The sequence below is a fragment of the Curtobacterium sp. BRB10 genome (assembly GCF_031844325.1).
GTDB lineage: Bacteria > Actinomycetota > Actinomycetes > Actinomycetales > Microbacteriaceae > Curtobacterium > Curtobacterium poinsettiae_A.
Genome location: NZ_JAUZVA010000003.1, coordinates 1 through 230686 on the forward strand (window position 1 = coordinate 1; position 230686 = coordinate 230686).

At 71.1% G+C, this 230686-nt stretch carries 202 protein-coding genes and 3 tRNA genes (1 of these 205 cut by a window edge); 160 read left to right on the forward strand and 45 right to left on the reverse strand.

Annotation, left to right across the window (positions count from 1 at the left end; translation table 11 throughout):
- Nucleotides 1-73: 73 nt before the first annotated feature.
- Together Q9R26_RS06845 and Q9R26_RS06850 are read right to left on the reverse strand one after the other, a co-directional pair.
- Nucleotides 74-145: transfer RNA gene (locus Q9R26_RS06845), tRNA-Arg, on the reverse strand.
- 246 nt (nt 146-391) lie between these two features.
- The gene (locus Q9R26_RS06850; protein ID WP_311226870.1) at nt 392-967 is read right to left on the reverse strand and encodes a hypothetical protein; all 576 of its coding nucleotides are present in this window, start codon (nt 965-967) and stop codon (nt 392-394) included.
- A gap of 59 nt (nt 968-1026) precedes the next feature.
- On the opposite strand from Q9R26_RS06850, the gene argS reads away from it, so the two are divergent.
- The 9 genes from argS to prmC all read left to right on the forward strand — a co-directional run bounded on the left by argS (nt 1027) and on the right by prmC (nt 13112).
- Entirely contained in the window at nt 1027-2697 is a 1671-nt protein-coding gene (argS, locus tag Q9R26_RS06855) for an arginine--tRNA ligase (protein ID WP_056068838.1), read from the forward strand.
- Nucleotides 2698-2840: 143 nt separating this feature from the next.
- The gene (locus Q9R26_RS06860; RefSeq protein WP_311226871.1) at nt 2841-3596 is read left to right on the forward strand and encodes an LmeA family phospholipid-binding protein; all 756 of its coding nucleotides are present in this window, start codon (nt 2841-2843) and stop codon (nt 3594-3596) included.
- Nucleotides 3597-3655: 59 nt separating this feature from the next.
- On the forward strand, nt 3656-5077 hold the full coding sequence (lysA, locus tag Q9R26_RS06865) for a diaminopimelate decarboxylase (RefSeq protein WP_262138297.1): 1422 nt from the start codon (nt 3656-3658) through the stop codon (nt 5075-5077).
- Between the two features lie 65 nt (nt 5078-5142).
- Nucleotides 5143-6450: a homoserine dehydrogenase gene (locus tag Q9R26_RS06870; protein WP_311226872.1), complete on the forward strand. Its 1308-nt coding sequence runs from the start codon at nt 5143-5145 to the stop codon at nt 6448-6450.
- Between the two features lie 87 nt (nt 6451-6537).
- Nucleotides 6538-7617, forward strand: a complete 1080-nt coding sequence (gene thrC / locus Q9R26_RS06875) for a threonine synthase (protein ID WP_311226873.1) — start codon at nt 6538-6540, stop codon at nt 7615-7617.
- Nucleotides 7618-7649: 32 nt separating this feature from the next.
- Nucleotides 7650-8633 carry a homoserine kinase gene (thrB, locus tag Q9R26_RS06880; protein ID WP_311226874.1) on the forward strand — a complete coding sequence of 328 codons (984 nt, stop codon included), beginning with the start codon at nt 7650-7652 and terminating at the stop codon, nt 8631-8633.
- A gap of 182 nt (nt 8634-8815) precedes the next feature.
- Nucleotides 8816-11125: a transcription termination factor Rho gene (gene rho / locus Q9R26_RS06885; RefSeq protein ID WP_311226875.1), complete on the forward strand. Its 2310-nt coding sequence runs from the start codon at nt 8816-8818 to the stop codon at nt 11123-11125.
- A 3-nt stretch (nt 11126-11128) separates the two neighbouring features.
- Entirely contained in the window at nt 11129-12211 is a 1083-nt protein-coding gene (gene prfA, locus Q9R26_RS06890) for a peptide chain release factor 1 (protein ID WP_017885756.1), read from the forward strand.
- A gap of 25 nt (nt 12212-12236) precedes the next feature.
- A complete protein-coding gene (gene prmC / locus Q9R26_RS06895) occupies nt 12237-13112 on the forward strand; it encodes a peptide chain release factor N(5)-glutamine methyltransferase (RefSeq protein WP_396136821.1) in 876 nt (291 codons plus the stop codon).
- 471 nt (nt 13113-13583) lie between these two features.
- Here prmC and Q9R26_RS06900 read toward each other — a convergent pair whose 3' ends face one another.
- Complete coding sequence (locus tag Q9R26_RS06900) at nt 13584-14237, reverse strand: HAD family phosphatase (protein ID WP_311226876.1); 654 nt, start codon at nt 14235-14237, stop codon at nt 13584-13586.
- A gap of 37 nt (nt 14238-14274) precedes the next feature.
- On the opposite strand from Q9R26_RS06900, the gene Q9R26_RS06905 reads away from it, so the two are divergent.
- The 22 genes from Q9R26_RS06905 to Q9R26_RS07010 all read left to right on the forward strand — a co-directional run bounded on the left by Q9R26_RS06905 (nt 14275) and on the right by Q9R26_RS07010 (nt 41953).
- Nucleotides 14275-14949 carry an L-threonylcarbamoyladenylate synthase gene (locus tag Q9R26_RS06905; RefSeq protein WP_182065786.1) on the forward strand — a complete coding sequence of 225 codons (675 nt, stop codon included), beginning with the start codon at nt 14275-14277 and terminating at the stop codon, nt 14947-14949.
- Nucleotides 14946-16172: an MraY family glycosyltransferase gene (locus Q9R26_RS06910; protein ID WP_182065787.1), complete on the forward strand. Its 1227-nt coding sequence runs from the start codon at nt 14946-14948 to the stop codon at nt 16170-16172. The genes Q9R26_RS06905 and Q9R26_RS06910 overlap by 4 nt, the downstream gene beginning before the upstream one ends.
- Nucleotides 16169-16660: a hypothetical protein gene (locus Q9R26_RS06915; RefSeq protein ID WP_259362814.1), complete on the forward strand. Its 492-nt coding sequence runs from the start codon at nt 16169-16171 to the stop codon at nt 16658-16660. The genes Q9R26_RS06910 and Q9R26_RS06915 overlap by 4 nt, the downstream gene beginning before the upstream one ends.
- Before the next feature lie 104 nt (nt 16661-16764).
- Nucleotides 16765-17625, forward strand: coding sequence for a F0F1 ATP synthase subunit A (gene atpB, locus Q9R26_RS06920; protein ID WP_259362816.1), 861 nt, complete (start codon nt 16765-16767; stop codon nt 17623-17625).
- A gap of 61 nt (nt 17626-17686) precedes the next feature.
- Nucleotides 17687-17923 carry an ATP synthase F0 subunit C gene (atpE, locus tag Q9R26_RS06925; RefSeq protein ID WP_027465781.1) on the forward strand — a complete coding sequence of 79 codons (237 nt, stop codon included), beginning with the start codon at nt 17687-17689 and terminating at the stop codon, nt 17921-17923.
- A 9-nt stretch (nt 17924-17932) separates the two neighbouring features.
- Nucleotides 17933-18487: a F0F1 ATP synthase subunit B gene (locus tag Q9R26_RS06930; protein ID WP_182065788.1), complete on the forward strand. Its 555-nt coding sequence runs from the start codon at nt 17933-17935 to the stop codon at nt 18485-18487.
- 2 nt (nt 18488-18489) lie between these two features.
- Nucleotides 18490-19284 carry a F0F1 ATP synthase subunit delta gene (locus Q9R26_RS06935; protein WP_311226877.1) on the forward strand — a complete coding sequence of 265 codons (795 nt, stop codon included), beginning with the start codon at nt 18490-18492 and terminating at the stop codon, nt 19282-19284.
- Nucleotides 19285-19392: 108 nt separating this feature from the next.
- Nucleotides 19393-21021, forward strand: a complete 1629-nt coding sequence (gene atpA, locus Q9R26_RS06940; protein ID WP_110859011.1) for a F0F1 ATP synthase subunit alpha — start codon at nt 19393-19395, stop codon at nt 21019-21021.
- Complete coding sequence (locus tag Q9R26_RS06945) at nt 21022-21924, forward strand: F0F1 ATP synthase subunit gamma (RefSeq protein WP_027465777.1); 903 nt, start codon at nt 21022-21024, stop codon at nt 21922-21924.
- Nucleotides 21925-21971: 47 nt separating this feature from the next.
- Entirely contained in the window at nt 21972-23426 is a 1455-nt protein-coding gene (gene atpD / locus Q9R26_RS06950; RefSeq protein ID WP_017885744.1) for a F0F1 ATP synthase subunit beta, read from the forward strand.
- Nucleotide 23427: 1 nt separating this feature from the next.
- The gene (locus tag Q9R26_RS06955) at nt 23428-23691 is read left to right on the forward strand and encodes a F0F1 ATP synthase subunit epsilon (RefSeq protein ID WP_027465776.1); all 264 of its coding nucleotides are present in this window, start codon (nt 23428-23430) and stop codon (nt 23689-23691) included.
- A 14-nt stretch (nt 23692-23705) separates the two neighbouring features.
- On the forward strand, nt 23706-24458 hold the full coding sequence (locus Q9R26_RS06960) for a YaaA family protein (RefSeq protein ID WP_247737754.1): 753 nt from the start codon (nt 23706-23708) through the stop codon (nt 24456-24458).
- Nucleotides 24459-24567: 109 nt separating this feature from the next.
- Complete coding sequence (locus Q9R26_RS06965; RefSeq protein ID WP_311226878.1) at nt 24568-25125, forward strand: hypothetical protein; 558 nt, start codon at nt 24568-24570, stop codon at nt 25123-25125.
- A gap of 28 nt (nt 25126-25153) precedes the next feature.
- Nucleotides 25154-25969 (forward strand): FHA domain-containing protein, encoded by an 816-nt coding sequence (locus Q9R26_RS06970; protein WP_311226879.1) that lies wholly within the window; start codon nt 25154-25156, stop codon nt 25967-25969.
- A 3-nt stretch (nt 25970-25972) separates the two neighbouring features.
- Nucleotides 25973-26794, forward strand: a complete 822-nt coding sequence (locus Q9R26_RS06975; protein WP_017885739.1) for a PP2C family serine/threonine-protein phosphatase — start codon at nt 25973-25975, stop codon at nt 26792-26794.
- Nucleotides 26795-26924: 130 nt separating this feature from the next.
- On the forward strand, nt 26925-28337 hold the full coding sequence (locus Q9R26_RS06980) for a serine/threonine-protein kinase (RefSeq protein WP_311226880.1): 1413 nt from the start codon (nt 26925-26927) through the stop codon (nt 28335-28337).
- On the forward strand, nt 28334-34207 hold the full coding sequence (locus Q9R26_RS06985; protein WP_311226881.1) for an Ig-like domain-containing protein: 5874 nt from the start codon (nt 28334-28336) through the stop codon (nt 34205-34207). The genes Q9R26_RS06980 and Q9R26_RS06985 overlap by 4 nt, the downstream gene beginning before the upstream one ends.
- Nucleotides 34208-34274: 67 nt before the next feature.
- On the forward strand, nt 34275-35246 hold the full coding sequence (locus tag Q9R26_RS06990; RefSeq protein WP_182065794.1) for a MoxR family ATPase: 972 nt from the start codon (nt 34275-34277) through the stop codon (nt 35244-35246).
- A 98-nt stretch (nt 35247-35344) separates the two neighbouring features.
- Nucleotides 35345-36658: a DUF58 domain-containing protein gene (locus Q9R26_RS06995; RefSeq protein WP_259578012.1), complete on the forward strand. Its 1314-nt coding sequence runs from the start codon at nt 35345-35347 to the stop codon at nt 36656-36658.
- 11 nt (nt 36659-36669) lie between these two features.
- Nucleotides 36670-39132, forward strand: coding sequence for a transglutaminaseTgpA domain-containing protein (locus Q9R26_RS07000; protein WP_311226882.1), 2463 nt, complete (start codon nt 36670-36672; stop codon nt 39130-39132).
- A complete protein-coding gene (locus Q9R26_RS07005) occupies nt 39129-41120 on the forward strand; it encodes a zinc-ribbon domain-containing protein (RefSeq protein ID WP_396136818.1) in 1992 nt (663 codons plus the stop codon). Before Q9R26_RS07000 ends, Q9R26_RS07005 begins: the two co-directional genes overlap by 4 nt.
- Before the next feature lie 65 nt (nt 41121-41185).
- Nucleotides 41186-41953, forward strand: coding sequence for a hypothetical protein (locus Q9R26_RS07010; protein ID WP_311226884.1), 768 nt, complete (start codon nt 41186-41188; stop codon nt 41951-41953).
- Nucleotides 41954-41970: 17 nt separating this feature from the next.
- Here the strand turns inward: Q9R26_RS07010 and Q9R26_RS07015 are convergent, their stop codons facing one another.
- Nucleotides 41971-42963, reverse strand: a complete 993-nt coding sequence (locus Q9R26_RS07015) for an asparaginase (RefSeq protein WP_182065799.1) — start codon at nt 42961-42963, stop codon at nt 41971-41973.
- 34 nt (nt 42964-42997) lie between these two features.
- On the opposite strand from Q9R26_RS07015, the gene Q9R26_RS07020 reads away from it, so the two are divergent.
- From Q9R26_RS07020 to rbfA, 12 genes are all read left to right on the forward strand, one after another.
- A complete protein-coding gene (locus Q9R26_RS07020) occupies nt 42998-43507 on the forward strand; it encodes an OsmC family protein (RefSeq protein ID WP_209134307.1) in 510 nt (169 codons plus the stop codon).
- 6 nt (nt 43508-43513) lie between these two features.
- Entirely contained in the window at nt 43514-44485 is a 972-nt protein-coding gene (locus Q9R26_RS07025; protein ID WP_071404621.1) for an FKBP-type peptidyl-prolyl cis-trans isomerase, read from the forward strand.
- 2 nt (nt 44486-44487) lie between these two features.
- The gene (dxr, locus tag Q9R26_RS07030; protein WP_311226885.1) at nt 44488-45600 is read left to right on the forward strand and encodes a 1-deoxy-D-xylulose-5-phosphate reductoisomerase; all 1113 of its coding nucleotides are present in this window, start codon (nt 44488-44490) and stop codon (nt 45598-45600) included.
- 124 nt (nt 45601-45724) lie between these two features.
- Nucleotides 45725-47059, forward strand: a complete 1335-nt coding sequence (locus Q9R26_RS07035) for a site-2 protease family protein (protein WP_311226886.1) — start codon at nt 45725-45727, stop codon at nt 47057-47059.
- A gap of 24 nt (nt 47060-47083) precedes the next feature.
- Nucleotides 47084-48562: a cytosine permease gene (locus Q9R26_RS07040; RefSeq protein WP_311226887.1), complete on the forward strand. Its 1479-nt coding sequence runs from the start codon at nt 47084-47086 to the stop codon at nt 48560-48562.
- Nucleotides 48559-49119, forward strand: a complete 561-nt coding sequence (locus Q9R26_RS07045; RefSeq protein ID WP_182065803.1) for a cysteine hydrolase family protein — start codon at nt 48559-48561, stop codon at nt 49117-49119. Before Q9R26_RS07040 ends, Q9R26_RS07045 begins: the two co-directional genes overlap by 4 nt.
- 56 nt (nt 49120-49175) lie before the next feature.
- Complete coding sequence (gene ispG, locus Q9R26_RS07050) at nt 49176-50330, forward strand: flavodoxin-dependent (E)-4-hydroxy-3-methylbut-2-enyl-diphosphate synthase (protein ID WP_171907786.1); 1155 nt, start codon at nt 49176-49178, stop codon at nt 50328-50330.
- 284 nt (nt 50331-50614) lie between these two features.
- On the forward strand, nt 50615-52366 hold the full coding sequence (locus Q9R26_RS07055) for a proline--tRNA ligase (RefSeq protein ID WP_311226888.1): 1752 nt from the start codon (nt 50615-50617) through the stop codon (nt 52364-52366).
- A 143-nt stretch (nt 52367-52509) separates the two neighbouring features.
- Nucleotides 52510-53505 carry a transcription termination factor NusA gene (gene nusA / locus Q9R26_RS07060; protein ID WP_311226889.1) on the forward strand — a complete coding sequence of 332 codons (996 nt, stop codon included), beginning with the start codon at nt 52510-52512 and terminating at the stop codon, nt 53503-53505.
- A 68-nt stretch (nt 53506-53573) separates the two neighbouring features.
- A complete protein-coding gene (locus tag Q9R26_RS07065; RefSeq protein WP_182065805.1) occupies nt 53574-53885 on the forward strand; it encodes a YlxR family protein in 312 nt (103 codons plus the stop codon).
- Between the two features lie 74 nt (nt 53886-53959).
- Complete coding sequence (gene infB, locus Q9R26_RS07070) at nt 53960-56812, forward strand: translation initiation factor IF-2 (protein WP_311226890.1); 2853 nt, start codon at nt 53960-53962, stop codon at nt 56810-56812.
- A gap of 113 nt (nt 56813-56925) precedes the next feature.
- Nucleotides 56926-57393, forward strand: a complete 468-nt coding sequence (rbfA, locus tag Q9R26_RS07075; protein WP_209134315.1) for a 30S ribosome-binding factor RbfA — start codon at nt 56926-56928, stop codon at nt 57391-57393.
- On the opposite strand, the gene Q9R26_RS07080 is transcribed toward rbfA, so the two are convergent.
- Entirely contained in the window at nt 57390-58316 is a 927-nt protein-coding gene (locus tag Q9R26_RS07080) for an A/G-specific adenine glycosylase (protein WP_396136819.1), read from the reverse strand. The two genes, rbfA and Q9R26_RS07080, sit on opposite strands and share 4 nt — an antisense overlap.
- A gap of 52 nt (nt 58317-58368) precedes the next feature.
- Here Q9R26_RS07080 and Q9R26_RS07085 point away from each other — a divergent pair, with 52 nt between their 5' ends.
- Genes Q9R26_RS07085 through Q9R26_RS07105 form a run of 5 tightly spaced genes read left to right on the forward strand, consistent with a single transcriptional unit; the run spans nt 58369 to nt 61634 of the window.
- Complete coding sequence (locus Q9R26_RS07085) at nt 58369-58815, forward strand: hypothetical protein (protein WP_051596740.1); 447 nt, start codon at nt 58369-58371, stop codon at nt 58813-58815.
- 22 nt (nt 58816-58837) lie between these two features.
- The gene (gene truB / locus Q9R26_RS07090) at nt 58838-59800 is read left to right on the forward strand and encodes a tRNA pseudouridine(55) synthase TruB (protein WP_311226891.1); all 963 of its coding nucleotides are present in this window, start codon (nt 58838-58840) and stop codon (nt 59798-59800) included.
- A complete protein-coding gene (locus Q9R26_RS07095; protein WP_017887160.1) occupies nt 59797-60162 on the forward strand; it encodes a hypothetical protein in 366 nt (121 codons plus the stop codon). The genes truB and Q9R26_RS07095 overlap by 4 nt, the downstream gene beginning before the upstream one ends.
- A gap of 45 nt (nt 60163-60207) precedes the next feature.
- Nucleotides 60208-60663 (forward strand): hypothetical protein, encoded by a 456-nt coding sequence (locus tag Q9R26_RS07100; RefSeq protein ID WP_209134317.1) that lies wholly within the window; start codon nt 60208-60210, stop codon nt 60661-60663.
- 8 nt (nt 60664-60671) lie between these two features.
- A complete protein-coding gene (locus Q9R26_RS07105) occupies nt 60672-61634 on the forward strand; it encodes a bifunctional riboflavin kinase/FAD synthetase (RefSeq protein WP_311226892.1) in 963 nt (320 codons plus the stop codon).
- Between the two features lie 99 nt (nt 61635-61733).
- On the opposite strand, the gene Q9R26_RS07110 is transcribed toward Q9R26_RS07105, so the two are convergent.
- Nucleotides 61734-62966 carry a DUF349 domain-containing protein gene (locus Q9R26_RS07110; protein WP_182067174.1) on the reverse strand — a complete coding sequence of 411 codons (1233 nt, stop codon included), beginning with the start codon at nt 62964-62966 and terminating at the stop codon, nt 61734-61736.
- A 113-nt stretch (nt 62967-63079) separates the two neighbouring features.
- A complete protein-coding gene (locus tag Q9R26_RS07115; RefSeq protein WP_311226893.1) occupies nt 63080-63892 on the reverse strand; it encodes a peptidylprolyl isomerase in 813 nt (270 codons plus the stop codon).
- A gap of 129 nt (nt 63893-64021) precedes the next feature.
- Here Q9R26_RS07115 and Q9R26_RS07120 point away from each other — a divergent pair, with 129 nt between their 5' ends.
- The 9 genes from Q9R26_RS07120 to aroB all read left to right on the forward strand — a co-directional run bounded on the left by Q9R26_RS07120 (nt 64022) and on the right by aroB (nt 74373).
- Entirely contained in the window at nt 64022-65374 is a 1353-nt protein-coding gene (locus Q9R26_RS07120; protein ID WP_311226894.1) for a replication-associated recombination protein A, read from the forward strand.
- A gap of 234 nt (nt 65375-65608) precedes the next feature.
- Nucleotides 65609-66238, forward strand: a complete 630-nt coding sequence (rpsD, locus tag Q9R26_RS07125; RefSeq protein WP_017887166.1) for a 30S ribosomal protein S4 — start codon at nt 65609-65611, stop codon at nt 66236-66238.
- 123 nt (nt 66239-66361) lie between these two features.
- Nucleotides 66362-66544 carry a hypothetical protein gene (locus Q9R26_RS07130; protein ID WP_027465751.1) on the forward strand — a complete coding sequence of 61 codons (183 nt, stop codon included), beginning with the start codon at nt 66362-66364 and terminating at the stop codon, nt 66542-66544.
- Nucleotides 66545-66603: 59 nt separating this feature from the next.
- The gene (gene alaS / locus Q9R26_RS07135) at nt 66604-69261 is read left to right on the forward strand and encodes an alanine--tRNA ligase (protein ID WP_311226895.1); all 2658 of its coding nucleotides are present in this window, start codon (nt 66604-66606) and stop codon (nt 69259-69261) included.
- Nucleotides 69262-69269: 8 nt separating this feature from the next.
- A complete protein-coding gene (gene ruvX, locus Q9R26_RS07140) occupies nt 69270-69713 on the forward strand; it encodes a Holliday junction resolvase RuvX (RefSeq protein ID WP_171907752.1) in 444 nt (147 codons plus the stop codon).
- A 93-nt stretch (nt 69714-69806) separates the two neighbouring features.
- The gene (gene mltG / locus Q9R26_RS07145) at nt 69807-71369 is read left to right on the forward strand and encodes an endolytic transglycosylase MltG (protein WP_311226896.1); all 1563 of its coding nucleotides are present in this window, start codon (nt 69807-69809) and stop codon (nt 71367-71369) included.
- 42 nt (nt 71370-71411) lie between these two features.
- A complete protein-coding gene (gene aroC, locus Q9R26_RS07150) occupies nt 71412-72632 on the forward strand; it encodes a chorismate synthase (protein ID WP_110858979.1) in 1221 nt (406 codons plus the stop codon).
- Nucleotides 72629-73279 (forward strand): shikimate kinase, encoded by a 651-nt coding sequence (locus Q9R26_RS07155; RefSeq protein ID WP_311226897.1) that lies wholly within the window; start codon nt 72629-72631, stop codon nt 73277-73279. Before aroC ends, Q9R26_RS07155 begins: the two co-directional genes overlap by 4 nt.
- Nucleotides 73276-74373 (forward strand): 3-dehydroquinate synthase, encoded by a 1098-nt coding sequence (gene aroB / locus Q9R26_RS07160; RefSeq protein WP_259577977.1) that lies wholly within the window; start codon nt 73276-73278, stop codon nt 74371-74373. Before Q9R26_RS07155 ends, aroB begins: the two co-directional genes overlap by 4 nt.
- A 9-nt stretch (nt 74374-74382) precedes the next feature.
- Here aroB and Q9R26_RS07165 read toward each other — a convergent pair whose 3' ends face one another.
- On the reverse strand, nt 74383-74577 hold the full coding sequence (locus tag Q9R26_RS07165; RefSeq protein WP_311226898.1) for a hypothetical protein: 195 nt from the start codon (nt 74575-74577) through the stop codon (nt 74383-74385).
- Between the two features lie 445 nt (nt 74578-75022).
- Between Q9R26_RS07165 and Q9R26_RS07170 the strand changes: the two genes are divergently transcribed.
- From Q9R26_RS07170 to Q9R26_RS07235, 14 genes are all read left to right on the forward strand, one after another.
- Nucleotides 75023-76714: an AarF/UbiB family protein gene (locus Q9R26_RS07170; RefSeq protein ID WP_311226899.1), complete on the forward strand. Its 1692-nt coding sequence runs from the start codon at nt 75023-75025 to the stop codon at nt 76712-76714.
- 148 nt (nt 76715-76862) lie between these two features.
- Nucleotides 76863-77426, forward strand: a complete 564-nt coding sequence (gene efp, locus Q9R26_RS07175) for an elongation factor P (RefSeq protein ID WP_027465745.1) — start codon at nt 76863-76865, stop codon at nt 77424-77426.
- A gap of 11 nt (nt 77427-77437) precedes the next feature.
- Nucleotides 77438-77890 (forward strand): transcription antitermination factor NusB, encoded by a 453-nt coding sequence (gene nusB / locus Q9R26_RS07180; protein WP_027465744.1) that lies wholly within the window; start codon nt 77438-77440, stop codon nt 77888-77890.
- A 24-nt stretch (nt 77891-77914) separates the two neighbouring features.
- Nucleotides 77915-78514 (forward strand): bifunctional pyr operon transcriptional regulator/uracil phosphoribosyltransferase PyrR, encoded by a 600-nt coding sequence (pyrR, locus tag Q9R26_RS07185; protein ID WP_017887177.1) that lies wholly within the window; start codon nt 77915-77917, stop codon nt 78512-78514.
- Nucleotides 78514-79488: an aspartate carbamoyltransferase catalytic subunit gene (locus Q9R26_RS07190; RefSeq protein WP_110864574.1), complete on the forward strand. Its 975-nt coding sequence runs from the start codon at nt 78514-78516 to the stop codon at nt 79486-79488. Before pyrR ends, Q9R26_RS07190 begins: the two co-directional genes overlap by 1 nt.
- Entirely contained in the window at nt 79485-80843 is a 1359-nt protein-coding gene (locus tag Q9R26_RS07195; RefSeq protein ID WP_311226900.1) for a dihydroorotase, read from the forward strand. The genes Q9R26_RS07190 and Q9R26_RS07195 overlap by 4 nt, the downstream gene beginning before the upstream one ends.
- Nucleotides 80840-81403: a hypothetical protein gene (locus tag Q9R26_RS07200; RefSeq protein ID WP_051596738.1), complete on the forward strand. Its 564-nt coding sequence runs from the start codon at nt 80840-80842 to the stop codon at nt 81401-81403. Before Q9R26_RS07195 ends, Q9R26_RS07200 begins: the two co-directional genes overlap by 4 nt.
- A complete protein-coding gene (gene carA / locus Q9R26_RS07205) occupies nt 81400-82599 on the forward strand; it encodes a glutamine-hydrolyzing carbamoyl-phosphate synthase small subunit (RefSeq protein WP_262138248.1) in 1200 nt (399 codons plus the stop codon). The genes Q9R26_RS07200 and carA overlap by 4 nt, the downstream gene beginning before the upstream one ends.
- Complete coding sequence (gene carB, locus Q9R26_RS07210; RefSeq protein ID WP_311226901.1) at nt 82599-85877, forward strand: carbamoyl-phosphate synthase large subunit; 3279 nt, start codon at nt 82599-82601, stop codon at nt 85875-85877. The genes carA and carB overlap by 1 nt, the downstream gene beginning before the upstream one ends.
- A gap of 11 nt (nt 85878-85888) precedes the next feature.
- Complete coding sequence (gene pyrF, locus Q9R26_RS07215; protein ID WP_259577968.1) at nt 85889-86773, forward strand: orotidine-5'-phosphate decarboxylase; 885 nt, start codon at nt 85889-85891, stop codon at nt 86771-86773.
- Entirely contained in the window at nt 86770-87693 is a 924-nt protein-coding gene (gene gmk, locus Q9R26_RS07220) for a guanylate kinase (RefSeq protein WP_311226902.1), read from the forward strand. The genes pyrF and gmk overlap by 4 nt, the downstream gene beginning before the upstream one ends.
- 27 nt (nt 87694-87720) lie before the next feature.
- Complete coding sequence (rpoZ, locus tag Q9R26_RS07225; protein WP_017887186.1) at nt 87721-87984, forward strand: DNA-directed RNA polymerase subunit omega; 264 nt, start codon at nt 87721-87723, stop codon at nt 87982-87984.
- A gap of 5 nt (nt 87985-87989) precedes the next feature.
- Entirely contained in the window at nt 87990-89201 is a 1212-nt protein-coding gene (gene metK, locus Q9R26_RS07230) for a methionine adenosyltransferase (protein WP_311226903.1), read from the forward strand.
- An 8-nt stretch (nt 89202-89209) separates the two neighbouring features.
- On the forward strand, nt 89210-91192 hold the full coding sequence (locus Q9R26_RS07235; protein WP_311226904.1) for a primosomal protein N': 1983 nt from the start codon (nt 89210-89212) through the stop codon (nt 91190-91192).
- Between the two features lie 115 nt (nt 91193-91307).
- On the opposite strand, the gene Q9R26_RS07240 is transcribed toward Q9R26_RS07235, so the two are convergent.
- The gene (locus tag Q9R26_RS07240; protein ID WP_198655967.1) at nt 91308-91763 is read right to left on the reverse strand and encodes a DUF4383 domain-containing protein; all 456 of its coding nucleotides are present in this window, start codon (nt 91761-91763) and stop codon (nt 91308-91310) included.
- Between the two features lie 147 nt (nt 91764-91910).
- Between Q9R26_RS07240 and Q9R26_RS07245 the strand changes: the two genes are divergently transcribed.
- The 3 genes from Q9R26_RS07245 (at nt 91911) to Q9R26_RS07255 (ending at nt 97447) form a co-directional block, all read left to right on the forward strand.
- Nucleotides 91911-94880, forward strand: a complete 2970-nt coding sequence (locus Q9R26_RS07245; protein WP_311226905.1) for a hypothetical protein — start codon at nt 91911-91913, stop codon at nt 94878-94880.
- Nucleotides 94881-94946: 66 nt separating this feature from the next.
- Nucleotides 94947-95882 (forward strand): methionyl-tRNA formyltransferase, encoded by a 936-nt coding sequence (locus Q9R26_RS07250; RefSeq protein WP_182066398.1) that lies wholly within the window; start codon nt 94947-94949, stop codon nt 95880-95882.
- Entirely contained in the window at nt 95879-97447 is a 1569-nt protein-coding gene (locus Q9R26_RS07255) for a transcription antitermination factor NusB (RefSeq protein WP_311226906.1), read from the forward strand. Before Q9R26_RS07250 ends, Q9R26_RS07255 begins: the two co-directional genes overlap by 4 nt.
- Nucleotides 97448-97488: 41 nt before the next feature.
- Here the strand turns inward: Q9R26_RS07255 and Q9R26_RS07260 are convergent, their stop codons facing one another.
- A complete protein-coding gene (locus Q9R26_RS07260) occupies nt 97489-98142 on the reverse strand; it encodes an NAD(P)-dependent oxidoreductase (protein WP_182066399.1) in 654 nt (217 codons plus the stop codon).
- Nucleotides 98143-98204: 62 nt separating this feature from the next.
- Here Q9R26_RS07260 and Q9R26_RS07265 point away from each other — a divergent pair, with 62 nt between their 5' ends.
- From Q9R26_RS07265 to Q9R26_RS07345, 17 genes are all read left to right on the forward strand, one after another.
- Nucleotides 98205-98804 carry a TetR/AcrR family transcriptional regulator gene (locus tag Q9R26_RS07265; protein ID WP_311226907.1) on the forward strand — a complete coding sequence of 200 codons (600 nt, stop codon included), beginning with the start codon at nt 98205-98207 and terminating at the stop codon, nt 98802-98804.
- A gap of 65 nt (nt 98805-98869) precedes the next feature.
- Nucleotides 98870-99529 carry a ribulose-phosphate 3-epimerase gene (rpe, locus tag Q9R26_RS07270; protein WP_311226908.1) on the forward strand — a complete coding sequence of 220 codons (660 nt, stop codon included), beginning with the start codon at nt 98870-98872 and terminating at the stop codon, nt 99527-99529.
- Nucleotides 99530-99630: 101 nt separating this feature from the next.
- Nucleotides 99631-99894 (forward strand): phosphoribosyl-ATP diphosphatase, encoded by a 264-nt coding sequence (locus tag Q9R26_RS07275; RefSeq protein WP_027465728.1) that lies wholly within the window; start codon nt 99631-99633, stop codon nt 99892-99894.
- A gap of 46 nt (nt 99895-99940) precedes the next feature.
- Nucleotides 99941-100780, forward strand: coding sequence for an ATP phosphoribosyltransferase (gene hisG, locus Q9R26_RS07280; protein ID WP_027465727.1), 840 nt, complete (start codon nt 99941-99943; stop codon nt 100778-100780).
- An 11-nt stretch (nt 100781-100791) separates the two neighbouring features.
- Nucleotides 100792-101547, forward strand: coding sequence for an imidazole glycerol phosphate synthase subunit HisF (gene hisF, locus Q9R26_RS07285; protein ID WP_232536485.1), 756 nt, complete (start codon nt 100792-100794; stop codon nt 101545-101547).
- 25 nt (nt 101548-101572) lie between these two features.
- The gene (hisI, locus tag Q9R26_RS07290; protein WP_027465725.1) at nt 101573-101971 is read left to right on the forward strand and encodes a phosphoribosyl-AMP cyclohydrolase; all 399 of its coding nucleotides are present in this window, start codon (nt 101573-101575) and stop codon (nt 101969-101971) included.
- Entirely contained in the window at nt 101968-103512 is a 1545-nt protein-coding gene (locus Q9R26_RS07295; protein ID WP_182066402.1) for an anthranilate synthase component I, read from the forward strand. Before hisI ends, Q9R26_RS07295 begins: the two co-directional genes overlap by 4 nt.
- A complete protein-coding gene (locus tag Q9R26_RS07300) occupies nt 103509-104207 on the forward strand; it encodes a Trp biosynthesis-associated membrane protein (protein ID WP_311226909.1) in 699 nt (232 codons plus the stop codon). The genes Q9R26_RS07295 and Q9R26_RS07300 overlap by 4 nt, the downstream gene beginning before the upstream one ends.
- On the forward strand, nt 104204-104443 hold the full coding sequence (locus Q9R26_RS07305; protein WP_017887200.1) for an HGxxPAAW family protein: 240 nt from the start codon (nt 104204-104206) through the stop codon (nt 104441-104443). The genes Q9R26_RS07300 and Q9R26_RS07305 overlap by 4 nt, the downstream gene beginning before the upstream one ends.
- 19 nt (nt 104444-104462) lie before the next feature.
- Nucleotides 104463-105248 (forward strand): indole-3-glycerol phosphate synthase TrpC, encoded by a 786-nt coding sequence (trpC, locus tag Q9R26_RS07310; protein ID WP_311227122.1) that lies wholly within the window; start codon nt 104463-104465, stop codon nt 105246-105248.
- Between the two features lie 100 nt (nt 105249-105348).
- Nucleotides 105349-106563: a tryptophan synthase subunit beta gene (gene trpB / locus Q9R26_RS07315; protein WP_311226910.1), complete on the forward strand. Its 1215-nt coding sequence runs from the start codon at nt 105349-105351 to the stop codon at nt 106561-106563.
- Nucleotides 106560-107354, forward strand: a complete 795-nt coding sequence (gene trpA / locus Q9R26_RS07320; protein WP_209134344.1) for a tryptophan synthase subunit alpha — start codon at nt 106560-106562, stop codon at nt 107352-107354. Before trpB ends, trpA begins: the two co-directional genes overlap by 4 nt.
- A 96-nt stretch (nt 107355-107450) precedes the next feature.
- Complete coding sequence (lgt, locus tag Q9R26_RS07325) at nt 107451-108437, forward strand: prolipoprotein diacylglyceryl transferase (protein WP_311226911.1); 987 nt, start codon at nt 107451-107453, stop codon at nt 108435-108437.
- A gap of 221 nt (nt 108438-108658) precedes the next feature.
- Nucleotides 108659-113263: a glutamate synthase large subunit gene (gene gltB, locus Q9R26_RS07330; protein ID WP_396136820.1), complete on the forward strand. Its 4605-nt coding sequence runs from the start codon at nt 108659-108661 to the stop codon at nt 113261-113263.
- Nucleotides 113256-114713 carry a glutamate synthase subunit beta gene (locus Q9R26_RS07335; RefSeq protein WP_182066408.1) on the forward strand — a complete coding sequence of 486 codons (1458 nt, stop codon included), beginning with the start codon at nt 113256-113258 and terminating at the stop codon, nt 114711-114713. The genes gltB and Q9R26_RS07335 overlap by 8 nt, the downstream gene beginning before the upstream one ends.
- Nucleotides 114714-114892: 179 nt before the next feature.
- Nucleotides 114893-116338, forward strand: a complete 1446-nt coding sequence (gene pyk / locus Q9R26_RS07340; RefSeq protein WP_110891587.1) for a pyruvate kinase — start codon at nt 114893-114895, stop codon at nt 116336-116338.
- A 130-nt stretch (nt 116339-116468) separates the two neighbouring features.
- Nucleotides 116469-117563 (forward strand): VIT1/CCC1 transporter family protein, encoded by a 1095-nt coding sequence (locus Q9R26_RS07345; RefSeq protein WP_311226912.1) that lies wholly within the window; start codon nt 116469-116471, stop codon nt 117561-117563.
- A 23-nt stretch (nt 117564-117586) separates the two neighbouring features.
- On the opposite strand, the gene Q9R26_RS07350 is transcribed toward Q9R26_RS07345, so the two are convergent.
- Nucleotides 117587-118126, reverse strand: coding sequence for an HdeD family acid-resistance protein (locus Q9R26_RS07350; RefSeq protein WP_173033968.1), 540 nt, complete (start codon nt 118124-118126; stop codon nt 117587-117589).
- Between the two features lie 151 nt (nt 118127-118277).
- Between Q9R26_RS07350 and Q9R26_RS07355 the strand changes: the two genes are divergently transcribed.
- The 6 genes from Q9R26_RS07355 to Q9R26_RS07380 all read left to right on the forward strand — a co-directional run bounded on the left by Q9R26_RS07355 (nt 118278) and on the right by Q9R26_RS07380 (nt 122836).
- Entirely contained in the window at nt 118278-119819 is a 1542-nt protein-coding gene (locus tag Q9R26_RS07355; protein ID WP_311226913.1) for an aldehyde dehydrogenase family protein, read from the forward strand.
- Nucleotides 119819-120217 (forward strand): DUF779 domain-containing protein, encoded by a 399-nt coding sequence (locus Q9R26_RS07360; RefSeq protein ID WP_182066411.1) that lies wholly within the window; start codon nt 119819-119821, stop codon nt 120215-120217. The genes Q9R26_RS07355 and Q9R26_RS07360 overlap by 1 nt, the downstream gene beginning before the upstream one ends.
- A gap of 52 nt (nt 120218-120269) precedes the next feature.
- On the forward strand, nt 120270-121439 hold the full coding sequence (locus Q9R26_RS07365) for a GAF domain-containing protein (RefSeq protein ID WP_182066412.1): 1170 nt from the start codon (nt 120270-120272) through the stop codon (nt 121437-121439).
- Between the two features lie 55 nt (nt 121440-121494).
- A tRNA-Leu gene (locus tag Q9R26_RS07370) sits at nt 121495-121579 on the forward strand.
- Between the two features lie 70 nt (nt 121580-121649).
- On the forward strand, nt 121650-122255 hold the full coding sequence (locus Q9R26_RS07375) for an ANTAR domain-containing response regulator (protein WP_017887240.1): 606 nt from the start codon (nt 121650-121652) through the stop codon (nt 122253-122255).
- 110 nt (nt 122256-122365) lie between these two features.
- Nucleotides 122366-122836, forward strand: coding sequence for a GNAT family N-acetyltransferase (locus Q9R26_RS07380; RefSeq protein WP_262138225.1), 471 nt, complete (start codon nt 122366-122368; stop codon nt 122834-122836).
- A gap of 16 nt (nt 122837-122852) precedes the next feature.
- Here Q9R26_RS07380 and Q9R26_RS07385 read toward each other — a convergent pair whose 3' ends face one another.
- A complete protein-coding gene (locus Q9R26_RS07385) occupies nt 122853-123221 on the reverse strand; it encodes a hotdog fold thioesterase (RefSeq protein ID WP_311227124.1) in 369 nt (122 codons plus the stop codon).
- Between the two features lie 128 nt (nt 123222-123349).
- Here Q9R26_RS07385 and polA point away from each other — a divergent pair, with 128 nt between their 5' ends.
- From polA to Q9R26_RS07420, 7 genes are all read left to right on the forward strand, one after another.
- The gene (gene polA, locus Q9R26_RS07390) at nt 123350-125992 is read left to right on the forward strand and encodes a DNA polymerase I (RefSeq protein WP_311226914.1); all 2643 of its coding nucleotides are present in this window, start codon (nt 123350-123352) and stop codon (nt 125990-125992) included.
- Between the two features lie 50 nt (nt 125993-126042).
- The gene (locus Q9R26_RS07395) at nt 126043-127722 is read left to right on the forward strand and encodes a DUF885 domain-containing protein (protein WP_311226915.1); all 1680 of its coding nucleotides are present in this window, start codon (nt 126043-126045) and stop codon (nt 127720-127722) included.
- A gap of 158 nt (nt 127723-127880) precedes the next feature.
- Nucleotides 127881-129356 carry a 30S ribosomal protein S1 gene (rpsA, locus tag Q9R26_RS07400; RefSeq protein WP_182066416.1) on the forward strand — a complete coding sequence of 492 codons (1476 nt, stop codon included), beginning with the start codon at nt 127881-127883 and terminating at the stop codon, nt 129354-129356.
- A 92-nt stretch (nt 129357-129448) separates the two neighbouring features.
- Nucleotides 129449-130051 carry a dephospho-CoA kinase gene (gene coaE / locus Q9R26_RS07405; protein ID WP_311226916.1) on the forward strand — a complete coding sequence of 201 codons (603 nt, stop codon included), beginning with the start codon at nt 129449-129451 and terminating at the stop codon, nt 130049-130051.
- The gene (locus Q9R26_RS07410; protein ID WP_262138216.1) at nt 130048-131091 is read left to right on the forward strand and encodes a BPSS1187 family protein; all 1044 of its coding nucleotides are present in this window, start codon (nt 130048-130050) and stop codon (nt 131089-131091) included. Before coaE ends, Q9R26_RS07410 begins: the two co-directional genes overlap by 4 nt.
- A 22-nt stretch (nt 131092-131113) precedes the next feature.
- Nucleotides 131114-132610 (forward strand): AMP-binding protein, encoded by a 1497-nt coding sequence (locus tag Q9R26_RS07415; protein WP_311226917.1) that lies wholly within the window; start codon nt 131114-131116, stop codon nt 132608-132610.
- A 47-nt stretch (nt 132611-132657) separates the two neighbouring features.
- Entirely contained in the window at nt 132658-133902 is a 1245-nt protein-coding gene (locus tag Q9R26_RS07420; RefSeq protein ID WP_311226918.1) for an acyltransferase, read from the forward strand.
- Between the two features lie 220 nt (nt 133903-134122).
- On the opposite strand, the gene Q9R26_RS07425 is transcribed toward Q9R26_RS07420, so the two are convergent.
- On the reverse strand, nt 134123-135451 hold the full coding sequence (locus Q9R26_RS07425; RefSeq protein WP_311226919.1) for an MFS transporter: 1329 nt from the start codon (nt 135449-135451) through the stop codon (nt 134123-134125).
- A 170-nt stretch (nt 135452-135621) separates the two neighbouring features.
- Here Q9R26_RS07425 and uvrB point away from each other — a divergent pair, with 170 nt between their 5' ends.
- The 11 genes from uvrB (at nt 135622) to Q9R26_RS07480 (ending at nt 149864) form a co-directional block, all read left to right on the forward strand.
- On the forward strand, nt 135622-137694 hold the full coding sequence (gene uvrB / locus Q9R26_RS07430) for an excinuclease ABC subunit UvrB (protein WP_307804593.1): 2073 nt from the start codon (nt 135622-135624) through the stop codon (nt 137692-137694).
- Nucleotides 137684-138601, forward strand: coding sequence for an SDR family NAD(P)-dependent oxidoreductase (locus Q9R26_RS07435; protein ID WP_311226920.1), 918 nt, complete (start codon nt 137684-137686; stop codon nt 138599-138601). The genes uvrB and Q9R26_RS07435 overlap by 11 nt, the downstream gene beginning before the upstream one ends.
- A gap of 48 nt (nt 138602-138649) precedes the next feature.
- Nucleotides 138650-141706 carry an excinuclease ABC subunit UvrA gene (uvrA, locus tag Q9R26_RS07440; RefSeq protein ID WP_311226921.1) on the forward strand — a complete coding sequence of 1019 codons (3057 nt, stop codon included), beginning with the start codon at nt 138650-138652 and terminating at the stop codon, nt 141704-141706.
- Nucleotides 141707-143755 carry an excinuclease ABC subunit UvrC gene (gene uvrC, locus Q9R26_RS07445; RefSeq protein ID WP_311226922.1) on the forward strand — a complete coding sequence of 683 codons (2049 nt, stop codon included), beginning with the start codon at nt 141707-141709 and terminating at the stop codon, nt 143753-143755.
- A 103-nt stretch (nt 143756-143858) separates the two neighbouring features.
- Nucleotides 143859-144758 (forward strand): RNase adapter RapZ, encoded by a 900-nt coding sequence (gene rapZ, locus Q9R26_RS07450; RefSeq protein WP_027465691.1) that lies wholly within the window; start codon nt 143859-143861, stop codon nt 144756-144758.
- A 75-nt stretch (nt 144759-144833) separates the two neighbouring features.
- The gene (gene whiA / locus Q9R26_RS07455) at nt 144834-145814 is read left to right on the forward strand and encodes a DNA-binding protein WhiA (protein ID WP_027465690.1); all 981 of its coding nucleotides are present in this window, start codon (nt 144834-144836) and stop codon (nt 145812-145814) included.
- 269 nt (nt 145815-146083) lie between these two features.
- Nucleotides 146084-147088 (forward strand): type I glyceraldehyde-3-phosphate dehydrogenase, encoded by a 1005-nt coding sequence (gap, locus tag Q9R26_RS07460; RefSeq protein WP_027465689.1) that lies wholly within the window; start codon nt 146084-146086, stop codon nt 147086-147088.
- Between the two features lie 3 nt (nt 147089-147091).
- On the forward strand, nt 147092-148309 hold the full coding sequence (locus tag Q9R26_RS07465; protein ID WP_311226923.1) for a phosphoglycerate kinase: 1218 nt from the start codon (nt 147092-147094) through the stop codon (nt 148307-148309).
- Between the two features lie 43 nt (nt 148310-148352).
- Nucleotides 148353-149132: a triose-phosphate isomerase gene (gene tpiA, locus Q9R26_RS07470; RefSeq protein WP_311226924.1), complete on the forward strand. Its 780-nt coding sequence runs from the start codon at nt 148353-148355 to the stop codon at nt 149130-149132.
- A gap of 108 nt (nt 149133-149240) precedes the next feature.
- Nucleotides 149241-149492, forward strand: coding sequence for a preprotein translocase subunit SecG (secG, locus tag Q9R26_RS07475; protein WP_017887256.1), 252 nt, complete (start codon nt 149241-149243; stop codon nt 149490-149492).
- Between the two features lie 3 nt (nt 149493-149495).
- Nucleotides 149496-149864, forward strand: a complete 369-nt coding sequence (locus Q9R26_RS07480; protein WP_110862753.1) for an RNA polymerase-binding protein RbpA — start codon at nt 149496-149498, stop codon at nt 149862-149864.
- A 282-nt stretch (nt 149865-150146) separates the two neighbouring features.
- On the opposite strand, the gene pgl is transcribed toward Q9R26_RS07480, so the two are convergent.
- From pgl to tkt, 6 genes are all read right to left on the reverse strand, one after another.
- Nucleotides 150147-150917 carry a 6-phosphogluconolactonase gene (pgl, locus tag Q9R26_RS07485; RefSeq protein ID WP_182067014.1) on the reverse strand — a complete coding sequence of 257 codons (771 nt, stop codon included), beginning with the start codon at nt 150915-150917 and terminating at the stop codon, nt 150147-150149.
- A gap of 100 nt (nt 150918-151017) precedes the next feature.
- Complete coding sequence (locus Q9R26_RS07490; RefSeq protein WP_182067013.1) at nt 151018-151962, reverse strand: glucose-6-phosphate dehydrogenase assembly protein OpcA; 945 nt, start codon at nt 151960-151962, stop codon at nt 151018-151020.
- Nucleotides 151959-153497 carry a glucose-6-phosphate dehydrogenase gene (gene zwf / locus Q9R26_RS07495; protein ID WP_027465683.1) on the reverse strand — a complete coding sequence of 513 codons (1539 nt, stop codon included), beginning with the start codon at nt 153495-153497 and terminating at the stop codon, nt 151959-151961. Before zwf ends, Q9R26_RS07490 begins: the two co-directional genes overlap by 4 nt.
- A gap of 22 nt (nt 153498-153519) precedes the next feature.
- A complete protein-coding gene (locus Q9R26_RS07500) occupies nt 153520-155118 on the reverse strand; it encodes a glucose-6-phosphate isomerase (protein ID WP_311226925.1) in 1599 nt (532 codons plus the stop codon).
- Nucleotides 155118-156230 carry a transaldolase gene (gene tal, locus Q9R26_RS07505; protein ID WP_182067225.1) on the reverse strand — a complete coding sequence of 371 codons (1113 nt, stop codon included), beginning with the start codon at nt 156228-156230 and terminating at the stop codon, nt 155118-155120. The genes Q9R26_RS07500 and tal overlap by 1 nt, the downstream gene beginning before the upstream one ends.
- A 138-nt stretch (nt 156231-156368) precedes the next feature.
- Nucleotides 156369-158462 carry a transketolase gene (gene tkt / locus Q9R26_RS07510; protein ID WP_263344507.1) on the reverse strand — a complete coding sequence of 698 codons (2094 nt, stop codon included), beginning with the start codon at nt 158460-158462 and terminating at the stop codon, nt 156369-156371.
- A gap of 424 nt (nt 158463-158886) precedes the next feature.
- On the opposite strand from tkt, the gene Q9R26_RS07515 reads away from it, so the two are divergent.
- Nucleotides 158887-159813, forward strand: coding sequence for a heme o synthase (locus Q9R26_RS07515; protein ID WP_071403755.1), 927 nt, complete (start codon nt 158887-158889; stop codon nt 159811-159813).
- Nucleotides 159814-160210: 397 nt separating this feature from the next.
- Here Q9R26_RS07515 and Q9R26_RS07520 read toward each other — a convergent pair whose 3' ends face one another.
- A complete protein-coding gene (locus Q9R26_RS07520) occupies nt 160211-161185 on the reverse strand; it encodes a heme A synthase (RefSeq protein WP_259577928.1) in 975 nt (324 codons plus the stop codon).
- A gap of 251 nt (nt 161186-161436) precedes the next feature.
- Between Q9R26_RS07520 and sufB the strand changes: the two genes are divergently transcribed.
- The 5 genes from sufB to Q9R26_RS07545 are packed head-to-tail and all read left to right on the forward strand — an operon-like array spanning nt 161437 to nt 165648.
- Nucleotides 161437-162855, forward strand: a complete 1419-nt coding sequence (sufB, locus tag Q9R26_RS07525; RefSeq protein WP_071403757.1) for a Fe-S cluster assembly protein SufB — start codon at nt 161437-161439, stop codon at nt 162853-162855.
- Nucleotides 162856-164166: a Fe-S cluster assembly protein SufD gene (sufD, locus tag Q9R26_RS07530; protein ID WP_311226926.1), complete on the forward strand. Its 1311-nt coding sequence runs from the start codon at nt 162856-162858 to the stop codon at nt 164164-164166.
- On the forward strand, nt 164166-164492 hold the full coding sequence (locus Q9R26_RS07535; RefSeq protein WP_371830590.1) for a non-heme iron oxygenase ferredoxin subunit: 327 nt from the start codon (nt 164166-164168) through the stop codon (nt 164490-164492). The genes sufD and Q9R26_RS07535 overlap by 1 nt, the downstream gene beginning before the upstream one ends.
- Nucleotides 164493-164545: 53 nt before the next feature.
- Nucleotides 164546-165319, forward strand: a complete 774-nt coding sequence (gene sufC / locus Q9R26_RS07540; RefSeq protein ID WP_071244730.1) for a Fe-S cluster assembly ATPase SufC — start codon at nt 164546-164548, stop codon at nt 165317-165319.
- A complete protein-coding gene (locus Q9R26_RS07545; protein WP_017887270.1) occupies nt 165319-165648 on the forward strand; it encodes a metal-sulfur cluster assembly factor in 330 nt (109 codons plus the stop codon). The genes sufC and Q9R26_RS07545 overlap by 1 nt, the downstream gene beginning before the upstream one ends.
- 345 nt (nt 165649-165993) lie before the next feature.
- Here Q9R26_RS07545 and Q9R26_RS07550 read toward each other — a convergent pair whose 3' ends face one another.
- Entirely contained in the window at nt 165994-166593 is a 600-nt protein-coding gene (locus tag Q9R26_RS07550; protein WP_311226927.1) for a biotin transporter BioY, read from the reverse strand.
- 115 nt (nt 166594-166708) lie between these two features.
- On the opposite strand from Q9R26_RS07550, the gene Q9R26_RS07555 reads away from it, so the two are divergent.
- On the forward strand, nt 166709-168307 hold the full coding sequence (locus Q9R26_RS07555; protein ID WP_182065072.1) for an ABC-F family ATP-binding cassette domain-containing protein: 1599 nt from the start codon (nt 166709-166711) through the stop codon (nt 168305-168307).
- Between the two features lie 171 nt (nt 168308-168478).
- Here the strand turns inward: Q9R26_RS07555 and Q9R26_RS07560 are convergent, their stop codons facing one another.
- Genes Q9R26_RS07560 through Q9R26_RS07570 form a run of 3 tightly spaced genes read right to left on the reverse strand, consistent with a single transcriptional unit; the run spans nt 168479 to nt 170180 of the window.
- Nucleotides 168479-169453, reverse strand: coding sequence for an SURF1 family protein (locus Q9R26_RS07560; RefSeq protein ID WP_311226928.1), 975 nt, complete (start codon nt 169451-169453; stop codon nt 168479-168481).
- The gene (locus tag Q9R26_RS07565; protein ID WP_371830589.1) at nt 169450-169758 is read right to left on the reverse strand and encodes a hypothetical protein; all 309 of its coding nucleotides are present in this window, start codon (nt 169756-169758) and stop codon (nt 169450-169452) included. Before Q9R26_RS07565 ends, Q9R26_RS07560 begins: the two co-directional genes overlap by 4 nt.
- On the reverse strand, nt 169758-170180 hold the full coding sequence (locus Q9R26_RS07570) for a DUF3099 domain-containing protein (RefSeq protein ID WP_182065070.1): 423 nt from the start codon (nt 170178-170180) through the stop codon (nt 169758-169760). The genes Q9R26_RS07565 and Q9R26_RS07570 overlap by 1 nt, the downstream gene beginning before the upstream one ends.
- 165 nt (nt 170181-170345) lie before the next feature.
- Between Q9R26_RS07570 and fabG the strand changes: the two genes are divergently transcribed.
- The gene (gene fabG / locus Q9R26_RS07575) at nt 170346-171059 is read left to right on the forward strand and encodes a 3-oxoacyl-ACP reductase FabG (RefSeq protein ID WP_259577913.1); all 714 of its coding nucleotides are present in this window, start codon (nt 170346-170348) and stop codon (nt 171057-171059) included.
- Nucleotides 171060-171071: 12 nt separating this feature from the next.
- Here fabG and serB read toward each other — a convergent pair whose 3' ends face one another.
- Together serB and Q9R26_RS07585 are read right to left on the reverse strand one after the other, a co-directional pair.
- Nucleotides 171072-171710, reverse strand: coding sequence for a phosphoserine phosphatase SerB (gene serB, locus Q9R26_RS07580; RefSeq protein WP_311226929.1), 639 nt, complete (start codon nt 171708-171710; stop codon nt 171072-171074).
- A 335-nt stretch (nt 171711-172045) separates the two neighbouring features.
- Nucleotides 172046-173287 (reverse strand): glucose-1-phosphate adenylyltransferase, encoded by a 1242-nt coding sequence (locus tag Q9R26_RS07585; RefSeq protein WP_259577910.1) that lies wholly within the window; start codon nt 173285-173287, stop codon nt 172046-172048.
- Nucleotides 173288-173334: 47 nt separating this feature from the next.
- On the opposite strand from Q9R26_RS07585, the gene glgA reads away from it, so the two are divergent.
- From glgA to Q9R26_RS07600, 3 genes are all read left to right on the forward strand, one after another.
- On the forward strand, nt 173335-174534 hold the full coding sequence (gene glgA / locus Q9R26_RS07590; RefSeq protein ID WP_311226930.1) for a glycogen synthase: 1200 nt from the start codon (nt 173335-173337) through the stop codon (nt 174532-174534).
- Between the two features lie 9 nt (nt 174535-174543).
- Nucleotides 174544-175326, forward strand: coding sequence for an ABC transporter ATP-binding protein (locus Q9R26_RS07595; RefSeq protein WP_017887279.1), 783 nt, complete (start codon nt 174544-174546; stop codon nt 175324-175326).
- A 102-nt stretch (nt 175327-175428) separates the two neighbouring features.
- Nucleotides 175429-175677: a type B 50S ribosomal protein L31 gene (locus Q9R26_RS07600; RefSeq protein ID WP_017887280.1), complete on the forward strand. Its 249-nt coding sequence runs from the start codon at nt 175429-175431 to the stop codon at nt 175675-175677.
- Nucleotides 175678-175857: 180 nt separating this feature from the next.
- Here Q9R26_RS07600 and Q9R26_RS07605 read toward each other — a convergent pair whose 3' ends face one another.
- Together Q9R26_RS07605 and treS are read right to left on the reverse strand one after the other, a co-directional pair.
- Nucleotides 175858-176604 (reverse strand): 3'-5' exonuclease, encoded by a 747-nt coding sequence (locus Q9R26_RS07605; protein ID WP_111223637.1) that lies wholly within the window; start codon nt 176602-176604, stop codon nt 175858-175860.
- A gap of 35 nt (nt 176605-176639) precedes the next feature.
- On the reverse strand, nt 176640-178349 hold the full coding sequence (gene treS / locus Q9R26_RS07610) for a maltose alpha-D-glucosyltransferase (RefSeq protein WP_182065064.1): 1710 nt from the start codon (nt 178347-178349) through the stop codon (nt 176640-176642).
- Nucleotides 178350-178463: 114 nt separating this feature from the next.
- Here treS and Q9R26_RS07615 point away from each other — a divergent pair, with 114 nt between their 5' ends.
- Together Q9R26_RS07615 and Q9R26_RS07620 are read left to right on the forward strand one after the other, a co-directional pair.
- Nucleotides 178464-179456 (forward strand): alpha/beta hydrolase, encoded by a 993-nt coding sequence (locus Q9R26_RS07615; protein WP_311226931.1) that lies wholly within the window; start codon nt 178464-178466, stop codon nt 179454-179456.
- Nucleotides 179457-179461: 5 nt separating this feature from the next.
- The gene (locus tag Q9R26_RS07620) at nt 179462-180532 is read left to right on the forward strand and encodes a glycosyltransferase family 1 protein (RefSeq protein WP_311227125.1); all 1071 of its coding nucleotides are present in this window, start codon (nt 179462-179464) and stop codon (nt 180530-180532) included.
- 69 nt (nt 180533-180601) lie between these two features.
- Here the strand turns inward: Q9R26_RS07620 and Q9R26_RS07625 are convergent, their stop codons facing one another.
- Genes Q9R26_RS07625 through Q9R26_RS07635 form a run of 3 tightly spaced genes read right to left on the reverse strand, consistent with a single transcriptional unit; the run spans nt 180602 to nt 182906 of the window.
- The gene (locus Q9R26_RS07625; protein ID WP_311226932.1) at nt 180602-181333 is read right to left on the reverse strand and encodes a hypothetical protein; all 732 of its coding nucleotides are present in this window, start codon (nt 181331-181333) and stop codon (nt 180602-180604) included.
- Nucleotides 181334-181381: 48 nt separating this feature from the next.
- Nucleotides 181382-182020 (reverse strand): histidine phosphatase family protein, encoded by a 639-nt coding sequence (locus Q9R26_RS07630; RefSeq protein ID WP_311226933.1) that lies wholly within the window; start codon nt 182018-182020, stop codon nt 181382-181384.
- Between the two features lie 52 nt (nt 182021-182072).
- Nucleotides 182073-182906, reverse strand: coding sequence for a Sir2 family NAD-dependent protein deacetylase (locus tag Q9R26_RS07635; protein ID WP_311227126.1), 834 nt, complete (start codon nt 182904-182906; stop codon nt 182073-182075).
- 230 nt (nt 182907-183136) lie between these two features.
- Here Q9R26_RS07635 and Q9R26_RS07640 point away from each other — a divergent pair, with 230 nt between their 5' ends.
- Nucleotides 183137-183955, forward strand: a complete 819-nt coding sequence (locus Q9R26_RS07640; protein ID WP_182065061.1) for an RNA methyltransferase — start codon at nt 183137-183139, stop codon at nt 183953-183955.
- Here Q9R26_RS07640 and Q9R26_RS07645 read toward each other — a convergent pair.
- Genes Q9R26_RS07645 through Q9R26_RS07655 form a run of 3 tightly spaced genes read right to left on the reverse strand, consistent with a single transcriptional unit; the run spans nt 183952 to nt 187384 of the window.
- Nucleotides 183952-185601 carry an AtzH-like domain-containing protein gene (locus Q9R26_RS07645; protein ID WP_311226934.1) on the reverse strand — a complete coding sequence of 550 codons (1650 nt, stop codon included), beginning with the start codon at nt 185599-185601 and terminating at the stop codon, nt 183952-183954. The two genes, Q9R26_RS07640 and Q9R26_RS07645, sit on opposite strands and share 4 nt — an antisense overlap.
- Nucleotides 185598-186710, reverse strand: coding sequence for an acetamidase/formamidase family protein (locus Q9R26_RS07650; protein WP_311226935.1), 1113 nt, complete (start codon nt 186708-186710; stop codon nt 185598-185600). The genes Q9R26_RS07645 and Q9R26_RS07650 overlap by 4 nt, the downstream gene beginning before the upstream one ends.
- Nucleotides 186707-187384, reverse strand: a complete 678-nt coding sequence (locus tag Q9R26_RS07655) for a FadR/GntR family transcriptional regulator (RefSeq protein WP_110864527.1) — start codon at nt 187382-187384, stop codon at nt 186707-186709. Before Q9R26_RS07655 ends, Q9R26_RS07650 begins: the two co-directional genes overlap by 4 nt.
- Nucleotides 187385-187570: 186 nt before the next feature.
- On the opposite strand from Q9R26_RS07655, the gene Q9R26_RS07660 reads away from it, so the two are divergent.
- Together Q9R26_RS07660 and Q9R26_RS07665 are read left to right on the forward strand one after the other, a co-directional pair.
- The gene (locus Q9R26_RS07660; protein WP_311226936.1) at nt 187571-188803 is read left to right on the forward strand and encodes a D-alanyl-D-alanine carboxypeptidase; all 1233 of its coding nucleotides are present in this window, start codon (nt 187571-187573) and stop codon (nt 188801-188803) included.
- A gap of 42 nt (nt 188804-188845) precedes the next feature.
- Nucleotides 188846-190180, forward strand: coding sequence for a serine hydrolase domain-containing protein (locus tag Q9R26_RS07665; protein WP_311227127.1), 1335 nt, complete (start codon nt 188846-188848; stop codon nt 190178-190180).
- A 26-nt stretch (nt 190181-190206) separates the two neighbouring features.
- Here Q9R26_RS07665 and Q9R26_RS07670 read toward each other — a convergent pair whose 3' ends face one another.
- Nucleotides 190207-191001 (reverse strand): SGNH/GDSL hydrolase family protein, encoded by a 795-nt coding sequence (locus tag Q9R26_RS07670; RefSeq protein ID WP_182065056.1) that lies wholly within the window; start codon nt 190999-191001, stop codon nt 190207-190209.
- Nucleotides 191002-191024: 23 nt separating this feature from the next.
- On the opposite strand from Q9R26_RS07670, the gene Q9R26_RS07675 reads away from it, so the two are divergent.
- The 8 genes from Q9R26_RS07675 to Q9R26_RS07710 all read left to right on the forward strand — a co-directional run bounded on the left by Q9R26_RS07675 (nt 191025) and on the right by Q9R26_RS07710 (nt 200779).
- Nucleotides 191025-192188 (forward strand): acyl-CoA dehydrogenase family protein, encoded by a 1164-nt coding sequence (locus tag Q9R26_RS07675; RefSeq protein WP_311226937.1) that lies wholly within the window; start codon nt 191025-191027, stop codon nt 192186-192188.
- A 118-nt stretch (nt 192189-192306) separates the two neighbouring features.
- Nucleotides 192307-193551, forward strand: coding sequence for a DNA polymerase IV (dinB, locus tag Q9R26_RS07680; RefSeq protein WP_262138173.1), 1245 nt, complete (start codon nt 192307-192309; stop codon nt 193549-193551).
- Between the two features lie 185 nt (nt 193552-193736).
- Complete coding sequence (locus tag Q9R26_RS07685; RefSeq protein WP_311227128.1) at nt 193737-195527, forward strand: DEAD/DEAH box helicase; 1791 nt, start codon at nt 193737-193739, stop codon at nt 195525-195527.
- Nucleotides 195528-195534: 7 nt separating this feature from the next.
- The gene (locus Q9R26_RS07690; protein ID WP_017887301.1) at nt 195535-195744 is read left to right on the forward strand and encodes a hypothetical protein; all 210 of its coding nucleotides are present in this window, start codon (nt 195535-195537) and stop codon (nt 195742-195744) included.
- 32 nt (nt 195745-195776) lie between these two features.
- Nucleotides 195777-197105: an NAD(P)/FAD-dependent oxidoreductase gene (locus Q9R26_RS07695; RefSeq protein WP_027465651.1), complete on the forward strand. Its 1329-nt coding sequence runs from the start codon at nt 195777-195779 to the stop codon at nt 197103-197105.
- A gap of 444 nt (nt 197106-197549) precedes the next feature.
- On the forward strand, nt 197550-198893 hold the full coding sequence (locus Q9R26_RS07700) for an HD domain-containing protein (RefSeq protein WP_311226938.1): 1344 nt from the start codon (nt 197550-197552) through the stop codon (nt 198891-198893).
- 141 nt (nt 198894-199034) lie between these two features.
- A complete protein-coding gene (locus Q9R26_RS07705) occupies nt 199035-200174 on the forward strand; it encodes a zinc-dependent alcohol dehydrogenase (protein ID WP_311226939.1) in 1140 nt (379 codons plus the stop codon).
- 11 nt (nt 200175-200185) lie between these two features.
- Nucleotides 200186-200779: a hypothetical protein gene (locus Q9R26_RS07710; RefSeq protein ID WP_311226940.1), complete on the forward strand. Its 594-nt coding sequence runs from the start codon at nt 200186-200188 to the stop codon at nt 200777-200779.
- 230 nt (nt 200780-201009) lie between these two features.
- On the opposite strand, the gene Q9R26_RS07715 is transcribed toward Q9R26_RS07710, so the two are convergent.
- A tRNA-Leu gene (locus tag Q9R26_RS07715) sits at nt 201010-201095 on the reverse strand.
- A gap of 161 nt (nt 201096-201256) precedes the next feature.
- Here Q9R26_RS07715 and Q9R26_RS07720 point away from each other — a divergent pair.
- From Q9R26_RS07720 to mshC, 3 genes are all read left to right on the forward strand, one after another.
- Nucleotides 201257-202585: a M20/M25/M40 family metallo-hydrolase gene (locus Q9R26_RS07720; protein WP_182065050.1), complete on the forward strand. Its 1329-nt coding sequence runs from the start codon at nt 201257-201259 to the stop codon at nt 202583-202585.
- 63 nt (nt 202586-202648) lie between these two features.
- Nucleotides 202649-203479 carry an undecaprenyl-diphosphate phosphatase gene (locus Q9R26_RS07725; protein ID WP_027465647.1) on the forward strand — a complete coding sequence of 277 codons (831 nt, stop codon included), beginning with the start codon at nt 202649-202651 and terminating at the stop codon, nt 203477-203479.
- On the forward strand, nt 203476-204720 hold the full coding sequence (gene mshC, locus Q9R26_RS07730) for a cysteine--1-D-myo-inosityl 2-amino-2-deoxy-alpha-D-glucopyranoside ligase (RefSeq protein WP_311226941.1): 1245 nt from the start codon (nt 203476-203478) through the stop codon (nt 204718-204720). Before Q9R26_RS07725 ends, mshC begins: the two co-directional genes overlap by 4 nt.
- Nucleotides 204721-204917: 197 nt before the next feature.
- On the opposite strand, the gene Q9R26_RS07735 is transcribed toward mshC, so the two are convergent.
- The gene (locus Q9R26_RS07735) at nt 204918-205841 is read right to left on the reverse strand and encodes a proteasome assembly chaperone family protein (protein ID WP_182065047.1); all 924 of its coding nucleotides are present in this window, start codon (nt 205839-205841) and stop codon (nt 204918-204920) included.
- A gap of 147 nt (nt 205842-205988) precedes the next feature.
- Between Q9R26_RS07735 and Q9R26_RS07740 the strand changes: the two genes are divergently transcribed.
- The 9 genes from Q9R26_RS07740 to Q9R26_RS07780 all read left to right on the forward strand — a co-directional run bounded on the left by Q9R26_RS07740 (nt 205989) and on the right by Q9R26_RS07780 (nt 216556).
- Nucleotides 205989-206747, forward strand: a complete 759-nt coding sequence (locus Q9R26_RS07740; RefSeq protein WP_311226942.1) for an HAD family phosphatase — start codon at nt 205989-205991, stop codon at nt 206745-206747.
- A complete protein-coding gene (locus tag Q9R26_RS07745; RefSeq protein WP_311226943.1) occupies nt 206744-207922 on the forward strand; it encodes a tRNA (adenine-N1)-methyltransferase in 1179 nt (392 codons plus the stop codon). Before Q9R26_RS07740 ends, Q9R26_RS07745 begins: the two co-directional genes overlap by 4 nt.
- A gap of 42 nt (nt 207923-207964) precedes the next feature.
- Nucleotides 207965-208885, forward strand: coding sequence for an FKBP-type peptidyl-prolyl cis-trans isomerase (locus tag Q9R26_RS07750; RefSeq protein WP_182065045.1), 921 nt, complete (start codon nt 207965-207967; stop codon nt 208883-208885).
- 71 nt (nt 208886-208956) lie between these two features.
- A complete protein-coding gene (locus Q9R26_RS07755) occupies nt 208957-210009 on the forward strand; it encodes a YafY family protein (protein WP_182065044.1) in 1053 nt (350 codons plus the stop codon).
- Entirely contained in the window at nt 210002-210973 is a 972-nt protein-coding gene (locus Q9R26_RS07760; RefSeq protein WP_182065043.1) for a YafY family protein, read from the forward strand. The genes Q9R26_RS07755 and Q9R26_RS07760 overlap by 8 nt, the downstream gene beginning before the upstream one ends.
- 330 nt (nt 210974-211303) lie before the next feature.
- Nucleotides 211304-212056, forward strand: a complete 753-nt coding sequence (tatC, locus tag Q9R26_RS07765; protein ID WP_209134523.1) for a twin-arginine translocase subunit TatC — start codon at nt 211304-211306, stop codon at nt 212054-212056.
- Nucleotides 212053-214491: a DEAD/DEAH box helicase gene (locus Q9R26_RS07770; RefSeq protein WP_311226944.1), complete on the forward strand. Its 2439-nt coding sequence runs from the start codon at nt 212053-212055 to the stop codon at nt 214489-214491. The genes tatC and Q9R26_RS07770 overlap by 4 nt, the downstream gene beginning before the upstream one ends.
- Nucleotides 214492-214502: 11 nt before the next feature.
- Nucleotides 214503-216095 (forward strand): apolipoprotein N-acyltransferase, encoded by a 1593-nt coding sequence (gene lnt, locus Q9R26_RS07775; RefSeq protein WP_311226945.1) that lies wholly within the window; start codon nt 214503-214505, stop codon nt 216093-216095.
- A gap of 110 nt (nt 216096-216205) precedes the next feature.
- On the forward strand, nt 216206-216556 hold the full coding sequence (locus tag Q9R26_RS07780) for an RNA polymerase-binding protein RbpA (protein ID WP_027465636.1): 351 nt from the start codon (nt 216206-216208) through the stop codon (nt 216554-216556).
- A gap of 76 nt (nt 216557-216632) precedes the next feature.
- On the opposite strand, the gene Q9R26_RS07785 is transcribed toward Q9R26_RS07780, so the two are convergent.
- Together Q9R26_RS07785 and Q9R26_RS07790 are read right to left on the reverse strand one after the other, a co-directional pair.
- On the reverse strand, nt 216633-217835 hold the full coding sequence (locus Q9R26_RS07785) for an SPFH domain-containing protein (protein WP_182065041.1): 1203 nt from the start codon (nt 217833-217835) through the stop codon (nt 216633-216635).
- Nucleotides 217832-218305: an NfeD family protein gene (locus tag Q9R26_RS07790; protein ID WP_035808305.1), complete on the reverse strand. Its 474-nt coding sequence runs from the start codon at nt 218303-218305 to the stop codon at nt 217832-217834. Before Q9R26_RS07790 ends, Q9R26_RS07785 begins: the two co-directional genes overlap by 4 nt.
- A gap of 154 nt (nt 218306-218459) precedes the next feature.
- On the opposite strand from Q9R26_RS07790, the gene Q9R26_RS07795 reads away from it, so the two are divergent.
- The 6 genes from Q9R26_RS07795 (at nt 218460) to Q9R26_RS07820 (ending at nt 223668) form a co-directional block, all read left to right on the forward strand.
- Nucleotides 218460-219221: an SDR family oxidoreductase gene (locus tag Q9R26_RS07795; RefSeq protein WP_182065040.1), complete on the forward strand. Its 762-nt coding sequence runs from the start codon at nt 218460-218462 to the stop codon at nt 219219-219221.
- 10 nt (nt 219222-219231) lie between these two features.
- Nucleotides 219232-219684, forward strand: coding sequence for an NUDIX domain-containing protein (locus Q9R26_RS07800; RefSeq protein ID WP_311226946.1), 453 nt, complete (start codon nt 219232-219234; stop codon nt 219682-219684).
- A 91-nt stretch (nt 219685-219775) separates the two neighbouring features.
- The gene (locus Q9R26_RS07805; protein WP_311226947.1) at nt 219776-222169 is read left to right on the forward strand and encodes an excinuclease ABC subunit UvrA; all 2394 of its coding nucleotides are present in this window, start codon (nt 219776-219778) and stop codon (nt 222167-222169) included.
- Between the two features lie 123 nt (nt 222170-222292).
- Nucleotides 222293-222559 (forward strand): DUF4190 domain-containing protein, encoded by a 267-nt coding sequence (locus Q9R26_RS07810; protein ID WP_182065037.1) that lies wholly within the window; start codon nt 222293-222295, stop codon nt 222557-222559.
- Nucleotides 222560-222686: 127 nt separating this feature from the next.
- Nucleotides 222687-222842 (forward strand): hypothetical protein, encoded by a 156-nt coding sequence (locus Q9R26_RS07815; protein ID WP_182065036.1) that lies wholly within the window; start codon nt 222687-222689, stop codon nt 222840-222842.
- Between the two features lie 184 nt (nt 222843-223026).
- Nucleotides 223027-223668 carry a copper resistance protein CopC gene (locus tag Q9R26_RS07820; protein WP_311226948.1) on the forward strand — a complete coding sequence of 214 codons (642 nt, stop codon included), beginning with the start codon at nt 223027-223029 and terminating at the stop codon, nt 223666-223668.
- A gap of 16 nt (nt 223669-223684) precedes the next feature.
- Here the strand turns inward: Q9R26_RS07820 and Q9R26_RS07825 are convergent, their stop codons facing one another.
- A complete protein-coding gene (locus Q9R26_RS07825; RefSeq protein ID WP_311226949.1) occupies nt 223685-224716 on the reverse strand; it encodes an alcohol dehydrogenase catalytic domain-containing protein in 1032 nt (343 codons plus the stop codon).
- Nucleotides 224717-224939: 223 nt separating this feature from the next.
- Between Q9R26_RS07825 and Q9R26_RS07830 the strand changes: the two genes are divergently transcribed.
- Complete coding sequence (locus Q9R26_RS07830) at nt 224940-225380, forward strand: GNAT family N-acetyltransferase (protein WP_311226950.1); 441 nt, start codon at nt 224940-224942, stop codon at nt 225378-225380.
- Between the two features lie 15 nt (nt 225381-225395).
- Here the strand turns inward: Q9R26_RS07830 and Q9R26_RS07835 are convergent, their stop codons facing one another.
- Complete coding sequence (locus Q9R26_RS07835) at nt 225396-226076, reverse strand: SDR family NAD(P)-dependent oxidoreductase (protein ID WP_311226951.1); 681 nt, start codon at nt 226074-226076, stop codon at nt 225396-225398.
- Between the two features lie 102 nt (nt 226077-226178).
- Here Q9R26_RS07835 and Q9R26_RS07840 point away from each other — a divergent pair, with 102 nt between their 5' ends.
- On the forward strand, nt 226179-227012 hold the full coding sequence (locus tag Q9R26_RS07840) for a helix-turn-helix domain-containing protein (protein ID WP_182065031.1): 834 nt from the start codon (nt 226179-226181) through the stop codon (nt 227010-227012).
- On the opposite strand, the gene Q9R26_RS07845 is transcribed toward Q9R26_RS07840, so the two are convergent.
- The gene (locus Q9R26_RS07845) at nt 226999-228219 is read right to left on the reverse strand and encodes a beta-ketoacyl-[acyl-carrier-protein] synthase family protein (protein WP_311226952.1); all 1221 of its coding nucleotides are present in this window, start codon (nt 228217-228219) and stop codon (nt 226999-227001) included. The genes Q9R26_RS07840 and Q9R26_RS07845 overlap by 14 nt on opposite strands.
- Nucleotides 228220-228273: 54 nt before the next feature.
- On the opposite strand from Q9R26_RS07845, the gene Q9R26_RS07850 reads away from it, so the two are divergent.
- Entirely contained in the window at nt 228274-228852 is a 579-nt protein-coding gene (locus Q9R26_RS07850; protein ID WP_182065029.1) for a TetR/AcrR family transcriptional regulator C-terminal domain-containing protein, read from the forward strand.
- Between the two features lie 41 nt (nt 228853-228893).
- Here the strand turns inward: Q9R26_RS07850 and dhaM are convergent, their stop codons facing one another.
- The 3 genes from dhaM to dhaK all read right to left on the reverse strand — a co-directional run.
- On the reverse strand, nt 228894-229628 hold the full coding sequence (dhaM, locus tag Q9R26_RS07855; RefSeq protein WP_311226953.1) for a dihydroxyacetone kinase phosphoryl donor subunit DhaM: 735 nt from the start codon (nt 229626-229628) through the stop codon (nt 228894-228896).
- Nucleotides 229625-230251 carry a dihydroxyacetone kinase subunit DhaL gene (dhaL, locus tag Q9R26_RS07860; protein ID WP_111030104.1) on the reverse strand — a complete coding sequence of 209 codons (627 nt, stop codon included), beginning with the start codon at nt 230249-230251 and terminating at the stop codon, nt 229625-229627. The genes dhaM and dhaL overlap by 4 nt, the downstream gene beginning before the upstream one ends.
- Nucleotides 230252-230362: 111 nt before the next feature.
- Nucleotides 230363-230686 carry the 3' end of a dihydroxyacetone kinase subunit DhaK gene (gene dhaK, locus Q9R26_RS07865; RefSeq protein ID WP_259577856.1) on the reverse strand. It continues 678 nt past the right edge of the window, so 324 of the gene's 1002 nt are visible here — the last part of the coding sequence; its start codon lies off the right edge, out of view — the gene reads right to left on this strand; the stop codon is at nt 230363-230365.

The following is a 230686-nucleotide window of genomic DNA, read 5'->3' on the forward strand; positions in this document are numbered from 1 at the left end:
CCCCCGCCGCAGGCAACATCGGCCGGTGCCGACTCCGCGAAACGGAGACGTCAGCTTGGCTGGCGATTTCCAGTGCCCCCAGGAGGATTCGAACCTCCGCCCCTGCCTCCGGAGGGCAGTGCTCTATCCCCTGAGCTATGGGGGCCAAGGGGTGTCAACAACCGTAGCAGGTCCGGCGGGTGGTGCCGGACAGCGCGTGTCGCGGTGTGGACGTGGCGTCGGACGGCCAGGAGGCACGGTGCGGGCCCGCCACGGGCCTCCCGTCCGCACGGTGCGTCCGTCGCGAGCCGGTGCGAGGTTCCGTGTCCCGTGCGGCGCTGCAAACGCGCACCACGCACGCAACCTCGCACCAGTCGGCGGCCCCGACACCGTGCGCGGCCGCCGCACCGCGTCAGCCCCCGGGCGTGGCCGTCGCCGACGCGGACGGCTGCAGCGCGGCGCGCACCGCGTCGACGACGGGCTGCGCGCCGCCCGGTTCGGTGAACAGCGTCGACTGTGCGGTGATCCAGTACGGGTCGGCGAAGGCGTCCGCGCGGCCGACGTCGCCGCTCAGGGCGAAGTAGCCCTCCACGCGGTAGGTGGGGACGGACCCGCCCCGCTCGTACAGGGCGTCCTTCAGGTTGGTGAGCGACTTCTCAGGCAGGTCGGCGACCGCGAGCGTGATCGCCGTGGCGTCCGGGTCGGTGCTGACGAACCGGCAGACGCGGCCCTGCTGCTTCGCGATGGCCGCGGCGGGGGAGCCCTTCGCCGGGGTGAAGGAGTCGTCGAGCTCGAAGGTCTTCCCGTACACCGACAGCGCGCTCGACGGCAGAAGCTCCGCGCAGGTCTGCGACACCGGCTTGCCCGCCGGGGTCGCAGTGGCCGACGGGGTGCCGTCTCCGCCGCCCGAGCACCCGGCGAGCACGACGGCTGCTGCGGTGGTGAGGGTGGCGACGGTGAGCGCCCGGGCACGGCTGCGGGGGGTCATCCCGACATGATGCTGCATCGACCGGTGCGGACCTGGGCGTCCCGGTAGGATCGGTCCTCGTGACTCCAGCCGAACTCTCCGCCGCGTACCTGTCGATCCTGACCGGGATCGTCGAGCGCCGAGGCGCGTCCGAGACCGTGACGATCGAGGAGTCCCACGTGGTGCTCGAGCGTCCGAAGAACCGCGCCCACGGCGACTGGGCCTCGAACGCGGCCATGCAGCTCGCGAAGCGGCTCGGCACGAACCCGCGCGAGCTCGCGACCGAGATCGCCGGGGAGCTGACCGAGCTCGACGGTGTGGACTCCGTCGACGTCGCCGGTCCCGGCTTCATCAACATCACGCTCGAGGCGGCCGCCGCCGGCGAGATCGCGCGCACCATCGTGGACGGCGGCGAGTCCTTCGGTACCGGCGACCTGTACGACGGCGTCCGGATCAACCTGGAGTTCGTCTCCGCCAACCCCACCGGCCCGATCCACATGGGCGGCGTCCGCTGGGCCGCGGTCGGCGACAGCCTGGCCCGCGTGTTCCAGGCGCAGGGCGGGCTCGTCACCCGCGAGTACTACTTCAACGACCACGGTGCGCAGATCGACCGCTTCGCCCGCTCCCTCGTCGCCAGCGCCCTCGGTGAGCCCACGCCCGAGGACGGCTACGGCGGTGCCTACATCGCCGAGATCGCGGCGCGGGTCATCGCGACCCTCGAGCCGGGCATCGACGTCCGTGACCTGCCGCGCGACGAGGCGCAGGAGCTCTTCCGTCGCGAGGGCGTCGACTTCATGTTCGCCGACATCAAGTCGTCGCTGCACGACTTCGGCGTCGACTTCGACGTCTACTTCCACGAGAACGCCCTGCACGAGTCGAAGGCCGTCGAGCGTGCCATCGCCCGGCTGCGGTCGGCCGGCGTGATGTACGAGGCCGAGGGGGCCGAGTGGCTCCGCACGACCGACTTCGGCGACGACCGCGACCGCGTCGTCATCAAGTCGGACGGCGAGCCCGCGTACATCGCCGGCGACCTCGCGTACTACCTCGACAAGCGCGAGCGCGGGTTCGAGCGGAACCTGATCATGCTCGGTGCCGACCACCACGGCTACGTCGGCCGCATGATGGCGATGTGCGCCGCGTTCGGGGACGAGCCGGGCAAGAACCTCGAGATCCTGATCGGGCAGATGGTGAACCTGCTCAAGGACGGCGAACCGATGCGCATGTCGAAGCGCAACGGAACCATCGTCACGATGGAGGACCTCGTCGACGCCGTCGGTGTCGACGCCGGCCGGTACGCCCTGGTCCGCTTCGCCAGCGACACCGCGATCGACATCGACCTCGACCTGCTCACGAAGCGCACGAACGACAATCCCGTCTTCTACGTGCAGTACGCCCACGCCCGCACGCAGTCGGTGGCCCGGAACGCCGCGGCCGCCGGGGTCGACCGGTCCGTGTTCGACGCCTCGCTGCTGACCCACGAGTCCGAGAGCGCGCTCCTCGGAGCCCTCGCCGAGTACCCGCGGGTGGTCCGGCACGCCGCCGAACTGCGCGAGCCGCACCGCATCGCGCGGTACATCGAACAGCTCGCCGGCCTGTACCACCGCTGGTACGACTCCTGCCGTGTCACGCCCCTCGGCGACGAGCCCGTGACCGACCTGCACCGCACGCGCCTGTGGCTGAACGACGCCACCGGCCAGGTCGTCCGGAACGGCCTCGGCCTGCTCGGCGTGTCGGCTCCCTCCCGCATGTAGCGGTCGCGCTTCCCGCAGAACACCGGTGTTCGCGCACCGAACACCCGCATCCCGGGGTGTCGAGCGCGAACACCGGCGTTCTGCAGCCCCGGCCGCAGCCGGGCCGCAGCTGCGCCGCAGACCGGACTGGCAGGGTGGGACGCATGCCCGCAGCCACCGAACGCCCCACCCCGCGCCGCCGCTGGCCCGTCGTCCTGCTCGTGGTCGTCGTCGTGCTCGCAGCCCTCGTCGTGATCGCCGAGCTCGTGCTGCGCGGCGTCGTCGACCGGATCATCGCCCAGCAGGTCGAGCAGTCGCTGCCGGACGGCACGACCGGCGAGGTCGACGCCCACGCCGAGGGCATCGTCATCCCGCAGCTGATCAGCGGCACGCTCGACCGCGTCGAGATCTCCTCGGCGAAGCTCACCGTCGACGGCATCCCGCTCGCCGCCGACGTCACCGCGCAGGACGTCCCGGTGGACGGCAAGGGCGATGTCCGCGACGTCGACGGCACGGTCACCCTGGCGTCGTCGAGCGTCAAGGACCTGGCGAAGTACAGCCCGCTGTTCGACCGGCTGAACCTGGTCGACGGCGGCGTCGAACTGACGGGGTCGTCGTCGGTGCTCGGCTACGACATCACCTACGCGGCGAAGGGTGCCGTCGTCGCGCAGGACGACGGCCGCGGCATCACGATCACCCCGGAGAGCGTCCGGATCACGAACTCCGACCTCGGCCTCAAGGTCGACTCGATCCCGGGCGTCACCGGCGTCCCGGTGCAGGTCTGCACCGCGCAGTTCCTGCCCGAGCCGCTGCGGGTGCGCTCGCTCGACGTGTCGAAGTCGGACGCGACGGTCCGGATCACCGCGGACGCGCTGCCGCTCAACGAGGACGGCCTGCGGACCGTGGGCAGCTGCGGCTGAGCGGACGGGTGCGTAACGCGGCCCGGGAGGCACGGCTCGCGTCGGTAGGATCGGGTCCCGTGAGCGAGAACCCCCTTGCACCGCCGCGGCTGCGGTTCCCGACGGACGCCTCCGAACTGGTGGACCGCATCTGGCCCGCGTCCGCGACGCGGACCGACGACGGCACCCTGGCGATCGGCGGCATCAGCGCGACGGACCTGGTCGCGCAGTTCGGCACGCCCCTGTACGTCGTCGACGAGCGTGACGTCCAGTCCCGCGCGGTCCGTGTGCGGAACGCGTTCGCCGACGCGTTCGAGCGCATCGGCAGCCATGCGCACGTCTACTACGCCGGCAAGGCCTTCCTGACGACGCAGGTCGTCGCGTGGATGGCCGAGGCCGACCTGCGCGTCGACGTCTGCACCGCCGGTGAGCTCGCGGTCGCCCTGGCCGGCGGCATCGACCCCGGTCGGCTCGGCTTCCACGGCAACGACAAGTCCGACGCCGAGATCGCCCGCGCGGTCGAGGTCGGCATCGGCACGATCGTGCTCGACAGTCACGAAGAGGTGCGGCGCGTCGCCCGTGCCGCCGCCGACGCCGGGGTCGTGCAGCGGGTGCGCATCCGGATCAACACCGGGGTGCACGCGTCCACCCACGAGTACCTGGCGACCGCTCGCGAGGACCAGAAGTTCGGCATCCCGCTGTCTGAAGCCGTCGAGGCCGCGGCAGCCGTCCGGGCCGAGCCGTCGCTCGCCTTCGTCGGGCTGCACTCGCACATCGGTTCGCAGATCTTCGACGACGCCGGCTTCCGCGAGGCCGCACGCCGACTGATGGACGTGCACGCGACGCTCGTGGCCTCCGGTCCGGTGCCCGAGCTGAACCTCGGCGGCGGCTGGGGCATCGACTACACCGAGGCCGACTCCGCCTTCGCTCCGGAGGACGTCGCCGACGCACTGGCCACGATCATCGGCGAGGCCTGCGCCGAGCGCGGCATCCCGGTGCCGGACATCGCCGTCGAGCCGGGCCGCTACATCATCGGCCCGCCCGGGGTGACGCTCTACCGCGTCGGTACGATCAAGCCGGTCACGCTCGAGACCGACGACGGCGGCAGTGCGACCCGCACGTACGTCTCCGTCGACGGCGGGATGAGCGACAACATCCGTCCCGCCCTGTACGGCGCCGACTACACGGCCCGGCTCGCCCGCACCTCCGACGCCCCGGCGGTGCTGAGCCGAGTCGTCGGCAAGCACTGTGAGAGCGGTGACGTCGTGGTGGACGACGAGTACCTGCCTGGCGACGTGCGGCGGGGCGACCTGCTGGCCGTCGCGGCCACCGGTGCGTACTGCTGGGCGCTGTCGAGCAACTACAACCACGTGGGCCGTCCGCCGGTCGTCGCCGTCGCGGACGGCACAGCCCGTATCCTCGTGCGGGGCGAGACGATCGACGACCTGCTCGCCCGTGACACCGGGGTCGCCGCCGTGCCCGCCGACGGCACCGGCCGCTGACCCCCGACCCGATCGGGTTCGCCCACCCCGCAGGGCGCACCCCCACCGACAGGAACCGCTACCAGATGATCGAATACCGCAACGTCCGTGTCGCGCTGCTCGGGGCCGGCTCGGTCGGTTCCCAGGTCGCGCGGCTGCTCCTCGAGCACGGCGACGAGCTGGCCTCGCGCGCCGGTGCGGGGCTGGAGCTCGTCGGGATCGCCGTGCGCGACGTGGACGCGCAGCGCGACGTCGACCTGCCGGCGGAGCTCTTCACCACGGACGCGGCTTCGCTCATCCTCGGCGCGGACATCGTCGTCGAGCTGATCGGCGGCATCGAGCCGGCGCGCACCCTCGTGCTCCAGGCGCTGCAGTCCGGCGCGGACGTCGTCACCGGCAACAAGGCGCTGCTCGCGACCCACGGCCCGGAACTCTTCGCCGCGGCCGAGCAGGTCGGCGCGCAGCTCTACTACGAGGCCGCCGTGGCGGGGGCGATCCCGATCATCCGGCCGCTGCACGACTCGCTCGCCGGTGACCGCATCGTCCGGATCATGGGCATCGTCAACGGCACCACGAACTTCATCCTCGACCTGATGGACCGCAAGGGGTCCACGTTCGAGGACGCCCTGGCCACCGCGACGGAGCTCGGGTACGCCGAGGCGGATCCGACCGCCGACGTCGAGGGCTACGACGCCGCGCAGAAGGCCGCGATCCTGGCCTCGCTGGCGTTCCACACGTCGGTGCCGCTCGCCGCCGTGCACCGCGAGGGCATCACGCACGTCACGATCGACCAGGTCCGCGCCGCCCGCAAGGCCGGCTACGTCGTGAAGATCCTGGCGACCGCCGAGCGTCTGACCGACGAGGACGGCCGCGAGGGCGTCAGCGCCCGCGTCTACCCGGCCCTCGTCCCCGAGTCGCACCCGCTCGCGAGCGTGCACGGTGCGAAGAACGCCGTGTTCGTCGAGGCCGAGGCCGCCGGCGACCTGATGTTCTACGGCGCGGGTGCCGGTGGTGTCGAGACGGCCTCGGCGGTCCTCGGCGACCTGGTCTCCGCTGCCCGCCGACACGTCATCGGCGGACCGGGGGTCGCCGAGTCGACGCAGTCCGAGCTGCCGGTGTTCCCGATCGGCACCGTCCGCACGAGCCACCAGATCACCCTGCACGTCACGGACGCCCCCGGCGTGCTGTCGACGGTCGCCGGCGTGCTCGCGAAGCACGGCGTCAGCGTCGAGACGGTCGAGCAGACCACCACCGGTGCCGCCGAGGGGACCGCGACGCTCGTCATCGGCACCCACCTGGCGCGCGAGGCCGACCTCGCCGACACCGTCGCCGCCCTCCGCGGCGAGGACGTCGTCCTGGACGTCACCAGCGTCCTGCGCGTCGTCGGTCGCTGACGCGACCACGGGCCTCCAGGCCGACCAGCGGGCCCACCGAGCCGAACCACCACCAGATCCACCCCACCGGACAGAGAGAGAAGCCTGATGGCCCACCAGTGGCAGGGAGTCCTGCGCGAGTACGCCGACCGACTCGACGTGACCGAGGCGACGCCCATCGTCACGCTCGGTGAGGGCGGCACGCCGCTCATCCCGGCTCGTCGGCTCTCCGAGCGCACCGGCGCCGAGGTCTACGTGAAGTTCGAGGGCATGAACCCGACGGGTTCGTTCAAGGACCGCGGCATGACGATGGCGATCTCGAAGGCCGTGGAGCACGGCGCGAAGGCCGTCATCTGCGCCTCCACCGGCAACACCAGCGCCTCGGCCGCGGCGTACGCCACGCACGCCGGCATCACCGCCGCGGTGCTCGTGCCGGAGGGCAAGATCGCCATGGGCAAGCTCAGCCAGGCCGTCGCCCACGACGCCCAGCTGCTGCAGGTGCAGGGCAACTTCGACGACTGCCTCGACATCGCCCGCGACCTCGCGGCGAACTACCCGGTGCACCTCGTCAACTCCGTCAACAACGACCGCATCGAGGGGCAGAAGACCGCCGCGTTCGAGGTCGTCGACGTCCTCGGTGACGCACCGGACTTCCACTTCCTGCCCGTCGGCAACGCGGGCAACTACACCGCGTACTCGCGCGGCTACCGCGAGGACGTCGCCGCCGGCCGCAGCGCCAAGCTGCCCCGCATGTTCGGGTTCCAGGCCGCCGGTTCCGCCCCGATCGTGCACGGTGAGGTCGTCCGGCACCCCGACACCATCGCGTCGGCGATCCGCATCGGCAACCCGGCCTCGTGGCAGTTCGCGCTCGAGGCACGAGAGGAGACCGACGGCTACTTCGGGGCCATCACCGACGAGGCCATCCTCGCCGCACACCGCATCCTGTCGGCCGAGGTCGGCGTCTTCGTCGAGCCCGCGTCCGCCATCGGTGTCGCCGGGCTGCTCGAGCGTGCCGACGCGGGTGTCGTGCCGAAGGGCGCGAAGGTCGTCATCACGGTCACGGGCCACGGCCTGAAGGACCCGCAGTGGGCCCTCCGCACGTCGGACGGCGGCGAGGTCACCCCGACGAGCGTCCCGGTCGACACGAAGTCGATCGCTGACGTGCTCGGTCTGGTCAGCGAGCAGTGATCTCCGACCGCTCGTCCGGACCGGGTGAGGGCATGACCGCCCGCAGTGCTGTACCGGCCGGACGGGCGGTCCGTACGCTGCCGGCCGGATCAGCGGTGCGCGTCCGGGTGCCGGCGACGTCGGCGAACCTCGGTCCCGGTTTCGACTCGCTCGGCCTCGCGCTCTCGCTCTACGACGAGGTCGTGGTGCGCGTCCGCCGCGAACCCGGCGCAACCGTCGCGGTCGAGGGCGTCGGTGCCGGTGAGGTCGCCACCGACGACACGAACCTCGTCGTCCGCGCGGTCCGCCGTGGCCTGGAGCACGCCGGTGTCGACCAGCCCGGTCTCGAGCTGCACGCCACGAACGCGATCCCGCACGGCCGCGGTCTCGGTTCCTCCGCCGCGGCGATCGTCGCCGGGCTGATGGCGGCCCGTGGGCTGCTCGAGGGCATCGTCGACCTGGACGCCTCGACGCTCCTGACCCTGGCCACCGAGATGGAGGGCCACCCGGACAACGTCGCACCGGCGCTCTTCGGGGGCCTGACGATCGCGTGGATGACCGCCGAGGGCCCGGCCTACAAGCGGCTCCTGGTGCACCGCGGTGTCGCCCCGGTGGTGTTCGTGCCGACCTCGACGCTCTCGACCAAGCTCGCGCGCTCCCTGCAGCCCGAGCAGGTCCCGCACGCCGACGCCGCGTTCAACGTCTCCCGCTCGGCGCTGCTCGTCGCGGCGCTCATCCAGAGCCCCGAGCTGCTGCTCGCCGCGACCGAGGACCGGCTGCACCAGGCGTACCGCGCCAGCGCCATGCCCGAGACCGACGCCCTGATCCGGTTGCTCCGGCAACACGGCCTCGCCGCGGTGGTCTCCGGTGCCGGGCCGAGCCTGCTCGTCCTCGGCAGTGACCCGGCACAGCGCCTGACCGCCGCCGAACTGGTGCAGCGACACGCCGAATCCGACTGGCGGCCGCTCATGCTGGCCGTCGATCTCGGTGGTGCTACAGTGGCAGCGCACTCGGCGCTCGAAGCCGAACCCGCGTAACCGTACGGATCGCTCGTCCTCAGGACGGCTCCTGCGACGTCGCAGGGTCCGGTGCGCGAGTGTGCATCTCTTTCTGATCACCGAATCCCGATCCGTCGTCTGAACGGCGGTCGATGCTCACCCTGCGCATCCGGGACGGTGGAAACTCTCCGCGTTCTGCGGTTCGAAAGGAAACACCGACCTTGACCGACAACAACTCCGCCCAGGTGGAGATCCCCAGCGACCTGCGTGCCCTCCGTCTCCCGGAGCTGCAGCGCATCGCATCCTCGCTCGGCATCACCGGGCTCTCCAAGCTCCGCAAGGGCGACCTGATCGCCTCCATCGAGGACAAGCGTCCCGTCGACGAGACCCCGGCCGCCCCGGCCGCCGCCGTCGTCGCCGAGACCCCCGCCGAGCCGGCCGCAACCGAGCAGCCGACCCTGCCGGAGCCCGCCGAGGCCCTCGCGCAGCCCGCCGCCGAGGCCCCCGTCGCCGACCCCGAGGCACCCGCCGAGTCGGCAGCCCCGAGCCGTGCCCGTCGTTCGCGCCGCGCGTCGTCCGGTGGCACCGTGAACGCCGCGCCGACCTCGGCCGCCGAGCACACCAACCACGGCCAGACCGGCACCGAGGACCTCCTCGCCGGGCTCGACCAGGTCCGCGCCGAGAAGGACGCCCAGGAAGCCGCGCAGTCCGGCTCGCAGCGCCGTGGCCGTGGCCAGCGGAACGCCGAGCAGCGTGGCACCGAGCAGCGTGGCACCGACCAGGGGCAGCAGGCGTCGGCACCCGCCGAGGCCGAGCAGCCGAGCCAGGCGGCCCAGCAGGGCCAGCAGGCCCCGACGTCCGCCGTCCGGGCCGACCAGGACCGGAACGAGTCCGGCGACCAGAACGAGCAGGGCGACCAGAACTCCGAGCAGGGCGAGGGCGGCTCGCGTCGCGGTCGTCGCAGCCGTGGTCGCGGTCGTGGCCGTGGGCAGAACGCCGAGAACGGCGAGCAGCAGAACGGCGCCGACCAGCAGAACGGCGGCCAGAACGCCGGCCAGCAGAAGCAGAACGGCGCCGACCCGCAGAACCAGCCGAAGCAGAACGGCGGCGAGCAGCAGAACGGCCAGCAGAACGGCGGCCAGAAGCAGAACGACCAGCCGAAGCAGGCCGAGGCCAAGCAGGACGACAAGGCCGACCAGAAGCAGCTGCAGAACGCCGGTCAGCAGAAGCAGCAGACCAGCGGCCAGCAGAAGCAGCAGCAGCAACAGCACGCCGACGAGGCCGAGAGCGGCCGCAGCCGTCGCCAGCGCGACCGCAAGCGCGGCCGTGGCGGCCAGAACGACGACTTCGAGCCCGAGGTCACCGAGGACGACGTCCTGATCCCGATCGCGGGCATCCTCGACGTCCTCGACAACTACGCGTTCGTCCGCACCACCGGGTACCTGCCGGGCCCGAGCGACGTCTACGTCTCCCTCGGCCAGGTGAAGAAGTACCACCTGCGCAAGGGCGACGCCGTCGTCGGTTCGATCAAGCAGCCGCGTGACGGCGAGCAGCAGAGCCGCCAGAAGTACAACGCGCTCGTCGCCGTCGAGTCGATCAACGGCCAGTCCGCCGACGAGGCCGCGGCCCGCGTCGACTTCAACGACCTCACCCCGCTGTACCCGAACGAGCGCCTGCGCCTCGAGACGGAGCCGGGCAAGCTGTCGACCCGCATCATCGACCTCGTGTCGCCGATCGGCAAGGGCCAGCGCGGTCTCATCGTGTCCCCGCCGAAGGCCGGCAAGACCGTCGTGCTGCAGGCCATCGCGAACGCCGTCGCCAAGAACAACCCCGAGGCGCACCTGATGGTCGTCCTGGTCGACGAGCGGCCCGAAGAGGTCACCGACATGCAGCGCACGGTGAAGGGCGAGGTCATCGCCTCGACCTTCGACCGTCCCGCCGAGGACCACACCACCGTCGCCGAGCTCGCCATCGAGCGTGCGAAGCGCCTGGTGGAGCTGGGCCACGACGTCGTGCTGCTGCTCGACTCGATCACCCGCCTGGGCCGTGCGTACAACCTGTCGACCCCGCCGTCGGGCCGCGTGCTCTCCGGTGGCGTCGACTCGGCGGCGCTGTACCCGCCGAAGCGCTTCTTCGGTGCCGCGCGCAACATCGAGGACGGCGGCTCGCTGACGATCCTCGCGACCGCGCTCGTCGAGACCGGCTCCAAGATGGACGAGGTCATCTTCGAGGAGTTCAAGGGCACCGGCAACATGGAGCTCCGCCTGAACCGTCACCTCGCCGACAAGCGCATCTTCCCCGCCGTCGACGTGAACGCCTCGGGTACTCGTCGCGAGGAGCAGCTGCTCTCCGCCGACGAGGTCAAGATCACCTGGCGTCTGCGCCGCGCCCTCGCCGGGCTCGACCCGCAGCAGGCCCTCGAGATCGTGCTGCGGAACCTCAAGGAGACGCAGTCGAACGTCGAGTTCCTGGTGCAGGTGCAGAAGTCGGTGCCCACGACCGGCGCCCACCACAACGGTCACCAGGAGTAACGCGTGTTCGAGTCGGTAGCGGGGCTGCTGGCGGAACACGAGGACCTGACGCAGCAGCTGTCGGACCCCGCGCTCCACGCCGATGCGGCCCGGGCGAAGAAGGTGAACCGGCGGTACGCGGAGCTCAACCAGATCAAGTCCGCGTACGAGGCCTGGCAGGCGGCGGGGGACGACCTCGCCGCCGCCCAGGAACTCGCGCGTGAAGACGCGGCGTTCGCGGACGAGGTCCCCGGGCTCGAGGAGCAGCTGTCGGAGCGCCAGGAGCGTCTCCGCCGGCTGCTCATCCCGCGCGACCCCGACGACGGCCGTGACGTCATCATGGAGATCAAGGGCGGCGAGGGCGGCGAGGAATCGGCGCTGTTCGCGGCCGATCTGTTGCGCATGTACTCGCACTACGCCGAGACGAAGGGCTGGAAGGTCGAGCTCCTCGAGCGCACCGAGTCCGACCTGGGTGGCTACAAGGACGTCCAGGTCGCGATCAAGTCGAACACGACCGATCCGTCCCAGGGCGTCTGGGCCCACCTGAAGTACGAGGGCGGTGTGCACCGCGTCCAGCGGGTGCCGCAGACCGAGTCGCAGGGGCGCATCCACACCTCGACCACCGGCGTGCTGGTGTTCCCCGAGGTGGATGAGCCCGAAGAGGTCCAGATCAACCAGAACGACCTCAAGATCGACGTCTACCGGTCCTCCGGCCCGGGCGGACAGTCCGTGAACACGACGGACTCCGCGGTCCGCATCACCCACCTGCCCACGGGCATCACGGTGGCGATGCAGAACGAGAAGTCGCAGCTGCAGAACCGCGAGGCCGGCATGCGCGTGCTCCGTGCACGCATCCTCGCGCGCCAGCAGGAGGAGCTCGACGCGATCGCCTCGGATGCGCGCAAGTCGCAGATCCGGGGGATGGACCGTTCGGAGCGCATCCGCACGTACAACTTCCCGGAGAACCGGATCGCGGACCACCGCACCGGCTACAAGGCGTACGACCTCGACCGCGTGATGAACGGTGCCCTCGAGCCCGTCATCCAGTCCGCCATCCAGGCGGACGAAGAGGCACGTCTGGCCGCCATCGGCGACCAGGACGCGTAACCGCACACCCAGCCTGGAGGCCCGGATCACCGCCGACACGCCCCTCACGTACGCCGCGGATCGCCTGCTCGAGCAGGCGGCCGCGGCGCTCGTCGCCGTCGGTGTCCCGACCCCCCGGGTCGACGCCGAGCTGCTGCTCGCGTGGGCGACCGACACCTCGCGCGGTGCCGTCCAGGCCCGCGCGCTCATCGGTGGCGGCATCGCCCCGGAGCACGTCGAGCGCTTCCGGCACGCCGTCGCCCGCCGTGCCACCCGTGAGCCGCTGCAGCACATCACCGGGCAGGCGTACTTCCGCGCGCTCACCCTGTCCGTCGGACCGGGCGTGTTCGTGCCCCGTCCGGAGACCGAGGGCGTCGTGCAGTTCGGCATCGACGCGCTGCGGGCGACCGCCGTCCCCGAGCCGATCGCCGTGGACCTGGGCTCCGGCAGCGGTGCGATCGCGATCGCGATGGACACCGAGGTGCCGAACGCCGTGGTCTACGCCGTCGAGCGGTCTGCGGAGGCCCTGCCCTGGACCCGGCGCAACGTCGACGCCCACGGCGGGACGGTCCGGCTCGTCGAGGGCGACCTCGCCGACGCGCTGCCGGAACTCGACGGCACCGTGGCCGTCGTCGTGTCGAACCCGCCGTACGTGCCGGACGACGCGATCCCGATCGACCCCGAGGTCCGCGACCACGACCCGGCGATGGCGCTCTACGGCGGGCCGGACGGTCTCGACGCCGTCCGGGCACTCGCCGAGACGGCCTGGCGGTTGCTGGTGCCCGGGGGAGTGCTGGTCATCGAGCACGCCGAACCGCAGGGCGCCGGCGTCCGGCAGGTCCTGGCGCGCCGGGGGTTCCGCACCCCCGAGACGCACGTCGACCTGACGGGGCGCGACCGCACGACCACCGCGACGCGCTAGACGGGGCGAGTCGCGCCTCCCGTCGCACGGCCGCGCGTGCGTGTGCCGGGTGGATCCGGGCGTACCTGGTGGGATCGGGCGTACTGGGTCGTTCGGGATGACCAGGTATGCCCGTTCCCGCTTTCCAGCACGACCGCGATGGGAAGGAACGGGCGTGGCGGGCGTGGGGCGGGCCTCCCGTCCCTCACCCGTGCGTGCGTGTGGCGGATCCGGGCGTACCTGGTGCGATCGGGCGTACCGGGTCGTTCGGAATGACCAGGTATGCCCGTTCCCGCTTTCCAGCGCGAGCGCGATGGGAAGGAACGAGCGTGGCGGGCGTGGGGCGGGCCTCCCGTCCCTCACTCGTGCGTGCGTGTGGCGGATCCGGGCGTACCTGGTGCGATCGGGCGTACCGGGTCGTTCGGAATGACCAGGTATGCCCGTTCTTGCCTTCCAGCGCGAGCGCGATGGGAAGGAACGGGCGTGGCGGGGCTACGCGACGGGGGAGGCCTCGCGCTGCTGCGCCGCGACGAAGGAGCGGACGTGCTCCCGCAGGTCGGTGTCGTGCTCGACCAGGACCGCGTGGATGCCGACGCTCCTCGCACCCGCGACGTTCTCGGGCATGTCGTCGGCGAAGAAGGTGCGCTCCGCGGGGACGCCGTGGTGCGCGACCGCACGCTGGAAGACCTCGGGCTCGGGCTTCCGGGCGCCGAAGTTGCTCGACGTGTCCAGGTGCTCCCCGAAGACCTCGGGCAGGGACGGCGCCCACTCGTGGATCCAGCGGCCGGCGAGCGGTCCGTTGTTGGTGAGCAGCCCGACACGCCCGTGTTCGCTCGCGATCCGGACCGCCTCGATGCGTTCCGGCAGCTCGGTCATGGCGGATCCCCGGATCCGGGCCCAGTCGGCCTCGGGGACGTCGCACTCCATCGCGCGCTCGAACGCGGCGAGGTACTCGTCGCCGTCGGCGAACCCACCGGCCTCGGCACGCATCTCGTGGCCGCAGTCCCACCAGCGGCGACGGAGCTCCTGGAACTCGTGTCCGGTGAACTCGGAGAGTGCGGCCATGCGGACCTGCCAGTCGTACCGGACCAGGACGTCGTCCATGTCGAAGAGGAACAGGAGCGGGGGTGCGGGCGTCTCGTTCACGATGTCCACCATTGTGTCGCACTATCATCGTCGAGTCATGGCATCCCGATACGACTGCACCGACTCCGACGGGCTCCTGACCGGGATGCGGCTCGCACGTGCCGCCCTCGGGCGCGGAGAGCTCGTCGTGGTCCCCACCGACACCGTCTACGGCCTCGCCGCGGACGCCTTCAGCGCGACGGCCGTGCAGCGGCTGCTCGACGCGAAGGGCCGCACGCGGCAGTCGCCGCCGCCCGTGCTCATCCCCGGTCCGCCCACGCTCGACGCCCTCGCCAGCGAGGTCCCGCAGCCGGTGCGCGACCTGGTGGCCGAGTTCTGGCCGGGCGGGCTGACCGTCATCCTGCACGCACAGCCGTCGCTCGACTGGGACCTCGGCGAGACGCGCGGCACGGTCGCGCTGCGGATGCCGGACTCGCGGATCGCCCTCGAGCTGCTGCAAGAGGTCGGACCCCTCGCGGTCTCGTCCGCGAACTCCACGGGCGACCCGGCCGCGATGGACGTCGACGCCGCCGAGCGCATGCTCGGTGACAGCGTCGCGATCTACCTGGACGGCGGGCCCGTCGAGGTGCACGACGGCTTCGAGGCCAGCACCGGGTCGACCATCGTCGACGCCACCGGGCTGTCGGACGGCGGGAAGCTCCGCATCGTCCGGCACGGGGTGATCCCCGACGAGGAGATCACCCGGGTCGTCGGAGCCGACCTCGTCACATGAAGTACTACCTGCTCGCGGGGGCCATCGCCGCGGTCGTGAGCTTCGGGATGAGCCTGATCGTCTGGAAGCTCGGGCTGAAGTACAAGTGGTACCCGCAGGTCCGCGAGCGGGACGTGCACCGGACGCCGACGCCGCGGCTCGGTGGCATCGCGATGTACATCGGCGTCATCGTCTCGCTGCTCGCGGCCTGGTTCCTGTTCCCGTCGATCGCGGGGACCGACTACTTCCGGCTCGTGTTCTCCGAACCCGGCCGCGTGCTCGCGGTGCTCGGGGGAGCGACCATCATCGTGGTCCTCGGCGTCGCGGACGACATCTGGGACCTCGACTGGATGACGAAGCTCGCCGGGCAGATCATCGCGGCGGGCATCCTCGCCTGGCAGGGCGTCGCGATCGTGTCGCTCCCGATCGGCAACACACTGGGCGTCGGCTCGTCGTACATGAGCCTGATCTTCACCGTGCTGGCGGTGGTGCTCGTGATGAACGCGGTCAACTTCATCGACGGGCTCGACGGCCTGGTGGCCGGCGTCGCGATCATCGCCGGTGGGGTGTTCTTCCTCTACACGTTCTTCATCAACCGCGTGGTCGTGCAGACCGAGTTCTTCTTCAACCTGCCCTCGCTGCTCACCGCGGTGCTCGTCGGAGCCTGCTTCGGCTTCCTCATCCTGAACTGGCACCCCGCCAAGCTCTTCATGGGTGACGCCGGGGCGCTGCTCGTCGGGTTCCTGATGGCCACCAGCGCGGTCTCGGTCACGGGCAACATCGACCCGGCGGCGGTGCAGACACGCCAAGCGCTGCTGCCGGCGTTCATCCCGATCCTGCTGCCGTTCGCGATCCTGATCGTGCCGATCCTGGACTTCGGTCTCGCGGTCACCCGCCGACTCAGCGCGGGCAAGTCGCCGTTCTCGGCCGACCGGAAACACCTGCACCACCGCCTGCTCGACATGGGGCACTCGCACTTCCACGCGGTGCTGATCTTCTACGCGTGGACCGCGACCGTCGCCTTCGGGTGTCTGCTGTTCCTCTTCGTGGACTGGTACTGGGTGGTCGTCTTCGTGTCCGTCGGCTTCACCGTCTGTGCCGTCGCCACGTTCGCGCCGCTCGGCCGGAAACGCACCGAGATCGCTGCCCAGACCGCCAACCGCTCCGCCGCCGTGGTGGACGCCAGCCTCGACCCGCTCGACCGGGCCGCCAACGACCGCACGATCCCTGGAGACCTCACGTGACCGCACCGAACGCGCTCGACCACGTCCGGCCGGTGTTCCGCCGCATCATCACCTGGGGAGCGGTCCTCGCCGTCGCCCTGGCGGTGGTCGGCGGACTCGTCGGGTTCCTCGTCGCGGACGGTCCCGGGCTGGTCGGGGGACTGCTCGGCGCCGTGCTGAGCGTCGTGTTCCTCGGGCTCACCGCGGTCAGTGTCCTCGTCGCGCTGCGCGTCTCGAAGGGCCAGATGATCTCCGGTGCCTTCTTCGGCATCGTGATGGGCACCTGGCTGCTCAAGTTCATCGTCTTCATCGTGCTGCTGGTCCTGCTCAAGGACCGCGACTGGGTCGACTTCCCGGTGCTGGCGATCGTGATCATCGCGGGGGTCGTCGGCTCCCTGGTGATCGACGTCGTCGCAGTGGCGAAGGCCCGCATCCCGATCGGCGTCCGCCTGCCGGGCGACGAGGGCGCCGGCTCCGCAGACGCTGGGAACACGACCCCGCCCAACTGAGAAGCCGGGAAGCCTCTCGCACCTGATAGGCTTCTCGACGTCCGCTTCCGGAGCCCCGCTCGGGCGGACAAGCCTCCACAACGTCCACCATCGCGTGCCATGATGTGCGCGCGCCGACACAGGAGACAGCGCTGCTATCCCACGCTCTTCCCCTGTCCCTCTCCGCTGCGGTTGACACCGTCGCGGCGGGGAGCAGCAAGGCCGCCGAGTTCCATGGTCCGTCGATCAACGAGTTCTTCCCCGATGCTCTTCTGTGGGCAGGGACGCCGTTCGAGATCGATCGGGTCGTCCTCATCCGCTTCTTCGCCGTCGCCGTGCTCCTGGTGTTCGCGTTCGTGGGCACCCGTGCACTGAAGCTCGTGCCGAACCGCGGTCAGGCGTTCATCGAGTACGCGTTCGACGTCGTCCGTCGCAACACCTTCGACAACCTCGGAGAGAAGGACGGCAAGCGCTTCCTGCCGCTCCTGGCGACGATCTTCTTCGGCGTGCTGTTCATGAACCTGACGGGTCTGATCCCGGGCATGAACCTCGCCGGCACCAGCCGCATCGCGATGCCGATGATCCTGGCGATCGTCGCGTACCTCGCCTTCATCTACGCCGGCCTCCGCAAGCACCCGGGCACGTTCCTCAAGAACTCGCTCTTCCCGCCCGGGGTGCCGTGGCCGCTGTACATCATCGTGACGCCGATCGAGCTCGTCTCGACCTTCGTGCTCCGTCCCGTCACGCTGACGCTGCGACTCCTGATGAACATGGTCGTGGGGCACCTGCTCCTCGTGCTGTTCTTCTCGGCCACGCAGTTCTTCTTCTTCGACGCATCGCTCGGCTTCAAGGCCTTCGGCGTCGGGACCATCGCGTTCGGCATCGCGTTCAGCTTCTTCGAGATCCTCGTCGCGCTGCTGCAGGCCTACGTCTTCATGCTCCTCACCGCCGTCTACATCCAGCTGGCGCTGGCCGACGAGCACTGATTCCTCACTGACCCCCTACGGGACCGGCGACCGTCGGACCCGCACCTCGAAAGGAAAACACGTGGACGCAACGACCGTTCTCGCGGAGATCAACGGCAACATCGCGACGGTTGGCTACGGCCTCGCAGCGATCGGCCCGGCCATCGGCGTCGGCATCGTCGTCGGCAAGACGATCGAGTCCGTCGCTCGCCAGCCCGAGCTCCAGGGCCGCCTGACGACCCTCATGTACATCGGTATCGCCTTCACCGAGGCCCTGGCCTTCATCGGTATCGCCACGTACTTCATCTTCACCAACTAAGGTTCCTCGATGCAGAACGCACTCATCATCGCAGCGGAGGAAGCGCACAACCCGCTGATCCCGCCGCTGTACGACATCGTGTGGTCGGCGCTCGCATTCGTCATCATCTTCGTGGTGATGTGGCGTGTCGTCACGCCGCGCATCACGAAGATGCTCGATGAGCGCACCGAGGCCATCGAGGGCGGCATCAAGAAGGCCGAGGCCGCTCAGGAGCAGGCCGCCGCCGCGCTCGACGAGTACAACAAGCAGCTCGCCGATGCACGTGCCGAGGCATCGCGCATCCGTGAGCAGGCCCGCGCCGACGCCACGGCGATCGGCAACGAGGTCCGCGAGCAGGCGGCCGCCGATGCAGCACGCATCACGGCCAACGCCCAGGCGCAGATCGAGGCCGAGCGTCAGAGCGCCGTCCAGGCACTCCGGTCCGAAGTCGGCACCCTCGCGCTGGACCTCGCGTCCGGTGTGATCGGTGAGTCCCTCAAGGACGACGCCAAGTCGACCGCAGTGGTCGACCGCTTCCTCGCCGACCTCGAGGCCTCGCAGGCCACGAAGACGGGGGAGCACTGAGCATGCGCAGCGCTACCAGGGAAGCACTCGCGTCCACCAGGGCGGTGCTGTCGGACCTCGGTCCGAGCGCCGGCCTGGCCGCGGGTGCCGAGATCCTCGCCTCCGGGCGTGCGATCGCCGGTGCGCCGCAGCTGCTCGGGCTGCTGTCCGACCCCACGGCCGACCCGGCCGGCAAGAAGGTCCTCATCGACCGTGTCTTCGCCGGACAGTCGGACGCGACGCGTGCGGTACTGACCGCGGTGGCCGGCTCGCGCTGGTCCTCGCAGCAGGACCTGCTCGCCGGCGTCGAGGACGCGGGCATCCGCGCCGTCGCCGCCACCGCGGGTCCGGAATCGTCGATCGAGTCGGAGCTGTTCGCCTTCGAGACCGCAGTCCGGTCGGACGCCGCCCTCGAGCTGGCGCTCGGCACCAAGCTCGGCAGCCCCGAGCAGAAGGGCGCGCTCGTCGAGCGGCTCCTCGGTGCCAAGGCATCGGAGCAGACGATCACGATCGTCTCGGCCCTGGTGCAGCAGCCCCGCGGCCGCCGCATCGGTGAGATCGTCCGTGATGCCTCGCGCATCGTGGCCGAGCAGGCCGGCAAGCTCGTCGCGACCGTCGTCACGGCGACGCCACTGACCCCCGCACAGTCGGCCCGCGTCACACGCGGTCTGTCCGAGCGGTACGGCAAGGACATCAGCATCAACCAGGTCGTCGACTCCACGGTCGTCGGCGGGGTCCGGGTGCAGATCGGCGGCGACGTCATCGACGGCACCGTGTCCACGCGACTCTCGGAGCTCCGGCTCCAGCTCGCCGGCTAGGCGTACGGTCGAAGCCGCTCCTCCCCAAGTCCACAACGGGAACTGCCGAGTCCGGCAGCGTCACCCTCTCGGAGCCGAAGGGCCCCGGAAAACCACAAGGAAAATCCCATGGCAGACATCACCATCAGCCCCGATGAGATCCGTGATGCCCTGAAGGACTTCGTCTCGAACTACGAGCCGACGAAGGCCTCCACGGCCGAGGTCGGGCACGTCACCGACGCCGGTGACGGCATCGCCCACGTCGAGGGTCTCCCCGGCGTCATGGCGAACGAGCTCATCCGCTTCCAGGACGGCACGCTCGGCCTCGCGCAGAACCTCGACGAAGACGAGATCGGCGCCATCGTGCTCGGCGAGTTCGGCGGCATCGAGGAGGGCATGGAGGTCACCCGCACGGGTGAGGTCCTCTCCGCCCCCGTCGGCGACGCCTTCCTCGGTCGCGTCGTCGACCCGCTCGGCGCCCCGATCGACGGTCTCGGCGAGATCGCCGCAGAGGGCCGTCGTGCCCTCGAGCTCCAGGCCCCCGGCGTCATGGCCCGCAAGTCGGTCCACCAGCCGCTGCAGACCGGCATCAAGGCCATCGACGCGATGATCCCCGTCGGCCGTGGTCAGCGTCAGCTGATCATCGGCGACCGCCAGACCGGCAAGACGGCCATCGCGATCGACACGATCATCAACCAGAAGGCCAACTGGGAGTCCGGCGACGAGGAGAAGCAGGTCCGCTGCATCTACGTCGCCATCGGTCAGAAGGGCTCCACGATCGCCTCGGTCAAGGGTGCGCTCGAGGACGCCGGCGCGATGGAGTACACCACCATCGTCGCCGCCCCGGCCTCTGACCCGGCCGGCTTCAAGTACCTCGCCCCGTACACCGGTTCGGCCATCGGCCAGCACTGGATGTACCAGGGCAAGCACGTCCTCATCATCTTCGACGACCTGTCCAAGCAGGCCGAGGCCTACCGTGCGGTGTCGCTCCTCCTGCGTCGTCCGCCGGGCCGCGAGGCCTACCCGGGTGACGTCTTCTACCTGCACTCCCGTCTGCTGGAGCGTTGCGCGAAGCTGTCCGACGAGCTCGGCGCCGGTTCGATGACGGGCCTCCCGATCATCGAGACCAAGGCGAACGACGTCTCGGCGTACATCCCGACCAACGTCATCTCCATCACCGACGGTCAGATCTTCCTGCAGTCGGACCTCTTCAACGCGAACCAGCGTCCGGCCGTCGACGTGGGCATCTCGGTGTCCCGCGTCGGTGGTGACGCCCAGGTGAAGTCGATCAAGAAGGTCTCCGGCACGCTGAAGCTCGAGCTGGCGCAGTACCGCTCGCTCGAGGCGTTCGCGATGTTCGCGTCCGACCTCGACCAGGCGTCGCGTCGTCAGCTGGAGCGCGGTGCACGTCTGACCGAGCTCCTCAAGCAGCCGCAGTACTCGCCGTACCCGGTCGAGGAGCAGGTCGTCTCGATCTGGGCCGGCACGAACGGCAAGCTCGACACCGTGCCGGTGCCGGACGTGCTCCGCTTCGAGTCCGAACTGCTCGACCACCTGCGTCGCAACTCCGACGTCCTCACGACCCTGCGCGAGACGAACCAGCTCAGCGACGAGACCGTCGCCGAGATGGACAAGCAGATCGACGAGTTCACGAAGAGCTTCCAGACGAGCGACGGCAAGACCCTCGGCTCCGAGCAGTTCGACGCGGCTGACGCCGAGGACGTCGACCAGGAGCAGATCGTCAAGGGTCGTCGCTAGATGGCAGCGCAGGTCCGGGTCTACCGCCAGCGGATCAAGTCGGCGAAGACCACGAAGAAGGTCACCCGCGCCATGGAGCTGATCTCGGCGTCGCGGATCCAGAAGGCGCAGGCCCGCATGGCTGCGTCCGGTCCGTACTCGCGGGCCGTCACGCGTGCGGTGTCGGCCGTGGCGACGTTCTCGAACGTCGACCATGTGCTGACCACCGAGCCGGAGTCGTCGACCCGTGCAGCCGTCGTGCTCTTCACCTCGGACCGCGGCCTGAACGGCGCGTTCAGCACGAACGTCCTCAAGCAGGGCGAAGAGCTCGCCTCCCTGCTCCGCAGCGAGGGCAAGGACGTCGTCTACTACCTGGTCGGCCGCAAGTCCGTCGGGTACTTCGCGTTCCGTGAGCGTCCGTCCGAGCAGCAGTGGGTCGGCAACACCGACCAGCCGGAGTTCTCGACGGCCAAGGAGATCGGCGACGCCGTCGTGGCGAAGTTCCTCCAGGACACCGCTGACGGCGGCGTGGACGAGATCCACATCGTGTTCAACCGGTTCATCAGCCTGGCGACCCAGGAGCCGCAGGTCGTTCGCCTGCTGCCCCTCGAGGTCGTCGAGGGCATCGACGAGCCCGAGGGCAACGAGCCTCTGCCGCTCTACGAGTTCGAGCCGGACGCCGACGCGGTGCTCGACTCGCTGCTCCCGGTCTACATCGAGAGCCGCATCTTCAACGCCATGCTGCAGTCGGCTGCTTCCGAGCACGCCGCGCGTCAGAAGGCGATGAAGGCGGCCAGCGACAACGCCGACTCGCTGATCCGTGACTTCACCCGACTCGCGAACAACGCGCGTCAGGCGGAGATCACCCAGCAGATCTCCGAGATCGTCGGCGGCGCCGACGCCCTCTCGTCGAAGAAGAAGTAGTCCGCGTCGTTCGCGGACAGATACCCACCCTCAGGAAGGCACCAGCCATGACCGACACCGCAACCACCGCGGTCGAGACGTCGTCGGCGCCCGGTGTCGGCCGGATCGCCCGTGTCACGGGCCCCGTCGTCGACATCGAGTTCCCCCACGACGCAATCCCGGAGATGTACAACCTCCTGTTCACGACCATCACCATCGGTGACTCGTCGCAGGAGATCGGCCTCGAGGTCGCGCAGCACCTCGGCGACGACCTCGTCCGTGCCATCTCCCTGAAGCCGACCGACGGCCTGGTCCGTGGTCAGGAGGTCCGTGACTCGGGCGCTCCGATCTCGGTCCCCGTCGGCGACGTCACCAAGGGCAAGGTCTTCGACGTCCTCGGGAACGTGCTCAACACGGACGAGAAGCTCGAGATCACCGAGCGCTGGCCGATCCACCGCAAGGCTCCGGCCTTCGACCAGCTCGAGTCCAAGACCTCGATGTTCGAGACCGGCATCAAGTCCATCGACCTCCTCACCCCGTACGTGCAGGGTGGCAAGATCGGCCTCTTCGGTGGTGCGGGCGTCGGCAAGACCGTCCTCATCCAGGAGATGATCCAGCGCGTTGCGCAGGACCACGGCGGTGTGTCGGTGTTCGCCGGTGTCGGTGAGCGCACCCGTGAGGGCAACGACCTCATCGGTGAGATGGAAGAGGCGGGTGTCTTCGACAAGACGGCCCTCGTGTTCGGCCAGATGGACGAGCCGCCGGGAACGCGTCTGCGCGTGGCCCTGTCGGCGCTGACGATGGCGGAGTACTTCCGCGATGTCCAGAAGCAGGACGTGCTCCTCTTCATCGACAACATCTTCCGCTTCACGCAGGCCGGCTCCGAGGTCTCGACGCTGCTCGGCCGCATGCCGTCCGCCGTGGGTTACCAGCCCAATCTCGCCGACGAGATGGGTGTGCTCCAGGAGCGCATCACCTCGACGCGCGGTCACTCGATCACCTCGCTGCAGGCGATCTACGTGCCGGCTGACGACTACACCGACCCGGCTCCGGCCACCACGTTCGCGCACCTCGACGCGACGACCGAGCTCTCCCGTGAGATCGCTTCGCAGGGTCTGTACCCCGCGATCGACCCGCTGGCGTCGACGTCGCGCATCATGGACCCGCGGTACCTGGGTGCCGACCACTACGAGACGGCCACGCGCGTCAAGCAGATCCTCCAGAAGAACAAGGAGCTGCAGGAGATCATCGCCATCCTCGGTGTCGACGAGCTCTCCGAAGAGGACAAGATCACGGTCGAGCGCGCTCGTCGTATCCAGCAGTTCCTCTCGCAGAACACCTACATGGCGAAGAAGTTCACGGGTGTCGAGGGATCCACGGTGCCGCTCAAGGACACCATCGAGTCCTTCCGTGCCATCGCCGACGGCGAGTTCGACCACGTTGCGACCCAGGCGTTCTTCAACGTCGGTGGCATCAACGACGTGGAAGAGAAGTGGGCTCAGATCCAGAAGGAGAACCGCTGACATGGCGGGTCTCAGCGTGAGCGTCGTCTCGGCCGACCGTGAGGTCTGGTCGGGCGACACCACCATGGTCGTCGCACGGACGACAGAGGGCCAGATCGGCATCCTCGCCGGACACGAGCCGATGCTCGCGATCCTGGCGCAGGGTCAGGTCCGCATCACGCGGGCCGATGGGTCGACCGTCGCGGTCGACGCCGAGGACGGCTTCCTGTCGGTCGAACACGACACGGTGACGATCGTCGCGCGGCAGGCCGCGCTGGCGTCCTGACCGGACTGACCGTCCTGCTCCCGCCTTCGGAGACGAAGCGGGAGGGCGGGGACACGAGCCGCACGCTCGATCTGCGTGCGCTCTCGTTCCCGGAACTGGCCGATGAGCGGGCCGCGGTGATGACCGCGGCCCGCTTCGTCAGTTCCGAGGAGTCCTCGGCCAGGACGGCGCTCAAACTCGGTCCGAAGTCGATCGCCGAGCGGCTCCGGAACCTGGAGCTCGACACCTCGGGCACCATGCCCGCGATCGAGCGGTACACCGGGGTCCTGTACGACCCGTTGGGCGCGCAGGACGCGGATGTGGCGACCCGTGCGTGGTGGGCGGAGCACGTGATCGTGCAGTCCGCGATGTTCGGGCCGATCGGTGCCGGTGACCCGATCCCGGCGTACCGGCTCTCGCACGACTCCCGGCTCGGGTCGATCCGGTTGGCAGCGCACTGGCCCGCGGTGTCGACCCGCTCCCTGCTGACCCGTGCGGACGGCCTGGTGCTCGACCTGCGGTCCGAGGGGTACCGGCAGCTCGGGCCCGTGTCCGGGGCGGTGGCACCACGGGTGGTGAGCGTCGACGGCTCCGGCCGTCGTCGTGCACTGAACCACTGGAACAAGACCGCGAAGGGCCGCCTGGTGGCGCTGCTCGCCCGCACCGGCGCGCGCATCGGCAGCATGGACGACCTGGTGCGTTGGGCGGCCGCGAACGGCGTGGTCGTCGAGCGCAACGAGGGCAGCTGGGACCTGGTCGCTGAGAGCCTGGAGCCGGTCGCGGCCTGAGCGGGTGCTGGGTCGGCCCGTCCTCCACAGGCGTGAGCGGGGTCGCTCCGGTCCACAGATGGTCGGGGCGCCCCTGCCTGGAGGCCCGCGGCACGTTTCGATGGCGTGCATGATCCCTCTCACGGCACAGTCCGGTCCCGGCTCCGCAGTCCGTTTCCCTCGCGAGATCGCCGCGGCGGTCACCCTCCCCGCTGCAGCGGCCGCGCTGGTCGCGCCCGGCCGCGCCGTCCTGTCGACGGCCGCTGCGACGGCCGTGGTGACGGCGTGCGGCGCACTCGCGCCCCGGATGGCCCTGGTGCCGTTCATCGCGGCGCAGGGCACGCCGGATCCCCGTTCGATCCGGGTGTTCGACCCCTTCGCGGACCCGACTCCGCCCGCGCTCCACGGTTTCGGCCCGGCTCCCGATCGGGCCCGCGTGCGGGTCGCCGGCGACCGGTGCGCCGAAGCGTGGCGGGTGTGGCGGGCGCAGGACGACTCGTTCGACGGATCGTCGGGCGCTGCCGGTGCCCTGTCGCTCGGTGCCTGGTGCGCGTGGGCGCTCGGGTCGTGGGCCCGGGCGGAGACGCGTGCGCGGTACGCTCTCGAGACCCGCGCGGACGACCCGCTCGCCGGCCTCGTCCTGCGCTCGGTCGTCGCGGGCAGCGGGCCGTCGTGGGAGCGTCGATGACGTGGGGTCGACCGGATCGTCTACGGTGGTGTGGACCACGCTGGGAGGGCTCCGGTTGCGCGACGACGACATCGAGGACACCGTCATCCGGCGACCCCGACGATCGCTGGGCGACCGGACGGCGGACGCCATCGACGACACCGTCATCCGCGGCGCAGCTCCCACCGTCCCCGGTCCCGACTCCGACCCCGATCCAGACCCCGGGTCCGACGACGGGGTCCTCGGTGACACGGTCATCCGGCCCGCGCCCGCGGCACCCGGTCAGCCAACGCCAGCCGTGGTCGACGTCGATCCGGAGGACACCGTCGTCCGGGTGCCGGCGCGACCCGGCGCCGGAGCGAGCCCGTTCGTGGGCGCAGCACCGGGCCTCCCGTCCGTCCCGGCGGTACCCGCCGCCCCCACGGCACGCGTGCCCTCGATCCGCATCGGCGACCGCACCTTCCGGCTCGACCACCCCGTGGTCATCGGCAGACGGCCGTCGCTGCCGCGGGTCACCCGTGGCCCGCAGCCCGAACTCGTGACCGTGCGGTCGGCGTACGGCCAGGTGTCGTCGTCCCACGTCCGGATGCACGCCGAGGGCGAAGCCGTCGTCGTGCAGGACCTCCGGTCCACGAACGGCACGGTCGTCCGCCCGGCCGGCGCGCCCGCGTACCGCATGGCATCGGGTGCGTCGATCGTCGCGCTGACGGGTACGGTAGTCGAGATCGGTGACGGCAACGCCATCGAGGTCCTCTCGCCGTACCTCCGGGTCGCACCGACGGCAGAGGGGCTGCCTCCGGTTCCCCCGTGGCCCTCCGATCAGACAGCACACGGCACGCCCCGACCCACCAGAGAGCGATCCTGACACGTGACCGAACTCGGCCGAGCAGCCACTGCGCACGCCATCGACGTCCCCGGTGCCGACGGCGCCACCTTGACGCTCTCGTGGGGAGCCGCGACCGACGTCGGTCGACGGCGTGACCACAACGAGGACAGCTACATCGTGGGCGCGCCGTTCTTCGTCGTCGCCGACGGCATGGGCGGGCACCTCGCGGGCGACCGCGCCAGCGACGCGGTCGTGCGTCGGCTCGAACAGGTGACGGCCGAGCCGTTCACCACGCGCCAGGGCATCCAGCGTGCACTGCTCCTCGCGACCGCCGACATCGAGCGTGCGGCCGGTGGCAACGCCATCGGCGCGGGCACCACGGTCACCGGTATCGCGCTCGTGGCGTCGCTCGGGCAGCCCGCGGCGCTCGTGTTCAACGTCGGCGACTCCCGCACCTACCGCATCGAGGACGGCGTGCTCCGCCGCGTCACCGTCGACCACTCGGTGGTGCAGGAGATGGTGGACGCCGGCCTGCTGCGTGCCGAGGACGCCGAACAGCACCCGGACAGCAACGTCATCACGCGAGCGGTCGGCTTCGGCGAACCGCCGGCGCCGGACTGGTGGACCCTGCCCCTGCGGGCCGGTGACCGCTACATCGTCTGCTCCGACGGGCTGACCAAGGAACTCGGCGATGCCGGCATCGCACGCATCGCGGCACGTGAGCCGGGCGCGCAGGACCTTGCGGAGCGCCTGGTCGGCGACGCCGTCGTGGCAGGCGGGCGTGACAACGTCACCGTCGTGGTGCTGCAGGTCGATGCCGCACCGGACGACGGCGACCTCGAGGACACGCTGCCGCGGCACTAGCTGGCCCCCGAACTGGGGGAACACGTCGAGCTGTGGGGGATCGGCGTGCGGAATGTCGGTCACCCACGCTTCGTACAATGACATGGCCACGTCGAGAGAGCTGGCCGCTCGGCCGGGGGAGGAGAGGACGATGGCGAGACGCCTGCCGTCCGACCCGCCCGTGATCGGCGGTTTCAGTCCCGTGCACGTCCTCGGGTCCGGTGGCTTCGCCGACGTCTTCCTCTACGAGCAGGACATGCCCCGACGACAGGTCGCGGTGAAGGTGCTGCTGGACGAGGTCGTCGACGACCGCGTCCGCCAGATGTTCCAGGCCGAGGCCAACCTGATGGCCCGGCTCAGCACGCACCCGTCGATCCTCACCGTCTTCCAGGCAAGCGTCGCTGCTGACGGACGTCCCTACCTGGTCATGGAGCTCTGCTCCTCGTCCCTCAGCGAGCGCTACCGTCGCGAACCGATTCCCGTGTCCGAGGTGCTGTCGATCGGCATCCGCATCGGTTCGGCGCTCGAGACCGCACACCGTGAGGGCGTGCTGCACCGCGACATCAAGCCGTCGAACATCCTGCTGACGGCTTACGGCAACCCCGTGCTCTCCGACTTCGGCATCGCCGCGACGATCGGGGGCACCGACCCGGACGAGCCGATCGGCATGTCGATCCCGTGGTCCGCGCCCGAGGTCCTGATCGACGAGTCGCGCGGCACCATCCAGTCGGAGGTGTACTCGCTCGCGGCGACCGTGTACTCGCTCCTCGCCGGGCGCAGCCCGTTCGAGGTCCGCGGCGGCAAGAACGGTGCGAACGACCTGATGCACCGGATCGACAAGGGCGGCGTGAAGCCCACCGGTCGCACCGACGTGCCGCCCTCGCTCGAGCGCCTGCTCGCGACGGCGCTGTCCCGGAAGCCGCAGGGACGTCCCGCGACGGTGATCGAACTCGTGCGTGGGTTCCAGCAGGTCGAGGCCGAGCTCGGCATCCCGCAGACGTCCGCCGACGTTGCTGTCGAGGCCTGGGCGATCTCGACGCCGACCCCGCACGGTGACCGCACCGTGATCCGTGAGCTGCAGCCACCCACCCGGGTCGGCGGGCGTCGTCGCACCCGCCGCGCGGTGCAGGGCGGGGTCGTGGCCGGCGGTTCGCACAGCGTCGGCACCGTGCACCGCACGGGGTCCGTGACCCGTGCCCGGCGCCGGACCCGTTCGACCCTGGTGTGGGCGACGTCCCTCGCTGTCGTCGTGGTCGCCGCCCTCGCGATCGCCACGGTCGTGGTCGTCGGTCGGCTCGGCGCCGGGGCCATCCCGGTCGTGGACGAGGTCCGTGCCGAGCCGTCGCCGCAGTCCGTGTCCTTCAGCTGGACCGACCCGGGGCTGCGCAGCGGCGACACGTACGTCATCTCGTCCGACGGGTCCTCGAGTCAGCAGACCGGCACGACGTTCGTCGTCTCCGGCGAGGGGGGCGACGAGGAGTGCATCGCCGTCGCCGTGAACCGTGACGGCAAGACGGGCGCGGCGAGCGCGCAGAAGTGCGCGACGATCGGGAGCGCCGGGTGATCCGGGCACTCCTCGCCAAGCACCGCTCCGCCGCCGTCACCACCGGTGCCTCGGTGCTCGTCGCCGCCGTCGTCGCGACCACCGCCATCGTCTCCACCGGGTACCACACACAACGTGTCGACCTCGGCGACGGCACCGTGTGGGTGCCGTCGGCCGAGTACGGCGCGGTCGGCCGGGCGAACACCGGCATCCTGCAGTTGAACACCGCGGTCGAGACGGCCAGCGACGACCTGTCCGTGCTCCAGCGCGGCTCCACCGTCTACAGCGTCGACGAGACCAAGGGCACGGTCGCCCGGGTCGACGTCGCCGACGCCACCGTGGGTGATGCGATCACGCTGCCGGCGGGGACGCCGCAGGTCTTCTTCGCGGGCGACACCGCGGTCATCGGCAACGCGGACACAGGCGAGCTCTGGGCGACCCCCGCGAGCGACCTCGCCGAGTTCGACGCTTCGGCCAAGGCAGACCTGACCCTGGGCGCCGACACCGTCTTCGACGCCTCCGACGGCCACGTCGCGGTCTACTCCGCGAAGACCGGGACGGCGTCGTTGGTCGACGTCGGCGCGACCCTCACCGTCGCCGAACGGTGGAAGGTCGACATGGACCGGGGCGACGACTTCCAGGTCGCCACGTTCGACGGGCACCTTGCCGTGCTCGACCGCACGAGCGGTGCCCTGTCGGTCGACGGCCGCACGGTCGAGCTCGGCGACCGGGTCGGGTCGTCGCCGGCCCTCCAACGGTCCTCCGACAGCACCGCCCAGGTCACGGTCGCGGGCACGGCGGGCCTGGTCCGCGTCAGCGCCTCCGGCACCGTGGACGCCACCGCACTCCAGGTGTCCGGACGAGCCGCGCGGCCCTACGTCGACGGCTCCTGCACGTACGCGGCCTGGGCAGGCGGACAGGCGATCGACACGTGTGACGGCAGCGCGTTGCAGCGGCTGGCGAGCACCGGCGGCACGAGCGAACTGCAGATCCTGCACAACGGCGCCACCGTCGTCGCCAACGACCCGACGAGCGGCCGTTCCTGGGCCATCGACCGGAGCGGTCAGCTCATCGACAACTGGGCCGACCTGATCAAGCAGGACGACGACCAGCAGCAGGAGCAGGTCTCCGACGACGACCCCGAGGTCGACAAGGACCAGAAGCCGCCGGTTGCGGTGGACGACGAACTGGGCGCTCGTCCGGGACGCACCACGAGCCTCCCGGTCCTGCTCAACGACTACGACCCGAACGGTGACCCGATCATCGTGAGTGAGGTCGGCACCATCTCGAAGTCCGCCGGTCGCGTCGCGATCGTCGGCGACGGTCAACGTCTGCAGGTCACGCTGTCGTCGCGCGCCACCGGGACCGTGACGTTCCCGTACACGATCACCGACGGCAACGGGGGATCGGACACCGCGACCGTCCGGATCAGCGTGCGCCCCGACAGCGAGAACGAGGCCCCGCGACAGGTCCGCGACACTTCGGCCGACGTCGTCCAGAACGGGCACGTCGTCTCGAACGTCCTCGGCGACTGGGTCGACCCGGACGGCGATCCGGTGTACCTGGAGTCGGCGACCGCGTCGAACGGCGACCGGGTGTCCACCACGCCGGACGGCCTGCTCGACTTCCGGAACGACAGCGGCCGCACCGGTGAGCGGTCGGTGCAGCTGGTCGTGAGCGACGGACGCGCCGACGGACGGGGAGCCGTGACGGTACGGGTCGCCAAGCAGGGCACCGTCCCGCTGCGCGCCGATCCGTTCCCCGTGTCCGGCTACGCCGGCAAGGCCTTCACGGTCGAGCCGCTCGACCACGTGCGCGGTGGCAACGGCACCGTGACGCTGACGAGCGTGTCGTCGGCGTCCGGGCTCACGGTCACCCCGAGCTACGACGCAGGGACCTTCCGGGTGCAGGGGGAGCGGGCGGGCGACCACCAGCTCGAGTACACGGTGACGGACGGCGTGAAGACCTCGAGCGGCATCGTCCGGGTGACCGTCCTCGCGCCGCCGGACGCCTCGACGGCGCCGATCACCACGCCGAAGACGGTGTTCGTCAACACGCTGTCCACGAAGGACACGGACGTCACCGCGACCGACATCGACCCGGCGGGTGGTGTGCTGCTCGTGACGGCGCTGGACGGGCCCGCACGGGGCAGCGGTGTGCAGGCGAGCATCCTCGACCAGCACACGGTCCGCGTCACGCTCACGGCGCCGCTCGACGGTCCGGTGTCGTTCGGGTACACGGAGACGAACGGCCTGGCGTCGTCCCCGGGCACGATCACCGTCGTCGAGATCCCGAAGCCCGACCGCATCCAGCCACCGGTCGCCCAGCCGGACACCGCCACCGTGCGCGTCGGAGACGTCGCGAACATCGACGTGCTCGGCAACGACACCCAGCCCGAGGGCGAGCCGTTGACGCTCCAGCCCGAGCTGGTGCAGAACGTGCCGGGCGACGGCGGCCTGCTGTTCGCCTCCGGCGACCACCTGCGCTACCTCGCCCCGAAGACGCCGGGCAACCACACCGCCGTCTACCGCGTCGCCGGGCCGGACGGCCAGTACGCCGACGCCGCGGTGTCGATCTCGGTGCGCGAGCGCGACGCCGCCACGAACAACCCGCCGGTCCCGCAGACCGTCACCGCGCGCGTCGTCGCCGGGTCGTCGGTGCGGGTCAGCGTGCCGCTGAACGGGATCGACCCGGACGGCGACTCCGTCCAGCTGGTCGGCGTGGGGTCCAACCCCGACAAGGGATCGGTCACCGACGTGGCCTCGGACGCCCTCACCTACGAGGCGGGCGACTACTCGGCCGGCACCGACGAGTTCACCTACACCGTCGTCGACGCCCTCGGGGCCCGCGCCACCGGCACCGTGCGGGTCGGCATCGCACCCCGTGCCGAACAGGCCTCGAACCCGGTGGCCGAGGCCGACCACGTCACGATCCGCCCCGGCGGGTCGGTGACGGTGCGCGTCCTGCAGAACGACTCCGACCCAGAGGGTGGGCAGCTGACCGTATCGCAGGCCGAGCCGACCGCCGAGGACGTCACCGCGAAGGTCCTCCGGAAGCAGCAGATCCGCGTCACGCCCCCGAAGTCGGCGACGAGCGGTGACTTCGCGGTGCTCTACACAGTCGCGAACAGCAGCGGGGGATCGAGCACGGCGTTCCTCACGGTGACCGTCGACCCCGACGCCCAGCCGCTCCGGCCCGAGGTCGACGACACGACCCTCGACCTACAGGACATCCTGCACCGGCAGAGCGTGACGGTCGACGTGCTCGACAACGTCTTCTTCGCCGAGGGCACCGCTGCCGACCTCCGGGTCGGGGTCGTCCCCGGTTACGGTGACACGGCGACGCCGACCGACGACGGCCGCATCACCGTCCGGTTGACCGACGACTCGCAGGTGATCCCGTTCTCGGTCGCCCGGGCCGATCACCCGGACATCGTCTCCTACGGCTTCATCAACGTGCCGGGCTTCGACGACGCCCTGCCCCAGATCAACCGCAGCGCCGGTGCGGTCACGGTGAAGAGCGAGGCGACCGTCCGCATCCCGCTGCAGGACTTCGTCGTGACGGCGAACGGCGAGACCGCGAAGATCACCGACCGCGGCACGGTCAAGGCCACCCACGCCAACGGGCAGAGCCTGGTGGTGGACTCGTCGACGCTGCAGTTCACGTCAGCGAAGCTCTACTACGGCAGGGCGTCGATCTCGTTCGAGGTCACCGACGGGTCGTCCGCGAACGGCGGCAAGGGCCGCGTTGCCACGCTCGTGCTCCCGATCACGGTCACGCCCCGGTCGAACCAGCCGCCGGCGTTCACGGGGTCCTCGCTCGAGATGCAGCCGGGGGAGACGCGCAAGATCGACCTGACGAAGCTGACCGACTACCCGTACCCGCGGGACCTGCCGGAACTCCGGTACTCGATCGTCGGCCGGCCCGCTGCCGGCACGACCGCGTCGATCGCGAAGCAGCAGCTCACGATCGCGGTCGCCGACACCGCGAGGAAGAACACCACCGCGTCGATCGGGATCGGTGTCGCGGACGACGCCAACAGCGGTCGCGCCGGCACCGTCACGGTGGGCGTCGTCGCCTCCACCCGTCCCGTGGTCCAGCCAGGCGCCGACCGCTCGGTGACCAAGCGTGGAGCGACCACAACCATCGACGTGCTCACGAACGACCAGCCGACCAACCCGTTCCCGGGAGAGCGGCTGCGCGTCGTGAACATCCGGGGTCTGTCCGGCGGGCTGCCGAGCGGCGTCACCGTGACGCCGAGCGGTGACCGCACGCGCCTGCAGGTCTCGGTCGCGGACGCCGCGAAGCCCGGCGACGCCCACCTGCAGTACCAGGTGGCGGACGCGACGAACGACCCCGACCGGTACGTCTGGGGCGACGTCACCATCTCGGTGCAGGACGTCCCGGACGCTCCTGGAGCGCCCACCCGCACCGGCTCCTACGACGGCGGTCAGGTCACGCTCGCCTGGTCGACACCGCAGGGGAACAACTCGCCGATCACGGGCTACCGCGTCGTCGGGACCAACGGCGTCTCGAAGAACTGCGGGACCGCGACGGTGTGCACGATCACCGGACTCGATCCGAAGGCGTCGTACCGGTTCCAGGTCGTCGCGACCAACGCGATCGGTGACTCGAAGCCCTCGGCCCGCTCGGGTCCGATGAGTGCGGACTTCGTGCCGGCACCGCCGAAGGGCATCACGGTCACGCCCAGCAAGGCGACGCCGAACCAGCTCGACGTCAAGTGGGGCAAGGTGTCCGCGCCCAACAACGGCAGCGCTGTCGACGACTACATCGTCACGATCGAGGGCCCCGGCCTGTCGACGACGCGGCACACCGGCACCGCCACCAGCACCTCGTTCACCGGCGCCCAGGGTGCAGCCCAGTACAAGGTCACCGTGTCCGCTCGCAACGCTGCCGACCGCAACGGCACCGTCGTGCAGTGGAACTCCGCGTCCGCCACCGGCAGTGCCGTCGGGACACCGGGCGTCCCGACGCTGAACGCGTCGCGCGACGTGTCGCCCGGGCGGACGAACGTGTCGCTCAGTGCGGCCGAGAGCGACTGGGCCGGGGGTGGCCGAACGCTCACGATCGTGCGGTACCCGCCCGGGGCGAACATCCCGAACGGTTGCTCGACCACCGGCTCGGACAAGCGCTGGGACGGCGGCAGCGCCAACGACACGCTGAACTCGAACGGCAACTTCCAGTACGTCGCGCTCGCCGACAACGGTCTGTTCTGCACGCCGAGCCGTGCGGCGTCCGTGCAGGGGTTCTCCGCTCCGGGGACGGCGTCGGCCGACATCGGCGTCGAGCGGTTCAGCGAGGACGACGGCACGTTCGCGATCCGCATCCGGAACCCACGAGCCCAGCCGAGCCCCAACGGATCGATCGACCACTACGCCTACTCGGTCAACGGCGGCGGCCTCGTGTCCTTCGGCGGGAACGGCGCCTGGGTCACCGGTGCCGCGTTCGGCGCGACGGTGAGCGTGACCGTGGTGGCCTGTGCGGACGGCACGTCCAACTTCTGCGGGGACGGCTCCACGGTGGGCGGGCTGCGCCCGGTGCAGACCCGCGCTACGCTGCCGGATTCCGTGACGGCGGGGACGCAACTGACGGTGACTGCTCCGCCGCAGAACGCCGGGCTCCAGCCGACCGGCTACCGCGTCGTCTTCTGCGCCTCTCGGTACTACCAGCTCTGCGGAGAGGGCACGGTCTACGCGCCGGACGCCCTGCCGACGGTCGAGGACGCACCGCTCTCGCGTTACGTGTACGTCGCGGCGATCGTCGACGGCCACGAGGACCCGAACCCGCCGAGCGCGTCGATCGATGCGGCACCGGAACCGGAGCAGCCAGCTCCCGAGCAGCCCGCCCCGGAACCCGCTCCCGGCGGCTGACGCCCGCCCGACCTGCCCAGACCCGCCCTCCGCCGCACCTCTCCCCACGACCGAAGGACCATCCCGCATGAGCATGACCCCGGAGCAGGCCACCTGGTTCGCCGACGTCGCAGGCCGCATCGTGACCAACGTCGAGCAGGTGCTCCTCGGGAAGACGTTCGTGATCCGCCTCGCGGTCACGGCGATGCTCAGCGAGGGGCACCTGCTCCTCGAGGACGTCCCCGGAACGGGCAAGACGAGCCTCGCCCGGGCGATGGCGCAGAGCGTGCAGGGCACCACGAACCGCATCCAGTTCACCCCTGATCTGCTGCCGGGCGACATCACCGGCATCAGCGTCTACGACCAGCGGACGCAGGAGTTCGACTTCCACCGCGGGCCGGTCTTCGCGAACATCGTGCTCGCCGACGAGATCAACCGTGCGAGCCCGAAGACGCAGTCCGCGCTGCTCGAGGCGATGGAGGAGTCCGCGATCACGGTCGACGGCGTCAACCACCGTCTCGCCGCGCCCTTCATGGTCATCGCGACCCAGAACCCGATCGAGCAGGCCGGCACCTACCGCCTGCCCGAGGCGCAGCTCGACCGCTTCCTCATGAAGACCTCCATCGGCTACCCCGACCACGCCGCGACGGTGAAGATCCTCGAGACCTCGTCCGCACCGTCGGCTTCGGTCCCGCTGGCGAGCGTCGTGCCCGCCGCGACCATCACCGAGATGGCCGCGCTGGCGCGCACCGTGCACGTCGATGCCGTGATCGCCGACTACGTCGCCCGCCTGGTGGACGCGACCCGCTCCGCGAGCGAGGTCCGGCTCGGCGTGAGCGTCCGTGGGGCGATGGGCCTGATCCGCGCTTCCCGTGTCCTCGCGGCGCTGAGCGGCCGGCACTACGTCACGCCGGACGACGTGAAAGCGCTGGCCGTCCCGGTCCTCGCGCACCGCCTGGTGCTCGACGCCGAGGCCGAGTTCGACGGCGTCAGCGCGCCGAGCGTCATCGCGCAGCTCCTGGTGGAGACCTCGCCGCCCGCCGACCGGGTCACGACGTGACGGACCGCCGGCCCGTCTCCACGCGCTCGCGCCGTCCGTCCTCGACGCGGTCGCGTCGTGGCACGACGGCGTACGAGCGCACGGGGACGGTCACCGGCATGACCAACGTCCGGACGCGCATCGTCGGTGACCGTGAGGGCGTGGCAGCTGATGCGGTCATCGGGATCGTCCGGCTCTGGGCAACGGCCTGGAGGCTCGTCCTGCGTCTCTGGGGCGAGGTCTCGTCCGTCGTCACCGGGCTCGGGTGGACGGTCGCCGCCCTGACGCTCGTCGCGTTCGTGACCGGCTACCGGTTCGGGCTGCGGGAGATCGTCGTCGTCGGGTTCGCCGGCGCCGTGCTCGCGGTGGTCGCCGCGGTGGCGTTGATCGGCCGGTCGCGGCTGGCGATCCGGATGCGGCTGCCGCAGCACCGTGTGGCGGTCGGGGACGACGCCGGCGTGGTCATCACGGCCGAGAACCCCACGCGTCTGCCGTCGGTGCCGACCACCGTCGAGGTGCCGGTCGGGTCCGGCCTGGTCGACGTCGCGATCCCGGCCATCGGGCCGCACGGTACCTTCGAGCGGCAGGTCCCGGTCCCGACGCTCCGCCGCGGGGTGCTCGACGTCGGTCCGGTGACGGGTGTCCGCGCCGACCCGGTGGGACTCGTCCGCCGCGAGCTCGTCTGGACCGCCCGCGAGCAGGTCATCGTGCACCCGCGCACGATCGCGATCCCGTCGACGAGCACCGGCCTGGTGCGCGACCTCGAGGGGCAGGCGACGACGGACCTGTCGCCCGCGGACATCGCCTTCCACGCCATCCGCGAGTACATGCCCGGCGACGACCCGCGCACCATCCACTGGAAGTCGACGGCCAAGTCCGGCGCGCTCATGGTCCGGCAGTTCGAGGACACCCGTCGCTCGCACCTCGTCGTCGCGCTCGGCATCGCCCGAGGTGAGTTCGCCGACGACGAGGAGTTCGAGCTCGCGGTGAGCGCGGCCGCGTCCCTCGGCGCGCGGGCGATCCGCGACGGCCGTGAGGTCTCGGTCGTGGTGTCCCAGCGCACGCCCGAGTTCGCGAAGCGTGCCGTGTACGCCGTGCGGACGCTCCCCACCGTGACGCCGACGCGCCTGCTCGACGACTTCGCCTCGGTCGGCCTCGCTGACGCGTGCCTGCCGATCGCCGAGGTCTCCCGGATCGTCGGGAGCGACACCGAGGGCATCTCCGTCGCGTTCCTCGTGGTGGGGTCGACCGTCGGCCTGCCCGCGCTCCGACTCGCCGCCACGCGGTTCCCCGTCGGGGTGGAGGTCGTCGCGGTGATCTGCGAGCCCGAGGCCCAGCCGCGGTTCCTGCGCGTCGCGGGTCTGACGGTGATGACCATCGGCTACCTGGACGACCTCCGGCACGCCCTGCACCGATCGGCGTCGGCAGCATGAGCGGCGCTCCCGTGACCACCCCGGCCCCCGCCGTGGACCGGGCGAGGCGCTCGACGCGGCGTTCCGACCGTCGCGACGCACGGCGGCTCGTGCCGTTCCGGCTCGCCGGCGGCACGCTGGCGGTCTGGCTGTTGCTGGCCGTCGCGAGCACGTCCTGGTGGCCGGTGTACCGGGACGGCGCGATGATCACGGCCGCCGTCACGGCGATCGTCGTCGGGACGGTCGTCGCGCTCCTCGGCACCCTGTTCCGGCTGCCGACCGCCGTCGTGGCGATCGCGACCGTCGCCGCCTTCACACTCACCGGCGTCCCCGCCGCCGTGCCGAGTCAGGCCAACGGCCTGCTGCCCACCGGACGCGGACTCCTCGACCTCTTCGCCGGCGTCGCCCTCGGCTGGAAGCAGCTGGTGACCATCAGCCTGCCGGTGGGCTCCTACGAGGCGCTCCTCGTGCCGTACTCCGTGACGCTGCTCGTGGCCACGGTGACGGCCGTGAGCGTGGCGACCCGCGCCTCCAGGCAGGAACTCGCGAGCATCCCGGCACTGGTGCTCTTCGCGGTGGGCGTCGTCGTCGGGCCGAGCCGGCTCGACACGTCGATCCTGACCGCGGTCGTCCTGGTCGGCCTCGCCCTCGTCTGGGCGCTGACCGTGCGGCACGCGCGTCGCGCGGTCGCGGTGGCGACCACCATCGGTGCACGCGTGCCGGTGGCGCGGTCGATCGTCCGTCCCGCCCTGGTGGGAACCGGCACCATCGTGGCGGCGGCGGTCGTGGCGACCGGACTCGGACTCGTCGCACCTCCGTCGGGTGAGCGCACCGTCGCACGCACGGACGTCGTGAAGCCGTTCGACCCGCGCGACTACGTCAGTCCGCTCAGCGGGTTCCGCGCGTACGAGGAGTCCACCGCCTCGGACGCGACCCAGCTCCGGGTGACCGGCCTGCCCGAGGGCGGGTTCGTCCGCATCGCGACGCTCGACACCTACGACGGCGTCGTCTACCGCGTGGGCGGGGCAGACGGCTCGGCCGGCTCGGGCACCTTCGAACGTGTGCCGACCGCGGTCGACGTCCGTGGCGTCCGGGGCACCACGGTCCACGTCGGTGTGACGGTCGACGGGTACCGCGGTGTGTGGCTGCCGACGGTCGGTGACCTGGAGCGCGTGGAGTTCACCGGGCAGGACGCCGACGACGAGCGCGGCGCCTTCTTCTACAACGGATCGACCGGCACCGGCGCCGTGGTCGGCGGAGTGGGGGACGGCACGTCCTACGACCTGACGGCGGTGCTGCCCGACCAGCCGACGGAACGGCAGCTGGCCACCGCGCGCCCGGGGAGCGCCGCCGTGCCCACCGCACGGGACGTCCCCGACGCCGTGCGCGACACCGTGGAGTCCACGACGAAGGACGTGTCGGCACCCGGTGCGAAGCTCCTCGCCGCGGTGCAGTCCCTGCAGCGGAACGGGTACGTCAGCCACGGTGTCGGCGACGACCGGATGAGTCGGTCCGGCCACGGCGCGGACCGTGTCCAGGAGCTCCTCACCGCACCCCTGATGATCGGGGACCAGGAGCAGTACGCCGCGGCGGCCGCGCTGATGGCGGACGAGATCGGGTTCCCCGCACGGGTCGTGATGGGCTTCACGGCCGGGGGAGACTCGGGCCGCGACGGCGCCGCAGTGCGTGGCGGGACGACGACCTTCCGTGGGTCCGACGTCACGGCCCGCATCGAGGTGGACACGGCGCAGTGGGGATGGGTGATGCTCAATCCCAACCCCGAGGTGCGCGAGATCCCGAACGAGCAGCAGCAGACCCCGCAGCCGGTCACCCGACCGGAGACGGTCGTGCCGCCGCCCCCGGTCGACCAGCAGGACCAGGACCAGCAGGCGCCGCCCGAGAGCGACCGGAACACGCCGCCGGTGCAGCCGCTCTGGCTCCAGATCCTGCTCGCGGTGCTGCCCTGGGCCCTCGGGACCCTCGGTGTGGTCGCGCTCGTCCTGCTGCCGTTCGCTGTGATCGTGCTGCTGAAGCGACTGCGGCGCCGACGACGGCGGAACGCCACCACACCCCGCGGTCGCATCGTCGGCGCCTGGGACGAGTACCGTGACGCACTGCTCGACCGCGGGCACGACGTGCGGCGGTCCGCCACCCGACGCGAAGCCGTGGTCGGTGCACCGGGCGACGGCGGCGCCGGACTCGCCGCGCTGGCCGACCGTGCGGTGTTCGGTCCGAGCGATGCCGACCAGACCACCGCAGGCCGCATGTGGTCGGCGACCGACGACGCGATCGGGTCGCTCCGGAGGGGTCGGACCCGGCGGGAGCGGTTCCGCACCGCCGTCTCGCTCCGGTCACTGCGGGGAACGGGACGCCGTCCGACGGCACGGTCCCGTCGGACGACCGACGGCCAGGCTGCGTCGGGGCACGGCGACTACGATGTCCAGAGGCCGGACGCGCGTCGTGGACGGCCGAGTGAGGACAGAGGCACCACGTGATCAGATGCGAACACTGCGGATCGATGCTCCCGGACGGAGCGATCTTCTGCGGTGAGTGCGGACGCGCGGTCACCGCCGCGGCGAACCGTCGCCCGGTCGCGCCGACCCCCGTCGAACAGGCACCGCCGCCACCGTTGCAGCAACCCGACGCCCACGGCCGACGGTCCGACCCGGCCTCCGACGCCTGGTTGCCCGAAGCCACGCTGGATCCCGCCACGCGTGCCTGGCTCACCGGTGCCGACCGTCGTGGGACCGAATCGCCGGCACCCGTGCCGGTGCAGCGGCCCGACGACTTCGCCCCGCGCCAGGCCCCCTCCCACGTGCACGGTGCCGGGTCCGGGCTCGAGGACTGGTCGGGTGCACCGAGCCAGTCCGAGTCCGAGCCTCCCCTCGATCCCGACGCGTACCCGTCCGGACCCTTCGATGCCGACGACCCCGAACGCACGCGGATCGCGCCGGCTCCCGGTCGCCCCGAGACGCCCGAGGACCCGATCCGCGATGCTGCGTCGTCGGTCCCGGACCAGGCGGCGCGACAGCCCGTCGAGCCCCAGCCCGTCGAGCCCCAGATTGTCGAGCCGCAGCCCGCTGCCGAGCCCTCCGTGCCGGTGTGGGCACCGCCAGCTGCCACCGCACCCCCGGCGGCACCCGCTGGTCCGTCCTGGTGGGTGGGTCGCGGTACCCCGGCTGCCGAGGCGCCGGCTGATCCGGTCGTCCCGCCGATGCCGGGAGCACCCGCCGAACCTGCTTCCGAGCCGGACACCGAGCAGGACACCGAGCAGCACACCGCTGCTCCTGCGTCAGACGAAGAGCTCGCCCGGCAGGCCCAGGAAACACACGAAGGCAGCAACGCCTCCGGGACGGAGCCCGACGAGCTGGTCGTGGCCGCGTCGGAGAAGAGCGCCACCGACGACCAGCCGGCCGTCGTGTCGCCCCCGCAGCCCGGGGACACCGCCGTGGTCGAGCCGCTGATCGACCGCCGACCGCCCCGTCCGGCACCGCTCGTCACGCCGGGCATGCACGAGACGACCATCTGCCACGTCTGCGGCAACCGGCTCGAGCCCGATGACATCTTCTGCGGCGAGTGCGGAGCCGTCCGTCCGGCGGTCACCGCAGCCTTCACCGGCCCGGTCATGCCGCTGCCGATGACCCGACCCGACTGGGCAGCCGAGGAGTCCGACGGCACGCAGGCCCCCGACGCGGGCAACGAGCCGGACGAACCGGACGGGTCTGACCCGGGTGCGGCTGAGCCCGCGGGTTCGACCGGGTCCGATGCGCGCGCCGCAGGCGACGAGCCGCACCACGGGATCCCGGTGGACGACGAGTTCCTGCGCGCCGAGGTCGAGCAGTCCGATGTCGGCCGACGCCCCCGTGGGGCGCACGCTGCCCCGGTGACCGAGCCCGATCCGCCGACCGGGACGTCCGCCGTGCCGCGCACGCCGATCCCGCCGGTGCCCGGTTCCGCCACCGTCCCCTCCTCGGTGCCGTCCGCCACCACCACGGGCGCGCCCGCTGCTGCACCGCTGCCCCCGATCCCGGGAGCGACCGGACCCGCGCTGCCGCTCCCGCCCGTCGACCGGTCGGAGTCGCACGCGGTGGCCGATGCGCTCGACGACCCCGACGAGGACGTCGACGAGACCCGCATCGTCGCGAAGACCCCGACCCGGGCGCAGTTCGTGCTGCACTTCAGCACGGGCGAGCGGCTCGGGGTGCACGGCACGGGCCTGCTCGGCCGACTGCCGCGACCGCAGCCGGGGGAGCGGTACGACGACCTGCTGACCGTGCACGACCCGGGAAAGTCCGTCTCGAAGACGCACCTCGAGCTCGGCCGCGACGGCGACGACCTGTGGGTCTCCGACCGGTTCTCCGGCAACGGCACGGTCGTGCGGCACATCGACGGATCGATCCGCCGCTGCGAGCCCGGCCGGCGGTACCGCGTCGAACGCGGTGCACGCGTCGACATCGGTGAGCAGTTCTTCCTGGTGCAGTAGGCGACTTCTCCACAGATCGGGTCCCGGGCCGGCGCTGAGCCGCTCGTTCCTGGTGCGATGGGGTCATGTCCCGGTTCGCCGCTCGTTGCGTGGTCGTGGGGGCCGCGGTCGCGCTCGTCGTGGCCGGGGTCCTCGCGCCGATCAGCGGCGCGGGGCAAGGTGTCCTGCTCGGCGCGGGTGCGTGCTGCGCCCTGGTCGACGTGGTGCTGCACCGTTCGGCGTCGCCGGATCCCGGGACCCCTCCGGTCGCGTTCGTCGCGCCGCCCGCGCCCGACCAGCCCGCCGAGCTCGAACCGTTCGGTGTGCCGGAGGCGCCGACCGGAACGGTCCCCGAGGACGGCGACGGCACGCCGGCGATCGTCCTCGGGCACTGTCCGGGCGGCCGCGTGCTCCGGGTCGACGCGGCGTCCCACCTCGTGGTCGTCGGTGCCGGAGCACTCGCCGTCGCGGTGTTCCGCGGGCTCGCCGAGCAGCTCCGAGCCGCTGCCGTCCACACCGACGAGGACCTGCGCTGGGCCGCTGCTCCCGAGGTCCTCGACGCCGTGGGGATCGGCAGCGCCGATCAAGCCCGGAGCACCCGGTCAGCGAGCACCCTGTCGGTGCACGCGCTGCCGTCGGGGACCTCGGTCGCGGTGCGGATGGGCGCCGACGGCCGACCCCACGGCTCCGTGGTGCTCGTGGCCGGACTCGGATCGGCGCCCCGTCAGCGGGACGTCACCGTCGAGGTCTCGCGGTACGGCTGTTCCGTCCGTCGACCCGACGACCACACGGTCGACCGGGTGTCCCCGGCGCTGCCGGTCCTCGTACCCGACACCGTGAGCGCCGTTCGATGACCAGCGCCGAGTTGCGATCAGCGCAACCCGGCGCCGACCCGCACCGCGCCGACGGGAACACCACCGCCGAGCACCCGCTCACCGGTCGCCTCGAGCACCTCGGCCACCCCGTCCGACGCGACGAGCCCGTTCCGCTCCAGCAGCGCCAGGGCCGCCAGGGTGCCGGCCCGCTGCGAGCCGTCGAGCACCTTCACGGCCACGGCGGCGCCTCCGGGCAAGCCCATGACCATGACGCCCTCGGCGCCGAGCTTCGCCAGCACCTGCAGGCGCTCGATGGTGACCGTGTTCGCGCGTCCGACGCCGTCGATCGCCCACGGGTGCGCCAGGACCGCATCGGTCAGCGCAGCGGAGTCGTCGTCGGCCCGCGCCACGACACCGGCGAACCCGCGTGCCAGCCCCGTCAGGGTGAGCGGGAAGACGGGGGCGCCGCAGCCGTCCGTGCCGACCAGGTCGACGGTCTCGTGCGTGTACTCCTCGACGACGGAACGCACCCGCTGCTGCAACGGGTGCTCGATGTCCAGGTACGTGGCTTCGTCCCAGCCGTTCACCCGGCAGGCTGCGAGCATGCCGGCGTGCTTGCCGGAGCAGTTCATCGCCAGGCGGCGGGGGCCGTCCATCGTCCGAGCGGTCCCGCGGTCGAAGGGCATGTCGGGCGGGCAGCCGAGGTCGGCTTCGACGTGGTCGAAGGACTCGAGCATGTGCAGGGCGAGCGCCTGGTGCGCCGCGGTGCCGGCGTGGCTCGCGGTGGTGAGGACGAGTTCCTCGTCGGAGAACAGCGCACCTGCACGGCGGACCGCCAGGGCCTGGAACGGCTTCATGGTGGAACGTGGGTAGATGCTCGCGGTCACGTCACCCACGGAGTCGATCACCGCGCCGGTCGCGTCGACGACGACGCCGGCGCCGACGTGCCGGCTCTCGTCGAACCCTGAGCGTTCGAGCACCGCCAGCTCGACGGAACCGTCGGCGGTGAGAGGATGGCGATCACTGCGGACTTCGGGGCTCACCGTCATGCCGCCATGCTAGCCAAGGCGAAGGGGCGCACCCGTGCACGACCACTCCTACGAGGTCTCCGTCCGCTGGACCGGTGACCGCGGGACCGGCACCTCCGGGTACCGCGACTACGGCCGCGAGCACGTGGTCTCCGCGACCGGCAAGCCCGACGTCCCCGGCTCCGCCGACCCGACGTTCCGCGGGGACCGTGACCGCTGGAACCCCGAGGAGATGGTGGTCGCGGCGCTGGCCCAGTGCCACATGCTCAGCTACCTGCACGTCGCGGTGACGAAGGGCTTCACCGTCGTCGACTACCAGGACACCGCGACCGCGTCGCTCCGCCTGAACCGCGACGGTTCGGGTGAACTGACCGAGGCGACCCTGCACCCGGTGGTCACGATCCTCGAAGCCGACCGGGTCGCGGACGCCGAAGCAGCACACGTCACCGCCAACGAGCTCTGCTTCATCGCGCGGTCCGTGGCGTTCCCGGTGCACCACGAGCCGCAGCTGGTCGTCCGACCTGCGTCATTGGCAGGGGACTCTTCGACAGGTGGGGCAGACTAGGTCCTCGTGAAGCGTCTCCGCCTGCTCCCGATCGCCATCGTCCCCGCCGTCGTGCTGGGACTCGCCGCCTGCTCCGGCTCCGGTTCGAACGGGTCCTCGGCCTCGCCGACCCCCTCGGCGAGTGCCACGGCCTCGGCGATCACCTCCTGCCCGGACCCGGGCAAGTCGTCCGATGCCATCAAGGCGACCGGGTCGTTCGGTGGACCGAAGGCCCCGACCGTGAAGTTCTCGTCCGGCCTGTCCGCGAAGACGCCGCAGGCCACCCGCCTCGTGAAGGGCAAGGGCGCGGCGCTCGACGAGGGCGACTACGCGCAGGTCTCCTACAGCGTGTACGAGGCATCGGACGCCAAGAAGCTCGGCACCGTCGGCTTCGACGAGGGCAACCCGCAGGTGCTCTCCGTCGGGGGATCGGGCTTCGGCGCGCTCCTCGCCTGCTCGAAGGTGGGCGACCGGGTCGCCGCGGTCGGACAGTCCTCCGCACTCGGCTTCAACACCGGCGGCGAGATCGTCGTGGTCGCCGACGTCGTCGCACAGACCCCGACCAAGGCGACCGGCACCCCGCAGGACCAGGACCCGGGCCTGCCCACGGTCAAGGACAAGGCCTCGGGCGAGCCGGAGATCACGGTCCCCGACGGTGTGAAGGCGCCCACGAAGACCACGGTCGAGGTGCTCAAGCAGGGCGACGGCACCGAGATCGCCGACGGCGACACCGCCCTCGTGCAGTACAAGGGCGTCGTGTACGACACCGGCAAGGAGTTCGACTCCTCGTGGTCGAAGGGTGTCCCCACCACCTTCACCGTGTCGGAGAGCGCGCTCATCAAGGGCTTCGTCACCGGGCTCGTCGGGCAGAAGGTCGGCTCACAGGTCCTGATCGTCGCCACGCCGGAGGACGCCTACGGCGCGAACCCGCAGGAGGGCTCGGGCATCCCGAAGAACGCCACGCTCGTCTTCGTGGTCGACATCCTCGCCAAGGGCTGACCGTGACGGACGGCCGCCTCGGCAGCACCGGTCCGGATCGTCGGCGGATCGTCGTCCTCGGCAGCACCGGCTCGATCGGCACCCAGGCGCTCGACGTCGTGGCCCGCAACCCCGACCGGTTCGAGGTCGTCGGGCTCACCGCCGGCAGCAACCGCGAACTCGTCGCCGAGCAGGCCGCCCGGTTCGGGGTCCGCGACACGGCGTTCGGCGCGGCCGACTCGGAGCAGCTCGTCCGGAGCGTCGAGGCCGACGTCGTCCTGAACGGCATCACCGGCTCGGTCGGCCTCGGCCCGACGCTCGCGGCGCTCGAGAGCGGTGCCACGCTCGCCCTGGCGAACAAGGAGAGCCTGATCGTCGGCGGCTCCTTCGTGCAGCAGGCCGCAGCGCCCGGGCAGATCGTGCCCGTGGACAGCGAGCACTCCGCCATCGCGCAGGCGCTGCGCTCCGGCTCCGACGCCGAGGTGCAGCGGCTCGTCCTCACGGCGAGCGGCGGTCCGTTCCGTGGGCGCACCCGCGAGCAGCTCCGCGACGTCACCCCCGCGCAGGCCCTGGCGCACCCGACCTGGGACATGGGTCTCGTCGTCACGACGAACTCCGCGACGCTGGTCAACAAGGGGCTCGAGGTCATCGAGGCACACCTGCTCTTCGACGTCCCGTACGACCGCATCGACGTCACCGTGCACGCGCAGTCGATCGTGCACTCGATGGTCGAGTTCGTCGACGGCTCCACCATCGCCCAGGCGTCGCCGCCGGACATGCGTCTGCCGATCGCGCTCGGCCTGGCCTGGCCGGACCGGGTGCCCGGCGTCGGTGTGCCGCTCGACTGGACGACCGCGAGCACGTGGACGTTCGAGCCGCTCGACCAGGACGCCTTCGGCGCCGTCGCCCTCGCGAAGCGCGTCGGCGAGCTGGGCGGGACGTTCCCGGCCGTGTTCAACGCCGCGAACGAGCAGGCCGTCGCCGCGTTCCACGCCGGCGCGATCGGTTTCCTCGACATCGTCGACACGGTCGAGCGCGTCGTCGAGGAGCACACCGCGGGGGAGTCGTCACTCGACGGCGTGCTCGCCGCGGAGCAGTGGGCGCGCACCGCTGCGGACCGCAAGCTGACCCGCTGACGCGAGTCGCGCCTCCCGGTCGACGCAGCGGCGGCAGACCGCGGACGGCGATGGACGGGAGGCCCGGATCACCTCTCAGACGGCGCTCGGCTCCGTCATGGAATCAGTCCCGTACTCTTTCCCGGTGACCGTCGAATCCGTCCTGCTCTTCGTCCTCGGCGTGGTCGTCTTCATCATCGGCCTGCTGGTCTCGATCGGACTCCACGAGCTGGGGCACCTGTCCTTCGCGAAGCTCTTCAACGTCAAGGTGACGCAGTACTCGCTGGGCTTCGGCAAGGCGATGTGGTCGTTCAAGCGGGGTGAGACCGAGTACGGGATCCGTCCGATCCTGCTCGGTGGGTACATCTCGATGGTCGGCATGCTCAAGCCGCGGGCGTCGGGCCGGGCCAACGCGATCACGAACACCGGCATGTACGGCGCGTTCGTGCAGGACGCCCGCCAGGCCAGCGCCGAGCAGATCGCGGACTCCGGCGGTGACGACTCCCGCGCCTTCTACCGCCTGACGCCCTGGAAGCGGATCATCGTGATGGTCGCGGGCCCGGCCATGAACCTGGTCATCGGCATCGTGCTGTTCGGTGTGCTGCTGTGCGGGTTCGGGGCGCCGACGACGACCTTCACGTCGAGCGTCGGGTGCGTGCTGCCGAACAGCCAGACGACCGAGTGCTCGCCGGGCGACGCGGTGTCCCCGGCGAAGCAGGCGGGCATCGAGTCCGGCGACGTCGTGCTCTCGGTGAACGGCGAGCAGGACCCCACGATCTCCCGTGTCTCCGAGGTCTTCCAGGAGTCCGCCGGTGAGCAGGTCACCGTGGTCGTCGAGCGCGACGGCGCCCGCAAGACCCTCGAGATCACCCCGACGACCGCCACCCGCGACGTCTACGACGCCGAGGGCAAGGTGGTCGAGAACGATGACGGCACCACGAAGACCCAGCGCGTCGGCGTGGTCGGCGTCAGCATCGGGCAGTCCCTGGTGCGGCAGTCCCCGGCCGAGGTGCTGCCCGCGACCGGCGCCCAGATCGCGGCGTCGGCGCACCTGATCATCGACCTGCCGCAGCGCCTGGTCGCGGTGTGGAACGCCGCGTTCGGTGCCCAGGAGCGGTCGCAGGACAGCCCCGTGTCGGTGGTGGGCGTGGGCCGTGCGATCGGCGAGGTCTCGTCGATGAGCGGTGTCCCCGTGGTCGACAAGGCGTACACGATCCTCGGGCTGCTGGCCTCGCTCAACATCGGCCTGTTCGTGCTGAACATGGTCCCGCTGCTGCCGCTCGACGGCGGACACATCGCGGGTGCGCTCTGGGAAGCGATCAAGCGGCGGTCGTTCAAGCTCGTCGGCAAGGCGGATCCGGGGCCCATCGACCTGGCGAAGACGATGCCGCTGACGATGGTCGTCGTGGTGCTGTTGGCGGGTATGAGCGCGCTGCTCATCTACGCCGACATCGTGCGGCCGGTGAACCTGTTCGGGTAGTCGCTCCGGCGTTACGATCAGCGGATGACCACAGCCGCCCCGAACCCTCCCGAGGTTCGCACCGTCGAGCGCCAGGGCCTCGACGTCATCGCCGAGTCCGATCGGAAGGGCACCCCACGAGGACTGTTCTGGCCGTGGTTCGCGGCGAACATCTCCGTCCTCGGCCTCGCCTACGGGTCGTTCGTCCTCGACTTCGGGATCTCGCCGGCCCAGGCGACGATCGTCTCGGTCGTCGGGGTCGCCTTCTCGTTCCTGCTGTGCGGCATCGTCGCGATCGCCGGCAAGCGCGGGTCGGCGCCGACGATGGTGCTCAGCCGCGCGGCCTTCGGGGTCCGCGGGAACCGACTGCCCTCGTTCCTCAGCTGGGTGCTGACCGTCGGGTGGGAGACCTCGCTCGCCGCGGCGGCCGTGCTCGCCACCTCGACGGTGTTCACCGAACTCGGGTGGGACGGCGGCGTGCTGACGAAGGTCGTCGCCCTCGTCGTGGTCGCGGCCCTCATCGTCGGCGCCGGGATCGCCGGGTTCGACGTCATCATGCGTCTGCAGGCCGTCATCACAATCGTCACGGCCGTACTGACCGTCGTCTACATCGTGCTCGCTGCGCCGACGATCGACTTCGCGACGTTGGGTGCTCTGCCGTCGGGCAGCGCCCAGAGCGTGACCGGGGCCCTCGTCCTGGTGATGACCGGCTTCGGACTCGGCTGGGTGAACGCCGCGGCCGACTACTCCCGGTACCTGCCCCGTTCGGCCTCGACCCGTGGCGTCGTCGGGTGGACCACGTTCAGCGGCGCCCTCGCGCCGGCGATCCTCGTGGTGATCGGTGTCATGCTCGCCGGGTCGTCGCCGGACCTGCAGGCAGCGATCGCGAACGACCCGATCGGCGCCCTGACGACGATCCTGCCGGTGTGGTTCCTGATCCCGTTCGCGATCGTCGCGATCCTGGGGCTCGTCGGCGGTGCGGTGCTCGACATCTACTCGTCCGGACTGGCGCTCCTGAGCGTCGGCGTGAAGATCCCGCGTCCGGTCGCCGCCGGGGTCGACGGCCTGTTCATGGTCGCCGGCGCCGTGTACATCGCGTTCTTCGCCTCGAGTTTCGTCGCGCCGTTCCAGGCCTTCCTCATCACCCTCGGCGTGCCGATCGCCGCCTGGGCCGGCATCTTCGTCGCTGACGTCGTCCTGCGACGCCGCGCGTACGCGGAGGCCGAACTCGACGACCGTCACGGACGCTACGGCGACGTCCGGTGGCTGCCGATCGTGCTCGTCGTGCTCGGCACCGCGCTCGGCTGGGGTCTGGTCACGAACACCCTCGGCGTGCCGTCCTGGCTCAACTGGCAGGGCTACCTGCTCGAGCCGTTCGGCCTCGGCGGACGCAAGGGGCCGTGGGCCTACGCGAACCTCGGCGTCCTCGTCGCCCTGCTCGTCGGGTTCCTCGGCACGCTGCTGTTCGCGCGCGGGTCGATCCGTCACCAGGAAGCGCTCGGCACGCCGGACGACCTGCGATGAGCGCGGAGATCCCCGACGACGCCTGGCTCGTCGTCATCGACATGCAGCAGGTCTTCACGGGCGAGAACCCGTGGGCCGCCCCGCGGTACGACCATGCCGGCGCCGGCATCGAGCGGCTCCTGCCGCGGTTCACGGGCCGCACGGTCTTCACCCGCTTCGTGGCGCCGGCGCAGCCCGAGGGGGCGTGGGTGCCGTACTACCGCGACTGGCCCTTCGCACTGGTCCCGGGCGCCGACCCCCTCTACGCGCTCACCGAGCCCTTCGCGTCAGCTGCCGCGGACCGGAACGACCCCGTCGTGACGGAACCGACCTTCGGCAAGTGGGGGACGAGCCTCCAGGCGGTCGTCGGCGACCACCCGCACCTGGTGCTCACGGGGGTGTCGACCGACTGCTGCGTGTTGTCGACCGCGCTGGCGGCGGCCGACGCCGGTGCGACGGTGACCGTCGTGGCCGACGCCTGCGCCGGCGGGACCGACGCGGACCACGACCGTGCGCTCGCGGTGATGCGGCTCTACGCCCCGCTCATCACGGTCGTCGACTCGGTCAGGGAGCTCTGAACAGACGCACGGGGACCGGACCCAGCACGGTCAGATCGAGCGCGTAGAGTGCTCACGTGCCCGCAGTCAACCTCGGTATGCCCAAGTCCCCCGAAACCCTCGCTCCGCGTCGCAAGTCGCGGCAGATCCGGGTCGGCAAGGTGCTCGTGGGTGGCGACGCCCCGGTGTCCGTGCAGTCGATGACCACGACGCAGACCACCAACATCAACGCGACGCTGCAGCAGATCGCCGAACTCACGGCGTCGGGCTGCGACATCGTCCGGGTCGCCGTGCCCACGCAGGACGATGCCGACGCGCTGGCGATCATCGCGAAGAAGTCGCAGATCCCCGTGATCGCCGACATCCACTTCCAGCCGAAGTACGTCTTCCAGGCGATCGACGCCGGCTGTGCTGCCGTCCGGGTCAACCCGGGCAACATCCGCAAGTTCGATGACCAGGTCGGCGCGATCGCCAAGGCCGCCAAGGACGCCGGCGTCTCCCTCCGGATCGGCGTGAACGCGGGATCGCTCGAGCCGAGCCTGCTGCAGAAGTACGGCAAGGCCACCCCCGAGGCGCTCGTCGAGTCCGCGGTGTGGGAAGCCTCCCTGTTCGAGGAGCACGACTTCCACGACTTCAAGATCTCGGTCAAGCACAACGACCCGATCGTGATGGTCAAGGCCTACCGGCAGCTCGCCGCCGCCGGCGACTGGCCGCTGCACCTCGGCGTGACCGAGGCCGGCCCGGAGTTCCAGGGCACGATCAAGAGCGCCACCGCGTTCGGCATCCTGCTGGCCGAGGGCATCGGTGACACCATCCGCGTGTCGCTCTCCGCTCCGCCCGCGCAGGAGGTCAAGGTCGGCCTGCAGATCCTGCAGTCGCTCAACCTGCGCGAGCGGAAGCTCGAGATCGTCTCCTGCCCGAGCTGCGGTCGCGCACAGGTCGACGTCTACCAGCTCGCGAACGACGTCACCAAGGGGCTCGAGGGCATGACCGTCCCGCTCCGTGTCGCCGTGATGGGCTGCGTCGTGAACGGACCTGGCGAGGCGCGCGAGGCCGACCTCGGCGTGGCCTCCGGCAACGGCAAGGGGCAGATCTTCGTCAAGGGCCAGGTCGTCAAGACCGTGCCCGAGGCCGAGATCGTGCAGACCCTGATCAACGAGGCGAACCGCATCGCGGACGAGATGGGGCCGGCCGCCGCCACCGGCACGCCCCAGGTGATCATGGCGCCGTAGGCGCGACCACCCTCCGGACCGGAGGCCCGGTGCCAGCTGGCACCGGGCCTCCGGTCCGTCGTCGTGGGGTGCCGGCGCTGGTACCGCACGGTGCGGACTCCGCGCTTCCGTGCCGGGTGGATCGCTCCGCGCGAGCCTGCGGCCGCGCACGGAGCAGCTGGTGCCGCACGAGCGAGCGAACCTCGCACCGTGCCGCCCGCGTCGCTCGAGCCCGGCGCGGGCCGCGGGGCGCGGGCCCCCGCAGGGAGCCCGCGCGGTCGGTCCGCCGCCACTAGGCTTGCCCCGTGGTCACACGGCTTTCGCATCTGTTCCTCCGTACGCTCCGCGACGACCCCTCCGACGCCGAGGTGACGAGCCACAAGCTGCTCGTCCGCGCCGGCTACGTCCGTCGCCAGTCCCCGGGGATCTTCGCCTGGCTGCCGCTCGGACTCCGGGTGCGCGCCAAGATCGAGGCGATCATCCGCGATGAGATGATCGCTGCCGGTGCGCAGGAGGTCCTGCTCCCGGCGCTGCTGCCGCGCGAGCCGTACGAGGCGACGAACCGCTGGACCGAGTACGGCGACGGCATGTTCCGCCTGCAGGACCGCAAGGGCTCCGACTACCTGCTCGCACCCACGCACGAGGAGATGTTCGCCCTCCTGGTGAAGGACCTGTACTCGTCCTACAAGGACCTGCCGGTCACGCTGTTCCAGATCCAGGACAAGTACCGCGACGAGGCCCGCCCCCGCGCCGGCCTCCTGCGCGGCCGCGAGTTCACGATGAAGGACGCGTACTCGTTCGACCTCACCGACGAGGGCCTCGAGCGCAGCTACCAGGTCATGCGCGACGCGTACGAGAAGATCTTCGCCCGCCTCGGCCTCGACTACGTCATCGTCCAGGCCGACGCCGGTGCGATGGGCGGCTCCAAGTCCGAGGAGTTCCTGCACCCCATCGGCGTCGGCGAGGACACCTTCGTCCGCAGCGCAGGCGGCTACGCGGCCAACGTCGAGGCGTACGTCACCCCCGTCCCCGAGTCGCTGCCGATCGAGGGCCAGCCCGAGCCCGTGCTGCTGCCGGCGTCGGACACCCCGACGATCGACACGCTCGTCGCCCACGCGAACCAGGTCGCGCCCCGCGAGGGCGCTCCGTGGACCGCGGCCGACACGCTGAAGAACGTCGTCCTCGCGCTCACCCACCTCGACGGCACACGCGAGGTCGTGGTCGTCGGCCTGCCCGGCGACCGCGACGTCGACCTGAAGCGCGCAGAAGTGTCCTTCGCTCCGGCCGAGGTCGAGGCCGCCGGCGACGACGACTTCAAGAAGCACCGGGGCCTGGTGAAGGGCTACATCGGACCGCAGGTCCTCGGTGCCGACAGCGCCACCGGCCTCCGCTACTTCGTCGACCCGCGCGTGGTCGACGGCACGAGCTGGATCACCGGCGCCAACGAGCGCGGCGTGCACGTCTCCGGCCTCGTCGCCGGCCGTGACTTCGTGGCCGACGGTGTCGTCGAGGTCTCCGACGTCCGGGCCGGTGACCCGTCCCCGGACGGCTCCGGTCCGCTCGAGACCGCGCGCGGCATGGAGATCGGGCACGTCTTCCAGCTCGGTCGCAAGTACGCCGAGGCGCTCGGTCTCAAGGTGCAGGACGAGAACGGCAAGCTCGCGACGGTCACGATGGGCTCGTACGGCATCGGCGTGACCCGCATCCTCGCGATCCTGGCCGAGTCCCACAACGACGAGAAGGGCCTGGTCTGGCCGAAGAACGTCGCGCCGTTCGACGTGCACATCGTCGCCACGGGCCGTGACCAGGTTGCCTACGATCTGGCGGCCTCGGTCGTCGCCGAGCTCGAGGGCGAGCGGTTCGACGTGCTGTACGACGACCGCCCGAAGGTCTCGCCCGGTGTGAAGCTCCGCGATGCCGAACTGCTCGGCATGCCGATCGTCGTCGTCGCCGGCCGCGGCGCCGCCGAGGGCGTCGTCGAGCTGTGGGACCGCGCGACCGGCGACCGCCGCGACGTGCCGGTGGCCGACCTGCTCGACGCGGTCCGCGCGATCTAGACGCGACCCCTGACGGACTGGAGGCCCGTGGCGACGCCGCCACGGGCCTCCAGTCCGTCTCGTGGTTCTGGGGTAGGCTTGTGGCCGACTTCTGCGCAGTTCCACCCCGCAGGAGCGACTCATCTGAATACGGAGGCACCTCGGTGAAGATCGATCTCGCAGTCCTGCGACTCATGGAGCGCGAGCGGGAGATCCCGTTCGACGAGCTCGTCCAGATCATCGAATCTGCCATCCTGACCGCGTACCAGAAGCACGCCGACGAGAACGGCGAGCCGGCCCACGCGCAGTCGCGTGTGGAGCTCGACCGGAAGTCCGGCGAGGTCAGCGTCTACGTCCCCGAGCTCGACGACGAGGGCACCGTCATCGGCGAGGCCGTCGCCCAGCCGAGCGACTTCGGACGCATCGCGGCCTTCGCGGCCAAGCAGGTCATCAACCAGCGTCTGCGCGACATCGGCGACGACAAGATCCTCGGCGAGTTCCGCGGCAAGGAAGGCGACATCGTCGCGGGCGTGGTCCAGCAGGGCCCGAACCCGAAGATGGTGCACGTCGACCTCGGCACGATCGAGGCGATCCTGCCGCCCGAAGAACAGGTGCCGGGGGAGTCGTACACGCACGGCTCCCGCATCCGCGTGTACGTGACGAGCGTCGCCCGGGGCAACAAGGGCCCGCAGATCACCGTGTCGCGCACACACCCGGGCCTGGTCCGGAAGCTCTTCGCGCTGGAGGTCCCGGAGATCGCGTCCGGTGTCGTCGAGATCACCTCGCTCGCCCGCGAGGCCGGTCACCGCACGAAGATCGCCGTCAAGGCGAACGAGCCGGGCGTGAACGCGAAGGGTGCCTGCATCGGCGAGCTCGGCGCACGTGTCCGGTCCGTCACGAACGAGCTCGGTGCCGAGAAGATCGACATCGTCGACTACTCGTCCGACCTGGCGTCGTTCGTCGCGAGCGCCCTGTCGCCGGCCAAGGTGACGAGTGCGTTCGTGCTCGACGCCTCGACGAAGGCCGTCCGCGCGCTCGTGCCGGACTACCAGCTGTCGCTCGCGATCGGCAAGGAGGGGCAGAACGCCCGCCTGGCCGCGAAGCTCACCGGTGCCCGCATCGACATCCAGCCGGACTCCATCCTGGACGGCGAGGACTAGGACGATTTCGCTCCCGGCGCGCCCTGCGAGGGCGCGCCGGATCGCGCACGTCCGAGGCAAGGAGTAGAGTGGTTCCCGTCAGAACGTGCATCGGCAGTCGCCGTCGCGCTTCCCGATCCTCCCTCCTCCGAGTCGTCGCCCTGAGCGACGGTCGTGTCGTGGCGGATCCGAAGGCAGTCATGCCGGGCCGGGGAGCATGGCTCACACCGACCGTCGATGCCTACGATCTGGCCGTCAAGCGCAGGGCTTTCCGCCGTGCGCTCCGGTTGGATCGCGATCCCGACACGTCCGCGGTGCTCGACCACATCATCGGTCTCCCACAGGAACCGACCGAGCGCCCGGACATGACAGAACAGGCTGAACGGCTTATGGACAACTGATGAGCGGCTCGAAATGAGACCCGTCATCCATTGAGTCCTGCCCCTTCACGGGGTGGGGCCCGTGAAGGAGAACAGTGGCTAAACCACGCGTACACGAGATCGCAAGCGAACTCGGCGTCGACAGCAAGACCGCACTCGAGAAGCTCAAGGAGCTCGGCGAGTTCGTCCGGGGTGCCAGCTCGAGCATCGAGCCCCCCGTGGCACGGAAGCTCCGTGCCGCCCTCCAGGCAGACGGCGCCCCCGCGGCGAAGCCCGCCGCCTCGGCCTCCGCGCCGAGCGCACCCGCCAAGGCCAGCGCGCCGAAGTCGAGTGCACCCAAGCCCGGCGGCCCCCGTCCGGGTCCGGCTCGTCCGGCACCGGCTCCCGAGCCCGAGGCCTCGGCAGCACCCGCTGCCGACGTGCCCGCACCGGCCGCACCGAAGTCCGTCGCGCAGCGACAGGCCGAGGCCGAGGCTGCGCAGAAGGCCCGCGCCGAGAAGCAGGCCGCTGAGAAGCAGGCCGCCGAGCAGGCAGGCGGGTCGACCGACGCGTCGCCGAAGTCCGACGCCGTGAAGCCGGGCACCAGCCCGAAGGCTCCCGCGGCCGCCGGTCCGAAGCCGGGTGGCCCGAAGCCCGGTGCACGTCCGGGCAACAACCCGTACTCGTCGAACCAGGGCATGGGCTCGCGCCCGCCGCGCCCCGGCAACAACCCGTACTCGTCCAACCAGGGCATGGGCCAGCGCCCGGCCGCCGGCGCAGCTGGTGGCGGTGGCATCCCGCGTCCGCAGCCCCCGCGTCCGGGCACGCCCCGTCCGGGTGCTCCGCGTCCGGGTGGTCCCGGTCAGGGCAACCGTCCCAACGGCTTCGGGCAGCGCCCGGGCCAGGGTGGTGGCCGTGGCGGCCCCGGTGCCCGTCCGGGTGCCGGCGGCGGTGCCGGTGGCGGCTTCCCGCGTCCGGCCTTCAGCGGCCCGCGTCCCGCCGGTGGCGGTGGCCGTGGTCGTGGCCCCGGTGGTGGTACCGCCGGTGCGTTCGGTCGCGGTGGCGGCAAGAGCCGTGCCCGCAAGTCGAAGCGGACGAAGCGCGCCGAGTACGAGATGCGTCAGGCCCCGTCGCTCGGCGGCGTGCAGGTCCCGCGCGGCGACGGCAACACGGTCGTCCGACTCCGTCGTGGTGCGAGCATCTCGGACTTCGCGGACAAGATCGACGCCATGCCCGGCAACCTCGTGACGGTGCTGTTCCACCTCGGTGAGATGGCGACCGCGACCGAGTCGCTGGACGAGGCCACGTTCGAGGTCCTCGGCGACGAGCTGGGCTACAAGATCCAGATCGTCTCCCCCGAGGACGAGGACAAGGAGCTCCTCGAGGGCTTCGACATCGACCTCGACGCAGAACTCGAGGACGAAGACGACGACGTGCTGCAGCAGCGGCCGCCGGTGGTCACCGTCATGGGTCACGTCGACCACGGCAAGACCCGCCTCCTCGACGCGATCCGCAACTCGAAGGTCGTCGAGGGCGAGGCCGGTGGCATCACCCAGCACATCGGTGCGTACCAGATCGTCGCGCAGCACGAGGGCATCGACCGCCCGATCACCTTCATCGACACCCCGGGTCACGAGGCCTTCACGGCCATGCGTGCCCGTGGTGCCCAGGTGACGGACATCGCGATCCTCGTGGTCGCGGCGGACGACGGCATCATGCCCCAGACCATCGAGGCGTTGAACCACGCGCAGTCGGCCGGTGTGCCGATCGTCGTCGCGGTCAACAAGATCGACAAGGAAGGCGCGAACCCCGCCAAGGTCCGCCAGCAGCTCACCGAGTACAACCTGGTGGCCGAGGAGTACGGCGGCGACGTCATGTTCGTCGACGTGTCGGCGCGGCAGAACATCGGCATCCAGGAGCTCCTGGACGCCGTGCTGCTCACCGCGGACGCCGGTCTCGACCTGCGTGCGAACCCCGACAAGGACGCCCGTGGTGTCGCGATCGAGGCCCGGCTCGACAAGGGTCGCGGTGCAGTCGCCACGGTCCTCATCCAGTCCGGCACGCTCCACGTCGGTGACGCCATCGTGGCGGGCACGGCCTACGGCCGAGTCCGTGCGATGACGGACGAGAACGGGGTCGCGGTCAAGGCCGCGACGCCGAGCCGCCCGGTCCAGGTGCAGGGTCTGTCCTCGGTGCCCCGCGCCGGCGACACCTTCCTCGTCACCGAAGAGGACCGCACGGCGCGTCAGATCGCCGAGAAGCGTGAGGCCGCCGAGCGCAACGCCCTGCTGGCGAAGTCGCGCAAGCGCATCTCGCTCGAGGACTTCACCCGTGCGCTCGAAGAGGGCAAGGTCGAGTCGCTCAACCTCATCATCAAGGGTGACGTCTCCGGTGCCGTCGAGGCGCTCGAGCAGTCGCTCCTGGACATCGAGGTCGACGACAGCGTCCAGCTCCGCATCCTGCACCGCGGTGTCGGTGCGATCACGGAGTCGGACATCGACCTCGCCACGATCGACAACGCCATCGTCATCGGCTTCAACGTCCGTCCGGACGTCAAGGCCCGTGAGCGTGCGGCGCGCGAAGGCATCGACGTGCGCTTCTACTCGGTCATCTACAACGCACTCGACGACATCGAGCAGTCCCTCAAGGGCATGCTCAAGCCCGAGTACGAAGAGGTCCAGTCGGGCGTCGCCGAGATCCGCGAGGTGTTCCGTTCCTCGAAGTTCGGCAACATCGCGGGTGTCATCGTCCGCTCCGGCACGATCACGCGCAACGCCAAGGCGCGCGTCATCCGCGAGGGTGTGGTGATCGCCGATGGCCTGGCCATCGAGTCGCTGCGTCGCTTCAAGGACGACGTGACCGAGGTCCGCACGGACTTCGAAGCCGGTATCGGTCTGGGCAAGTTCAACGACATCCAGATCGGCGACGAGGTCGAGACGACCGAACTCGTCGAGAAGCCGCGCGACTGATCGCGTGACTCCTCTGGGCCCCGGCCTCCCCGTGCGGGAGGCCGGGGCCCGACCCCTTTCCCACGCAGGACCACCGGCGGGAAGCGTCCCGCCACTGCCTCAGGAGGCACCCAATGGCCGATCCGCAGCGCGCACGCAAGATGGCGGACCGCATCAAGGAAGTCGTCGCTCGTCGACTCGACAAGGGTCTGCGGGACCCGCGACTCGGGTTCGTCACGATCACCGACGTCCGTGTGACCGGTGACCTGCAGCACGCGTCGATCTTCTACACCGTGTACGGCACCGACGAGGAGCGGGCGGACTCCGCCGCGGCGCTCAAGGCGGCGACCGGCATGCTCCGGTCCGAGGTCGGCAAGAACATCACCGCCCGGCTCACGCCGTCGCTCGAGTTCATCGCCGACGCACTGCCGGAGACCTCGGCGCACATGGAGGACCTGCTCGTGCAGGCCCAGGTGCGCGACGAGCAGGTCCGAGCCGCGTCGGTCGGCGCGACGTACGCCGGCGACGCCGACCCGTACAAGCGCGACGAGGACGAGAACGACGAAGCCGAGGACGACGGCTCCGCCGAAGCCCGTTCCTAGACCCCGGGCAGCTGGTAGCCGCTCGCGTCGTCGCCGACGGCCAGTCCGTCACGCAGCAGCGACGCGAGCGCCCGGTCGCGCTGGTCGGCGTCCGGCCACACCGGCTCGATCTCGGACCGGCTGACCGGCACGTCGCTGGCGCGCAGCTCGGCCATGATCAGGCCGCGCACCTGGCGGTCACTGCCGGCGAACTTCGCCTGCCGCGGAGCCCGCGGCCCGTCGTGCTCCGGGTACCCGGCCGCACGCCAGGCGCAGCGGTCCGCGATCGGGCACGCATCGCAGGCGGGGGAGCGGGACACGCACACGAGCGCGCCGAGCTCCATCACGGCGGCGTTCGTGGCGGCTGCGTCGTCGCGGTCCGCCGGCAGCACGGACTCCATCAGCGGGAGGTCCTGCTTCGCCTTCGCCGGCCCGGGTTCGCCCTGGCCGAGGACCGCACGTGCGAGCACGCGGCGCACGTTGACGTCCACCACCGGGTGCCGGTCGCCGTACGCGAAGACCGCGACAGCCCGCGCGGTGTAGTCACCGATGCCCGGCAGCGCGAGCAGGGCGTCGACGTCGCGCGGCACGACGTTGCCGTGCTCGGTCGCGATCACGGTCGCTGCCGCGTGCAGCGCGAGCGCGCGTCTCGGGTAGCCGAGCCGGTCCCAGGCACGCACCGCCTCGGACGGGGGCGAGTCCGCGAGGTCGCGAGGCGTCGGCCACCGGGTGAGCCACGCCTCCAGACGGGGGACCACGCGCGCGACCTGCGTCTGCTGCAGCATGATCTCGCTGACGAGCGTCCCCCACGCGGGGAAGCCGGGGCGGCGCCACGGGAGGTCCCGCGCCTGCTGCCGGAACCATGTGATCAGCGGGGTCGCGATGTCTGGCCGTTCCGGCGTGGCCGGCTCCTGCACACCGCGTCGCGCGGTCGGGTTGTCCACATCCGGTCTGGAGGCCCGACTCGCGTTCACCTCGACAGCCTACGGTGGACGCATGGCACGCTGGGCACCCGAAGAGACCGACACGATGGCTGCGATCGCTGCAGAGGCGATCGCGCAGGTCGGCACGAACCGCACCGTCATCGGCGTCGACGGGCAGGACGGCACCGACCTCGAGCGGGTCGCGGCCGCGCTCGTCACCGGTTTCGAGCAGCACGGGGTCTCCGCGATGGCGGCCGCCGCACCGTCCGCCGACCAGGACACGCTGCGGTCCGACCTGGTGACGCCCTTCCGCACGACCGGGGCCGGTGACGGTGTCCTGATCGTGCACGGACGGGGTGTCCTGGCCCCCGGGGTGCGTACCCTGTGGCGCTGGTCGCTGTGGGTGGAGCAGGAGTCCGGCCGGCTCGAGCGCCGTGCCGACGTGAAGATCGCGGCCTCCGCGGTGCTCGACGTCACCGATCCCGAGCACCCCCGTCGCGAGTGGAACGACGCCTGCTGACCGGCGCTGGTAATCTCGCCTGGTGCTCGAAACCGCGCCGGACGGCATCCTCCTCGTCGACAAACCACAGGGGATCTCCAGCCACCGGGTGGTCTCCATCGCCCGTCGGCGCCTCGGCCTGAAGAAGGTCGGCCATGCCGGCACGCTCGACCCCATGGCCACCGGGCTGCTGCTGCTCGGCGTCGGGCCGTCCACGCGGTTGCTGACGCACCTGGTGGGCCTCGACAAGACCTACACGGCGACCATCCGGCTCGGCGTCTCGACGGATTCTGACGACGCCGACGGCACGCCGACGGCCGCTGTCGGTGTGGCCGGTGCCGACGTCTCGGACCACGCCGTCGAGACCGCCGTCGCAGCACAGCGGGGCGTGATCGACCAGGTCCCCTCCACGGTCAGTGCGATCAAGGTCGACGGGCGCCGTGCGTACGACCTGGCGCGCAAGGGCGAGGCGGTGGAGCTGAAGTCCCGCACGGTGACCGTCTCGCAGTTCGACGTCACGACGCGGAACGAGCGGACCGTCGCCGTCGACGGCACCGACGTCGCCGTGGTGGACCTGGACATCGTCGTGACCTGCTCGTCGGGCACCTACGTCCGCGCGCTCGCCCGTGACGTCGGCGCGGCCCTCGGCACCGGGGCGCACCTCGTCGCCCTCCGTCGGACCCGCGTCGGACCGTTCGACGTGCACGACGCCATCGACCTCGAGGACGACACCGTCGACGTCCGCGCGGCGCTCGCGCGTCCGGCGGACGTCGCCCGGCGACTCTTCTCGTCCGTGACCCTCGACGCAGCCTCGGCGAAGGACCTCACCGACGGCAAGCGCGTGGCGGCCGAGCACCCCGACTCGGATGGTCCGGTCGCCGCGGTCGCCGCGTCCGACGACCGGCTGGTCGGCCTCGTCTCCGTCCGCCGCGGACTGCTCCGCGTCATCACGAACTTCCCGACGCCCGGGGCGTCGTCCTCCTCGCAGACCGGAGCGCGCGCGTGATCGAGTGGTTCATGTGGGTGCAGCTGGTGCTCGCCGTGGTGGTGGGTCTCTTCGCGGTCGTCGTGGGGTTCATCGGGTGGAAGCCGAACGACTACACCGTCGGCGCCCTCGTGCTCATCGAGCTGCTGCTCCTGGTGCAGGGCGTCATCTCGATCGTGCTCCCGGCGACGGGCAGTCCGCCCGACGGCAACGCGCTCGAGTTCGGCGTGTACGCCGTCTCGGTGCTGCTCGTCCCACCGGCCGCGGTCGTGTGGGCACTGATCGACCGCACGAAGTGGAGCACCGTGGTGCTCGGTGCCGGGGCCTTCACCGTCGCGGTGATGGTCTACCGGATGTACCAGATCTGGTTCGCGCTGAACTGACGCCGGAGGTCATGCGCGCGGCCGCGCGTCGGTAGAATCGGTGCAATGGCGACCAGATCCTCACTCGCGACCGGCATCGGCCGCGTCCTCATCGCCGTGTACGGCATCCTCGCGCTGGCGGCGACCGGTCGCAGCGTCGTGCAGATCATCGAGAAGTTCTCGTTCGCGCCGTTCGCCTACACGCTCAGTGCCGTCGCTGCCGTCGTCTACATCGTCGCCATGATCGCCCTCATCGTGCCCGGCCGGTTCTGGTACCGGGTCGCCTGCGTCACGATCGTGTTCGAGATGACCGGCGTGCTCGTCATCGGCACGCTGTCGCTGTTCGACCGCCAGCTGTTCCCGGACGACACCATCTGGTCCTACTACGGGTTGGGCTACGCCTTCGCGCCGCTCGTGCTGCCGATCGCCGGGCTCTGGTGGCTCCGCAAGCACCACCGCACCGCGGGCACCGAGCCGTCGGCGCCGGCTGCGTCCTCCACCACCGCCCCGGCGAGCGAGTAGGAGCCACCGTGCAGTTCTACGAGGACACCGCCGACGTGGCGGACGGGTTCGGGCCGAGCGCCGTCACCATCGGCAAGTTCGACGGCGTGCACGTCGGGCACCGAGCCGTCATCGCGCACCTCGAGCGCGCCGCCCGCGAGCACGACCTCGTGGCGACCGTCGTCACGTTCGACCGCCACCCGCTCAACGTCATCGACCCGCCGCACGTCCCGCCCGCCCTGACGAGCACCGCGCAGCGCCGCGAACTGCTCGAGGACGCCGGGGTCGACGCGACCCTGCTGCTCCGCTTCGACGAGGAACTGCAGTCGAAGTCGCCCGAGGCGTTCGTGTCCGAGATCCTCGTCGACACGCTGCACGCCCGGCTCGTCTTCGTCGGCAGCGACTTCCGCTTCGGTGCGAAGGGCGCCGGTGACGTCGCGCTGCTGCGTGCCCTCGGGGAGCAGCACGGCTTCACCGTCGAGCTCATCGATGACGTGGACCTCATCGACGACGTCCGACCCGACGGTGAGCGACGGGTGTCCTCCACCTGGATCCGTGAGCTCCTGGGCGAGGGCCGCGTGGCCGAGGCCGCTCGACTCCTCGGGCGGGAACACGCCGTGCGGAGCGTCGTGGTGCACGGCAACCAACGCGGCCGGGCGATGGGCTACCCCACCGCGAACCTCGATCCGGCGTGCGAGGGCTTCGTCCCCGCCGACGGCGTCTACGCCGCCCGGGTGCTGCACAACGGCACGGTCTACCCGGCAGCGGTGTCGGTCGGCAACAATCCGACGTTCGAGGGCGTCCCGGCGAAGCAGATCGAGGCGCACCTGCTCGACGTCGACATCGACCTGTACGGCGATCGGATCTCGGTGCTCTTCGTGTCGTACGTGCGCGGCATGGTGAAGTTCTCGTCGATGGACGAGCTCGCCGCACAGATGCGGCAGGACGACCTCGACATCCGGCTGCTGCTCGGACTGCCCGCGCCGGTCTGACCTGCCGAGCTCGCCAACTCGGTTCGCCTGCTGGTTCCCCCGTACGAACGACGCCCCCGTGACCGATCGGTCACGGGGGCGTCGTTCGTGGTGCGAGGCTCAGCCGCCCAGGGCGTCGAGCCAGATCTTGCGCGCGTCGAGGGCTTCCTGCGCGTCCTTGATCTTCCGGGCGTCGCCGGTGGCCTGAGCCGCGGCAAGTTCGGACTGGAGCTTGCCGATCGCGTCTTCGAGCTGGCTCGCGAGGCCGTTCTGACGGGCCTTGCGCTCCGGGTTCGATTCCTTCCAGTGCGCGTCCTCGAGCCCACGGACGTGGTCCTCGACGGCACGCAGCCGGTCCTCGACCCGACGGACGTCCCCGCGGGGGACCTTGCCGATCTCGTCCCATCGGCGCTGGATGCCGGTGAGGGTCTTGCGCGCGGCGACCCGGTCGGTCGCCTGCAGGAGCGGCTCAGCCTCGGTCAGCAGGGCCTGCTTCGCCTCGAGGTTGGCGGAGAACTCTTCGTTCTCGGCTGCGCTCTCGGCGTGGCGCTGCTCGAACAGCACGTCTCCGGCGGCCTTGAAGCGCGCCCAGAGTGCGTCGTCGTGACGCTTGCCGGCACGCCCGGCGTTCTTCCAGTCGTCGAGCAGCTGGCGGTAGTCCGGGATCGCATCGGAACCGCGGGGCGCGAGGGCCTCGGCCTGCGCCACGAGCTCCTGCTTGCGGGTCCGGGCGTCACGGTGCTGTGCGTCCAGCTCGGAGTAGAAGGCACGACGGTGCTGGTCGACGGTGGACCGCGCCGCGCGGAACCGCTTCCACAGGTCGTTCGCCTCGTTCTTGGGGATCCGCGGTCCGTCGTGCTGGTGCTGCTGCCAGCGCGCGAACACGTCGTCGAGCTGCGCCGTGATCTGCTTCCACTGCGCGCGTGCGGGGTCCACCGCGGCGAGTGCCTCGGCTTCCTCCACCAGGGCGGTGCGGTGCGCCAGAGCGTCCTGCAGGGCCTGCTGCGCCTGCTCCGCCTGCTCCTTGGTGAGCGAGCCGAGCTGCTCGGCGAGTGCGCCCACGCGGGTCTCGAGCGACTTGATGTCACCCACCACCCGCGCGTCGGCGACCAGCGCGGTCAGGTGCTCGACCGTCCGGGCGACGTCGTTCGCCGACGCGCCGCGCTGGACGCGCTGCTCGGCGATCTTCACCTGCCCCTCGAGGTCGGCGTACTTCCGTGCGAAGTAGGCGAGGGCTTCTTCGGGGGTGGCGTCCGGGTACTCACCGACAGCACGTTCGGTCTCTTCGTACCGGACGTACACGGTCCCGTTCTCGTCGACCCGCCCCCAGGTCGTTGCTTCGTCAGATCCCACAGGTCTCGCCTCGATCGTGGTCGTGCATCGCCGACGTCACCGTCGGCACGGTCAGGTCGTCAGCCTATTGCACGGACGGGCTCCGCCGCCCGACCGGTGCGACGGGTTGTGGACTACTCCTGCTCCGCGATGGTCGCGTCGGTGATCTTCGTCGCCACCTCCGGCTCACCGGTGCCGTCGCTGCCGGGGGACGCGATGCCCTTCGAGGCGACCTTCGACTCGAGCTCGGACAGACCGCTCGTGACCTTGCCGACGACCGTGTAGCCCCCCGTGGAGCCGTCGAGTGTGGTGTCCCCGTAGACGATGAAGAACTGCGTCGACTGCGAGTACGGGGAGTCCGACCGCGCGATCGCGATCGTGCCCTTCTCGTAGACGCCGTCCTCCGGCACGTTCTCCAGCGGGCCGTACTCGAAGCCGGCGTCGCCGGTGCCGTCGCCGTTCGCGGAGCCGCACTGCAGGAACTTCAGCCCGTCGCTGTCGGCGAGCCGGTGGCACGTGGTGCCGTTGTAGAACTGCTCACGGATCAGCGAGATCTCGACGCTCGTGGCCTGCGGCGCCTTCGCACCGTCCAGCTCGATGCCGAGGTCGATGCTCTTGTTGAGCGTGAGGGTGCCGGTCCAGGTCGTGCCCTTCGCGATCGACTTGCTCGGCACGTCGCCGGTGTTGCCTGCCGTGGCGCTGGCCGACGGCGTGGCCGACGACGACGCGGAAGCGGTCGGGGACGGGGCGTCCGTGCCCCGCGACCCGGCGAAGGCGAGCTGCGACCCGGTGGCGAGGGCCGCGACGAGGACGAGGGCACCGGCGCCGATCAGGTTGTCCCGCACGCGGCGGCGTCGCTGCCGCTCGTGGAGGCCCTGGCGGGCCTGGTAGAGGCGGAGGCGCTCGCGCGCCTCGCGGTTGTCACGCGCTGGGTTCTTCGGTGCCACGGTGCTGGTCTGCCCTCTCGTCGCAGTGTGCAACGAGCGTAGCCGAACGGTCACCACCACCTGGCGGGAGGCGCGGCCTGCGTCGGTGGACCGGCCTACGATTGCAGGATGGCAGCGGATCGTTCGGGAATGCACGCGCCCACCACGGGTGGTCGCGCCGGTCTCGCGCAGGGTTCCGTCCCGCTCGCCGTCCGGATGCGCCCCACCAGCCTCGACGAGGTCGCCGGTCAGCAGCACCTGCTCGGCCGGGGTTCGCCCCTGGTGCAGCTCGCCACCGGCACGCGTGAGAACCCCGGCGGGGTCTCCGTGATCCTGTGGGGCCCACCCGGCACCGGCAAGACCACGCTGGCACAGGCCATCGCCCGGCAGTCCGGTCGCGAGTTCGTCGAGCTCTCCGCCGTGACCGCCGGCGTGAAGGACGTGCGCGAGGTCATGGAGAAGGCCCTGACCCACCGTGACCTGTACGGGTCGACCACGGTGCTGTTCCTCGACGAGATCCACCGGTTCAGCAAGGCCCAGCAGGACGCGCTGCTGCCCGGGGTCGAGAACGGGTGGGTGATCCTGATCGCGGCCACCACCGAGAACCCGTCGTTCTCGGTCATCTCGCCGCTGCTGTCCCGTTCGCTGCTCCTGACGCTCAAACCGCTCACCGACCCCGACCTCGGCATGCTCGTCGACCGCGCGGTGGAGGACCCCCGCGGGCTCGGCGGTGCCGTCGTCCTCGGAGACGAAGCGCGCACCGCGATCATCCGGCTCGCGTCCGGCGACGCCCGACGTGCGCTCACCGCGCTCGAGGCCGCGGCGGCGTCGGCCACCGCCGCGCAGGACGAGGACGACGAGACCGTGCCCGTCGTCGACGCCGACACCGTCGCGGCCGCGGTCGACCGGGCCCTGCTGCGCTACGACCGACAGGGCGACGAGCACTACGACGTCATCAGTGCGTTCATCAAGTCCGTGCGGGGGAGCGACGTCGACGCCGCCCTGCACTACCTCGCCCGGATGATCGAGGCGGGCGAGGACTCCCGGTTCATCGCGCGGCGCATCATCATCTCCGCGTCCGAGGACATCGGCATGGCCGACCCGCAGGCGCTGCCCATCGCGGTCGCCGCGGCCCAGGCCGTGCAGCTCATCGGGATGCCCGAGGGACGGATCCCGCTGGCCGAGGCCGTCGTGTACCTGGCGACGGCGCCGAAGTCGAACGCCGCCTACAACGGCGTGAACCAGGCGATGGCCGACGTCAAGGCGGGGCGCATGGGCACGGTCCCGATGCACCTGCGCGACGCGCACTACGCCGGGGCGAAGCGCCTCGGGCACGGCAAGGGGTACGTCTACTCGCACGACGCCGAGCACGGGGTCGCCGAGCAGCAGTACCTGCCCGACGCCCTCGAGGGCACCGAGTACTACACGCCGACGGCGAACGGCTACGAGCGCGAGGTCGGACCCCGGCTCGAACGACTCCGGAAGATCACACGCGGACACTAGTGGCGGTGCTTCTGCGCTCGCCCCGATGCTGCTAGCATTGGCGGGCCTACGTCCTGGTCCTCGAGCACGGCTGCGTCGAGGACAGAGTGCCACTCCGGTGGTACGGGGGCAGAGGTTCGGACTGTAGCCGTCCGATCCCACAGGCTCATCCCTCTGGATCCCGTCGTCGGGGCCACCGGCACTCGCGTGCCCGGCCTCCGGTGAGTATTCAGTTCGAACAGAGAAAAGGACCCTGTGTCTACCAAGTCACGTACCCGCAGCAAGACCCGCCTGTCGCGCGCACTCGGCATCCCGCTGACGCCGAAGGCTGCCCGTTACCTCGAGAAGCGCCCCTACGGGCCCGGTGAGCACGGCCGTACGCGCCGTCGTGCGGACAGCGACTACGCCGTCCGTCTCCGTGAGAAGCAGCGTCTGCGCGCCCAGTACGGCATCCGCGAGAAGCAGCTCCGCATCGTCTTCGAAGAGGCCCGCAAGACGAAGGGCCTGACCGGTGAGAACCTGGTCGAGCTCCTCGAGCAGCGCCTCGACGCCCTCGTGGTCCGTGCCGGCTTCGCCCGCACCACCGCGCAGGCCCGTCAGCTGATCGTGCACCGCCACATCCTGGTCGACGGCAAGCTCGTCGACCGTCCCTCCTTCCGCGTCAAGGAGGGCCAGCTGATCCACGTCAAGGCGAAGTCCGAATCGATGGAGCCCTTCCAGGTCGCCGCTGCCGGTGGCCACCAGGAAGTCCTCCCGAAGGTCCCGGGCTACCTCGAGGTCGAGATCGAGAAGCTCCAGGCCCGCCTCGTGCGTCGCCCGAAGCGCGCCGAGGTCCCCGTGACCTGTGAAGTGCAGCTCGTCGTCGAGTACTACGCAGCTCGCTGATCCACTGATCACACCCGAACGGCGGGTCGTCCTCTCGAGGGCGACCCGCCGTTCGGCGTTCCGGCACCGGCGACTAAGCTTGTCGGGGCATGCACCGCCCGGGTGCACAGAGGGAGAGGCACCGTGAAGCAGCTGTTCTTCGTCGCCGTCGGCATCGTCATCGGGTTCGCCGTCGCACACCGGGTCGCCCAGACCTCCGGTGGTGCCCGGCTCTTCGCCGAGGTGAACGCCAAGACGAAGGCCTTCACGGGTGCCGTCGCGGACGGCTACCGGTCGCGCGAGGCCGAGCTCCGTACCGACGTCTGAGCGCTCCGACCGAGCAGCCACGACCCTCCTCCACCCACGACCTGAACCCAGGAAGCACCATGCAGACCGCAGAGATCCGCCGCCGTTGGCTCCAGTACTTCGGTGACCGCGGCCACACCGTCGTCCCGTCCGCGTCCCTCGTCTCGGACGACCCGTCGCTCCTCTTCACGGTCGCCGGCATGGTGCCGTTCATCCCGTACCTGACCGGTCTCATCCCGGCGCCGTTCCCGCGGGCGACGAGCGTGCAGAAGTGCATCCGTACGAACGACATCGAAGAGGTCGGCAAGACCCCGCGCCACGGCACGTTCTTCCAGATGAACGGCAACTTCTCGTTCGGCGACTACTTCAAGGAGCAGGCGATCCAGTTCGCCTGGGAGTTCCTGACCAAGCCCGAGACCGAGGGCGGACTCGGCTTCTCGCCCGATGACCTCTGGGTCACCGTCTACGAAGAGGACGACGAGGCGATCGGCTTCTGGAAGCAGCACTCCTCGCTGCCCGACGAACGGATCCAGCGCCTCGGCAAGGACACCAACTACTGGTCGACCGGACAGCCCGGCCCCGCGGGTCCCTGCTCGGAGATCTTCTTCGACCGTGGCCCCGAGTACGGCATCGACGGCGGCCCGGCGACGGACGACGACCGCTACGTCGAGATCTGGAACCTCGTCTTCATGCAGTACCAGATCGCCGACGTGCGGTCGAAGTACGACTTCGAGATCACCGGCGAGCTGCCGAACAAGAACATCGACACCGGCATGGGGCTCGAGCGCGTCGCCTTCATCAAGCAGGGCGTCGACAACATGTACGAGATCGACCAGGTACGCCCGGTGCTCGACCGCGCGGCCGAGATCTCCGGCCGACGCTACGGCGCCGTGCACGAGGACGACGTGCGGATGCGCGTCATCGCCGACCACGTCCGTTCCTCGCTGATGCTCATCGCCGACGGCGTGAGCCCGTCGAACGAGGGCCGCGGGTACATCCTGCGTCGTCTGCTCCGTCGCACCGTCCGCGCGATGCGCCTGCTCGGTGTCGAGGCGCCCACGTTCCCCGAGCTCTTCCCGGCGTCCCGCGATGCCATGCGCGACGCCTACCCCGAGGTGGCGTCCGACTACGACCGGATCTCCCGCATCGCCTACGCGGAAGAAGAGACCTTCCTCCGGACCCTGGCGCAGGGCACGACGATCCTCGACGTCGCCGTCGAACGTGCGAAGCAGGACGGCGCCCCGTCCATCGGCGGCGACACGGCGTTCCTGCTGCACGACACCTTCGGGTTCCCCATCGACCTGACGATGGAGATGGCCGAGGAAGCCGGGGTCCACGTCGACCGTACGGCGTTCGAGACCCTGATGTCCGAGCAGCGTGCCCGGGCGAAGGCCGACGCGAAGAGCAAGAAGACCGCGATCGCTGACCTGAGCGTGTACAGCGCGTTCCGGGCCGAGGGCGAGACCACGTTCCTCGGCTACGACACCCTCGAGGCCGAGACGCGCGTGCTCGGCATCATCGTCGGCGGTGTGAGCGTCGACCGTGCGGTCGCTGGTGACATCGCCGAGGTCATCCTCGGCGAGACCTCCCTGTACGCCGAGTCGGGCGGCCAGGACGCCGACCAGGGGTCGATCGTCGGCAACGGGTTCGACCTCGAGGTCCTCGACGTTCAGCGACCGGTCTCCGGACTGTGGAGCCACACCGTGCAGGTCCGCTCCGGCGAGGTCGGTGTCGGCGACGCCGCGAGCACCGTCGTCGACGCGGAGTACCGCCGCGGTGCGACCCAGGCGCACTCCGCGACGCACCTGGTCAACGCGGCACTCCGCGACATCCTCGGACCGGAGGCGCTGCAGGCCGGGTCGTACAACAAGTCCGGCTACATGCGCCTCGACTTCTCGTGGTCGCAGCCGGTCTCGCTCGAGACGCGGTCCGAGATCGAGGAGGTCGTGAACACCGCGATCCGCACCGACCTCGAGGTCTCCACGCGCATCCTGCCCATCGACGAGGCGAAGGCCCTCGGGGCGCAGGCCCTGTTCGGCGAGAAGTACGGCGCCGAGGTCCGCATGGTCGACATCGGCGGCCCGTGGTCCCGCGAGCTCTGCGGTGGCACACACGTCGCCTCGAGCGCGCAGATCGGGCTCGTCAACCTGGTGGGGGAGTCGAGCGTCGGTTCGACGAACCGCCGCGTCGAGGCGCTGGTCGGTCTCGAGGGGTTCCGCGACCTCGCCGTCGAGCGCACGATCGTGTCGCAGCTCTCCAGCGCGCTCAAGGCTCCCCGTGCCGACCTGCCGTCCCGCGTGCAGAACCTGATGGAGGACCTCCGGTCCGCCCAGAAGAAGCTCGCCGAGTACGAGTCGGCGAACCTGCAGCAGCGCGTGCCCGCCATCGCCCGCAACGCCACGACCGTCGGCGCCACCACCGTGGTCGCCGAGACGGTCGACGGCCTGCAGTCCGGCGACGACCTGCGCTCGCTCGCCACCGGCGTGCGGGGCCAGCTCGGTGACGGCGCGGCCGTCGTCGTGCTCGGGGCCGTCGTGGGCGGCAAGCCGATCGTGATCGTCGCGACCAACGACGCCGCCCGTGCTGCGGGCGTGCAGGCGGGCCCCCTCGCGAAGGAGGCCGCCGGCGTGCTCGGTGGCGGCGGCGGCGGCAAGCCGGACCTGGCGCAGGGCGGCGGGACCGACGCCGCAGCGCTCCCCGCGGCGCTGCGGGCCGTGACCGCACGGCTCGCGGGCTGACGGTGGGCATCCGGTCCGGGCGGCGGCTCGGCGTCGACGTCGGACGCGCCCGGATCGGGGTCGCCGTGTGCGACCGCGACGGCCTGCTGGCGACGCCGGTCGAGACCGTCCGTCGTGACGACTCGAAGGACCTCCGGCGCATCCTCGAGCTCGCGGACGAGTACGACGTGCTCGAGGTCGTCGTCGGACTGCCGCTGTCGATGTCTGGTGGGGACACGGCGTCGACCGAGGACGCCCGCGTCTTCGCCGCCCGGATCGCGGCGCGTCGACCGGTGCGCCTGGTCGACGAACGGTTGTCGACCGTGACCGCCCAGCGAGGGCTGCACCAGGCCGGCAAGAACACGAAGAAGTCCCGCGCCGTGATCGACCAAGCAGCCGCTGTTATCATTCTGCAACACGCGCTCGACCACGAGCGCAGTGCCGGTGCCCCTCCGGGCACCACGCTTCCCTGACAGGGCTGCCCGTTACCGCACATGGGTGCTCTCGTCGTCAGCTGCGAGGACGACGGTGCCCAGGTGGAGTTCCCGACCGAGAGACCGAGGACGTTGGCAGACGATCTGGACTGGAACGCGATCATCGCGCCCGGCAACGACGCCGAGCGGCGGAAGGCGACTTCCGACCGCACGACAGGCACCGGTGACCGCGACGACGCTGGTCGGGTGACCCCACCGCCGGCGCCTCCGATGTCCCGACGCGAAGCCCGTGCCCTCGAGGCCGAACGAGCCCGCGTCGCAGCGACCGACGAGGCGTCGGCTGCCGAACGGACCACCGCCGCGCCGGCGGTCGCACGCGACGAACGCCCGGCGTCCCCCGCAGACGCACCGATCGCAACCCGCCCGGAAGACCTCCACCCCGAGGTCGCCGCACTGCTGACCGGCGAGCTGCCGACCGAGTCCGCGGCGACCGCCGCGGCCGGCGGCTCCGGCGCGGACGGGACGGACGACGCTGACGCGACCGGCGGCGGTGGTGCCGCGGGAGGCGGCGGACGCGGGGGACGAGGCGGCGGAGGACGCGCCTCCAGGCCGCCCCGGGAGCCACGGCCGAAGCGCCGTCGCGGACCGCTCGTCGCGGGGCTCGTCATCGTCGCGGTCGTGCTCGCTGTCGGGGTCGGGGCGTACACCTTCGCCGCACCCAAGATCCAGCAGCTCGTCGCGGCGATCAGCGGCGCGCAGGAGCCCGACGACTACACCGGCGACGGCACCTCGAAGGTGACCATCACCATCAAGCAGGGCGACATCGGCGAGAACGTCGCCGCGACGCTGCAGCGCAGCGGCGTCGTCAAGGACTCGAAGGTGTTCTACAAGCTCCTGCTGGCCTCGCCGGACGTGCAGTTCCAGCCCGGCTCGTACGCCCTGAAGAAGCAGATGAGTTCGAAGTCCGCGCTCGCGGCCCTGCAGGACAAGGACAACCGGGTCCAGGCGTCGATCGTCATCCCGGAGGGCACCGCACTCGCCGACATCAAGGCCGGGATGGTCTCGAAGGCCGGCCTGACCGAGAAGCAGGTCGACGCGGCCGCGAAGGACCTTTCCGCGTACGACCTGCCGTCCGGTGTCACGACGCTCGAGGGCTGGCTCTTCCCCGCGACCTACCCGATCAACCCGGGCTGGACCGCCGAGCAGTACTTCGGGTCGATGGTCGACACCATGAAGGAGCACCTGGCCGCCGCCGGCGTCAAGGAGGCCGACCAGGAGCGCACGATCGTCTTCGCGTCGCTGGTGCAGAAGGAAGCCGGTCTCGCAGCCGACTACCCCAAGGTCGCCCGCGTGTTCCAGAACCGCCTCGACCAGGGCATGAAGCTGCAGTCCGACGCCACGGTCGCCTACGGCACGGGCAACACGCACACCGTGACGACCACGGACGCCGAGCGAGCGGACGCGTCGAACGAGTACAACACCTACGTGCACGAGGGGCTGCCGCCGGCACCGATCTCCAACCCGGGTGACATCGCGATCAAGGCGGTCACGGCTCCGGCCACCGGCAAGTGGCTGTACTTCGTGACGGTCGACCTGGAGTCGGGCAAGACGGTCTTCTCGGACACCTACGACCAGCACCTGGTGGCGGTCGAGCAGTTCCGGTCCTGGCTGCGGGCGCACCCCGACTACCAGTAGGCGACGACGTCGCACGGACGAACGCTGTGGGAGGATTGCGGCATGCTTCGTTGGTTGACTGCTGGTGAGTCCCACGGACCCGAACTGATCGCCATGCTCGAGGGCCTGCCCGCGGGCGTCCCGGTGTCGTTCGAGTCCATCCGTGCCGATCTCGCGCGCCGTAAGCTCGGCTACGGCCGTGGCTCGCGGATGAAGTTCGAGCAGGACGAGCTGCACGTGTCCGGCGGTGTCCGGCACGGCTACTCGCTCGGCAGCCCGATCGCGATCCGTATCGGCAACACCGAGTGGCCGAAGTGGGTCGAGGTCATGAACCCCGAGCCCATCGAGTCCACCGAGATGTCCCGCGGTCGGAGCGCCCCGCTCACCCGACCGCGACCGGGGCACGCCGACCTGGTCGGCATGCAGAAGTACGGCTTCGACGAAGCGCGCCCGATCCTGGAGCGTGCGAGCGCCCGCGAGACCGCCGCACGCGTGGCGCTCGGCGCCGTCGCCAAGTCGTTCCTGGCCGAACTCGGCATCCGCTCGGTGGCGCACACGCTGCAGGTCGGGACCGTCCGGGTCCCCGACGGAACGGACCTGCCGCTGCCCGACGACGTCGACCGCCTCGACGAGGACCAGCTGCGGTGCTTCGACGCCGAGACCTCCGCACGCATGGTCACCGAGGTCGAGGCCGCGAAGAAGGACGGCGACACCCTCGGCGGCGTCGTCGAGGTGCTGTTCTACGGCGTCCCGCCGGGCCTCGGCTCGCACGTCCACTGGGACCGCCGGCTCGACGCTCGCCTCGCCGCGGCGATCATGGGGATCCAGGCCATCAAGGGGGTCGAGGTCGGTGACGGCTTCGCGACCGCCGGACGCCGGGGCTCCGCCGCGCACGACGAGCTGTACCGCGAGGACGGCGAGATCTACCGCACGAGCGACCGCGCCGGCGGGACCGAGGGCGGGATGTCCACGGGCACCGTGCTGCGGGTCCGCGCCGGGATGAAGCCGATCGCGACCATCCCGCACGCCCTGCACACGGTGGACGTCGTCTCCGGCGAGGACGCCTCGGCGCACCACCAGCGCTCGGACGTCTGCGCCGTACCGGCTGCGGGTGTCGTGGCCGAGGCGATGGTGGCCCTGGTGCTCGCCGACGCGGTGCTCGAGAAGTTCGGCGGCGACAACGTCGTCGAGACGAAGCGCAACCTCGACGCCTACCTCGCGGCGATCCCGGAGACCCTGCGCACGCGCCGGACCGAGCCGTCGGCGACGTCGACCGACCTGTGAGCACCGACGTCCGACGCGCCGACGCGCCCGTGGTCGTCATCGGCCCGATGGGCGCCGGCAAGTCGAGCGTCGGCAAGCGGGTGGCGAAGGCCCTCGGCGTCCCGTTCACGGACACCGACCGGGTCATCGTGCGCGAGCACGGGCCGATCCCCGGGATCTTCGCCGACCGCGGTGAGCCGGCGTTCCGCGCGCTCGAGGCCCAGGCGGTCCGAGCAGCGCTGGCCACCGGCGGCGTGATCGCCGTGGGCGGGGGAGCCGTCACCCACGCGGACACCCGGCAGGCCCTGGGCGGGGCGCGCATCGTCCTGCTCACCGTCTCGCCCGAAGCCGTCGCCGACCGGATCGCCGGGTCCGACCGGCCACTGTTGGCGAACGGCGGGATCGACGCCTGGCAGACGATCATGGACGAGCGAGCGGCGACCTACGCCGAGCTCGCGCACGTCGTGGTCGACACGTCGCGCCGGCCGATGTCCCGCGTGGTCGACGAGGTCGTCACGTGGCTGCGCAGCGACGCCGGTACCAGCGAGCGCGGCGGCACCACCGAGCGCGGCGGCACCACCGAGCGCGGCGGCACCGCCGCGCCCGGCAGCACCACCGCGCCCGGCAGCACGACCACCAGCACCACCAGCACCGAAGGAGCACCGTGACCGAGTCGACCCTGCCCGCCGGGACCACCGAGATCCGGGTCGGCGGTGACGACGGCTACACGGTGGCCGTCGGCACGGGCCTGCTCGGTGCCCTGCCCGCGATCCTGGGCCCGCGTGTCGCCAAGGTCCTCATCGTGCACTCGCCGACGCTCGGTGCCCGGGCGAACGAGCTCCGTGCGCTGCTGGTCGAGGCCGGGCTCGAAGCCCTGATCGCCGAGGTCCCCGACGCCGAGGGTGCCAAGCGCGTCGAGGTCGCGGCGTTCTGCTGGCAGATCATGGGGCAGGCCGACTTCACCCGCACCGACGCGGTCATCGGCCTCGGTGGCGGTGCCGTCACCGACCTGGCCGGCTTCGTCGCCGCGACCTGGCTGCGCGGTGTGCCGTACGTGGCCGTCCCGACGAGCGTGCTCGGCATGGTGGACGCCAGCGTCGGCGGGAAGACGGGCATCAACACGAACGAGGGCAAGAACCTGGTCGGCGCCTTCTTCGCCCCCCGCGCCGTCGTCGTGGACCTCGACCTCGCCCGGACGCTGCCCCGCAACGAGATCCTGACCGGGTTCGCGGAGATCGTGAAGGCCGGGTTCATCGCCGTGCCCGAGATCCTGGACATCGTCGAGGCGGACGTCGACCGGGTCACCGACCCGACGACGCCGGAGTTCCGCCGGGTCGTCGAGCTCGCCATCGCGCTCAAGGCCGAGGTCGTCTCGGACGACTTCACGGAGCAGGGCCGACGCGAGATCCTGAACTACGGGCACACCCTCGGGCACGCGATCGAGCACGCCGAGCGGTACCAGTGGCGCCACGGGGCGGCGGTGTCGGTCGGCATGGTGTTCGCCGCCGAGCTCGCGCGACTCACCGGGCACCTGGACGACGCCACGGTCGACCGGCACCGGGCGATCCTCGAGTCGCTCGACCTGCCGACCTCGTACGGTGTCGGACGGTGGCAGGGGCTGCTCGCCACGATGCGTCGCGACAAGAAGGCCCGTGCCGGCATGCTGCGGTTCATCATCCTGGACGGCGTCGGCAAGCCCGTGGTGCTCGAGGGCCCCGAGGACCACCTGCTCTTCACCGCCTACCAGGAGGTCGGCGTCTGACCCGACGGGTCAGCGCAGGACCCGCCTGGTCCGGCGCCACCACCACTTCACGCGCATCGACAGGGTGACGACGCCCGTCCGTTCGGACTCGAGCCATTCGTCGACCGTCGCGCCCTCCGACCACGCGTCGACTGCGGCGTCGTCTTCGGGTGTGCCGTCGATCTTGCAGGCCGGCCGGCCCGGCAGCGGTGCGAACAGGTGCATCAGGGATCCTCCATCCCGGGGTCGGAGCGGACGTGTCGACGCAGGGCGCGACGTGCGAGGTCCTGGTCGGACTTCGACGCCCACCGTACGGTCATGAGCCGTTCGAGGACAGCTCTTGAAATGTTGTGTTCCGCCCTGGGAGCGATCGGCCCGCGGCGCCCAGGTGAGTCGCCTCCAGGCCTGGTCGCGGTCCGCGGCGCGGCGGTTCTGGAACGCCCCGAACCAGCTGACCACGGCCGCCACGATCGCCGCCCCTGCGGCGATGCACGCCGCGACCAGTGCTGTCTCCATGCCGGCAGCGTGGCGCAGGGAACGCGCCGGGTGGCCGTGCGCCGGCCGACCTGTGGAGGCCGCACCGCGCCTCCAGGCTGTGGAGGAACAGGAGGACGACGCGACGCAGCCGGCCGGGAGCGGGGCCACAGCACCGGGGAGCAGACTGGCGGGCGTGCCCACCCCACCCCGACTGAGCGACCTCTCCGGCCCGCGCGACGCCGACACCGGCAACCTGCGCTCCCGTGGTCGGCGCTTCACCGAACTCCTCTCGATCGCCCGCCGCCACCACCTGGTGCCGTTCCGTCGTCTCGACTTCTCGCACGACCCGGCCACCGCGGAGCTGCGTCGCGACCAGGCCGAGCACCTGCGCCGGGCGCTCGAGGAAGCCGGTGGCGGGTTCGTGAAGATGGGCCAGCTGCTCTCCACCCGAGACGACCTGTTGCCCGAGGAGTGGACCGAGGGACTCGCACACCTGCAGCGGAACGTCACGGCGGCACCGGCGGACGAGGTCCGTGCGCTCCTCGAGCAGGAGCTCGGCGCCCCGGTCGACCGGGTCTTCGCGACCTTCGACCCGGTGCCCGTCGCAGCGGCGTCCATCGCGCAGGTTCACCGCGCCCGGCTGCCCGACGGCACCGCGGTCGCCGTCAAGGTGCAGCGGCCGGGGATCGACGCCGCGGTGCGCCGCGACGTGGACATCGCACTGCGGGTCGTCCGGTTCATGGCCCGGTGGTCGACCGAGGCGCGACAGGTCGGCGTGCAGGACATCGCGGGCCAGTACGCGGACGACCTGATCAGGCAGGTCGACTTCGTCTCCGAGCTCCGCAACCTCACGGCGCTGCGAGCGGCCCAGGCCCGCAGCGCGCGACCGGACGAGGTCCGGTTCCCGGACCCCTACCCGGACCTGTCGGGCCGGCGCGTGCTCGTGATGGAGTTCCTGGAGGGCGACACGCTCAGCGCGATCCGCGCCGAGCGTTCCGAGCGTGACCTCGACGCGCCGATGCGCGCGATCCTCCGCGCCTTCCTGCGCCAGGTCGTCTTCGACGGCCTGTACCACGCGGACCTGCACCCGGGGAACGTCCTGGTGCTGCCCGACGGGCGGCCCGCGTTGATCGACTTCGGATCGGTCGGGAGGCTCGATCCGGGTCTCCGGGACACGGTCCAGGACCTGTTGGCCGCCTACCTGCAGGACGACACGTCGCGGATCGCCGATGCGGTCCTGCGGATGGCACCCGTGCGCGATGCGCACGACGAGCCCGACTTCCGTCGGGACATCGCCCGCTTCGTCGCGGACGAGCTCGGCCCTGGTGCGCGCATCGGTGTCGACACCGTGGACGACGCGGTCGAGGTCTTCGGGCGGTACCGGCTGAAGCCGCCGCCGGACTTCGTCGCCGCGGCCCGCGCCCTGGCCATCTTCGAGGGCACGCTCCGGACGCTCGCGCCGTCGTTCGACCTGCTCGAGGAGTCCCGCGGACTCGCCCGGGAGCAGATCACCGACCAGCTCCGGCCGGGCAAGCTCCGGGACCTCGCGGCGAAGGAACTACTCGGCGTCGTGTCCGCTGCCCGTCGGCTGCCCCGACGGGTGGACCGCATCGGCGAGGCGATCGAGACCGGCCGGTTCACCGTGAACATCCGGCTCTTCGCGGACAGCCGCGACCGGCAGCTCGTGTCCGGCATGATCCGGCGCATCCTGCTCGTGCTGCTCGGTGCGGGGGCGGGGATCCTGGCGATCGTCTACCTGTCGTTGCCGGCGCGACCGACGGCGGCCCTGTCCACCGGGGTGGCGGGCGGGTTCCTCGGGGGAGCGGCGGTGGTGCTGCTCGCCTGGGCAGCGATCGACGCCTGGCTCGCTCGACGGCGGCGCTGACCGCGAGCCGGACGCTCGCCCGGGACCGGTGCGTCCGGCACGCACGAGCACCGCTCCGGCCGCCAGGCGGGCGTCCGCTACACTCGTCCGGGGCCGTCCGCGGCCCGAGGACACTTCACAACGCGACCGAACGGGACACCGACGACTCATGGCCAGTACCACAGACATCAAGAACGGCGCCGTTCTCATCATCGACGGCCAGCTGTGGTCGGTCGTCGAGTTCCAGCACGTCAAGCCGGGCAAGGGCGGCGCGTTCGTCCGCACGAAGCTCAAGAACGTCGTCTCCGGCAAGGTCGTCGACCGCACGTTCAACGCCGGCGCGAAGATCGACACCGCGACCGTCGACCGTCGTGACTACCAGTTCCTCTACGAGGACGGCGACTCCTACGTGTTCATGGACACCGACACGTACGACCAGATCCCGGTCTCCGCGACCGTGGTCGGCGACGCCAAGAACTACCTGCTCGAGTCCGCGATGGTCACCATCGCGATGAACGAGGGCAACCCGCTGTACGTCGAGCTCCCGACGTCGATCGTCACCGAGGTCGAGACCGAGCCCGGCCTGCAGGGCGACCGCTCCTCCGGCGGCACCAAGGACGCGACCATCATCGCGACCGGCCACCGCATCCAGGTCCCGCTGTACCTGGAGAGCGGCACCCTGGTGAAGATCGACACGCGCGACGGCAGCTTCCTCGGCCGCGTCAACTCCTAGGCGCTGACCGTATGAGTGCTCGTTCGAAGGCCCGCAAGCGCGCCCTCGACATGCTGTACGTGGCCGAGGTGCGCGAGCTGCCGATCGCTGACGTGCTCGCCACCGAGACGGTCCGGCACCTGGACCAGCCGGAGCGTGCCTCGAGCTGGGACTACGCGCGCCAGATCGTCACCGGTGTCGACGATGCCCGTCACGAGATCGACTCCGTCATCGTCGACCACGCCCAGGGCTGGTCGATCGCCCGGATGCCGGTCCTCGACCGCTGCATCCTGCGGATGGCCGTCTGGGAGCTCCGGTTCAACCCGGAGGTCCCCGACGCCGTCGCCATCGCCGAGGCGGTCGAGCTCGCGCAGTCGCTGTCCACCGAGGACTCGGCGGGCTTCGTCAACGGCGTGCTCGGGGCCGTCGCCGGCGGTCGCGCACCGTCCGGTCGGACGGTCGCAGGAGACCAGGAGTCCCGGTAGGGTTGACCACGTCAGCATCCTTTAATGCCGTCCAGTGAGGCGGGGAAGGGGGTCGACGTGGGAACCAGAACGGTCCTGCAACAGCCCGACATCACGCGTGCCCTGACACGCATCGCGCACGAGATCCTCGAAGCCAACCACGGGGGCTCGGACCTCGTGCTCCTCGGCATCCCGACCCGGGGTGCCGTCCTGGCGGAACGCCTCGGCCGGATCCTGGCCGGCATCGAGCCGGAGTGGTCCTCGGCCGCCGGCGGCATCGGGACGGAGCGTGTCGGCACGCTCGACGTCACCATGCACCGGGACGACCTCGGCCACGGCATCGGTCGCGCGCCGCACCGGACGGTGATCCCCGCCGGCGGCATCGACGGCAAGGTCGTCGTGCTCGTCGACGACGTGCTGTACTCCGGTCGCACGGTCCGCGCCGCGCTCGACGCGCTGCAGGGCATCGGCCGGCCGCGTGCCGTCCGGCTCGCCGTGCTCGTCGACCGCGGCCACCGCGAGCTGCCGATCCGCGCGGACCACGTGGGCAAGAACCTGCCGACCGCGTCCGACGAGCGGGTCACCCTGCACCTGGCCGAGACCGACGGCGACGACACCGTGTTCATCGAGCAGGGGGTGGCGTGATGCGGCACCTGCTCTCCACCGCCGACCTGTCCCGCGACCAGGCCGTGCACATCCTCGACGTCGCGGAGGAGATGGCCGAGGTCAACACGCGCGAGGTGCGGAAGCTCCCGGCCCTGCGCGGCAAGACCGTGGTGAACCTGTTCTTCGAGGACTCCACGCGCACGCGCATCTCGTTCGAGGCCGCAGCGAAGCGCCTGTCCGCCGACGTCCTGAACTTCGCCGCGAAGGGCTCGAGCGTCTCGAAGGGCGAATCCCTGAAGGACACCGTGCAGACCCTCGGCGCGATGGGCATCGACGGCATCGTCATGCGCCACGGTGCATCGGGCGCCCCGCGGGTGCTCGCCGATGCCGACTGGATCGACGTGCCGGTGGTCAACGCCGGTGACGGCACCCACGAACACCCGACGCAGGCACTGCTCGACGCCTTCACCATGCGCCGCCGCCTGCACGGTGCCGGTTCGCGCGGCCAGGGCCTCGACGGCGTGCGCGTCCTGATCATCGGCGACGTGCTGCACAGCCGGGTCGCCCGGTCGAACGCGTGGCTGCTCCGCACCCTCGGGGCGAGCGTGACCTTCGCCGCGCCGCCGACGCTGCTGCCCGCCACCCCGACCCCGTTCGGCGCCGCGGTGCACCACGACCTCGACACCGCCCTGGCCGAGGACCCGGACGTCGTCATGACGCTCCGCATCCAGCAGGAACGCATGAACGACGCCTTCTTCCCGAACCCGCGCGAGTACACGCGGCACTGGGGCCTGACGGCGGCCCGCTTCGGGCGACTGTCCGAGCGCACGCTGATCATGCACCCCGGTCCGATGAACCGCGGGCTCGAGATCGCCGGCGTCGCCGCCGACGACCCCCGTTCGACCGTCGTCGAGCAGGTCGAGAACGGCGTCTCGGTCCGGATGGCCGTCCTCTACCTCGCCCTGACGGGCAGTGCCGGCACCGGCACCGACGCGAAGGAGTCCGCCGCATGACCGCTCACCTGATCCGTGGCGCGCAGCTGGTCGACGGCTCGCGCGCCGACATCCGAACGGAGGGTGGGCGCATCACCGCGGTCGGGTCCGGTCTCGACACGGCCGGCGTCACCACCGTGGACGCGGACGGCCTCATCGCCCTGCCCGGCCTCGTGGACCTCCACACGCACCTGCGTGAGCCCGGTCACGAGGAGTCCGAGACCGTCCTCACCGGCTCGCGTGCCGCGGCTGCCGGCGGGTTCACCGCCGTGAACGCCATGGCGAACTCGAGTCCCGTCGCCGACACCGCCGGGGTCGTCGAGCAGGTCCAGGCGCTCGGTGACGACGCCGGCTACGTCACGGTCCGCCCGATCGGTGCCGTGTCACAGGGGCTGCAGGGCACGCACCTGTCCGAGATCGGCGCGATGGCGACCTCCCGGGCGAAGGTCCGGGTCTTCTCGGACGACGGCTCGTGCGTCGCCGACCCGCTGCTCATGCGCCGTGCACTCGAGTACATCAAGGGCTTCGGCGGGGTGCTCGCGCAGCACGCCCAGGAGCCCCGGTTGACCATCGGCGCGCAGATGAACGAGAGCCGGCTGTCCTCGGAGCTCGGCCTCGCCGGCTGGCCCGCCGTCGCGGAAGAGGCGATCATCGCCCGCGACGTCCTGCTCGCCGACCACGTCGGGGCACGCCTGCACGTCTGCCACGTCTCGACGGCCGGCAGCGTCGAGGTGATCCGGTGGGCGAAGTCCCGCGGCATCGACGTCACGGCCGAGGTCACCCCGCACCACCTCGTGCTCACCGAGGACCTCATCGCCGGCAACGACGGTGCGCCCGGCTACGACGCCCGCTACAAGGTGAACCCGCCGCTCCGCGCCCGTGAGGACGTCGAGGCACTCCGTGCGGCCCTGGCCGACGGCACCATCGACATCGTCGCGACCGACCACGCACCGCACACCGCCGAGGCGAAGTGCTGCGAGTGGCCCGCCGCCGCGAACGGCATGGTCGGCCTCGAATCCGCGCTGAGCGTCGTGCAAGCGGCCGTGGTCGACGACGGCCGGCTCGACTGGGCCGACGTGGCCCGGGTGCTGTCCGAGGCGCCGGCGCGGATCGGTCAGGTCGAGGGGCACGGGCAGCGCATCGCCGAGGGAGCACCCGCCGAGATCACGCTCTACGACCCGTCGGCCAGCCGTGCGTTCGCGGTCACCGACCTCGCCGGGCAGTCGCAGAACTCGCCGTACCTCGGCATGACCCTGCCGGGCCGGGTCGTCGCGACCTTCCACCAGGGGTACGCGACGGTGCTCGACGGCCGGGTCGTCGACGCGGACACGATCGCGGCGCACGCCGCGGCGCTCCGGACGGGGGCGCGCGCATGAGCGGCGACGCCCAGCGGTGGCTCCTCGGCGCGGTGATCCTGCTCGCGGTCGCCGCCCTGTTCGTGGCGATGGCGCGCACCTGGCGGACGCGGACCAGGAAGCAGGCGGAAGCCGTGCCTCCGGTCCGGGTGCCGGCCGACCTGGCACCGGCGGTCGGGTCGTGGGACGGGTTCACCGTCGCGACGACCCGCGCTGACCAGCCGTTGGAACGCATCACCGCAGGCGGCCTCGGGTTCCGCGGCCGTGGCGGGGTGACGGTCCACGCGACCGGCGTGGTGATGCGCCTCGCCGGTACCGACGACCGCTGGATCGCGCGTGACGCGGTCCGCGGCGCCGACCGCTCCACGTGGGCGATCGACCGAGTGGTCGAACCCGGGGGACTGGTCCGTCTGCGATGGACGGCGACCGGCGCCGCAGGTGCGACGGACCTGGACACCTACTTCCGGTTCCCGGAGGGCGACGCAGCCGCGCTGCACGCCCTGCAGGGACTGACCGAGACCGGGCCGCAGGCAACTGCGGCCGATGCTCCGCGAACCGCGGGCGAAGGGAAGAAAGCATGACACGCGAACGGGCCGTCCTGGTCCTCGAAGACGGCACCCGGTACGACGGCTGGGCCTACGGCGCCCGTGGGCGCACGCTCGGCGAGGTGGTCTTCGCGACCGGCATGACCGGCTACCAGGAGACGCTGACCGACCCCTCCTACGCCGGACAGATCGTGGTGCAGACCGCGCCGCACATCGGCAACACCGGGGTGAACGACGAGGACCCCGAGTCCCGTCGGATCTGGGTCGCCGGGTACGTGGTGCGCGACCCCAGCCGCGTGGTGTCGAACCACCGCGCGAACGCCACGCTCGACGACCACCTGGTGCGCGACGGCATCGTCGGCATCTCCGGCATCGACACCCGCGCACTCACCCGTCGCATCCGTGACGCCGGCGCCATGAAGGGCGGCGTCTTCAGCGGTGCGGACGCGGCGCTGCCGGCGCCCGAGCAGGAGCAGCTCGTGCGTGACCAGGCCGGCATGGCCGGGGCGAGCTTCTCGTCGGTCGTGTCCACCCCGGAGACCTACGTCGTCCCGGCCGTCGGCGAGCAGATCGGCACCCTGGCCGTGCTCGACCTCGGAGTGAAGGCCTCGACCACCCGGTACCTCGCCGCCCGCGGCTTCGAGGTGCACGTGGTCCCGCAGGACATCTCCGCGCCGGAGCTGGAAGCCCTCGCACCGGACGCGCTCTTCTACTCGAACGGCCCCGGCGACCCCGCCGCGTCGGACGCGCAGGTGGAACTGCTGCAGGACAGCCTGCGCACCGGCCGGCCGTTCTTCGGCATCTGCTTCGGCAACCAGCTGCTCGGCCGCGCCCTCGGCTTCGGCACATACAAGCTGCCCTTCGGTCACCGCGGGATCAACCAGCCGGTGCTCGACACGACCACGGGCAAGGTCGAGATCACGAGCCAGAACCACGGCTTCGCGGTCGACGCGCCCCTCGGCGAGGTGCTCGAGTCGCCGGCCGGGTTCGGTCGGGTCGAGGTCTCGCACTACTCGCTCAACGACAACGTGGTCGAGGGCCTCCGCGCGCTCGACGTGCCGGCGTTCAGCGTGCAGTACCACCCCGAGGCCGCCGCCGGACCGCACGACAGCATGTACCTCTTCGACCGGTTCGCGGACATGGTGCGCGAGCGTCGCGACGGGGAGCCGCTCGACGCGGCCACCGCCGATGCCACGACCCCCGCAGCAGACATCACCAAGGAAGCGAACTGATGCCCAAGCGCGCAGACATCAACTCCGTCCTCGTCATCGGATCCGGCCCGATCGTCATCGGTCAGGCCGCCGAGTTCGACTACTCCGGCACCCAGGCGTGCCGCGTCCTCCGGGCCGAGGGCGTCCGGGTCATCCTGGTCAACCCGAACCCGGCGACGATCATGACCGACCCCGACTTCGCCGACGCGACCTACATCGAGCCGATCACGAACGCGTCGCTCGAGGAGATCATCCGCATCGAGAAGCCGGACGCCGTCCTGCCGACCCTCGGCGGTCAGACGGCCCTGAACGCGGCCATCGCGCTCGACGAGGCCGGCATCCTGACCAAGTACGGCGTCGAGCTCATCGGTGCCAAGGTCGAGGCGATCCAGCGCGGCGAGGACCGCCAGCTCTTCAAGGAGCTCGTGCTCGAGTCCGGTGCCGACGTCGCCCGCAGCCACATCGCGCACACCCTGGAGGAGGCGAAGGAGTTCGCGAAGGACCTCGGGTACCCGCTGGTCGTCCGCCCGTCCTTCACCATGGGCGGCCTCGGCTCGGGCTTCGCCTACGACGAGGCCGAACTCGTCCGCTTCGTCGGCGACGGGCTGCAGTCCAGCCCGACGACCGAGGTCCTGCTCGAGGAGTCCATCCTCGGCTGGAAGGAGTACGAGCTCGAGCTGATGCGCGACAACTACGACAACACCGTCGTCATCTGCTCCATCGAGAACGTCGACCCGGTCGGCGTCCACACCGGTGACTCGATCACGGTCGCGCCCGCGCTGACCCTGACCGACCGCGAGTACCAGAACATGCGGAACATCGGCATCGACATCATCCGTCGCGTCGGCGTCGACACCGGTGGCTGCAACATCCAGTTCGCCGTCGACCCGTCCAACGGCCGCGTCATCGTCATCGAGATGAACCCCCGCGTGTCCCGCTCGTCGGCCCTCGCCTCGAAGGCCACGGGCTTCCCGATCGCCAAGATCGCCGCGAAGCTCGCCATCGGCTACCGGCTCGACGAGATCGAGAACGACATCACGAAGGTCACCCCGGCGAGCTTCGAGCCGACGCTCGACTACGTGGTCGTGAAGACCCCGCGGTTCGCGTTCGAGAAGTTCCCGGCCGCCGACGCGACCCTGACCACGACGATGAAGAGCGTCGGCGAGGCGATGGCCATCGGCCGGAACTACGCCACGGCACTGCAGAAGTCGCTGCGCTCGCTGGAGAAGCGCGGATCGAGCTTCCACTGGGACACCCCGGCGGGCGAGCTCGACAAGGACGCCCTGCTGGCGAAGTCGTCGATCCCGACCGACGGCCGCATCGTCACGGTCCAGCAGGCCCTCGTCGCGGGTGCCACCGCGGACGAGGTCTTCGAGGCCACCAAGATCGACCCCTGGTTCATCGACCAGATCGTGCTCATCAACGAGGTCGCGGACGAGGTCCGGGCCGCCGGGACGCTCGACGCGGACACGATGCGCTGGGCGAAGGAGCACGGCTTCAGCGACTCCCAGATCGCGAGCCTGCGCGGCTCCACCGAGGCCGAGGTCCGGGCGACCCGCCACGAGCAGGGCATCCGGCCCGTCTTCAAGACGGTCGACACCTGCGCGGGTGAGTTCCCCGCCCTGACGCCGTACCACTACTCGTCGTACGACACCGAGACCGAGATCACGCCGAGCGACCGTAAGAAGGTCGTCATCCTCGGTTCCGGCCCGAACCGCATCGGACAGGGCGTCGAGTTCGACTACTCCTGCGTGCACGCGTCGTTCGCGCTGAGCGCGGCCGGGTTCGAGACGATCATGATCAACTGCAACCCCGAGACCGTGTCGACCGACTACGACACCTCGGACCGCCTGTACTTCGAACCGCTGACCGCCGAGGACGTCCTCGAGGTCATCGAGGCCGAGGCCGCGTCCGGCGAGCTCGTCGGCGTCGTCGTGCAGCTCGGCGGCCAGACAGCCCTGGGCCTGGCGAAGCCGCTCGAGGCTGCGGGCATCCCGATCCTCGGCACCAGCCCGACCGCGATCGACTCGGCCGAGGAGCGCGGGCGGTTCTCCGCCATCCTCGACGCCGCCGGTCTGCTCGCACCACGGAACGGCACGGCCCACGACCTGACGAGCGCGACCACGGTGGCCGAGGAGATCGGGTACCCCGTCCTCGTCCGCCCGTCGTTCGTGCTCGGCGGCCGCGGCATGGAGATCCTGTACGACTCCCCGTCGCTCGCGGACTACTTCGACCGGATGGCCGACCAGGCCATCATCGGCCCGGAGCTCCCGCTCCTGGTCGACCGGTTCCTCGACGACGCCGTGGAGATCGACGTCGACGCGCTCTTCGACGGCGAGCGGCTCTACATCGGCGGCATCATGGAGCACCTCGAGGAGGCCGGCATCCACTCCGGCGACTCGGCCTGCACCCTGCCTCCGGTCGGCCTCGGCCGCGCGGAGATCCAGGGCGTCGTCGACGCGACCGAGAAGATCGCCCGCGGCATCGGCGTGCAGGGCCTGCTCAACGTCCAGTTCGCCATCGGCGCCGGCGTGCTCTACGTCCTCGAGGCGAACCCGCGCGCCAGCCGCACGGTGCCCTTCGTCTCGAAGGCGCTCGGCATCCCGCTGGCCAAGGCGGCGTCCCGCATCATGACCGGCACCACGGTCGCCGAGCTCGTCGCCGAGGGCATGCTGCCCGAGCGTGACGGGGCGTTCGTGCCCGCGCAGTCCCCGGTCGCCGTCAAGGAAGCCGTGCTGCCCTTCCGTCGCTTCCGCACCCGCGAGGGCCAGGTCGTCGACTCGGTGCTCAGCCCCGAGATGCGTTCCACCGGCGAGGTCATGGGCATCGACCGCGACTTCCCGCGGGCGTTCCTCAAGTCGCAGGACGCCGCGTACGGCGGCCTGCCGACCAGCGGCACGGTCTTCGTGAGCGTCGCCGACACCGACAAGCGCGCGATCGTGCTGCCGGTGCACCGTCTGCAGCAGCTCGGCTTCACGATCATCGCGACCGAGGGCACGGCGGAGATCCTCCGCCGCAACGGCATCGAGGTCGGGATCGTCGGCAAGTACAGCCAGGGTGGCGAGAGCGTCGTCGACCTGCTCGCGACGGGCGAGGTCGACATCGTCATCAACACGCCGTCGGGTGCCGCCGGTCGTGCCGACGGGTACGAGATCCGCGCGGCCACGGTGGCGGCGGACAAGCCGCTGTTCACGACGATCGCGCAGATCGGTGCGGCCGTCGCGGCGATCGAGACGATCGGCTCGCCGCTCAACGTCCGCAGCCTGCAGGACTACGCGCTCGAGCGCGCGACCTGGTGACGGCTGCCAGCGTGGGTACGACCCGGTCGGGAGGCCCGGCCTCCTTCGGCGTCCGCCTCGCGGCCGCCATGGGGGAGCGTTCACCGCTCTGCGTCGGGATCGACCCCCACGCCGCCACCCTGGCGGCGTGGGGGCTCGCCCGCGACGAGCAGGGCCTGACGGCGTTCGGCGCGACCCTGGTCGACGCGGCCGCCGGCCGCGCGGCGATCGTGAAGCCGCAGGTCGCCTTCTTCGAGGCGGCGGGGGTGGCGGGCTACCGTGCGCTCGACGCGACGATCCGCCGGGCACGCGATGCGGGCCTCCTGGTCGTCGCCGACGTGAAACGGGGCGACATCGGGACCACCGGTGACGACTACGCGCTGGCGTGGCTGGAGCGCGACGGACCGTTCGCGGCCGACGCGATGACGGTGTCGCCGTACCTCGGGTACGGCTCGCTCCGGGGCACGATCGACGTCGCGCGCCGGAACGGTGCCGGAGTCTTCGTGCTCGCGGCGACGAGCAACCCCGAGGCCCGGGTGCTGCAGACCGCGGTGCTCGCCGAGGGACCGCGTACCGGCCGGACGGTCGCGGCCGGTATCGTCTTGGACGTGGCAGACGACAACCGGTCCGTGGGTGATCAGGCCCTCGGCGACGTCGGGCTCGTGCTCGGCGCGACCCTTCACCTCGACGACTTCGGCATCGACGCGGACGCGATCGGCACCGCGCCGGTCCTCGCACCGGGCTTCGGTGCCCAGGGCGCCCGCATCGAGGACCTCCGTGCGCTGTACGGAGCGCGTGCCGAGCAGGTGCTCGTGAGCGAGTCGCGCGGCCTGCTGACCGACGGTCCGGACGGCGTCGCGGCGCTCGTCGCCGACCGCGCCGACCGCATCCGCACCGCACTGGCGGCGGCAGCGTGACCGACGACCACGAGGGCCTGCCCGCCCACCGCACCCCGCCAGAGGTCGACCGCGTCGCCGCGGCGAAGGCCGCCGTCGCCGCGCGACGCGCCCGGGCCGCGGTGAAGGCCGCGATCGCGTCGGGGGAGCGCTCCGCGCTCGACGTCGCCCGTGCCGCGTGGGACGACTCGCTGGTCGAGACGACGTCGGCGGAACGTTCGCTGCGGGTCCGTGACCTGCTGGTGAGCCTGCCTGGCATCGGCCCCGCGCGAGCGGAGGCGATCATGGGTTCCCTGCGGATCGCACCGTCGAAGCGTCTCGGTGGCCTGGGGACCCGGCAGCGCGCAGCCCTGGCCGACTGGCTCGCCGCCCGCGGTCGCAAGCGTGGTGCCTCGAAGCTCGTCGTGCTCGCCGGACCCACCGCGGTCGGCAAGGGCACGGTCAGCGCGCACATCCGACAGCATCACCCGGACGTCAACCTCAGCGTCTCCGCCACCACCCGGAAGCCGCGCCCCGGCGAGGTCGACGGCGTGCACTACTACTTCGTGGACGACGACGAGTTCGACCGCATGATCCGCGACCGCGAGCTGCTCGAGTGGGCGACCGTCCACAACTCGTACCGCTACGGCACCCCGCGCCCGCCGATCGACCGTGCGCTCGACGCGGGCGAGAAGGTCATGCTCGAGATCGACCTGCAGGGCGCCCGGCAGGTCCGCGACGCCATGCCCGAGGCGGTGCTCGTGTTCCTGTTGCCCCCGACGTGGGAGGAACTGGTGCGCCGGCTCATCGGCCGCGGGACCGAATCCGCCGAGGAACAGGCCCGTCGCCTCGAGACCGCGAAGGTCGAGCTGGCCGCCCAGGACGAGTTCGACGTGCGGATCGTGAACTCCGATGTCGGCACCGCGGCACGTGAGGTCGTAGACTTGTTCTCTGCGCCCTGACGGGTGCACTGACTTCGAGGAGACACCATGGCCAACCCCCAGGGCATCATCGACCCGCCCATCGACGACCTGCTCAGCAAGGTCGAGTCGAAGTACGCGCTCGTCATCTTCGCGTCGAAGCGCGCCCGCCAGATCAACGACTACTACGCCGACCTGCACGAGGGCTCGCTCTTCGACAACGTCGGACCGCTGGTCGACTCGACGATCGACGACAAGCCGCTGTCCGTCGCGCTCCACGAGATCAACGAGGACAAGCTCACCGTCACCAAGCAGCAGCAGCCCACCGACTGATCCCGGTGACTGCAGCTGCTCTCCGCCTCTTCACGTCCGAGTCGGTGACCGAGGGGCACCCCGACAAGATCTGCGACCAGATCTCGGACAGCATCCTCGACGCACTGCTGACGGTCGACCCGAACGCGCGCGTCGCCGTCGAGACGATGGTGACCACCGGGCTCGTGCACGTCGCCGGCGAGGTCACGACCTCCGGCTACGTCGAGATCCCCAAGCTCGTCCGTGACGTCATCACCGGGATCGGCTACAACTCGTCGGACGTCTCGTTCGACGGCGCCACCTGTGGTGTCGAAGTCTCGATCGGCGCCCAGTCGCCCGACATCGCGCAGGGTGTGGACGAGTCGCTCGACTCCCGCACCGGTGCGGTCGACCCGCTGGACCGTCAGGGTGCCGGCGACCAGGGCATCATGTTCGGTTTCGCGACGAACGAGACCCCCGAGTACATGCCGGTCGCGATCTGGCTGGCGCACCGCCTGGCCGAGCGCCTCGCCGCGGTCCGCAAGTCGGGCGAGCTGTCGTTCCTGCGTCCGGACGGCAAGACCCAGGTCACCATCGGGTACGACGGCGTCGTGCCGAAGACCGTCGAGACCGTCGTGCTCTCCACGCAGCACTCGCCGAGCGTCACGCTCGACGAACTCACCGCGGCGATCACCGAGCACGTGATCCGTCCGGTCCTCGACCTGGTCGACCTCGACTCGTCGCACGTCGACGTCATCGTGAACCCGACCGGTCGCTTCGAGATCGGTGGACCCCAGGGCGACGCCGGGCTCACCGGCCGCAAGGTCATCGTCGACACCTACGGCGGGGCCTCCCGTCACGGCGGGGGTGCGTTCAGCGGCAAGGATCCGTCGAAGGTCGACCGTTCGGCGGCGTACGCGCTGCGTTGGGTCGCCAAGAACGCGGTCGCCGCGGGGCTGGCCGACCGGCTCGAGGTGCAGGTCGCCTACGCGATCGGCCGTGCGAAGCCCGTCGGGCTCTACGTCGAGACGTTCGGCACCGGACACGTGGACGACGCCACGATCGAAGCAGCCATCCGCCAGGTGTTCGACCTGCGTCCGGCCGCGATCATCCGCGACCTCGACCTGCTCCGACCGATCTACGCGCAGACCGCGACCTACGGCCACTTCGGCCGTGAGCTCCCCGGGTTCACGTGGGAGCGGCTCGACCGCGTCGAGGAACTCCGCGCCGCCGCAGGACTCGTCGCCGCGACCGTCTGAAGCACCGCGTGACCACCGTCGCGCGCGTCGTCCTCGACTCGCCGCTCCCGCAGTTGGACCGTCTGTTCGACTACCGGGTGCCGGCCGAGCTCGAGGACGACTGCGTCGCAGGGGTCCGCGTCAAGGTGCCGCTGCGCACCGGAGCCCGGATGTCGGACGGGTACGTGGTCGAGATCGTCAGCGAGGGTGAGTACCCGGGCGAGCTCAGCCAGGTCGAAGCCGTCCTGTCCCCGGTGCCCGCCCTGGCGCCGGAGATCTGGACCCTCGCGCGCGCCGTCGCCGACCGGGCCGCGGGCGTCGCCTCCGACGTCCTGCGGCTCGCCGTGCCGCCGCGGCAGGTGCGGGCGGAGAAGGCCTGGCTCGCCCGCGACACCACCTGGTCGCCCCCGCCGGTGACCGCCCCGCCCGTCAGCGGCTACGCCGACGGCGTCCTGGAGGCCGTGGTGACGGAGCACGGACGCGCCGCGGTCGCCGCCGTGCCCCAGCCCGTGGCGATGGGTGACGCGGACGAGCCGGTCTGGGTCCCCGGGTGGGCCGCCACGCTCGCCCAGGCCGCCGCGCACACGCTGGCAGCCGAGCAGTCCGCGGTGATCGCCGTGCCGGACTTCCGCGACGTCGTCGACCTCGAGCGTGCCCTGCTCGCCGTGCTGCCACCGGAGCGGGTGGTGCGGTTCGACGCCAAGCAGACGAACGGGCAGCGGGCGAAGGCACTGCTGCAGGCCCGCACGCACCCGGTGGTCGCGATCGGCAACCGTACGGCGATGTACGCGCCGGCGACCGAGCTCGGGCTGATCGCGATGTGGGACGACGGCGACGCCTCGTTCATCGAGCAGCGGGCGCCCTACGTCCACACGCGCGACGTCGCCCTGGTGCGGGCCGCCCAGTCGGGTGCCGCTCTGCTGTTCGTCTCGCACGCGCGCAGCACCGACGTGCAGCGCCTGGTCGAGCTGCACTGGCTGCAGGACGTCGTGCCCTACCGCGTGAAGACCCCGAAGGTCATCCCCACCGTGCAGCAGACCGGGGCCGAGGGGTTCGCCGCACAGGCTCGCATCCCGAGTTCCGCCTGGCGTGCCGCGCGCGAGGCGAGCCAGCACGGAGCCGTCCTGGTGCAGGTCGCGAGCCCGGGCTTCGGCACGGGGCTGGTCTGCGCCGAGTGCGGCGAACGCGCGCACTGCCGCGTCTGCGGTGGGCCGCTCGGGAGCCCGCACCGTGGCGCCACGCCGCAGTGCCGGTTCTGCGGCGCACTGGCCGTCGGGTTCCGCTGCCCGACGTGCGGCAACGGCACCGTCAAGCCGGTCGGCCAGGGGGCCCAGCGCACCGCGGAGGAACTCGGGCGGGCGTTCCCCGGTACCCGGATCATCGTCGCCGACGGCTCACGCCCGCTCGACGAGGTCCCCGCCCGCCCGTCCGTCGTCGTCGCCACCCGCGGGGCCGAGCCGTCGGTGCCCGGCGGCTACGCCTGCGTGCTGCTGCTCGACGGCGAGAAGATGCTCGCCCGCGAGGGGCTCCGCGTGCAGGAGGACGTCCTGCGCTTCTGGACGAACGCGGCGGCGAAGTCGGCCCCCGGTGCCGAGGTGTACCTGGTCGGGATCGGCGGCCGGCTGGCGTCGGCGATGGCCCTCTGGCGACTCGACGGACCCGCGCACGACGAGCTGACCGACCGCCGCGAACTCCACTTCCCACCGGCCGTCCGGGTGGCGACGATGACCGGCACCGACGAAGCCGTCACGGCGGCGGTCGAAGCGCTCGGCGACGCCGTCGTCGGTCCGGTGCTCGGCCCGGTCCCGGTCGAGGACGACGCCCTGCCCGGCACGGTCCGGGCGATCGTGCGGTTCCCGTACGCGCACGGGGCCGAGGTCGCCGCGACGCTCAAGGCCGAGGTGATCCGGCGCTCGTCGACCCGGCGGGTGCTCAAGGGCGGGAACCGCCGACGGGCGGCTCCGACGCTGCGGGTGCGGTTGGACGACGCCGAACCGTTCTCCGAGGTCTGACCCGGGGGCGGCCCCGCGATGCCCCCGACGCAGGACGACACCGCCGACGTCGTGCGACGTCGGCGGTGTCGTTCCGGGTCCGACGCGGTGTCGCGTCAGGCCCGTGCGGGGTCCGTCAGGCGCTGACGGGTCGGCGACGCTCGCGCGGCAGCACCACGCCGAGGGCGACCATGCCGATGGCGAGCACCAGGTGCAGCCAGTTGTCGGCGTTGTTCAGCGGCACGAAGTTCGCTCCCGAGCTGTGCCCGGCGGTGAACAGGCCGTAGATCCACAGGACGAAGTAGACGATCCCGCCGATCACCAGGTACATCCGCGAACCCGACGCGCGTGCGGCGGCGAGCAGCCCGACGATGCCGAACAGCAGGTGCACGACGTTGTGCAGCACCGACACCTGGAAGATGCCGAGCAGCATGCCCATCGACTCGTGTCCGGCGCCCGCGAGGTCACCCGTCGTCAGCCCGGGGACGAACCCCGCGATGCCGACGAGCAGGAACACGATGCCGACGACGAGCGTGGCCTTCTGGATGGACGAACCGGCGTAGCGGTTGGTGGACGTGGTGACATCGGACATGGTGCCCTCCCTGATCTGGTGTGGCAGACGGTACGCACCCCGCTCGCAGTCGGTGCGCAGGCCGCGCGCACCGGACACCCGGGCTCGACCGCACGTGGTGCCCGCCGCCGCTCGGGCAGGCCGGACGGGCCGTGGCAGACTCGTGGGGTGACGACGGGGGAACGGGGCGGTCCGCTCAGCGGCTGGCGCCACCAGGGGACACTGCGGCGCTACCAGCAGGACGTGCTCGACCGGGTGCCCGTCGTGCCGGGGGACCCGGTGCACGTCGTCGCGCCGCCCGGCTCCGGCAAGACCCTGCTCGGGCTGCTGCTCGCCGGACGGCACGGCGCCCGCGCGCTCGCCCTCGCGCCCACGGCGACGATCCGGTCCCAGTGGGCGGCGTCGGCGGCCGCCCTCGGCACCGACGACCGCGGTCCGGCCGTCACCGTGTCCGAGGACCCGGAGCACCCCGGTGACCTGACCGCGCTGACCTACCAGATGCTCTCGGTCCTCGAGACGGGCAAGCCCCTCACCGAGCTCGCCCGCGCCGACTGGCAGCGCGAACTCGTCGAGGGCGGCCGCGACGAGGACGGTGCGTCCGCGTGGCTCGTCGAGCTCGAGGCCGCGAACCGGACCGCGTACCGGAAGGGCATCGCCCGGCGTTCCCGAGCGGTCCGACGTCGACTCGCCCGCGAGGACCCCGCGCTCCTCGAGACCGCACTGCACCCGAACGCCCGAGCCCTCGTCGACCGGCTCGTCGCCCACGGCGTCGAGACCATCGTGCTCGACGAGTGCCACCACCTGCTCGACCACTGGGCGCTCGTGGTCGCGTACCTCGCCGGACGCATCCGCCAGAGCGGCCGAGAGCCCCTGCTCATCGGGCTCACCGCGACCCTGCCGTCCACCGAGGACCGGGACGCGCACGACAACTACACCGCGCTGCTCGGCGACGTCGACCACGAGGTCCCGACGCCGGCCGTGGTGAAGGAGGGCAACCTCGCCCCGTACCGCGACCACGTCTGGTTCGTCGAACCCACGGACGAGGAGCGCACGTTCCTCCGCGACCACCAGGACCGGCTCGCGGCCCTCGTGAGCACGACCTTCGACGACCCGGACGGGGTCGACTGGCTCGTGCACACCCTGCAGCCGCCGGTCGACGACCAGGACGGCGACCGCGACCGTCCGAGCGGGACGGCGTCCGAGGCCCGGCTCGCCCGCGCCTTCGACGCCGACTTCGCCGTCGCGGAGTCCGCCGCGCGCATGCTCGCCGAGGTCCGTCCCGAGCACCCCGTCCTCGCCCTCGTGCACCCGGGTGCCCGGACGGCCCCGGACGCCGAGCAACGACTCCGGATCCTCGCCCGGTACGCCCTCGACCGGGTGCTGCCCGATCCCGGACGAGCCGAGCAGTGGCACCGCATCAAGCGGTCCATCGTCGACTTCGGCTTCACCCTGACCGACCGCGGGGTCCGGCGCGGCCGGGACCCGGTCGACACCGTGCTCGCCTCGTCCGCGGCGAAGGACACCGCCGTCGGCGAGATCCTGCGGCTCGAGCTCGAGCAGGAGAGCGCCGACCACCTGCGGGCCGTCGTCGTGACCGACCACGCCACCCACGGGAACGCCCGCGGCACCGGGGCGCGCAGTGGTGGGGCCCTCCGCACCTTCGCCACCGTCGCCGCGGACCCGACCCTCGCCGGTCTGCACCCGGTCCTCGTCACCGCGAAGCACCTGCGGATCGCCGCCCGCGACGCCGACGTCCTGCTGCCCGCGCTCCGCCGGCACCTCGACGCCGACCTCACCGTCGCCCCGGTGGAGGGCGCACCGGACGTCCTGGCGGTCGACACCGCCGGCGCCGGGTCGGCCGCGGTCATCGCCGCCGTCTCGGTCCTGCTGACCGACGCCACGACCCGTCTCGTCGTGGGGACCCGCGGCCTCCTCGGCGAGGGCTGGGACTGCCCGGCCGCGAACACCCTGATCGACCTCACGGCCGTCGCGACCTCGTCCGCCACCCAGCAGCTCCGCGGCCGGACGCTCCGCCTGGACCCCGCCTGGCCGCGCAAGGTGGCGCACAACTGGACGATCACGACGGTCCTCCCCGCCGACGTCCCCCTGCTCGCGGCCCCGGACGTCAGCCGGATGCACCGCAAGCACGAGCAGATCTGGGGACTCCTGCGCGAGGACGACACCCAGGTCGTCCGCGGCACCGGGACCGCCCTCAGCGACCGCCACGCCCTGCGCCTCGCCGCACTCGTGGCGAAGGACCGGCGGCAGACGGTGCGGGCGCTCGACGACGACCTCGCCGCGATCCTGCCGCCGCGCGAGCAGACCCACGCAGCCTGGCGCATCGGTGAGCCCTACGCCGACCGCGAGAGCACCGCGGCCGTCCTGCACGAACCCGACGCCGCCCCCTTCACCACCGGACCGACCGCAGCCGCCGTGATGGCCGCCGTGCTCGCGCTCGTGCTCGCCGTCGTCGGACAGTCGCTGCGCGTCCTCGTGGAGCTCTGGCGGGCCGGAGCGGTCCCCGGCGTGGTCGGCACCGCCGCCGTGGTGGTGGCCGCGATCGTGGTCGCCTGGCCGGTCGCGCGCCAGCTCGGCACCGCGCTCCGGCAACGGATCGACACCGCCGGAGGGCACCGGGGCGCCGTCCGGGCCGTGGTGGACGGCCTGCACCGCGCCGGACGCATCCCCGCGTACGGCGAGGGCGACATCCGCGTCACCCCGCACAAGGTGGGTCGGGTGACGCTGTCGTTCACCCTCGAGGCAGTCGGCGGCAGCGTCGAGGACCGCCGCACGGTCACGCACGCGCTCGCGGAGCTGTTCGGCCCGGTCCGGACGCCGCGGTTCCTGCTCGAGACCGGGCGCGCGTCACCGGCGCGCCTCCGACGGGCGCCGCTGCTCGCGCTCGCCCTGTGGATCGCGCGCGGACTCACCCGGGGCGGCCGCTCCCTGGCGGTGCCGACCGGCATCGGCCGGCGGCGCGAGGACGCCGAGGCCTTCGCCGCCGACTGGGAGCGTTCGGTCGGTCCCTGCCGGCTCCACGAGATCGACTCACCGGGGTCGCTCGTCCTGCTGCTCCGCGCACGACGCGACTCCGGTGCGACACGGACTCCGCCGTCGCTGCGCGACCAGTGGTCCTGACGACGGCCCGTGCCGACCGAGCATGACCGTGCCGGTCGGCCCGGCGCTCGTGGGAGGATCGAACCCATGCGTCTCGTCGTCGCCGGCAGCCCCGCTGCGGCCGTTCCCACCCTCCGCCGTCTGGCGGCGTCCGACCACGAGATCGCCGCGGTCCTGACGCGGCCGGCGACGCCCCAGGGCCGGAAGCGTGTCCTGACGCCCACCCCGGTGGCCGTCGTCGCCGAGGAGCTCGGGCTGCCGGTGATCGAGGCGAGCCGGGTCGACGACGCCGTCACCGCCCAGATCGCGGACCTCGACGTCGACCTCGGCGTGATCGTCGCCTACGGCGCACTGCTCCGCCGCCCGGCCCTCGACGCCCCGCGGCACGGGTGGATCAACCTGCACTTCTCCGACCTGCCGGCGTACCGCGGCGCCGCTCCGGTGCAGCGCGCCGTGATGGCGGGTGACACCCGCACCGCCGCGACGGTGTTCCAGCTGGTCGAGGCGCTCGACGCCGGCCCGGTCTACGCAGCCCTGCCCTTCGAGATCGACCCCGAGGCGACCTCGGGCGAGGTCCTCGGCGCGATGGCCGATGTCGGCGCCGACGTGGTGGCGGACGTCGTCGACGGCATCGCCGCCGGCACCGCCGTCGCGACCGAGCAGTCCGGCGAGCCAACGGTCGCCCCGAAGCTCACGATCGACGACGGCCGCATCGACTTCGCAGCGCCGGCCACCGCCGTGCACGCGCGGCTGCGCGGGGTCACGCCCGAGCCCGGCGCGTTCGCCCACCTGGGCGAGACCCGCGTGAAGCTGCTCCGCAGCACCCGCCTGTCGGGAGGCACGGGGGACCCCGCCCCGCAGCTCGCGCCCGGCGCCCTCGCACTCCACGGCGGTCGGCTGCTGGTCGGGACCGCCGACACCCCGCTGGTGCTGCTCGAGGTGCAGCCCGCGGGCAAGAAGGCGATGGACGCCGCCGCCTGGGCCCGTGGCCTCGGTGCACTGGACGGGAAGGTCCTCGCATGAGCCAGCCGACGAAGCACCAGGGGGCCCGCCGCGGCCCCCGTCCGGCGAACGCCCGTCGCGTCGCCTTCGACGTCCTCCGCGCCGTGCAGGTCGACGACGCCTACGCGAACCTGCTGCTGCCGACGCGCATCCGCCGCGCCGGCCTCTCCGCCCGCGACGCCGGGTTCGCGACCGAGCTCACCTACGGGTCGATCCGGATGCTCGGTCGCTACGACGTCGTCATCGCCCTCGCGTCCGGCCGTCGAGCGGAGAACATCGAGGCCGACGTGCTCGACGTCCTGCGCCTCGGCGCCCACCAGCTGCTGGCCATGCGGACCCCGACGCACGCCGCCGTCGACGCCACGGTCGAGCTCGCCCGCGAGGTCGGAGCCCGCCGCGCGACCGGGTTCGTGAACGCCGTGATGCGCAAGATCGCCGCCCGCACCGATCAAGAGTGGGACGCCCTGATCACCGAGGGCCGCGCCGGGGACGCCCTGCTCGCCACCCGCTGGTCGCACCCGGTCTGGGTCGTCTCGGCGCTCCGCGACGCCCTGGCCGCGGAACGCTCCCGCGACGAGCTCGCCGCCCTGCTCGCTGCCGACAACGCCGCACCCAGGGTGCAGCTCGCCGCTCTTCCCGGACTCGCCACCGACGAGGACATCGCCACCGCGACCGCCCGCACCGCCCCGGACGACGACACCGACGCCGCGTTCGCCGACGCGACCGGTGCCGACGAGGTGCCCGCGGCCCTGGTGCCCGCCGACGACGAACCGGAGGCCGACGGCGCAACCGGTACCGTGCCTCCCGTCCGGGCCGGCGAGCCCGTCGTGGAGGCGGACGCCGCACCGGTGTCGCCCGTCGGCATCCGCGGCATCAGCGGCGACCCGGCGCGCGTGCCGGGCGTCGCCGCGGGACGCCTGCGCGTCCAGGACGAGGGCTCGCAGCTCGCCGCGCTGGCGCTCAGCCGCTCGTCGGCCGTGCGCGCGGGGGAGCGGTGGCTCGACATGTGCGCCGGCCCCGGCGGGAAGGCGGCGCTCCTCGCCGCCGAGGCACAGCAGGGTGGGGCGACCCTCGTCGCGAACGAACTCGTGCCGGCGCGTGCCGGCCTCGTGCGGAACGCGCTCGAGGTGTTCGGCGACCACGTGCGGGTCGTCGAGGGCGACGCCCGTCGGTACGGACGCGACGGCACCGGGATGACCTTCGACCGCATCCTGCTCGACGCACCGTGCACCGGGCTCGGCGCGCTGCGCCGCCGACCGGAGGCACGCTGGCGGAAGCTCCCCGAGGACGTCGAGGAGCTCGCCGGGCTGCAGACCGAACTGCTCGACGCCGCCGTCCGGGTGCTCGCACCGGGCGGGACCTTGGCGTACGTGACCTGCTCGCCGCACCTGGCCGAGACCCGGGGGCAGGTCGACGCGCTCATGCGGCGGCACGGCGACCTGCTCGAGCAGCTCGACACCGCGTCGGTCGTCCGGGGCGTCGCCGCTCGCGACCCTCGGGTGGCGGACGGCGACACCGTGCAGCTCTGGCCGCACCGGGTGGGGACGGACGCCATGTTCATCGCGCTGTTCCGCCGCGTCGACTGATCAGCCCGCCGACCGGGATCAGGCTCAGCGCGACCGTCGGGTCAGCGTGACCGTCGGTAGGCACTGCCGTCGCACGTGTGCACGGCCGTCTCGTCGAACAGGGTGCGCAGGTTGTACGCGGCGCAGTCCCGGAAGGTGCCGATGCTGATCCACCGCGCCGAACGGCGGAGCTCGCCCTTCGCGGGGCCGTCCGAGCCGATGCCGGCGCGGTGGACCGTCCAGGCGATGTCCTGCGCCTCGGCGTCGAGGTAGCGCATCACCGACTCGTTGTCCGCGTGCTGGCCGCGGTAGTCCCGCGCGAGCGTCGACCGGACGACGCGGAGCACGGGGGCGAGCCGCTTGCCGGGAGGGGCGCTCAGCCCGCCGGCCTGGTAGAGCAGGCGCCGGGTGCCGCTCCGGCGCATGGCGGGGACGAGGGTGCGGACGAACTGCGTGTTGACCGGGCGCTCGCGTTGCGCGGCGACGTCCCCGAGCATCACGACGACGCCCGTCACGCCGTCGAGCAGCGCGTCGAGGTCGAGGTCGTCCGGCACCGAGCCCTGCACGACCTGCAGGTCGTCGTGCTGGACCGCCAGCTTCGACGGCGTCCGCGCGACGGCGCGGACACGGTGTCCGGCATCGAGTGCGAAGCGGGTGAAGTGCTGGCCGGTCTGGCCGGTGGCGCCGAAGACGAGCAGGTGCTCTCGAAGTGTCATGCGCCCAATCTAGGCACTGTCTAGAAAATAGGCAACGCCTAGTACCGCGGTAGACTCTCCTCATGGCGGAGCGTCCCTTCCACCACGGGAACCTGCGGGCCGTGTTGCTCGACGAGGCCGTCGCGGTCCTGCGCGAGGACGGCGCCGACGGGTTGTCCCTCCGAGACCTGGCGCGCCGCGCGGGGGTCAGCCACGGCGCCCCGCGGAGCCACTTCGTCGACCGCCAGGCGCTCGTGGACGCCCTCGCCGTGCTCGGTTTCGAGCGACTGACCGCCGCGGTGCGTCGGGCACTCTCCGGCTCGGCCGACCTCGACGACCGGTTCCGCCGGGTCGCCATGGCGTACGTCGACTTCGCCATCGACGACGCGGCGCTCATGGACCTCATGTTCCAGGCGTCGACGGGGGGTCGCCCCGGACCCGTCCGCTCCGCCGCCGAGTCGCTGTTCGCCGTGCTCGACGGCGCGCTCGGCACCGCACCGGTCGATCCTGGGGAGGACCCGCGGACCACCTTCAAGCTCCTGTTCGCCGCGACCATGCAGGGGATCGCGGCCCTCGTCGTCGCGCGCCGGATCGACCGCCAGCAGGGCGAGCAGTTGGTCGAAGCAGCACTCGGGACGATGCTCCGGTCCGACCTCGGCACGCGCGCCCTCGGCGACGGCTGAGTCCGCCCGGAACGGCGCGCACCGGTGCGGGCGGCCGAGCAGGCATGCGCCGGTAGGCTCGGGGGGTGACGATCCGCATCTCGCCGAGCATCCTGTCCGCCGACTTCGCGAACCTCGAGCGCGAACTCCAGCGCATCGAGACCGCCGACCTGGTGCACGTCGACGTGATGGACAACCACTTCGTCCCGAACCTGACGCTCGGGCTGCCGATCGTGCAGCGCCTGCAGCAGGTGTCGCCGGTCCCGCTCGACGTGCACCTGATGCTCACCGACGCCGACCGCAACGCGCCGAAGTACGCCGAGACCGGTGCCTCGAGCGTCACGTTCCACTTCGAGGCAGCCGACGACCCGGTGGCGACCGCCGCCGCGATCCGGTCGAACGGTGCCCGCGCCGCCGTCGCCGTGAAGCCCGGCACCCCGATCACGCAGGTGCTGCACCACCTCGACGCCTACGACATGATCCTGCTGATGACCGTCGAGCCCGGGTTCGGCGGTCAGTCCTTCATGCCGTCCGTGATGCCGAAGCTCGCCGACGCCCGCGCCGCGGTCGACGCCTCGGGCCTCGACGTCTGGCTCGAGGTGGACGGCGGGATCGCGGTCGACACCGTGCCCGAAGCCGTGCGGAGCGGTGCCGACACGCTGGTCGCGGGCTCCGCTGTGTACGGCGGCGAGCCCGCCGCGCGCATCGCCGACCTGCGCGAAGCCGCCGCTCGAGCACGCTCGTGACCGGGGGAGCGCCGGACGGCACCGGCACCACCGAGGCGACCACCGCCTCCCGTCCGGACGGTGCGTCGGGAGCGGCAGCGGAGACCGGTAGCCTGGACCCCGTGAAGACGTTCGACGACCTGTTCCAGGAGCTCACCGAGAAGGCGCGCACGCGCCCCGAGGGTTCCGGCACCGTCGCTGAACTGGACGCCGGCGTGCACCAGATCGGCAAGAAGATCGTGGAGGAAGCCGCCGAGGTCTGGATGGCGGCCGAGTACGAGGGCGACGAGCGCACCTCGGAGGAGATCTCGCAGCTGATCTACCACCTCCAGGTGCTCATGGTCGCCAAGGGGCTCACCCCGGCGGACGTCTGGCGACATCTCTGATCCGCTGATCAGCCGCCGACACCCCTCCCAGAAAGCAGACTCCCTGATGCTCCGCATCGCCGTGCCCAACAAGGGCTCCCTGTCCGAGACCGCGTCCGACATGCTGCGGGAGGCCGGGTACGCCGGCCGCCGCGATCCGAAGGCGCTGCACCTGCTCGACGAGCGCAACGGCGTCGAGTTCTTCTTCCTCCGCCCCCGGGACATCGCCACGTACGTGGGTTCCGGCGCGCTCGACGTCGGCATCACCGGCCGTGACCTGCTGCTCGACTCCGGGTCCGAGGCGCACGAGGTCGACGCGCTCGGCTTCGCCGACTCCACCTTCCGGTTCGCTGGCACGCCCGGTCGGTTCGCTTCGCTGCAGGACCTCGACGGCGTCCGGGTCGCGACGAGCTACCCCGGCCTGGTCGGTGCGTTCCTCGCCGAGCACGGGGTCAGCTCCACGCTCGTGAAGCTCGACGGCGCGGTCGAGAGCGCCGTGCGGCTCGGGGTCGCCGACGCCGTGGCCGACGTCGTGTCGACGGGGAGCACGCTCCGGCAGGCGGGCCTCGAGATCTTCGGCCCGGTGATCCTCGAGTCGACCGCGGTGCTCGTCAGCACCGACGAGACCATCCCCGGCATCGACGTGCTCCGCCGACGCCTGCAGGGCGTGCTCGTCGCCCGTGGCTACGTGATGCTCGACTACGACGTCCCCACGGCGCTGCTCGAGCAGGCGACGGCGGTGGCGTCCGGCATCGAGTCGCCCACGGTCTCACCGCTGCACGATCGCGACTGGGCGGCGGTCCGCGTGATGATCCCGCGCGACGACGCGAACCTCATCATGGACGCGCTCTACGACCTCGGCGCCCGGGCGATCCTCGTCAGCCCGATCCACGCCGCACGCCTGTGACCGCCGGGGGCGTGTCGGTCCGGGTCATCCCGTGCCTCGACGTCAAGGGCGGGCGCGTCGTCAAGGGCGTCAACTTCCTGGACCTGCAGGACGCCGGTGACCCCGTCGAACTCGCGGCCCGGTACTACGAGCAGGGTGCCGACGAGCTGACCTTCCTCGACGTCGGTGCCACGGTCGAGAACCGGGCGACGATGTACGACACCGTGACCCGGACCGCCGAGCAGGTCTTCATCCCGCTCACCGTCGGCGGCGGGGTGCGCAGCGTCGACGACGTCTCGCGGCTGCAGCAGTGCGGCGCCGACAAGATCGGCGTGAACAGCGCAGCGATCGCCCGGCACGAGCTCATCGGCGAGATCGCCGACCGGTTCGGTGCCCAGGCCGTCGTGCTGTCGCTCGACGTCAAGCGGTCCGACCGGATGCCGTCGGGCTTCGTGGTCACCACCCACGGCGGGCGGACCGAGTCCGACCTCGACGCCATCGCGTGGGCACGCGAGGCCGTCGAGCGCGGCGCCGGGGAACTGCTCGTCAACTCCATCGACGCCGACGGCACGAAGAACGGGTTCGACCTCGAACTCGTGGCCGCGGTACGCGCCGTCTCGTCCGTCCCGGTGATCGCCTCGGGAGGCGCGGGTCGTGTCGAGCACTTCGCCCCGGCCGTCGACGCGGGTGCGGATGCAGTCCTCGCCGCCAGCGTCTTCCACCGTGGCGAGATGACCGTGGGGGACGTCAAGGCCGCGCTCCGCGCGACCGGCCACGCCGTCCGCTGATCCGCCGCCGTAGGCTAGGAGCCTCATGACCGACAGCACCAGCACCGACACCGAGGCGGTCCTCGACCGCGCACGCTTCGGTGCGGACGGCCTGCTCCCCGCCATCGTGCAGGAGGAATCGTCGAAGGACGTCCTCATGCTCGGCTACATGGACCGGGAAGCCCTCCGCCGCACCCTCACCGAAGGCCGTGTGACCTTCTGGTCGCGGTCGCGGAACGAGTACTGGCGGAAGGGCGACACGTCGGGCCACGCCCAGTACGTCCGGGGCGCTGCGCTGGACTGCGACGACGACACGCTCCTCGTCACCGTGCAGCAGGTCGGGGCGGCGTGCCACACCGGTGCGCACCGGTGCTTCGACGTGGACCCGCTCGCGCCCGTGACCATGTCCGCCCCGGCGGACACGGCCGTGGAGCCGACCCGATGACCACCGCGACGATCTCCGAGACCCCGCACACGACCTCCCGACCCGAGTTCGACGGCCTGCTCGGCGACCACCGCGTCCTGCCGGTCGTCCGCGCGCTGTACGGCGACAGCGAGACGCCGGTCGGCGTCTACCGCAAGCTCGCCGACGGCCGCCCCGGGTCATTCCTGCTCGAGTCCGCCGGTCAGGGCGGCCTGTGGTCCCGCTGGTCGTTCGTCGGCGTGCGGAGCTTCGGCGTCCTGACGCAGGACGGCGACCGCGCGGCGTGGATCGACACCGGCATCGACGCCGAGCGCGCCGTCGGGTCGCTCGACGGTGCCCCGCTCGAAGTCCTCGCGCGGCTGCACGAGCGCTGGGCCACGCCCCGCGTGCCCGGCTCGCCGCCGCTCGTCGGCGGCACCGTCGGCTTCATCGGTTGGGAGGCCGTGCGGCAGCTCGAGCACCTGCCGAACGTGCCGCCGGCCGACTTCGACGTGCCCGGCCAGGCGTTGTCGTTCGTCTCCGAACTCGCCGCGCTCGACCACCGCACCGGTCTCGTGCTGCTCGTCGCGAGCGTGCTGAACGACGGCACCGACGACGCTGACACCCTCTGGGCGGACGCGCAGCAGCGCCTCGACCGCATGCAGGGCGACCTGGTCCAGCCGAGCGTCGCGACCGTCGCCGAGGCCTTCGAGATCGCGGAGCCGACCCCGACGCACCGCACGAGCCCGGCCGACTACATGGCGGCCGTCGAGCGCTCGAAGGGCTTCATCCGCGACGGTGACGTGTTCCAGGTCGTCGTCTCGCAGCGGTTCGACCACGAGGTCACGGCCGACCCGCTCGACGTCTACCGGGTGCTCCGGACGCTGAACCCGAGCCCGTACATGTACTTCCTCGCCCTCGCGGACACCGCCGACGAGCGGTTCTGGATCGTCGGCGCCTCGCCCGAGGCCCTGGTGAAGGTGCAGGGCGACCGGGCCATCACACACCCGATCGCGGGATCCCGCCCGCGCGGTGCGACGCCCGAAGCGGACGTCCACCTCGGCGAGGACCTGCTCGGCGACCCGAAGGAGCGCGCCGAGCACCTGATGCTCGTCGACCTCGCCCGCAACGACCTGCAGAAGGTGTGCGAGCCGGGCACCGTCAGCGTCACCGAGTTCATGACCGTCGAGCGGTTCAGCCACATCATGCACCTGGTGTCGAGCGTCGAGGGGCGGGTGCGTCCCGACGCCTCGGCGATCGACGTGTTCCGGGCGACGTTCCCGGCCGGCACGCTCTCGGGCGCGCCGAAGCCGCGTGCGCTCGAGATCATCGACGAGCTCGAGCCGGCGAAGCGCGGTGCGTACGCCGGTGTCGTCGGGTACTTCGACTTCGCCGGTGACGCCGACCTGGCGATCGCGATCCGTACCGCCCTGATCAAGGACGGCGTCGCCCGCGTGCAGGCCGGTGCCGGACTCGTCGCGGACTCCGACCCGGAGACCGAGCACGTCGAGGCGGTCAACAAGGCCGCCGCCCCGTTGCGTGCCGTCGCGACGGCCAACCGGATGCGCGAGGTCCGCTCGTGAAGCGCTCGCGTCCGATCGTGGTCGTCGCCGGGCTCCTGGTCGCCGGCGTCGTCATGCTCGCCTGGACCCAGACCTGGTTCACCGTGCGCCTGCACGCGGGCGCTGCCGTCACCTCGACGGTCTCGGCCGACGGCGCTGCGGTCGTGCCGCAGTACACCGCGCTGGCGATCGCGAGCCTCGCGCTCTTCCTGGCGATGACCATCGCCGGACGGGTGCTGCGCATCGTGCTCGCCGCCGTCGAGATCCTGCTCGGCCTCGGCGTGGTCGTCAGTGGGATCACCACACTCCGTGACCCGATCGCCGCTGCCCGCGGTGCCGTCGGCGAGGTCGCCGGGGTCAGCGACCTCGGCGCCGTTCGCGGCGTCGTGTCGAGCGTCTCCGTGAGCCCGTGGCCCGCCGTCGGGATCGCGGGCGGCGTGCTCGCCGTGCTGCTCGGCGTGGTCGTCATCGTGGTCCAGCGCGCCTGGCCCGGCCCGAGCCGGAAGTACGGCGCCGCGACCGCCGGAGCCGCCGCGGCGGCACGCGCAACAGCACCTGTCCAGCGCGACGCGGTCGTCGACTGGGACGACCTGAGCGCGGGCGTGGACCCGACCACCGCCGACGGCGCGGGCGCGGGGGTGCCGAGTGACGACGCGGTAGGATCGACAGGGCGTCGCTCGACCGACGGCGCCGGAGCAGAACGAGGAGCACCGTGAGCAACACTGAGCCCGCAGAACTCGGCGAAGGCCACTCGCCGGCCGCCTGGACCGCCGTCGTGATCATGCTGATCGGATTCGCGGCAGGCACGCTGTTCTTCTGGTTCGACCAGCCGTGGGGCGTCTGGGCCTCCGCTGGCGTCGTCCTCATCGGCCTCATCGTCGGTGGCGTGATGAAGAAGGCCGGCTACGGCGTCGACGGTCCGAAGTTCGTCCCCAAGCACCACGGCGAGTAGGGGAGTCCCGATGCCGAACGTGCTCGAGACCCTCGTCGCGGGCGCGCTCGAGGACGCCGCCGCCCGTCGTGTCGACCGTCCGTACTCGGACGTCGAACGCGACCTCGACCGGGTGGCGTCGCCGCTCGACGCCCTCGCGTTCCTCAGCCCGGGCGACCGGGTGAAGATCATCGCCGAGGTCAAGCGAGCCAGCCCGTCCCGCGGGTCGATGGCCGCGATTGCCGATCCTGCAGCCCTGGCCGCCGACTACGAGCGTGGCGGGGCCTCGACGATCAGCGTCCTGACCGAGGGGCGCAAGTTCCTCGGCAGCCTCGCCGACCTCGAAGCCGTGAAGGCTCGTGTCGGGGTGCCCGTGCTCCGCAAGGACTTCATCGCCGACCCGTACCAGGTGATCGAGGCCCGGGCGTCCGGAGCCGACGTCGTGCTGCTCATCGTGGCGGCGCTCGAGCAGGCCCGCCTGGTCGAGCTGCACACCCTGGCCGAAGAACTCGGCATGCGCGTGCTGGTCGAGGCGCACTCCGGTGACGAGGTCACGCGTGGCCTCGACGCCGGTGCCCGCATCCTCGGCGTCAACGCACGGGACCTCACCGACTTCTCGCTGGACCGCGACCTGTTCGGGTCGCTCGCCGACCGCATCCCCGACGGGGTCGTGCGCGTCGCCGAGTCGGCGGTCTCCGGTCCGGTCGACGTCGCCCACTACCGAGCAGCGGGTGCCGACGTCGTCCTGGTCGGCGAAGCGCTCGTGACGGGGGACGACCCCGCCGCGACCCTGGCGTCGTTCGTCGACGCCGCCGACCGGGCCTGACCGGCTCCGCCCACGCATCGAGGCCGCCGACCGCGGCCGCACGTTCCACCCGTCCGACGCGGCTGACCGGCCGCGTCGGACTCGTCCCGGGAGACACATCGTGACCTCACTCCGCGACCTGCACGGCCCCTACTTCGGCGACTTCGGCGGACGCTTCGTCCCCGAGTCGCTCGTCCTCGCGCTCGACGAGCTCGAGGCCGCCTTCCGTCAGGCCTGGGCGGACCCGGCGTTCCGGGCGGAGCTCGACGAGCTGCAGCGCGACTACACCGGGCGCCCCTCGATCATCACCGAGGTGCCGCGGTTCGCGAAGCACGCCGGTGGTGCCCGGGTCATCCTGAAGCGCGAGGACCTGAACCACACCGGGTCCCACAAGATCAACAACGTCCTCGGCCAGGCGCTCGTCGCCCGTCGGCTCGGCAAGACCCGCCTGATCGCCGAGACGGGTGCCGGCCAGCACGGCGTCGCCACCGCGACCGCTGCCGCACTGTTCGGCATGGAGTGCGTCGTCTACATGGGCGCCGTGGACACCGAGCGACAGGCCCTCAACGTGGCCCGGATGCGCCTGCTCGGCGCCGAGGTGATCCCTGTCGAGACCGGTTCGCGCACCCTGAAGGACGCCATCAACGACGCCCTGCGCGACTGGGTCGCCAACGTCGAGTCGACGCACTACCTGCTCGGCACGGTCGCCGGTCCGCACCCGTTCCCCGAGATGGTGCGCGAGTTCCACAAGGTCATCGGCGAGGAGGCACGCCAGCAGGTCCTCGACCGCGTCGGGCGCCTGCCGGACGCCGTTGCGGCGTGTGTCGGCGGTGGTTCGAACGCGATGGGCATCTTCGAGGCGTTCCTCGACGACGAGTCCGTCGCACTGCACGGCTTCGAGGCCGGCGGCGACGGCATCGAGACCGGCCGGCACGCGGCGAGCATCACGCTCGGTCGCGAGGGCGTGCTGCAGGGTGCGAAGTCGTACCTGATGCAGGACGAGGACGGCCAGACGATCGAGAGCCACAGCATCTCCGCCGGACTCGACTACCCGAGCGTCGGACCGGAGCACGCGTACCTTGCGTCGATCGGCCGTGCGGAGTACCAGCCGATCACCGACACCGAGGCGATGGAGGCGTTCCGCCTGCTGAGCCAGACCGAGGGCATCATCCCGGCGATCGAGTCCTCCCACGCCCTCGCCGGTGCCATCAAGCTCGGCAAGGAGCTCGGCCCCGAGGGTGTCGTGCTCGTGAACCTGTCCGGCCGGGGTGACAAGGACGTCGCGTCCGCCAGTCGCTACTTCGGCATCCTCGACGAGAACGCGGTGCAGCTGTGACCACGAACCGGAGCGTCGCGACGACGATCGACACCGCCAACGCCGAGCGCGCCGGAGCCGTCGTCGGCTACCTGCCCGCCGGGTACCCGAACCTGCAGACCAGCGTCGACGCCGCCGTCGCCCTCGCCGAGAACGGCGTGGACGTCATCGAGTTCGGCTTGCCGTACTCCGACCCGGTGATGGACGGCCCCGTGATCCAGCGGGCGGCCGAGGAGAGCCTGGCGAACGGCTTCCGGGTGGCACAGGTCTTCGACGCCGTGCAGCAGATCACCGAGCGGGCCGACGTGCCGGTCCTCGTCATGACGTACTGGAACCCGGTGCTGCGCTACGGCGTGGACCGCTTCGCCGACGATCTCGTCGCCGCCGGTGCCGCCGGCCTCATCACGCCCGACCTCATCCCCGACGAGGCCTCCGCGTGGACCGAGGCCTCCGAGCGGACCGGGCTCGACCGGGTCTTCCTCGCCGCGCCGTCGTCCTCCGACGAGCGCATGCGCCAGGCGGTCGAGGCCAGCCGTGGGTTCGTGTACGCGGTCTCGACGATGGGTGTGACCGGTGCCCGGGTCGGCGTCGACGTCGCCGCACGCACCGTGGTGTCGCGTCTGCGCGACGCCGGGGTCGAGCGCACGTGCGTCGGCCTCGGGATATCGACGGCTGAGCAGGTCGGCGAGGTGCTCGAGTACGCCGACGGTGCCATCGTCGGGTCCGCGTTCGTCCGCGCGCTGGCCGACCTCGGTGTGCAGGGTGTCGCCGACCGTGCCGCCGACCTCGCCACCGGCGCCCGCCGCCGCTAGTCCAGTTCCTGTCCGGCCCGCGAGCCGCGCTACAGTGAGCGAGGCCGACGCCACGTCGACCGCGCCCCGTCAGTTCCGAAAGGCGACAGCACCTCCATGCCCCTCCTGAGCATCCCGAGCCCGAGCACCGCCTGGCAGTACTTCGACCTGACCGCCTGGCTGCGCGACGCGTTCGGCTGGTCGCTGCCCCTCGACTTCCGCATCCACGCGTACGCGATCTGCATCCTGATCGGGATCGTGGCCGCGGTCGTCCTGGCGAACCGACGACTCAACGCCCGTGGCGTCGAGCGCTGGATCATCATCGACATCGCGATCTGGGCCGTGCCCGCCGGCATCATCGGCGGTCGCCTCTTCCACGTGTTCACCCACGTGTCCGACTACTTCGGCCCCGGCATCGACCCGCTGTCCTTCCTGTACATCTGGGAGGGCGGGCTCGCGATCTTCGGGGCGCTCATCCTCGGTTCGGTGGGCGCGTGGATCGGCTGCCGCCAGGTGGGCCTGCGGTTCACGTCGTTCATCGACGCCGTGGTGCCGGGCGTCCTGCTCGCGCAGGCCTTCGGCCGCCTGGGCAACTACTTCAACCAGGAGCTCTTCGGCATGCCGACGAGCCTGCCCTGGGGCCTCGAGATCGACTCGAGCAACGCCGCGTTCCCGAAGGGCCTGCCCGAGGGCACGCTGTTCCACCCGACGTTCCTGTACGAGATCGTCTGGAACGTCCTCGGCGTCGTCGTCATCCTCTTCTTGGCGCGCAAGTTCACGTTGCAGTGGGGCAAGGTCCTCGGTCTGTACCTGATCTGGTACGGCGCCGGACGCTCGGTGCTCGAGTCCATCCGCGTCGACACGAGCGAGACCTTCTCCGGCGTCCGCACCAACGTGTGGGTCGCCCTCGCCGCGGTCGTCATCGGCATCCTGATCTTCGTGGTGCAGAGCCGTCGGCACACCGGCAAGGAGCCGAGCCCGTACCTGCCTGGTCGCGGGCCCCGTCCGGCCTCCGTTGTAGACTCCGAGGACACCTTCTCGGAGCACGATGACGACGCAGCAGACGGCGTCACGAGCGACGAACCGGTCACGACCACTCGCTGATCCCGTGGTGGGAGCACCCGCTCCCGACGACCACCGGTCACGTGCAGCACCACCAGCAGCAGCACCAGACGGTCTCCGCCACAAGCGGGGCCCAGCAACCTCGCCGGCCGACAGGGCAACTCACTGACGGCGGGCACGGGCACCAGTCCCGCCCGCTCGGGCGGAACGCACCACCGGGCCACCGCTGTCCCTGTTCCACTTCCTCGTGAGGACGGTTCCCCATGGCGCTCCAGCCAACCCAGCCCTCGGCACCGACGAGCCTCGTGCCGCCGCACCGCCGCTTCTCCGCGATCCCGGACGCCACGGGCATGTACGACCCGGCGAACGAGAAGGACGCCTGCGGACTCGCGATGGTCGCGACCCTGCGCGGCACGCCCGGACACGACATCGTCGACGCGGCGCTCGGTGCGCTCCGGAACCTCGAGCACCGCGGTGCCGTGGGCTCCGACGCGGGTACCGGTGACGGCGCGGGCATCCTGTGCCAGGTGCCCGACGAGTTCCTCCGGGCCGTCGTACCCTTCGAGCTGCCGGCAGCGGGGGAGTACGCCGTCGGTACCGCCTACCTGCCCCTGGACGACGACGCGCGCCACGCGGTGAAGGGTGCCGTCGAGCGGCTCGCCCGCGAAGAGGGCCTGAAGGTCCTCGGGTGGCGCGAGGTCCCGGTGCGTCCGGAGGTCCTCGGCACGCTGGCCCGTGCCGCGATGCCGGCGTTCGAGCAGCTGTTCGTCGCCTCCATCCGGCACGACGTGCACGGTGCCTCGTGGAGCGGCATCGCGCTGGACCGCCAGGCCTTCCGGCTCCGCAAGCGCGCCGAGCACGACAACGACCTGTACTTCATGTCGCTGTCGAGCCGCACCATGGTCTACAAGGGCATGGTCACGACGCTCCAGCTCGAGCCGTTCTACCCGGACCTCAGCGACGGGCGCTTCGCTTCGAAGCTCGCGATCGTGCACTCGCGGTACTCCACCAACACGTTCCCGTCGTGGCCGCTCGCGCAGCCGTTCCGGACGATCGCCCACAACGGCGAGATCAACACGGTGCGCGGCAACCGCAACTGGATGCGCGCGCGCCAGTCGCAGCTCGAGAGCGAACTGCTCGGCGACATGGCGCCGCTGCTGCCCATCGTGAGCCCGGGGGCGAGCGACTCGGCCTCGTTCGACGAGGTCCTCGAGCTGCTGACCTTGACCGGCCGGACCTTGCCGCACGCCGTGTCGATGATGGTGCCCGAGGCGTGGGAGAACCAGGTCGGGATGGATCCGGACCTCCGCGCGTTCTACGAGTACCACTCGATGCTCATGGAGCCGTGGGACGGCCCCGCCGCGATCACCTTCACCGACGGCTCACTCGTCGGCGCCACCCTCGACCGCAACGGCCTGCGCCCCGGACGCTTCCTGGTCACGGACGACGGCCTCATCGTCATGGGCTCCGAGACGGGCGTCATCGACGTGCCGTCCGCCAAGGTCGTGCGCAAGGGCCGCCTGCGTCCGGGCCGGATGTTCCTGGTGGACACCGAGGCCGGGCGCATCATCGAGGACGACGAGGTCAAGCGCGAGCTCGCCGCCTCGGGGCCGTGGGGAGACTGGCTCGAAGCCGGCCGCATCAACCTCAACGACCTGCCGGAGCGCGAGCACATCGTGCACACCCCGGCCTCGGTCACCCGACGGCAGCGCGCGTTCGGGTACACCGAGGAAGAGGTCCGGATCCTGCTCCGCCCGATGGCGGCAGCGGGGGCCGAGCCCCTCGGCGCGATGGGTTCGGACACCCCGATCGCCGTGCTGTCGGAGCGTCCGCGACTGCTGTTCGACTACTTCACGCAGCAGTTCGCGCAGGTGACCAACCCGCCGCTCGACTCGATCCGCGAGCAGGTCATCACCTCGATGGGGATGGGGCTCGGTCCGGAGCGCAACCTGCTCTCCGCCGGCCCCGAGCACGCGAAGCAGATCACGCTCGACTTCCCGGTGATCGACAACGACCAGCTCGCCAAGGTCCAGCACTTCGAGACCGAGTCGGGTCGCCACCTGACCGTCACGATCAAGGGCCTGTACCGCGTCGACGCCGGCAAGAAGGCGATGCAGAAGCGCATCGCCGCCGTGTGCGACGAGGTCGACGCCGCGATCGAGTCCGGCAAGCAGTTCATCGTGCTGTCCGACCGCGACGGCAACTCCGAGCAGGCACCGGTGCCGAGCCTGCTGCTCCTCGCCGCGGTCCACCACCACCTGATCCGCACCGAGCAGCGGATGAAGGTCGGGCTCATCGTCGAGGCCGGCGACGTGCGCGAGGTCCACCACGTGGCGACCCTCATCGGGTACGGCGCCTCGGCGATCAACCCGTACCTGGCGATGGAGACCTGCGAGAACCTGGTGCGAGCCGGCATGATCCCCGGGATCACACCGGAGCAGGCCGTCAAGAACGTCATCAAGGCGCTCGGCAAGGGCGTCCTGAAGATCATGTCGAAGATGGGCATCTCCACGGTGTCCAGCTACGCGGGCGCACAGGCGTTCGAGGCCGTCGGGCTCAGCCAGGAGTTCGTCGACAGGTACTTCACGGGCACCTCGTCGATCCTGGGTGGCGTCGACATCGACGTCATCGCCAAGGAGAACGCCGAGCGGCACGCCCAGGCGTACCCGCAGGACGGCGCGGTGCTCTCCCACGAGCGGCTGCAGATCGGTGGCGAGTACCAGTGGCGCCGGCAGGGCCCGCCGCACCTGTTCAACCCGGACACGGTGTTCCGCCTGCAGCACGCCACCCGTGCTCGCCGGTACGACATCTTCCGCGAGTACTCGAGCGCCGTGGACGACCAGTCCGAGCAGCTCATGACGCTCCGCGGGCTGTTCCGGTTCAAGCAGGGCGCTCGGAAGCCCATCGCGCTCGACGAGGTCGAGTCGATCGAGTCGATCGTCAAGCGGTTCAACACGGGTGCGATGTCGTACGGGTCCATCTCGAAGGAGGCCCACGAGACGCTCGCCATCGCGATGAACCGACTCGGTGGCCGATCGAACACGGGCGAGGGTGGCGAGGACGTCGACCGGTTGCTCGACCCCGAGCGTCGCAGCGCGATCAAGCAGGTCGCCTCCGGCCGCTTCGGCGTGACGAGCATGTACCTGACGCACGCCACCGACATCCAGCTCAAGATGGCGCAGGGCGCGAAGCCCGGCGAGGGCGGGCAGCTGCCCCCGGCGAAGGTCTACCCGTGGGTGGCCCGCACCCGGCACGCCACCGCGGGCGTCGGGCTCATCTCGCCGCCGCCGCACCACGACATCTACTCCATCGAGGACCTCAAGCAGCTGATCTTCGACGTCAAGCGCGCCAACCCGGCCGCGCGCGTCCACGTGAAGCTCGTGAGCCAGTCCGGCATCGGTGCGGTCGCGGCCGGCGTGACGAAGGCCCTGGCCGACGTCGTGCTCGTGTCCGGCCACGACGGCGGCACCGGCGCGAGCCCGCTGAACTCGCTCAAGCACGCCGGCACGCCGTGGGAGATCGGCCTGGCCGAGACCCAGCAGACGCTCATGCTGAACGGCATGCGCGACCGCGTCGTCGTGCAGGTGGACGGGCAGATGAAGACCGGGCGCGACGTCGTCGTGGCCGCGTTGCTCGGGGCCGAGGAGTACGGCTTCGCCACCGCACCACTCGTGGTCGAGGGCTGCATCCTGATGCGCGTCTGCCACCTGGACACCTGCCCGGTCGGCGTCGCCACGCAGAACCCCGAGCTCCGCAAACGGTTCTCCGGCAAGCCCGAGTTCGTCGTCAACTTCTTCGAGTTCATCGCGCAAGAGGTCCGCGAGCTCCTCGCCGAGCTCGGCTTCCGCAGCCTCGACGAGGCGATCGGGCAGACCGACGTGCTCGACGTCGACCGTGCCGTCGAGCACTGGAAGGCCTCCGGGCTCGACCTCGCGCCGGTGCTCAAGGGACCGCGCTTCGACGACGCCGAACCGCGCCGCCACCACCGCGAGCAGGACCACGAGCTGGACCAGCACTTCGACGTGCAGCTCATCCAGCAGACCGCGGACGTGCTCGACCACGGCGGTTCGATCGCGCTCGACCTGCCCATCCGCAACACCGAGCGTGCCGTCGGCACCATGCTCGGCCACCAGGTGACCCTGCGACACGGCGAGCACGGTCTGCCGAACGGTTCGATCGACGTGACGCTGCGCGGTTCCGCCGGGCAGTCGCTCGGCGCGTTCCTGCCGGCGGGCATCACGCTGCGGCTCATCGGCGACAGCAACGACTACGTCGGCAAGGGGCTCTCCGGCGGCCAGATCGTCGTCCGTCCCGACGCCGGTTCGGGCTTCGACCCCGCCGAGAACGTCATCGCCGGCAACGTCATCGGGTACGGCGCCACCCAGGGCAGCATGTTCATCCGCGGCATCGTGGGTGAACGGTTCCTGGTGCGGAACTCCGGTGCCACAGCCGTCGTCGAGGGCGTGGGCGACCACGCGCTCGAGTACATGACGGGCGGGCTCGCGCTCATCCTCGGCGAGACCGGCCGGAACCTCGGTGCCGGTATGTCCGGTGGGACGGCGTACGTCCGTGGGCTCCGCGAGGAGCACGTGAACACCGACGCCCTGATGTCCGGCGAACTCCGGCTCGAGGCGCTCGACAGCGCCGACGTCGAGATCGTCACCGACCTGCTCACCCGGCACGCCGACGAGACGGGGTCGACGCTCGCGTCCGACCTGCTGGCGTCCGGAGACCTGAGCGACTTCGTCAAGGTGCTGCCGCGCGACTACGCGGCGGTGCTCGAGACACGCAGACAGGCCGTCGACGAGGGGCTCGACCCCGACGGTGACATCGTTTGGAACAGGATCATGGAGGTGACCGGTGGCTGACCCCAAGGGATTCCTGAAGGTCCAGGAACGCGAACTGCCGCCCCGGCGACCCGTGCCCGTGCGGCTCATGGACTGGAAAGAGGTCTACGAGCAGCAGGAGTCCGGTGTCCTGAAGCGCCAGGCCGGCCGCTGCATGGACTGCGGCGTGCCGTTCTGCCACCAGGGCTGCCCGCTCGGCAACCTGATCCCGGAGTGGAACGACCTGACCTGGCGCGGTGAGGGCCGGCAGGCGATCGAGCGCCTGCACGAGACGAACAACTTCCCGGAGTTCACGGGTCGGCTCTGCCCGGCACCGTGCGAGTCCTCGTGCGTGCTCGGCATCAACCAGCCCCCGGTGACGATCAAGCAGGTCGAGGTCTCGATCATCGACCAGGCGTTCCAGAACGGCTGGGTCACCCCGCACCCGCCGGAGCGCCTGACGGGCAAGACCGTCGCCGTCGTGGGCTCCGGCCCCGCCGGCCTCGCCGCCGCGCAGCAGCTCACGCGTGCCGGCCACACGGTCGCCGTCTACGAGCGGGACGACCGCATCGGCGGCCTGCTCCGCTACGGCATCCCGGACTTCAAGATGGAGAAGCGCCAGATCGACGCGCGCCTCGCCCAGATGCAGGCCGAGGGCACCCGGTTCCGTGCCGGGGTCGAGATCGGCAAGGACATCACCTGGGACGACCTGAAGTCGCGCTACGACGCGGTCGTCGTCGCCACCGGTGCCACGGTGCCGCGCGACCTCCCGATCCCGGGGCGCGACCTCGAGGGCGTGCACTTCGCGATGGACTACCTGGTCCAGCAGAACAAGGCGAACGCGGGCACGACGGTCGACAACCAGATCACGGCCGAGGGCAAGCACGTCGTCGTCATCGGCGGTGGCGACACCGGCGCGGACTGCATCGGCACCGCCCACCGCCAGGGCGCGTTGAGCGTGACGAACCTGGCGATCGGCAAGCAGCCGCCGCTCGAGCGTCCGTCCGACCAGCCGTGGCCGATGTTCCCGACCGTGTTCGAGGTCACGAGCGCCCACGAAGAGGGCGGCGAGCGGCACTTCCTCGCCTCCACCGTCGAGTTCCTGTCGAACGACGCCGGCGAGGTCCGTGCGCTGCGGGTCGCCGAGACCGAGTACCTCGACGGCCGACGGGTCCCGAAGGCGGGCAGCGAGCGGGAGATCCCGGCCGACCTCGTCCTCATCGCGATGGGCTTCACCGGCCCCGAGTCGGACACGATCGAGCCGCAGCTCGGTCTGCCGACGACGGTCTCGGGGGCGCTCGACCGCCGTGCCGACTACGCGACCAACGAGGCCGGGGTGTTCGTCGCCGGCGACGCGGGTCGTGGGCAGTCGCTCATCGTCTGGGCGATCGCCGAGGGCCGTGCCGCGGCCGCACAGGTCGACGAGTACCTCGAGGGCTCCACGATCCTGCCGGCACCGGTCAAGGCGACCGACCGGGCGATCTCCGTCTGATGTCGGACGCGCACCAGATGTCGGACCGCCGCCGGACGGCGGACCGTCTCCACCAGATGCTCACGCTCCCGTGAGCGTGAGGCCACCAGCACTCGGTAGGGTGCTGGTGGCCTCGATCCGTTCCGCGCGGCCCCACAGCGCGGAAACCCAAGCTCCATCCACCACCACGAAGGAATCCATTGAGACGCGCAAAGATCGTTTCGACGCTCGGACCGGCAACGTCGGACTACGAGACCGTCAAGGAGATCATCGAAGCGGGCGTCGACGTCGCCCGCCTCAACCTCAGCCACGGTGACTACAGCGTCCACGAGGCCAACTACGTCAACGTCCGTCGTGCCGCCGAAGAACTCGGCAAGCCCGTCGCGATCCTCGTCGACCTGCAGGGTCCGAAGATCCGTCTGGCACGCTTCGCCGACGGCCCGCACGACCTGGCGGTCGGTGACGTCTTCACCATCACGACCGAGGACGTCCCGGGCTCGAAGGAGATCTGCGGCACGACGTTCAAGGGCCTGCCGCAGGACGTCAAGCCCGGCGACCCGCTGCTCATCGACGACGGCCGTGTCCGCCTCCGTGTCCTCGACACCGACGGCGTGCGGGTCCGCACCGAGGTCGTCGTCCCCGGCACGGTGTCCAACAACAAGGGCATCAACCTGCCCGGTGTCGCCGTCAACGTCCCCGCGCTGAGCGAGAAGGACGAGGCCGACCTGCGCTGGGCGATCCGCCAGGGCGCCGACCTCATCGCGCTGTCGTTCGTGCGCAACGCGAGCGACGTCGTGCGTGCCCACGAGATCATGGACGAAGAGGGCAAGCGCCTGCCGGTCATCGCCAAGGTCGAGAAGCCCCAGGCCGTCGACGCCCTCGAGGAGATCATCGACGCCTTCGACAGCATCATGGTCGCCCGCGGTGACCTCGGCGTCGAGCTCCCGCTCGAGGCCGTCCCGATCGTGCAGAAGCGCGCCGTCGAGCTGTCCCGCCGCATGGCCAAGCCGGTCATCGTCGCGACGCAGATGCTCGAGTCGATGATCTCGTCGCCGATCCCCACCCGCGCGGAGACCTCCGACGTCGCCAACGCCGTCCTCGACGGTGCGGACGCGGTCATGCTGTCCGGTGAGACGAGCGTCGGTGAGTACCCGGTGCAGACCGTCCGCACCATGGCCCGCATCGTCGAGTCCACCGAGGACCACGGTCTCGAGCGCATCGCGCCACTCGGCACCAAGCCGCGCACCCTCGGCGGTGCGATCACCCTCGCCGCCGTCGAGATCGCCGAGTTCACCGAGGCGTCGTACCTCTGCGTCTTCACCGAGTCCGGTGACTCGGCCCGCCGCATGTCGCGTCTGCGCCACGGTCTGCCGATCATCGCCTTCACCCCGAACGAGGCCACGCGCCGCCGGATGGCCCTCACCTGGGGAGTCCGTTCGTTCCTGGTGGAGCGGAAGACCCACACCGACGAGCTCTTCTCGCAGGTGGACGACGTCCTCCTCGAGAACGGCCTGGCCGCTCCCGGCGACCGCGTCATCGTGACGGCCGGGTCCCCTCCCGGCATCGAGGGCTCGACGAACGACCTGCGCGTGCACCGGGTGGGCGACGCCCACGCCGAGGCCGCCCCGGCCTACGTCCGGGACTGATCCGAGGGATCCGTCGCCACCAGGGCGCGGACTGGAGGCCCGGCGCGAGCAGCGTCGACCGCCCCCGGTCCGCGCCCTGCCGCGTCTCCACGGCCCTGGTGGTGACCGGACGTCGGCCGCAGGCGGCAGGATGGTCGCTGTGAGCCTCCGATCCGACACCCCGGCGTCGCGCGCCGACGTCCGCCGCTGGCGTCGCTACCTGGCCGACGAACGTGCCGAAGCGGCCGTGTACCGCAACCTCGCTGCCCGCCGTTCCGGCGAGGAACGCGAGATCCTCGCCGCGCTGGCCGAGGCCGAAGGGCGGCACGCCGACCACTGGCTCGACCTGCTCGGCGACGACGTCGGACGACCGGAGCGGGGGAGCCTGCGCACCCGGGTGCTCGCCGTGCTGGCCAAGCGGTTCGGGTCGGTCTTCGTCCTCGCGCTCATGCAGCGCGCCGAGGACCGCTCGCCGTACGCCGACGACTCGGACGCGACCGCGCGGATGGCCGCCGACGAGCGGATCCACGGCGAGGTCGTGCGCGGGCTCGCGAACCGCGGCCGGATGCGGCTCTCCGGCACGTTCCGGGCGGCGGTGTTCGGCGCGAACGACGGCCTGGTGTCGAACCTGGCGCTCATCATCGGCATCAGTGCCTCCGGGGCCGATCGGCACTTCGTGCTGCTGAGCGGCATCGCCGGCCTGCTCGCCGGCGCGTTGTCGATGGGGGCGGGGGAGTACGTCTCCGTCCGGTCGCAGCGCGAACTGCTCGAGGCGTCCGCGCCGCATCCCGAGGCCGGCAGGGCGGTGTCGGACCTCGACGTCGACGCGAACGAGCTCGCGCTGGTCTACCGGGCGCGCGGGATGTCCGAGGCGGAGGCGACCGAGCACGCCGCGCAGGTGCTGTCCGGCATCGGCGAGCGGCGGCCGGCGACGGGTCCGACCGCGGTCGCGGACGACCACGAGGCGGTCGGCACCGGGCTGAGCGCCGCGGTGTCGAGCTTCTGCTTCTTCGCCTCGGGCGCGGTCATCCCGGTGCTGCCGTTCCTGTTCGGCATGCGGGGGTGGCCGGCGATCGCCGTGGCGGGCGGGCTGGTGGGCATCGCCCTGCTCGGCACCGGTGCCGTCGTCGGCGTGCTGAGCGGAGCGTCCCCCGGCAAGCGGGCCTTCCGGCAGCTCGCCATCGGGTTCGGTGCGGCGATCGTCACCTACGCACTCGGGCTGCTCTTCGGCACCGGTTCGGCCTAGCGGCGGACGGCGGCGCGCGGCGGCTACCGGCGGACGGCGGCGCGCGGCGGCAGGAGGAGCAGGGCCGCGGCCCCGACGACGATGAGCGCGATGCCGGCGAAGACCATGAAGACGGTCAGCGCGAGTCCGGGCGCGACGAGCACGACGATGCCACCGATGATCGACAGCACGCCACTGACGACCGTCGGGACGCGTGACGATCCCGGGTGTCCGACGAAGCCGCCGACGATCGCGGCGACCCCCTCGATCAGGAACCCGACCCCGGCGAGCACGGCGTAGACGACGAGCGGGATCGCCGGGTCGAGCAGCGTCACGAGCCCCGCGACCGCGACCAGGCCGCCGACGATGCCGGACGTCCACCGCCACACCGGGCGGGTACCGTGGCCCCGCACCGCGGCGAAGACGCGCAGTGCCCCGGCCACGACGAGGTACACGCCGAACAGCAGCGCCACGAGCACGAGCGACGGGCGGGGCCAGACGATCGCCACGATGCCCAGTGCGATGGCGACGACGGCGGTGACGACGACGAACACCCGGAACGTCCTGACGGCACGAGAATCCACGAGCGCTCCTCCCTGTTCGCCGGCGCTGGTGTCCAGCACGCTACCCGTCGGAGCCGCGGGCCGTGCAACGACCTGCAACCCCCGCGGTCGTACGGTGCGGAGCAGGCGCGCGACCCGTGCGCCCCGACAGCGTCGTCGAAAGGGCACCACCATGACCATCGCACCCGCGCCCACCAGCTACGCCGCACCCGGCGAGCCCGGCTCCCTGGTCGAGTACCGATCCCGGTACGACCACTTCATCGGCGGTGAGTACGTGCCGTCCGCCAGCGGGCAGTACTTCGAGAACCCGACGCCCGTCACGGGCAAGGTCTTCACCGAGGTCGCACGCGGTGACTCCACGGACGTCGACCGCGCCGTCGCCGCCGCCTGGAAGGCGTTCCCGGCCTGGGGCCGGACGAGCGCGGCCGAACGTGCCGTCATCCTCAACAAGATCGCGGACCGCATGGAGGAGCACCTCGAGATGCTCGCCGTCGCCGAGACGTGGGAGAACGGCAAGCCGATCCGCGAGACCCTCGGCGCCGACATCCCGCTCGCGATCGACCACTTCCGGTACTTCGCCGGGGCGATCCGTGCGCAGGAGGGCTCCGCCGGCGAGATCGACCACGACACCGTGGCCTACCACTTCCACGAACCGCTCGGCGTCGTCGGGCAGATCATCCCCTGGAACTTCCCGATCCTGATGGCCGTGTGGAAGCTCGCACCGGCCCTCGCCGCCGGCAACTGCGTCGTGCTGAAGCCCGCCGAGCAGACCCCGGCGTCCATCCACGTGCTCGTCGAGCTCATCCGCGACCTGCTTCCCGCCGGGGTACTCAACGTCGTCAACGGCTTCGGTATCGAGGTCGGCGCACCGCTCGCGCAGCACCCCGACATCCGGAAGATCGCCTTCACGGGGGAGACCACCACCGGGCGGCTGATCATGCAGTACGCGTCGCAGAGCCTCATCCCGGTGACGCTCGAGCTCGGCGGCAAGAGCCCGAACGTGTTCTTCCGCGACGTGGCGGCCGAGGAGGACTCCTTCTACGACAAGGCGCTCGAGGGCTTCACCTTCTTCAACCTCAACCAGGGCGAGGTCTGCACGTGTCCGTCCCGGGCACTCGTGGCGAAGGAGATCTACGACGGGTTCGTCGCCGACGGCCTGGAACGCGTGCGTGCCGTCAAGCAGGGACACCCGCTCGACCTGTCGACGATGATCGGCGCCCAGGCGTCCAACGACCAGCTCGAGAAGATCCTGAGCTACATCGACATCGGCAAGCAGGAGGGCGCGAAGCTCCTGACCGGTGGCGAGCGCGCCGACCTGGGCGGCGAACTCTCCGGCGGCTACTACGTCACGCCGACGGTGTTCGAGGGCGACAACTCGATGCGGATCTTCCAGGAAGAGATCTTCGGGCCCGTGCTCGCCCTGACGTCCTTCAGCGGCTACGACGACGCGATCGCCACGGCCAACGACACCCTGTACGGGCTCGGCGCCGGGGTGTGGAGCCGAGACGTCACGACCCTGTACCGCGCCGGACGTGACATCCAGGCCGGGCGCGTGTGGTCGAACACGTACCACCAGTACCCGGCGGGTGCCGCCTTCGGCGGCTACAAGCAGTCCGGCATCGGGCGCGAGAACCACAAGATGATGCTCGACCACTACCAGCAGACGAAGAACCTGCTCGTCTCCTACGCCGATGGACCGATGGGCTTCTTCTGATGCCCGACACCGCACGCGTCGCGGTGACGCCGGTGGCGGAGGAGCTGCTGCGCACCCTCACCGCCCGGCACGGCCCGCTGATGTTCCACCAGTCCGGCGGCTGCTGCGACGGCTCGAGCCCGATGTGCTACCCCGTCGGCATGTTCCGGACCGGCCCGGGGGACGTCCTGCTCGGCGCGTTGCAGGTCGACGGCCTCGAGCCGGTCGAGGTGTACATGTCGGTGTCGCAGTTCGAGTACTGGAAGTACACGCACCTGACGATCGACGTGGTCGACGGTCGGGGCGGCGGGTTCTCGGTCGAGGTCCCCGAGGGCAAACGGTTCCTCACCCGGTCGCGGATGTTCGACGACGCCGAGCTCGCCGATCTCGGCCTGGTCCCGCGCGTGGCCCGGACGTAGGCTGACCGTACGCGTCGCGACGGAGCGGCGGGTGGGGTCGATCGGAGGACGCATGCGCGCACCCGGTCGGCTCCGCCCGCTCGTCGCCGCGTCGTGGCAGCGGTCCGCCCGGGTCGACCCCGACGCCACCCCGGTCCTCGCCCTCGACGACGACGAACTCGACGCCGTACGACACGACGGCCCGCTCTCCACCCTGCTGCCGGTGGTCCGTCGGCTGCTGCTCGACGACTCCCGCTCGGCCGGCTGCGTCGTCGCCGTCGCGGACGCCGCGGGTCGTCTCGTCTGGGTCGACGGCGCCCGCTCCACGCGTCGTGCCGCCGAGGACATGGGCTTCGTCCCCGGAGCCGACTGGTCGGAGGACCGCGTCGGCACCAGCGCGCCCGGCACGGCACTGCGTCTGGACCGTCCGGTGCAGATCCGGTCCGACGAGCACTACGCGAACGCCGTCAAGCCGTTCTCGTGCACGGCCGTCCCGGTGCACGACGCGAGCGGTGCCACGGTGGGGGTGCTCGACCTGACGGGCGACGACCGCGCCGTCGAGCGGCACACGCTGCCGCTGCTCGCCGCCACGGTCGCCGCCGCCGAGGCCCGGCTGGCCCTGGCCGCGGTCCGTCCACGCGCGCGGACACCCCGCGTGCCGCCGGCCCGACTGACCGTGCTCGGGACCGACACCGCCGTGCTCCGGATCGCCGACCGCCGGGTCGAGCTGTCCGCCCGGCACTCCGAGCTGCTCGTCGTGCTCGCCGCGCACCCCGACGGCCTCGCGGCGACCGACCTCGCCGCGGCCGTCTACGGTGACCCGGGCTCGGTCGTCACCCTGCGCGCCGAGGTCGTCCGGCTCCGGCGGGTCCTCGCGCAGCACGCGCCGGACGTGACCGTGACGTCGCGGCCGTACCGGCTGGCCGGGGTCCGGACCGACGTCGACGGCGTGCTGTCCGCGCTCGAACGCGGGGCGCGCCTCCAGGCCGTCGACCGGTACGCCGGACCGGTCCTGCCGGGCTCCGCCGCTCCGGGCGTGGACGCGGTCCGTGACCTGGTGCGGCTGCGGTTCCGCGAGTCGGTCGTCGCCGACGGCGGCGTCGACGCCCTGCTCGCGTGGGCGCGCACCCCGGACGGTGCGACCGACGCGCTCGTGCTGCGCGCGCTGCTCGCGGTGCTGCCGCGGCGGTCGCCGCGACGAGCCGGTCTCGTGACGGCGATCGAGGCGCTCGAGGGCTCCTGAGACGGTCGACGACGGGCCGGGAGGCACGGGTCGGGCTGGTAGTGTTGGCCTCCTCGCGAGTGTGGTGGAATCGGCAGACACGGGGCACTCAAAATGCTCTGCCTCACGGCGTGCGGGTTCAAGTCCCGCCACTCGTACCAACGATCGATCCGTCGTTCGATCTGCGTGGTCTGGGATGCGGCACTTCCGTCGTCTAGTAGGCTTTCGTCCGTGAGTGACACAGAAGCAACAGCACCAGCACCCCGTCGCGTCGTCGTCGCCGAGGACGAGTCGCTCATCCGCCTCGACATCGTGGAGATCCTCCGCGACAACGGGTTCGACGTGGTCGGTGAAGCCGGTGACGGTGAGACCGCCGTGCAGCTCGCGACCGACCTCCGCCCCGACCTCGTCGTGATGGACGTCAAGATGCCCCAGCTCGACGGCATCTCCGCAGCCGAGAAGCTGTCCAAGAACCACATCGCGCCCGTCGTCCTGCTGACCGCGTTCAGCCAGAAGGACCTCGTCGAGCGTGCGACCGAGGCCGGCGCGCTGGCCTACGTGGTCAAGCCCTTCACCCCGAACGACCTGCTCCCCGCAATCGAGATCGCCCTCTCGCGGTACCAGCAGATCATCACGCTCGAGGCCGAGGTCGCGGACCTCGTCGAGCGCTTCGAGACCCGCAAGCTCGTCGACCGGGCCAAGGGCCTGCTGAACGAGAAGATGGGCCTCACCGAACCCGAGGCGTTCCGCTGGATCCAGAAGGCCTCGATGGACCGCCGCCTGACCATGCACGACGTCGCGAAGGCGATCATCGAGCAGCTCAGCGCCAAGAAGTAGTCCAGCGCACCACCGTCGCTCACGGAACGCCGCCGCCCCACCCGGGTCCGGCGGCGTTCCTGCGTCCGGGGGGCGGGGCGTGTGCCGCGACCACCTGGCAGGCTGGAGCCATGGACGACGTGGTGATCCGGGCCTCCCGACCTGACGACATGCCGGCGGTGGCAGACCTGCGGTGGCGGTGGAGCGTCGACGAGGGGGGCGCGCAGCCGGCGGCGAGCGTGGAGGCCTACCGCGATGCGATGACGGCCTTCGCGGCCGACCACGCGGAGTCGCACCGGTGCGTCGTCGCGGAGCGGGACGGCGTCGTGCTCGGGATGGCCTGGCTCGGGCTCGTCGCGCGACCGCCACTGCCGGACCGGCCGGGGCACCGACTGACCGCCGACGTGCAGACGGTCTACGTGCACCCGGAGCTGCGAGGCTCCGGCGTCGCCGGACGGCTCGTCACGGCCCTGCTGGAGCTCGCCGACGAACTCGGCGTGGAGCGGACGTCAGTGCACTCGAGCGTGGACGGCGAGCGGCTCTACCGGCGGCTCGGGTTCGGCGACGCCCGCCTGTTGCTGCAGCGGCCGCCGGAGGACTGAGGGGTCGGTCCGTCGGTCAGCGACGGTCGCGGATCATGTTCGTGATCCGCACCGTGGAGCACCGGCGACCCTGGTCGTCGGTCAGGACGATCTCGTGGGTGGTGAGCGTACCGCCCAGGTGGATGGCGGTGCACGTGCCCGTGACGATGCCGCTCGTCGCGCTGCGGGAGTGCGAGGCGCTGAGCTCGATGCCGACGGCGTAGCGGCCGGGCCCGGCGTGCACGTTCGCGGCCATCGACCCGAGGCTCTCCGCCAGGACGACGTAGGCGCCGCCGTGCAGCAGACCGACCGGCTGGCGGTTGCCCTCGACGGGGATCGAACCGACCGCCCGCTCAGCCGAGAGCTCGGTGATGACCATGCCCATCTTCTCGGCCAGCTCGCCCATGCCGCGTTCGTCGAGGCGGGGATCGATCGTGGTCGATGTGGTGTCGTCGGTCACGGTCTGCGTCGACCTTCCGTGTCAGCGGGCGTCGGTAGGCTGTCCGGGTGTCGGACTCCGCAAAGCCTACCCTCATGGTCATCGACGGCCACTCGCTCGCCTTCCGGGCCTTCTACGCCCTGCCGGTCGACAGCTTCGTGAACCGCGAGGGGCAGCACACCAACGCGATCCACGGCTTCATCTCGATGCTGCTGATGCTGCTGCAGCGCGAGAAGCCCACCCACCTGGCGGTGGCGTTCGACATCTCCCGGTTCTCGTTCCGCACGCGGGAGTACGCCGAGTACAAGGGCACCCGCTCCGAGACCCCGGCCGAGTTCAAGGGACAGATCCCGCTCCTGCAGCAGGCGCTCGAGGCGATGGGCATCACCACCGTCACGAAAGAGGACTACGAGGCCGACGACATCCTCGCGACCCTCTCCAAGCAGGGTGCCGACCAGGGCTTCACGGTCTACGTGGTCTCCGGTGACCGCGACTCGATCCAGCTCGTCAACGACGACGTCACGCTGCTCTACCCGTCCGTCCGCGGTGTCTCCGAACTCACCCGCTACGACCGCGACAAGGTCTACGAGCGCTACGGCATCGAGCCCCACCAGTACCCGGACATCGCCGCGCTCGTCGGGGAGACCAGCGACAACCTGATCGGCATCGACAAGGTCGGCGAGAAGACGGCGGTCAAGTGGGTGACCCAGTACGGGTCGCTCGACGGCGTCCTCGAGCACGCCGACGAGATCAAGGGCGTCGTCGGCAACAACCTGCGCGAGCAGCGGGACCGGGCGATCCGGAACCGCCGGCTCAACCGCCTGGTCACCGACGTCGAGCTGCCCGTCGGTCCCGCCGACGTCGCGCTCCGCCCGGTCGACGAGACCGCGGTGCGCGAGCTCTTCGCGAAGCTGCAGTTCCGGACGCTGCTCGACCGCGTCTTCAAGGTCGCCGGGTCGGGCGACCCCGCCGAGCCCGCGGCCGAGGGCACCGTCACCGACGGCGCGCCGACCCCGCCGGCCGTCAAGACCCTGATCGACGAAGAGCTCGGCTACTGGCTCGAGCGCCGCAACGCCACCGAGGCGGCGAACGGCTACGGCGTCGCGGTCGAGGTCATCGACGGACGCCTCAGCGCGATCGGCATCGCGACCCACGACGACGCCGTGCTGGTGCCCGGCGGCAGCGGCGCGAAGGACTACGAGCAGCTCTCGGCCTGGTTCGCCTCCGACGCCCCGAAGCACTTCCACGACGCCAAGGCCGCCGTCAAGGCGCTCGGCACCGCCGGTTTCGTCGTGAACGGCATCGCCGGCGACGCCCGGATCATGGGGTGGCTCGCGCAGCCCGGCAAGCAGGGGCAGCCGCTGTCCGACCTCGTCTACCAGGAGCTCGGCGAAGAACTGCCGACGGCCGACCCGAACCAGCTGGTCCCCGAGACCGATCCCGTGAACGTCGGGGTGCACGCGTGGTTCGTGCTCCGCGTCACCACCGCCCTGCGCGCCCGGATCGACGCGTCCTCGCTGCAGGTCCTCGACGACATCGAGCTGCCGCTCGTGTCGGTGCTGGCCGGCATGGAGACCATCGGTGTCGGCATCGACCGCCCGGTGCTCACCGGCCTGTCGAAGGAACTCGGGGAGCGCGCCGCCGAACTCGCGCAGCAGGCGTTCGCCGAGATCGGGCACGAGGTCAACCTCGGGTCGCCGAAGCAGCTGCAGGAAGTCCTGTTCACCGAGCTCGCGATGCCGAAGACCCGCAAGACCAAGACCGGGTTCTCGACCGACGCCGCGAGCCTGGCCGACCTGCAGGAACAGCACCCGCACCCGTTCCTCGGGCTCCTGCTGCAGCACCGCGACGCCACGAAGCTCCGCCAGATCGTCGACACGCTCGACGCCGCCGTGGTCGACGGGCGCATCCACACCCGCTACGAGCAGACCGGTACGAGCACCGGCCGGGTCTCGTCGACCGACCCGAACCTGCAGAACATCCCCGTGAAGACGGCCGTCGGTCGCCGGATCCGGTCGGCGTTCGCGGTCGCTGAGCCGTACACGACGCTCGTGACCGCCGACTACTCGCAGATCGAGATGCGGATCATGGCGCACCTCTCCGGCGATCCGGGGCTCATCCAGGCCTTCAACGAAGGCGAGGACCTGCACCGCTTCGTCGGTGCCCGGGTCTTCGGGGTCGACCCGTCCGAGGTCTCCAACGAGATGCGCACCAAGGTCAAGGCGATGTCCTACGGCCTGGCCTACGGGTTGAGTGCCTTCGGCCTGTCCAAGCAGCTGCGCATCGAGCAGTCCGAGGCCCGCACCCTGATGACCGAGTACTTCGCCCGCTTCGGTGCGGTGCGCGACTACCTGCGCAACGTCGTCGAGCAGGCGCGCGAGGACGGCTACACCGAGACGATCTTCGGACGCCGCCGCCCGTTCCCCGACCTGAAGAGCCCGAACCGGGTCCTGCGCGAGAACGCCGAGCGGGCCGCGTTGAACGCCCCGATCCAGGGTTCGGCCGCCGACATCATCAAGATCGCGATGCTCGGGGTCGCCGACGACCTGCGCGAGGGCGAGCTGCAGTCGCACCTGCTGCTCCAGGTGCACGACGAGCTCATCCTCGAGGTCGCGCCGGGTGAGCAGGAGCGTGTCGAGGAGATCCTCCGCACCCGGATGGGCAGCGCCGCCGAGCTGAGCGTCCCGCTCGACGTCTCGGTCGGCGTGGGGTCGAACTGGGAGAGCGCCGCCCACTGACCCGGGCGGCTCGGGAGTCCTGCCGACCCGCGGGTCGGTAGGGTCGGGGCATGAGCGAAGAGCGTCCTGTCCGCCAGCCGTCCGCCGTCGACCGCGTCGCCGAGGACTGGGTCACCACCCTCGTCGACCTCGACCCGACGACCGCCACGTACATCGGCGTCCCGGGACGCACGGGGGAGTACGGCGACACCTCGCCCGCCGGTGCCGCCGCGATGGCCGAGGCCGCGCGCGGTGCGAAGCGGGCACTCGACGCTGCTCCCGCCGTCGACGCCGTGGACCAGGTGACGAAGGCCGACCTCGGCGCTGAACTGGACCTCGTGCAGGAGTCGTACGAGCGCAAGCTGCACCTCCGTGACCTCAACGTCATCGCGAGTCCGGCGCAGTCGGTCCGCGAGATCATCGACCTGATGCCGACCGCCACCGAGCGGGACTGGCAGGACATCGCGAGCCGACTGCACGCGCTGCCGGACGCGCTCGAGGGCATCCGCGAGACCCTGCTCGAGGGCACCCGCGAAGACGTCACCCCGGCCAAGCGCCAGGTCGCCCTGGTCGCCGAGCAGGCAGCGAGGAACGGCGCCGAGGACGGCTTCTTCGCCCGCCTCGCCGAGGGTGCCGCGTTCGACGACGGTTCGCCGGTGCCGGACACGCTCCGCGCCGAGCTCACCCGTGGTGCCCAGGTCGCCTCGGCCGCCTACCGGTCGCTCGGGCAGTTCCTGGAGCACGAGCTGCTGCCGCTCGCCACCCCCGTCGACGCCGTCGGTCGCGAGGCCTACGAGTTGCACTCGCGCCGGTTCCTCGGTGCGGTGGTCGACCTCGACGAGACGTACGAGTGGGGCCTCGAGGAACTCGCGCGCATGCGGGACGAGCAGGAGCGCATCGCCGACCGCATCGAGTCCGGCGCGAGCGTCGCCCGCGCGATCGAGGTGCTCGACACCGACCCGTCCCGGATCCTGCACGGAACCGACGTGCTGCAGCGGTGGATGCAGGAGACGAGCGACGCGTCGATCGCCGCGATGGCCGGTACCTACTTCGACATCCCGGACCCGATCCGTCGCCTGGAGTGCCGGATCGCTCCCACGCAGGAGGGCGGCATCTACTACAGCGGCCCCTCCGACGACTTCTCCCGTGCCGGCCGGATGTGGTGGTCGGTGCCCCAGGGCGTCACCGAGTTCGGCACCTGGCGCGAGAAGACGACGGTCTACCACGAGGGCGTCCCCGGACACCACCTCCAGATCAGTCAGGGCGTCTACAACCGCGGCGAGCTGAACACCTGGCGCCGGCAGCTGTCCGGGTCCTCCGGGCACGTCGAGGGCTGGGCGCTGTACGCCGAGCGGCTGATGGAGCAGCTCGGGTTCCTCGACGACGACGGCGACCGGCTCGGCATGCTCGACGGGCAGCGGATGCGTGCGGCCCGCGTCGTGCTCGACATCGGCGTGCACCTGCAGAAGACGAACCCCGACGGCGGCGGCTGGACGTGGGAGTACGCGCTCGACTTCATGGGGCAGAACGTGAACATGGACCCGGCGTTCGTCCGGTTCGAGGTCGCCCGGTACTTCGGGTGGCCGGGGCAGGCACCCTCGTACAAGGTGGGTCAGCGCGTCTGGGAGTCCATCCGCGACGAGGTCGCTGCGCGCGAGGGAGCGGACTTCGACCTGAAGGCGTTCCACCACCGTGCGCTGTCGCTCGGCAGCATCGGCCTCGACACCCTCCGGACCGCCCTGGTCGGGTGACGCGCCGTCGACACGCCCGGTTGTGGGGCCTCCGCCGGTGCGGTTAGACTTGTGCGGCGCAATCCGCGCCACTCAACCAATCGCCACGGCGGTGCACCACGGGGGCCGAGTCCCCGCACGCCATGGCCCGACTCATGTCCGTTCGGAGCAATCTCTACATGACAACCACTACGACCAAGGCTCCTAAGCAGGTCGCCATCAACGACATCGGTTCGGCTGATGACTTCCTGGCCGAGGTCGAGAAGACCCTGAAGTTCTTCAACGACGGTGATCTCATCTCCGGCACCGTCGTGAAGATCGACCGCGACGAGGTCCTCCTCGACGTCGGTTACAAGACCGAGGGCGTCATCCCCTCGCGCGAGCTCTCGATCAAGCACGACGTCGACCCCAACGAGGTCGTCGAGGTCGGCGACGAGGTCGAGGCCCTGGTTCTCCAGAAGGAGGACAAGGAAGGTCGCCTCATCCTGTCGAAGAAGCGCGCGCAGTACGAGCGTGCGTGGGGCGACGTCGAGAAGATCAAGGAGTCCGACGGCGTCGTGACCGGGACGGTCATCGAGGTCGTCAAGGGCGGTCTCATCGTCGACATCGGCCTCCGTGGCTTCCTCCCCGCCTCGCTCATCGAGCTCCGTCGTGTCCGCGACCTCACGCCGTACCTCGGCCAGGAGATCGAGGCCAAGATCCTCGAGCTCGACAAGAACCGCAACAACGTGGTCCTGTCGCGCCGTGCGCTCCTCGAGCAGACGCAGTCCGAGTCCCGGACGACGTTCCTCAACAACCTCCACAAGGGCCAGGTCCGCAAGGGCATCGTGTCCTCGATCGTCAACTTCGGTGCGTTCGTGGACCTCGGCGGCGTCGACGGTCTCGTCCACGTCTCCGAGCTCAGCTGGAAGCACATCGAGCACGCCAGCGAGGTCGTCGAGGTCGGTCAGGAAGTCACCGTCGAGATCCTCGAGGTCGACCTGGACCGCGAGCGCGTGTCGCTCTCGCTCAAGGCGACGCAGGAGGACCCGTGGCAGGTCTTCGCCCGCACCCACGCGATCGGTCAGATCGCACCGGGCAAGGTCACGAAGCTCGTCCCGTTCGGTGCCTTCGTCCGCGTTGCCGACGGCATCGAGGGCCTCGTGCACATCTCGGAGCTCTCGAACAAGCACGTCGAGCTCGCCGAGCAGGTCGTCTCGGTCAACGACGAGGTCTTCGTGAAGATCATCGACATCGACCTCGACCGTCGCCGCATCTCGCTCAGCCTCAAGCAGGCGAACGAGGGCGTCGACCCGGAGAGCGACGAGTTCGACCCGGCGCTCTACGGCATGCCGACCGAGTACGACGACAAGGGTGACTACAAGTACCCCGAGGGCTTCGACCCGGAGACCAACGAGTGGCTCGAGGGCTACGACACGCAGCGCACCGAGTGGGAGGGCCAGTACGCGGCCGCCCAGGCGCGTTGGGAAGCCCACAAGGCGCAGGTCGCGAAGACCATCGCCGACGAGGCGCAGGGTGGCTTCGACCTCCCGGCCTCGGCTTCCTCGTCGTCGTCGACCTCGTCGTTCGCCGGCGAGACGGGTGGCGCGAGCCCCCTGGCCGACGACGCGTCGCTCGCGGCACTCCGCGAGAAGCTCAGCTCGACCAACAACTGATCGAGCGGTTCGTCCCGACCGGAAGCCCGGCACCCCTGACAGGGTGCCGGGCTTCCGGCGTTTCCGGATGCACGGGTCGTTACCCTGTTGCCGTGCACATCATCGGACTCACGGGCGGCATCGCCGCGGGCAAGTCGACCGTTTCCCGGCGATGGGCGGAGCACGGGGCCGTCGTCGTCGATGCAGACCGACTGGCGCGGGACGCCGTGGCACCGGGCAGCCCGGGCCTGGAGCAGGTCGCCGAGCGGTTCGGTCCGTCGGTGATCGCCGCCGACGGTTCCCTCGACCGGCCGGCGCTCGGGTCGATCGTGTTCGCGGACCCCGCGGCCCGGAAGGACCTCGAAGCCATCACGCATCCGGAGGTCTGGCGGCTCGCGCAGCAGGCGTTCGACGTCGCCGAGGACGCCGACCCCGACGCCGTGGTGGTCTACGACGTGCCCTTGCTCGCCGAGGCCCGCGGCTCGCGTCCGCTCCGGTTCGACGCCGTCGTGGTGGTCGACGCCCCCGCGGCGCAGCGCATCGAACGGCTCGTCGAGCACCGAGGGATGCCCCGTGACGAGGCCGAGCGTCGCGTCGCCGCCCAGGCGAGCGATGCCGATCGTCTCGCCCTCGCCGACCACGTGGTCGACGCCACGGGGACGCTCGAGCAGACGATCCGCTCCGCTGACGAGGTGTGGGCGCGGATCACTCCGTGAACCACCGCCTGCTCCTGGTCATCGCCGCCATCGTCCTCGTGGCGATCGGGGCCGCGTCGCTCGTCGCCGCGAACGTCCTCGGTGCCCAGCGTGTGGCGGACAACGGCCGGGTCGCGGTGCACGAGCGGCCGTCGGGCGACGAACACGGGCCCATGGGGGAGTTCCACCGGTTCCGGCTCGGCACGGTGAACGGCGAGCGGCTCACCCCGAACCGCGACGACTTCGCCGCACGCACCTCGGCCGACGGTCCGCTCCTGCTGTTCCTGCCGGCGACCCGATCCCGTCCCGCGGAGTACCAGCGGTTCCTCGGGGCCGCCCTGGCCGACGGCTACCACGTGCTCGGCCTCGACTACTGGAACCTCGGCCGCACCCTGTCCGGCACGTGTGAGGCCGACGCACGCTGCTACGGCATGGTGCAGCGGAACCGCTTCGACGGCACGCGGCCCTCGGAGTTCAGTGCGGTCAGTCCCGCCGGGTCGATCGTGTCGCGGTTCCGGGACGCGGTCGCGTACCTCGACGACCACGACCCCGACGGCGGATGGGGTCGGTTCGTCCAGGGCGACGACCGGATCGTCTGGGACGACATCGTGGTCGCCGGGCACTCGCAGGGCGGCGGAGAGGCGGCGTACATCGCGCACATCCGCAGTGTCCACGGCGCGCTGATGTTCTCCTCGCCCGTCGAGTCGCGCGGGCCGGCACACGCAGCGTGGATGGACCGCCCGGGCCGGACACCGGTGGACCGGATGTACGCCATCGACGACGTCCGGGACACCTTCGGCCCCCGCATCACCGGTTCGTGGGACGTCCTCGGCCTGAGTGGCGTGTCCGGGCCGTTCGAGACGGACACCGAGCCGCCACTCGCCGGCGCCGACCCGCACGCGATCCTCACCGACCTCGGCGGCGAGGGCAAGGCGCACTCCCTGATCATCAAGGACTCGACACCGCTCACCCGTGACGGCGAGCCTCGGATGCTCCCGCTGTGGCAGTGGATGCTGCACCGGTTCTCCACAGATCCCGCTGTTCCCTCCGACCGCTCATAGGGTCGCGCAATAGCCTTCCTGCGTGCAGCCCGTTCGCGATGAACCCGATCTGCGCTCGCTCATCCGGGCCCGTGCGGCCGACGGGGGCGAGCGCCACTTCCTCGAGGACGCCCGCTCCGAGCGCGTCCTCACGTACCGTGCGCTCGACGACACGGTGACCGCCTGGTCGCGGACCTTCGACGCGATCGGCATCGCCCCGTCGGGTGCCGTCCTGGTCGACGTGGGCGACCCGCTCGCGTTCGCGGTCGTGCACCTGAGTGCCGTCGCCTCCGGACGCCGGGCGATCCCCGTCGACACCGGCCAGCCGGCCAGCGAGCCCGGCCGGCTCGCCGACCTGATCGGCGGCGCGTCCATCGTCGTGTCCGACCGTGCGGTGGACGCGACCGTCCCCGGGGCGCCGGCCAGCGGGATCGACCCCACCACGTTCCTCCCGACCGCCGTCCGCGACGGCGACCTGCCCGCCGACAGCCCGCACGCGCCTGGCCAGGGGTCCGTCGTGCTGTTCACCTCCGGGTCGACCGGCACGCCGAAGGGCGTCGAGCTGCCCGAGACGCAGCTGCTGTTCGTCGCCCGGGCCGTCGCGCGGCACAACCGGCTCGTGCCGGACGACCGCGGGTTCAACTCCTTGCCGCTGTTCCACGTCAACGCCGAGGTGGTGGGACTGCTCGCGACGCTCGTCGCCGGCGCGACCCTCGTGCTCGACCGGCGCTTCCGCCGCACCGGGTTCTGGGACCTGCTCGCGGAACGACGGATCACCTGGCTCAACGCCGTCCCGGCGGTCCTGGCCGTCCTGACGAAGACCGGGCCGCTCGAGTTCCCGCCGGGCCTGCGGTTCGTGCGCAGTGCGTCGGCGCCGCTGCCCGATCCCGTGCGCGCCGCCCTCGGCGACGTGCCGCTCGTCGTGAGCTGGGGCATGACCGAGGGCGCCTCGCAGATCACGGCGACCCCGCTCGACGAACCGGCCCGGCCCGGCACCGTCGGGGTGCCGGTCGGGTGCGAGGTGCAGGTCCGCGGCGAGGACGGGGCGCTCTTGCCTCCCGACGAGATCGGCGCGCTCTGGGTGCGTGGCGAGGGGATCGTCCGCGGGTACCTCGGGGGTCGTGCGTCCGAGCGGTTCGACGCCGATGGCTGGCTCCACACCGGTGACGTCGGTTCCGTGAGCGCCGACGGCTGGGTGTCCCTGGCCGGGCGCTCCGACGACGTCATCAACCGCGGTGGCGAGAAGGTCTACCCGTCCGAGGTCGAGGACGTCCTGCTCGGCGACCCCCGCGTGCTCGAGGCGGTCGTCGTCGGCCGTCCCGACGACGTGCTCGGTGCCGTGCCGATCGCGTACGTGATCCCGCAGCCCGACGAACCGACCGACCACGCAGCCCTCGTCGCCGAGCTCGTGGCCCGGGCCGAGGCGCACCTGACCCGGTTCCGTCGACCGGTCGAGGTCATCGTCGTGCCCGACCTGCCGCGTGCACCCACCGGCAAGGTGCAGCGCGCCAAGGTCCGGACCATGGCCCGACCCTCGTGAACGGACCATCACGCGTGTCGCCGGCATCGAACGGCGACGAGCCGGGGGTGCAGACGCCGACGCGCACGGCCGAGGGAAAGCCGCGGCACCTGTACGAGGTCGACGTGCTCCGCATCCTCACGTTCGCGTGCGTGATCGGGGTGCACACCACGAGCCACACCGCCGCCACCGACGACGTCGGGCTGAACGCGCTGCTCGCCCTGCTGCACTTCACCCGGCTGGTCTTCTTCTCGCTGACCGCGTTCGTGCTCGTGTACAGCTACACCCTGCGCCCGCGGCCGATGGCGCAGTTCTGGCCGAAGCGGTTCCTGCTCGTGGGCGTGCCGTACCTGGCGTGGTCGTTCGTCTACGTCGCGGCGGCGTGGCTGCTGAGCCCGACCCGCCGCGGCGACGTCCCGGACCTGGTGCGCACCGCGGCCGAGGGCATCGTCACCGGCACCTCGTGGTACCACCTGTACTTCCTGCTCGTGACGATGCAGGTGTACCTGCTCCTGCCGGTGATCGTCTGGCTCGTGCGCCGGACCCGCGGGCACCACGTGACCGTGCTGGTCGTGGCGCTCCTCGTCCAGCTGGTGGTGTTCGCCGGGTACAAGTACTTCCCGGCGAGCGACGCGTGGATGCAGGGGTACCAGAAGCAGTTCTTCTTCTCGTACGTCTTCTTCATCGTCTCGGGGGCGATCGCCGCCGACCACGCCGACGCCTTCCTGCGGTTCATCCGGGTCCACCGGCGTCCGGTCCTGTGGGGGTCCGCCGGCGTCGGGGGGCTGACCCTCGTCGTGTGGGCGCTCCAGGTGGGCCTCGGGCAGTCCCTCTACGCCGCGGGGACGCCGCTGCAGCCGATCCAGGTGGTCTGGAGCACCGCGGTGTTCGTCGGGTTCCTGGCGATCGGCGCCGCCTGGGCGGACCGACGGCGCCCCGGGAACCGGACCGCCCGGTTCGTCGACTACGCCTCTGACCGCTCGTTCGGCATCTTCCTGAGCCACCCGTTCGTCATCTGGATCCTGCTCTACGGCGACAGCCGGCTCGAGGCCGTCGTGCCACGGCCGTGGCTCACCCTCGTCACCTACGTGCTCGTGCTGGTGCTGTCCGTCGCGGTGACCGAGCTGTTCCGGTGGACGCCCCTCAGCGTGCCGCTGACCGGGCGGCCGTCGTTGTCCTCTCGGGCGTCGCGAGCGGCGCGGGCGCGTCGTTCCGCAGGCGCGGCGGTGCCGCAGCGGTCGCCGGAACCGGTGGAGCCGGACGACGCCCTCGTCGGCGAGACCGACGACGTCGGGCGGCGCGCCACGCGCTGAGCGCCCGCGGTGCACGCTCGTCGCAGCTCTCGTGCGAGGTTCCGTCCGTGGTGCGACGGGGGCGCCAGCGCACCGAGTCCGGAACCTCGCACCAGCCGTGCGGGCGGTAGACGCGTGGCACGGCGGCCGGGAGGTGCGGGGCGGGCCCGATGCGCGCCTCCCGGCCGTCGCGCGCGGACCACCAGGGCCGGCGCATGTTCCGCGCTCCGGCTGGCGGCCGTCAGGCCGAGCGCTGCTCGGCCTTCGGGGTGCCGATCTCGAGCACGCCGTCGGTGGACGTCAACCGCTGGGGCTTCATGAACCACGCGACGACGGCCGCGGCTCCGAGCAGGACACAGGAGAGCGCGAAGGGAACCTGCCAGCCCGAGGCGTCGATGAGCAGCCCGAAGACGATGGGCGAGACGACACCGGCGATGCCGAACCCGGTGTTCATGAAGCCGGAGGCCGTGCCGGACCACTGCGGCGCGACGTCCATCGGGATCGCCCAGAGGTTGGCGTTGCAGAGTTCGAGGAAGAAGAACGACAGTGCCAGCGAGATCGTCGCGACGAGCAGCCCCTGACCGATCACGAGCGGGATGAGGCAGAGGAGCGAGCCGCCGAGGCCGATCACCAGGATGATCCGGCGGGCGTTCCGGGTGTTCCCGCCGCGGTGGATGATGCGGTCGCTGAGCATCCCGCCGACCGTGTCCCCGACGACACCGGCCAGCAGGATGAGGGTGGTGAACAGGGCGAAGTCGCCGATCTCCAGGCCGTAGGTGGAGCTGAGGAACGTCGGGAGCCACGTGAGGAACACCCAGAGGGTCCAGCCGTACCCGAAGTCGACGAAGGTGACCGGCAGGATCTGCTTCGCCATCTGCCGCCACGGCACCGGGGGACGGGTCGCGCGCGTCTCGACCGGCGGGAGCTCGGCGAGCTCGACCTGCGTGATGCCCTTCGCGGACTCGGGCTTGTCGCGGAACCAGACGAACCAGACGACCGCCCACGCCAGGGACAGCACCGCGGTGGCGTAGAACGCCCAGCGCCAGCTGCCCGTCGCGCCGATCACCCACGCAACGATGAGCGGGGCCAGAGCGTTGCCGAGCCGGGCGGCCGAGTGGACCACGCCCTGGGCGAAGCCGTTCCGGTCGCGGGGGATCCACCGGCTCATCGCCTGCGTGGCGGTCGGGAACGCCGCGGCCTCGCTCAGCCCGAGCAGTGCCCGTGCGGCGAAGAGGGTCCAGAAGCCGACGGCGAACCCGGTCCAGAGCGTCGCGACGCCCCAGATCACCGTGATGACGAAGAGCGCACGGCGCGGGCCGAACTTCTCGCTGATCGTGCCGCCGAACACCTGCAGCAGGGCGTACGGCAACGAGAACGCGGAGACGATGAGGCCGGCGGTCGCCTCGTTGAACCCGAACTCCTCGGTGATGTGCGGCAACGCGGTCGAGATGTTCGTCCGGTCGATGTACGAGATCGCGTACATGCAGCAGAGCAGGACGAGCACACGACCGCGGATGCGTCCGCGGAACGGGGTGCCCTTGATCGGTGCGGCCGGGGTCGCCGTGGTCATGAGGCCTCTTCGGGGGAGTGGGAAGGAGTCGGGTGACTGGTCGGATCGGACGGTATGCCTGGTCACCATCAGTCGACTTGGAGCCTGCTTGCAGCGGACAATACGCCGAGGGCGAGCAGCGGTCCTCGGTGTCAGGGGTGCCGACTACCGTTGTCGCCATGGGTGTTGCGATCGAACCGACCCGAGCGGTGCGTCCGTTCGAGGTCATCAGCGAGTACTCGCCGAGTGGCGACCAGCCCGCGGCCATCGCGGAACTCGCCGGGCGGATCAACGCCGGTGAGACCGACGTCGTGCTGCTGGGTGCGACCGGTACCGGCAAGTCGGCGACGACCGCGTGGCTCATCGAGCAGGTGCAGCGGCCGACGCTCGTGCTCGCGCACAACAAGACCCTCGCGGCGCAGCTCGCCAACGAGTTCCGCGGCCTGATGCCGAACAACGCGGTCGAGTACTTCGTCTCGTACTACGACTACTACCAGCCCGAGGCGTACGTCCCGCAGACGGACACCTTCATCGAGAAGGACTCCTCGGTCAACGCTGAGGTCGAACGGCTCCGGCACTCCACGACGAACTCGCTGCTCAGCCGTCGTGACACCGTGGTGGTGTCCACCGTCTCCTGCATCTACGGTCTCGGCACCCCCGAGCAGTACATGAACGCATCGGTCGCGCTCCACGTCGGTCAGACGATCTCCCGCGACCAGCTCGTCCGTAAGTTCGTCGCCATGCAGTACCAGCGCAACGACGTCGACTTCGCCCGGGGCACCTTCCGGGTGCGGGGCGACACCATCGAGATCATCCCGATGTACGAAGAGCACGCGATCCGCATCGAGATGTTCGGTGACGAGATCGAAGCGCTCTCCTCGCTGCACCCCCTCACCGGCAACGTCATCGACGACCTGCCCGCCGTGTCGATCTTCCCGGCCTCGCACTACGTCGCGGACACCGACGTGATGCACCGCGCGATCGCCTCCATCAAGGAAGAGCTCGCGGAACGGCTCGCCGAGCTCGAGGGCCAGGGCAAGCTGCTCGAGGCCCAGCGCCTCCGGATGCGCACCACGTTCGACATCGAGATGATGGAGCAGATCGGGTTCTGCTCGGGTATCGAGAACTACTCGCGGCACATGGACGGCCGTGGTCCGGGCGAAGCGCCGCACTGCCTCATCGACTACTTCCCCGACGACTTCCTCATCGTCATCGACGAGTCGCACGTCACCGTGCCGCAGATCGGCGCGATGTACGAGGGCGACGCCTCGCGCAAGCGCACCCTCGTCGAACACGGGTTCCGCCTGCCGAGCGCGATGGACAACCGCCCCCTGAAGTGGGAGGAGTTCCTCGAGCGCGTCGGGCAGAAGGTCTACCTGTCGGCCACCCCCGGGCGCTACGAGCTCGGGGTCACCGACAGCGTCGTCGAGCAGATCATCCGCCCGACCGGCCTGATCGACCCAGAGATCGTGGTCAAGCCGAGCGACGGCCAGATCGACGACCTGCTCGAGGAGATCAAGCAGCGGGTCGAGAAGGACGAACGCGTCCTCGTCACCACGCTGACCAAGCGCATGGCGGAGGAACTCACCGACTTCCTCGGGAACGCCGGCGTGCGCGTCCGGTACCTGCACTCCGACGTCGACACCCTGAAGCGCGTCGAGCTGTTGACCGAGCTGCGGCAGGGCGTCTACGACGTGCTCGTCGGCATCAACCTGCTGCGCGAGGGCCTCGACCTGCCCGAGGTGTCGCTCGTCGCGATCCTCGACGCCGACAAGGAAGGCTTCCTCCGGTCGTCGACGTCGCTCATCCAGACGATCGGTCGCGCTGCCCGCAACGTGTCGGGCCAGGTGCTGATGTACGCCGACAAGATGACCGACTCCATGAAGATCGCGATCGAGGAGACCGATCGCCGTCGCGAGAAGCAGGTCGCCTACAACCTGGAGCGCGGCATCGACCCCCAGCCGCTGCGCAAGAAGATCGCGGACATCACCGAGGTCCTGCAGCGCGAGAACGACGACACGAAGGCGCTCCTGCAGGGTCGCCCCGGCACCGACGGCCGTCGGTCGCCCACGCCGAACCTCAAGCGCGGCGGCATCGCGGGCGAGGGCGCGACGCAGCTCGGTGCCACCATCGCCGACCTGAACGACCAGATGCTCCAGGCTGCGGCCGAGCTGAAGTTCGAGCTCGCGGCGCGACTGCGCGACGAGGTGCAGGACCTGAAGAAGGCCCTGCGCCAGATGGAGTCGGCCGGGCATGTCAGCTGACGGCGCCCGTGCGGTCGTCGTCACCGGTGCGAGCGCCGGGCTCGGCTACCACGCCGCCGAGCAGCTCGCCGCGGCGGGGCACCGTGTGGTGCTGGCGACGCGCGACCGCGGTCGGGCGGACGCCGCCGAGCGCAGCATCCGGCGGCACGTCGACGGCGCCTCGCTCGCGCACGTCCACCTCGACCTCGCCGACCTCGACTCGGTCAGTGCCGCTGCCGACGAACTCGCCGCGCTGGAGCCCGACGGCGTCGACGCGGTCGTGAACAACGCCGGGGTCGTCGGGGCGTCGACGCGGGGGAGCACGGCACAGGGCACCGAGCTGCAGATCGGAACGAACCACCTCGGGCACTTCGCGTGGACCGCCCTGGTCCTGCCCCTGCTCGAACGACGAGCCGGCCGGGTCGTGCACCTCGGGTCGATCGCCCATCGGTTCGCCCAGCTCGACGCGACCGATCCGCTCGGCGTCGGTCAGTACTCGAGCCACCGCCAGTACGCCAGGAGCAAGCTCGCGGTGATGCTGTTCGGCTTCGAGCTCGCCGGGCGACTGGCCGACTCGGGGTCGTCCGTTTCGAGCGTCGTCGCGCACCCCGGCCTGTCGCTCGACCGCCTGTCACCGGCACGCCCGGAGGTCAGCCCGGCACGACCCGAGCCCGAGTGGATCCGCCCGGCGCAGCGCATCGTCGCCCAGGGCAAGGACCTCGGCGCCCAGCCGCTCGTGCATGCGGCCGTCGGTGCGGACGTGCGTTCGGGGGAGTACTGGGGTCCGGCGGGCTGGATGCAGCTCCGTGGCCCGGCCGCCGTGGTCGCGGCGGAACCACGGGCGCACGACCGGACGGTCGCAGCGCAGCTCTGGGCAGCGAGCGAGCGTGCATCCGGTGTCGCGTTCGCTCTCGACGCACTCGTCTGACCCTCCATCCCGGCCGAATGTCGGTCCCGCTTCGTAGAATCGACGACGATGACCATCACCACTGACCCCGGTACCTCGACGTCGGGCCGGAACGCCTTCGGCGAGCCCGCTGACCTCCACCTCCCCGGCGGGACCGCACCGCACAGCACCTCCACGCTCAGCGTGCGCGGCGCGCGCGTGCACAACCTCCGCGACGTCGATCTCGAGATCCCGCGCGACTCACTCGTCGTGTTCACCGGCCTCTCCGGCTCGGGCAAGTCCTCGCTGGCGTTCGACACGATCTTCGCCGAGGGGCAGCGCCGGTACGTCGAGTCGCTGTCCGCCTACGCGCGCCAGTTCCTCGGCCAGGTCGACCGCCCCGACGTCGACTTCATCGAGGGGCTCTCGCCGGCGGTCTCGATCGACCAGAAGTCGACCAACCGCAACCCTCGGTCGACGGTCGGCACGATCACCGAGGTCTACGACTACATGCGACTGCTCTGGGCGCGCATCGGGGTCCCCCACTGCCCGACGTGCGGCGAGGTGATCAGCAAGCAGACCGTGCAGCAGATCGCCGACCAGCTCATGCAGTTCGAGACCGGCACCCGGTTCCAGGTCCTCGCGCCCGTCATCTCCAAGAAGAAGGGCGAGTTCGTCGACCTCTTCCAGGAGCTCGCGGCGTCCGGGTACGCCCGCGCGATCGTGGACGGCGAGCGAATCCAGCTCAGCGACCCGCCCAAGCTCAAGAAGCAGGTCAAGCACGACATCTCGGTCATCGTCGACCGCCTGGTGGCGAGCGACGACATCCTCGGCCGGCTCACCGACTCGCTCGAGACCGCCCTGCGCCTGACCGACGGCACCGTCGGCATCGACCTGGTGGACCACGAGGGGCCCGGCGCGGTCCGGACCTACTCCGAGAACCTCTCGTGCCCGAACAACCACCCGCTCGCGCTCACCGAGATCGAGCCGCGCACGTTCTCGTTCAACGCGCCGTTCGGTGCCTGCCCCGAGTGCTCCGGCCTCGGCACGCGCATGTCGGTCGACCCCGACCTGGTGCTCGGCGACCCCGAGGCCTCGTTGCGTGCCGGCGTCCTGCTGCCCTGGACCGGTACCAGCGGGCTGTACTCCTACTTCGAGAAGCTGCTCGGCGGCCTCGGCAAGGAGCTCGGCTTCTCGCTCGACACCCCGTGGAACCAGCTCGACCCCGCGGTGCAGGCGTCCATCCTGACCGGCAAGGACTTCCAGGTGTCGGTCTCCTGGCGCAACCGGTTCGGCCGCGAGATGCGGTACACGAGCGGGTTCGAGGGCGTCATGCCCTACATCGAGCGCAAGTTCGCCGAGGCCGAGTCGGACTCGCAGCGGCAGCGCTTCCAGGGCTACCTGCGCGAGGTCCCGTGCCCGGTGTGCGAGGGCACCCGCCTCAAGCCCGAGGTGCTCGCGGTGACGGTCAACGACCGCAGCATCGCGGACGTCACCGACATGTCGCTCGACAACGCGTACTCGTTCATGGACGAGCTGACGCTGACCGACCGTGAAGCGCACATCGCCGCCGCGGTCCTCCGCGAGATCCGCGCACGCCTCGAGTTCCTGCTCGAGGTGGGCTTGAACTACCTCACGCTCGCGCGTGGTGCCGGTGGTCTGTCCGGCGGCGAGGCGCAGCGCATCCGCCTGGCGACGCAGATCGGCTCCGGGCTGACCGGTGTGCTCTACGTGCTCGACGAGCCGAGCATCGGCCTGCACCAGCGCGACAACCGTCGACTCATCGACACCCTGGTCAAGCTCAAGGACCTCGGCAACACGCTGATCGTCGTCGAGCACGACGAGGACACGATCCGCACGGCCGACTGGGTCGTCGACATCGGCCCCGGCGCCGGTGTGAACGGCGGCAACGTCGTGCACTCCGGCTCGTACGAGGGCATCATCGAGAACCGCGAGTCGATCACCGGTGACTACCTCGCCGGCCGACGCGCGATCGAGGTGCCAGCCGAGCGCCGCAAGGTCAACCTGAAGCGTGCCATCACCGTGCAGGGTGCCCGCGCGAACAACCTCAAGTCGATCGACGCGGACTTCCCCCTCGGTGTGTTCACCGCAGTGACGGGCGTGAGCGGGTCCGGCAAGTCGACGCTGGTGAACGACATCCTGTACAAGGTGCTCGCCAACCAGCTCAACGGCGCACGGCACATCGCGGGCAAGCACACCCGGGTGAAGGGCCTCGACCAGCTCGACAAGGTCGTGCACGTCGACCAGGCACCGATCGGCCGCACGCCGCGCTCGAACCCGGCGACCTACACGGGCGTGTTCGACCGCATCCGTCAGCTCTTCGCCGAGACGCAAGAGGCCAAGACCCGCGGCTACCAGCCCGGCCGCTTCAGCTTCAACGTCAAGGGTGGCCGCTGCGAGAACTGCGCCGGCGACGGCACCATCAAGATCGAGATGAACTTCCTGCCCGACGTCTACGTCGCGTGCGAGGTCTGCGGTGGTGCGCGCTACAACCGCGAGACGCTCCAGGTCCACTACAAGGGCAAGAACATCTCCGAGGTCCTCGACATGCCGATCAGCGAGGCGGCCGAGTTCTTCGAGCCGATCTCGGCGATCCACCGGTACATGGCGACCCTCGTCGACGTGGGCCTCGGCTACGTGCGACTGGGCCAGAGCGCGACCACGCTCTCCGGCGGCGAGGCGCAGCGCGTCAAGCTCGCGACGGAGCTGCAGCGTCGCTCGAACGGCCGCACGGTCTACGTGCTCGACGAGCCGACCACCGGTCTGCACTTCGAGGACGTCCGCAAGCTGCTCCTCGTGCTGCAGAGCCTGGTCGACAAGGGCAACACGGTCATCACGATCGAGCACAACCTCGACGTCATCAAGTCCGCCGACTGGCTGATCGACATGGGTCCCGAGGGCGGCTCCGGTGGCGGCACGGTGCTGGCGACGGGTACGCCGGAGCACGTGGCGACCGTGCCGGAGAGCCACACGGGTGTCTTCCTGCGCGAGATCTTCGACGCGCAGGACGCCCGCGTGGGCAAGCAGCAGGCGGTCGGCGCACGTCAGGCCACCCAGAAGCAGCAGGGTGGCAAGGAGCAGGGCACGACCAAGCAGGCGAGCAAGCAGAAGGCGGGTGCTCGGTAGGTGGCGGACACCGTCCCGTGGCGTCCGAAGGCGGGGGAGATCCCGACCGACCCGGGCGTCTACCGCTGGCGTGACGAAGCCGGTCGGGTGCTCTACGTCGGCAAGGCGAAGAACCTCCGCGCCCGGCTGAGCAACTACTTCGCGCCGCTGCCGACGCTGCACGAGCGCACGCGGCGCATGGTCCTGACGGCACGCAGCGTCGAGTGGACGACGGTCGGCTCCGAGATCGAGGCGCTCCAGCTGGAGTACACCTGGATCAAGGAGTTCGACCCGCCGTTCAACGTCAAGTTCCGCGACGACAAGTCGTACCCGTACATGGCGGTCACCCTGGGTGACGAAGCGCCGCGGGTGATGGTCACGCGCAACCGCAAGATCAAGGGCGCGAAGTACTTCGGTCCGTACCCGAAGATCTGGGCGGTGCACGACACCATCGACCTGATGATCAAGGTGTTCCCGATCCGCACGTGTTCGGACTCGTCGTACAAGAAGGCGATGCAGACGGGCCGTCCGTGCTTCCCGGGGCAGATCGGCAAGTGCGGTGGGCCGTGCTCGCAGAAGGTCACGATCGAGGAGCACCGTGCGCTCGTCGAGGAGTTCGTGCGCTTCATGAATTCCTACGACCGTCGGGTCATCACCGAGCTCCGGCAGCGCATGGGGGCCTCGGCCGACGCGATGCAGTACGAGCAGGCCGCGAAGTACCGCGACCAGGTCGAAGCGCTCGAGGCCGTGCTCGAGAAGTCCGCCGTGGTGCTCCGCGACTCGGTCGACCTCGACCTGTTCGGCATCGCGGAGGACGAGCTCGCCGCGGCCGTGCAGCTGTTCTCCGTCCGTGGTGGCCGCATCCGCGGTGTCCGCGGCTGGGTGGTCGACAAGGAGCTCGACATCGCCACCGGCGACCTCGTCGAGCAGATCGTGCAGGGTGTCTACGTCACGGACGAGCCCCCGCGCGAGGTCGTGGTCCCCGAACTGCCGGAGGACGCCGACGCGCTCCAGGAGTGGCTCAGCGGGCGCCGGAACGGCCGTGGGACGAAGCTCAGCACCGCGCAGCGCGGCGATCGTGCCGGGCTCGCCCGGACGGCCGCGCAGAACGCCGGGCAGGCGCTCATGCTCTACAAGACCAAGCGCTCCGCCGACTACACGACGCGGGCCGCGGCCCTGGCCGACATCCAGGACGCCCTCGGCATGACCGAGGCGCCGCTCCGCATGGAGTGCTACGACATCTCGCACCTGCAGGGCACGAACGTCGTTGCGTCGATGGTGGTGTTCGAGGACGGTCTGCCGCGCAAGGACCAGTACCGCCGGTACTCGATCGCCGAGACCACCGACGACACCGACAGCATGTACCAGGTGCTCTCGCGGCGTCTGGCACGGCTGGACGAGGACGCCGAGCTGCCGGACGTCCCCGACGTGACGACCGACGAGGTCGTCGAGGGGTCGAAGCCGACGAAGCGGTTCGCGTACCGCCCGCAGCTGCTCATCGTCGACGGCGGCCAGCCCCAGGTGCAAGCCGCGAAGCGCGCAATGGACGAAGCCGGCGTGCACGACATCGCCCTGGTCGGCATCGCCAAGCGGCTCGAGGAGCTCTGGCTCCCCGACGACGACTTCCCGGTCATCCTGCCCCGCAACTCCGAGGCGCTCTTCCTCATCCAGCGCATCCGCGACGAGGCGCACCGGTTCGCGATCACCCACCAGCGCAGCAAGCGGAAGCGCGACGTCCGCTCGCGGCTGTCCGAGATCCCCGGTCTCGGCCCGAGCCGCGTCAACGCCCTGCTGAAGCACTTCGGCTCGGTCGCCCGGCTCCGCGAGGCCACAGCCGAGGACATCGGCGAGGTGAACGGGATCGGCCCGGCGACCGCTGCCGCGGTGGTCTCGAAGCTGGCCCAGACGCCGACGAGTGCACCCGCCACGAGCGCGTCGAGCGCCCCCGAACCGGACTCCGACGCGATCGCCGACACCGGGACCGGGACCGTGGCTCGGACCGGAACCGATCCCGGAGGCCCGGTGCGGGTCCCCGAGGTGACCGACGACGGTCCGCAGCGACCGTCGTGACGACCCCCGAGCCTTCCGGCCGCCACCGGGCGGTAGCCTGGTCCGGCAGCCGAGACCTCCCCGGGCGACGCGCCCGGGCCGCCACGACGGAGCCCACTCCCAGATGACCGACAGCGCCACCGCGACCACCCACGCGTCGCAGCACGACATCCTCATCGTCACCGGCATGTCCGGGGCCGGGCGGTCCACCGTCGGCAAGGCCCTCGAAGACCTGGGCTGGTACGTCGTCGACAACCTGCCCACGCAGATGCTGGCCCCGCTGACCGAGCTGGCCGACCGCGCGGGGGAGAAGATCCCGAAGATCGCCACGGTGGTCGACGTCCGCGGCGGGCGGTTCTTCACCGACCCCGAGCACGCGGTCGAGCAGGTCCGCTCGAGCACCTCCGCGCGGGTCCGGGTGCTGTTCCTCGAGGCCACCGACGCCGTGCTGGTCCGGCGCTTCGAGCAGGTTCGTCGACCCCACCCGCTCCAGGGCGAGGACACCCTGCTCGACGGCATCGCCCGCGAACGGGCGCGTCTCGCCGGCCTCCGCGAGGCTTCCGACGTGGTGATCGACACCTCCGACCTCAACATCCACCAGCTCGCGAACACGGTCATCGAGCACTTCGCCGACGAGCACTTCGTGGGCGTACAGGTCACGCTGATGAGCTTCGGCTTCAAGTACGGACTGCCCGCCGACGCCGACATGGTGGCCGACGTGCGGTTCCTCCCGAACCCCTACTGGGTGCCGGAACTGCGGCCGCACACCGGGCTCGACCAGCCGGTCTCGGACTACGTGCTGGCCCAGGCCGGGGCCCGTCCGTTCGTCGATCGCTACGCCTCCGTCCTCGAGCCGGTGTTCGAGGGGTACCAGCGCGAGAACAAAAGACACGCTACGATCGCCATCGGCTGTACCGGCGGGAAGCACCGCTCGGTCGCCATCGTCGCCGAGTTGGCGAACCTCCTCCGCGGGATGCCTGGCGTCGCCGTGCGTGTGAAGAACCGAGATCTCGGCCGGGAGTGACCGTCCCTCCGGCCGCTCCCACGCCCGTGCCGCCGGATCTGCGGGAACCACTGAACGAACGTTAGGAATGATGCTGTGCCGTTGACTGCCGAGGTCAAGGACGAACTGGCCAGGGTCGCCGTGAACCGCAACACGGTCCGCGCCGCCGAACTGGCCACGATCCTCCGGTTCGCTGGTGGTCTGCACGTCATCTCGGGCCGCATCGCGGTCGAGGTCGAGCTCGACACCCGGATCATCGTGCACCGGGTCCGCAAGGACCTCGCCGAGCTCTACGGCGTGCGCAGCGAGGCGTCGGTGGGCTCGTCGGCGTCCGCCCGGCGCGGGACCCGCTACCTGGTCCGCGTGCTCGAGGCGGGGGAGACCCTCGCCCGCCAGACCGGCCTGATGGACGCCCGTCGTCGCCCCGTCCGCGGGCTGCCGAACCGCCTCACCACGGGCAACCGTGAGGACCTCGCCGCCATCTGGCGCGGTGCCTTCCTCGCCTCCGGCACCCTGACCGACCCGGGTCGGGCCGCAGCGCTCGAGGTCACGTGCCCGGGCAACGAGGCCGCGATGGCCCTCGTCGGAGCCGCGTCGCGTCTCGGGGTCGCCGCCAAGGGCCGCGAGGTCCGCGGGGTGCACCGCGTCGTCATCCGCGATGGCGAGGCCATCGGCCAGATGCTGACCGTCATGGGCGCCGCGCGCACCACCGCCGACTGGGAGGAGATGCGCCAGCGTCGCGAGGTCCGTGCGACCGCGAACCGCCTGGTCAACTTCGACGACGCGAACCTGCGCCGTTCCGCGCAGGCCGCCGTGGCCGCCTGCGCCCGCGTCGAGCGTGCGCTCGAGATCCTCGGCGACGAGGTCCCCGACCACCTGCAGTACGCCGGCACGCTCCGCCTGCAGCACCGCGACGCCTCGCTCGACGAGCTCGGCCAGCACGCGGACCCGCCGATGACCAAGGACGCCATCGCCGGCCGCATCCGTCGCCTGCTGGCGATGGCGGACAAGCGGGCCTCCGACCTCGGCATCCCGGGTACCGAAGCGAGCGTTCCCGAGGAGCTCGAAGGGGCCTGAGAGCGGTCTGTCGATCCTGCGGACAGGAGGCGCGGTGCCAGCTGGCACCGCGCCTCCCGTCCGTTTGCCGGCCCGTTCTCGGGCCCGTTCCCGGCCTGGTCGGCGACCGTCCGGACGGACCGTCATCCCGCTCGGGCACGCAGTGTCCGACTGCTAGGGTCGTTACGGCGACGTTACGGGGCGTATCGTCCACCACACGCGGGCCCGCCAGGGTGCGCGACTCCCGAAAGCAGCGCCCCCTGGGCGCTCCACACTCACCAGGAGATCCATTGACCGTCAAGATCGGTATCAACGGCTTCGGCCGCATCGGCCGTAACTTCTTCCGGGCCGCCCTCGCGAAGGGCTCCGACCTCGAGATCGTGGCGGTGAACGACCTCACCGACAACGCGTCGCTCGCCAACCTGCTGAAGTTCGACTCCATCACGGGCAAGCTCCCCGCGACCGTCGAGCTCGACGGCGACAACATCGTCGTCGACGGCAAGGCCATCAAGGTCCTCGCCGAGCGCGACCCCGCCAACCTGCCCTGGGGCGAGCTGGGCGTCGACATCGTCATCGAGTCGACCGGTTTCTTCACCAAGGCCGCCGATGCGCAGAAGCACATCGACGCCGGTGCCAAGAAGGTCATCATCTCCGCGCCGGCCTCGGGTGACGACGTCACCATCGTGCTCGGCGTGAACGAGGGGCAGTACGACCCCGCGAACCACCACATCATCTCGAACGCGTCCTGCACCACGAACAGCCTCGCGCCGCTCGCCAAGGTGTTCCACGACAAGTTCGGCATCGAGCGTGGCCTCATGACCACGGTCCACGCCTACACCGCGGACCAGAACCTGCAGGACGGCCCGCACAAGGACCCCCGTCGTGCACGTGCCGCAGCGCTGAACATCGTGCCGACCTCGACCGGTGCCGCGAAGGCCATCGGCCTCGTGCTCCCCGAGCTCGCCGGCAAGCTGGACGGCTTCGCCCTGCGCGTCCCGGTCCCCACCGGCTCGATCACCGACCTCACGCTCGAGACCAAGTCCGAGGTCACGGTCGACGAGATCAACGCCGCCTACAAGGAGGCCGCGGAAGGCCCGCTCAAGGGCATCCTGCTCTACAGCGAGGACCCGCTGGTGTCGACCGACATCACCACGGACCCGCACTCCTCGATCTACGACTCCGGCCTGACCAAGGTCATCGGCGGCCTCGTCAAGATCACCTCGTGGTACGACAACGAGTGGGGCTACTCGAACCGCCTCGTCGACCTCACCGAGTACGTCGGCGAGCGTCTGTAACACATGGCCCTCCGCACCCTCGAGGACCTCGGCGACCTCGCCGGCAAGCGCGTCATCGTCCGTTGTGACCTGAACGTCCCGCTCAAGGACGGCTCCATCACGGACGACGGCCGCGTGCGGGCGTCGCTCGGCACCCTGAACACGCTGGTGAACGCCGGGGCCCGTGTCATCGTGGTCTCGCACCTCGGGCGCCCGGATGGTTCGCCCGCCCCGGAGTACTCGCTCGCCCCCGTGGCGCAGCGGCTCTCCGAGCTGCTCGGCAAGGAGGTCACGTTCGTCGGTGAGACCGTCGGTGACGAAGCGACCGCGGCCGCCGAGGCCCTCGGGGACGGCGACGTCCTGCTGCTCGAGAACCTCCGGTTCAACCCGGAGGAGACCTCGAAGGACGCAGACGAGCGCCGTGCCTTCGCGGAGCGGATCGCCGCCCTCGGGGACGCCTTCGTCTCCGACGGCTTCGGCGTCGTGCACCGCAAGCAGGCCTCGGTCTACGAGCTCGCGTCCGCACTGCCCAGTGCGGCCGGCTCCCTCATCGAGACCGAGCTCCGCGTGCTCGAGCGCCTGACGAAGGACCCGGAGCGCCCCTACACGGTGGTGCTCGGCGGTTCGAAGGTCAGCGACAAGCTCGGCGTGATCGACCACATCCTGCCGAAGGTCGACACGCTCTGCATCGGTGGCGGCATGCTCTTCACGTTCCTCGCGGCGCAGGGCCACGGGGTCGCGAAGTCGCTGCTCGAGGCCGACCAGCTCGACGTCGTCCGCGAGTACCTCTCGCGGGCGAAGGAGCTCGGTGTCACCATCGACCTGCCGACCGACGTCGTGGTGGCCTCCGGCTTCGCGGCCGACGCCGACCACGAGACCGTGGCGGCGGACGCCATCGAGTCCTCGTCGTTCGGCACGGACGGCATCGGCCTCGACATCGGCCCGGAGACCGCAGCGCGGTTCGCCTCGGCCGTCTCGGGTTCGAAGACCGTGTTCTGGAACGGCCCGATGGGCGTGTTCGAGTTCCCGGCCTTCGCCGCAGGCACGAAGACCGTCGCGCAGGCGCTCACCGAGGTCGAGGGCCTCGGTGTCGTCGGCGGTGGCGACTCCGCTGCCGCGGTGCGCTCGCTGGGCTTCTCGGACGACCGGTTCGGGCACATCTCGACCGGTGGCGGTGCGAGCCTCGAGTTCCTCGAGGGCAAGTCGCTGCCCGGTCTCGAAGCACTGGGGTGGACCGCATGACCCGAACGCCACTGATCGGCCGTCGCGCGTTGGGAGACGCAGCATGAACCGCGTCCCCTTGATCGCCGGGAACTGGAAGATGAACCTGGACCACCTCCAGGCCATCGCCACGGTGCAGAAGCTCGCGTGGACGCTCAAGGACGCCCGGCACGACTTCGACGACGTCGAGGTCGCGGTGTTCCCGCCGTTCACCGACCTGCGGAGCGTGCAGACGCTCATCTCGGCCGACAAGCTGCCGATCCACTTCGGTGCGCAGGACCTGTCCCAGTTCGATTCCGGCGCCTACACCGGTGACATCTCCGGCGCGTTCCTCGCTGCACTCGACGCCCAGTACGTCATCGTCGGCCACTCCGAGCGGCGCACGCTGCACGGTGAGACCGACGAGGTCGTCGCGGCGAAGACGGCAGCGGCCGTCAAGCACGGTCTCGTGCCCGTGGTCTGCGTCGGCGAGACCGGCGAGCAGCGCGAGGAGCGCGGCGCCGGTGTCGTCCCGGTCGAGCAGCTCCGCGTCGTGCTCGACGCGGTCGAGGCCGCCGACATCGTCGTGGCGTACGAGCCGGTCTGGGCCATCGGCTCCGGCCAGGCGGCCACGGCCGAGCAGGCGCAGGACGAGTGCGCGGCCATCCGTCGTGGCATCGCTGCAGCCTGGGGTGACCAGGCTGCGGCCGACACCCGCGTGCTCTACGGCGGCTCCGTCAAGTCGGGCAACATCGCGGGGTTCCTCCGCGAGCCCGACATCGACGGTGCGCTCGTCGGTGGCGCTTCGCTCGACGTGCAGGAGTTCGCGGCCATCGCCCGGTTCCGGCAGCACGTCGGGCTGTAGTCCACAGGCATCGTCGCGGGCAGTCGTCCGCACCACTCCCGTCCAGGTACCGGCCGTGCTCCGCGCGGCCGGTACACTGGTACGGCTGACTGACACGAAAGGTACGTCGTGGCGATACTCTCCGTCGTGCTGCAGGTCCTGCTCGCAATCACGAGCCTCCTGCTCACGCTCCTCATCCTGCTGCACAAGGGCCGCGGTGGTGGCCTCTCCGACATGTTCGGCGGTGGGGTGACGAGCAACCTCGGTGCGTCCGGTGTGGCCGAGCGCAACCTCAACCGCATCACGGTGATCCTCGGTCTGGTCTGGATCGTCTCCATCATCGTGCTCGGTCTCATCAACAAGTTCACGGCGGGGGTCTGATCAATGGCAAGCGGAGGCAGTGCAATCCGAGGGTCCCGCGTCGGCGCGGGACCCATGGGCGAACAGGACCGCGGGGTCCAGGCAGAGCGGGTGGCGATCTCGTACTGGGACGCCCTCGGCAATGAAGTCGTGCGGTACTTCGCCGCGAACCTGCCCGACGAGGAGATCCCCGAGACGGTGGACTCGCCGTCGAGTGGTCTGCCGGCCGGTCGCGACAAGGAGAACCCTCCCGTGGTCTCCAAGACGGAGCCCTACAAGACCCACCTCGCGTACGTGAAGGAACGCCGCACCGAGGAAGAGGCAGCGCAGCTCCTCGAGGACGCGCTCCAGCAGCTCCGAGAGCGTCGCGGCACCGCGGCGAAGAAGAGCTAGCGCACGCACGCTGACGGAGGCCCCTGCACCGATGGTGCAGGGGCCTTCGTGTGTCCGGGGCGGGGGCGGCTCGCTCGCCGAGTGGTCACGACATGCCGCGTGCGGTGCGCGGTCGTGGCGCGAACCGTCGTCCGGCATGCGCGTAGCCGACAGTTCGTGACCACTCGGCGTCGCTCCGGCGGGGAGTCGCGTCGGGCGCGGCGCGCGGTGAGCGCCACCACAGACGGACGGGAGGCCCGGTGCCAGCTGGCACCGGGCCTCCCGTCCGTCAGGAACGCGCGTCTAGTACGTCGACGCGATGAGGTTCTCGGGGACGTCGCGCGCGGCATCCTGGTCCACGAAGAAGACCGTGCGCTTGCGACCCTGCACACCACCGACGGGGACGTCTTCGATCGACGCACCGGCGAGGGCCAGCCCGAGGACCGAGGCCTTCTCGGCGCCGGAGAGGATCACCCAGACGCGCTGCGACGCGTTGATCACGGGGAAGGTGACGGTCAGACGCTGCGGCGGCGGCTTGGGGGAGTCGTCGACCGACACGACGGCACGGTCGGTGACCGTGAGCTGCGGGAACTCCGGGAAGAGCGAGGCGGTGTGTCCGTCGGGACCGACGCCGAGCAGCGTGATGTCGAAGCGCGGAGCGACGGCGCCCTCGTACGCGGCGTCCTGCAGCTCGCGCTCGTACTGCAGCGCAGCCTGCTCGATGTCGATGCCGGCGTCGGACGCGGGCATCGGGTGGATGTTCGACTCCGGGATGTCGACGTGGTCGAAGAAGTCGGTCTGCGTCCCCGTGGTGTTGCGGTCGGCGTCACCGGCCGGCACCCAGCGCTCGTCGACCCACCACACGTGGACCTTCGACCAGTCGACGCTCTCACGAGCCGGCGACTGGCCGATCGCGGCGAGGACGAGGGACGACACCGAGCCACCGCTGATCGCGATGTCGGCACGCTCTTGCTCGTCGAGCACGTCGATGATCTTGGTGATGAAGCGTGCGGCGACCGAAGCGCCGAGGGCCTGCTTGTCCGGGTGCACGAGCACCCGCCGTTCGTTGGTCACGTGACTCCCGTGTTCGTGGCGGCCGACCGGTCGTCCGACCGCCTTCGGTCCGGTCGGGCCGCCTGCACCAGACAGGCGGCCCGACCGTGTGGGGTGTGGATCAGCGGGCGATGGTCTCGCGCAGCTGGGGCACCCCGTGCTTGACGACGTCTCCGAAGAGGACGTCCGGGTCGAGTCTACGGAGTTCCTCGGCCAGGCAGTCGCGCAGGTTGCGGCGTGGCAGCGACAGGTCGTGCGTCGGCTGCCCGGGCATCGAGAGCGTGGCGACGTCCACCAGGGAACGCTCGAGCTCGATGGTGCCGGACTCGCGGACGAGCTGCACACCGTGGATGCCGCTCGACCCCGTCGCGCGCGGCGACGTGACGACGGACACCGGCACCCGGAGCTGCAGCTGGAGCCAGGCGGCGAGGAGGATCGTCGAGGGGCTGTCGGACGCTCCGGAGACCTCGACGGCGGTGATCGGCTCGTACGGCGGCTGGTCGAGCGCCGCGGCGAGCTGGTTCCGCCACAGGGTCAGACGGGTCCACGCGAAGTCGGTGTCACCCGGCACGTAGGACGCGCCGAGCGCCTCGATCGCGTCGTTCGGGTCCTTCTGCGCGGCCGCGTCCGTGATCCGTCGCTGCGCGATGCGGCCGAGGGCTGACGCCGCGGGCTGCTCGGGAGCGGTCTGCGGCCACCATGCGACGACGGGTGCGTCCGGCAGCAGGAGGCCGGTGACCAGGCTCTCCTCGTCGGTCGCGGTCTCGCCGTACGCACGGAGGACGATGACCTCGCTCGCACCCGCGTCGCTGCCGACGCGGATCTGCGCGTCGAGGCGGCCGGGGGACTTCGTGTCACCGCTGTTCTTCGAGACGATGATCACGCGCATCGGGTGCTCGCGGGACGCCTCGTTCGCCGCCTCGATCGCCTCTTCCTCGTGGCCGAGGGCCGTCGAGATGATGAGGGTCAGCACGCGGCCGAGGGCGACGGCGCCGCCCTCTTCGCGGATGCGGACGAGCTTCTTCTGGATCTTCGACACCGTGGTGTCGGGCATGTCGATCTTCACGGACGCCTCCAGGTCCGACCGTCGCGGGCGAGCAGGGCGTCGGCGGATGCCGGGCCCCACGTGCCGGGACGGTACTGCTCGGGCTGGCCCTGCGTGGCCCAGAACTCCTCGATGGGGTCGAGGATCTTCCAGGACAGCTCGACCTCCTGGTGCCGCGGGAACAGCGGCGGGTCACCGAGGAGCACGTCGAGGATGAGTCGCTCGTACGCCTCGGGGGATGCTTCGGTGAACGCATGGCCGTAGCCGAAGTCCATCGTCACGTCGCGCACCTGGGTGCCGACGCCGGGGACCTTCGAGCCGAAGCGGAGCGTGACGCCCTCGTCCGGCTGGACACGGATGACGAGCGCGTTCTGGCCGAGCGGGGACTGCGTGTTGCCGTAGACGTCCTCGGGGACGCGCTTGAACACGATCGCGATCTCGGTCACCCGACGGCCGAGACGCTTGCCGGCGCGCAGGTAGAACGGGACGCCCTGCCAGCGACGTGTGGCGATGTCGAGCTTGATCGCCGCGTAGGTCTCGGTACCGGACTCCGGGTTCATCCCGGCCTCCTCGAGGAAGCCGAGCACCTTCTCGCCGCCCTGCCAGCCACCGTCGTACTGCCCGCGGGCAGTGGCGGTCGACAGGTCTTCCGGCAGGCGCACGGCGGAGAGCACCTTCTCCTTCTCGGCGCGCAGGTCAGCGGCCTTGAACGAGACGGGCTCCTCCATCGCGGTGAGCGCGAGGAGCTGCAGGAGGTGGTTCTGGATGACGTCGCGCGCCGCACCGATGCCGTCGTAGTACGCGGCGCGTCCGGCGACGCCGATGTCCTCGGCCATCGTGATCTGGACGTGGTCGACGTAGTTCGAGTTCCAGATGGGTTCGTACATCTGGTTCGCGAACCGGAGCGTCAGCAGGTTCTGGACGGTCTCCTTCCCGAGGTAGTGGTCGATGCGGAACACGTCGTCGGGGGCGAAGACGCTCTCGACGATCGCGTTGAGTTCGCGCGCGGTGCGGAGGTCGGAGCCGAAGGGCTTCTCGACGACCACGCGGCTCCAGGAGCCCTCGCGCTTCTCGGTCAGCCCGGACAGCTTCAGCTGCTCGGTGACGACCGGGAACATCTTCGGCGGGATGGACAGGTAGAACGCGTGGTTGCCCAGCGTCCCGCGCTCGGCGTCGAGGTCGTCGACGGTGCGCTTGAGCTCGCGGAACGCCTCGGGGTCGTCGAACGACCCCTGGACGAAGCGGATGCCCTGTTCGAGCTGACGCCAGACGTCCTCGTCGAACGGGGTGCGCGAGTGCTCCTTGACGGCGTCGTGCACGAGCTGGGAGAAGTCTTGGTCCTCCCAGTCGCGACGGGCGAACCCGACGAGCGCGAACCCCGGGGGCAGGAGCCCCCGGTTGGCCAGGTCGTAGACCGCCGGCATCAGCTTCTTGCGTGACAGGTCGCCCGTCACGCCGAAGATGATGAGCGTGCTCGGTCCCGCGATCCGGTTCAGTCGACGATCCGTCGGCAGCCGGAGCGGGTTGTGCTCCGGGGTGATTGCCACCGGTGACATGAGTCGGTGAACTCCTTACGAGTCAGTGGGAGACGGCGGACGTGATCGCCGCGGTGGCGGCGTGGACGTCCGACGTCGTGAGGGTGAGGACCGGCCGGCCGTGCTCGGCGAGGACACTCGCGTCGCCGGCTGCCTGGGCCCGGAGGAGCTGCCCGAACGTGAACGGCCGACCCGGGATCGCCAGGTCCTCCGTCTCGTCGGCCACGATCTGGAGGAACACTCCCGTGGCGGGGCCGCCCTTGTGGTACTGGCCGGTCGAGTGCAGGAACCGCGGACCGTACCCGAAGGTGACGGGACGCTCCGTGCGCGCCGCGATCGCGTCGCGCAGCGACTCGAGGCCGCTGTTCGTGGTGCGGTCGACGTACGCCTGCACCGACACGTAGCCGGTCGGGTCGAGGGCGGACAGGAGGCCCGCCACGGCTTCCGCGAGCGTCGCACCGACCGCCAGACCGGGCGTCGCGCGGACGGCGATGCCGCCCTCGGAGAACGCCGGTGCAGCCGGAGCGGGGCGGTCGTCGAGCAGCGCACGGGTCGCGACCTTGGCGGCCTCGACGTCGGGCTGGTCGAAGGGGTTGATGCCGAGCAGGCGACCAGCGACCGCGACGGCGTACTCCCAGACGAGGATCTGGCCACCGAGCGTGCCGGTGATCTCGACCTCGCCCTCGGTCACGTGACGCTCGTCCTCGCGCGATCCGACCAGGCGGATCACCTGGACGTCGGGCAGGCCGGCGGAGACCTCGGGGGAGTCCGCGTGCAGGACGACGGGCAGCAGGCCGCGGCCGTCCTTGCCGGTCGACTCGGCGATCAGCTGTTCGACCCAGTCGCCGAAACCGACGATGTGCGTGCCGTCGGGCACGATGGCGATCTTGTCGCGCAGCGGCTCGGTGCCGGCGAGGACCGCACCGAGCACGAGCCCGGGGTTCTCGTCCAGGTCGACCGAGAGCAGCGCGGAGATCGCGTCGGCCTCGTCGAGGAGCTCGGCGATGTCCGCTCCCGCGAGCCCGGACGGCACGAGGCCGAAGGCGGTGAGCGCGGAGTAGCGGCCGCCGACCGTGGGGTCGGCGGTGAAGACGCGGTAGCCGGCGTCGACCGCAGCGGCCTCGAGCGCGGAGCCCGGGTCGGTGACGACGACGATGCGGCGGGCCGGGTCGATGCCGGCGTCGCGGAAGGCCTGCTCGTAGACACGACGCTGCGAATCGGTCTCGAGCGTCGAGCCGGACTTCGACGAGACCACGAGCACGGTGCGCTCGAGGTCGGTCGTCACAGCGGCGCGGACCTGTGCGGGGTCGGTCGAGTCGAGGACCGTGAGGGGCACTCCGGCGGTGCGCGTGATGACCTCGGGTGCGAGGGACGAGCCGCCCATGCCGGCGAGGACGACGCGGTCGACCCCTTCGGCACGGAGCGACTCGCGCAGCGCGGTCACCTCGGCGACGAGCGGGCGGGAGACCGAGACGGCCTCCACCCAGCCGAGGCGCTTCGACGCCTCGGCCTCGGCGGCGGTTCCCCACAGATCGGCGTCCTGGGCGGTGACGCCCGAGGCCACCAGGTCAGCGACGAGCCGCGGGACCACGTGTTCGATGGCCCGCGCGGCATCGCCGCTGGCTGCGATGGAAACCGTCACTACTTGGCGCCCTCGAGCGCGTTCTTGACGGTGTCGACGAGCTCGCCCCAGGAGACGTTGAACTTGTCCACGCCCTCCTTCTCGAGCAGCGCGACGACGTCGTCGTAGTCGACGCCCTGCGCGGCGAGCTGGTCGAGGACCTGCTGCGCCTGGTCGAACGTGCCGGCGATAGCGTCGCCGTGGATCTCACCGTGGTCGAACGTGGCGTCGAGCGTCTTGCCCGGCATCGTGTTCACGGTGTTCGGGGCGGCGAGCTCGGTCACGTAGAGCGTGTCGGGGAGCGACGGGTCCTTGACACCGGTCGAGGCCCAGAGCGGACGCTGCGTGTTGGCACCGGACTCGAGCAGGCCGAGGGCGCGCTCCGAGGCGAACGCCTCGGTCCAGACCTGGTACGCGAGCTGCGCGTTGGCGATGCCGGCCTTCGACTTGAGGGCCTTGGCCTCGTCGGTGCCGACGGCGTCCAGGCGCTTGTCGATCTCGGAGTCGACGCGCGACACGAAGAAGGACGCGACGGAGTGGATCTTGGAGAGGTCGTGGCCGGCGGCCTTGGCCTTCTCGAGCCCACCGAGGTAGGCGTCGATGACGGCGCGGTAGCGCTCGAGCGAGAAGATCAGGGTGACGTTGACGGAGATGCCGGCGCCGATGACCTCGGTGATCGCCTCGAGACCCTCGAGCGTCGCCGGGATCTTGATGAGGACGTTCTCCTTGCCGACCTTGTCGAACAGGAACTTCGCCTGCTCGATGGTCTTGGCGGTGTCGTGCGCGAGGCCCGGCTCGACCTCGATCGAGACGCGGCCGTCGAAGCCCTTGGTCTCGTCGTAGATCGGCTTGAAGACGTCGGAGGCGTTCGCGACGTCCTGCGTGGTGATCTCGAAGATCGCGTCGGTGACGTCGGTGCCCGCAGCGGCGAGCTCCTTGACCTGCGAGTCGTAGCGCTCGCCCTTGGCGAGGGCCGACGCGAAGATCGTCGGGTTCGTCGTCACGCCGACGACGTTCTTCTGCTCGATGAGCTCGGTGAGCTTGCCGGTCTCGAGGAGCTCGCGGGAGAGGTCGTCGAGCCAGATGCTCACGCCGACCGCGGAGAGGGCGGCGGTGGGGGTGTTCTCAGCCATGTGTTTCTCTTCTTCTTTCATCGACGGGTCCGTGAGGACCGTGAGTCGGGGTCTGGGGGACGGGAGGCCCGGGGCGGAACCGCGCCGGGCCTCCCGGAAGAAGGGCCGGATCCGGAAACCGGACCCGGCCCTCGCAGGTCAGGAAGCCGCGATCGATTCCTTCGCGGCGGCCACGACGTGCTCCGTCGTGAAGCCGAACTCCTTGAAGAGCGTCTGGTAGTCGGCCGAGGCACCGAAGTGCTCGATCGAGACGCTGCGGCCCTTGTCGCCGACGATGTCGCGCCAGCTCATGGCGATGCCGGCCTCGACCGACACGCGAGCGGTGACGTCCTTCGGGAGCACCTGGTCCTGGTAGTTCTCGGACTGGGCGCGGAACCACTCGATCGACGGGGCGCTCACGACGCGGGCGTTGATGCCCTCGGCCTTGAGCTGTTCGCGAGCCTCGACCGCGATCTGGACCTCGGAACCGGTCGCGATGAGGATGACGTCCGGGGTGCCGTTGGGCGCCTCGGCCAGGATGTACGCACCCTTGGCGACGTTCTTCGCCGAGGCGAAGACCTCACCGGAGGCGTCACCCTCGCCACGCTCGAACACGGGGAGGTTCTGGCGGCTCAGCGCGATGCCGGCCGGGCGGTCGGTGTGCTTGAGCATCTCGAGCCACGCGTAGGCGACCTCGTTGGCGTCGGCCGGGCGGACGACGTCGAGCCCCGGGATCGCACGGAGCGACGAGACCTGCTCGATCGGCTGGTGCGTCGGGCCGTCCTCGCCGAGGGCGATGGAGTCGTGGGTCCAGACGTAGATCGCCGGCGCCTGCATGAGCGCGGCGAGACGGACCGCCGGACGCATGTAGTCGCTGAAGATGAGGAACGTGCCACCGAAGGGGCGGGTGTTCCCGTGCAGGACGATGCCGTTGAGGATCGAACCCATGGCGTGCTCGCGGATGCCGAAGTGCAGCACGCGGCCGTACGGGTCGGTGCTCCACGTCGACGTCGAGGCCTCGGCAGGACCGAAGGACTTGGCGCCCTCGATCGTGGTGAGGTTCGACTCGGCGAGGTCGGCCGAACCGCCCCAGAACTCGGGCATCAGCGGCGCGATGGCGTTGATGACCTTGCCGGAAGCGGCACGGGTCGAGACGGCCTTGTCGGTCGGGAAGACCGGGAGCGCTGCTTCGAGGCCCTCCGGGAGTTCCTTCGACTGGACACGGTCGAACAGCGCCTTCTTGTCGGCGTTGGCGGCGGCCCAGGCGTCGAAGGTCTTCTGCCACTCGGCGTGCTCGGCCTGGCCCTTGGCGACGGCACCGCGGGTGTACTCGAGGACCTCGGGGGCGACCTCGAAGGTCTTGTCGGTGTCGAAGCCGAGGACCTCCTTGAGGCCCTTGATCTCGTCGGCGCCGAGCGCCGAACCGTGGATCTTGCCCGAGTTCTGCTTGGTCGGCGACGGCCAGCCGATGATCGTCTTGAGGACGATGAGCGACGGCTTGTCGGTGACCTGCTTGGCGGCCTCGATCGCGGCGTGGAGCTCCTCGACGTCCTCGGAGTACTCGCCGGTCTTCTTCCAGTCGACGATCTGGACGTGCCATCCGAGCGCCTCGTAGCGCTCGGGGACGCTCTCCGAGAACGCGATGTCGGTGTTGTCCTCGATCGAGATCTGGTTCGAGTCGTAGAAGGCGATGAGGTTGCCGAGCTGCTGGCGACCCGCGAGCGAGCCCGCCTCGTTGGTCACGCCCTCCTGCATGTCACCGTCACCGGCGATCACGTAGGTGAAGTGGTCGAACGGCGACTGACCGGCCGGGGTCTCCGGGTCGAACAGGCCGCGCTCGAAGCGCTGGGCGTAGGCGAAGCCGACCGAGGACGCGAGGCCCTGGCCGAGCGGGCCCGTGGTGATCTCGACACCGTCGGTGTGGCCGTACTCCGGGTGACCCGGGGTCTTCGAGCCCCACTTGCGCAGGTGCTGCAGGTCCTCGAGCTCGAGCCCGTAGCCGTGCAGGTAGAACTGCACGTACTGGAGGATCGAGGCGTGACCGGCGGAGAGGATGAAGCGGTCGCGGCCGATCCAGGTGGCGTCGCTGGGGTCGCGACGCATCACCTTCTGGAAGAGCAGGTGGGCGAGCGGAGCGAGGCTCATCGCGGTGCCGGGGTGACCGTTGCCGGCGGCCTCGACCGAGTCGGCGGCGAGAACGCGGGCCGTGTCGACGGCCTTCCGGTCGATGGCGTCCCAGGTGAATTCAGCCACTTGGATGTTGACCCTTCTTGATGCGACATGTGCGAGGGCTCGTGCCATCGCACGGACATGTGGCCATCCCGGGGCCGAGTCGTGTCGCCGTCTGACGGCGGCCGACCGGCTCATCGCGGCCGACGTCATCGGGGCGCGCACTGCGGGAGGGCGTGTCCAGCATAGTGACCCGGTACTCAGAAGGGGTTCAGGTGACCCCCGATGTTCACACCGGGGTGGCCGTCGACGGTCGATCCGGGCGTGTCGAGCGCGTCCGGATCACGCCGGGATGTCGGAGCGGGGCACCGTCGCGGCGCTTCCATCCCGTAAACTGGTCGGGACCCGTGGACATTCCGGGTCAGCGCATGCCCGGACGCCGTCGCAGTCGTCCACCGAGTGTGCGAGCTGATGCGAACAGACTGAGGTTCTCTTGCCGACTGCCACCGTGACCCGGCCCGACACCGATCGACCCCGATCGCCGCTGTCCCGCAAGGTCCGTGCGTACGTCTCGTTGACGAAGCCGCGCGTGATGGAGCTGCTGCTCGTCACCACGGCGCCGACGATGTTCCTCGCCGAACGCGGCGTCCCCGACCTGTGGCTCGTCTTCTGGACGATGCTGGGCGGAGCGATGTCGGCCGGTTCAGCGTCGGCCTTCAACTGCTACATCGACCGTGACATCGACCGGCTGATGAAGCGGACCAGCACCCGCCCGCTCGTCACCGGGGAGCTGTCCGACCGCGAGGCGCTCGTGTTCTCGTGGGTGCTCGGCATCCTGTCGACCGCGGTGCTCGGGTTCCTGGTGAACTGGCTGGCCGCCGCGCTGAGCGTCATCGCGATCCTCATCTACGTGTTCGTCTACACACTGTGGCTCAAGCGCCGCACCCCGCAGAACATCGTCTGGGGCGGCTCGGCCGGCTGCATGCCGGTGCTCATCGGCTGGGCGGGCGTCACCGGGTCGCTGACCTGGACCCCGGTCATCCTGTTCATGGTGATCTTCCTCTGGACGCCGCCGCACTACTGGCCGCTGTCGATGAAGTACCGCGACGACTACGACGCGGCCGACGTGCCGATGCTCGCCGTGGTCCGTGGCCGCACCGTCGTCGGCCTGCAGGTCGTGCTCTACGCCTGGGCGACGCTCGTCTGCTCACTGCTGCTCATCCCGGTCGGGCACATGGGGCCGCTCTACACGGTCGTCGCGCTGGCGGGCGGCATCTGGTTCGTCGTCGAGTCGCACCGCCTGTACTCGCGGGCCATCCAGCACGTCGAGCACGTGCAGCCGATGCGGGTCTTCCACAGCTCGATCACGTACCTGACGCTGCTCTTCATCGCCGTGGGCATCGACCCGCTGCTGCCGCAGGTCTTCACCTTCTAGGCGGTCGAGGCGGGGCGCCCGCGCGCGCTCTGTCCGCAAGACGCCGTCGCGTCCAGTCGACGCCGTCGCGTCCAGTCGACGCCGCGACGTGTGGGCACGACGCCGCGCATCCGCCGAGACGCCGCCGGATCCGGCGGCGTCTCGTGCACCCGGAGGCGTGTCCGCAGGGCACCGGCGTCCCGTGCTCGGCACGAGGCGGACGGGAGGCACGGTGCGGGCCCGCCACGGGCCTCCCGTCCGGCGCGCGGGGAGCGTCGGCCGCGGGGCGGACGCGAGTGGTTGCTGACCGCGCGTGGTGCGCCCGCTGACGATGCCCACCGGGAACGCGACACCCCACGAGTCGAACGACTCGTGGGGTGTCGGAGAACGGGTGTCGAGCGCGCGACGCGCCCGGGCGTCAGGCGTCGAGCGGTTCCCGGACGGCGTCTCGGCCGGCCGAGGCCCGCGTCGACAGCACCACGGCGGTCACCGCACCCACGAGCAGCCCGGCGAGCACCATGTGCGTGCCGACGAGTCCGACGGGCAGGCCCGTGCGCGCCTGCGTGAGGCCGACCGCGATCTGCAGGAACTCGACGACGAGGAGCAGCAGCGGCCACTTGCTCGGTCGGCGCAGGCGGACGGCTCCGATGACGAGCACCAGGGTCAGGGCGAAGAGGGCGTACGCGGGCCAGGCGTGCACGTGCTCCATGACCGCCGGGTCGAACCCGGTGCGGTGCAGACGCCCACCGTCGACCGCGGCGTCGGCTCCGGCGTGCGGTCCGCTGCCGGTGGTCAGGATGCCGACGAGCACGGTCACGACGACGGCGGCGACGGTGCCGCGGACGACACCCGTGTACCAGCCGGGGACGAGTCGCTGGGCGGTGCGCGGGCCGTGCGTCGTCCGGTAGACCAGCGCAGCGGTCACCGAGGTGAGCGCGGCGGAGACGACGAAGTGCAGCCCGACCACGAAGGGGTTCAGGTTCGTCCAGACGCTCATGCCGCCGATGACGGCCTGCACGGGGATCGCGACGCCCTGAGCGAACGCGAGCCAGAAGAGTTCGGGGCGCGTGCGGAGCATCCGGACGACCGCGAGGAACATCGCGACGGCCACGATCACGAGCACGAAGGTGAGCAGGCGGTTGCCGAACTCGATGATGCCGTGGATGCCCATCTCCGGCGTGGAGACCAGCGAATCCGCCGTGCACTTGGGCCAGGTGGGGCATCCGAGGCCCGAGGCGGTGAGGCGCACCAGCCCTCCGGTGCCGATCAGCACGACCTCGACCACGAAGGACGCCCAGGCCAGCGCCACGACGCGACGGTCGACCACGCGGGGGAGCGACCACCACCGTCCGGTCCGGAGATCCTGCTCGACGGGGGATCCGACGCGTGTCACGAGGGTGGTGCCTTCCTGTTGTTTCGTGCAGTGAACCTGTAGGATTCGAGGGTTCAGCAGCAGTCAAGTCTAGGCAGGCGCCGGCTCCGAATGGGCCGAGATCGCCGATCACTCCACGGACTGCGTGGAACCATTGTCGTTGCGAGGGAGCAGCACCGGGTCCGCATGTCAGCGGTCCGCGGTGGAATGGCGTCCAGACGCCACGGGTTGACACCTGTAACGCTGTCCCGCGAGAAGGAAACGAGGAGACCATGTCCGACGTGCTCATCGACCGTCCCGAGCTCGAAGGGCTCGGCCAATACGAGTTCGGCTGGTCCGACTCCGACTCGGCAGGGTCCTCCGCCCGTCGTGGGATCTCGGAAGAGGTCGTCACCGACATCTCGAACCTGAAGGACGAGCCCGAGTGGATGCTGAAGAACCGCCTCAAGGGGCTGTCGCTCTTCGGTCGCAAGCCGATGCCGACGTGGGGCGCCGACCTGACGGGCATCGACTTCGACAACATCAAGTACTTCGTGCGCTCCACGGAGAAGCAGGCGCAGTCGTGGGAGGACCTCCCCGAGGACATCCGTGCGACCTACGAGAAGCTCGGCATCCCCGAGGCCGAGCGCCAGCGCCTCGTCGCCGGTGTCGCCGCGCAGTACGAGTCCGAGGTCGTCTACCACCAGATCCGCGAGGACCTGGAGCAGCAGGGCGTCATCTTCATGGACACCGACACGGCGCTCCGTGAGCACCCGGAGCTGTTCGAGGAGTACTTCGGCACCGTGATCCCGGCGGGCGACAACAAGTTCGCCGCGCTGAACACGGCCGTCTGGTCCGGTGGCTCGTTCGTCTACGTCCCGAAGGGCGTCCACGTCGAGATCCCGCTGCAGGCGTACTTCCGGATCAACACCGAGAACATGGGCCAGTTCGAGCGGACGCTGATCATCGCGGACGAGGACTCGTACGTCCACTACATCGAGGGCTGCACCGCCCCGATCTACAAGTCCGACTCGCTGCACTCGGCCGTCGTCGAGATCATCGTCAAGAAGAACGCCCGCGTTCGGTACACGACGATCCAGAACTGGTCGAACAACGTCTACAACCTCGTCACCAAGCGTGCGATCGCACACGAGGGCGCGACGATGGAGTGGATCGACGGCAACATCGGGTCCAAGGTCACGATGAAGTACCCGTCGATCTACCTCGCCGGTGAGCACGCCAAGGGCGAGACGCTCTCCGTCGCCTTCGCCGGCCCGGGGCAGCACCAGGACGCCGGCGCGAAGATGATCCACATGGCGCCGTACACGACGTCGTCGATCGTCTCGAAGTCGATCGCCCGTGGTGGCGGTCGTGCGGGCTACCGCGGTGAGGTCCGGGTCGACCCGGCCGCGCACCACGCCGCCAACACCGTGCGCTGCGACGCCCTGCTGGTCGACACGATCAGCCGGAGCGACACCTACCCGGCGATCGACATCCGTGTCGACGACGTGCAGCTGGGACACGAGGCGACGGTCTCGCGTGTCAGCGAGGAGCAGCTCTTCTACCTCATGTCCCGCGGCATGGCCGAGGACGAGGCGATGGCGATGATCGTCCGTGGCTTCATCGAGCCGATCGCCCGCGAGCTCCCGATGGAGTACGCACTCGAACTCAACAAGCTCATCGAGATGAGCATGGAAGGATCCGTCGGCTAGATGTCCAGCACCACCCCTCCCCACATCGACCAGCCGATCGAGCCCGCTGCCGCAGCGCAGGGTGGCACCCAGCACGGCGCCGGAGCCCACTCCGACGGCGGCTGGGACGCCCCCGACAAGAAGGTGCCGGTTCAGACCCGCTCCGAGCGGTTCCAGTCCGGCGACGTCGAGGCGTTCCCGAAGGTCACCGGCCGAGAGGTCAACTGGAAGTTCGCACCGCTCGCCAAGCTCCAGCCGCTGCTGGACGGCGGACTCGACGGATCCGCCTACCCGTACCTCGCCCGACAGTCCGAGGGTGCCGACGTCGAATGGGGCCGCAGCGACGACCCCCGCGTCGGCTCCGCGGGGCTGCCCGAGGACCGCGCCTCGGCCGCGGCCTGGAGCGCGCGCGACGCCGTGCTGGCGATCACGATCAAGGCCACCGAGGCACACGAGTTCATCACCGTGACCCGCTCCGACTTCGGGTCGCAGCCCCGCGCCGCACACACGGTCATCACGGCCGAGCCGAACGCGCAGGGCATCGTCGTGCTCGACAACCGCGGCAGCGCCCTGCTCAGCGAGAACGTCGAGATCGTCGCGCAGCAGAATTCGCGACTGACCGTCGTCAGCCTGCAGGACTGGGACGACGACGCCGTCCACGTCGCGACGCACTTCGCCGAGGTCGGCCGCGACGCGTTCCTGAAGCACGTCGTGGTCTCGCTCGGCGGCGACGTCATCCGGGTCAACCCCTCGACGCACCTGGGTGCGCAGGGCGCCGACACGGAGATGTACGGCGTGTACTTCGCCGACGCCGGCCAGTACATCGAGCAGCAGGTCTACGTGAACCACGACGCGCCCAACACGCGCGGTCGGGTCAACTACAAGGGCGCGTTGCAGGGCCAGGGCGCGCACACCGTCTGGATCGGTGACGTCCTGATCGGCCGCGCCGGCGACGGCACGGACTCGTACGAGCAGAACCGCAACCTCGTGCTGACGGACGGCACCCGTGCCGACAGCATCCCGAACCTCGAGATCGAGACGGGCAACATCGAGGGTGCCGGGCACGCGAGTGCGACCGGTCGCTTCGACGACGAGCAGCTGTTCTACCTGCAGTCCCGCGGCGTCCCGGAAGAAGAAGCCCGGCGTCTCGTCGTGCTCGGCTTCCTGGTCGAGGTCATCCAGAAGATCGGTGCGCCCGAGCTCGAGGAACGCCTCATCGCCGCGGTCGAGCAGGAGCTGGCCGAGGGCCGTTCGGTCATCGCCGCACCGGCCGAGGCGGGCGACGCACAGGCCGCCGCCCCGCAGGCCGATGGCGCGGAGGCCACCGCCTGATGGCCGAGAAGGTCTGCGCCGAAGCCGACATCGCGGTGGACAGCCCGATGCGGGTGGTCGTCGACGGTACGGCGGTCGCGATCGTGAAGGACTCGTCCGGCACGGTCCACGCCATCGGCGACACCTGCACGCACGGCGACATCTCGCTGGCCGAGGGCTTCGTCGAGGGTGACTCGCTGGAGTGCTGGGCCCACGGGTCCCGCTTCTCGCTGACCACCGGCAAGCCGCAGAACTTCCCGGCCTACGAGCCCGTCCCGGTCTTCCGGGTCGAGGTCCGCGACGGCGACGTCTACGTCGACGTGCAGGACGTCGTCCCGGTCGACTGACACCAACACTTCCCGCGGCTGACGCCGCACACAGCTGCAACCGAAGGAACGCAATGTCCACTCTGGAAATCCGTGACCTCAAGGTCTCGATCGACACCGACCAGGGCACCAAGGAGATCCTGAAGGGTGTCGACCTCACCATCAACGAGGGCGAGATCCACGCGATCATGGGGCCGAACGGCTCCGGCAAGTCCACCCTGGCGTACACGATCGCCGGGCACCCCCGGTACAACGTCGTCGGCGGCACGATCACCCTCGACGGCGAGGACGTCCTCGCGATGAGCGTCGACGAGCGCGCCCGTGCCGGCATGTTCCTGGCGATGCAGTACCCCGTCGAGATCCCCGGCGTGACGGTGTCGAACTTCCTGCGCACCGCCAAGACGGCGATCGACGGTGAGGCTCCGGCACTCCGTGGCTGGATCAAGGAACTCCGTCAGTCGATGGCCGACCTGAAGATGGACTCGTCGTTCGCCGAGCGCAACGTCAACGAGGGCTTCTCCGGTGGCGAGAAGAAGCGCCACGAGATCATGCAGCTCGAGCTCCTCAAGCCGAAGTTCGCCGTCCTCGACGAGACCGACTCCGGCCTCGACGTCGACGCGCTGAAGATCGTCTCCGAGGGTGTCAACCGCGCCAAGGCCGCGACCGGCCTCGGCGTGCTGCTCATCACGCACTACACGCGCATCCTCCGCTACATCAAGCCGGACTTCGTGCACGTGTTCGTCGCCGGCAAGGTCGCGGAGCAGGGCGGCCCGGAGCTCGCCGACCGCCTCGAGAACGAGGGCTACGACCGCTACGTGCAGGCCGCTGCCGCCGAGGCGCAGGCCTGATGATCGCCGCACTCGCTCCCGACAAGTTCGACGAGGTCGTCGAGGGCCTGAAGGAGGTCCAGGACCCGGAGCTCGGCGTGAACATCGTCGACCTCGGTCTGATCTACGACCTCGCCTGGGACGACGATGCCAACGCGCTCGTCATCAGCATGACGCTCACCAGCGCGGGCTGCCCCCTGACCGACGTCATCGAGGGGGACACCGCGAACGCCCTCGACGGCATCGTGGACGCCTTCCGGATCAACTGGGTCTGGATGCCGCCGTGGGGTCCGGAACGGATCACCGACGACGGACGCGAGATGATGCGCGCCCTCGGGTTCGCGATCTAGTCACGACCCCCTGACGGACGGGAGGTCCGGTGCCAGCAGGCACCGGACCTCCCGTCCGTCTGTGCGCACGCCACGCGCGGGGCGCGCCGCCGATCGGTCGGGACCGCCCGCCCACGTTCGCGGAGTGGTCGCGTTCAGTCGGCTGGCCGCGGTCCAGGCGACGGAACGCGGCCACCCGGCGTCCGGGTGGCGGGGAGTCGTGACCGACCGGCGGGTCGCGCACACGGCGTGCCCGCGATCTCGGCGAACCGCCCGAACCGCCCGAACCGCACCGACGGCCCGCCCAGCGCCGGACGCAGAACGGCCCCGCACCGATCGGGTGCGGGGCCGTTCTCGTGCGCGGCGTCAGCGGCGGCCGACGGCCTTCCACGCGAGCGGCAGGATGCCGGCCGCGATGAATGCCTTGGCGATGCCACCGATGATGAACGGGTACAGTCCGGCGGCGAGCACCGACTGGACGTCGTTCGGGGCGCCGAGCTGGCCGAGCGCCACGGCCAGGTACGGCAGGCCGGTCACGAACGGGATTGCGCTCGCGAGCAGCATGGCGACCGCCGCGCGTCCGACGTGGCGGTCCCAGTTGCGGCGCGCGAGCCAGCCGACGAGGCCGGCGGCCGGGATGAAGCCGATGACGTACCCGAAGCTCGGCAGGGCCAGCGCCTGCAGGCCGCCCTGCATGTCCGCGAAGAACGGGGCGCCCGCGAGTCCGGCGACCGCGTAGACGAGCAGCGAGAGCATGCCGCGTCGGGCACCCAGGGTCGCGCCGACGAGCACGACGGCGAGCGTCTGCCCGGTGATCGGGACCGGCCACATCGGGACCTCGAGCTGCGCCATCGCGGCGGTGAACAGGGCTCCGCCGGCGACGAGGGCGGCGTCGGTGGCCAGCCCGTGCGTGCGCAGTCGGTCGGCGAGGACTGCGCGGGGAGCGAACCCGGTGGCGTTCGTCATGGATTCTCCTAGAATGGACTGCTGGTTCCGTTCGGAACCATCGGTCCCGTCAGCGTAGCGGTGCACCTCACGCACACACCGTTGTGCAAACCCACCAACTGATTGGACGTCCACTGTGCTTGCCGTGCACGAACTCGAGATCCGCGTCGGAGCTCGTCTCCTCATGGAGGACGTGTCCTTCCGTGTCGAGAAGGGCGACAAGATCGGACTCGTCGGCCGCAACGGCGCGGGGAAGACGACGATGACCAAGGCCCTCGCGGGCGAGACGCAGCCCACCGGCGGCAAGATCGAGCGCGGCGGCGAGATCGGCTACCTGCCCCAGGACCCCCGCTCCGGCGACCCGGAGGAGACGGCGCGGAAGCGCATCCTCGACGCCCGTGGTCTCGGTGAGCTCGTGGAGGGCATCCGGCTCGCGACCCTCGACATGGCGAGTGACGACGCGGCCGTTGCCGAGAAGGCGATGCGCCGCTACAGCCGCCTCGACGACCAGTTCAACGCGCTCGGCGGCTACGCAGCCGAGGCCGAGGCGGCCTCCATCGCCTCGAACCTCAAGCTTCCGGACCGCATCCTCGACCAGCAGCTCAAGACGCTCTCGGGCGGTCAGCGTCGGCGCATCGAGCTCGCCCGGATCCTGTTCTCGGACGCCGAGACGATGATCCTCGACGAGCCGACCAACCACCTCGACGCCGACTCCGTCGTGTGGCTCCGCGAGCACCTGAAGACCTACCCCGGTGGCGTCATCATCATCTCCCACGACGTCGAGCTCGTCGACGAGGTCGTGAACCGCGTCTTCTACCTGGACGCCAACCGCCAGACCATCGACATCTACAACATGGGCTGGAAGCTCTACCAGCGGCAGCGCGTCGCCGACGAGGAGCGCCGCCGCAAGGAGCGCGCGGGCGCCGAGAAGAAGGCCGCCACGCTCAAGGACCAGGCCGCCCGGTTCGGCGCCAAGGCGTCGAAGGCCGCGGCAGCCCACCAGATGGTCGCGCGTGCCGACAAGCTGCTCGCCGGCCTCGAGGACGAGCGCGTCGCCGACCGGGTCGCGAAGATCCGCTTCCCCACCCCGGCCCCGTGCGGCCGCACGCCGCTGATGGCCGAGGGCCTGTCGAAGTCCTACGGGTCGCTCGAGATCTTCGCGGGTGTCGACCTGGCGATCGACCGCGGTTCGCGCGTCGTCATCCTCGGCTTCAACGGTGCGGGCAAGACGACGCTGCTGCGGATCCTGGCGGGAGCCGACCAGCCCGACACCGGCGAGATCCAGCCGGGCCACGGTCTGCGCATCGGGTACTACGCGCAGGAGCACGAGAACATCGACGTCAACCGCACGGTGATCGAGAACATGGTGTCGGCGTCGACGGACCTCAACGAGACCGAGGCCCGTCGCGTGCTCGGGTCGTTCCTGTTCACTGGCGACGACGGCTACAAGAAGGCCGGGGTCCTGTCCGGTGGCGAGAAGACGCGTCTGTCGCTCGCGATGATCGTGGTCTCCGGCGCGAACGTCCTGCTGCTCGATGAGCCGACGAACAACCTGGACCCGGCGTCGCGCGAGGAGATCCTCAACGCCCTGGCCGGCTTCGAGGGTGCGGTCGTCCTGGTGTCCCACGACGCCGGAGCGGTCGAGGCGCTCAACCCCGAGCGGGTGCTGCTGCTGCCGGACGGCACCGAGGACCACTGGAACAAGGACTACGCGGAGCTCATCGAGCTCGCCTAGTTGCTGCGCGTGCGGTCGGGCGAGGCCCGTCCGCACGGCGCCGCGTTCGCGGTCCGGTCCGGTGCGTGTTGCGTGCTGGGTGCGCGCTTGTGGGGCGGCACGGTGCGCCGGAGCGCGCACGGGGGTTGCGCGATGCGCACGGCGCACTGGCGACGCGCACAGGCGCACGCCTCAGCGACGTGACGCGATGAGCTCGTCCTCGATCTCGGCGTCGGTCTTCGGCTTCGCGTTCTTGCGACGCTCGCGCTCGAGGGCGCGCTCGCGCTCCTCCGGGTCGTCCTGGTTGAGGTTCCGGTACTCCTGCACCATCACGTACGCCAAGAAGCCGAAGCCCCCGGCGGCGAACAGGAACCACTGGATGAAGTAGCTGAGGTGCAGCCCCGTGTCGGCATTGGGACGCTCCCAGCCGAGCGGGCGGGCCTCGGTCGGGGCGGGGGACTCCGAGGCGAGCTGCCCGTAGGCGCCCGTCCAGATCGGGTCGTCGACCTTGTCCGCCACGTCGGCGAGGGTCACCGACTGCACCTGGTCGGTGTCCTTCGGGTCGGAGCGGCCGGGGATACGCGGTTCGCTCTGCTGCAGGCGGACGATCGCGGTCACCTCGCCGGACGGGGGAGCCGGCACGTGGTCGGGGGCGTCCTGTGCGTTGCCGGTCGGCACCCACCCGCGGTCGACGATGAAGGCGCGGCCCTCGGACGTGACCAGGGGCGTCAGGACCTCGAACCCGGGCTGCCCGTTGTGCACGCGGTTGCGCACGAGCAGCTGCGAGTCGACGTCGTAGCGGCCGGTCACGGAGACCCGGAGCCACTCCTGCTCGTCCTGCCAGCTCGAGGGCTTCGGCAGCGCCCGGTCGACGGGGACGGGGGTGTGGTCGTAGTTCTGCGCGACCTGCTCGTTCTGCCGGACGGCCTCGTTGCGGCGGTCCCACTGCCACATGCCGAACAACGCGCAGACGATGGCGAAGGCGACCGCGATCGCGAAGTAGCCGAGCCAGCGGCGACTCCGGACGAAGCGCCAGCCGACGAAGGGTTCGTCGGGGTCGTGCTGCTGCGCCGGAGCGCCCGAACCCGCGGATGCGCGCTGCAGCTTCGCGGCGTGCTTGCGGCCGTACCGGGACTGCGGGTCGAAGCCGTCGGTGCCGTCGGTCATCGCGAGGTGCCGGTGGAGCGCACCCCGACGTCGTTCTTCGGCGCAGCGGTCGACTCGCGCTCGTCGTCGAGATGATCGACGTCCTCGTGCATCCCGGTGACGCGCACCGGGAACGAGCGGGAGCGGAGGTAGTCGGCGAGGAAGTCACGGTGTTCTTCGCACGCGGCCCAGATCTTCACGCGGTCGATCGCGTGGATCCGGGGATTGCGCCAGTTCACGCGCCACCCGGCCGTCGACACGCACCCGGCTCGCGAGCACACCGGGGTGGATCCGGGCTCGGTCTGCAGGTCGAACGTCGCACCCATCAGCGGGGTCCCCACATCTTCGATCGGTCGCCGTTGCGCTGCCACTCGTCCTGCGCGTGCTGCGCCTGCTGGCGGAGGCGGTCCTGCTCGTCGCGGTAGGCCTGGGCCCGGGCGTCCTCCTGCTGTTCGCGGAGTCGCGGGTCGACGGCGTCGTAGAGCTCGATGGACCCGGCGGGGGAGATCATGTCGCTCTCGGTCCGGCTGCCCGCGTTCGCGATGACGACCGCTACCCAGGGGATCACCGCGGCCAGGACGATCGGGATGACCGCCAGCCACGAGTGCCAGATCGAGTACACGAGCACCGCGGAGATGAAGAGGACCACTCGGACGGCCATCTGCCAGACGTAGCGGGACAGGCGGTGCGCCCGGTCCTGCTCCGGTGTGTCCGGCAGCGACGTGATACTCGTGTGCGTGCTCTTCATACAGATGGTCTCCGTCTACCCGTGGTCAAGCCTAATCCCGCCGGACCGATCGTGGGTGCGCCGCGCGCGAACCGGCGGGGTGGTCCGCTCCGGTACGCTCGTCCGGGCGTGTCCGCCGGGTCCCCGGCACCGCGTGCCGAGCAGATCCCACCGAACGGAGCGACCATGAGCACCCCCCGTACCGTCCTCATCACCGGCGGCAACCGCGGCATCGGCCACGCGCTGGCCGAGCGGTTCGTCGCGGCCGGCCACCGGGTCGCCGTGACGTCGCGCAGCGGTCACGGTGGCCCCGAGGGCGCACTGACGGTACAGGCCGACATCACCGACACGGCCTCCGTCGACGCCGCGTTCACGCAGGTCGAGGCCGAGCTCGGTCCGATCGAGGTCCTCGTCGCGAACGCCGGCATCACGAACGACCAGCTGCTCCTCCGCATGTCCGAGGACGACTTCACGAGCGTCGTCGACACGAACCTCACGGGCACCTTCCGCGTCGTCAAGCGCGCGACGAAGGGCATGATGAAGGCCAGGTTCGGCCGCATCGTGCTGATGTCGAGCGTCGTGGGCGCCTACGGCCAGATCGGCCAGGTCAACTACGCGTCCTCGAAGGCCGCCCTGGTCGGCATGGCCCGGTCGATCACGCGTGAGCTCGGCTCGCGCGGCATCACCGCCAACGTCGTGGCGCCCGGCTTCATCCAGACGGACATGACCGCCGCGCTCTCCGACGAGCTACAGGCCGAGTTCAAGAAGGCGATCCCGGCCGCCCGCTACGGCACGGTCGACGACGTCGCGGACGCCACGCTGTTCCTGGCGAGCGACGGTGCCGGGTACGTCTCGGGTGCGATCATCCCGGTCGACGGTGGCCTCGGGATGGGGCACTAGCCCCCGGACGGCTCAGCCGCGCAGGCCGAGCGTCGCGAGCACGGCGGACAGGTCACGGTCGACGACCGCGACGTCCGCCTGCTCCCGCACGCGCGGCTTCGCGTCGAACGCGACCGACAGCGCCGCGACGCGCATCATCTCGAGGTCGTTCGCGCCGTCGCCGATCGCGATCGTCCGTGCCGGGTCGACCCCGTCCGCGTCCGCCCACTCGCGGAGCGCGACGGCCTTGGCGTGCGCGTCGACGACGTCGCCGAGCACACGGCCGGTGAGCACGCCGTCGGTGACCTCGAGACGGTTCGCCCGGCAGTGGTCGAGGCCCAGCTGCTCGGCGAACGGGTCGAGCACCTCGTGGAACCCGCCCGACACCACGCCGACGGTGCCGCCGGCGGCGTGCACCGCGCGGACGAGCTGGTCGGCGCCCCGCGTCACACGGACCGCCTGCTGTGCGCGGACGAGGACGTCAGCCTGGAGGCCCGCCAGGGTCGCGACACGCTCCCGGAGGCTCTCGGCGAAGTCGAGTTCCCCGCGCATGGCGCGCTCCGTGATCGCCGCCACCTGTGGCCGGGTCCCGGCGCTGTCGGCGAGCAGTTCGATCACCTCGTCCTCGAGGAGGGTGGAATCGGCATCGAGGACGACGAGGAAGCGGGGCACGCACCAACGGTACCGACTGAAGAAGGCACGGCCGCGTCCGTGACGCGAGCCGTGCCTCCAGGCCGTCCGTCCGGGGCTGCGCCCCGGGTGTCTGCTTATGCGTCGACGCGGACACCCGTGCCGACCCATGGGCGGAGCCCCGACTCGGTGACGGATCAGGCGTCGACGCGGACGTCCTTGCCGACCCATGGGCGGAGCCCCGACTCGGTGACGGATCAGGCGTCGACGCGGACGCCCGTGCCGACCCATGGGCGGAGCCCCGACTCGGTGACGGATCAGGCGTCGACGCGGACGACCTTGCCGACCCATGGGCGGAGCCCCGACTCGGTGACGGATCAGGCGTCGACGCGGACGCCCTTGCCCACCACGGTGATGCCCGACTCGGTGACGGTGAACCCGCGCGCCTCGTCGGCCTCGCGGTCGACGCCCACCTGCGCACCCGGCGCGAGGACGACGTCCTTGTCGAGGATGGCGCGGTTGACGATCGCCCCGGCGCCGATGGTGGCGCGCTCGAACACGATCGAGTCGAGGACCTTCGCGCCGGAGTCGATCGAGCACCAGGGCCCGATCATGCTGCGCTCGACCTGCGCACCCGACACCAGGCAACCGAGCGACACGAGCGAGTCCACCGTGGACCCGGTGTTGCCGTTGGCGTCGCGGACGAACTTCGCCGGCGGCAGGTTCGTCTGCTGGTTGAAGATCGGCCAGTCCTGGTTGTACAGGTTGAAGACCGGGACCGGCGCGATGAGGTCCATGTGGGCGTCGAAGAACGAGTCGATGGTGCCGACGTCGCGCCAGTAGTACTTGTCGCGGTCGGTGGAACCGGGGACCTCGTTGCGCTGCAGGTCGTACACGCCGGCGTCGCCGCGGTTGACGAAGTCGGGGACGATGTCGCCGCCCATGTCGTGGGCCGACGTCTCGAGCTGGCCGTCGCGCAGGACCGCGTCGACGAGCGCGTCCGCGTTGAACACGTAGTTGCCCATCGAGGCCAGGATCTCGCCGGGGGAGTCGGCCAGGCCGACGGCGTCCTTCGGCTTCTCGAGGAACGCCTCGATCTTCGTCGGGTCGTCGTCGGCCACCTGGATCACGCCGAACTGGTCGGCGAGCCCGATCGGCTGACGGATCGCCGCCACCGTGGCGCTGCGGCCGGAGGCGATGTGCGCCTCGACCATCTGGTGGAAGTCCATCCGGTACACGTGGTCCGCCCCGACGACGACCACGATGTCGGGTCGCTCGTCGCGCAGCAGGTTGAGCGACTGCAGGATCGCGTCGGCCGAGCCGGCGAACCAGCGCTTGCCGAGCCGCTGCTGCGCGGGGACGGACGCGACGTAGGAGCCGAGCAGCCCCTCCATGCGCCACGTCTCCGCGACGTGCCGGTCGAGACTGTGCGACTTGTACTGGGTCAGGACGACGATCTTCTGCAGACCGGAGTTGACCAGGTTCGACAGTGCGAAGTCGATGAGACGGAAGTTGCCGCCGAACGGGACGGCGGGCTTCGCGCGATCGGCCGTGAGCGGCATGAGTCGTTTGCCCTCGCCGCCGGCGAGCACGATGCCGAAGACCTTCTTTGGTGCCATGCCGCTCACAGTAGGCGTCAGCACTGGGAACCGGTTACGTTGAACCAGTGCGAGTCGATCTGCTGACCAGGGAGTATCCGCCGGAGGTCTACGGCGGAGCGGGTGTCCACGTGTCCGAACTCACCGCCGCGTTGCGGTCGGGAACGGACACGGAAGTCCGTGTCCGGGCCTTCGGGGCCTTCCGTGACGAACCCGATGTGTGGGGCTACCGGACCCCGGACGGGCTCGGCCAGGCGAACGGCGCGCTGCAGGCCCTCGGCACCGACGTGGCCATCGCGGCCGACGTCGAGGGTGCCGACCTCGTGCACTCGCACACCTGGTACGCGAACTCCGCGGGCCGGATCGCGCAGCTCACCTACGGCATCCCCCACATCGTGACCGCCCACAGCCTCGAGCCGCTCCGTCCGTGGAAGGCCGAGCAGCTCGGCGGCGGCTACCGCCTGTCCAGCTGGATGGAGCGCGAGGCGTTCGAACACGCCGACGGCGTCATCGCGGTCTCGAAGGCCATGCGTGCGGACATCCTGCGCTCGTACCCGTCGATCGACCCGGCGAAGGTGCACGTCGTCTACAACGGCATCGACATCGACGCGTGGAAGCCGACCGTCGACGAGGACGCCGTGCGCGCCCTCGGCATCGACCCGACGCGCCCGAGCGTCGTGTTCGTCGGACGGATCACCCGCCAGAAGGGCCTGCCGTACCTGCTCCGCGCCGTGGCGTCGCTGCCGTCGGACGTGCAGATCGTGCTGTGCGCCGGCGCGCCCGACACCCCCGAGATCCTGGCCGAGGTCACCGGGCTCGTCGAGGGCCTCCGCGCGGAGCGTGAAGGCGTCGTCTGGATCGACCGGATGCTCGCGCACCAGGAGATCGTGAACGTGCTGTCCTCGGGCACCGTGTTCGTCTGCCCGTCGGTCTACGAGCCGCTCGGCATCGTGAACCTCGAGGCGATGGCGTGCGGCATCCCCGTCGTCGGCACCGGCACCGGGGGCATCCCCGAGGTCGTCGCCGACGGGCTCACCGGTCGCATCGTCCCGATCGACCAGGTGCAGGACGGCACCGGCACCCCGACCGACCCCGACCGTTTCGTGGCGGACCTCGCTGCGACCCTCACCGAGGTGCTCGCCGACGAGGGGCTGGCGAAGCTCATGGGACGCGCCGGACGGCTCCGTGTCGAGACCGAGTTCACCTGGGACGCGATCGCCACCAGGACACGGCAGGTCTACGACCGGGTGCTCGGCCAGAACCCGTAGGCTGGTCGCATGCCCTCGGTCGTGCGCTTGTCAGACGTCTCCGTGGTCCGCAACGGGGCCACCATCCTCGACGCGATCTCGTGGGAGGTGCAGGACGACGAACGCTGGGTCGTGCTCGGCGCGAACGGTGCCGGCAAGACGACGCTGCTGCAGGTCGCCGGTGCCCAGACGTTCCCGACCTCGGGCGACGTCGAGGTGCTCGGGACCGAACTCGGCGGCGCCGACCTGTTCGAGCTCCGCCCGCGCATCGGCTTCGCGTCGACCGCGCTGGCACGCCGGATCCCGGTGACGGAGAAGGTCATCGACGTCGTGCTCACGGCTGCGTACTCGGTGACGGGGCGCTGGAACGAGGAGTACGAGGAGCTCGACGTCCGCCGTGCGCAGCGCGTGCTCGAGGAGTGGGGCCTGGGGTCCTTCACCGACCGCACGTTCGGCGACCTCAGCGACGGCGAGCAGAAGCGCGTGCAGATCGCGCGTGCCGTGATGACGGACCCGGAGATCCTGTTCCTCGACGAACCGGCCGCGTCGCTCGACCTCGGCGCCCGTGAGAGCCTCGTCCGCACCCTCGGCGGCTACGCACAGAGCGCGGACTCGCCGGCCATCGTCATCGTGACCCACCACGTCGAGGAGATCCCGGCCGGTTTCACCCACGCGCTCGTCCTCGCCGACGGCCACGTGCAGGCCGCCGGCCCCATCGACGAGGTCCTGACGGACCAGACCCTGACCGAGGCGTTCGGCATCGACCTCTCGGTCACCAAGGACGCCGGTCGCTACACGGCACGCGCCGCGTAGCGCTGCGATCCCGCCGTCTCTCTGGTATCGTGGACGGCTGGCGCAAGCCGACGACTTCCCGCGCAGTTCGCGCAATCCCACCACCGCTATCGAGGAATCTCCATGAAGACCGACACCCACCCCGAGTACCGCGCCATCGTCTTCCGCGACCTGGCCTCCGGTGAGACGTTCCTGACGCGTTCGACCGCGAACAGCGACAAGACCATCGAGCTCGACGGTGCGACCTACCCGGTCATCGACGTCGAGATCTCGTCCGCTTCGCACCCGTTCTACACGGGCAAGCAGCGCATCCTCGACTCGGCCGGTCGCGTCGAGAAGTTCAACCAGCGCTTCAAGGGCTTCAGCAAGTAAGCAGCCCCCACGCAACGCCCACGGGCGGTCCTCCTCCGGGAGGGCCGCCCGTTCGCGTTGTGCGGTGTCTCGGGCTGTCCCTGACCCAGGGACGCAAGACACCGGTGTTCGCGCGTCACACCGCGTTCTGCGGGTGTTCGGCGCGCGAACACCGGTGCTTTGCGAGGGGGCAGTGCGGGGTCAGGCGCCGTTGCGGTGCGGCCAGCGGCCGTCGGCGGTGAACGTCGGGTCGCGCTTCTTGCGCATGTAGTCCTGGAACGAGGTGGCCTGTTCGGCGCACCAGCCGACCTGCTTGCGGTGGAGTTCCTCGGCGGAGATGCCGAGCTCGTCCGGGTACTTGCCCGCGATGGCCTGGGCGACACGCCCGGCAGCGATCGCGTCGGCACCGGCGTCGTGCGCATCGTCGAGCGTGACGCCGTAGAGCTCCGACGCGGCCTCGAGCGTGCGCTTGCCCTTGCGGAAGGTGTCGAGTGCCTTGTCGATCACCAGCGGGTCGACGACGTTGCCGATGACGGGGGAGGCGAACCCGTGCCGCTTCGCTTCGCGGTCGAGGACGGTGAGGTCGTAAGGGGCGTTGTAGATCACGAGGGGGATGCCCCGGGCGAACACGGCCTCGATCGCGGCGATGATCTCGGCCACGACCTCGGCCGCGGGACGCCCCTCGGCCTGGGCACGCTCGGTCGTGTAGCCGTGCACGGCGGCGGCACCCTCGGGGATCGGGACGCCGGGGTCGGCGATCCAGGCGCCCTCGACGATGGAGGCCCCGGTCATGTCGATGAGCCCGACGTGGGCGGTGACGATCCGGGCCGTCTCGACGTCGACCCCGGTGGTCTCGAGGTCGAAGACGCCCAGCGCGTGCCACCAGGGCCGACCCGTGAGGTCCTGGGACGGAGCGGGCGCGTCGAGCTGTGCAGTGGGGAACGTCACGCGGTCAGGCTAACGGGACGCACCGACACCCCCGGCTACCGGGTCGGCGCGCCGACGTGGAGCCAGTAGAACGACTGCGTGCCCATGGTCAGCGTGACGTTGCCGTCCTCGTCGAACGACGGGAACGAGCCGCCGCCGAACAGGTCGTAGAGCGGACGCCCCGCGAACTCCGGAGCGGACACCGTGACCGAGGTCGGGTTCGTCGCGAACGAGAACACGCACAGGACGTCCTCGGCGGACGGGCCGAACTGCTGGCCGGAGCCCTCCCACGAGCGAACGAAGGCGAGCACCGAGTCGTTCGAGGTCTCCTGCACGTGCAGGGAGCCGAGGCCGAACACCGGGTGGGCCTTGCGCGTGTGGATGACGTTCCGGACCCAGTGCAGCAGCGAGCGCGACTGGGCGAGCTGCGCCTCGACGTTGACCTGCGCGTAGTTGTACACGAGCGACTGGACGACGGGCAGGTAGAGCTTGCCCGGGTCGGCGGTGGAGAAGCCCGCGTTGCGGTCGGGCGTCCACTGCATCGGCGTGCGCGACGAGTCGCGGTCCGGCAGCCAGATGTTGTCGCCCATCCCGATCTCGTCGCCGTAGTACAGGAACGGCGAACCGGGCAGCGAGAACAGCAGCGCGTGGATGAGCTCGAGCTCGGCGCGGGAGTTGTCGAGCAGGGGCGCGAGGCGACGACGGATACCGATGTTCGAGCGCATCCGCGGGTCGTAGCCGTACCAGCCGTACATCGCCTGCCGGTACTCCTCGCTCACCATCTCGAGCGTGAGCTCGTCGTGGTTGCGGAGGAAGACGCCCCACGCCGCGCTGGCCGGCACGTCGAGGGTCTCGGACAGGATCGCCTTGAGCTCGGCGGCGTGCTGGGCGCGGAGCGAGTAGAAGATGCGCGGCATCACCGGGAAGTCGAACGCCATGTGGCACTCGGGCTCCTCGTCGGTGCCGAAGAACGCCGCCGTCTCGCGCGGCCACTGGTTGGCCTCGGCCAGGAGCACACGGCCGGGGTACTCGTCGTCGACCATCGCGCGGAGCTTCTTGATGAACTCGTGGGTCTCCGGCTCGCCCTCGCCGTTGCCCTCCTCGGACTCGAACAGGTACGGGATCGCGTCGAGCCGGAGTCCGTCGACGCCCATGTCGAGCCAGTGCCGGACGACGTCGTAGATCGCCTCGATGACCGCGGGGTTCTCGAAGTTCAGGTCAGGCTGGTGCGAGAAGAAGCGGTGGAAGAAGAACTGGCGTCGGACCGGGTCGAAGGTCCAGTTGGACTCCTCGGTGTCGACGAAGATGATGCGGATGTTCGAGTAGTCCTCGTCGGTGTCCCGCCAGACGTAGAAGTCGCCGTAGGGGCCGTCCGGGTCCTCGCGGGACTGCTGGAACCACTCGTGCTGATCGCTGGTGTGGTTGATCACCATGTCGATCACGATGCGCATGTTCCGCTCGTGCGACTTCGTGACGAGCTCGCGGAAGTCGTCGAGCGTGCCGAACTCCGGCAGGATCGCGCGGTAGTCGGAGATGTCGTACCCGCCGTCGCGCATCGGCGACTGGAAGAACGGCGGCAGCCACAGGGCGTCCACGCCGAGCCACTGCAGGTAGTCGAGCTTGCCGATCACGCCCTGGATGTCGCCGATGCCGTCTCCGTTGGAGTCGACGAACGACCGGATCATGCACTCGTAGAAGACCGAGCGCTTGTACCACTGCGGGTCGAGCGTCAGGCCGGGCAGCTGGATCGGGGCTGTGAAGGTCACCGTGCTCCTCGTCGTCATCGACGGACCGGTCTTGCGGCCCGCCCCGGACACGATAGGCGCGAGATGCTGCGGGTGTCCGGGGTTTCGTGCGGTTCGCTCCCTAGACTGGCGCGGATGCAACCGCCCGTACTCTCCCCGTACCAGTCGTTGATGGCCGCCACCCCGGTCGTGCACCGCGCCGTCCAGGTCGACGGCCGGACCACGCACTACTGGGTCTACGGGCCCGAGGATGCGGATTGCACCGTGCTCGCCGTGCACGGGTTCCGCGGGGACCACCACGGGCTCGAGACCATCGCCGCGCACCTCGAAGGTGTCCGTGTGGTCGTGCCGGACCTGCCCGGCTTCGGCGTGTCCGATCCGCTGCCGGTGTCCGACGTCGACGCCTACGTGGCCTGGTTGGCCGGGTTCCACGCCGCGCTCGGGCTCGGCCGCGACACCGTCGTGCTCGGGCACTCGTTCGGGTCGATCGTGGTGTCGGCCACCGTCGCCGCCGGGCTCGACACCCGACTGCTCGTGCTCGTGAACCCCATCGCGGCCCCGGCACTGCAGGGTCCGCGTGCCGTCGGGACGGCGATCGCGATCGGGTACTACCGCGCCGGCGCGGTGCTGCCGAAGCCGATCGGGCTCGGGATCCTGCGGAACGGGGCGATCGTCCGGGCGATGAGCATCGCGATGCTGAAGTCGCGCGACCCCGCCGTCCGCCGATGGGTGCACGACCAGCACGACCGGTACTTCTCGGCCTTCGCGAACCGCACGAGCGTGCTCGAGGCGTTCCGCACCTCGATCACCCACGACGTCTCCGAGTACGCCGACCGGATCGAGGTGCCCGTGCTGCTCGTCGCGGCCGAGCACGACGACATCACCGCCGTCCCCGAACAGCGCGCACTCGCCGAGCGTCTGCGTGACGCCGAGCTCGTCGTGATCCCGGGTGTCGGCCACCTCGTCCACTACGAGACGCCGGCTCCGGCCGCGGCGGCGGTGCTCCGCCGGATGGCGGACACGGCCGGACGTGCCGGACGCCAGGGGCGCACGGGACGCGTTGCGGCCGCGGCGGACAGCCGACGGTCGGGGTCGGGGCGGGCCTCCCGGACGGCGGACGCGTCGTGACGCGCCTGCGCATCGGCATCGACTGCCGGTACGTGCGGATCGGTCGGCACGACGGCATCAGCCGGTTCACCGCCGGGGTCGTCGCGCACCTGCCGGACCGGCACGACCACGTACTGCTCGTCAGTGACGAGCGCCAGCTCGAGTCGCTGCCGAGCGACCTGCCGTGGGCGCTGCTGCCCGCGCCGACGGACGCGGGGGAGCCGCTCGTCGCCCGGCGCGTCAACCGGCTCGGGCTCGACGCGGTGTTCTCGCCCATGCAGACGATGGGGTCGCGGGGGCGCCGGTACGCGCTCGTCCTGACGCTGCACGACCTCATCTACTACCGCAACCGCACGCCGCCGCGGGAGTTCTCGTGGCCGCTGCGGCTCGGCTGGCGGGCGTTCCACCTGTCGTGGGCGCCGCAGCGGTTCCTGCTGAACGGCGCCGACGGGGTGGTGACGGTGTCGGAGACGACCGCCGGGCTGATCGCCGAGCACCGGCTGACGCGCCGACCCGTGACCGTTGCCCACAACGCGGCCGATCCGGTGACACCGCGGTCGACCGGAGCGCCACGGCAACGCTCGCTCGTCTACATGGGCTCGTTCATGCCGTACAAGAACGTGGAGACCCTGGCGGCGGCGCTGCCGCTCCTCGGGGCGGACTGGACGCTGCACTGCATGTCGCGGGTGTCCGACGCCGACCGGGCACGGCTCGAGGCGCTGGCTCCTGCGGGATCGATCGTGTTCCACGACGGCGCCACCGACGAGGAGTACCTGTCCGCGCTCCGTTCGGCCACGGCACTGGCGACCGCGTCGTACGACGAGGGGTTCGGCATCCCGCTCGTCGAGGCGATGGGCGTCGGGACCCCGGTCGTCGTCAGTGACATCCCGATCTTCCGGGAGATCGGCGGCTCCGCTGCGGAGTACTTCGACCCGGCGTCGCCGTCCGCCGTCGCTGCGGCTGTCCGGCGGGTCGAGGAACGGTGGGACGAGGCCTCGCGGCAGTCGATCGAGCGTGCCGGCCGGTTCCGGTGGCAGGACTCGGCGGAGCGGGTCGTCCGGGCCGTCGAGCGGGCTGTGGGGGACCGGCGGGGCTGAGGGCCGGCGCGGACCGGGGTCGCGTCGGGCGTGCCACTCCATGGCCTCGACGGCGCGACCACCGCACCGTCACTCCGGCGCGATCACCTGCACGTCCGCCCCGGGGAACACCTTCTGCGTCTCCTCGGTGACCCGCGCAACGATCGGCGGCACCGCTGCACCCCGACCCGGGGTCCGCACGACGATCGACTGGTCGCGTGCGGAGTCGGACGGATCCCCGCCACGCTCCCACGAGCAGCGGACCTCCGTCACACCGCCGATGTGGTCGAGCGTGTCCGCCAGCGCCAGGCGCTTCGCCGCGACCGCACCGGCGCCGGTGACGCCGATCTGCAGGGTGCCGAGGTCGGCGACCGCGACGACGCGGACGCCGTTGCCGCCGGACTCGTCTGCTGCGCGGCTGATGGCGGCGACCAGGTCACGCCGGGCAACGGGGTCGAGCGCGGGATCCGCACGGACCGTCGCGATGGCGTCGTAGCTCGCGAACGCGGTCTTGGACGGGGCGTGGTGCCGCACGTCGGTGACGCCGGGCAGGGCACGCACGCGCGTGTCGAACCGGTCGAGCGCCACGTCCGGGCGTGGGAAGACCCCGCCGATGCCGTTCTGGACGCTGCCGATGATCGTGCCGAGCACCACCGCGATGACGGCGGCGACCGCCAGGACACTCCCGCCGATGATGAACCAGGTGCGGGCCCGGGTGCGGGTGGGGACGCTCGAAGTCTCGGGGCCGAAGACACGGTCGAGGTCGTCGTCCTGCGGGTCGAGGGCACGCTGACCGTGTCGGTCGGTTCCGTCGTCGGACATGTGGCTCCCCTCACCCGGTGTGCGGGTGCGTCGGAGCCTAGTCCCCGGTCAGCCCCTGCGCTCCAAGGGGTTCTGGTACTCGAACGCCGACCCTCCGGCCGCGTCGGACACGTCGTCGATCGGGTCGTCGAAGCGGACGAGTTCGGCGTGGAGGCGCTCGGGATTCCACCGGAACGAGTGGATGGACCCGTTCCGGATCGGGGTGTGGCGGCGGTCGGCGGTACCGGGGGCGGCGGCGTTCACGACACTGCGGATCACCGCGCCGTGGGTCGCGACCACCACGACGCCCCCGTCGAACCGGACCGCGATCTCGCCGAGGGTCTCGGTGACGCGGGCGAGCAGCGCCGAGCGGGATTCCCGACCGGGGATGTCGTCGTGCGGGTACCGTGCCGACACCTCGTCGTCGGTCAGGCCCTCGGCCTCGCCGTAGGAGCGCTCGGCCAGGCCCGGGTACGCCGTCGGCGCGTCGAGTGCCAGGCGATCCGCGATGATCGCGCCCGTCTCGGCCGCTCGGGACAGCGGTGAGGCGACGACCGCGTCGAACGGTCGGCGGGTCAGGAGCTCGGCGGCCTCGGCGGCCTGCCGTCGTCCGGTTTCGTTGAGCGGGATGTCGGTGGAGCCCTGGATGCGGCGCTGCGCGTTCCAGTCGGTCTCGCCGTGTCGGACGAGGTACAGGAGGGTCGTCACCCGACGATCTTCGCAGACGCGCCCGGCAGGCCCGTCCGGCGACAGCGGGAGGTCAGTCGGCCGATGCCGCCGCACTGAGTCGCTCCGCCAGCTGCACGAGCGTCTCGGTGGTACCGGCATCGAGCTTCACGGCCGCACGGCGGTCACTGCGGGTCTCGCCGCGGTTCACGATGACCACGGGGTTCTTGCGACGTGCAGCGTGGTCGACCAGCCGCACGCCCGAGTTCACGGTGAGGGACGATCCGACGACGAGGAGCGCGTCGGCGTCGGCGACGATCGACACGGCCTCGCGGAACTTCTCGGCCGGCACGAACTCGCCGAAGAAGACGACGTCGGGCTTCAGGTCGCCGCCGCACACCGTGCACGCGGGCACGACGAACCGTTCGACGTCGGTGATCTCGACGTCGCCGTCCGGCTGCAGCTGCACGGTTCCGGGCTCGTCGATCCACGGGTTCTCGCGGTCGATGGTGGCGGCGAGATCGGAGCGGGAGAACACCTGGCCGCACCGCAGGCAGACGGCACGGTCCATCGAGCCGTGGATCTCGACGACGCGGCGGGACCCGGCGCGCAGGTGCAGGCCGTCGACGTTCTGCGTGATCACCCCGGCGACGATCCCGGCGTCCTCGAGTGCGGCGAGCGCCCTGTGTCCGTCGTTCGGCACGGCGGCCGCGAAGCTCCGCCAGCCGAGGTGCGATCCGGCCCAGTAGCGCTGGCGCTTCGCGGGGTCGGCCAGGAACTCCTGGAACGTCATCGGCTTGCGCACCACCCGCCCGGCACCGCGGTAGTCGGGGATGCCGGAGTCGGTGCTCAGACCGGCACCGGAGAGCACGGCGATCCGCTTGCCCGCGAGCACCTCGACGACGCGGTCCAGGTCGTCGGCGGTCACCGACCCGGTGGCCGCCCCGGTGGTCGGTCCGGTCGTCGACGCAGCATCATCCAGCACCCTGTTCACGGTACCCTCAACACCCGACCGTCCCGGTCGCTTCCCAGGGTGAGCGCACCCGCGGCGGACCGCCCGGCGGCAGCCCGGACCGGTCCGTCGGCAGCCCGGAACCGCGCCGGCCACGGCCCGCCGGACCCACGCGCCGCCCCCCGCACCAGACCGAAACGAGCCCCGTGCACCCCGTCCGCATCGACTCCCTCGACGATCCCCGCCTCGACGACTTCGCGCGTCTGACCGACGTGGCGCTCCGCCGGGTCTCGGAGCCCGAGGGCGGCCTGTACATCGCCGAGTCGAACACGGTCATCGAGCGTGCGGTCCGCGCCGGGCACGTGCCGCGGAGCATCCTGGTGCAGGAGAAGTGGCTCGACAGTGTCCTGCCCCTGGTCGCGGAGCACGACGGCCCCGTCTTCGTCGGCGCCGACGCCCTGCTCGAGGAGCTCACCGGCTTCCGGATGCACCGCGGCGCGATCGCCGCGATGCAGCGTCCCGAGCTGCCGAGCGTCGCCGACGTGGTGCGGGACGCGAAGGTCGTCGTCGTGCTCGAGGACATCGTCGACCACACGAACGTCGGCGCGGTGTTCCGCAGCGTCGCCGGTCTCGGTGCCGACGCGGTGCTCGTCAGTCCTCGCTGCGCCGACCCGCTCTACCGCCGGAGCGTCCGCGTGAGCATGGGCACGGTCCTGCAGGTGCCGTGGACCCGCATCGGCGACTGGCCCGCGGCGGGCGAGGAACTCCGCGCGCAGGGCTTCCACCTGGCGGCGATGGCACTGACCGACGATTCAGTCGACCTCGACGCCTTCGTGGCGGACCTACCCGACAAGGTCGCGCTCGTGATGGGCACCGAGGGGCAGGGGCTGACGCCGGCCGCGATCGCGTCGGCCGACACGACCGTCCGGATCCCGATGGCGCACGGCGTCGACTCGCTCAACGTGGCCGCGGCGAGCGCCGTCGGTCTGTGGGCGGTCACCCACGCCCGGCGGCTCGCCTCCTAGCGCACCACCGAGACGGTCGGGAGGCCCGGGGCGGCCTGGTCGGGCAGCATGCGCCCGGCGCGGATCACCAGGGCTCGGTCGGTGGCCGGCCCGCCGACCAGGCAGACGCCGACGGGCGCGCCGTCCACGGTCAGCGCCGGTGCGCTCACCGCGGGTAGGCCGCCGACACTCGCGAGCGCGGTCATCGCCGTGGTGGTGGTCCGGGTGCGCTCGAGCGCCGCGGTGTCCGCGTGGAGCAGGGGTGCGGGTCCGGGGGCGGTCGGGAACAGCAGCGTCCGACCGGTGAGGGCACGGCGGATCGTCGCACGGACCTCGTCGAGGCGTGCCACGGCGTCGGCGGTCGTGCCGGGATCGTCCGCCCGTGCCGCGCGGAACCGGTCACCGACGACGGTGCTCAGGGCACCGGGGTGCGCGTCGATCCAGGGACCGTGGGCGGCGAGCGCCTCGGCGGCCTGGACGAGACGCATCTGGTGCTGCAGTGCTGCCGGGTCCGGGATGCCGAGGTCGCGCAGCCGGACGGTCGCGACGGGTTCGTCGAGCGTCTCGACGAAGGCGGCGAAGGCCCGGGCGACGTCCGGTTCGACGAGTGCGACGAGTTCCTCCGGGACGACGAGCGCTGTCGTGTCGGGCGACCCTGTCGGCGCGGGCGGTGGCGGCACGGTGGCGTCGAGGGCGGCGAGCAGCACTCCGGGGCTCCGCGTGAGCCATCCCACGGTGTCGAACGACGGCGCGAGCGGGAGTAGCCCGTCGCGGGAGACCGTGCCGTGCGTCGTCCGGAGGCCCCAGAGTCCCTGGTACGAGGCGGGGACCCGGACCGATCCCGCGGTGTCCGTGCCGATCCCGATCTCGGCCGTGCCGAGGCCGACGGCCGACGCGGATCCGCTGGACGAGCCTCCAGGCAGTCGGGTGGGAGCCGCGCTGTTCGGCGGCGTGCCGTGGTGTGCGTTCCGGCCCGTCAGGTTGTAGGCGAACTCGTCGGTGCGTGCGATCCCACGGATCGAGGCGCCGGCGGCGAGGAGCGCGGCGACCGCTGCGGCGGGCGCGGTCTCGACGGGGGCCTCGCGCAGGTACGTCGGGTTGCCCGCGCCGACGGGCTGGCCGGGGACGGCGTAGAGGTCCTTGACGGCGACGGTCAGGCCGTCGAGCGGTCCGGAGGCGGTGGGGGCGACGAGCGGGTCGCCGACGGCCCGCCAGACGGTGGTGTCGACGGCCTCGGGACGGCCGGTGACGTGGGCCGCCTCGATGCGCCAGTGGGGGCCGGCGCTGCTGGTGGCGCCGTCGCCGGTGCCGGCGTCGTCGGTCCCGCGTTCGGTGCTGTCGCCGTCGCGGCGCCAGAGCTGGGTCTGGAGGCCCTGCCCACCCGCGGCGAACCGGGACACCGACACGACGAGGGCGCGGTCCTCGGTCAGGGGGCGGACCTCGACGTGCGTCAGCGACCGGGTCGCGACCCCACCCCGTGCCCCGCGGAACGCGCTGATCGCGTCGTGCCCGACGAGCAGGCCACGGTCGTCGCCGCGCATCGTGTCGGGGGAGTCGACGAAGGCGGCATCGAGGGCGTCGAGGTCGTTCGCCAGCAGGGCGGTCTCGTAGGCGTGGAGCGCCTCGAGCAGGCCTTCGGGCGCGGGCGACGCCGCGGGCGTGGTCATCGGGCGGGCTCCTCGAAGTCGGCCTTCCGGATGCGGGCGTGGACCCCGGTGACCAGGTCCACCACCTGCGAGATGTTGAAGTCGGTCGCGGCCGACAGGTACGCGTACGCCAGGTGGCGTTCCATGCCCCAGCGCGCGCCGAGGATCGCGACGGCGTGCCGGACGCACTGCCGGACGGCCTCGTCGAGGTCCGGGTCCATGCCGGTGGGCACGAGGAACTCCTGTGTCTCGGCGACGGGCCAGACCAGGTCCCCGAAGCGCGCGGCGGCCTCGGCGGCCGGGGTCAGGTCGAAGCGGATCGTCGCGCGGAGCGAGGCCTCCATCGCGGTGAGTGCCACCTCGCCGTCGCCCTGGGCGAAGTGCGGGTCGCCGACGTGGGCGAGCGCGCCGGGGACGAGCACCGGCAGGTGCAGCTGGGACCCGGCCTGCAGCAGGTTGACGTCGATGTTGCCGCCGTGGCGACCGGGTGGGACGGAGTGCAGCCGCTCCCCGGGGGTGGCGACGCCCATGATCCCGAGGAACGGGGCGAGGGGGAAGTGCGCGAAGCGGTCGCCGGCGGGGGTGAGCGGGATGCGGCCCCGCCGGCCCTGGTCGGTGTCCACGACGTCGGCGAAGACGCTCACCGTCGTGCCGTCGACCGGGAACTCACCGTGCAGGGCGCCGCGGCCGTGCCGGTTCGACACGACGCCGTAGTGCACCCGGGGCAGGGTCTCGAGGACCGTCATCGTCAGCACGTCACCGGGACGGGCACCGCGCACCGCGATCGGCCCGGACACCACGTGCGGTCCGTCCGCCGCGGGGTCGCGGTGACCGGAGCGGGCGATCGCGACGGCGTCGGCGAGGACGTGCTCCGGAGCGACGCCGTGCTCGCCGAACCAGCCGACGGGGTCGCTGCCCTGGTCGGGGAGGAGCCCCTCGTGACTGACGGTGTCGATGGTGACCGACTCGCCGGGGCCGATCGTCAGGGCCGGGGTGTCACCGTCGCTCGGCAGTCGGCCCCAGAGGACGGTCTCCGGGTCGACGGGCAGGGAGTGGTCACCGCGGACGGGTCCGGCGCCGGGCTGCAGGGTCACCACCGCGGGGGCGGTGGTCTCGCGTGTGGTGGTCATCGTTCCGTCCTCCGTTCGACCAGGTGGGCCACGTCGGCGAGGTGGTCGGCCATCGCCCGCGTCGCGCCCGCGACGTCGTGCTCCCGGATCCGCTCGAGGATCCGCTCGTGCCACTCGAACGACGACCGGCGCCCCTCGCTGGTGCTGTGCGAGCGCGCACGGACGTCCTGCACCCAACCGCTGCTGAGCTCGCACAGGGACACGAGCAGGGGGTTCCCCGAGGTGCGGGCGACCTGCACGTGGAAGGCGACGTCCTGGGCGAGCGACTCCTCCGGGCTCAGGCCCGCGTGCGTCGCGGCGAGGATGCGTTCCAGGGTGAGCAGGTCGGCCTCCCCCGCCCGTGCCGCCGCGAGTCCGGCGACCTGCGGCTCCACGACGGTCCGGAACTCGGCGACGTGCTCGGCCCGGTGGTCCAGGTCGTCGCGGTGGTGGTCGAGCAGGGCGGACGCCTCCTCTGGCCGCGGCAGCACGACGGTGCCACGACCAGGGGTCCGGGAGACCAGGCGACGGCGCTCGAGCTCCTGCAGTGCCTCGCGGATGGTCGTGCGGGACACGGCGAGGTCCTCGGCGAGGGTGCGTTCCGGCGGCAGCTTGTCGCCGGGCTGCAGGTCGTCGAGCACGAGCGTGCCGAGGTGGGCGGCAGTCGCCGCGCTCAGGGTCCGTCCACGGTGCATGCCCTCGACGGTAGGGCCGGTTGGTCTGCTTGGTCGATTGGTACGACCATCTTTTACACGGCCGTCACACGCGGCGTCGCGCTCCGGACCCCGCCAGCCCGACCACCCAGGCTCCCGCTCCGGCACGCCAGCCCGACCAGCCCGTCGCAGCCTCGGCCGAGGAGCGGACCGGTACGCTCGGGTCCCGTGTCACGAGTCGTCCGCCGCCCCCGCTCCGCCGTCCGGAGGCCGGTCACGATCTCGGTGGTCGCCGTCCTGCTCCTGGTGGCCGGTTACCTCGTCGCCGCGGCCGTCGTGCCGTTCGGCCCGGCGAGCGCCAGCACCACCACCTACTCGGCACCGAAGACGACCGTCCCGGCGCTGAGCTTCCCGGGGTACGGCGCGACGGCGGTCGAGGCGACCGACTTCCCGGAGAGCCTGCGCACCAGCGGCGACACGAAGCCCCGGTCGATCGCGAGCATCACGAAGGTCGTCACGGCGCTCGTGGTGCTCGACGAGAAACCCATGGCCGCGGGGGAGTCCGGTCCGTCCATCCGCTTCACGAAGCAGATGGAGGGTCTGTACGCCAAGTACGCGGCGCAGAACGGCGAGGTGGCCCCGATGCCGGCCGGCCTGGAGCTCACCGAGCACCAGACGTTCCAGGTGATGCTCATGAAGTCGGCGAACAACTACGCCGGCGCGCTCGCCATCTGGGCCTTCGGCTCGATCGCCGCCTACGAGCACGCGGCGAACGACTGGCTCGACGAACACGGCCTGGACGACACCACGATCCACGAGCCGACCGGCCTCGACCCGGACAACACCTCGACCGCCACCGACCTGGTCGAGCTCGGGCAGCTCGCGCTGGCGAACCCGGTCGTGAAGGACATCGTCGGTACCCAGGACGTCACGATCCCGACGGTCGGCGAGATCGAGAACTCGAACAAGCTCCTCGGGCTCGACGGCATCGAGGGGATCAAGACCGGGACCCTCGACGAAGCCGGCGCCTGTCTGCTGTTCGCGGCGACGTACGAGCGCGGCGGCAGGGACGTCACCGTCGTCGGCGTGATGCTCGGCGGTGTCGACCACGACTCCCTCGACGTCGACGTGCAGCGGTTGCTGCGGTCCGTGGCGGACAACTTCCAGGTGGTCACCCTCACCCACCAGGGCCAGACCTTCGGCACCTTCTCAACCCCGTGGCAGGACGAGGCCGACGCGGTCACGACGAAGGCCGCCGAGGTGCTCGTGTGGGGCAAGACGACCGTCACCGCGAAGGCGAAGCTCGAGCAGGTGACCTTCGGTACGAAGGGTGAGCGGGTCGGGCAGGTGCGGTTCCGCATCTCCGACCACGACCCGGTCACGGTGCCGCTCGTGCTCGAACGCACGATCGACGACCCCGGCGTCTGGTGGCGCTGGACGAACCCGTTCCAGGGGGCATGACGCCCGTCGGTCGCCGACCGTAGAGTCGGTCGGGTGACGACGATGACGACGTTCCCCCGGACCACCCCCGCCGCCCTCGGCATCGACCCCGGCGGCGTGACCGCCCTGCTCGACGCCCTCGAGTCCACCCCCGACGTGGAGCCGCACAGCATCATGCTGCTCCGGCACGGCCAGGTCGCGGCCGAGGGCTGGTGGCAGCCGTACGCCGCCGACCGCGTGCACCTGCTCTACTCGCTGAGCAAGAGCTTCACCGCCGCCGGGGTCGGCATCGCCGTCGGGGCGGGCCTGATCGACCTCGACGCCACCGTGCTGTCGTACTTCCCGGAGCTCGACGCCGACGTCACGGACGAACGCAGCCGCCGCATCCGTGTCCGGCACCTGCTCGCGATGGCGAGCGGCCACCGCGAGGAGACGATCGACCGCGCCCAGGACCTCGACCCGACGAACACGGTGCGCGGGTTCCTGCTGCTCCCGCCGGACGAGGAACCCGGCACGGTCTTCGCCTACAACCAGCCGTGCACGTACACCCTCGCCGAGATCGTCCGGCGGGTGACCGGCGGGTCCCTCGTCGCGTGGCTCCGCCCGCACCTGCTCGACCCACTCGGCATCGACGACCTCGCCTGGCGCCGCGACGACACCGGCGCAGAGCTCGGGTACAGCGGGTGCTATGCGCCGACGGACGCGGTCGCCAAGCTCGGCCAGCTGTACCTGCAGGGCGGCGTGTGGGACGGCGAGCGGATCCTCGACGTCGACTGGGTCGAGCAGGCCACCAGCACGCAGGTCGCCAACCCGGACGAGCCCAACCCCGACTGGTCCCAGGGCTACGGCTTCCAGTTCTGGATGGCCCGCCACGGCTTCCGCGGCGACGGCGCCTACGGTCAGTTCTGCGTCGTCCTGCCGGAGCAGGACGTCGTGCTCGCGATGACCGGCCAGAGCCTCGACATGCAGGCGGTCCTCGATGCGGTCTGGCGGCACCTGCTGCCCGCCGTCGACCGCGCGTCCGACGCGGCCTCGGCACCCGCCCTGGAGGCCCGGCTCGCCTCCCTGGGACTGCCCGCCGTCGACGGTGGTCCGCTGCAGGGCCTCGCCGACGTCGGTCCGCTGGCCCGTGACGGCGTCGGGTGGCGGCTCACGCTCGACGTCGACGGCGGCACCCTGTCGGTGCCGGTCGGGCAGGGGGAGTGGGCCGTCGCGGGGCCGCTCGCCGCGAGCGGCGCCGTCGAGGACGACGGGACGGTCCGCGTCGACGTGCGGTTCGTCGAGACCCCGCACCTGGCGCACGTGCGGATCGACCCGACGACGGGATCGACGACGACGAGCTGGCAGACCGAGCCGCTGCACGACGGACCGCTCACCCTGCGGCGCCCCGCCGACTGAGGGCCTGTGGCTCCGAGGCCCAGTGCCTACGGGGTGTCGGAGGGATGCTCGGTGACGATCTGCAGCTCGGGCCGCTTCGCCGACACCCCGTCGCCAGACGAGGTGTGCTTGATGCGCCGGACCACCCACGGCACCAGGTACTCCCTGGCCCAGCCGAGGTCCTCGGCGCGGGCCTCACGCCACGGCCGTGCCTCGAGCGGGTCCGGGTTGAACGGTTCGAGGCCGTGCGGCACACCGAGGGTGTCGAGCACCGCGGCGGCGATCGTCGAGTGGCCCATCGGGGAGTGGTGCAGCCGGTCGGGAGCCCACATCCGCGGGTCCCGGAGCACGCGGAGTGCCCACGTGTTCGCCACCAGGGCGCCGTGCTTCAGGGCGATGGCGTGCAGGTTCTCGTTGTAGATCGCCGTCTTGCCACGGACCATGCCGAGCACCGGGGTCATCCCGACGTCGGGGCCGGTGAACAGCACGACGGTGGCTCCGTCGCGGCGCAGGTCGGCCACGAGCCGGTCCACGCGCTCGGCGAGCTCGTCCGGGTCCGAGCCGGGGCGGATGATGTCGTTGCCGCCGGCGGACACCGTGATGAGGTCCGGGTGCAGGGCGACGGCGGCCTCGGCCTGCTCGTCGATGATCTGCTGCAGCAACCGCCCCCGGATCGCGAGGTTCGCGTAGGCGAAGTCGTCGGTCTGGTGTGCGAGCACCTCGGCGACGCGGTCCGCCCAGCCGCGGTTGCCGCCCGGGACGGTGGGGTCGGGGTCCCCGATGCCCTCGGTGAACGAGTCACCGATCGCGACGTACCTGGTCCAAGGATGACGATCTGACACGTTCCGGACCCTAGTCTCGTGGCATGACGAAGGCCAACACGGACGCCGTCGGCTGGTCGGTGCCGGACGAGTTGCTCCACCGCATCGCCGAGCGCGCCCCCGGCTACGACGCCGCGAACGCGTTCTGCACCGAGGACCTCGACGAGCTCCGCGCCGCCGGCTACCTGCGGATCGGCGTCCCCGTCGAGCAGGGCGGGGCGGGCCTCGGCCTCGGGGCCACGGCTCGGGTGCAACGCGCCCTCGCCCAGGCCGCGCCGGCGACGGCACTCGGCCTCGGCATGCACCAGGTGTGGGTGCAGGCGGCCCGCAGCGTGACCGCGCGGGGTGGGTCGTTCCTCCAGGCCGTCACCGACCACGCTGCGGACGACCACCTGCTCGCATTCGGGGTGAGTGAACCCGGCAATGACGCCGTGCTGTTCGACTCGTCGACCACGGCGGAGCCGGACGGCGACGGCGGCTACCGGTTCACCGGCACGAAGGTCTTCACGTCGCTCGCACCGGCGTGGGACGTCATGAGCGTCTTCGGCAAGGACACCTCGGGGTCGGAGCCACGGCTCGTGCACGGGTTCGTCCTGCGGTCGGACGGCGACGTCGAGCACCTGGACGACTGGGACACGCTCGGGATGCGTGCGACGCAGAGCCGCACCACGAAGCTGCACGGCGTGCACGTCCCCGCCGACCGCATCGTCCGGTCGCTGCCGGTCGAGCCGAACCAGGACCCGCTCGTGTTCGGGATCTTCGCGGCGTTCGAGCTCCTCATCGCGTCGGTGTACGTGGGGATCGCGGAGCGCGCGATCGCGCTCGCGGCGACCGCCGTGGCGGGGCGGACCGCGGCTGACGGCACCCGACGGTCGCAGGACCCCGACGTGCGGCGGGCGATCGCCGACCTGCGCGGTGCGGTCGACGCGATCACGCTGCAGGTCGACTCGCTGGCGCGGTCGGTCGACGAGCTCGACGACCTCGGCGCCCGCTGGTTCCCGCTGCTCGTCGGGACGAAGGCCCGGGCCGTGGACACCGCGCAGCACGTCGTGGACGAGGCCGTGCGCGTCGTCGGTGGCTCGGCGTTCCGGTCGTCGAGCGAGCTGGCGCGGCTGGCGCGGGACGTCCGGGCGGGGCAGTACCACCCGTCGTCTCGGGACTCCGCGGCGCGGACGATCGCCGCGTCGGTGCTCGGCCCGCTCGGCTGAGCGCGGCGTACGGTGCCGCGGCCGGTGAGCAACCGCGCACGACGCGACGAACCTCGCACCGCGCGGTCGTGGGCACTCCCCGCACGGCGATGTCGGCGGCGCCTGGCATCATCTCGGTGTGAGCAAGCAGGACGGACGGAACCGCCTCGTCTCCGACGCACCGGTGGACGACGTCTCGGCGACCGTGCTGCACGTCGACATGGACGCCTTCTTCGCCTCCGTCGAACTGCTCGACCGCCCCGACCTCGTGGGGCTGCCCGTCATCGTCGGACACGACTCCGACCGCTCCGTCGTCACCGCCGCCACCTACGAAGCCCGTCGCTACGGCGTCAACTCGGCGATGCCGATGGCCGTCGCCAAGCGCCGCTGCCCGAACGCCGTGATCGTCGAGCCGCACTTCGAGAAGTACCGGGCGAAGTCCGCCGCGGTGATGGCGATCTTCGACCGGTTCACCCCGCGGGTCGAGCGCCTCGGCATCGACGAGGCGTTCCTCGACGTCGCCGGTGCCCTCCGGCTGTACGGCACTCCGTGGCAGATCGGCCAGGCGATCCGCCGCACGGTCTTCGCCGAGACCGGACTGCACTGCTCCGTCGGTGCGGCATCGACGAAGTTCGTCGCGAAGCTCGCCTCCAGCCGGTCGAAGCCGGACGGCCTGCTCGTGGTCCCCGCCGCCGACACCGTGGCGTTCCTGCACCCGCAGCCGGTGTCCGCGCTCTGGGGCGTCGGCGGCAAGACGCAGGAGACGCTCGAACGCCGGGGCATCCGCACGGTCGGCGACCTGGCGAACACCCCGCTCGGGTCGCTGGTGTCGGCACTCGGCCCGGCCGGCGGGCAGCGGCTGCACGACCTGTCGTGGGGTCGCGACCCCCGCGTGGTCGACACCGGCGTCGGCGAGAAGTCCATCGGGCACGAGGTCACGTTCGGCCGCGACCTGACCGAGCGCGACGACGTCGCCCGCGAACTCCTGCGCCTGGCCGACAAGGTCGCCGTCCGCCTGCGCCAGGCCGACGTGCAGGCCCGGACCGTGGCGCTCAAGGTCCGGTACACCGACTTCACCACCCTCACCCGGTCGCGCACCCTGGCGGAGCCCACCGACGTCGCGAAGCGCCTGCACCGCGAAGCCGTCGAGCTGTACGACGTGCTGCACCGACCGGGCAACCGGATCCGGCTGATCGGGGTCCGCGGCGAGAACCTCGTGCCCGCGGCCGCGAGCAACGCCCTGTGGGACGACGACGCGCCGTGGCGCGACACCGAGACCACGGTCGACGCGGTCGCCGCACGCTTCGGCGCCGGCGTGCTGCGACCGGCATCCCTGGTCCGCCGGACTCCTGACGGCGGCGTCCCGCACGCTCGGCAGGACTGACGGTGGCGGTAGAATCGGGTTCAGTGAGCGCAGCGGAGTACGAAGACCAGCAGCCCGCCACGCTGTGGGCGGAGTCGGGTGACGACCAGCCCGGCGCAGGCGGATCGTCGCCGACGCACCAAACCCAGGCGCACCAAACCCAGGCGCAGGGTGACGCCGCCCGTGACGAAGCCGACGCCGCGGCCCTGGCCGAAGCGGCCGGCAACTCCGCCGTCCAGCACCTGTCGCCCGCGTTCCCGGACCGGGCCGCCTGGGGCACGGCGTCGAAGCTCCGCGCCTGGCAGATCGAAGCGCTCACGAAGTACTTCGAGAAGGAACCCCGCGACTTCCTGACGGCAGCGACCCCGGGTGCCGGCAAGACCACCTTCGCGCTTCGACTGGCGACCGAGCTCCTGGCCCGCGGCACCGTCGACCGCATCGTCGTCGTGGCCCCGACCGAGCACCTGAAGCGCCAGTGGGCCGACTCCGCCGACCGTGTGGGCATCCGGATCGACCCGATGTTCAAGAACGGCGACGGCATGTTCGGCCGGCACTACCAGGGCGTCGCGATCACGTACGCCCAGGTCGGCATGAACCCCGAGGTGCACAAGCGCATCACCGAGGGCGGCCGCACCCTGGTCGTCCTCGACGAGGTCCACCACGGTGGCGACGCCCTGACGTGGGGCGACGGCATCCGAGAAGCGTTCTCCGGTGCCACCCGCCGGCTCTCGCTGTCGGGAACCCCCTTCCGGTCCGACACCGCACCGATCCCGTTCGTGCAGTACGCCCCCGACGAGCAGGGCATCCGCACCTCGATCTCCGACTACAACTACGGCTACGGCCGAGCCCTGAAGGACGGCGTCGTCCGCCCGGTGCTGTTCATGGCCTACGCCGGACAGATGCGCTGGAAGACCCGGATGGGCGACGAGATGTCGGCATCCCTGGGCGAGCAGGTCACGAAGGACATCACGGCGCAGGCCTGGCGCACCGCGCTGTCGCCAGAGGGCGAGTGGATGCCGGCCGTGCTCTCCGCCGCCGACAAGCGTCTGACCGAGGTCCGTCGTGGTGTGCCCGACGCCGGCGGTCTGGTCATCGCCACCGACACCACCACGGCGCGCGCCTACGCCCGGATCCTGCAGCAGATCACGGGGGAGCGTCCCACCGTGGTGCTGTCCGACGAAGCCGCCGGGTCGAGCCGCATCAGCGCGTTCGCCGAGGACACCTCGCGCTGGATGGTCGCCGTCCGCATGGTGTCCGAGGGCGTCGACGTCCCACGGCTCTGCGTCGGGGTCTACGCCACGAGCGCGAGCACGCCGCTGTTCTTCGCCCAGGTGATCGGCCGCTTCGTGCGTGCCCGTCGCCGCGGGGAGACCGCGAGTGTCTTCCTGCCGAGCGTCCCCGGCCTGATGGCCCTCGCCGCCACCCTCGAGCTCGAGCGCGACCACGCCCTCGACCGCCCGAAGGACGCCGACGACGGCATGTACAACCCCGAAGACGCGATGGTCGCCGAGGCCAACAAGGAAGACCGCGCGTCCGAGAGCCTGCTCGAGGTCCAGCCGTTCGAGGCGCTCGACTCGCAGGCGTCCTTCGACCGCGTCCTCTACGACGGCGGTGAGTTCGGCACCGGTGGCGAGGTCGGTTCCCTCGAGGAGCTCGACTTCATCGGCATCCCCGGCCTGCTCGAACCCGACCAGGTGCGCGACCTCCTGCGTGCCCGTCAGGCGACACAGGCCAAGCGCTCCAAGGGCCGCACGGCCAAGGACGGCCTGCCCAAGGCGTCCGAGCCGGACCGCCCGATGTACATGACGATCAAGGAGCAGCGCACCGAGCTCGCCCGGCTCGTGTCCATCTGGTCCCGCCACTCGAACGAGCCGCACGGATCGATCCACGCCGAACTCCGGCGGATCAGCGGCGGCCCGGCCGTGGCACAGGCGAGCATCGAGCAGATCCAGAAGCGCATCGACATCCTGCGCTCCCGCATCGGCGGACGACGGTGACCGCGGCGTGATCGAGCCGGTCGACGACCGCACCTGGTACGTCAAGCGCGACCCCGAGGCGTCACCCGAGGCGATCATCGACCGCTTCGGCGGCGGCTACCGACTGCGCCGGTTCTCGCTCACCGAGTCCCGCCGCACCCCGCACGGGGTGTTCACCGGACCCGAACTGGCCGAGACCGCGTGGTGGCGGCTCCGCGACAGGCCGCGGAACTCATGACGCGCCAAGCCAAAGTCCGGTAGACCGGAGGAATGGCAGACTCGATCCCTCACGTCCTCGTCCTCGGCGGCGGCTCCGCTGGCTACACCACGGTCAAGCAGCTCCAGAAGCACGCGGCCACGGTGCCCATGCGCATCACGCTCGTGGACCAGAACACCTACTACACGTACCTGCCGTTCCTGCCCGAGGTCGCCGGTGGCCACATCGCGCCGAAGGACGTCACCGTCGAGCTGCGCCGTGCACTGCGCAAGACCCGGGTGATCCAGGGCAAGGTCACCGCGATCTCGTCGGCGGACAAGACCGTCTCGATCGCGACCGCCGGCGGCGACGACCGCACCCTCGGCTACGACCACCTCGTCGTCGCCCTCGGTTCCGTCACCCGCACCTTCCCGACCCCCGGGCTCGAGGAGTACGGCGTCGGCTTCAAGAGCGTCGAAGAGGCCGCCTACGTTCGCGCCAAGCTCCTCGACAACATCGCGAAGGCCGCTGCCACCCGTGACGAGGACGAGCGTCGCCGTCTGCTGACCAGCGTCTTCGTCGGCGGTGGCTACACCGGCGTCGAGGCGATCGGTGAGCTCTTCGACGTGTCGCAGGCTGCCATCAAGACCTACCCGTCGCTCGCCGGTGAGCAGCCCCGCTGGGTGCTCATCGACGCCCTCGACCGCGTCGCGCCCGAGGTCGGCCCGGAGCTGTCCAAGTGGACGCTCGAGTCGCTCCGCGCCCGTGGCATCGACGTCCGCCTGAAGACCACCATGCCGAGCGCCGAGGGCGGTGTCGTCAAGTTCTCCGACGGCGACGAGTTCGCCACCGGCCTGCTCGTCTGGACCGCGGGCGTCAAGCCGAACCCGCTCCTCGACGCATCCGACCTGCCGCGCGGGCCGAAGGGCCACCTCGCCGCGAACGCGAAGCTCCAGGTCGAGGCCGAGGACACCCACCAGGTCGTCGAGGGCGTCTGGGGCCTCGGTGACGTCGCGCAGGTGCCCGACCTGACCGCCGACAAGCAGCCGGCGTTCTACCCGCCGAACGCGCAGAACGCCGTGCGCCAGGCCGTGGTGGCCGCCGACAACATCGTCGCGACCATCACCGGCAAGCCGCTCGAGGAGTACCGCCACCCCTCCATCGGCACCGTCGCGTCGTACGGTGTCGGCAAGGGTGCCGCGAACATCAAGGGCATCAAGATGACCAACCTGCTCGCGTGGCTCGCGCACCGCGCGTACCACGTGTACGCGATGCCGACCCTGAACCGGAAGGCCCGCATCATCATCGGCTGGATCACCGGTGCCGTGTCGGGTCGCGACGCGACCTCGCTCATCAAGGAGACGGACCCGCGACGCAACTTCGTCGAGGCGTCGAAGAGCTAGGAGGCGGAACGCGGCATCAGGCCGCAATTTCGTCGAGGCGTCGAAGAGCTAGGAGGCGGAACGCGGCATCAGGCCGCAACTTCGTCGAGGCGTCGAAGAGCTAGGAGGCGGAACGCGGCATCAGGCCGCAATTTCGTCGAGGCGTCGAAGAGCTAGACGCACCCACAGATCGGACGGGAGGCGCGGTGCCAGCTGGCACCGCGCCTCCCGTCCGTCCGTCACGTGCGTTCGCACCCACCTGCCGCTCTCCGGCATACTGACTCCCTCGGCGCCCACGGCGACGAGGTCCCGGAAGTCGACCGACACGTGCGCCCCACCACCACCACCTCCTCCGTCCGATCGTGCCTCCGATGCGGCGCCGAGCGTCACGACAGCACCGTCCACCGGTGCCCCGGTCCGGCCGACCCGCTCCGCGCCTTCGGCCTCGACGCCGGAGCCCGAACGGTGCTCGAGGTCCTGGGCGGGATCGGGCAGCCCTCCCTGGTCGGCGGAGCAGTCCGCGACGCGCTGCTTCGGGAAGCCGGGCGCGGACCGACCACCACCGGTGACGTCGACGTCGAGGTGCACGGCACCAGGACCGATGTGGTCGTCGGAGCGTTGCGTGCGGCCGGCGCGATCGTCGTCGAGGCCGGTGCGGGGTTCCCGGTCCTCAAGGTGGTGCTCGACGGATCCCGCGTCGACGTCGCAGTGACGGCGGAGTCCGGTGCGCTCGATCCGGTCACGGTGTCCGCCCTCGGTCGGGACTTCACGGTGAACGCCGTCGCCTGGGACCCCCGCACGAACGTGTTCCTCGACGCGGTCGGTGGGATCGACGATGCCGTCATCGGCGTGCTGCGGCACGCTTCCGAACGCTGCAGTGAGGACCCGCTCCGGGTCTTGCGTGCCGTGCAGCTCGTCGCCCGGTTCGACTTCGCCGTGCACCCCGCGACGCTGAGTCTGGCGCGGTCGATCGCGGCACGGTTCGAGTCGATCGCCACCGGGCGGATCTGGCCCGAGATCCGCAAGCTGGCTCTCGGCGACCACGTGTCGGCTGCCCTCCGAACGCTGCACGACAGCGGCTGGGAGCGACACCTGCCCGAGCTCGCCGCGGTCCGAGACGTGCCGCAGGACCCCCGGTGGCACCCGGAGGGTCCCGTGCACGTCCACCTCGGAGCGGCGGGGGACGCTGCCGCCCGCGCCTGCACCGCGGACGGGATCCGGGGTGACGACCGGGTCGTCATCGTGCTCGCCGCCGTCCTGCACGACCTGGGGAAGGCCGGCTCCGGCACGCAGGTCCTCGCCGACGACGCAGGTGCGGTCCGCATCCGCAGCCTGGGCCACGAGGTGTCCGGCGCTGCGGCAGCAGCAGTGCTGCTCGGTCGCCTCGGCGCGCCACGCCACATCGTCGAGCGGGTCGTTCCGCTCGTTCGCGAGCACATGGTCCCGCACTCGTCCAACGGCGCGCCACCGTCCGTTCCCGCTGCTCGGCGGCTGTTCCGACGGCTCGGATCCTCCCTGCCCGCGATGGAGTCGTGGGCCCGGGTGTGCGAAGCCGACTCGCAGGGGCGTGGTCCGGGGGCGAGCCGGTCCTCGGCGTGGTCGTGGTTCGACGTCGCGCTCCGGGACCAGGTCGCGCGTCGACCCGTGCGGCTGCTGTCCGGCCGCGACCTCGTCGACGCGGGACTCACCCCGGGGCCGGTGTTCCGCGAACTCCTCGTGGCGTCCGCGGCGGCGCAGGACGACGGCGTCTTCGATGACGTCGCCGGAGCCCGCGCTTGGCTGCGCCGAGCCGTCGACGCACGCCGGTGACGGACGGGAGGCGCGGTGCCAGCTGGCACCGCGCCTCCCGTCCGTCTGTGCGGACGTCCACCGCCTGTCCGCGATCTGCGGTCCTGTGTCCGCTCCAACGTGGCGCGCGTCAGCGTGGACGGACGAGCGAGAGGAGCGTCCATGCGCGCCATGACCTACCGCGGCCCGTACCGGGTCCGCGTCGAGGAGAAGCCGGATCCCCGGATCGAGCACCCGAACGACGCGATCGTCCGGGTGGAGCGGGCCGCGATCTGCGGGTCGGACCTGCACCTGTACCACGGCATGATGCCCGACACCCGGGTCGGGCACACGTTCGGCCACGAGTTCATCGGGGTGGTCGAGCAGATCGGCTCGTCCGTCGAGACCCTGTCGGTCGGGGACCGCGTGATGGTCCCGTTCAACATCTTCTGCGGCACGTGCTGGTTCTGCGCCCGCGGACTCTTCGCGAACTGCCACAACGTGAACCCGAACGCGACCGCGGTCGGTGGGATCTACGGGTACTCGCACACCACCGGCGGGTACGACGGTGGGCAGGCGGAGCGCGTGCGGGTGCCGTTCGCCGACGTCGGACCGCAGGTGATCCCGGACTCGCTCGACGACGACGACGCCCTCCTCATGACGGACGCACTGAGCACCGGGTACTTCGGGGCGCAGCTGGCGTCGATCCGCGAGGGCGACACCGTCGTGGTACTCGGTGCCGGGCCGGTCGGACTGTTCTCCGCGGCGTCGGCGTGGTTCATGGGAGCCGGCCGGGTGATCGTCGTCGACCAGCTCGAGTACCGGCTCGAGAAGGCCCGGAGCTTCGCGCACGCCGAGACGATCAACTTCGCCGAGGTCGACGACGTCGTGCTCGAGATGAAGAAGCAGACCGACTTCCTCGGTGCGGACAGCGTGATCGACGCCGTCGGAGCCGAGGCGGACGGCAACTTCACCCAGCAGGTCACCGCCTCGAAGCTCAAGCTGCAGGGCGGGGCCCCGACGGCGCTCAACTGGGCGATCGACGGCGTCCGCAAGGGCGGCACGGTCTCAGCGGTCGGCGCGTACGGGCCGATCCCGAGCGCGGTGAAGTTCGGTGACGCGATGAACAAGGGCGTCACGATCCACACGAACCAGGCGCACGTGAAGCGCCAGTGGCCGCGGTTGCTCGAGCACATCCAGGCCGGGCACTTCAAGCCGAGCGACATCATCACGCACCGCATCCCCCTCGAGCACATCGCCGAGGGGTACCACCTGTTCTCGTCCAAGCTCGACGGTTGCATCAAGACCGTCGTCGTGCCGTGAGGAGGCCCGACATGTCCGACCACACCCCGTACATCGCCGATCCACCCCGTCGGGTGCCGTCCTCCGAGGAGCTCCGTGCCCGCATCCCGGGGTGGGGGAGCGACCTCGACCCGGCGGACCGGCCGTCCGTCCCGAAGCTCTCACGCGAGGCCGACGCCGCGACCGGCGCGCACTGGGACGTCCCGTCGCAGCAGCCCGGCGCTGCCGGCAGGGAGCGGTCGATCGAGCACGCGCACGTCACGCCGGTGTTCGGCACCGCGCAGCCGCTCCGAGGGGTGCCGGGAGCGGTGCGGCGCCTGGCGTACGCGAGGTTCAGCGAGGGGCGCCTGGCGCACTGGATGCTGCTCGTCGTCGCGGACCGCCTGGACGTCGCGACGCACCGGGTGACCGATGCGCTGCGGGGTCGGCCGGACCGGGTGATCAGCGAGACCGGTGTCGCGGCGGAGCGTGGGAACCACCCCGTTGCGTCGCGCCTGGGGTCGGGTCGATCGGATTGGCGGCACCAGGTGCTCGACCCGATGGTCGCGAACTGGGGCTGGCTCGCGGCGCTCGGCGCCGTCGTGCTGGCGGCGCGGCGGGTGCGCCGCTCGCGCCGCTCGCGCTGACCGCCGGGCGCCGGGCTTGCGCCCTGGTGCGGCGTTGCCCACTCGGTGCGACCTTGTTCCGTCACACGGAGTCCGCAACGTCGCACCGGCCCGGCACGTGGTCGACCTGAGCGAAGCGAAGTGGCGCCCCAGAGGCGGTGACGCCCTGAGCGCAGCGATGGCGGCACTCGCCGGGAAGACACAACAGAAAATGCCCCCTGACCGAAAGGTCAGGGGGCACGCATTTCCTGTGTCCGAGGGGGGACTTGAACCCCCACGCCCTAATACGGGCACTAGCACCTCAAGCTAGCGCGTCTACCAATTCCGCCACCCGGACAGGGTGTCTGGCGTCTGTTTCCCGGGTTCAACCCGGCGTTCCTGCCGAGAGAAGACACTAGCACGGGTCTGAACGCGCGATGAACACGGCCGCGCATCCCGGGCGAGTCCTGCGTTCCCGGCCTCGGCGACGGGGTCGGCGCCGACCGATACCGTGGAGCCATGACGAACCCCGGGCCCTCCGAGCCGCAGTCCGTGCCCGAGCTCGAGGCCACCGCGGCGATCGCCCGCGACCTCATCCGCATCGACACGACGAACTGGGGCGAGGGGAAGTCCCGTGGGGAGACCGAGGCGGCCCACTACGTCGAGGACAAGCTCCGCGCGTTGGGTCTCGAGCCGCAGTTGTTCGAGTCCGAGCCGGACCGCGTGAGCGTCGTGGCGCGGGTGCCCGGTCGGAACCGTGACAAGCCGGCGCTCGTGGTGCACGGACACCTCGACGTCGTGCCGGCCGACCCCGCGAACTGGTCGGTCGACCCGTTCGGTGGTGTGGTCAAGGACGGATCGCTGTGGGGTCGGGGCGCCGTCGACATGAAGAACATGGACGCGATGATGCTCACGTCGCTGGCCGACGTCGTCGAGCAGCACGGGGCGCCGGAGCGTGACCTGGTGATCGCGTACTTCGCCGACGAAGAGGCCGGGGGAGTCCTGGGATCCCACCACGTGGTCGACCAGCACCCCGAGGTCTTCGCGGGGGCGTCGGCGGCGATCAGCGAGGTCGGCGGGTACTCGATCACGCTCGGTGACCGTCGCGCCTACCTGCTGCAGACCGGCGAGAAGGCGCTCATGTGGGTGAAGCTGATCGCGCGCGGCACCGCCGCCCACGGCTCGCACGTGATCCGCGACAACGCCGTCACGAAGCTCGCGGCGGCGGTCGCCCGGATCGGCAGCGAGGAGTGGCCCGTCCGGCTCTCGGGCACGACGGACGCGATGGTGGCCGAGGTGGCGCGGTTCCTCGGGGTCGACCCGACCGTCACCGGCCCGGACGAGGTCGCGCTGGCCACCGGGTCGGCGTCGCGGTTCATCCACGCCGCGCTGCACACCACGTCGAACCCGACGGTGCTGACCGCCGGCTACAAGCACAACGTCATCCCCGACGCCGCCGAGGCCCTGGTCGACATCCGCTGCCTGCCCGGCGACGAGGAGTCCGTGCTCGAGCGGGTGCGGGAGCTCGCCGGCCCCGAGGTCGAAGTGGTCATGTCGTTCCGCGACATCGGCCTCGAGCAGGACTTCGGCGGCCCGCTGGTCGACGCCGTCCGCGACGTCCTCGGCCGGCACGACCCGGGCGCACCGGTCCTGCCGTACCTGCTGTCCGGCGGTACCGACAACAAGGCGCTCTCGACACTCGGCATCGCGGGGTACGGGTTCGTGCCGCTGCAGCTGCCAGCCGGTGTCGACTTCCCCGCGATGTTCCACGGCGTGGACGAGCGGGTGCCGCTCGACTCGCTGGCGTTCGGTCGGCGAGTGCTGGCCGACCTGCTCGCCACGTACTGATATTGTTCATGGTCGCCGTCGTGGCGGTGCCCTGACCGACCTCACCCCTGAAAGGCCCGTGCGATGCACATCCTCGAGGCGATCTTCCTCGGCTTCGTCCAGGGGCTCACCGAGTTCCTGCCGGTGTCCTCCAGCGCGCACCTGCGCATCGTGGGGCTCTTCCTGCCCGACGCGAAAGACCCCGGTGCGGCCTTCACCGCCGTGACGCAGCTCGGCACCGAGACCGCGGTGCTCATCTACTTCTGGAAGGACATCACCCGGATCATCGGGCGGTGGTTCCGCTCGGTGGTCAAGCGTGACGTGCCGAAGGGCGACCCCGACGTCCGTCTCGGCTGGCTGGTGATCCTCGGCACGATCCCGATCGGGGTCGCCGGGCTCCTGCTCAAGGACTCGATCGAGACCACGTTCCGGTCGCTCTGGATCGTCGCGATCGTCCTCATCGTGTTCGGCGTCGTGCTCGGGGTGCTCGACCGGGTCGGTCGCAAGGAGCGGCGCATCGAGCAGATGACCTTCCGCGGTGGCCTGCTCATCGGCCTGGCGCAGATGCTCGCCCTGGTCCCCGGAGTGTCCCGTTCCGGCGCGACCGTGTCGATGGGTCTCGCCCTCGGGTACACCCGTCCGGCGGCAGCACGGTTCGCCTTCCTGCTGGCGATCCCGGCGGTGTTCCTGTCCGGGTTCTACGAGGCCGCGACGAGCCTCGGCGACCACGGCTCGCCGTTCGGACTCGCCGACACGCTCATCGCCACCGTCGTCGCGTTCGTGGTCGGGTTCGTCGTGATCGCGGCGTTCATGAACTACATCAGCAAGCGCAGCTTCATGCCCTTCGTCGTCTACCGGATCGCACTCGGTATCGTGCTCATCGTGTTGTTGTCGCTCGGAGTGATCCAGCCGTGAGGGCCTGGCAGGCCCCATCCGTCCCCGACGTCCCCGGCGCCGCGCCCCGACCGGTCGTCCACGACACCGCAACGGGCAAGCCGGTGGACCCCGCCCGCGACGAGGACCGCGCCGCGCTGTACGTCTGTGGCATCACGCCGTACGACGCCACGCACCTCGGCCACGCGGCGACCTACCTGGCGTTCGACACGCTCGGCCGTGCCTGGCGTGACGCGGGGCTCGACGTCGAGTACGCGCAGAACGTCACCGACGTGGACGACCCGCTGCTCGAGCGTGCCGCACGCGACGGCGTCGACTGGCGTGAACTCGCTGCCTCCCAGGTCGACCTGTTCCGCCGCGACATGGAGTCGCTGCGGATCCTGCCGCCGGACGACTTCGTGGCCGTCACGGACGAGGTCGAGCGCGTCGCCGAGGCGGTCTCGTTCCTGCAGGAGTCCGGCTACGCGTACGAGGTCCCGACCGACGGCGCCGAGGGCGACGACCTGTACTTCGACGTGAACCGCCCCGCCGACGCGTGGACGCTCGGCGACGAGAGCGGTCTGGACCGCGAGACCATGCTCGCCCTCGCAGCCGAACGCGGCGGCGACCCGGATCGTCCGGGCAAGCGTGACCCGCTCGACCCGCTGCTGTGGCGCGCTGCGCGTGACGGCGAGCCGGCCTGGGACACCGAGATCGGCCCCGGGCGCCCCGGCTGGCACATCGAGTGCAGCGTCATCGCCGGTGACCGCCTCGGGCTGCCGATCAGCGTGCAGGGCGGGGGGAGCGACCTCGTCTTCCCGCACCACGAGATGAGCGCCGGGCACGCTGCTGCCCTCGCGCACCAGCCCCTCGCGAACGCGTTCGTGCACACCGGGATGATCGCCTACCAGGGCACGAAGATCTCGAAGTCGCTCGGCAACCTCGTCACCGTGCGCGGGCTGCTCGACGACGGCGCCGACCCCCGGGCCATCCGGCTCGCGCTGCTGTCGCACAAGTACTCCGACAACTGGGAGTGGTTCGACACCGAGCTGACGAGCGCCCAGACGCGGCTCGCCGGCTGGGACGCCTGGGCCTCGGGAGCGTCCGCAGGGCACGCCGACGACGCAGCCGACGTCGCGGCACGCATCCGCGCGCGGGTCTCCGACGACCTCGACACCCCCGGTGCCGTCGCCGCGGTCGACACGGCGATCGCGGGCGGCACGGCGTGCACGCCGGAGCTCCTCGACCTGATCGACGCGCTGCTGGGCATCCGGCTGGCCTGATCCCCGTCCGCCGGGTGGTCGCGACATGTCGCGTGCGTGCCGCCGAGGGGTCGGAAACCGTCGCCGAGGCGGTCCGCAGCCGACAGTTCGCGACCACTCGCCGGACGTGAGCGGCGTGTCGTGATCGCACACCTCGCGACGGACGGGAGGCGCGGTGCCAGCTGGCACCGCGCCTCCCGTCCGTCAGCGGGTGACGGCTACTGCTGTGGCCGCCACGGCCCCTCGCCACCGGCGGTGCCGCCGTCCTTGCCGTCCTTGCGCTCACGGCGACGGAGGTACTGCTCGAACTCCTGCGCGATGGCGTCGCCCGAGGCCTCGGGGGAGTCGACGGTGTCTCGTGCCTGCTCGAGCTGCCCGATGTAGGACGCCATGTCCTCGTCGTCGGCGGCGAGGGCGTCGATGCCCTCTTCCCACTCGGTGGCGTCGTCGAGCAGTGAGCCGCGCGGCACCGTGACGTCCGTGAGTTCCTCGATCTTGTCGAGCAGCGAGAGCGTGGCCTTCGGCGAGGGCGAGTTGTGGACGTAGTGCGGCACCGACGCCCACAGGGAGAGCGTGGTCAGCCCGGCCGTGTCCATCGCGTCGGCGAGGACCCCGAGGATGCCGGTCGGGCCCTCGTACGAGGACTTGTCGACGTCGAAGGCGGCGCGGACCCCGGCGTTCTCGCTCGACACGAACACCGAGATCGGTCGGGTGTGGGGGACATCGGCGAGCATGGCGCCGACGAAGACGACGGCGTCGATCGAGTAGACGTCCGCCAGGTCGATGATCTCCGAGCAGAAGCCCCGCCAGGTGCGCGAGGGTTCCGGGCCGACGAGGACGAAGACGTCACGGTCGGTGGGCGAGCCGGTGGCGCCGATGACCGGACGCCCCTCGGCACCGGGCCCGTACAGCACGATGCGGGGCCACTGCACGCCGCGGTCACCGTTGTCGTCGGTGCCGACGGTGGGCCGGTTGAACTGGTAGTCGACGTACCGCTCACCGTCGAGTTCGCGCAGCTCGTCGAGCCCGAGCGACTCGACGATGCGACGCGCCAGACCGCTCGCGGCCTCGCCGGCGTCGTTCCAGCCCTCGAAGGCGACGACGAGCAAGCGACCGTCGCTGAAGGGGGAGTGCTGTGGCACGGAGCGGACCTCCTGGTGGTGGAGCGGAGCGGGGCGGGAGCGGTGCCCCCGGCCGGACACGATTCAGGCATCCACTGTAGGCCCAGGGGGTGTCGGCGCACGCGCGCGTCCGCGCCCAGCGGAACGGCCCCGGTAGACTCGTCGCCCGTGACCGCGCATCCTCCTGCCCTCGTCCCGCCCGCAGCCGTGCTGTGGGACATGGACGGCACGATCATCGACACCGAGCCGATCTGGCAGCGGTCCCAGGTCGACCTGACGAGCCGCTACGGCGCCGAGTGGACCCACGAGGACGGCCTGTCCCTGGTGGGCAGCGGTCTCGAGCGCTCCGGTGAGCTCCTGCGCGCCAAGGGCGTCGACATGGAGGTCGAGGAGATCATCCAGTGGATGACCGACTACGTGATGGAGCACCTGCGCGCCGGCGAACTGCCGTGGCGGCCGGGTGCCCGTGAGCTCGTCGAGGAGCTCCACGCCCGCGGCATCCCGACCGCCCTGGTCACGATGTCCCGTCGCAAGATGGCGCTCGTCGCCGCCGAGGCACTGGGTGAGCGCGGCTTCCGCGTCGTCGTCGCCGGCGACGACGTCGACCGCCCGAAGCCGTTCCCGGACGCGTACCTGTCCGCCGCCGCGCAGCTCGGCGTCGAGCCCACCGCGTGCGTCGCGATCGAGGACTCCGCCACCGGCGTCGCGTCGGCGGTCGCCTCCGGCGCCGTCACGGTCGCCGTCGAGCACATCGTCCCGCTCTCCGAGATCGCCGGCGGCGACGTGCACCTGACCACCCTGGCGGGCGTCGACGTCGACCGGCTGGTCGAGTTGACGACGCCGGCCCTGACCGCACGGGCCGGGATCTCGGGAGGCGCGGTGCCGGACCCGGCGCACGCTGCGGACACCGAAGGGGTCATCCGATGAGCCACACCGACGACGCACGCGACGAGGCGGACGCGAGCCGCGCCTCCAGTCCGACCGCGGACCCGACCGCAGCGCTCCCGCACACCGCGGGTGGCGCCCCGCACACCCCGCCGCGCGGCCCGTTCCGGGCCGGCGACCGCGTCCAGCTGACCGGTCCGAAGGGCAAGCTCACGACGCTGTCGCTCGAGACCGCGGGGGAGTACCACACACACCGCGGCGTGCTCCGGCACGACGACGTCATCGGGCAGCCCGACGGCTCCGTCATCCGGGCGAGCACCGGTGACGAGTACCTGGCGCTCCGTCCGCTGCTCAACGACTACGTCATGTCGATGCCGCGTGGTGCCGCGATCGTCTACCCGAAGGACGCGGCGCAGATCGTGGCCTTCGCGGACGTCTTCCCGGGGGCCCGCGTGGTCGAGGCCGGCGTCGGCTCGGGGGCGCTGTCGCTGTTCCTGCTCCGCGCGATCGGCCCGACCGGGCAGCTGCAGTCGTTCGAGCGCCGCGAGGAGTTCGCGGCGATCGCGAAGGGCAACGTCGGCACCTTCCTCGGTGCCGTGCCGGACAACTGGTCCGTCACCGTCGGTGACCTGGTCGAGTCGCTGCCCGACGCGACCGAGCCGCAGAGCGTCGACCGCGTCGTGCTCGACATGCTCGCGCCGTGGGAGTGCGTGGACGCCGCGGCCGACGCCCTCGTGCCCGGCGGACTCATCGTCTGCTACGTCGCGACCGTCACGCAGCTGTCCCGCACGGCCGAGGCCCTGCGCGACACCGGGCGCTTCACCGACCCGATGCCGAGCGAGACCCTGGTGCGCACCTGGCACGTCGAGGGCCTCGCCGTGCGCCCGGACCACCGCATGGTCGGGCACACCGGATTCCTCGTCACCGCGCGACGCCTGGCCGACGGGACGGTGCTGCCGAACCTGAAGCGCCGCGCGGGCAAGGCGGAGTTCTCGGACGAGGACGTCGAGGCCTGGACCCCCGGTGCCGTGGGCGAGCGGGCGACGAGCGACAAGAAGCTCCGCAAGGTGGCCCGGCAGTCTGCGGCGCAGGCGCGCAAGGTCGCGGCGGCCGAGGCGTCGTCGGCGGCGGATGGTGCTGCGGCGCCGTCCGAGCGCGCTGCGGCATCGTCGGATGCCGATGCGGCACCGTCCGGGGCCGTCGAGGACGACCGGTAGGCTGACGGCGTGCCCGTCCTGCATCGAACGGAAAGAGGGTCCGTGCGCACCATCCCCGCACTCCTGGTCACCATCGGTCTCGCGGTGTCCCTCACCGCCTGCGCGTCGAACGGTGCCGGCACCACGCCCTCGAGCTGTGCCGCTCCCGGCGCCGCGTCCGAAGCGGTGACCGCCACCGGCAAGTTCGGCTCGGAGCCGAAGGTCAGCGTGCCGAAGGGCCTGACCACCAAGGGCACCCAGGTGTCCGTGCTCGAGCAGGGCTCCGGTCGCACGATCGACGACGGCACGCCCGTCCTGGTCGAGTACACCCTGGTCGACGGCTCCACCGGCGAGGTCGCCCAGACGAGTGGCTACTCGGGCCAGACGGCGCCGATCACCGCCGGTGCGAGCAACTACGGAGCCCTCGGTGCCTCACTGCAGTGCGCCCGCGTCGGCGATCGCCTGGCGGTGGCCCTGCCGAAGAGCGCCCTGAGCAGCACCGACGGCACCGGTGGCAGCTCCTCGTCGGGGAAGACCGAGGACGCCGTGATCGCCGTCATCGACGTCAAGCGCGCGTTCGACGCCCGCGCCACGGGCACCCCGCAGCTCGCCGGCGACAAGATGCCGGCCGTGGTGCTCGCCCCGTCCGGCGCCCCCGGCATCACGATCCCGTCGTGGAGCGCCCCGAAGTCGAACGAGTCGCACCTGCTCCGCAAGGGCGACGGCCGCGAGCTCACCGCGAAGGACACCGCGGTCATCAAGTACACCGCCGTGACCTGGGGTGCCGACCCGTCCGTCGCCGGCTCCAGCTGGACCGACGGATCCGGCGCGCAGGCCATCCCGCTCACCAAGGGCCAGGTCGACGAGGGCGTCCGGACCGCCATCGTCGGGCACCACGTCGGCGACCAGGTCCTGGCCATCGTCAACCAGCAGGGGACCGCGTACGCGTACGTGATCGACGTCCTCGGGGCGATCTCGAACTGACCCGGTCCGACCGTCCACGGACCGCGGCGCGGGTGCACTCCGGTGCACCCGCGCTGCCGTAGGATCGGCTCGTGCCAGCGACCCGTGTGCCCCGTGTGCCCGCCGAGGAGCGGCTGTTCAGCCTCGTGCTCGCGCTGCTCTCGACGGAGTCCGGGCTGACCAAAGCCGAGATCCTGGCCAACGTGCAGGGGTACCGGCAGCGGTTCTCGAACGGTGGCGACAACGCCTCGCTCGAGCGCCAGTTCGAGCGCGACAAGGACGACGTCCGCGAGCTCGGCATCCCCCTCGAGACCATCGAGACGCCGGGTGCGGCGGGCAACAACCAGACGCTCCGGTACCGGATCCCGAAGGGCGAGTACGACCTGCCCGTCGACGTCCGCTTCACCCCGGACGAATCCGCGTTGCTCTCCCTGGCCGCGATGGCCTGGCGCGAAGGTGCGCTGTCCGCCGACTCCCGCCGTGGCCTGCTCAAGGTCCGCTCGGCCGGTGCCGAGGACGACGACGGCGCCCTGCAGCTCGGCGTCGACGCCTACGCCCCGCGGCTCCGCGCCCGGGACGCCTCGTTCGAGCCGCTCCGTTCCGCGCTCGACCGCGGTGCAGCCGTGCGCTTCGACTACATCACGCCGGGGCAGCACGACGCCCGTCGGCGCGAAGTGGCTCCACTCGCACTGGTGCAGCACGGCGGCCGGTGGATGCTGGCCGCCCACGAGTTCGCGACGGACTCGGACAAGAACTACCTGCTGGCCCGCATCGTCGGACCCGTCACGCAGTACGAGGTCGGGCAGCACACCGCCCCTGTCGGCGCTGGGGAGCGCACCCTCGCCGAGCTCGAGCGGATCTGGGCCCAGCGCACCGCGCGCATCGCGGTGACGCCCGGTTCCGACGCCGAACGCCGACTGACCCGTCGCCGCGACACCGAGACCGATGCCGACGGCGCGCTCGTGCTGCACCACGTCGACCCGCAGATCCTCGCCGAGGAGCTCGCCGCGTTCGGGCCCGAGGTCCGGGTACTCGAGCCCGACGACCTGCGGTCACGGGTCGGGGAGCGCCTCCGTGCACTCGTGCGCGACCACACCGACGACGACCGTGCCGCAGCCCCCGGAGAGGACCCCGTTCGTGGCTGACGCCCAACCCCTGCAGGCGCAGGACAAGCTCGCGTTCCTGCTCGCCCTGGTGCCGTACCTGATCGACCGTGAGCGGGTCTCGGTGGCCGAGGCGGCTCGGCACTTCGGTGTGCCCGAGGCCCGCATCCGACGCGCCGTCGAACTCATCGCGGTGTCCGGGGTGCCCGGCGAGACGATGCAGTACCAGCACGGCGACCTGTTCGACATCGCGTGGGACGACTTCGACCAGAACGACATGATCGTGCTGACCAACCTCGTGGCGATCGACGACTCACCGCGTCTGTCGGCTCGTGAGGCGTCCGCGCTCATCGCCGGTCTGCAGTACCTGTCCGCGCTGCCCGAGGCCGCCGACCGTGACGCCATCCGCGCGCTCATGGCCAAGCTGTCCCGCGGCGCCGGGGGAGCGGCGTCGACCGTCGCCGTCGGGCAGGACCTGCACGACGTCGCCCTCGCCACCATCCGCCGGGCGATGTCCGACGGCCGCGGCCTGGTCTTCGAGTACGCCGGACCGCGCACCCAGGGCGGCACCCGACGGGTCGACCCGCTCCGGGTCGAGTCCATCGACACCGACTGGTACCTGCGCGCGTGGGACCTCGACCGGCAGGCGCTCCGGACGTTCCGGCTCGACCGCATGTCCGAGGCGCGCGTCGACGACCGCCCGGCCGAGAAGACGATCGATCAGGTCGTCATCCCGGACACACTGTTCCAGCAGGCCGCCGACGACGTCATCGTCACGGTGGAGCTCGACTCGACGTCGCTGCCCCTGGTCGCCGACTTCCTGTCCGACACCGCCGACGCGCCCGACGGGGAAGGTCGTGTGCGCATCCGGCTCGCAGCGTCGCACGGGTTCGACGGGGTGGTCCGTCTCGTCGCGGGATTGCCCGGTCGAGCCGTGGTGCTCGACCCGCCCGCCGCCCGTGAGGCCGTGCGCGACTTCGCGGCCGCGGCCCTCGCCGCGGGCTGACGTCTGCCGCTGGGGCACGTCCGAGCGCTGCACGTTCCGACCGGGTACGCCCGATCCCGCACGGTGGGCTTCGGGTACCTGGTCGTTCCGCGCGTACCTGGTGAGTTGATCCGACCAGGTACGCCCGATCCCGCCAGGGACGCCCGCTCACGCCCGCCCGCCCGCTCGCCACGCGCCAGCCGCCCGCCCACCCACACAGCCACCACACTCCCGCGCCGCCACCCGGCGGACTGTCGGTCCCGACCCCGTAAGATCGAGCACATGGCTTCGACGACCGCGCGCGGGCGAGCGAAGCGGCAGGGGCGCCAGAAGACCGACGCCGAAGGCCGCATGTCGCTCGGGCAGCACCTCATCGAGCTGCGCAACCGCCTCTTCCGCGCAGTCGTGGCGATCGTCGTCGGTGCGATCGGCGGCTGGTTCCTCACCCCGTGGGTGCTCGACGCGCTGCGCGCACCGGTGACCGAGCTGGCCAAGGTCGGTGGCCACACGGCCGAGCTGAACTTCCCGATGATCACCGGGGCGTTCGACCTCAAGCTGCAGATCGCGATCACCATCGGCGTCGTCATCGCGAGCCCGGTCTGGCTCTACCAGATCTGGGCGTTCATCGTGCCCGCGCTCGTCCGGCGCGAGCGGCAGTACGTCTGGGGCTTCCTCGGCACCGCGATCCCGCTGTTCTTCGCCGGGTGCTACTTCGGATGGTTCATCCTGCCGCACGTGGTCGGCATCCTCGGCAGCTTCGTGTCGAGCGAGGACACCTCGATCGTCGACGCGAAGGCGTACTACGACTTCGTCATCAAGCTGATCGTCGCGGTGGGCATCGCCTTCGTGCTGCCGGTGTTCCTCGTCCTGCTGAACTTCGTCGGGGTGCTCTCGGCCGCGGCCATCATCAAGAGCTGGCGCGTCGCGATCCTCTGCATCCTGGTCTTCTGCGCCATCGTCACGCCGAGCTCCGACGTCATCTCGATGTTCCTGCTCGCGGTCCCGATGTTGGTGCTGTACCTGGCTGCGTGCCTCGTGACGTGGATCCACGACCGTCGTCTCGCCAAGCGCCAGGCTAAGCTCGACGAGGAGTACGACCTGTGAGCAGCACGAGTGCGGCCGAGCGCTTCGCCGCGGCCAAGGTGCGCAACCGGTCGCGCAACCTCGAGCTCTTCCGGACCGACCTGCGGTTCGACCTCGACCCGTTCCAGTTCGCCGCGTGCGACTCGCTCGACCAGGGCCGCAGCGTCCTCGTCGCCGCCCCGACCGGAGCCGGCAAGACCATCGTCGCGGAGTTCGCGATCTGGCTCGCCATGCGCCAGCCGACGGCGAAGGTCTTCTACACGACGCCGATGAAGGCACTGAGCAACCAGAAGTACGCCGAGCTCGTCGACGTCTACGGCGAGTCCGAGGTCGGGCTGCTCACCGGCGACACGAACGTGAACCCCCGAGCCCGCGTCGTCGTGATGACGACCGAAGTGCTCCGGAACATGATCTACGCCGACTCGGACCTGCTCGACGACCTCGCATGGGTGGTCCTCGACGAGGTGCACTACCTCGCCGACCGGTTCCGCGGTGCCGTGTGGGAAGAGGTGATCCTGCACCTCCCGACCGAGGTCCGCCTGGTCTCGCTCAGCGCCACGGTGTCGAACGCCGAGGAGTTCGGCGACTGGCTGCAGACCGTCCGCGGCGACACCGACGTCATCGTCTCCGAGGATCGTCCGGTCCCGCTCGAGCAGCACGTCCTGGTCGGTTCGAAGATGGTCGACCTGTTCGACTCGAGCGGCGCCGCGGCGACGAACCGTGTGAACCCGGAACTGCTCCGCATGGTCGGCGGCGGTTCCCGGAGCGAGCGGAACGGCGGCGGCCACCGCGGCCGACGCGGTCGTGGCGGCTACCCCGAGCGCCGCGGGCCGCGCACCGAGAAGGCGCACCGCGAACAGATCGCGCACATGCTCGACGAGCGGATGCTCCTGCCCGCCATCTTCTTCGTGTTCAGCCGCAACGGCTGCGACCAGGGAGTCCGAAACGTCCTGCGCTCGGGCCTGTCCCTGACGACGGTGCAGGAGCGCAACGAGATCCGCGAGACGGCGGAGTACCACTGCCGCACGTTGCTCGACGAAGACCTGGCCGTCCTCGGCTACTGGGAGTGGCTCGAAGGGCTCGAGCGCGGAGTCGCGGCGCACCACGCGGGTCTGCTCCCCGCCTTCAAGGAGGTCGTCGAGAATCTCTTCCAGCGCAAACTGCTGAAGGTCGTGTTCGCCACCGAGACCCTGGCGCTCGGCGTGAACATGCCGGCGCGCACCGTCGTGCTCGAGAAGCTCGAGAAGTTCAACGGCGAAGCCCGTGTGCCGATCACCCCGGGGGAGTACACGCAGCTCACCGGTCGCGCCGGCCGTCGTGGGATCGACGTCGAGGGGCACTCGGTCATCCAGTGGACCGACGGGCTCGACCCGCAGGCCGTCGCGTCGCTGGCCAGCCGTCGCACGTACCCGCTCAACTCCTCGTTCAAGCCGACCTACAACATGGCCGTCAACCTGATCGACCAGTTCGGTCGGCAGCGCACGCGCGAGGTCCTCGAGACGTCGTTCGCCCAGTTCCAGGCAGACCGGTCGGTGGTCGACCTCGCCCGCAAGGTCCGCTCGCAGCAGGAGTCGCTCGACGGCTACCGACAGTCGATGCAGTGCCACCTCGGCGACTTCACCGAGTACTCGGCCCTCCGCCGTGAACTCTCCGACCTCGAGCGCACCAACGTGCCCGGCGGCCGCGAGGCGTCGCACGGCGCGCGCCAGGAACGCCAAGCCGCGATCACGGCGGTCCGCCGCCAGCTGCAGCGCCACCCCTGCCACGCCTGCCCGGAACGCGAAGCCCACGCCCGCTGGTCCGAGCGGTGGTGGAAGCTCAAGCGCGCCAACGACAAACTCGTCCAGCAGATCCGGTCCCGCACGGGCGCCGTGGCGACGACGTTCGACCGTGTCACCGAGGTCCTGCTCGAACTCGGTTACCTGGTGGACGCCGGCGACGGTGAGGCCACGGTGGCAGCGGGCGGCCGTCGCCTCCAGCGCATCTACGGCGACCGCGACCTGCTCGTCGCCGAGTGCCTCGAGGCGGGGGTCTGGAAGGACCTCACCCCGGCACAGCTCGCCGCCATGGCAGCGACGATCATCTACCAGCCCCGACGCGAGGACGCACCCGGTACCGAGCACGCCCTGCCCCGCGGTGCGTTCCGGCCCGCGCTCGACGAGACGCTGACCATCTGGTCGCGCCTCGACGACATCGAGCGTGCCGCACGTCTGGCCGGTTCACAGCCGCCGACCCCGGCGATGGCCGTCGGCATGTTCCGCTGGGCTTCGGGCTCGGCCCTCGACGACGTCCTCCGCACCCTCGACCTGCCGGCCGGCGACTTCGTGCGCTGGTCGAAGCAGGTCATCGACCTGCTCGACCAGATCCGGAACGCCGGCGACGACGAGCTCGCCCAGACCGCCCGACGGGCGACGGACGCGGTCCGCCGCGGCATCGTCGCCTACGCGACGGTCTGACGGGAGGCACGGTGCCGGTTCCGGAGACCAGTGTGCGCGGGCTGCCCGCGCGCGTCGGCCGCGGGGCGGTCGCGACCGGTCCGTTCGCCGCGTTGCCGCTGGGCACCGCGCTGCCGTTGGCCGTCGTCGGCGGGATCCTCTTCGCCCTCGCGTTCCCGTCGCCCGGGTGGTGGTTCCTCGCCTACCCGGCACTCGCCTGCATGCTGCTCGCGGTGATGGGGCAGCGAGCGCGGCGTGCGGCGTGGATCGGCTACCTCGCCGGCGCGGCCTTCTGGATCCCGGCCATCTCGTGGGCCGGCCGCTACCTGGGCCCGGTCCCGTGGTTCGCACTCGCCCTGCTCGAAGCCGCGTTCTTCGCGCTCGGCAGCGTCGCCATCGCCCTGGCGTACCGCTGGGTCGCACGCGTGGTGCCCTCGACCGCCGGACGTGTGTGGGGCCTCCCGGCCGTCGTCGCCGCACTCTGGACCGGGCGCGAGTGGTTCTCGGGGAGCTGGCCGTACGGCGGCTTCGCGTGGGGTCGGGTCGGCCTGTCGCAGTCGCAGGGGCCGTTCACCCACCTGGCCGCGTACGTCGGCGTCCTCGGGCTGACGTTCATCGTCGTGTACTGCGTCGCGGTCGTGGTGTCGCTCGCGCTCGTGGTGCCCCGCGTGCCGGGTGCCAGGCTCCGGCTGCCCGTGCGGGTGGCGACGGCGGGTCTGCTCGTCGCGGCGGTCCTGGCCGTGCCGGCGTGGCCGACGGCGACGAGCGGCACGATCCGGGTCGAGTCGGTGCAGGGCAACGGCCCCGCGGGCTACTTCGACCGTGCGGAGCCCGGCGACGTCCTGGCAGCACAGGTCGCGGCGACGGACGTGGACGCGAAGGGTGTGGACCTGGTCGTCTGGCCCGAGGCAGGGGCGGAGTACGACCCGCGTCAGCAGCCGGTCATCGCCGCCGCGCTCGACTCGGTGGTCGACTCGCTCGACGCCCCGATCGTGGCGGGCGCCATCACGCAGACGCCGTCGGGGGTGCTGCACAACACGTCGTTCGTCTGGACCGCCGACGGCTGGCAGTCGTCCTACGACAAGAAGCGTCCGGTGCCGTTCGGCGAGTACGTGCCCGACCGCTGGTTCTTCTCGAAGCTCGCGCCGTCGCTGATCGGCCTGTTGCAGCGCGACTACACGCCGGGGATCAAGCCGAACGTGCTCTCCGTCGCGGGGATCCGGGCCGGCATCTCGATCTGCTTCGACATCGTCGACGACGGGCTCACCTCCGACATGGTGCGCGGGGGAGCGCAGGTGATCCTCGCGCAGACGAACAACGCTGACTTCTCGGGCACCGACGAGAACCTGCAGCAGCTCGAGATCGCTCGGATGCGGGCCATCGAGACCGGCCGGTCGCTCGTGAACATCTCGACCGTCGGAGCGTCGCAGGTCATCGACCCGGGCGGTCACACGATCGACCGGGTGCCGGAGTACACCGCGACGTCGATGGTCACCGATGTGCCGCTCGGCACCTCCACCACCCCGGCGTCGATCCTGTCCGGCTCGATCACGCTCCTGCTCTCCCTCGGCGGCCTCCTCGTGCTCCTCGCCTGTGCGCCCTGGGGGCGACGCACCCGCTCCTGATCCGACTCGCCGCGCCCAGCCACTGGGAACGGACTGTGAATGCGCCGGTACGGGATTGATGGGGCGTGGGACAGTGTTGTGGAGGGCAGACGAGCGAGAGGAGCACACACATGGCTGATCGGAGTCTCCGCGGCATGCGGCTCGGGAGTCAGAGTCTCCAGAGTGAAGAGGGCGTCGAGCTCTCGGATCGCAAGCGCGCGGTCTACCAGACGGATTCGGGTGAGACGTTCGACATCGTCTTCTCTGCGGATGCGGACGTCCCCCAGACCTGGTCGGAGCCGCGCTCCGGCCGCGAGGGCCGGCTGCTCGGTGACGACGGGATCCCCGTCGAGGTCGCCGAAGAAGACGTGAAGGCACCCCGTACCCACTGGGACATGCTGCTCGAACGCCGCTCGCGCGAGGAACTCGAGGAGCTCCTCGAAGAGCGCCTGCAGGTGCTCCGCGCACGACGCGGCGCCTGACACCACCGACCACACGACGACGCCCGCCCCGGTTCCCCGGGGCGGGCGTCGTCGTTCGTTCGTTCGTTCCGGAGCGTCAGCGCCGGCCGGAACCGTCGCTGGTCCGGTGACCGGAGGCGTCGTCGCCCGGCGTGGGCGGGGTGTCCTCGACCTGCTCGGCGGTCGCGTCGTCGGCCGCCGCGAGGTGTGCATCGACACTGCGGTTCGACTCGGCCAGGCGGGCGTCGAGGTCGGACTCGGGGACGATGTCCGCGGCGGTGGCGTCTGCACGCGGCATGGTGGTGTCCGCGGCTGCGGTGTTCGCCAGGCTCTCGTTCGCGAGCTTCGAGATGCGTGACAGGAAGTCCGTGCCGCCAGCACCGCCGGCGACCGGACCGGCGCCGCCACCACGGCTGGCACTGAAGCCCTTCGCGATGCCGGACAGGGCCTCGGTGAACTCGCTCGGGATCATCCAGAGCTTGTTCGAGGTGCCCTCGGCGATCTTCGGCAGGGTCTGCAGGTACTGGTAGGACAGCAGCTTCTCGTCCGGGTCGCCGGTGTGGATGGCCTCGAACACGGTCGCGATGGCCTGGGCTTCACCCTCGGCGCGGAGCACCTGTGCCTTGGCGTCACCCTCGGCGGCCAGGATCGCGGCCTGCCGCTGTCCCTCGGCTTCGAGGATCTGGGACTGCTTGGTGCCCTCTGCCTGCAGGATCGCGGCACGTCGGCTGCGCTCGGCACGGAGCTGCTGCTCCATGGCGTCCTGGATGGACACAGGCGGCTCGATGGCCTTCAGCTCGACTCGGCCGACGCGGATGCCCCACTTGCCCGTGGCTTCGTCGAGGACGACGCGGAGCTGGCCGTTGATGTTGTCGCGGCTGGTCAGTGCCTCTTCGAGGTTCAGGCCACCCACGACGTTGCGGAGCGTCGTCGTGGTGAGCTGCTCGACGGCACCCAGGTAGTTCGCGATCTCGTACGTCGCGGCGCGGGCGTCGGTGACCTGGAAGTAGACGACGGTGTCGATCGAGACCACCAGGTTGTCCTCGGTGATCACGGGCTGCGGCGGGAACGAGACGACCTGCTCACGCATGTCGAGCAGCGGGCGCAGGCGGTCGATGAACGGGACGAGAAGGTTCAGGCCCGGATTGAGGGTCTTGTGGTACTTGCCGAGCCGCTCGACGATCCCTGCGGTGGCCTGGGGGACGATGCGGATCGCCTTCGCCAGGACGACGATCACGAAGATGACGACGACGAGGATGAGCACGAGCAGTGCGATCGTCCCCGGGGAGATGCTGGTCACGAGGTGGCCCTTTCTGCGAGGCGCACGACCGCGGTCGACCCCTCGATCGACTCGACGACCACGGGGGTCCCGAGTGGCGGTGTGCGGTCGACGGAGTCCGCGGCGAACCGTGCACTCCAGGTCTCGCCGTTGGCCAGGCGCACCTGGCCGGGGCTGGAGGAGGTGAAGGCGACCGCGACCGTGCCGGGGAGCCCGATGAGCCCCTCGACGTTGGTGCGGTGCGGGTCGGCACCGCGGCCGAGTGCCACGAGCAGGCGCGGTCGGACGAGCGACAGCAGCACGAGTGCGGCGACCGCGGCGACGATGGCGGACAGCCACCACGGGGCGCCGAGCAACGCGGCGATCAGCCCGCCGGCGGCACCTGCCGCGAGCATGATGAAGATGAAGTCGAGGGTGAAGATCTCGACCACGCCCAGGAGCAACACCAGGCCGATCCAGACGGTGCTCTGGATCCAATCGATTCCGTTCACGCGATCTCCCTCCCTCGGTCGCGCGCGGCGGCTCGCTGCGTCGCGACAGCCGGTACAACTCCGTTCAACATATCAGGGCCGTCCGACGGTCGTGCAGGCGATTGGTAGGCTCGGTGCGCCCGACCGGCCGCAACCAGACCTGGAGAACACGACTGTGAGCAACCCCCTCGCCCCCGGATCCCTCACCGACAAGCGCGCCGTCGTCACCGGTTCGTCCCGTGGCATCGGCGCCGACACCGTCGGGTACCTCGCCGAGGCCGGTGCGAAGGTCGTCGTGAACTACCGCAACAAGGCCAAGCGTGCGGAGCAGATCGCCGAGAAGATCGTCGAGGCCGGCGGTTCCGCCCTGGCCGTCGGCGCCGACCTCACCGAGCACGACTCCGTGCAGGCCCTCGTCGACACCGTCGTCCGGGAATGGGGCGGCATCGACCTGCTCGTGCTCAACGCGTCGGGCGGCATGGAGTCCGGCGTCGGCGAGGACTACGCGCTCCGCCTGAACCGCGACGCGCAGGTCGACATGCTGCAGACCGCTGTGCCGCACATGCCCGCCGGGTCGCGCGTGGTGTTCGTCACGAGCCACCAGGCCCACTTCGTCGAGACCGCCGAGACGATGGACGAGTACGTCCCGGTCGCCAAGAGCAAGCGCGCCGGGGAACTCGCCCTCCGTGAGCTCATCCCGCAGCTCGAGGCCGCCGGCATCGAGTTCGTCGTCGTCTCCGGCGACATGATCGAAGGCACGATCACCGCGACGCTGCTGAACCGCCTGAACCCCGGCGCGATCGAGGGCCGTCGGCAGGAGGTCGGCAAGCTCTACAGCGTGTCCGAGTTCGCGGCCGAGATCGCCCTGGCCGCCGTCGAGCCGATCCCCGCCGACCACACCAAGCTGGTCGGCGACGTCAGCGGCTTCGTCGGCTAACGTCGGGCGGGTGACCGCCAAGCCCGGCCTGCGCCGCACCTCCCGCATCCTGCTGCTCGATCCCGAGGGCCGCGTGTTCCTGATGGACACGAAGTCGCCCTCGTCAGACGGTGCCCACCGCTGGATCACGCCGGGTGGCGGGGTTGACCCGGGGGAGTCCCACCGTGACGCCGCGATCCGCGAGCTGCGCGAGGAGACCGGGATCGTCATCGGCGAACCCGGCGAACCGGTGTGGTCCTGGGACTTCACGGTCGAGTGGGACCTCGCCGACCACGACCGCGGGCACGCCGAGTTCTACGTCGTCCGCACGCCCGGCTTCGAGCTGTCCGACGCCGAGTGGACCGACGACGAGCGCGTCGACATCCTCGCCTCGCGGTGGTGGACCGCCGACGAACTCGAGGCGACCGCCGAGGACTTCGAACCCGCCGAGCTGCCGGACCTGGTGCGCCGACACGGTGCCTGAGCACCGCACCACGGCCTGACGGCCGATCCAGGATCGGACGGGAGGCCCGTGGCGGCCCCGCCACGGGCCTCCCGTCGGTACGCTGACCCGCATGCACACCGATCCGGTCGACGACGACCCCACCGGCACCGACGCGCACCCTGCCGACCGGCACGACCGGATCCGGGTGCGCGGCGCCCGCGCGAACAACCTGCGCGACGTCGACGTCGACCTGCCGAAGCGGCGGCTCACGGTGTTCACCGGGGTCTCCGGCTCGGGCAAGAGCTCGCTCGTGTTCGGCACCGTCGCCGCCGAGTCGCAGCGGATGATCAACGAGACCTACAGCGCGTTCGTGCAGGGGTTCATGCCGTCGCTCGCGCGTCCGGACGTCGACCTGCTCGACGGCCTGACCACCGCGATCGTCGTCGACCAGGAGCGCATCGGTGCCGACCCGCGCTCCACCGTCGGTACCGCCACGGACGCGAACGCGATGCTGCGCGTGCTGTTCAGCCGACTCGGCCAGCCGCACATCGGGGGGCCGAACGCGTTCTCGTTCAACCTCGCCACCGTGACGGCCGGGGGAGCGATCACGGTGCAGAAAGGTGCGGACGCGAAGGCCCAGCGGGTCTCGTTCACGCGGCTCGGCGGCATGTGCGCGGACTGCGAGGGCCGGGGGCTGGTGAACGACATCGACCTGACGCAGCTGTTCGACGACACGAAGTCGCTCGGGGACGGCGCGCTCACCATCCCCGGGTACGGGACCGACGGCTGGAACGTGCGGCTGTACGCCGAATCGGGCTACTTCGACCGGGACACCCCGATCCGCGACTTCACCGAGCAGGAGCGGCAGGACTTCCTGTACCGCGAGCCGACGAAGCAGAAGATCGCCGGCATCAACATGACCTACGAGGGGCTCGTGCACCGCGTCCGCCGGTCGTTCCTGCAGAAGGACCGCGAGGCGATGCAGCCGCACATCAGAGCGTTCGTCGACCGTGCGGTGACCTTCACGACGTGTCCGGCCTGCGACGGGACCCGGTTGAACGACACCGCCCGCTCGTCGAAGATCGCGGGCCGCAGCATCGCAGACGTCTGCGCGATGCAGATCACCGACGCCGTCACCTGGCTGCGGGGTCTGGACGACCCGGGGGTCGGGCCGTTGCTCGAGGGGCTCCGTGCCCTGCTCGAGTCCTTCGTCGAGATCGGACTCGGCTACCTGTCGCTCGACCGCCCGACGGGCACGTTGTCCGGGGGAGAGGGGCAGCGCGTGAAGATGGTGAAGCACCTCGGCTCCTCGCTCAGCGACGTCACGTACGTCTTCGACGAGCCGAGCACGGGGCTGCACCCGCACGACATCGAGCGGATGAACGAGCTGCTCGTCCGGCTGCGCGACAAGGGCAACACCGTCCTGGTCGTCGAGCACAAGCCCGAGGTCATCGCGATCGCCGACCACGTCGTCGACCTCGGGCCCGGTGCCGGTTCCGGCGGTGGGACGCTCTGCTACCAGGGGTCCGTCGTCGGGCTGCGTGCCAGCGGGACCGTGACCGGTCAGCACCTGGACGACCGCGTCACCGTGAAGTCCGAGGTCCGTCGTCCGGACGGGGCGATCGCGATCCGCGGCGCGTCCGCCCACAACCTGCACGACGTCGACGTGGACGTGCCCACCGGGGTGCTCACCGTCGTCACGGGGGTCGCCGGCTCGGGCAAGAGCACGCTCGTCCACGGGTCGCTGGCCCGGCGCGACGACGTGGTCGCCATCGACCAGAGCGGGATCCGTGGCTCGCGGCGGAGCAACCCGGCGACGTACACCGGCCTGCTCGAGCCGATCCGGAAGGCGTTCGCGAAGGCCAACGGCGTCAAGCCCGCACTGTTCAGCGCCAACTCCGAGGGTGCCTGCCCGGCGTGCAACGGTGCCGGTGTCGTGTACACCGACCTCGGCATGATGGCGGGCGTCGCGAGCCCCTGCGTCGAGTGCGACGGCAAGCGGTTCGACCAGTCCGTGCTCGGCTACCACCTGGGCGGGAAGGACATCAGCGAGGTGCTCGGCATGTCCGTCGCCGACGCGCTGGCGTTCTTCGCGGCGGGGGAGTCCGGTCTGCCGGCGGCCCACACGATCCTCGCCCGACTCGCCGACGTGGGGCTCGGGTACCTGACGATCGGACAGCCGCTCACCACGTTGTCCGGGGGAGAGCGGCAGCGGCTCAAGCTCGCGACGCACCTCGGTGACCGCTGCGGTGTCGTGGTGCTCGACGAGCCGACCGCGGGCCTGCACCTGGCCGACGTCGAACAGTTGCTCGGTCTGCTCGACCGGCTCGTCGACGCCGGACGGACGGTCGTCGTGATCGAGCACCACCAGGCGGTCATGGCGCACGCCGACTGGATCATCGACCTCGGGCCGGGCGCCGGGCACGACGGCGGACGGATCGTGTTCGAGGGGACGCCCGCCGAACTCGTGGCGGCACGGTCGACCTTGACCGGCCAGCATCTGGCGGCGTACGTCGGAGCCTGAGCCGGGGGACAGGCTCCGGGCGCGAATCTGGGCATCAGCCGTGTGTGAGGACTAGCGTTCTGAACGACGCTCACGATCGGCTACCCGGCCTGGATCGGCGTCCTGACCAGAAGGAGCTCCACCATGTCCAACCCCGGCAACGCACCGGCGCAGTCGAACACCTTCGCCATCGTCTCCTTGGTGCTCGGCATCATCGGGACCGTCGTTGGCCTGTTCGTGCCGATCGTCGGAGTCATCGGCGGCATCGTCGGTCTCGTGCTCGGCATCTCGGCGCGCAAGCGCGGTGGCAGCCGCGGGATGATCATGGCGGGCATCATCCTGTCGATCGTCGCCATCGTCATCGGCGTGATCGGTTTCATCATCAACGCGGTGGCTCTCGCGAACATGTGATCGGTCTGCCGCAGTTCGTGAGCAGCAGTGGTCGAGTCCAGTGGATGGACTCGACCATTGGTGCGCACGAGGTGTTTCCGGTGGGAAGCGTGCAGTTGTTCAGGGACGCGGGCGTACCGTGCGGCCCATGAGCTACAGCCAGCCTGACCCAGCCGAAGAGACCACCCAGACCGAGTCGCCGGAGCAGCCCGACACCGACCAGGACACCCTGGAGGAACAGGGCGGCGAGCCGGCAGCGCTCGAGATCGACGCCGACGACGTCCCGACGCAGCCCGCCGACTGACGCCGTCGTCATCCAGTGAGCAGAAGAGGTCGAGTCCGTGCACAGGACTCGACCTCTTCTGCTCACCGTGAGTGTTCCGACGTCGCACCCGTGCGCCGATAATGCATATTATGTCACCTCAGAGGTTGCGAGTGGCCCCGCTCGGCTGACGGGACGCTCGACATCGCTTCCCTAGCGTGGACGCGTGCACGCTCACCGAGATGACCAACGCCGCTCGCGAGCTGCGACGCCCCGGGTCCTGTTCGCCGTCGCCCTGTCCGCGTTCCTCGTGCTGATCGGGACGACACCTGCGTCGGCGCACGCAGCACTGACCTCGAGTGATCCGGCGGACGGCGCCACGGTGGCTGCCGACCTTGAGCGAGTGACACTCACCTTCAGTGAGGCGCCGCTTGCCGGGCTCCAAGCCGGCCTGCGCATCGAGATCCGCGACGACGGCGGGACCGACGAGTCCTCCGGAGCGGTGGCCGTCGACGGCACCTCGATGTCCAAGGCGGTGTCGCTCTCCCCCGGCCCGCACACCCTCGTCTGGCGGTACGTCTCCCCCGACGGCCATCCCATCGAGGGGCAGCTCGCGTTCTCGGTGGAACCGGTCGCATCCCCGACCGTCCCACCCACGACGACGAGCCCGACGACCGCGCCCACATCATCCTCGGAACCGACGACAGCGGCAGTGGGAGCCGCACCGAACACGGGTGCCGGAACGCACGCGCACGGCCACGGCGGCCCGGCACTCCTGTTCGGGGTCGTCGGGATCCTGGCAGTGCTCGTCATCGGCGCGGTCGTGCTCCGCATCCGCCGGGGCGCGGACGCGCGGACCGAGGGTTGACGGGACGCTCCGAGCCTCAGAACACCGCGACGGTCATGCCCGACGACGTCGCTGGTCGGTCCATCGCGACGAGCGCCTCGGGCAGGTCGTCGAAGCCGATCGTGCGGCCGATCGTCTCCTCCGGACGCAGTCGTCCGGCCACAACGGCGTCGAGCATCGCGCCGTACTCCCCGACCGCCGCGCCGTGGCTGCCGAGCAGTTCGAGTTCGTCCGCGATGACCCGGCTCATCGGGATCGCCGGAGCGGCTTCGTCGTCCAGCAGCAGCCCGACCTGCACGTGCCGACCGCGCGGACGCAGGGACGCCACGGCGGCGACGGAGGTGGCACGGCTGCCGTAGGCGTCGAGCGAGACGTGCGCTCCGCCACCCGTGCGGGATCGGACCGTGGTGACGGCATCGGCGTCCATCAGCACGGTGTCGGCACCCAGGGCGGCGGCGCGCTCGAGTGCGGCCGCGGAGACGTCGACAGCGACCACGTGCGCGCCGGCGGCCACGGCGACCATGACCGCGGAGAGCCCGACTCCGCCGCAGCCGTAGACCACGACCCACTCCCCTGCGGCGACGCGCCCCCGGGCGTGGAGGGCGTGGAACGCGGTGCCGAACCGGCAGCCCAGCGCCGCCGCCACCGCGAAGTCCACGGCGTCGGGCAGCGCGACGAGGTTGAGGTCGGCGTGCGGGACGACCAGGGAGTCCGCGTACGAGCCCTGCAGGTCGAACCCGGGCTGCTGCTGGGCGGTGCACACCTGGGTGGCGCCGTCGAGGCATTCGGCGCAGGTCCCGCAGGCGAACACGAACGGAGCCGTGACCCGGTCGCCGACCGCGAAGCGCTGGACGCCCGCACCGATGGAGGCGACGACGCCGGCGAACTCGTGCCCCGGCACGTGCGGCAGCCGGACGGAGTCGTCGTGGCCCTTCCACGCGTGCCAGTCGCTGCGGCAGACACCGGTGGCCGTCACCCGGACGACGACGCCGTGCTCGGGCGCGACCGGCTCCGGCACGTCGACGATCGAGGGGACGGAACCGAACTGGGCGTACTGGACGGCGCGCATGCGGCCATCCTGACAGACGCCGGACGCCGGACGCCGGACGTCGCACGCCGGACGCCGGACGCCGCACGCCCGACAGCGGACCAGCGCCACCAACCGCCCGACGCGACCCGCGCGCCGGGGTCCCCACGGGCCTCCAGGCCGACGACCGCCCGCCCGCCCGAGCGGTCCACGGAACCCCAATCGGCCGTTGCGCCGCAGGCGCGTCCGCCGGTTGACTCGTCACGTGACCGACCTGCGCTTCTCCGACGACCCCGCCGACCTCGACGTCGACCGCGTGCACCGCTGGCTCAGCGAGGACTCCTACTGGGCTCGCGGGCGTGACCGTGCGACGCAGGATGCGATCATCGCCGGTTCCCGGAACTTCGGCGTGTACGACGCGACGACCGGCGAGCAGCTCGGCTACGCGCGGGTGATCACCGACGGCGTGACCTTCGGGTGGCTCGCCGACGTGTTCGTGGATCCCGATGCCCGGGGCCGCGGCGTCGGGATCGAACTCGTGCGCGGCGTGACCGAGGCGGTCGAGCCGCTCGGCCTGAAGCGCTTCGCCCTGTTCACCGCGGATGCCCACGGGCTGTACGAACGGTTCGGGTTCCGCCCGCTGCCCGACCCGGACGGCTGGATGATGCGCCCCGGGCCGGGGTTCGGTGCCGACGTGCACGACTGACGCCGGCGCTGTCCGTCAGTACTCGATCCGGCCCTCGCGGTTGTGGAACTCCCCCGTCGGCCCGTCGGTGCCGATCGTCGCGAGCATGACCGTGGCATCGGTGCCCTCGGTGATCGTCTGGTGTCCGCCGAACCCGTTGAACTCCGTCGCCGTGTAGCCCGGGTCGCTCGCGTTCACCCGGAACCCGGGCAGGTTCTTCGCGTACTGCACGGTCAGCGCGATCACGGCCGCCTTCGACGCCGCGTACGGCACCGCCGGCACCCCGTACTCGTCGTGCCCCGGCGTCGTCAGCCAGCGCGGGAACCCCACCCCCGACGAGACGTTCACGATGACGGGTGCTGCCGAGCGTCGCAGCAGGGGCAGCGCGGCCTGGGTCACCCGCACGATCCCGGTGACGTTGGTGTCGAGCACGGTCGCCATCGCGCTCGCGTCGAGGTCGTCGACCCCGAACGAGGTGCCGAGGATCCCGGCGTTGTTCACGAGGACGTCGAGTTCGGGGATCGTCGCGATCGCCGCGTCGATGCTTGCCTGGTCGGTGACGTCCAGCTGCACGACGTGTGCGCCGACGGCGCGGGCGTCGTCGCCGCTGGCCGGGTCGCGCATGCCGGCGTAGACGGTGTGGCCGGCTTCGAGCAGTCGGCGTGCGGTCTCGAGTCCGAGGCTGCGGTTGGCCCCGGTGATCAGTGTCGTTGTCATGCGTCCAGCCTGCCCCCGCCGACCCGGCTCCCCCAGGCACGGTGCGACGGTGGGACCGGCAGTACCAGGACGGACAGGAGGCGCGGGGCGATGATGGTGGACATGAGCGAGTTCGCGAACGTGTTGCGTTCCTGGCGTGACCGGGTGCGTCCCGAGGCGGTCGGCCTGCCGGCCGGACCCGGCAGACGGACCCCGGGGCTCCGCCGTGAGGAGCTCGCCGCGCTGGCGGGCGTGAGCGTCGACTACGTCGTCCGCCTCGAGCAGGGCCGGGCGACGAACCCGTCGCCGCAGCTGCTCGCCGCCCTCGCGACGGCGCTCCGGCTGTCGTCCGAGGAGCGGGACCACCTGTGCCGGGTGGCCGGCGTCGCCCCGCCGTCGCGTCAGGTGGTGCCGCGGCACATCACGCCGGGCGTGCAGCGGTTGGTGGACCGGCTCGGCGACGTCCCGCTCGCGGTGTTCACGGCGACCCACGACATCGTGCTCTGGAACGAGCTGTGGGCCGCGGTGAACGGCGACCCCTCGCGGTACGTCGGGCTCGATCGCAACCTGGTCTGGCGGCACTTCATGCAGGAGCGCGACGGGGTGGACTGGGACGACGAGCACCAGGAGGAGTTCTCGAGCGACCTCGCCGCCGACCTGCGGCAGGCGTACGGCCGCTACCCGGCGGACCGTGACCTCGCGGACCTGGTCGAACGGCTGCTGCGGGAGTCCCCCGAGTTCGCCCGCCGCTGGGAGACCGGCCGGATCGCCGAGCACCGTGCGAGCCGCAAGGTCGTGCACACGCCCGTCGGGCCGGTGGAGATCGACTGCGACGTGCTGAGCGTTCCCGGCGGTGACCTGCGGATCGTCGTCTACACGGTCGTGCCGGGCTCCGAGGACGCCGCGAAGCTCGACCTGCTCCGGGTCACGGGCCTGCAGGAGCTCATGCCGCGGTGAACACCAGCGACGCGTTCTGACCGCCGAACCCGAACGAGTTGTTCAACGCGGCACGGAGCGGCGCGGTCCGAGCTGCGCCGGAGACGACGTCGAGGTCCACCGCGGGGTCGAGCCGGTCGAGGTTCAGGGTCGGCGGAACGGTGCCGGTCTCGAGCGCCCGCAGGGTCAGGATCGCCTCGACGGCTCCGGCAGCGCCGAACATGTGCCCGATCGCGCTCTTCGGCGCGGTGACCAGCGCGCCGGTCCCCACAGCGCGGCTGATGGCGGCCGCCTCGCCGACGTCGCCGACGGGGGTGCCGGTAGCGTGCGCGTTCACGTGGTCGACGTCGCCGCCGGTGAGTCCCGCCATCCGGATCGCGGCGCGCATGGCCCGCTCCTGCTCGCTGCCGTCCGCCAGTGGTGCGGTGATGTGGTGCGCGTCCGAGGTGATCCCCCATCCGGCGAGCGAGCCGTGCGACCGCTGTCCTCGGGCCGCGGCGTGGTCGGCACGCTCGAGCACGACGATGCCGGCGCCCTCGCCGAGGACGAAGCCGCGGCGGTCGGCGTCGAACGGCCGTGACAGGGTGGTGGGGTCGTCGCCGTCGGGCTTCGCGAGGGCCTGTGACTGGGCGAACGATGCCATCGTCACCGCGGTGACGGCGGCCTCGGTCCCGCCGGTGATGACCACGTCGGCCTCACCGGTGGCGATGAGTCGTGCGGCGGTGGCGATGGCCTCGGCCCCCGAGGCGCAGGCCGACACCGTCGTGTAGGCGCCGCCTCGCGCCCCGTACGCGATGCTGATCTGCGCGGCGGCACCGTTCGCCATGAGCATCGGCACCGTGCGCGGTGAGACCCGCCGGGCACCGGACGCACCGAGCACGTCGTGGGCGTCCAGGAGCGTCTCCACTCCCCCGATCCCGGTGCCGATGACCACGGCGAGGCGGTCGCCCTCCACCGCGGGGGCACCGGCGTCGGCCCAGGCCTCGTCCGCGGCGACGAGTGCCAGCTGCTGACTGCGGTCGAGACGGTTCGCACGGACCCGCCCGAGCGCTCCGTCGGCGTCGAGGGCGGCATCGGCACCGACCCGGATCGGCACCTGTTGCCAGAGTGCTCCGTCGCGGTGCAGGGCACGGACGCCGGAGCGACCGGCCACCAGGGCGTCCCAGAGTGGCGTGACGCCGTGGCCGAAGGGTGAGACCGCGCCGTAGCCGGTGATGACGATGTCCACGGGAACTCCTCTTGTACGTTGAACAAGTTGAGTTGTACCACGTACAATTCCGACATGGCAACCACGGTGGACGGCTCCGGCACGGCTCGCGGCGCGGCGACACGGGCGAAGATCCTCGCGGCGACGGCCGGACTGCTCAGTGCGGGCACTCGGAGCGTCACCGTCAGCGAGGTCGCCCGGGCCGCGGGTGTCTACCCGAACCAGATCACGCACCACTACGGCTCGAAGGACCGCCTGGTGCTCGACGCCGCGTTCGCGCTGTTCCTCCGCGACACCACGCGACTGCAGGCGGCCGGCCGGCGAGCCCGCTCGCCGGAGTCGTTCCGGGAAGTCCTCGCTCGCACCGCCCTCGCGATGCCGTCGACCCCGCTCGTGGTCCGGGCGCTCGGGGCCGCCGGGGACGACCCGGCGCAGCGTGAGCGCGTGCGACTGCTGCTCGCCGTGCTGTTCCGGCAGTCCGAGCGCTACCTGGAACGCGTCGTCGACGATCAGGGCTGGACGAGCCCGAGCGGCGTCGCCCGGGACGCCCGCACGTTCTGGAGCGCCGTGTTCGGTGCCACCCTGCTCGCGGACGCCGGGGTCACCGGCGGCCCCTCGGACCTCGACCTGGCGGGGACGATCTCGATCCGGTGACCGGGCGGGCACCGCCGCCGGGGTCTCCCCCGGCGGCGGCGTCACTCGCCGAAGCCGGACCGGACCAGTTCCACCAGGGCGTCGACCGCGGCCTGCGCGTCCTGCCCGGTCGCGTCGACCGACACCGTCGCACCCTTCGGCAGCGCCAGGGCCATGATCGCCAGCAGGCTCTTCGCGTCCACGCCGTTGACGTGCACGCTCGCGTCGTACTTCGCCGCCGTCTTCACGAACTCCGCGGCGGGCCGGGCGTGCAGCCCGGTCTCGTTCACCAGCTCGACCGACGCGCTGACGCGGTCGGCGCCGGCCGCGCCGTCGACGGGAGCAGCCCCGTCGGCCGGCCCCGCGCCTCCAGGCTGGTCACCGGTCGGAAGGGAGGCGCTGCTCGCGTCCGCCTCGGAACCCGCGGCCGATGCCGCGGCGGCCAGCACCGCGTCGGCGTCGCCACCCGTCTGGGCGGCGACCGCAGCCGCCACCGTGCCCTCGACCAGCGGGGCCGGCGACACGTGGACGCGGGCTCGGACGTCGTCGTCCAGGAAGTCGAGCGCGGTGTCGGTCGTCAGGTAGGCGGAGCCGAGGTCGCACAGCACCACGACGGCGTCCGCCTGGGCGAGTTCCTCGATGCCCGCGGAGATCGCCTCGAACGAGGTACCGATGCCGCCGTCGTCCGTGCCGCCCGCGGCGACGAGCGGCACGTCCGCCGCCATCTGCCGGGCCAGCTCGACGGTGCCGGTAGCGATCGCCGCGCTGTGCGAGACGACCAGGATGCCGACGGTCACGCTGCGTCCACCGCTGCGCGCAGGATGTACGCGGTCGACTGCGCACCGGGGTCGCGGTACCCGATCGCGCGGTCGCCGAGGTAGCTCGCGCGGCCCTTGTGGGCGACGAGCGGCTCGGTGTCCGCCGCACCCTGCGCGGCGGCGTCGGCTGCCGCGGTGAGGACGGCCTTCGGGTCGTCGCCGGCGCCGGCAGCCGCTGCTGCGGCGTCGACCGCGGGGCTCCACGCGTCGACCATCGTCTTGTCGCCGACCGCGGCCTTGCCGCGGGACACGACTCCGTCGCGGGCGGCGGTGAGGACGGCGACGAGGGTGTCCGCGTCGAGTTCGGCCGCGTCACCGGCGGCCTGCGCCGCCTTCAGGTAGGCGGTGCCGAAGAGCGGGCCGGCCGCCCCGCCCACGGTGGAGATGAGTTTCGTCGCGACGGTCTTGAGCACGGCGCCCGGGGTGTCGAAGGACCCGGAGTCGACGGCCTCGAGCACGGCCCGGAACCCGCGGTCGAGGTTCTCGCCGTGGTCGCCGTCCCCGATCTCACGGTCGAGCGTGACGAGCTCGGCCCGGTGTTCGTCGATCGTCGCGGCGGTGCGACGGACCCAGTCGATGGCCCATGCGGTGTCGAGCGCCAATGCGGTTCCCTTCGTGTGACCGGCCCGGCGGGCCCGGTGTCGTGGTCCGGTGGTCGAGCGGCTGTGGTCGGTCGCGGTTGCGATCGCAGTCGCAGTCGCGGTTGCGTTCGCTCAGCGTCCCCAGCGCAGGGCCGGGGTCTCCACCGGGGCGTCCCAGAGGGCAGTGAGTTCGTCGTCGAGCACCGTGACGGTGAGCGAGAACCCCTGCATCTCGAGGGACGTGACGTAGTCGCCGACCAAACTACGCGTGACCTGGTAGCCGCGGTCGGAGAGGACCTCGGCGGCGCGTCGGTAGGCGATGTACAGCTCGGACAGCGGGGTGCCGCCCATGCCGTTCACCAGGAGCAGCAGCGACGAGCCGGCCGGGGCGTCGAGGTCGGTCAGGATCGGTTCCAGCACACGGTCGACCAGCTCGTCCGCCGGTGCCATCGCGAT

What these genes read in the sequence shown, in the direction of transcription:
- Q9R26_RS06850 (WP_311226870.1), bottom strand. Translation starts at nt 967, where the DNA reads ATGACCCCCCGCAGCCGTGCCCGGGCGCTCACCGTCGCCACCCTCACC.
- Q9R26_RS06860 (WP_311226871.1), top strand. Translation starts at nt 2,841, where the DNA reads ATGCCCGCAGCCACCGAACGCCCCACCCCGCGCCGCCGCTGGCCCGTC.
- Q9R26_RS06870 (WP_311226872.1), top strand. Translation starts at nt 5,143, where the DNA reads ATGATCGAATACCGCAACGTCCGTGTCGCGCTGCTCGGGGCCGGCTCG.
- thrC (WP_311226873.1), top strand. Translation starts at nt 6,538, where the DNA reads ATGGCCCACCAGTGGCAGGGAGTCCTGCGCGAGTACGCCGACCGACTC.
- thrB (WP_311226874.1), top strand. Translation starts at nt 7,650, where the DNA reads ATGACCGCCCGCAGTGCTGTACCGGCCGGACGGGCGGTCCGTACGCTG.
- Q9R26_RS06905 (WP_182065786.1), top strand. Translation starts at nt 14,275, where the DNA reads ATGGCATCCCGATACGACTGCACCGACTCCGACGGGCTCCTGACCGGG.
- Q9R26_RS06910 (WP_182065787.1), top strand. Translation starts at nt 14,946, where the DNA reads ATGAAGTACTACCTGCTCGCGGGGGCCATCGCCGCGGTCGTGAGCTTC.
- Q9R26_RS06930 (WP_182065788.1), top strand. Translation starts at nt 17,933, where the DNA reads ATGCAGAACGCACTCATCATCGCAGCGGAGGAAGCGCACAACCCGCTG.
- Q9R26_RS06935 (WP_311226877.1), top strand. Translation starts at nt 18,490, where the DNA reads ATGCGCAGCGCTACCAGGGAAGCACTCGCGTCCACCAGGGCGGTGCTG.
- atpA (WP_110859011.1), top strand. Translation starts at nt 19,393, where the DNA reads ATGGCAGACATCACCATCAGCCCCGATGAGATCCGTGATGCCCTGAAG.
- Q9R26_RS06945 (WP_027465777.1), top strand. Translation starts at nt 21,022, where the DNA reads ATGGCAGCGCAGGTCCGGGTCTACCGCCAGCGGATCAAGTCGGCGAAG.
- atpD (WP_017885744.1), top strand. Translation starts at nt 21,972, where the DNA reads ATGACCGACACCGCAACCACCGCGGTCGAGACGTCGTCGGCGCCCGGT.
- Q9R26_RS06955 (WP_027465776.1), top strand. Translation starts at nt 23,428, where the DNA reads ATGGCGGGTCTCAGCGTGAGCGTCGTCTCGGCCGACCGTGAGGTCTGG.
- Q9R26_RS06965 (WP_311226878.1), top strand. Translation starts at nt 24,568, where the DNA reads ATGATCCCTCTCACGGCACAGTCCGGTCCCGGCTCCGCAGTCCGTTTC.
- Q9R26_RS06980 (WP_311226880.1), top strand. Translation starts at nt 26,925, where the DNA reads ATGGCGAGACGCCTGCCGTCCGACCCGCCCGTGATCGGCGGTTTCAGT.
- Q9R26_RS06990 (WP_182065794.1), top strand. Translation starts at nt 34,275, where the DNA reads ATGAGCATGACCCCGGAGCAGGCCACCTGGTTCGCCGACGTCGCAGGC.
- Q9R26_RS06995 (WP_259578012.1), top strand. Translation starts at nt 35,345, where the DNA reads ATGACCAACGTCCGGACGCGCATCGTCGGTGACCGTGAGGGCGTGGCA.
- Q9R26_RS07010 (WP_311226884.1), top strand. Translation starts at nt 41,186, where the DNA reads ATGTCCCGGTTCGCCGCTCGTTGCGTGGTCGTGGGGGCCGCGGTCGCG.
- Q9R26_RS07015 (WP_182065799.1), bottom strand. Translation starts at nt 42,963, where the DNA reads ATGACGGTGAGCCCCGAAGTCCGCAGTGATCGCCATCCTCTCACCGCC.
- Q9R26_RS07040 (WP_311226887.1), top strand. Translation starts at nt 47,084, where the DNA reads ATGACCACAGCCGCCCCGAACCCTCCCGAGGTTCGCACCGTCGAGCGC.
- Q9R26_RS07045 (WP_182065803.1), top strand. Translation starts at nt 48,559, where the DNA reads ATGAGCGCGGAGATCCCCGACGACGCCTGGCTCGTCGTCATCGACATG.
- rbfA (WP_209134315.1), top strand. Translation starts at nt 56,926, where the DNA reads ATGGCCGATCCGCAGCGCGCACGCAAGATGGCGGACCGCATCAAGGAA.
- Q9R26_RS07085 (WP_051596740.1), top strand. Translation starts at nt 58,369, where the DNA reads ATGGCACGCTGGGCACCCGAAGAGACCGACACGATGGCTGCGATCGCT.
- Q9R26_RS07100 (WP_209134317.1), top strand. Translation starts at nt 60,208, where the DNA reads ATGGCGACCAGATCCTCACTCGCGACCGGCATCGGCCGCGTCCTCATC.
- Q9R26_RS07120 (WP_311226894.1), top strand. Translation starts at nt 64,022, where the DNA reads ATGCACGCGCCCACCACGGGTGGTCGCGCCGGTCTCGCGCAGGGTTCC.
- alaS (WP_311226895.1), top strand. Translation starts at nt 66,604, where the DNA reads ATGCAGACCGCAGAGATCCGCCGCCGTTGGCTCCAGTACTTCGGTGAC.
- aroC (WP_110858979.1), top strand. Translation starts at nt 71,412, where the DNA reads ATGCTTCGTTGGTTGACTGCTGGTGAGTCCCACGGACCCGAACTGATC.
- Q9R26_RS07165 (WP_311226898.1), bottom strand. Translation starts at nt 74,577, where the DNA reads ATGCACCTGTTCGCACCGCTGCCGGGCCGGCCGGCCTGCAAGATCGAC.
- efp (WP_027465745.1), top strand. Translation starts at nt 76,863, where the DNA reads ATGGCCAGTACCACAGACATCAAGAACGGCGCCGTTCTCATCATCGAC.
- nusB (WP_027465744.1), top strand. Translation starts at nt 77,438, where the DNA reads ATGAGTGCTCGTTCGAAGGCCCGCAAGCGCGCCCTCGACATGCTGTAC.
- pyrR (WP_017887177.1), top strand. Translation starts at nt 77,915, where the DNA reads ATGCCGTCCAGTGAGGCGGGGAAGGGGGTCGACGTGGGAACCAGAACG.
- Q9R26_RS07190 (WP_110864574.1), top strand. Translation starts at nt 78,514, where the DNA reads ATGCGGCACCTGCTCTCCACCGCCGACCTGTCCCGCGACCAGGCCGTG.
- Q9R26_RS07195 (WP_311226900.1), top strand. Translation starts at nt 79,485, where the DNA reads ATGACCGCTCACCTGATCCGTGGCGCGCAGCTGGTCGACGGCTCGCGC.
- Q9R26_RS07200 (WP_051596738.1), top strand. Translation starts at nt 80,840, where the DNA reads ATGAGCGGCGACGCCCAGCGGTGGCTCCTCGGCGCGGTGATCCTGCTC.
- carA (WP_262138248.1), top strand. Translation starts at nt 81,400, where the DNA reads ATGACACGCGAACGGGCCGTCCTGGTCCTCGAAGACGGCACCCGGTAC.
- carB (WP_311226901.1), top strand. Translation starts at nt 82,599, where the DNA reads ATGCCCAAGCGCGCAGACATCAACTCCGTCCTCGTCATCGGATCCGGC.
- rpoZ (WP_017887186.1), top strand. Translation starts at nt 87,721, where the DNA reads ATGGCCAACCCCCAGGGCATCATCGACCCGCCCATCGACGACCTGCTC.
- Q9R26_RS07240 (WP_198655967.1), bottom strand. Translation starts at nt 91,763, where the DNA reads ATGTCCGATGTCACCACGTCCACCAACCGCTACGCCGGTTCGTCCATC.
- Q9R26_RS07250 (WP_182066398.1), top strand. Translation starts at nt 94,947, where the DNA reads ATGCGTCTCGTCGTCGCCGGCAGCCCCGCTGCGGCCGTTCCCACCCTC.
- Q9R26_RS07255 (WP_311226906.1), top strand. Translation starts at nt 95,879, where the DNA reads ATGAGCCAGCCGACGAAGCACCAGGGGGCCCGCCGCGGCCCCCGTCCG.
- Q9R26_RS07260 (WP_182066399.1), bottom strand. Translation starts at nt 98,142, where the DNA reads ATGACACTTCGAGAGCACCTGCTCGTCTTCGGCGCCACCGGCCAGACC.
- Q9R26_RS07265 (WP_311226907.1), top strand. Translation starts at nt 98,205, where the DNA reads ATGGCGGAGCGTCCCTTCCACCACGGGAACCTGCGGGCCGTGTTGCTC.
- hisG (WP_027465727.1), top strand. Translation starts at nt 99,941, where the DNA reads ATGCTCCGCATCGCCGTGCCCAACAAGGGCTCCCTGTCCGAGACCGCG.
- hisI (WP_027465725.1), top strand. Translation starts at nt 101,573, where the DNA reads ATGACCGACAGCACCAGCACCGACACCGAGGCGGTCCTCGACCGCGCA.
- Q9R26_RS07295 (WP_182066402.1), top strand. Translation starts at nt 101,968, where the DNA reads ATGACCACCGCGACGATCTCCGAGACCCCGCACACGACCTCCCGACCC.
- lgt (WP_311226911.1), top strand. Translation starts at nt 107,451, where the DNA reads ATGCCCCTCCTGAGCATCCCGAGCCCGAGCACCGCCTGGCAGTACTTC.
- gltB (WP_396136820.1), top strand. Translation starts at nt 108,659, where the DNA reads ATGGCGCTCCAGCCAACCCAGCCCTCGGCACCGACGAGCCTCGTGCCG.
- Q9R26_RS07345 (WP_311226912.1), top strand. Translation starts at nt 116,469, where the DNA reads ATGGTCGCTGTGAGCCTCCGATCCGACACCCCGGCGTCGCGCGCCGAC.
- Q9R26_RS07355 (WP_311226913.1), top strand. Translation starts at nt 118,278, where the DNA reads ATGACCATCGCACCCGCGCCCACCAGCTACGCCGCACCCGGCGAGCCC.
- Q9R26_RS07360 (WP_182066411.1), top strand. Translation starts at nt 119,819, where the DNA reads ATGCCCGACACCGCACGCGTCGCGGTGACGCCGGTGGCGGAGGAGCTG.
- Q9R26_RS07365 (WP_182066412.1), top strand. Translation starts at nt 120,270, where the DNA reads ATGCGCGCACCCGGTCGGCTCCGCCCGCTCGTCGCCGCGTCGTGGCAG.
- Q9R26_RS07380 (WP_262138225.1), top strand. Translation starts at nt 122,366, where the DNA reads ATGGACGACGTGGTGATCCGGGCCTCCCGACCTGACGACATGCCGGCG.
- Q9R26_RS07385 (WP_311227124.1), bottom strand. Translation starts at nt 123,221, where the DNA reads ATGGGCGAGCTGGCCGAGAAGATGGGCATGGTCATCACCGAGCTCTCG.
- polA (WP_311226914.1), top strand. Translation starts at nt 123,350, where the DNA reads ATGGTCATCGACGGCCACTCGCTCGCCTTCCGGGCCTTCTACGCCCTG.
- Q9R26_RS07395 (WP_311226915.1), top strand. Translation starts at nt 126,043, where the DNA reads ATGAGCGAAGAGCGTCCTGTCCGCCAGCCGTCCGCCGTCGACCGCGTC.
- rpsA (WP_182066416.1), top strand. Translation starts at nt 127,881, where the DNA reads ATGACAACCACTACGACCAAGGCTCCTAAGCAGGTCGCCATCAACGAC.
- Q9R26_RS07425 (WP_311226919.1), bottom strand. Translation starts at nt 135,451, where the DNA reads ATGACCACGGCGACCCCGGCCGCACCGATCAAGGGCACCCCGTTCCGC.
- Q9R26_RS07435 (WP_311226920.1), top strand. Translation starts at nt 137,684, where the DNA reads ATGTCAGCTGACGGCGCCCGTGCGGTCGTCGTCACCGGTGCGAGCGCC.
- uvrA (WP_311226921.1), top strand. Translation starts at nt 138,650, where the DNA reads ATGACCATCACCACTGACCCCGGTACCTCGACGTCGGGCCGGAACGCC.
- rapZ (WP_027465691.1), top strand. Translation starts at nt 143,859, where the DNA reads ATGACCGACAGCGCCACCGCGACCACCCACGCGTCGCAGCACGACATC.
- Q9R26_RS07465 (WP_311226923.1), top strand. Translation starts at nt 147,092, where the DNA reads ATGGCCCTCCGCACCCTCGAGGACCTCGGCGACCTCGCCGGCAAGCGC.
- tpiA (WP_311226924.1), top strand. Translation starts at nt 148,353, where the DNA reads ATGAACCGCGTCCCCTTGATCGCCGGGAACTGGAAGATGAACCTGGAC.
- Q9R26_RS07480 (WP_110862753.1), top strand. Translation starts at nt 149,496, where the DNA reads ATGGCAAGCGGAGGCAGTGCAATCCGAGGGTCCCGCGTCGGCGCGGGA.
- zwf (WP_027465683.1), bottom strand. Translation starts at nt 153,497, where the DNA reads ATGTCACCGGTGGCAATCACCCCGGAGCACAACCCGCTCCGGCTGCCG.
- tal (WP_182067225.1), bottom strand. Translation starts at nt 156,230, where the DNA reads ATGGCTGAGAACACCCCCACCGCCGCCCTCTCCGCGGTCGGCGTGAGC.
- sufB (WP_071403757.1), top strand. Translation starts at nt 161,437, where the DNA reads ATGTCCGACGTGCTCATCGACCGTCCCGAGCTCGAAGGGCTCGGCCAA.
- sufD (WP_311226926.1), top strand. Translation starts at nt 162,856, where the DNA reads ATGTCCAGCACCACCCCTCCCCACATCGACCAGCCGATCGAGCCCGCT.
- Q9R26_RS07535 (WP_371830590.1), top strand. Translation starts at nt 164,166, where the DNA reads ATGGCCGAGAAGGTCTGCGCCGAAGCCGACATCGCGGTGGACAGCCCG.
- sufC (WP_071244730.1), top strand. Translation starts at nt 164,546, where the DNA reads ATGTCCACTCTGGAAATCCGTGACCTCAAGGTCTCGATCGACACCGAC.
- Q9R26_RS07545 (WP_017887270.1), top strand. Translation starts at nt 165,319, where the DNA reads ATGATCGCCGCACTCGCTCCCGACAAGTTCGACGAGGTCGTCGAGGGC.
- Q9R26_RS07550 (WP_311226927.1), bottom strand. Translation starts at nt 166,593, where the DNA reads ATGACGAACGCCACCGGGTTCGCTCCCCGCGCAGTCCTCGCCGACCGA.
- Q9R26_RS07560 (WP_311226928.1), bottom strand. Translation starts at nt 169,453, where the DNA reads ATGACCGACGGCACCGACGGCTTCGACCCGCAGTCCCGGTACGGCCGC.
- Q9R26_RS07565 (WP_371830589.1), bottom strand. Translation starts at nt 169,758, where the DNA reads ATGGGTGCGACGTTCGACCTGCAGACCGAGCCCGGATCCACCCCGGTG.
- Q9R26_RS07570 (WP_182065070.1), bottom strand. Translation starts at nt 170,180, where the DNA reads ATGAAGAGCACGCACACGAGTATCACGTCGCTGCCGGACACACCGGAG.
- fabG (WP_259577913.1), top strand. Translation starts at nt 170,346, where the DNA reads ATGAGCACCCCCCGTACCGTCCTCATCACCGGCGGCAACCGCGGCATC.
- Q9R26_RS07585 (WP_259577910.1), bottom strand. Translation starts at nt 173,287, where the DNA reads ATGGCACCAAAGAAGGTCTTCGGCATCGTGCTCGCCGGCGGCGAGGGC.
- Q9R26_RS07595 (WP_017887279.1), top strand. Translation starts at nt 174,544, where the DNA reads ATGCCCTCGGTCGTGCGCTTGTCAGACGTCTCCGTGGTCCGCAACGGG.
- Q9R26_RS07600 (WP_017887280.1), top strand. Translation starts at nt 175,429, where the DNA reads ATGAAGACCGACACCCACCCCGAGTACCGCGCCATCGTCTTCCGCGAC.
- Q9R26_RS07615 (WP_311226931.1), top strand. Translation starts at nt 178,464, where the DNA reads ATGCAACCGCCCGTACTCTCCCCGTACCAGTCGTTGATGGCCGCCACC.
- Q9R26_RS07625 (WP_311226932.1), bottom strand. Translation starts at nt 181,333, where the DNA reads ATGTCCGACGACGGAACCGACCGACACGGTCAGCGTGCCCTCGACCCG.
- Q9R26_RS07645 (WP_311226934.1), bottom strand. Translation starts at nt 185,601, where the DNA reads ATGACCACGCCCGCGGCGTCGCCCGCGCCCGAAGGCCTGCTCGAGGCG.
- Q9R26_RS07650 (WP_311226935.1), bottom strand. Translation starts at nt 186,710, where the DNA reads ATGACCACCACACGCGAGACCACCGCCCCCGCGGTGGTGACCCTGCAG.
- Q9R26_RS07655 (WP_110864527.1), bottom strand. Translation starts at nt 187,384, where the DNA reads ATGCACCGTGGACGGACCCTGAGCGCGGCGACTGCCGCCCACCTCGGC.
- Q9R26_RS07665 (WP_311227127.1), top strand. Translation starts at nt 188,846, where the DNA reads ATGACGACGTTCCCCCGGACCACCCCCGCCGCCCTCGGCATCGACCCC.
- Q9R26_RS07675 (WP_311226937.1), top strand. Translation starts at nt 191,025, where the DNA reads ATGACGAAGGCCAACACGGACGCCGTCGGCTGGTCGGTGCCGGACGAG.
- Q9R26_RS07695 (WP_027465651.1), top strand. Translation starts at nt 195,777, where the DNA reads ATGGCAGACTCGATCCCTCACGTCCTCGTCCTCGGCGGCGGCTCCGCT.
- Q9R26_RS07705 (WP_311226939.1), top strand. Translation starts at nt 199,035, where the DNA reads ATGCGCGCCATGACCTACCGCGGCCCGTACCGGGTCCGCGTCGAGGAG.
- Q9R26_RS07710 (WP_311226940.1), top strand. Translation starts at nt 200,186, where the DNA reads ATGTCCGACCACACCCCGTACATCGCCGATCCACCCCGTCGGGTGCCG.
- Q9R26_RS07720 (WP_182065050.1), top strand. Translation starts at nt 201,257, where the DNA reads ATGACGAACCCCGGGCCCTCCGAGCCGCAGTCCGTGCCCGAGCTCGAG.
- Q9R26_RS07725 (WP_027465647.1), top strand. Translation starts at nt 202,649, where the DNA reads ATGCACATCCTCGAGGCGATCTTCCTCGGCTTCGTCCAGGGGCTCACC.
- Q9R26_RS07745 (WP_311226943.1), top strand. Translation starts at nt 206,744, where the DNA reads ATGAGCCACACCGACGACGCACGCGACGAGGCGGACGCGAGCCGCGCC.
- tatC (WP_209134523.1), top strand. Translation starts at nt 211,304, where the DNA reads ATGTCGCTCGGGCAGCACCTCATCGAGCTGCGCAACCGCCTCTTCCGC.
- Q9R26_RS07780 (WP_027465636.1), top strand. Translation starts at nt 216,206, where the DNA reads ATGGCTGATCGGAGTCTCCGCGGCATGCGGCTCGGGAGTCAGAGTCTC.
- Q9R26_RS07805 (WP_311226947.1), top strand. Translation starts at nt 219,776, where the DNA reads ATGCACACCGATCCGGTCGACGACGACCCCACCGGCACCGACGCGCAC.
- Q9R26_RS07810 (WP_182065037.1), top strand. Translation starts at nt 222,293, where the DNA reads ATGTCCAACCCCGGCAACGCACCGGCGCAGTCGAACACCTTCGCCATC.
- Q9R26_RS07815 (WP_182065036.1), top strand. Translation starts at nt 222,687, where the DNA reads ATGAGCTACAGCCAGCCTGACCCAGCCGAAGAGACCACCCAGACCGAG.
- Q9R26_RS07825 (WP_311226949.1), bottom strand. Translation starts at nt 224,716, where the DNA reads ATGCGCGCCGTCCAGTACGCCCAGTTCGGTTCCGTCCCCTCGATCGTC.
- Q9R26_RS07835 (WP_311226951.1), bottom strand. Translation starts at nt 226,076, where the DNA reads ATGACAACGACACTGATCACCGGGGCCAACCGCAGCCTCGGACTCGAG.
- Q9R26_RS07840 (WP_182065031.1), top strand. Translation starts at nt 226,179, where the DNA reads ATGAGCGAGTTCGCGAACGTGTTGCGTTCCTGGCGTGACCGGGTGCGT.
- Q9R26_RS07850 (WP_182065029.1), top strand. Translation starts at nt 228,274, where the DNA reads ATGGCAACCACGGTGGACGGCTCCGGCACGGCTCGCGGCGCGGCGACA.